Genomic DNA, 230,686 nt, shown 5'->3' with positions numbered 1-230,686 from the left:
ACAAAAACCGTCATTTTCTCCGGTTTCAAACAGGCCCTGGTAAAAAGCCCGGCCGAAAACAGAATCACAAAGAGGGGCTGCTGCAAAATAGCGCATTTTGCAGCAGCCCCTTTTCCTCTGAAAATCTCTTTGCCAAAGAGGCGCAGAATAAGAGCTTGTACCGATAGGATACGTGTACGGATTTTTGAGCTATTGTGCCAGATAATAATAGGCTACGGAAGAAAAGATGTCCCGGCGGTAAAAAGTGATAAAGCCTTCGTCGGGAATTCTGTCCCAGTTCCATTCCTTCTGATAAAGGTGGGTCATAAACCCTCCCAGATCATAGGCCAGTGGAATCAGCTCCGCTCCCTGCTCCGCCAGGGCTTTGACCGCCGCTTTCGGAGCGCCGCCAATGGCTTGCAGCTCCACCCGGCAGCCCTTTTCAAAAAAGATGGGGTCCGGGGTGTGGAAGCGGTAGAAGGACGCGCTTTCCCCGCTGATGCCGGCACAGCCCTGACAAGAGGTAAAGAACCTGCCCTGGCCCCAGGCGGTACCGATATAATCCTCCGTTCCGGTTCCTACCAGGGAGGGCGTGGCTTCCCCGTTGAGATAGATCTTTACCTCGCCCTCTCCCCACCAGGAATCCCCATAGTCCCGGCTGGGAGCAATGGTCACGTTCATTCCCAAAAAGCGGCCCTTTCCCAAAACCTCCGGCAGAATGGAAACATCTCTTCCCAAAGGATTTTTTACGGGGGGCGTATAGCTTGTGTGGAAATAAAGTGCGCTGTCCGAAACAGCCTCTTTTGTCAGAGCCACATCGAAAAACAGATGGCCGTTATCCTGTGCGGAGCGGTTCTCCAGCACCAGCTTTCCATGCTTGCGGAAGGGCATGGGAAGAGTACACAGGAAGGAGCGGCCCTCCGGAGAAGCGAAATACCGGTTTTCAAAGGCGGTCATGGAACCTCCCAGGCAAAAGAACTCACCGATGGGAACGCAGACAGAAGGCTCGGCTTCGTGGTCCCAATAAGCGCAGAGAAAAATTTCGGAAAGCATTTGAGGGCTTCGGTCCTCCAAAGTAAACCAGATCCGGCGGATCACGCCGGGGCCGTCCACATCACAGAGAATTTTTTCCTCTCCCGCGGGGAAGTATTCAAAGGGATGCCCCTTTGCGCCGTGATTTTCCCGCCCCCCTGCGCCGGGCAGGCCCGTGGGGTTCTCAAAGCTCACCCACACAGGGGTGCTGTTTTGATACTCAAAAAGCTCCATATTGTCATCCTTTCACGGCACCGATGGCGATGCCTTTTACAAAATAGCGCTGGAAGAAGGGATACGTGGCCAAAACCGGCAAAGCCCCCAGAACAGCCACAGCCATTCGGATCCCCACCTCCGGCATGGGGCCCATGGAAACTCCTGAGGTGGCGGCTTTTTTGAGCATTTCCGTTTTGGCCAGCATACGGTTCAGAATGACCTGAATACTGAACAGGCGGTCGTCCGTAATATAATAAAGCCCGTTCAACCAGTCGTTCCAATAGGCAAGCCCCGCCAAAAGGGCCAGGGTAGCTACAATGGGCAGCGACATGGGGATCACGATCTGCAGAAGCAGGCGAAACTCTCCCGCCCCGTCGATCCGGGCTGCCTCGATCACGGCGTCGGGGATATTGGCGCTGATATAGGTGCGCATCATGATCACATTGAAGACATTCAGCAGAAGTCCCGGCACCAAAAGGGCAAAAATCGTGTTTTTGATATGAAAGCTCTGGGTCCACATGATATAAGTCGGCACAAGGCCGCCGTTAAAGAGCATGGTAAAGAAAAGAAAAAAGGCAAACAGATTTCGCTTGGGCAGATCCTTTCGGGAAAGGGGATAGGCCAGCATGACGGTTAAAAACAAATTCAGCAGCGTGCCTGAGGCCGTGACCACGGCGGAAATCAGATAGCCGCGGGTAATGGCGGTGGAATCGACCAGAAGATAGCGGTAAGCGTCTAAGCTGAGCTCCTCGGGAAAAAAGGAATAGCCCGTGCGGATCAGGCTGGTTTCACTGGTGACGGAGGAAACGATCAAAAGCAGAAAGGGGAGAAGGCAAAAAAGCGTCAACAGGATCATAACGGTATGGGCAAAAATCTGAAAGCCCCTGTTTTTTTCTACCATGAATACACACTCCCTTCCTAAAACAGCGCGCTTTCGGGATCTATCCTTCGCACGACCAGGTTTGCCGTAACGACCAACACAAAGCCCACAAAGGATTGGTACAGTCCCGCCGCCGCCGTCATCCCCAAATTGGTGGACGTCATCAGGCCGCGATACACATAGGTGTCGATGGTATTGGTCACATCCATAAGAGTCCCCTGGTTCATGGGAACCTGGTAGAACAGACCGAAATCGGAATAAAATATTTTGCTGATGCTCATCAGGGTCAAAATGACAAGGGTGGTTTTCAGCCCGGGCAGCGTGATGTGCTTGATCTGCTGCCAGCGGCTGGCGCCGTCTATGACAGCAGCTTCATACAGCTCCCGGTCGATCCCCAGCAGGGTGGCGTAAAACAAAATGCAGTTGTACCCCAGTCCCTTCCAAAGATTGACGATCACCAGGATCACCGGCCAGTATTGAGGCGAGGAATACCAGGAAATGGGGCTTTTCCCCAACGGCTTTAGAATTCCGTTATTGAGAAACCCGTTTTCCGTGTTTAAGAAAGCGTAAACCAAATAGCTGACAATGACGATAGAAATGAGAAACGGGATCAGGATAACAGTCTGGTAAAGCTTTTTTGCCAGCTTTGCCCGGATCTCATTCAGTAAGATCGCCACTCCGACGGCCAAAACCGTTCCCAGTAAAATGAAGACCAGATTATAGCAAATGGTATTGCGGGTGATTACCCAGGCGTCCTTTGTGGTAAAAAGGAATTTGAAGTTTTTGAAGCCGACATTGGGGCTGTGATAAATTCCCGTCTTAAAATGATACTGCTTAAAGGCCAGCACGATCCCGGTCATGGGGATATAGTTGTTGATGATCAAATAGGCGCAGCCGGGCAGCATCATGAGATAAAGGGGAAGATACCGAAAAAGCTTCGAGGAATGCTTCGTTTTTCTTCTCATGGCTTTCTCCCTTCATTGAATTTAAGGCAACACCGCACAAAGATTGTGCGCAAGTTGTGCAGTCAGATTTTTCGTCAGAGTGCACAGATTGAGTGCAGCCAATCTTTGCGATTGGCAAACGAAAGCTGTGTGCTATGACGGAAAATATGCAAGCAAATTGTGTACAAAGGCCTCTGGCCGGTCTTTGTGCGGGGTTGCCTTAATAAGAAAGGCGGAAGTGCCCCGCACCTCCGCCTTGATTTGTCAAGCTATTCCTGGGAAGCAAGCCAGGTATCCAGCTGTTTTTGCTTTTCGGCGATGATGGTATCGAGTCCGGCGTCCTTCAGCTCGCGATTCATCTGAGCCAGGGTCTCGTCCGGATCCAAAATTCCGCTTTCCAGGCCGGTTTGGTACTTGGTGACAACATTCTGACAGGCGGTGATCTCGTTTAACACTGAAGAATTGTCCCAAACAAAACCCTTGGCGGGAGACGCGGCGGCGGTAGCGTTAAATTCGCTGAGCTGATCCCAGATATCCAGATCGTCTCCGTTCCAAATGGCGCCCACCTGCTGATTGGGCCAGGCCCAGCCAAGCACGGAATAGCCGGTGTTTTCCGTGGTGACGCCATCGGCGTAATCCACCACATTGTTTTCCTTGTCGATCCATTGATAGTGCTTCCCCTCCAGGCCATAGATAAAGGCGTTGGAAATGTCGGCGTTGGTATACATCAAATTCAGTACCTGCATGGCCTTTTCCGGGTTTTCACAGCTGGCCGCAATGGAATAGGGACACGCTACCATGGTCGTTGTGGAGAAGGGCTCTACGATCTGGCTTTGCACCAAATCGGCGCTGGCCTCGCGGCTGGCCTGCAGTACCGCGCCGGGCTTTGAGGTAACAAAACCGGCGAAGCCTGTACCGGCGCCCAAATGCTGTTCGATGGACGAGGTGTTGCTGGAAGCGTCCGGCATGATCAGCCCCTCCTGAGCCCAGCGGTGCATCCGGTCGGCAAATTCCTTATACTCTGCGGTTTCATAGAGATTTACCACCGTGGTATCGCCTTTGGTGGCGTCAACGATAACGCCCAGGCCGTCTCCCAGGTCGTCCACCGGGATCATGTGGATGATGGAGCCGCCGCCGTTGCTGACCAGCGGGTAAACATCGGGCAGCTCGGCTTTGACCTTGCGAAGGACCTCCTCCACATCGTCCATGGTGTGAATGGTTGTGGGGTCGATCCCCAGCTGATCCACATATTTCTTGCTCATCTGAAGCGCTTTGCTTTGGGCTTTATCCTTGTTCATGGGAACGCCGTAGATCTCGCCGTTAAAGGTAACGCATTTCCAGTCGGCCTCGCTGATCATCCCCAGGGTTTCCTGGCCGTATTCCTCCAGGAGCCCCGTCATGGGAAGGAGCTGTCCGTTGGCCACCAGGCTGGAAAGCGGAGAGATCCAGGAAAAAACTCCAAGGATATCCATTTTTTCTCCGGAGGTAAGGGCCAAATTGATCTGTTCGGAGGTGATGCCCGGAATGATTTGAACCTCCGCGCCTACCAGGTCGCGGGTCAGGCTGCTGATGTAAGCGGAAACCTCCTCGCAGTCCTCCGTTTTGGCGCTGTGGATATTCATTACGTTTACAACATAGGGCTCTTCCTCCGGCTCCTTCGACTGGGACACGCTGCTCGGCGTGCTATCCCCGGAGCCTTGTGTATCGGGCGCGGAAGAGCTTGGACGGGTTCCGCCGTCACAGCCTGAAAAAACCGCAAGCAGCAGTAAGACAGCCAGGAGACCGGCGAATGTTCGTTTCATCTTCATATGGTTCTCTCTCCTTTTTTGCAGCAGGCAGCCCTGCGTTTCTGGGTTTTATTGTAAAGGAGTCGGAGCCGGTGAGGCCACCAAAAAAGCGACCTCCGTTATTGACTTTTGGGATATTCACCGGCCAATGGCCGCCAATGCTGTTGAAAATCCTACCTGATTTGTTGCTTTTCTGATCTCAAAGCACCACTGGAGGGCCGGGCGGCAAAAAAGCAGAAAAGTTTTTCCGCATTTCTTTTCACGCATTCAGGCCCTTCGCTCTTCCTCCGGCGTGAGCCCCATCGCCTTTTTATAGCTTTGAGAGAAATGAGAAAAATTGCTGTAGCCCACCCGCAGGGAAATGGTACTGATCGGCAGGGCGGTGCTGCGCAGCAAGCTTTTCGCCAGCTTCATTTTTTCCAAAATGATAAATTTTTTCAGGGAGAGACCCGTTTCCTTTTTGAAGACCCGCGACAGATAATCGGGGTTTAAAAACACGTGGCGGGCAATTTCCGCGCAGTTTATTTCCTTGTCGATATGATCGTAAATATATTGGATCGCGCGGTCGATCTGCTTTTGGTTCTCCTCCGTGGGATCTTCCAGAAAATAGGGGATCACATGATCTACCAGGTTTTTCACACCGTCCACCGATTCATAGGCCGTCAGATATTGGTCCAAAAGCTCAGAGGAGGAAAGAATTTCCTGAAAGTGGATCTGTCTTTGATCCGCGGCCACTGAAAACATGCGGATCAGGCCCTGATAAAAGTATTTGAGATCCCTGGCGGTCAGCCGGTTTTCCCCGGCGTTTTTTTCCAGCCAGAGGTGAATTTCCTCCCGAACCGGGAGAACGTTGCCGCCGGTCAGAAAATGCTCCCACCGCTTCAGCTGGCTCTCAAAAGACACGGGAGATTCCGCGCCGGACGCTTCTCCCACAAAGAAAAGACCGCCGGACAACAAAATGTTGTCTTTTTTCCGTGCCTGCAGCTTTTCCGCCCCGCCCGCCAGGGAGCTGCCCGGCTCAAGCTCCGTCCAATAGCAGGCGGCCGATAAGCCCAGCTCCCGCTGAGAAACCGTGAGAAACGCCGCAAGCTGATTTTGGACGGTTTCCTGCCGGTAGGGGCTCCCCTCCGGAGGGGAGGCAAGAAGATAAAAATCATCCTGAGCGCGAACCAGCAAAAGGGAATACCGGTAAGTATGGAAAAGCTCCGTAAGAATATTATCCAAAGCGTAGCGCAAAACCTCTTCCTCCCAGGGCGCTGTGCCCTTCTCCCAAGAGAGCGGCTGTAAAAGCCCGCAGGCGGATTTTTGCCCGCCGGAGAAAGGGATCCCGCACTGCCCCGCCCGGGCGCGCAAATCGGAAAGCTTGTTTTCCCGGTTCAAAAGGCAGTCCTGGAATATTCCGTCCAGCAGCGCAGAGCGGTTTTTGGAAACGCCGTGACCATAGGAGGAGTAAAGCGCCAGCTCACGCTTGGCCTTTAGATGGCTTATAGCCCTGGCAAGAGCATTTTGAATTTCTTCATATCTGGCAGGCTGCAGGATATAATCGAAGCTTTCCAGGCGAAGGGCTTCCCGCGCATAGGAAAAATCGGCATGAGCGGTGAGAAAAATACATTCTGTGGCAAATTTCTGCTCCTTTACCCAGTGGTACAGGCTGATGCCGCTTTCCACCGGCATTTCGATATCGCAGAGCATAACGTCTACCGGGTGCTCGGAAAAAATCTGCCTGGCCTCAAAGGCGCTGTGGGCGCAAAGGGTTTCCGTTACCCCCAGCTTGTCCCAATCAATACCGGCCGCAATTCCGTTTACCACATGGAGCTGGTCGTCCACAATCAGCACTCGCATAAAAGCTCCCTCCCGTTTTCTCCGTTTGGATCATAGGGGAAATAAATTTCAATTTCGGCTCCGCAGCGATTGGAAAAGAAAAAGACGCATTTTTCCCCGTAAAGCAGCCGAAACCTTCGATAAACGTTCTGGATCCCCAGATGCGTTCCCATTTCGCCTAGGTCGGTTTGTAAAACCCGCAGGATCTCTTCGGGGAAGCCCTCGCCGTTATCGCGAATCGTTATGCTCACATAGCTTTCCTCACTATCCTGCAGCAGGACAATTTTTGTGTGAAGCTCCAGTGCCTTTCCCGGAGGGCTTCCATATTTCACGGAGTTTTCGATAAAGGTCAGCAGAGAAAGAGGCGGAATGAAAACCTTGTTTAAGCGGTCGTCGATCTCTACGGTAAAGACAGGCGGGACAGGCATGACCATTCGCTGCAGAGAAATATAGTTTTCCACATTTTTGATCTCTGTTTCCATCTGCACCAGAGTACGCATTTCCCGAAACAAATACCGCAGATGCTCCGAAAGCTTTAAGATAAACTCCTGGGTTTGCTCGTATTGCCGCCCCTGAACGAGCGCATAAAGATTTTTCAGGCAGTTCAAAAAGAAGTGGGGACGGATCTGAAGCTGCAAATACTGCAATTCCACCTGCTGCCGTTCCAGCCGCTGCTCGTAAGAGGCAATTTTCAGGGAGTGAATTTCCTCGATCATTGCGTTAAAGGTATTCTGCAGGCGCACAAACTCATCCACAGGCCCCGCAGTCTCCAATTTTGCGTCCCAACGGCCATTGCGGATCTGTTCCATGGTGGTGACCAGAGAATCGAAGGGCTTTAAGAAAAAGCGCTTCAGAAAATAGAAGCTGAAGCAAATCAACAGCAAAATCATGGCGGAGCCCACAAAAAAAGTGATTTGAACCGCGTTCATATTCATCAGGATCCCAAAATAGGGAGAGGCGTGGGCAATCGTCAGATCATAGGCGGGAAAATAGGTCTGCACCAGAAAATATTTTTTCGGCCCCTGTCCCACAATGGAAAAGGCCTCCTGGGAAAGGCCGGGCTCCATTTGAGCGGCTTCCAGCACAGACTGTTCTGTAACGGGCTTTCCCTGCTGGTCCAGAAAAAAGAGAAGCTCTTCTCCGGCGCCTTTCTTCAGCTCTTGGGGCGTGTCTACATAATCCAGATCCACTACACAGATATTGTAAAGGCTGCGGCTGCCCAGAAAGCGAAACAGAAAGGGACGGCCCTCTATCTGATGAAAAAACCAGCCGCGCTTTATCACATCAGGGTCCTCCCGCAGCACCTGCCGCACAAATGCTTCCGTTTCCGTTTTTTCCAGATAGCTGTACTCATACCGGTAAGCTCCGCGGAAAACAGTGTTGTTGCCGGCATAGAGAAAAAAAGCGGCCATTACGTTTTTGGCATTCATCATTGTTCGGTATTTTTGCAGGATTCCCATAGTCAGCACATGAGACTGCAAAATGGAATTTTGGTAACGCATTTGAATAGAATCCGCGTCGTTGGCAAGAAAACTGGCGGTGTAATTTTCGATATCCTTCAATTCGCGCTCGAAGGCGTTGGAATAAAGTAAAATCGTATTTTGCCGGCTTTCCGCCAGACCCTGGTTCAGCGCGTTGATATTGTAAAGATTGTACCCGATCAAAAGCCCCAAAAGCGGGATAAGGAAAAACATCATGATTAAAATGATTTGCTTTTTAGAAGACAGCCTCTTCATAGCTTCACTTCCCAATGCAGATTCTTTTTATACAGAATACCCCGGAAAGCCTGCATTGTCAAATCGTTCTGTGATAAGCAGGACTTCAGCGCTTCTGAAGCGCAAAAACAGCCGCCTCCATCCATTTGGAAAGCGGCTGCTGCCCTCAAGGCCATGAAACGCTCTGTCAAAATTTCAATCCACGCCTCCCGTGAGGGAGGCGACGAAGGAGTTGGATCGTTACCACATTTCATTCCTATTTCAATCCACGCCTCCCGTGAGGGAGGCGACGTAAGGAGCATAGTACTTGCGATAGTCAACATCAGATTTCAATCCACGCCTCCCGTGAGGGAGGCGACGCAGCAGAACATGATGGAGAAGATATCATACCAATTTCAATCCACGCCTCCCGTGAGGGAGGCGACTTTCCGGCGCTGTGGTGTGCATTTCTGCGTTAGGGCATTTCAATCCACGCCTCCCGTGAGGGAGGCGACAAGGTCATTGACCGCACTGATACCAGCCTCACTGTAATTTCAATCCACGCCTCCCGTGAGGGAGGCGACGCAGATTCATTTTGAGTCTGCCGTTATCTTTTTGATTTCAATCCACGCCTCCCGTGAGGGAGGCGACTTCTCGCGCTTCAACGCCAGCTTGCAGGCCTGGTGATTTCAATCCACGCCTCCCGTGAGGGAGGCGACAATGACCGCAAATATTTATACTCACCTGGGAAAAATTTCAATCCACGCCTCCCGTGAGGGAGGCGACCTCCGCTATTGTAGATGGAGAAAAGATCAAAGAATTTCAATCCACGCCTCCCGTGAGGGAGGCGACCGGATATGACCGGATCGTAAATATACTTAAAACAATTTCAATCCACGCCTCCCGTGAGGGAGGCGACGACAAATTTTTTAATGCCCCAGAATCGGATGAGGTATTTCAATCCACGCCTCCCGTGAGGGAGGCGACTCAAAGAAAACGTCTACTACATGCTGAAAGATGATTTCAATCCACGCCTCCCGTGAGGGAGGCGACGAGGCGGCAAAAGCCGGGAGGCCAAAATGGAATGCGATTTCAATCCACGCCTCCCGTGAGGGAGGCGACCTTTCGATGAAATCGACATTCCGCTCGACACGGGTGATTTCAATCCACGCCTCCCGTGAGGGAGGCGACACTGGAAGTACCACAACACCAAACTCCTCCTGCGATTTCAATCCACGCCTCCCGTGAGGGAGGCGACCTTCACCAGCCCCTCACCATCACCCGGCAGAACGGATTTCAATCCACGCCTCCCGTGAGGGAGGCGACGCTCGCTGCCCGTCGCCATTCCGCCAACGACATAATTTCAATCCACGCCTCCCGTGAGGGAGGCGACGGCTACAACGCAGTGTCGTAAGCGAGGAGCAGGAATTTCAATCCACGCCTCCCGTGAGGGAGGCGACCCTACGCCATTGCTGCCGTTGATGGTGCAGAACCATTTCAATCCACGCCTCCCGTGAGGGAGGCGACGATTTCTCCGCACTGCTCGCACCTGATAATCAGATTTCAATCCACGCCTCCCGTGAGGGAGGCGACTTCTCCAAGGTGTCGAATACATCGTCGTCGCTCTTATTTCAATCCACGCCTCCCGTGAGGGAGGCGACACAGCTATACCACGGCGGAGGCAATCGCCCAGAGAATTTCAATCCACGCCTCCCGTGAGGGAGGCGACGACGCTGGCCGGGGGCCGGGCCGTCGTATTCGAGGCATTTCAATCCACGCCTCCCGTGAGGGAGGCGACGAAGATGGCCCGCCACTCCTGCGCGATATGGGGCAATTTCAATCCACGCCTCCCGTGAGGGAGGCGACGGACAGGCGGGACGGCGAATACCTCAAGGAGGGCATTTCAATCCACGCCTCCCGTGAGGGAGGCGACGCAATGACGCTAAAAGCGTCATACTCGCAGGACAATTTCAATCCACGCCTCCCGTGAGGGAGGCGACCCCGCACCCGTCTTTGTCGCTTTCATCGTACACTTATTTCAATCCACGCCTCCCGTGAGGGAGGCGACGCACGGCTTTGAGAAAGCCCGCAGAGCGATTTGGATTTCAATCCACGCCTCCCGTGAGGGAGGCGACCGCACAAAAATCAGCTTGAGGCGTACCGGGCGGAATTTCAATCCACGCCTCCCGTGAGGGAGGCGACCTCCGTGAAAATCCGCAAGACCACCGAGGGCGAATTTCAATCCACGCCTCCCGTGAGGGAGGCGACACGTCACCGTCACCATCAACGTGGCCGCAGGCACATTTCAATCCACGCCTCCCGTGAGGGAGGCGACGTTTTGTGACTATGTGGACGACTTTTTGAAGATATTTCAATCCACGCCTCCCGTGAGGGAGGCGACCAGGGCGCGTTCTGTCTGGAGCTCGATCAGGTGATTTCAATCCACGCCTCCCGTGAGGGAGGCGACACGCGCCGGACAAATTCAGGCAAAAGCAGAACAATTTCAATCCACGCCTCCCGTGAGGGAGGCGACCTTCCGGGTGCCGTGGGAAGTCTGGCGCGACATATTTCAATCCACGCCTCCCGTGAGGGAGGCGACTTCGGTTTGTATTCCATGTTTTTGCCTCCTTATTTATTTCAATCCACGCCTCCCGTGAGGGAGGCGACCTCATGTTCTGGCAGCTCCGCGCTGATTGTGTCGTCATTTCAATCCACGCCTCCCGTGAGGGAGGCGACCCAGTGCACACGCGCGCGGGAGTGGTCGCCGTCGATTTCAATCCACGCCTCCCGTGAGGGAGGCGACTGCCTACGCCATTGCTGCCGTTGATGGTGCAGAACCATTTCAATCCACGCCTCCCGTGAGGGAGGCGACTATAGGCCGGATTACATTGAGAGACAAAGACACAGATTTCAATCCACGCCTCCCGTGAGGGAGGCGACCGTGCATATTACGCCAAACAGCGCAGAGGAGGAATATTTCAATCCACGCCTCCCGTGAGGGAGGCGACGCTGCTGTCTCCGGCTCCTGCCCGGCGGAATACTGATTTCAATCCACGCCTCCCGTGAGGGAGGCGACGGCGAGCGACGGGCGGACGGACTTCGACCAACAGATTTCAATCCACGCCTCCCGTGAGGGAGGCGACAAACAAGACCGGGGCCAGAATTAGTAGCAAAAGCATTTCAATCCACGCCTCCCGTGAGGGAGGCGACACGTGCGGGGCCACCACCTTTTCGTCTACATCAAGATTTCAATCCACGCCTCCCGTGAGGGAGGCGACATGGGAGAAAGAGCTGGACGCACAGAACAAGGCATTTCAATCCACGCCTCCCGTGAGGGAGGCGACGCCTTTTGTTTCAGGATCTCAATGGCCCGGACCAATTTCAATCCACGCCTCCCGTGAGGGAGGCGACCGGGCGGCCCCTTCACCTTCCCCGGCCACATAAGCATTTCAATCCACGCCTCCCGTGAGGGAGGCGACCAGATCGTCGAGCTGACCGTCTTGCAGGACTTCCTCATTTCAATCCACGCCTCCCGTGAGGGAGGCGACGATGATCAGGGCGCGGCCGGTGTACTTTGGATTATTTCAATCCACGCCTCCCGTGAGGGAGGCGACCGGAACACTCCGTCAGCCAGCAGAGGGCAGTCCAGATTTCAATCCACGCCTCCCGTGAGGGAGGCGACCGGTCCATTCCGTAATACTCGCGGCTGCCAAAGTTATTTCAATCCACGCCTCCCGTGAGGGAGGCGACCCCTGGGCGCGTGACCCTGGACAGTTATGTGATATTTCAATCCACGCCTCCCGTGAGGGAGGCGACGGTGTGGACGACGTTCTGATACTTGGAGTAGTAATTTCAATCCACGCCTCCCGTGAGGGAGGCGACTCACGCACACTATAAAAACGGAGGAATAAATCATATTTCAATCCACGCCTCCCGTGAGGGAGGCGACTGGAAGGCAATCAACGCGGCCGACGGCTCTCTGGTAATTTCAATCCACGCCTCCCGTGAGGGAGGCGACGCGTCGATCGTGCAGGCCACGGAGTCCAGACTGGGATTTCAATCCACGCCTCCCGTGAGGGAGGCGACTGGTGCCGGGCCTCGGATATGTCCCGGCCTTTCTGTCATTTCAATCCACGCCTCCCGTGAGGGAGGCGACTCACGGGGCCAGAAACGTGTAGAGCTGCAAAACAATTTCAATCCACGCCTCCCGTGAGGGAGGCGACTTGTTCGGGCACACCGACTGGAGCGCCAGACTGATTTCAATCCACGCCTCCCGTGAGGGAGGCGACAGTTGGCGTTGTAAACCTCGTACATAACGTCCTCATTTCAATCCACGCCTCCCGTGAGGGAGGCGACGTCATAGGACGGGTTCACGGCCACGATCGCAGCATTTCAATCCACGCCTCCCGTGAGGGAGGCGACTCTTTTTTTCTTTCATGCCTTTGGGCTCCTTTCAATTTCAATCCACGCCTCCCGTGAGGGAGGCGACTCTTTTTTTCTTTCATGCCTTTGGGCTCCTTTCAATTTCAATCCACGCCTCCCGTGAGGGAGGCGACGCGTCCATGCCCTTGATCAGCTGCTTCATGTCCTATTTCAATCCACGCCTCCCGTGAGGGAGGCGACCAATGCCGGGATCCGGGCCCTGCTGCCAGAAATATTTCAATCCACGCCTCCCGTGAGGGAGGCGACGGCTACTATCAGAAGAACGTCGAGGGAGCCCTGAAATTTCAATCCACGCCTCCCGTGAGGGAGGCGACTCCGTTTCGTACCATTCCACGACGTAGCCCTCGCCATTTCAATCCACGCCTCCCGTGAGGGAGGCGACCTGGCCGATCGGCAAAAGCTGGAGGCTCTCTATCTATTTCAATCCACGCCTCCCGTGAGGGAGGCGACGTCGTCGCCGAAGATCAGGCGGGTGCCGCTCTGCTCATTTCAATCCACGCCTCCCGTGAGGGAGGCGACGGGGTATACGGTGCGTGATGTGTCATGGATTATGCTATTTCAATCCACGCCTCCCGTGAGGGAGGCGACGACACGGCTTTTCTTTTCGACAAAGCCCCGGAAAAATTTCAATCCACGCCTCCCGTGAGGGAGGCGACGGGATGGCCGCAGCCAGCTCGACGATGATGTCAGATTTCAATCCACGCCTCCCGTGAGGGAGGCGACCCATGCTGAAGGGTTCCGGGCAGTTGGAAGGGTTTATTTCAATCCACGCCTCCCGTGAGGGAGGCGACGATGGTGTGGTAATGACCCACCGGAAAGCCCTTATTTCAATCCACGCCTCCCGTGAGGGAGGCGACGAAGCTGGCCGTGGCCTGTACGGTATTCCCCAACCTATTTCAATCCACGCCTCCCGTGAGGGAGGCGACGCAAGACCGGCAAGGGCAACAAGGCCACCGGCTGGAAAGATTTCAATCCACGCCTCCCGTGAGGGAGGCGACCAAGAAGGCCCCCATCAATGTTGCAATCCTTCAATTTCAATCCACGCCTCCCGTGAGGGAGGCGACGATAGCACGGCAAGCGTAATACTGGATCACATTCACATTTCAATCCACGCCTCCCGTGAGGGAGGCGACTCTTCAGTGGAAAAAGTCAAGAGTAAATGCAGAAATTTCAATCCACGCCTCCCGTGAGGGAGGCGACCCCAGCAACAAACGCTTTTCGATTTAACTTGAACATTTCAATCCACGCCTCCCGTGAGGGAGGCGACATAAACCGTCGTGCGCTTCCGCTTTCCCCTGCCGAGGGAGGCGACGCCTCCCGTGAGGGAGGCGACAAGCCCATTTCCTGCGAAAGCTCTATGAAAAATAGAGGGAGGCGACGCCTCCCGTGAGGGAGGCGACGTGCAGCGCCGAAAATTGCGACGTTTGCCCGAACGGGAGGCGACGCCTCCCGTGAGGGAGGCGACCGGAAACATGGGGCTGGGCGCTTTCAAGCCCTTATACGGGAGGCGACAGAAAAAGGGCGGCATATCCTGCCGCCCTCCGTCACGGGAGGCGACGCCTCCCGTGAGGGAGGCGACTCCCAATGGTGATCTTGTCCACGGAACCGGGATACGGGAGGCGACGCCTCCCGTGAGGGAGGCGACGGTGGCTTGGGCGTTGAAATAGCTGGTTTCTGTATACGGGAGGCGACGCCTCCCGTGAGGGAGGCGACAGCAAAGGTGCACAGAGATTCCTTTGCGAGAAGTACAAATAAAACAAAATCTTAAAAATTTCTATCGGAATAGTGAAAAAAACAGAAATTAAAATGAAGCGGTATGATGAAAACTGGCTTATTTTAGGTGCGAAACGCCCGGGGGATCTCCGGCAGCTTCCGCTTCGCACTAAAGGATCAGGGGCTCTTCCGGCAGGTAGGTTTCCTTGCAGCCGAAGTGCTCGATCTTGTTTTCATAGCGGCTACCCAAATAGTAGAAGCGCAGGCTGTCAAGCTCCGGGTCCATGATGGCGCACAGCTTTGCCTGAAGCTTTTTGCACTGTGCCGGGTCCAGAAGACACTCGAATACCGAGCACTGCACCCGCTGGCCGTAATTGACACATTGCCTGGCGATCTGCCGCAGTCGCTTTTTTCCAGCAGGGGTTTCCGTATTGACGTCGTAGGTGATCAAAACCAGCATAAGCGCCTCATTTCCATAAAAACGGAGGATATTCGTCCAAATCGCCTCGAAGGTATCGTGCCAGAAGCAGTGCCTGAAGATAAGGGATCAGCCCCCAGGGAACCTTTTCTTCCAGGTAGGGGTGGGTAAGGGTTTCCCGTTTCTTCTCCTGCCAGCTTTTCAAAAATGCGCGGCGGGCATTGTCCGTTAGAAAAACAGCGCCGCCTTCACTGGCTTGAAAATCACTGGGCTGAATGCTTCTGTTATTTACCAGAGTGAGGACGAACCGGTCCGCCATGCAGGGGCGCAGCTCCTCCATGAGATCCAGCGCCAGGGAAGTACGGCCTGGGCGGTCCCGGTGAAGAAAACCGGCGTAGGAATCCAGCCCCACGCTTTCCAAAGCGGAGGCGCAGTCGTGAGCCAGCAGGCTGTAGGCAAAGGACAAAAGCGCGTTGAAGGGATCCAGCGGCGGACGGCGGGAACGGCCATGAAAGAAAAAGGCTTCCTTCTGGTTTAAGATCATATGGTCCAGCACGCCAAAATAAACGGTGGCGCCGGCGCCCTCCAGCCCGCGCAGGCTGTCCGGGGAAGTTTCCCGCAGCACAGAGGGGAGAAGCTCCTTCAGAGCTTGCGAAGCGGCGCTCAGCTTTTCCTCGTCTACCCGCAGCTTGTGATCCCGCCGGGTACGTTCCATGCTCCAGCGGGAATTGTAGAGCTTTCCGAAGATCATGCTTCGGGCGATCCGGCAGCTTTGCAGGGGATCGTCCGCCATGCGGTACTGCGTTCGGCGCAGCAGGATATTTCCGCTGGTTTCTCCGGATACCCGGGCCAGAAATTTTCCCCGGGGCGTACAGAAGGAAAGGGCGATGCCCCGCTGAGCACAGGCGCCCATCAGCGCGGGGGAAGCGCCGGCGTAACTGAAGCAGAGGATTCCGGAAAGTGTGTGAAGCGGATATCGCGCCACCACGGCTTTTTCCCGGTTTGCCACCACGTTTTCCCCGTCCAGCGAAAGATAGATGTCCTCTGAGGTAACAAATAGAGTGTTGAGAAGCTGTTTCATAGGGCTTCCTCCATGGCTTTGTGAAGATAGTCCTTCACCGGTGACTTTTTGGTAAGCCTCGGCAGGCACAGCTCCTTCAGAGAACAGGCGTTGCAGTGTTTGCCGGGCTTTCCCTTCGGCGTATATCCCCGCTGAAAATACTGATGCATTTCTTCCGCGAAGTCCCGTACCTGCTTTCGCAGCTCCGGCGTGAACTCCACCGGAAACCGCCGCCGGGTCTCGCCATAGAAGAGTGCGCCCTCCGAAACAGAGCAGCAAAGCATTTCCTCCAGGCACATGGCCTGGGCGCAGAGCTGCAGCGTGTCCTCTTCTCCGGCTTTCGGAGCGCCCCGCTTATATTCTACCGGAAAGGGGAGCCAAAGACCTTCCTCCCCCTGTAGAGAAACGCCCCGCGGGTTTCTGTGAAATTCCGTAACATCGCATTTCCCCGAAAGCCCCAGGCTGGCGGAAAAGACAGAAAGCCCCCGAAGGATCAGCGTATCTCCCCGCCTTTCCCGCTGCTGCTCATCGTGCGCTCTTTCATGGAACAGGTCGCCCTCCACGGTGCGAAGGTTTTCCTGCCACTGGTTTTCAATATGGATCAGCGCCCACTGCCGGCGGCAGAAAGCAAAATGCTGCAAGCCGGAAAGCTGGAGGAAATCGTCTTCTTTATAGGCCATTTAAGATCTCCGGCTCCAGCCCGGCAAGGGGCTCCAGTGTGATCGTGTAATCCTCGGGGGAGGCGGGAATCGTGTCAGGATCCTTCAGCTCCGCGTGAACGCTGCGGTGGACTTGAGCGGAAGAATACTGGCCGTCTTTGCAGTTGTGCTTCCACCAGTAAAGGCGGGTGATCTCCATGGAGCCGTCCGGGCGTGCGGCAGAGGCGTCGTTGACAAACAGGGTGCGCAGGCATTCCTTGACTGTTTCGGCGTCTTCCTCGGTAAAGCCGGTTTTTTCCGCCAGCTGCACATTGATAGAGCCCTTGAGCTGATAAAAACCAAACCGGACAAAATGCTTCATGCCCATGGTATCGGAGGTACGAGCTTTTTCTCCCTTGGAATCTTCCCCGTTTACGCTTTTTGTGATCTGCATATCCTCGACCTGCACCGGGGAGATACTGACGCCCTGATGAATGGAGACCGGCCCACGCACTCCTACGGAAACGCCCTTTATATCCTTGAAGGCAAATACCTGCCCGAAGGAACGCACGTCCAGCCAGGCCTCACAGGCCTTTGCGGCAAGCTCTTCCGGGCTGCTCCCCTTTGTGCTTCCCAGCACGGTGGAGGCGCGTTGGCTTAAGCTGCCGCAGCCATCGTCGCAGCGGTCGCTGGACTGAACAAAAATCGGGTTTCCCAGATCCTGCATTCGGTTCCGAAGCTTCCGCTTGATACAGACGTCGCTGATCTCTCCCAAGCCGGCATAATCTGTTCGGGGGCTGTTGCCGTTTAAGGGGTCGCCGTTGGGATTGGCCATGGTCACGCTGGCAAAGGCCACGAAATCGATCTTGTTCTGTAAAACGCTCATTGTGAAATTCCTCCTTAATCTTCTGCCTTCGCGTTGCGATAGGCTCTTTGATGATAGTAGCCGAGCAAGTAAACATCTTCCAGCTTTTTGTTCAGCTCCGGATCCTTTGGATCCAGGAGAGCGGTGATCTCTTGGGTAAGCTTTTTATAATATCCGGACAATCCGGGCTTTAGCTGCTTGTAATAAGGCCTCAGCTTTTCCTCCAGCAAGCGCCAGGTTGCCATAGGGCGCAAAGAGAATGTCTTCTGGAACCGCATGGCGTTGGTTTCCCGGGCGTCCTCTCCCTGATAGGTGCTTTGCTCTACGATTTCGGCAATGGCCAGCAGCCGTCCAAACAGATAGCTGCGGTCTTTGTTTTCCTGATCCAGTGCCATATCCCATTCCTCCTTAAAATGATCGTAACGGTATTTTCGGATCACCGCGCAGGCGGTGAATAAAAGCTCTTTCCGCTGCGAATATTCATAGAACTTTTTTTCTTCATAAAGCAGTAAATTGGAAGCGCGTTCCACCAGGGATTTTTCCATATCCAACGGAAAGAAAGCGCCGTTCAGCCGGTAGGAAATCAGCCGCTGCATTTGCTGGCCCAGAATTTTAGGGTCCGTTTCCACCTTCCCGTTTCTGGGTACGCCGAATGCCCGATTTACTATGGCGTATAGAGAAGGAGATTGAATTCCAAACTGGAAATTTTCCCAGAGGCAGGTGTCTTCCCAGTGGAAAAGCCTTTCCAGATAATCGGAGGCCTGAAATTCGCTGTAGCAGGTCACGGCCAGCCTGCCGGTGGTTGCCGCGTCAAAAGCGGTCACGATCACCTCCGAGGTGTCTGGCAGTTCTTGCTTCCAGCCGGCAAGGGCGTTTTTCAGCTGCTGCCGGTATTCTGTGAGAGTGGCGGCTTTCGTGCCATTCTCTTGTCCGCGCTGCATGGAGCTGTGGATCATAGGAGTCCTTTTTCCTGCCGGATTCCAGCAAAGGAAGGTGCGTTCTCCGAAGATCACACCCTCGTTTGCCACAAGCCATCGCAAGGCGTTATGCGCCTTTTGGGAAGCGATGTAGCTGACGGTGGCGGCCTGACTCGGTTCGCTGAATCTCCCCCGGTAGGTAAAGCCATGAGAGTCATTAGCGGAAATCAGCTTGGCGTTTCCGTTTAAAGACACAACGCCCTTTGGGTGCTGTGTTGCCGGCGCTTCCGATTGCCCGGAAACCATACAGAAAACCGGCGCCTCTGCCTCCAACTTGGAGTGATAATATCTTGTAAAGCATTGCATCAGGCTCCGGTCTCTCCAGCAGGGGCCGCTTTGCTCTCCCAGCCCGTTGACTACCCAGCGAACCAGAAGCTTTTCATTTTCCGGAGCGCCGGTTTCTGTTACCGTAATGAGCTCACAGCGGGACAGATCGGATAAAATGGTTTCGCCCTGGATATAGCGCAGAATGGCAGTAAGCTTGGGGTGGGAAAACCCGGAGCTTTCCCAATCCTCCAGCTGAGCAAGGTACAGGGAATACTTTTCCCTGTTGCAGGGGGCAAGATAACCCAGCTGGTCGCATAGGGGATGGGCACAGGGAGCGCTGGTTCTTCCGAAGGATTCTTCCGTAACGGGGATCAAAATTTTGGGTTCCTTTTTGTCTACCGTCCGTGCCGAAAGAAAAGCTCCGTTTTGATCCAGCGTGATCTCCAGATCAGCCCTGGTGATGCTGTGGGAAATGGGAGCCAAAGGTTCTTTTCCTTCCTGCTCTATTCCGGCTATCCGGGAAAAAGTATCATAGGTTTCGCAGGCTTTTTGCAGCAGGCCCATCACTTCACCTCCCCGAATTCTCTGAGCCCCGAAAAGTTTTCCAGCGCTTCTCCAAAGGGCTTGCTTTCCATTTCCCGCAGTGTTTTTGTAAGCGTGCACTCCTCCGGGCGGGGAAAGGAAAGAATTCCGTTTTTCATGACAGGCTGCCAGAACCGGGCGGTCATTTTTCCCTGAGTTTCCGGAGAAAAAGCTTCGTCGGCATAGGTGATGCCGTGATACATCAGGCCGAAGCTGAGCTCTGGGGTGGAGTCGTAATATCCCGCTTCTTCTCCGAAGGCGCAGGGCTCCACATAGCCCTGGCATTCCCGTGTGCCGAGAAAAATATCTCTGCGCCCGCCCTTTTGGATCATCCGTTTCGCAATGTTGTGGTGTTTGTTTTCGTTGCGGTCTCCGGCAAGTTCCGGACGGTTTTCGTTCCATTCAAAATGGGCCTGTACCTGATAACGGCAATCCTTCAAATAGGTATAATAGGCAAGCTCGTTGCCGCTGTCCTGGTAATGGATCGGGCGGATCCCTTTTACCTCCGTTTGAATGGGGTTCATAATACGAACCTTGTCGATGATCCAGAGAAAGGTGGGCTTCCAGTAAACAGAGGATAAAATTCCCTTCAGCGCCTCATAGGTGGGAAGCTGATAAGTGCACTTTTCCCCGCCTACCCGCATAATGGGATCGGAAAAAAGAGCGTAATCCCCCGTGACCTGAAATTCTACAAGATTCGGAAACTGCATCGCTACAACACCTCCAAAAAATTAAAATAAGAGCCCTCTGCCGTAAACCCGGTATTTTCGCTGTAATGGCCGTGCAGCCCAAGGGCGTTTCCCAGCAAGGGAATCAGGGCGTCCTCTTTTTCCAGCCTTTGAAGCTGATATTGATACAGCAATATTGTAAAGGGCTTTGCCTGCTTCAGCAGCTCCTTCAGAAATGAAGGATCGCTTTGCGCTTTCGAGCCGCACAGCTCTTCGATCAGTTCGGCCCCTTTTCCATAGGGGACGATCACGTCCCGGGTGTTTTCCTCAAAAACCTGAAACAGAGCTCCCGCCAAGCGGAAGGCCTGGCGGAAATAGAGAACGTCCGCCGCTCCATCGGTGTAGGTCTCGTTTTGCGATAACAGGGAAAACAGGGAGGGGTATTCCGCTTTGTTGAAGTCCTGGTAGTCTTCCGCAAAATTCCGGTACAGGGCGCGGTAATAAAATTGAATGGCTTCGCTGGAATCCAAATTGCCGCCGTATTGCTCCGGGCGCTGGGAGAACTCGCAAAGTAAAGCCGTGGTCGCGTCCTTGCCCCTTTGGATATCGGGCAGATTTGTAAGCTTTTCGTTTTTGCACCGTACAAGATAAACAGGAGCAAGCATTCCCTTCCGCTCACCGTTTCTGTTGCACCGCCCCGCCGCCTGGATCACGCTGTCCATGCCCGCCTCCAGGCGGATCACGCAGGAAAAGGAAATATCCACCCCCGCTTCGATCACCTGAGTGGAAACGCACACCGTTTTTCGCATCTGCTCTGACAAGGAGCTTCGCAGATGTTCCAAGGTGTCCCTTCGGTGCGCCGTACACATGGCGGCCGATAGCTGGAACAGAGCAAGGTCTTCCTCCTTCAAGGCGGTAAAAATCGTTTCCACCTCCGCCTTTTTATTGCAGACGATCAAAAGACTGTCGTGGGTTTCCAGGATCACCCGGGCGAAAGCGGCGATCTCCTCCAGGGAGAGCTCTCCCTTATCCCGGATCTCAGTACGGCGGAAGGCCAGCCACAGCTCCGGATCAAAGGGGATCAGATCCCGGATCGGCCCATGGATCGGGTGCGGAATACTTTCCACACAGGGCTGTGTGGCTGAGCAGAGCACAATGGTGGCTCCACAAAGCTCAGCTAAAAAGTTGACAGCCAAGGAAAACAGGGTCAGCATCTTGTTGGGAACCGTTTGCACCTCATCAATGACGATGACGCTGTTACACAGGGCGTGAAACCTTCGAATGGAGGAGGTTTTCCCGGAAAACAGGGTATTCAAAAGCTGCACAAGGGTGGTGAGGATCACAGGAGAATCCCAAGTCTCCAGTAGCAGCTCCCGCTGGTCGAGCTGCTCCGCGTTTTCCTCGGGCTGTACCAAATTGGAGTGGTGCTCCAAAATGATGCTGTCGTCCTGCACATACTTTCGAATTTCCTTTGCGTTCTGGTCTAAAATGCTGAGCAGCGGAGAAGTGAAGATGATCCGTTGTTTTCCGTATTTTTCAGCATGGACCAGGGCATATCGCAAAGAGGAAAGCGTTTTCCCGCCGCCGGTGGGAACATTCAGGCGGTAGACGCCCTCCGGCAAATCGGCTGCTTTCCGGCACTGGTCAGAAATTCCTTTCCTTGCCCGGCCAATGGAAGAATCACTGGAAAGCCTGCCTAACTTTTCTTCGACACGGGCAAGACAGCTTCCCCAAAGCTGTTTTCGTTCTTCTGTGCTTCGGACAGGCGGAAATTGGGCCAAATTCTGAAATTCCGCCGTATCCCGCCGGTCTCCCTCTATGACGGCGGAGGTGAAAAGCCGCGCGAGCAGGCCGGAATAAAAGGCGGTTTCGTCTTCATAGGCCTCCCGCCTCGGGTCTGTCATGGCAAGCAGCCGATCCAGGAAGGGAGCCAGCTCTTCCCGTGCTTTCTGAAACCTTCGATCCAGCTCCTCTTCCGAAACGCAATGCCGGAAAAAGCTGTCGGTCGCTTCCTTGTAGCCGATCCCTTCCTTCGTAAGGCGATGGCGGATGCCATTCTTTTTGTCTTCTCCGATACAATCAAAAAGCCCATGGTGTGAGCCGATGGCGAGAAATAGAAGCTCGCTGGCGGTATCGGCAAAGTCTCCCAGCTCCAGGCGATGATACCGGGAAAAAAGAAGCCGGGCGCCCGTAAAGGTGTGGTTAATGGAGCCGCGCGGAAGCTTTTCGCCGGATACGCTCCTTTTTAAGTAATCCTGAAAGGCGGCGGTGTATTTCCCCGCGTCATGCAGCAGACCAGCCAGGTATCCGCCGGCGGAGAGCGATACGTCCTCTAAAGCCCGGGCAGCGTATTCCGCTGTTTTCCGGCAATGCTCCTCCACCGTTTGAACGCGCTCCGGGCCGTCTTCTGAAGCCGGGCAAATGTGGGCCAGATACTTTTCCATACGATTTCTGCCCTCTTTATGAAGTTTATCATATTGCGTGTGCATCTTTCACGATTATTATATCATGATTCGACAAGAAATCAAGTGAAATATCTTTTTTCGAGAAATTATAGTATTGTGGAAATAGTGTGATGGATCTCTGCGCGGCGCGGCTGCTGAATACACCGGATATCTTTGCTTTCGCTGCCCGGGAAAATATGCCGGAGAAACGGGCGGAGCTGTGTTTTCGAAAAAAAGGGGGGCTGCTTTTAACAAGTGTGGAAGTTTGCCGGGGAAATCAGTGCGCCGCTTTTAGCGGGCCTTTTGCAGTTTTCCGGATTTTTTCGAAAACAGCCTTTGGCGGAAATGACGGAAAAATGAAAGAAAGAGGGCTTGACAATCCTGAAGCGGGGCGATATAATAAAACTCGTTGTATTGGTATGATATAACGCATAAGACCCCTGCCTTACGGCGGATGGGAGGGATATACATGGCTGAAATTCGGATCAAGGATAACGAGTCTCTGGACAGCGCGCTTCGCCGCTTTAAGAAGCAGTGTGCCAGAGCGGGCGTCATTCAGGAGGTCCGCAAGAGAGAGGCTTATGAAAAGCCTTCTGTCAAGCGGAAGAAGAAGTCGGAAGCAGCTCGTAAGCGCAAGTATAAGTAAGGCTGCACACAATGCACTTTCGGAAGCGGGCGAAAGCCCGCTTTTTTGTTCCTCTGGAACAATGGGAGAGATGATTTTATGGCTTTGTTTCGACCGACCGCCGTGAGGCGGGGACTCATGGATCTGACCCCGGAGTTCTTGTCCGGGCTAGGGGTGCGGGCTCTGCTGCTGGACGTGGACAACACCGTGGCCTCCTACACCTCTCACCAGCCCATACCGGGCGCGGTGGAATGGGCAAAGCGCATGGTGGAGGCGGGCTTTCGGGTACTGATCGTTTCCAACAATTTTAAGAAGCGGGTGGAGCCCTTCGCCGCACAATTCGGCCTGGGGTGCATCAGCTTTGCCATGAAGCCCCTGCCCTTCGGCTACCTTAAGGCCCGTTCCCTTTTGAAGATGAAACGCGGCGAATGCGCTATCATCGGAGATCAGATCTTCACCGATGTGATCGGGGCCAATCTGTGCGGCATGAAATCCGTGCTGCTTTCCCCTATTGAGGAGGAAGAAGGTTTTACCTTTCGGGTGCGCAGACATTTTGAAAAGGGGCTGCGCAGGAAATTTGAAAACAGGAGGGATATCTCGTGAAAAATCCCATAGAGCGTTTGAGGGAAACGCTGCTTTGCGGCGATGCCCAAAAGGCCGCCCTGGTCTTTTCCGAGAGGAACCGGCGGTATTTTACGGAATTTCCCGCCACGGACGGCGCGCTGCTGGTCACGGCGGAGCAGGCATATCTGCTGATGGATTTCCGCTATGAGGAGGCCGCCCGGTATCGGGCGAAGCACTGCGAGGTCGTAGGCTTTTCCAACCTGAACGGCAAGCTGGGAGAGCTTTTGCAAAAGCACGGCGTGAAGGCGGTTTACCTGGAAACGGAGCAGCTTTCCGTAGCCCAGGCAAGGCGCTTTGAAACGGCCTTTGCCGCATACGGCGCGGAGGCTGTGCTGGACGATTCCCTGGACGGCGTGATCCGGGCACAGCGCATGATAAAATCTCCGGAGGAGGTCAAGAAGATAGAAGCCTCTCAGGAGATCACCGATGCGGCGTTCCGGCACATTCTGCCCTATATCCGGGAAGGTGTTACAGAGCGGGAGCTGGCGCTGGAGATCGAGTTTTTCATGCGGAAAAACGGCGCGGACAACGTGGCCTTTGAGCTGATCGTGGCAGCGGGAAAAAACGGTTCCCAGTGCCATGCCGTCCCCTCGGAAAACCGGGTGCGCAAGGGAGACTTTGTCACCATGGATACCGGCGCGTTGTTGGACGGCTATCATTCCGACATGACCCGCACCGTTGCCTTGGGCCATGTTTCAGACCAGCAGCGGGCTGTGTATGAAACGGTTTTGCGGGCCCAGCTGGCGGTGATCGATGGGGTAAGGCCCGGTATACCCTGCTGCGAGGTGGACCGGATCGCTAGAGATCTGATCGAGAAGGACTACCCCGGCACCTTCGGCCACGGCTTGGGCCACGGGGTAGGCTTTGAAATTCACGAGTGGCCCCGCTTTGCCGCCCATGACAGCACCCCCTGCGCGGAGGGCATGGTGATCACTGACGAGCCGGGCATTTACCTTCCGGCACAGTACGGCGTGCGTATTGAGGATATGCTTCTCATTACGGCGGACGGCTGCCGCAGTTTGACCAAGTCCCCCAAAGAGCTGATCGAGCTGTAAAAGCGATCCCGCACGATTCACGGCCAACGCCCGAAACAGTGCTGATTTCAAGAAAAATTTCCCACTTTTCCTTGAAATCGGCCTGAAAATAAGTTATACTGGCCTTAATAAGGAAAAGAATATCTGTGCAGCGAAAGCTTTGGATAGGTGTTTTTTAGAAAATGTTCTTGCCCTTATGCCCTTTTCTAATTCTCTAATATCTAAATTCGGAGGTCATATTTATGGTAACAGCAGGCGATTTCAGAAACGGCGTTACATTTGAAATGGACGGCGGCGTGTATTCCATCATCGAGTTCCAGCATGTAAAGCCGGGCAAGGGCGCGGCCTTTGTGCGCACTAAGATCCGCAACGTCATTTCCGGGGCTGTAACGGAAAAAACCTTTAACCCCAACGACAAGTTCCCCACCGCCTTTATTGAGCGGAAGGACATGCAGTATCTGTACAGTGACGGCGATCTGTACTATTTCATGGATAACGAGACCTACGAGCAGATGCCCATCAATGGCAATGTGCTCAGCGATAACTTCAAATTCGTCAAGGAGAATATGGAGTGCAAGGTGCTCTCCTATAAGGGCAATGTGTTCGGCGTGGAGCCCCCGAACTTTGTGGAGCTGGAGGTCACCAAGACCGAGCCCGGCGTGAAGGGCGATACCGCCACCAACACCTTGAAGCCCGCCACCCTGGAGACCGGGGCGGAGATCCGTGTTCCTCTCTTTATCAATGAGAATGAGATGATCCGCGTGGATACCCGCACCGGCGAATATATGGAGCGCGCTTAAGAAAAGGGTCACGGCGCATTTCCGCGCTGCTTCTGTGCAAGCTAAGTATAGTCAGGGGATACTGAAACCGATCCCGGCATGCGATGCCGGCAGAAAGAAAAGGAGAATCGCAATGACAAATTCAGAACGGGCTTCTTATATTCGCGGCCTGATGGAGGGCCTAGAGCTTGATCCCAAGGCCAAGGAGACCAAGGTGTTGAACGCCATGGTGGAGCTTTTGGACGATCTGTGCATTTCCGTGGAAGAGCTGGAGGACGGCTTTGATCTTCTTTCCGAGCAGGTAGATGAGATCGATGAGGATCTGGGCAATGTGGAAGAGGATTTCTACGGTATGGAAGAGGACGACTGCGGCTGTGGCTGCGGCCATCATCACCACGGGGATTTCGATGATTTCGAGTACGAGGTGACCTGTCCCAGCTGCGGCACCGTCATTCCCCTGGAGGACGAGATGCTGGACGAAGACGGCATCGTTTGCCCCAAGTGCGGAGAAAGCCTGGAATTTGACTGTGACGAGGACGAGGATTGCTGCTGCGGCGGCTGCCACAGCGAGGAAGAGAAGTAATTTTCGCAAAGTTCAAAAGGCCCTGGACGAAATGATTCGTCCAGGGCCTTTTAGCAGCTAACTGTCTCTGGTGGTCTGCATGGTAAATTGGAATTTGCGGTGAGGCACCGCAGCCGCTCGTGAAGCTGCTTGGTGCGGGAAGCTAATCACTGACCCGACCGTTAGGAAGCAGATAAATTGAAGTTTGGCGGTTACACATTCGCTCTCCATCTGTCATTACTGAACAGAAAGGGAAGTTAGGGATTGCTTAAAAAACGCAAACGCCGTCTTTTTGCACAATGCGGCCGGATTTCCGCGTTGGAAATCTTGCGGGTCTCCGCCTTGAAGTCATCTCGCCTTGTACAAAAATCCGCCATTTTCTCTATTTTCAAACAAGCCCTAGTACGATAAATTGAAATTTACGGGTGTACCGCTTACTTCTCACCTGTCATTCTGAACGAAGTGAAGAATCTCGCCCTTTGCCCTTCTATACAGGCACTAAGGACGAGATTCTTCGTCACTTCGTTCCTCAGAATGACAGTGGGGAACTGTGTGCTAGACTACAATTTACCGCTTTCCTTACAGTCGAGCCAAAAACACCTTTCCGTCCAGTTTGCGGGTGCCTGTGGCAACTCGCCGTTCCAATTTTTCAGGCTGAACTTCCTGTTATCCTGAGAAGCGCGCTGTCCCCGCACGTTCCAGATATCGCTTTGCCCCGGCTGAAAAGAGCTGGTATCTTTTTTGGGTAATTTCCGCATTTTCCTCTTGCCACACGTCAAAAATCAGCAAAGAGCTTCGGAAAAGGATCTCACACAGCTCGGCGGCGGTATAGGCTGGCTCGCTCAACTCAAAAAGCGTTAAAATGCGGTATCCAGCAATTGGTTATAGTCGTCTTTTCCTGCGAATCCGGGTATGTGAGAAATGGAATCCGTACAGCGGCCCTGATAGCAGCGGCAGGGTTTGCAGATATCGTCTCCCCCTACCGTCAAACACAGGGAAAGCTCCGGGTGCTCTAAAATGAAATTGCCGATCCGGTAAAAATCATGCCCCATGGCTTCATCGGGTGCAAACTGTGTCAGCCCGCTGCCAGAGCCAGATGGCGCAAATTTGAACCCGCTGAATAGCGGCAGCAAGCTGTCACAAGCGATATATTATCGCTTTTCAGTTTATCGTCCTAGGCAAAGGCGCAAATGCTCCGCAAGCGAAACATTCGCCCACCGTCGTCCGGAGCTTACGAAGCAAACTTTTTGCGCTGAAAATCGACAATATCTCACCAGTTTTCAGTTCGAAGAAGTTTTGCCGTGGTGGATTTTTGTCCGACCTAGGCAAAAGCGTTGCATTTCTAACAACGGGCGGGCGAAAATACGCCCGGCAAAACCGTGGTTCGAATTCGCGCCATCTGGCTATAGTTTTAGGATATCCATAAAATGGTGGGGTTTTATAAGGATAGAGTTCATGCTTCCCCCTCTCCCTGATAGGAGGCAGTGAAGCTTCCCAAAACGCCGGTTTGGTAGCGGGGCGCCTTGGGCTTCCAGGCTGTCCGCCGACGCTCCAGCACGGCACGGATCTCTTCTTCCGATTTTACCTCGCCCCGGATCCCGCAGAGCCGCAGGACTCTGGCGGGAATATCGATCTCGATCAGGTCGCCCTCCTCCACCAGGGCGATGGGGCCGCCCTCTGCCGCTTCGGGGGCCACATGGCCGATGGCGGGGCCTTTGCTGGCACCGGAAAAGCGCCCGTCCGTGATCAGGGCAATGGAGGCGGAAAGCTCCGGATCGGAGGAAATGGCCTCTGTGGTGTAAAACATTTCCGGCATGCCGCTGCCCCTGGGGCCTTCGTAGCGAATGATCACGCCGTCTCCGGGCCGGATCTCATGGCGCAGCACGGCGGCAATGGCTTCCTCCTCGCAATCGAAGGGCCTGGCCCGCAGTACAGCGCGGTGCATTTCTTTAGGTACGGCACTGTGCTTTACCACACTGCCGCCCGGCGCCAGATTTCCCTTCAGCACAGCTACTGTTCCGTTTTTGCCGATGGGGTCGTCAAAGCCGCGAATGATATCGGTGCGGGAAAGCCCGGTTTCCCTGAGGTATCTGCCGCAGTTTTCGTAATAGCCGTTTTTCCGCAGCTCTTCCAGGTTTTCGCCCAGGGTCCTTCCGGTGACGGTCATCACGTCCAGGTGCAGCATGGAGCGGATTTCCTCCATGATCCGGGGTACGCCGCCGGCATAGTAGAAATACTGGGCGGGCCAGCGGCCGGCAGGGCGGATATCCAGCAAATAGTGGGCGTTTCGGTGGATGCGGTCAAAATCATCGGCGGAAAGGGAAACGCCGAATTCCCTGGCAATGGCCGGCAGGTGGAGCAGGGTGTTGGTGGAGCCGGAAATGGCGGCGTGAACCATCACGGCATTTTCGAAGCTGTCTCTTGTGACGACCTTCCGGGAGGTGAGCCCGGAAAGGGCCAGCTCCGCCGCCCGCTCTCCGGCGGCTCTGGCGGTTTTTTTCAGCTCCGGGCAGGTGGCGGGCATCAGGGCTGTGCCGGGCAGCATCAGCCCTAATGCCTCCGCCATGATCTGCATGGTGGAGGCGGTGCCCATAAAAGAGCAGGCCCCGCAGGAGGGGCAGGCATGGTGCTTGTAGTAGGTCAGCTGCTCTTCACTGATCTCCCCCCGCCGGTACATGGCGCTGTATTTGCCGATCTGCTCCAGGGTCAGCAGCTCCGGCCCCGCCTCCATCACGCCGCCCGTTACCACAACGGCGGGGAGATCCAGCCGGCCGATGGCCATCAGCTGCGCGGGAACCGATTTATCACAGCTGGAAAGAAAAACTCCCGCGTCAAAGGTGGTGGCGTTGACGTGGATCTCAATGAGATCGGCAATGGTATTCCGGGAGGCCAGAGAATAGTTTCCCCCATCGTGCCCCTGAGACATGCCGTCGCACATATCGGTGGCGAAATACAAGGCGGATTTTACCCCCCTGCTGTCGGCGCCCGCCGCCGCTGCCTGGGAAAGCTCCAGCAGGTGGGCGCTGCCGGGGTGGCTTTGCCCATAGGTGCTTTCAATGATGACCTGGGGCTTTGCGAGATCCTCTGCCTTCCAGCCCATTCCCATTCGCAGGGGATCCATTTCCGGCGCAATCCGCCGCACTTCCTGACTTTTCAGCATGCTTGCTTCCTCCTGAACAGAAATCACTTCTCAAAAGAATGTGCTTTCAGTATAGCATTCTTTTTTGAAGTTGTACAGAGAAGCGACGCTAAGGAACAATGAGGAATGAGCAATGAAGGTCAAGGGCAGAGCGTTAGGTTATAGTTTAGCGAACTGGTTGTTAGCTATTAGTTGTTAGTCGTTAGAGAAGGACGAGTCCACTCTTTTGTCATTTTGAGGAACGCAGAAAGCTATGGCTTTCTGCGTTCCTCAGTAAAGAGCCAAAGGACGCGATCCTTCACTTCGTTCAGGATGACAGAAAAGGGGCCGTTTCCTTTTCTAATCAACTAACTACTCACAACGAATAACTGACATGGTAAATTATAGTTTATCTGCTTACTAACGGTCGGGTCAGTGATTAACTTCCCGCACCAAGCAGCTTCACGAGTGCCTGCGGTGGCTCACCGCCAATCCCAATTTATCAAATATCTAGCATCTGGCATCTAGAATCTAGCCTCTAAAAATTGACTTTTCTTCTTTCTATGCGGTATACTGGTGTAGAATGATGGAAAAGTGGGAAGGGTAAGGACGGGGAGTTGATGAAATTGAAGTTTGTAGAGCTGGCGGGCATTCGTTTTGGCGAGGGCCTGCCGAAGATCTGTATTCCGCTGACAGGCGGCGGAATGCCCGCCCTGCTCAGTGAGCTGTGGGTTGTAAAGCACCTGCCCGCCGACCTGTACGAATGGCGGGGAGACCACTATTTCGGAAGCTATTCCGAAGCCCTGCGCGCTTTGGAGGAAACCCTGCCGGGGAAGCCCCTGTTATGTACTGTACGGACAAAGGAAGAAGGCGGAAAGGCGGAGCTTGCCCCGGACGCTTATGAAGCTTTTTTATCCGGCCTTCTGGATCAGGGGGGCTTTCAGCTGCTGGATATTGAGCTCTCCTGCGGTGTGGAACGGGTGCGAAGGCTGGTGGAGAAGGCCCGTAAAAAAAGCGTGGGCGTTGTCATATCCCGCCATTGCTTTCAGGAAACCCCGCCGGAGGAGGAAATTTTTCATACCCTGGAGAGTATGAAGAAACTGGGGGCCGATCTGCCGAAAATGGCGGTGATGCCCAAAAGCCCCCAAGATGTTTTGACGCTGCTTTCCGCCACCCTGCGGGCAAGAGAACAGCTGGGGCCGGTCATTACCATGTCGATGGGAAGCCTGGGAAAGCTGAGCCGGGTCAGCGGCGCGGTATTCGGGTCCTGCCTGACCTTTGCCGCCGGGCAGTCCTCTTCCGCGCCGGGGCAAATCAACGCTGAGGATCTGAAGGCCATTCTGGAAGATCTGGATCCGGCTGAATTTATCTGACAAAGGAGGAGCCTCCCATGAAAAACGATATCGATGCTTTGCTGGAAGCCATGTTCCGAAACGGAAAATTAAATCTCAAAGGAACTTCCGAAAAAAAGCCGGCCCCGCCGGAGCAAAGCAAGCCTGTTTCCCTGGAATGGGACCCGCTGGAAAACAGCCGCCAGGCACGGCAAGCCCTGGACGCTGTGGAGCAGGGGAGCGCCGGTATTTCCGAGGCATTGCAAAAGAACCTGGAGCAGCTGGCCCGGGACGCGGAAGCGGAAATGAAGGGTCTGGAGCAGCGTTTGCGGCAGGACGGCGTGGCAGATGCTTCCGCCGGAAACGCCGGCAGCGAGAAGGATCTGGAAGCGGCCTTCGCGGCGGCCCGCCGGGAGGCGGGGGAGCGCGTGCTGGGTCAGGAGGAGTTCCTTTCCTCCCTTTTGATCGCGTTTAAGCGGCCCTTTGTGGCGGGAAGGCGGGAGGACGCCCCGCTGTGCAGGGCGGCGGTGCTGGGAAAACCGGGCACGGGAAAGCACAGCGCCCTGGAAGCCATAGCGGCTTCTCTGGGGCGGCAGGGGGTATTGAAAAGTCCCAAGCTTGCCACGCTGGATTTGGAAAATTACCGGGAGCCTGGCTCTGAAAAGCTGTTTTTTCAGGATCTGTATGCCGCTCTGAAGGGCGGGGCCTGTGGGCTGGTATTTGAGCATTTTGAGCGGTGCCACCCCTCCGTACTGCCACTTTTGTCCGCCCTGTTCCGGGAAGGAAGCGTTCCGCTGCCCTCCCGGTACGCGGAACAGAAGGGCCTGCTGGTGGAGATCGGAAACGCTCTGGCGCCGGGGGTGATCTCCAGCCTGTCCGGGGCGGGGAAATACCTGTTTCTGGTAACGGAGAAAAACGAAACGAAGCTGGCGGACGCCTTTGGAATGCCCTTCCTGTCCGCCCTGGACGATCTGTGTGAGACGAAGCCCTTTTCCCGGGAAAGCCTGGAGCAGATCGCGGAAAACGCGCTGAAGAAATTCTGCGAACGGGCGGAAAAGCAGCTTCATTTTACCCTTACTTACGACAGCGCCGTGGTGTCTGCCCTGGCGGACGCCTTTCACCCGGAGCAGGGCGCGGCGGCCATTGAGCAGGAGGCGGAGCACCTGTACCGCGCCCTCAGCGAGGCAAAGCTGAAGCAGGGGCTCGGCGGCTTTACCGGAAAGGTGGTGCAGGCGGAGGGCCGCCCGGCGGTACGGTACCAGCGGGAGGGAAAGGAAGTGCTTTTGCAGGCTCAGAGCGCTTCCGGAGACGCTGCCCGGGAAGCGGCGGTACAAAGCGTGAAGCAGGAGCTTTCGGAAATCGTAGGTCTTCGAGAGATCAAGGACTACATTTTGTCCCTGGAGGATAATTTCAAAATACAGCAGCTGCGCAGAGAAAAGGGCATGAAGGCGGAATCCCCCTCCATGCATATGATCTTTACCGGGAACCCCGGCACCGGAAAAACCACCGTGGCCCGTATTGTTTCCCGTTACTTAAAGGCCATCGGCGTGTTAAACGGCGGCCAGCTCATCGAAGTGACCCGCGCCGATCTGGTGGGCAGATATGTGGGGCATACCGCCCCCCTGACCCAAAAAGCCATTCAATCCGCCCTGGGCGGGGTGCTGTTTATCGATGAGGCCTATTCCCTGTTCCGGGGAAAGGACGACAGCTTCGGGCTGGAGGCCATCGATACGCTGGTCAAGGGAATGGAGGACCACCGGGACGATCTGGTGGTGATCCTGGCAGGCTATTCCCGGGAAATGGAGGAATTTCTCACCGCCAATTCCGGGCTGCGCTCCCGGTTTCCCAACCTGATCGAATTTCCGGACTATACCGGGGAAGAGCTGCTTTTGATCACAAAGAGCATCGTAAAGGGCAAGGGCTACCGCCTGGCCCCGGCCTGTGACCCGCTGCTCCTTTCCTATTATGAGACCGCGCAAAAGGAAGGCGACCCCCGCACCAACGGCAACGGGCGCATGGCCAGAAACAAGGTGGAGGAAGCGGTGCTCAGCTGTTCCCGCCGAAGCATGAAGCTCCCTGAGGAGCAGAGAGAGCTGGATCTGCTTTTGCCGGAGGACTTTGGGTTTGCGGAGGAGGCAGAGCCGGAAACAGAGGCGTGATTTTGGAGGAAACGCAAATGGATTTTTTACAGCTGGCGCAGGAGCGCTTTTCCGTGAGAAGCTTTTCCGAAAGGCCCATAGAGCGGGAAAAGCTGGAAGCTGTTTTGCGGGCGGGGCAGCTGGCCCCTACCGCCTGTAATTTGCAGCCCCAGAAGCTATTGGTGCTTCAAAGTACCGAGGCTCTGGAAAGGTATCGAAGGTGTACCGTGTGTTACTTTAACGCGCCGCTGGCTATTTTGGTCTGTTACGACAAAACGCTCTGCTGGACAAGGGAATATGATGAAAAGACCAGCGGCGAGATAGACGCCTCTATCGCCGCCGCCCATATGATGCTGGAGGCAGCGGACCTGGGGCTCGGCTGCACCTGGGTCATGCACTTTATTCCCGAAGCGGTGCGGGAGGAATTTCAGCTGCCGGAGGCCTATGTGCCGGTCTGTTTTCTTGCAATGGGATACCCCGCGGAGGACGCGAAGCCCTCGCGAATGCACGGGGAAAGGAAACCGCTTAAGGAAACGGTTTTCTACAATTCGTTTGAATGAAATTTTTCCAAAAGCCCTGTCCCGCTGCTCACCACCTGGTGGGCAGCTTTTTTCGCGGCAAAAACCGTCTGCCCCTGACCGGCAAGGCCCGCGGCCGTCACAAGGCTTTACAGCGTTTTGCAAAGCCTTGCCCGCAGAAAGCCGTGTTGGCTCAGCCCGGTCATTTGTTGTTGATATGCGTATAGTAATATTTGTTTCTGAAAACGGTGGGAGTGATTTTTCGTGATAGGTGAAGAATTTTATAAAAACGTTTTCCTCGCGGTAGCCGAGCTCTCTTGCGATCTGCTTCACGCTCATGTTGGTAGTGAGCAATAGATCCTTGGCGAGCTTGAGCTTTTGGGAGGCTAAATACTCCTTCAGCCCGACTCCTCTGGCTTTTTTGAAATACTTGCCCATATAATCGGCATTGTAGTCAAAGCGGCGCGCGATTTCCGAAACCGTGATATTGTTTTTTCTGTTGTTTCTTATATACTCCGCGATTTGCACGGCCAACGTCTGATTTGACGGCGCTTCTTCCGAAAGAAGCCGTCTCAGTTCCTCCAAAATCAGCAGTCCCGCTGCGTCTGTGGCGCTTGACGGAAACGGGGAAATAGAGCTTGTGTTCGATATGCCGGTAAAGCTTCTTGCCGCCAACCGCCGCGTTCATTCCGACGCGGGCAGAGTTGCCGTTGTGCGGGGCCCTGTTGTTTACTGCGCCGAGGGCGTTGATAACGGCGCTGATATCAAAAGCGTTGCTCTGGATCTCCGTTCGAGCTTTGAATTACAGGAAAGTGAGTTTTTGCTGCCGGTTCTCAAAATAACGGCTTACCGCCCAAAGGAAACCGAAAAGCTTTACTATGAGGCGGGCGGCGATTACGAAGAAATGCCGCTTACCCTGATCCCGTACTATGCTTTTGCCAACCGCGGCGAAACCGAAATGCAGGTGTGGCTTTTGAGAAAGCAGTAAGAGCGAATCTCCCCGCCATAAGAAGAAACGCGCCGCCGCACCGAAACGTTTTTTAGAAAGGGCAGTGGGCGGCGGTAAAAATTCAGGGCTTGTTACATTTTTTTCTCCTTGTCTCTCTAATCCATAAACAGGAAACGGAGGGCGAAATATGGAATTCCTGAATTTTCAAAGCAAGGAAGCCGTAGAGGAATACGAGGCCTTTGTAGAGCGCATGGGCGGCAGCTTTATGCAGTCTGTCCGGTGGTGCGGGGTAAAGCCCGGCTGGGGGCACGAGGCGGTGATCGCCCGGGACAGCCGGGGTGAGATCTGCGGGAGCATGCTGGTGCTGATAAAAAAATTCCCCTTCCCGCTGAAGGCGTTTCTGTATTCGCCCAGAGGGCCGGTCTGGGATTATCAAAAGCCTGCGGTGCTTCAGGACCTGCTTCTGGGCGTATGGCGGCTTGCCCGAAAATACCACGCCTATTCCTTTAAAACCGACCCGCTGATCGAGGAAACGGACAGCGAAAAGATCTTTGCCCTGCGGGCGGCGGGCTTTTCCTTCCAGCCCTGGCAGCCGGACGAAAAAACCATACAAAGCAGAAATAACTACATTTTAGAGCTGCGGGGAAGAAGCGAGGAGGAGCTGCTGCGCTCCTTCAAAAGCAAATGCCGCTACAACATCGGGTTGGCAAAGCGCAGGGGAGTGCGCTGTGTGGTGTGCGGAAAGGAGCGTCTGGGCGATTTTCAAAGGCTCATGGAGGAAACGGGAAAGCGCGATGGCTTCCGGGTGCGCTCTCAGGAATATTTCAGTAGAATGATGGACGCCCTGGGGGAAAAATGCCGCCTGTATCTCTGCGAATACCAGGGGCAGGCCCTTTCCGGGGCCATCTGCGTGCAATACGGCGGGCGCACTTGCTATGTATATGGCGCTTCTACCGCCGCTCACCGGGAGGTAATGCCCAATTACCTGATGCAGTGGGAGATGATCCGCTGGGCGGTGGAAGCGGGCTGTGAGCTGTACGATTTTCAGGGTGTGCCCTGCTGGTACGATACCTCCCACCCCAATTACGGTGTGTACCGCTTCAAAACAGGCTTTTGCGGGCGGCTTGCCATTTACGCCGGAGAATTCCGCATGGTTTTCTCCAAGCGCTACAAATCCGCCTTTGACCGGGCTTTGAAATGGGTGGGCTATCAAAAGCTGGCCTGATCCCTTCTGATCTCTATAAAAAAGCGTCTTTCCGCTTGTAAAATTTTGGTAGTTATACTATAATCTAAGAAAAGAATTCCCGGCAAATCGCAGAAAGGAGCTTTTCCTATGGAACACAGAAAATTTGACCCAAAGGACTATGCGGCAAAGGCGCGGCAAACGGTGGCGGAGGGCGCGGTTTTACTGCGCAATGAAAAGAAAACGCTGCCCTTCTCTCAGGGAACCAAGGTGGCGGTATTCGGTCGCAGCCAGTTCAACTACTATAAAAGCGGTACCGGCTCCGGGGGCCTGGTAAATACCGGCCCGGTGCCCGGCATTCCGGAGGCGCTGGAAGCAGGCGGAAGCGTTGTGCTGGATCAGGAGCTGAAGGCTGTTTACGAGGCCTGGCTGCAGGATCACCCCTTTGATGTAGGCGTTGGCTGGGCGGCGGAGCCCTGGTATCAGGAGGAAATGCCGCTGGAGCCTTCCCTGGTGGAGCAGGCCTCTGGAAGAAACGATGCCGCTTTGGTCATTTTGGGTCGTACCGCCGGAGAGGATAAGGATAATTCCGCCGCCGAGGGCAGCTTCTTGCTGGCCCAGGCGGAGCGGGACATGCTGAAGCTGGTGTGCGCGGCGTTTTCCCGTGTGGCGGTGGTGCTGAATACCGGAGGAATTCTGGATATGAGCTGGGTAGAGGAATACCGGCCCGGCGCGGTGCTGTATGTGTGGCAGGGCGGCCAGGAGGGCGGCCTCGGCACAGCCGATGTGCTTACCGGCAGGGCGGCCCCCGGCGGCAGGCTTTCCGACACTATTGCCAGGGATATTTCCGACTACCCCGCCGCCGGAAATTACGGCAGCGATACCAGAAATGTATATGCGGAGGATATCTATGTAGGCTATCGCTATTTTGAAACCTTTGCGCCGGAAAAGGTGCTGTATCCCTTCGGCTTTGGCCTTTCCTACACCACCTTTGCCACAGAGCTTGACCCGGTCAGCCGCTCCGGCGACACGCTGCGGTTCTCCGCCACGGTAAAAAACACCGGAGACGCTCCGGGCAGAGAGGTAGTACAGTTCTATTGTGAAGCCCCCCAGGGAAAGCTCGGCAAGGCTGCCTGTTCCCTGTGCGCCTTTGGAAAAACGGCTCTCCTTCAGCCCGGAGAAAGCCAGAAGCTTTCTCTGGAATGCCCGGTTTCCTCTTTGGCCTCCTATGATGACGGCGGCGCGACCGGCCACAGATCCTGCTGGGTGCTGGAGGAAGGCGAGTACCGGTTCTACGGCGGCGGCGACGTGCGCTCCGCCCGGCCTGTCGGCAGCGTTACGCTGCCGGAAACGGTAGTAGAGCAGCTGGAAGAGGCCTGCGCCCCGGTGACGGCCTTTGAACGTCTGCGCCCCGGCGAGCTTCAGGACTCTGTCTATCGTAAGGCCTGGGAGCCTGTGCCGCTGCGCACGGTGGCCCCCATGGAGCGCCGGAAGAAAAAGCTGCCGCCGGAGCAGCCCTGCACCGGAGATCAGGGCTGGAAGCTGAAGGATGTGGCGGACGGAAAGGTTTCTCTTTCCCAGTTTGCAGCCCAGCTTTCCGATGAGGATCTTTGCTGTATGATCCGGGGCGAGGGCATGTGTTCTCCCAAGGTAACGCCCGGCACCGCCGGGGCCTTTGGCGGCGTAACAGACCGCCTGGTGGAGTTCGGCATTCCCACCGGCTGCTGTGCGGACGGCCCCAGCGGCATTCGTATGGACTGCGGCACCATGGCCTTTTCCATGCCCAACGGCACCTGCCAGGCCTGTACCTTTGACCCGGAGCTGGTGCGGGACCTGTACGAATACGAGGGCATGGAGCTGCGGAAAAACCGGGTAGATACCCTTTTGGGCCCCGGCATCAACCTGCACCGCCATCCCTTAAACGGCAGAAATTTTGAATATTTCTCGGAAGATCCCTTCCTGACCGGGATCATGGCGGCGGCGCAGCTGCACGGTATGCAGAAATATGGCGTTACCGGCACCATCAAGCATTTTGCCTGCAACAGCCAGGAATACAAGCGCAACGATGTGGAGGCCGTGGTCTCCGAGCGGGCTTTGCGGGAGCTTTATCTCAAGGCCTTTGAGATAGCGGTCAAGGAGGGCGGCGCCTACTCCATCATGACAAGCTACAACCCCATAAACGGGCTGTGGTCTGCCAGCAATTACGATCTGCTTACCACTATTCTGCGGGAGCAGTGGGGCTATACCGGTCAGGTCATGACCGATTGGTGGGCTAAGGGCAACGACGAGGGACAGCCCGGCGAGCGTACCAACACGGCGGCCATGGTGAGAAGCCAGAACGACCTGTTTATGGTCACAAGCGGCGCGGCGGAAAATGCCATGCACGACAATTCCGCCGAGGGTCTTGCCGCCGGTACCGTCACCAGGGGCGAATTCCTGCGAAGCGCGGAAAATATCTGCCGCTTCCTGCTCCGTTCCCCGGCGCTGCTCCATTTGCGCGGAGCAGAGACCGAGCTGGATCGGGAGCTGGAGGCCAGCCCCTCCTTTGACGATGGCACCGCTTCAGAGATCCATTATGCGGAGGCGGACGCTTCCGGGCAGGTCACGCTGGACGTTTCGCTCATCGACCTGGAAAAGGGGAAAAATACCAGGTTCTCCGTATCCGTCAAGGAACGGGGGCTCTATACCCTGAAGCTTACGCTGCGCAGCACCGACCAAAACGATGTTTCTCAGATGCCTCTTTCCATTTTCCAGGATAGAAACCTGTTGGGTACCTTTACCCTCACCGGCGTCGAGCGTGACTGGAAGACCCTGGAGCTGGAGGTTCCCGCCTTCTCAGGAAACTTCTACCTGCGCTTCTTCCCGGCCCAAACAGGCCTTGCCATACAGTCCTGTACGCTGGAGCTGAAAAAATCTCTGGAAGAAATGATGAAAGCGCAGATCCAGTAAAGAACTTCATAAAAAGAACAGTGCCGGAAGCGAAAGCTTCCGGCACTGTCTCTACATTAGTATAAATCCCTTAAAAAATAAGCGTTGGTCCCGGCGTAAAGGCCGGAGCAGTCGTGGATCATGATGCGGAACCAGCCTTCGCTGCCGGTGAGGAGGAATTCCGCGTGGGTCAGGGTCTCTCCGGGGGCTGCCGCGGCTTTATAGCTATCTCGGCCCTCTTGGAGGACGAAGATCTTCTGAACGGGGGAGGTGGTCACAGACAGGACATTGTCCTTGATGGAAACGCCCCGCAGCTCCGGGCCCATGGACCAATAGAAGCGGCCTGCCCGCAGGGCGGAGATCACGCTTTGATATTCCAGCTTTTCGGCGGCGATCTGCACAAAGCCGCCGCAGGCGTCGTACAAGGCATGGCGCGGGGGATAATGGTTGTGGTTATCATCGGCGGCTACCGCCGTAAGTCTTTGCCCGGAGCGGAGCATCTCATCATAGGCCTGGGGGTGAAAGCCGTTCATTCCGTCTATTTCGGAGGAATGGTTGTAAATTTCCATGGCAAACAGACCCTGAAGCCCCTCGTAGTCCGCACAGGCTGCAAGGACCAGTAGGGGTGGTTGTAGCATACCAGAAAGCCCAGCTCGTTCATTTCGCGGATATACCGGTTCAGGCCCTCCAAGTCGTGATAGGGGGTGGTGGGGGAGGGCGACCGTTCCTTTTGCTCCCGGTTCTTTTCCGGATTGGTATCGAAAAGATTCAGGTGGTAGGTTTTGCGCTGGGGCCAGTCTTTACCGGGCTTTTCCTCCTCCGTCAAATCGGCTTCATAGGCTGCCAGGGCCAGAAAGCCTTTATCGTCCAATTCCCGGTGCCAGCGGTATTTGTGGTGGTCGGTAAAGGCGATGATGGAATAGCCCTGCTCCTGATAAACCCGTTTTGTTTCCTCTGGCGTCAGTTTTCCGTCGAAAATCGTGGTGTGGCAATGAAGATTTGCCTTGTAGTAGCCGGTTTCCGGCAAAAGGACCTGATCTTTCATTCTGCCTCCATCTCCTCTTCCAGCATTTGAGCGAACAGGGAATTTGCCCAAGCAAACCAGGAGCGGGTGAATTTTGTGGGATCGTTGGCGTCGAAGCCCTCGTGCATGAAATTCGTTCCGGCATGGGTGCGGGCCAGCATGGCAAGGCATTCCTGCTTTTCCGCGGGATCGATGCTGGTCAGGATCTGCATGGTAAGTCCGATATGCCAGATATACCCCGGAGGGGTATGGGGACTGCCAATGCCCCTTGCCGCCGTGCCGTTGACATAGTAGGGATTGTCCTCGGAAAGGAGAAACCGCCGGGTGTTTTGATAAACCGGGTCAGAGGCGCTTCGGTAGCCCAGATAGGGAATGGAAAGAAGGCTGGGAGAATTGGCGTCGTCCATCAGATTGTAGTTCCCGAAGCCATCGGTTTCATAGGCGTATATTTTTCCGTACTTGGGGTGCTCCACCACGCCGTAGGTTTCTATGCCGTCCTCGATCTCAGAGGCCAGCTCCAGGCAGCGGGCGCCGAGATCGGCGTCTTCATAGCCGATGGAGCTGAGCTCTGCCGCTTTTTGAAGGGCCACCACAGCCATCATGTTGGCGGGAAGCAGGAAGCCGAACTTGCAGGAATCGTCCGAAGGGCGGAAGCCGGACCAGGTCATTCCTGTAAAATTCACCGGCCTGCCTTTGCCGTTCATGGGAAGGGTATCGCTGGGGGCCCAGGCGTTTTCCCGGATAAACCAGTAGGGGGAGTCTGTCATGTGGCGCTGCTCCACACGGAAGGTGTGAAGAATGGTTTCCACCATCTTCCGAAACTCCGGCGTGAAAATGGCGCGGTCCCCGGTAACGCCGAAATACTCGTGAGCGAAATACAGCGGCGCGCAGAGGGAATCCACTTCATATTTCCTTTCCCAGATCCAGCCGCTGGAAAAATCGCTTCGGTCAGCTTCGCTGTAGCCCTTTTCCAGCTTTTCACTGTTGAAGGCGTTGGTGTAGGGATCAAGATTTACATAGAACGCCTGCTTTGCCAGAACGCTGCGCAGAATTTCCCGGAGAGCTTCGTCCTCCGCCGCGTATTTGAGATAGGGCTTCAGCTGGGCGGCGCTGTCTCTCAGCCACATGGCAGGGATATCTCCGGTGATCACAAAATAGCTGCCGTCCGCAAGCTGCGTTACCGTGGTTTCCATGGTGTTCAGAAAGCACCGGGCGGCAAGGGGAGCCAGCTCGGGGTATTTTTCCGCCGTTTTTCGTTCCAGCTCCTTCGCTTTTTTCTGAAGGATCATTGGGATAGGGTTCATGTGCATAGACCTTCTTTCTCGCAATAATATGATATCGATGGCTTGCATACCTTATTGAAAGGCGATGCTTCAGGAAACAATGGCGATTTCCCCTGGCTTGATGTGTTCCCAAGCATCCAAAAGCATTTTTGTCAGAGCGGAATAGGCGATTTTGGTGGGAATTATTTTCACGGTGAAGGGGGAATGGCATTCTGGATTAGGAGTGACAAGAACAGTCTGTTCCTTTGTACAGAAGGATAATTTATGGAGCTCTGTGGCAATCACAAGATCCGATGAGCTGGCGATAGCGTCTTCCAGCTGTTTTCGAAAATCTTGATTTCGATATGCCATAAATATAAAATCATAAGTCCAAACCATAGCATATCCCCATGTTGAAATTTTTTGATGCTTGCAGTATACCACAGCGGCAGGTGGGAAGCAAGCTGTTCGGACATGGAATTTCCCTTGCAAAAGCGGCGTATGGAGCATTCCACACGCCGCTTTCTCAAAAATTGTATTGCGCAAAACCTGCGCCTGTTGGTGCAAGCTTTGAGCCTATCAGTCCTTCTGTGCTTCCTTCAGCGCCGCGATCTGCTTTGTGAGGGAAACGCCGGCCTTTTTCGCCAGCTCGGAATCATGGCAGAGCCGCAAAATCACATACTCCTGCCGGGTAAGGGCAGGGGCAAAGGTCCTGCCAAGTTTCCGGGAATTCAAATAAAAACCGGCTACAGTGACATATTGCTTTTCCAGCAGCTGATTGAGCAGAATATGAATGGAATTGGGCTTCCAGCTTTGCGTTCGCTTAGCGGCCTCCTCCAAAATTTCAGATCTGCTGAGGGCGTCCTTTGCGTCCCAGAGAAGATCCATAATTTCTTCTTCTTTGCGAGAAAGATGAGAAAAAGTAATGTCGTTTTTCATAGTGATTCCTCTCCTTTTTTAGTTTCGGAAAAATGGTTTTCTCCATGAAATGGTGTTTCCACCACAGCCATCGGACAGTTGTGCCGAAAATGAGTGGACACGCAGTCTTAAAAGAGAAAAACTTTTAGCAAAGTGTGACCTTGATTCACATTCTATCATATTTCTATAATTCGTCAAGAGGGAATCAATGAAATTTTTCAGAAAAAGTTAATGAGAAAAAAATTTACATGAAAAATTTGTCAAAATAAAAAAGATCCAGAAGAAACATGTGTGTTTTTGGAGTAGTATTTCAATCGCTGTTGAAGAAAATTTTCAGTGTATCCTTCGAGAGCAGAAAAAATTTTTTGAAAGACATCCCGCCAATTTCTCCTTTCAGACGCAACCTGAACGGAGATGGAGCATTGACCTTGTTTTAAAAAATATGATAAAATCACAACGAAAAAATTTGCAAACAGCAGGCTGCCGTGAAGGCGGTTTGCTGAGATAGCAAAAAGTTCCAAATAGAACCTTGACGATAATGGTTCTATATAGTACTATATCCTCAAAGGAGGAAATTTTCATCTCATTAGCGGTCAGCGTACCGGCGGTCAGGGGAGAGAACAAAGCTTCTTTGCTTCAACATCCCAGGCCTTCCGTGCGGCAGGAAAAGGGGACAAATATCATATGGAAACAAGAACTGGTTTTTTGATCTCACAGATCAAGCGGGTACAGGACAGGATCTTCGAGCGGCTGCTGCAGGACTGCGGAATAGAAGAGTTCAACGGCGCTCAGGGCCGAATTTTGTATCTGCTTTGGCAGGAGGACAGCGTGCCTATCAGCGACCTGGTAAGAAAGACCGGACTTGCGAAAAACACCCTTACCTCCGTACTGGGGCGTATGGAAGAGTCCGGGCTGCTTCACAGGGCCAAAAATGAAAACGACCGCCGGCAAGCGGTGATCACTCTGACGGAAAAGGCGCGGGGGATGCGGGAAAGCTATGAAGCGGTTTCCCAGCAGATGAACAGGCTTTTCTACCGGGGCTTTCAGGAGGAAGAGGCCGCTCTGCTGGACAGCCTGCTGGATCGGGTACTGGAAAACTTGCAGGAAACAGAGAAAAACTTGAAAAAAGAAAAGGAGTATTTACATGGCAAAGATACCGGGAAAAATCGGAAATGATTTCTGTCCGCAGTCACTTTTTTTGTATGGAAACTGGAAGGAGGACGGCACGCCGAATTTTGGGCTGTTCTGCTGGTTCAGCTATGCCCATGTCAGTGACGGAGAAGGGGAGGGCCTAGGTGTGATAGCCTGCATTGGAGAGGACAAGCTGACAAAGGACCTGGTCCGGAAAACCGGAGTATTTTCCGCAAACCTGGTTTCGGAAAAGCTTCTTCCGCTGGCGGATTATTACGGAACCACCAGCGGCCGGGAAACACCGGATAAAATGAAGCTGCTGCCTACCGTGGAGCGGGGCCGGGTGCTTCCTGTGCCCACCATCGCGGAAAGCCCGGTCAGCTTTGAGCTGAAGGTTCTGCGAGAGCATCACCTTGCCGAGGCCAGCGACCTCTTTGTGTGCAAGGTCTGCAATGTAATGATAGAGGAAAAGCTGCGGGACCAAAGCGTCCCCTTCGCGGAGCGCCTGCGGCTGGCGGCCCCGGTGATCGCCCCCGGCGAATCGGAATATTATACCCTAAACAGCCGTTCCCTGGGAAAATGGGGAGAGCCGCGAAAGAAGCTTCAGGAGGGATAAGCCATGCTGCGAAATCAGGAACAGACTTTGGGAAAGCTGATCGATCATCAGAAAATTGCCTACCTGAGCTATCTGGATCAGGAGGGCTATCCCGTTACGAAGGCCATGCTGATGACAAAGGAGCGGGACGGGATCAAAACCTTTTATTTCTCCACCAATACCTCTTCAAACAAGGTGGCAAGGCTCCGGAAAAATCCCCAGGCCAGCGTGTACTTTGCGGATAGGCGCTTCTATCGCGGCGTGAGCCTTCTCGGCACGGTAGAGGTGTGCGAGGACCAGGAGACAAAAACACGCTTTTGGGAAGATGGTGATGAACGCTACTACCCCCTGGGCGTAACAGACCCGGATTACTGCATTTTGAAATTTACCGCGGTAAAGGGCCGCTATTTCAGCAACGGCTCAGAGGACTTTACCTGCTAAAAGCTTTTGAACTATGCGGTCAACTGTTAGAGAAGAGAGCTTAGATGCTAGATGCTGAATGCCATACAGCGGCGGCTTTGCTGACACAAGGCAATGAGAGGAAAGGCTTGCCTTTTTACTCAGAAAAGGAAGGGCGGGATTCTTCGCTTGCGGCTCAGAATGATGCGAGAAGGTCAGAACCATTCTCCAAGAACAGGCGGGCTTACGGTCAACTGCCGGTGTTCTGAGCTGTAATGTATCCCCTTTCCTGGGGTCTGGTCAGAAGCTGTCAGCCTATATCAGTCAGCTTCCCGAGTGCCCGCGGTTTGGCCGCCGGGTGCCGGAGGTGTAGCTGTTGAACAGGAAAAAGGGGCTGCCGCAAACGGTGTGTTTTGCAGCAGTCCCTTTTGGGATATCGGTTTTTATTCTGTTACATGCGCCTCAGTCCATTGGAACGTCTTTTCACACACGGACTTGACGCAGTCCTCGTCCATGGGGGAGCGGAGATTTACCGCATGGGCCAGGTCGATAAAGGTTTTGGTGCCGCCAAGATTTACAAAGTCCATGTATTTTTCCCAGGCGGCCTTTCGGTCCTCCAGGGACAGGGCAAAGAACTGAAGAGACATGACCTGGGCCAGGCAGTAATCGATATAATAGAAGGGGCTGCCGTAAATGTGCATCTGCCGCTGCCAGCCTGCGCCCCGGGCATAGAAGGGGAGATTGTCAAAGTCGATATAAGGGCGGTAGCGCTTCTCCAGCCGCAGCCAAGTTTGATTCCGCTCCTCGGGGGTCAGTTCCGGGTGGGTGTACATTTCATATTGGAAATGGTCTACCAGGCAGCCGTAGGGAATGAAGATCAACGCGTCCTCCGCATGGGAAAGTTCGTATTTGTCCGTCATGGGGCCGAAGAACAGGTGGTGCCAGGGGGCGGTCAAAAATTCCATGCTCATAGAGTGGGTCTCCGCGCCCTCCATGGTGGGGCAGCGCAAGGCGTCGATGGCAATGGTTTTGTGGGAGATATAGTCCGCAAAGGCATGGCCCGCCTCGTGGGTAAGCACGTCAACGTCTCCGGAGGTGCCGTTAAAATTGGAGAAAATGAAGGGATAGCCGTAATCTGGCAGGCTGGTGCAGTAGCCGCCGGGAGCCTTGCCCTCCTTTGCCAGCACATCGAAGAGGTCATTTTCAAACATCATGTGAATAAAGTCGGCGGTATCGGCGGAAAGCTCCTCATACATTTTTTGCCCCGCCGCCATGATCTCTTCGGGCGTGCCCTGGGGCTTGGCGGAGCCGCCCCGGAATTTCAGGGCGTTATCGTGGAACTTGAAATCGGAAATTCCCAGGCGCTTTGCCTGACGCTCCTTGACCTTCACCGTCAGCGGCACCAGGTCCCGCACTACCCGGTCCCGAAAGGCCGCCACATCTTCGGGGGAATAGCAGTTTCTCTGCAGGCGCAGGGCCGCCAGCTCCACATAGCTGGGAAGCCCCAGCTTTTTTGCCTGCTCGGTGCGGTTTTTCACCAGCTTGTCGTAAAGCTCGTCAAACTGCCGCCGATTCTCGTCAAAGAAGGTGCCCTCTGCCTCCAAGGCGGCCCGGCGGGTGGCGCGGTCCGCGTGCTCCTTATAGGGCCCCAGCTGGGCGATGGTCAGGGTCTTGCCCTGGAAGGGCACCTGCGCACTGGCATAGAGCTTCTGATATTCAGTGGTCAGCCGGTTTTCCTCCTGCATCAGGGGAATGATCTCCGGAGAGAAGGATCTCAGGTTCATTTCCAGGTTCTGGAACAGCAGAGGGCTTAAAGCCTTTTCCAGCTCTCCCCGGCAGGGAGAATCCACCAGTGCCCGGTGGAAGGCCTGGGTCTTTTCCTCTAAAAGGGGCTCCTGCTCATTGATATAAGCCGTTTCAGCGTCGTAAAACTCATCTCTGGTATCCACGCTGTTGCGGATCATACAGATGCTGGCCTGGGTGTAAATATGGTTCAGCAGAGTCTCTGCCTCTTTGTAGATCCCCAGCTGCTCCTTCGGGTCGGCGGACGCCTGAAGCCGGGCGGTCAGGGAATCCAGCTCCTGAAAGGCCGCCTGCATATCGGGCCGGGTGTAGGTCATTTCGGAAAATTTCATAGCTGCCACATCCTTTTTCATATAGTTGGGCAAGCGCGTTCCCCAAGATCCGGCGCTGCTCAGAGCTTTTTTACTACCGGGGCGGAGCAAGCGGGGCCCCTGCCTTTTCCAGTTTCTTCCAGTATACCGCCGGAGCCGAGAGCAGTCAAGGCGAAAGAGGCGCTTTTTGCCCGTTTACAAAATATTAAGAGAAATTCCATGGAATGTTCAGCAAACCTTCACATTACGGGGGTATTCTATTACCGTAGTCAAGCGAGACTACGGATCGAAATCTTTTTCATTACATCCTCATTTTTACTCCTTACTTCCTCTTGAAGGCCGCTTTTCCAAACAGGAAAGCGGCCTTCAACCTTTTCTTTTTTGTGAGAAGAGGCGCTTTTCCAATTTTGAATAGAGATTGCTTCCTTCCAAAAGAAAAACAGAAAAGAACACCTTTTCTCGGAAAAATTGCAAAAAATTTTAGCGGAGGGCTTGACTTTCCCATGCTGTCAGGATATAATAATCAAGCGCTAAAAATTGTGCTGGTGCAGCTCAGTTGTGTAGATACCCCTACCAACTTCGCACTCATTCATATTTGCTGGTGTAGCTCAGTTGGTAGAGCAGCTGATTTGTAATCAGCAGGTCGGGGGTTCAAGTCCGTCCACCAGCTCCAATGCGAAAGCAAAAGCTGGTAAGTTGATTTGTAATCAGTAGTCGGGGGGCGTTGCTCTCCGGTGGAGAGCGTTCAGCGCTGACCGAGCCGATAGGCGAGAATCAAGTCCGTCCACCAGCTCCATTTTTCTGCAAATGTCCTTTTTCAGTATCTAGCGTCCAGAATCTACAATCTAAAATATGGGAGAGTTCCCGAGTGGCCAAAGGGGGCAGACTGTAAATCTGTTGTCTTCGACTTCAGTGGTTCGAATCCACTCTCTCCCACCATGTTATCCGACCAAAATAGATACGGATACGGAAAACCCAGAAACCACAACGGTTTCTGGGTTTTTTCGTGCCACGATTTGAGGTTGAAGCAAAAAGATACCTATTCGGCAGAAGAGGCTGCCAAGAGGAACTGAACTATCGCGCTGGTCGTTTTGGGCCGATTTTTCGAAGAACATTCGAAAAGTCGGCCCTTTTTTTATTGCCCAGATTTTGAATCTATCGTTAATAAAGAGGTATCGCATATGAAATGATACAAACCACTTTAATCGAATAAAGGAGGCTGAATATGCGTCACGTTTCTGCTTGGTACCGCGCCAGAGATGGTCCCCACAACTGAATATCAAAATAAATGAAGAAGGTCGTTTTGTGTGTATGGATTGAACCGTACATAGAAAACGACCTTTTTTCTTTTCCGGGCTTTCCATACACCGGCGACCTCGGAAGGAGGTCATAGGAATTGTCGGCATCCACCAGCCCACTGCCCTACACAGGAAACAAAAGTTGCATCGTTAACACTATCCTGTCCGTGATGCCAAAGCACGATGTCTACATTGAACCCTGTATGGGCAGTGCGGAGGTGTTCTTCCGTAAGCCAAAGGCGGAGAAAGAAATCCTCAACGACTATAACGGCGACCTGGTGAATCTGTTCCGAGTGATTCAGAACAATGAAAAGCTGGCCTATCTTTTAGGCCGGTTATATCTCTCCATCAACGGTGAACTCGTGTTCAAGCAGAACAAGGACAGACTCAGAGGTGTACCAAACATCCTTGACGATATCATTGAAACTTCCCGCATTTTCTATGATGCAAGCTGGGAAGACATTCAGAATGCCGCTGCCTTTCTCGAGAATCAGGTCTATAGCTTCTCCTCTACCGGTCAAACCTTTGGGATTGCAAGGAGGGATATGTCTCAGCGCCTGCCTCGTCTGATGAGCGCATATAACCGCATTCGAGATGCCATCATCCTGCATCGTGACTACAAGGATGTGATCAGCTATGCGGCATGCCCAGGAAGCTTCATATTGCTTGATCCTCCCTACAAGGGAACTGAAGCCATGTACTCGAAAGCCAATTTCGACTCCGAACAGCATGATATCCTTTTCAGTTTCATGAGCGAGGTCAATCAACAGCACCACGGAAAAGCTAAGTTCCTCATCACTTATAACAACGACCCGTATATTCGAAATCTTGCCGAGATGTATGGATTTGACACCTTTGTCCAAACCCGCCTTCACGCCATGAAGCAGGCCAAGGAAGCCGGCGCACTTTATGAGGAACTGCTGATTGCCAACTACGATTTGGAGCAGCAGGCTGCTGCCAATCAACAATATCTGGATGAGCGGAACAGTCAGCTGACTCTGTTCGATTTTAAATCTGACTATATGGAGGAAGAAAATGTTCCAGTTCAATTTGAGACTTGACCCCGAAATTATAGAGGATCTCAACCTGAACGAGGATACGGTTATCGAAGCCTACTTCGATAACGGGACGATTATCGTTCGTATTCTCGACGAAGACGAAAGTGAAGGCTTCGATTCCAATCCCTGTAGCACTTGCAACTTGTTCTGTAAGGCAAAAGGCATCTGCACTATTCATCCCAATCATTAATAAAGGAGAGCGTGTATATGGATAAAGTCTATCGAATCTTGGGAAAGCGTGGACGCACCACTGTCCCCTATGATCTGCGCATCAAAATGGGCATTCACCCCAACGATCTTGTCAGCTTCCGTTGCGAGGATGATGAAATTATCATCAAGCGCGAAAAAATCTGCGATAACTGCCAGGCTCCCGACCGTGAGGACTCCCCCACTTCCGGTACTCCTTTGCGTGAGTTTCTGGACTCCCTCCCCTCTGAGATTCAGAAAGAAGCGTTGGTTTATCTGAGCGTTGTTCTCGCTCGAACTAAGTAATTTCCATGAAACCGAAATATGAATACTGATAAGGGCAAAGAAACAGCGGATTTTATCCTGTGTAAAATTAGGACCCGATAGTTTCAATACCGCAGGCGCCAGATCGATCCGGCGCCTATTTTTTATGAAAAGAGGTCACATGACTATGAAAAATCTGAACAGGCGCATCTGCGGCCTGCTCCTGACTGTGGCGATGGTATTGTCGCTCTGCTGTCCGGCGCTGGCTGCTGGTTCCGCCTTTCCTGACGCAGAGGGACATTGGGCAGAGAAAATCATCCAGACACTTGCCACAGACGGAATCGTCAATGGCTATGGGGACGGAAAATGTCATCCCGACGCTCCCATCACACGCGGACAGTTTGCAACCATTGTCGCAAGAGCGCTGAAGTTTACGCCAAAGGATGAGGGTGCAGCGCCCTTTGATGACCTTGCTGGGCATTGGTGCGCAGACTATGTCTTTGCATTGACCGAGGCAGGGGTCATCCTGCCTTCTGATTATGGCACCGCTTTCGAGCCGGACAAGGAAATCGCCCGCATGGAAATGATCGTGATGATGGTGCGGGCCATTGGCAAGGAGTCCGAGGCGCCGCAGAGCCAGGGACAGACGAAGTTCACAGATGACGGTGAAATCACAGCCGCCGACAGCGGATACATCAATGTTGCCGCTGAATACGAAATCATTGTTGGATACCCGGACGGCAGAGTCTGCCCGTACCAGGGAGCCAGCCGTGCCGAGGGCTTCTGTATGCTGACACGAATGCTGGCTGCCCACAAAAAGCTGCAGGAAAGCACAGAGGGCAAAGATGAGGATAAAAAGCCGGAACCGAGTCCGGGCGACTCCACAGGCGGCGGTCATTCCGGCGGCTGGAGCGTCCCTGCTCCTCAGATCAGCTTCACACTGCCTGAAACGGCATATATCGGTACTGAGGTAGCTGTGACCGCTTCCGCAAGGTATGCCTCTTCCGTAGAGTGGACACTGACCAAAGACGGTGTGTCCGAAATGCCAGAGGGCTTTACCGCGGATGGCGGCGTTCTCACCTTTTCCGAGGCAGGCTCCTATACGCTGAAGGCTATCGCTACGGGCAGCAGAGGGAAAACCACAGAGTATGAACAGATCGTCGCCGTCTATCCCGTCGTGGGGGTTGCCTTCACGCTGCCCGCCACGGCTCATACCGATACGGCCATTCCCGTTGACCTCCTGCTGGAGAATGCGGGAGGGTACACTGCAGTCTGGAGCGTCAAGCGGGATGGTCAGCCGGTAGAGCTTGCGGAAACGGCAAGCGGGACCTTGGGCAATACAGGCGGCGTTTTACAGTTTGCGCAGCCGGGAGAATATGAGCTGACGGCTTCTGTGGAGGATTCGCTGGGCAAAATCTCGACCTGCACCCAGACGGTCGCGGTTTATCCCGTCGTCTCCATCTCCATCGACCTGCCGGATATTGCGCACATGGATGAGGAAATCACGCTGTCCATGACCACGGAGAATCTGGACAGCCTGCCCATCTACTGGACGGGGACGCTGAACGGCGAGGAGATCAACCCCGGCGATTACCTGTGCGGCGGATATGCTGATATGGGGCAGCTCTCCATCACTGCTCCCGGCACCTACACCCTGACAGCTACGGTCACAGATGAAACCGGGCGTGTTTACACAGCATCCGATACCATGACCTGCTACCCCGTGGGGTCTGTCGGCTTCTTCCTGCCCACCGTCTTCCACACCGACGACACCGTTCTGGTGGAGGCCACGATCACCGAGCTGGCGGACAACGAGCTGGAATGGACACTGAAGCGCAATGGTGAAGTTGCACCTTTGAATGAAGTCATGGAGGGTGTCCTGACGGAAAACGGCGGTCAGATCCGCATCAAGGAACAGGGCGGCTATACCCTGACCGCTTCCTATACGGACGGCGGCGGTCGGTCCTACAGCTACGAGCAGAGCTTTACCGTCTATCCCGTGCCTGCTGTGGAATACAGCCTGCCTGCCACCGCTTGGACAGACACGGTAATCCCCATGGCGGCGCAGACCGAGGGTGCCGAAGCTGTGACCATTGAATGGCTGGTGGACAACACCTATGGCTATCAGGACTGGGATACCTTCGTGGACGGCTCCCTGACCAATGACGGTGGTACGATTCGCTTCAAACGCGCCGGCACCTACGAGCTGGTGGCTCGGATCACTGATGCCACCGGCCGTGTGCACCTCTATGAGTCCAATGTCAAATGTGAGGTGCAGCCCGTTTTGGCTATTCGCTTTGAACTGCCGGAGCAGCTTGCGGTGAACGAGGTGGCGGATATTCGCACCAGCGGCAATAACAACATTCTCCCCGTGGAGTGGTCTCTGACAAAGGCTGGTCAGAGTGTTTCGCTGTCGGAGATTATCAACGGTGAGCTGAACGCCTACGGCGGTAAACTCTCATTCAAGGAGGACGGCACATATACCATGACCGCCTCCTTGACCGATGTACTCGGAAGAACCTTCTCTCAGAGCCGGACGGTCACAGTGACTCCGCCTCCCACTTACCGAATCAGTGTCCCTGAATCCTGCCATATCGGAACGGCGGTTTCCGTTTCGGCAGAGGGAAAAAATCTGGACGGCTGCACCATTCAGTGGACGCTGACAGACAGTGAAGCGTCCATCCCGTATGTGGGGACGCTGGAGCTGGATGGCGGAGAAATCACGGTCGAGCGCACAGGCAGTTTCCTGCTGACAGCTACCGTGACAGACCGCCATGGCAATACCGCCACAGCGCAGGATGAGATCCGCATCACCAACTCCGCCCCGGAAGCTCCCAAAACCTTTGTGTGGGTAGAATACGGCGATTCCCAGAACCCTTACACAACGGACTGTAAGGTAAAAGCGAGGATCACGGTCAGAGATGGCAACGACCCTGACGGCGACCGCATTACCTACGAGTACGCCACGGACTCCGCCCGTGACGGTTATTATGGTCTCGGCAGCCACACAGTGAAGGTGCGCTCCGTGGACGAGTGGGGCGAAACCTCCGATTGGAGTACCACTGCTTTCCGTGTTGAAAGTGCGGTACCCGAGGTGGCGCTGACCAGTCAGGCGCTTGGCGAGAACGCCAGCACCACCAACGCACAGGTGGACTTTCATGCCACTGTGACCTCTGCCCACCCCTATCAGCTTTCGGCGGTGGATTACTACGCTCCCGGCAGCGGGTATGCGGTCACGCCCAACAGTCAGGGCGGAACGATTCAGGGGCAGTTCTCCTCCGGCCGCCATCTGATGGTCGTTCAGGTCAAGGATCTGTTCGGGCAAACCGGCTATGCCTCCCGCTTCTTTGTGATCGGCTCCTCTGTGGGCAGCGAAACGGCAAGCATCACATCTTTGGCGACAACCGTTGAGGAGAAGGGCATCTATGACGGCGCCACTCCGCTTGCGTACATCGAGCGGTTCACCTTTGATATCCCTGCCATCAGCGGTCATAACACAAGCTGTCAGGATGTGGTCACAGTCTACGGCATTACTGAGGATGGGACAAAGGAAACCGTCCTGACCTTCAAGACCAACAATGGGTATGTCCACATCGATTCGGACGGTAGCTATGCGTACACCGCCAGCGGCGATACTGTCAGCACTGCCAGTTGGACAGGCTGGAATGGAGCAAAATACACCAAGCTCATTTTCAGCTATGTGATGACCGGCGGACATGAAAGCTGCCTGAACAATGCCACTCAGGGACTGAGTTACACGGTTGGATATTCCTTTATCGAGGGGAGCACCGACAATCTGGAGAATCTCTTTGAATAATCCAAGTTGACAACAGGATTATGTTCAAATCAGCAAACCAACTACCAAGGAGAATATTACATGAAACTTAAAAATGAAATCAGAGTTGCCGGCATGTACCTCGATTCCCCGAGTAATCTGCTGGGCAGCGGCGAGGTCATCTATGGCGCACACTGATTTTTCCTATCTCTATCCCTACTCCGCCGAGGAAGCGCGGCGCAGGAATGAGCTTGACCAGTGGCGGCAGAGCCACAGGATGAACATCGCCTGCAAGGAGGCCATTGAAGCCGCTATCAGCAGGGATTTCGACGGGATGCACTTGGACGCCGACTGCGCAAAAAGTGTGATCGCTGCCTACGGATACAAGCGGACAGGCTTCGTGCTTGCCAGCACCTTGCAGGAGCTTTCCCATGATGGGCGCTTCAGCCAGAGCAACAAGGCATGGGGTAAGCAAATCTACATCCCGCCGGACAAAAACCACAACTACCAGTACACGGTGGGCAGCCACCCTGCTGTGCTGGACGGATTTATTCAGGAGTTCCGTGAGGCGTATGCCGAGCTGGGGCTGTTTGCGCCGAAGCACTGTGAGCCGGATACCACCGAGCTGGACTATGAGGGCAAGGTGCTGGTCATGCGCCCCGAGGTCTTTCAGGAGAGCTACTGGGAGCCGAAGTATCAGCTCTGGTATGCCCACGACGGCTTCGGCTGCGACCCTCACGCCATCGGGCGCTCCATTCGCTGCACCTGTCTTGGTGACGGTGAGGAAACGCGCTGGAATCGCACCGACTTCATCGGCCCCATCAAAGAGGAATTCCTGCCCGACTGGGCAGAGGAACAGGTAGATCAGCTCAGAGCCGGGCAGCAAATCACGGAAGTCTGTGATTGCCCAGGCCCGGAAATGAAACTTTAATTCAGGAGGAAAAAACACTATGGCTCAGAACAAGCAGAAGAATACCCAGACCCACTCTACCCCCAAGATTGAGGCAAAGATCGACCGCATTCTCAGCGGCGAGGGCAAGACGAAAGCTTTCGCCAGCGCCACCATCGGAGGTGCCTTTGCGATTCACGGTATCCGCATTATCGATAAGCTCGATTCGGAAAAGGGCTTCTTTATCGCCATGCCCCAGGAGTCCTACACCAAGAACGGCGAAAAGAAATACACCGATACTTTCCATGCCATCACCGCCGAGGCCCGCACGGCGCTCATTGATGCGGTGGATGCCGCCTATGCGCAGAAGCTGGAGGAGCTGGAGGAACAGGAACAGCAGGAGGAAGCCGAGGAAGGGCCTGAACAGGGTATGTCAATGTCCATGTAATGCCCGGTTTGGTCAGGCAAGGAGGTGGTCGCAATGTCCCGGCTGACCATAGATAAGCAAAACCGCATTATTTTCTACGGAAACCCCATCGGCTATATCCGACCGGAGGAACAGATTGCAGTTGCAGACACCATGTTCCGGGGACAAGAGCTGGAAGCAGAGCTTCAGCGGCTGAAGCTGACGCCCCGGTGGGAGGACGACTTGTACGACCGTATGATCTCCGGCGAAGCCTTTACATCCGAGAGCGGAGCACCGCTCAAGCGGTGCCGAGTGTGGCAGCTCAAACCGGACACGGAGGTGGCGATGCGCTTCATCTCTTACGAACAGATGACCGAGCGTTTCGGTGAACCAAAGATGGATCAGTACAGCCCTGTCTACGACGGAGCGCCTGATACCAACGATCTGGAAGCAATCTACGCCCTGTGCAGAGATCATCCCCCAGAGGGCTACCGTGGACACCGTATGGGGCTGGGCGATGTGGTGGAGCTTTACGACAGCGGCGGCAGCGAGTTTTACTACTGCGACCGTGTCGGCTTTCAGCCCATTGCCTTTGCGTTCCAGAAACAAACCCAATGGCAGGAACCAGCCATGTGAGCCGGACAGCGGAATGCTGCCCGGCTTTTTCTTTATCCCGGCGAAGTCGTGCGCCTCCCCACTGCGTGGAGGCGGCAAGCAACAAATCCAATCATCATATTTTCAGGAGGAATATTAACATGAAAAAGTTTATCCGCAATATGAGTAACAAGCTGTCCGCCGCTGTTTCCAAAGCCACCATGAAGGCTGCGGAATTTCACCGTCGCGCCCTGACCGGCAACGCCGGTGAGGGCTACATTGACACCGCCGTCAAAATCCTCATTGCTGTCGTTCTGGGCGCTCTGCTGCTGGCCCTGCTGTATGCTCTGTTCAATGATACCATCATGCCCACCGTGACCCAGAAGATCAAAGATATGTTCAATTACGCCGGCAGTTTGTCCTGAACAGTGCAGACGGTACAGGCCGTCCTGTTCTGCGGCGGGCTTCTCTTTGCCGCAGTCTATGACATCCGCACAAGGACAGTGAGCGACGGTGTGTGTATCCTGATTGCTCTGGCGGGGCTGGTTACAATCAGCCCCGCCTCCTTTTTAGGAGCTTTGATGGGTGCCACACCATTTTACATCGGCTCCGGTTTCGGCAAGAACGGTGCAGGAGATATCACGCTGTGCGCTGCGGCAGGGTTTGTGCTGGGCGCTTCCCGCACATTTGCCGGGCTGATGCTGTTTGCCGTGCTGTATGGGCTCTATGTGCTGGGCAATGCTTTGATTGCCCAGCTCCGGCACAGACCCAGCATGAGAAGTTGCCCGCTTGTCCCATTTTTAGCCGCAGGGTTCATCCCTGCATACTTCTTTGCATAGGAGGAACGCAACATGAAGATTTTTCGCAACCGCACCGTGGTCGGTGTGCTTTGCATTCTGCTCTCGCTGGTGATCTGCTTTGGCATCACGCCGCTGTTTACCCGCAGCGCCAGCGAGAAAGCGACGATCGTCCGTGTGACCGCAGAGATCCATGAGGGCGACGAGATCACAGCGTCCATGGTACAGACCGTGGAGGTGGGCGCATACAACCTGCCCGCCGGTGTGCTGACAGACAAGAACGAGGTCATCGGCAAATATGCCACGGCGGAGCTTGCGGCGGGAGATTATATCCTTGCATCCAAGCTCTCCACCGAGCCTGCCGCCGAGAACAGCTACCTTTACAATCTGGACGGCAGCAAGCAGGCCATCTCCGTCACCATCAAGAGCTTTGCCACAGGTCTCTCCGGCAAGCTCAAGAGCGGAGATATCGTCTCGGTCATTGTGGCGGACTATGAAGGCAGAGGTGAAACGGTCATTCCCGCCGAGCTTCAGTATGTGGAGGTGATCTCCGTGACCGCCGCCTCCGGCTACGATGCCAACACCGGCAAACCCCTGACAGATGAAAAGGAACTGCCCTCCACCGTCACCATGCTCGTCACCACCGAGCAGGCGAAAGTACTGGCGGAGCTGGAACAGGAGAGCGAACTCCACCTGGCGCTGGTCTTCCGCGGAACGGCGGAGAAGTCTGCCGCCTTCATCGAGGCGCAGGACGCTCTGATTCAGGAGCTTTACGCCGAGCCGGAGGATACACCCGAGGATGCGGCCCAAACCGATGAAAGCGAGGGTGTCGAGCCGGGCGGAGAAAGCGAGGCACCGGACAATGAACTTTAAGAAAGCAAGTATTTTCCGGCGCGGCGGTGATGAGGCAGAAGCGGCACAGCCCGTGGACACACAGGGCGGCGTCCTCGCCGTCTGGGGCAGTCCCGGCAGCGGCAAAACGGTCACGGCGGTCAAAATCGCCAAGCATCTGGCGTCCCAGAAAAAGAATGTGATCCTGCTGCTGTGCGATATGACCGCCCCGATGCTGCCCTGCATCTGTCCGCCCTCTGATTTGGAGTGCGACCGCTCCCTGGGCAGCGTCTTTGCCGCCCAGCATATCCCCGTCAATCTCATCAAGCACAACCTTACCACCCATAAAAAGCTCTCTCATCTCACCATGATGGGCTTGCAAAAGGGTGAAAACGAGTACACCTATGCCGCCTGCACCAAGGAACAGGCGGAGGAACTTCTGGCGGGACTGCGGGAAATCGCTCCCTATGTGGTGGTGGACTGCTCCAGCTACATCGCCAACGACATCCTCTCTGCTGTAGCGCTGATGGAGTCAGACAGCGTACTGCGCCTTGCCAACTGCGACCTGAAATCCGTTGGCTACCTCTCCAGCCAGCTCCCGCTTCTGCGTGAGCTTCAGTGGGACGAAGATAAACAGTATAAGACTGCCGCCAATATCAAACCCATGCAAGCGGCCGACCGCATCGGTCAGGTGCTGGGCAGTGTGGCGTTTCAGCTTCCGTACTCTTCGGAACTGGAGGAACAGTATCTGGCGGGCAACCTGCTGGACGACCTCTCCATGAAAGACAGCCGCGCTTTCCGCAAAGAGGTTGAGCGGATTTGCAGGGAGGTGTTCTGATGCTTGGCGACAGACGAAGCAACTCCCTGTTTACGAAAGAATCTCCGGCGCCTGAAGCGCCGCCTGTTGCGGAAGCACACACCGAGGATACGGAGGGCGAAGTCAATATGACGGAAGCTGTGTCTGCCATAGAGGACGATAGCCGTCAGGAGCTTCTCGCTCAGAACCGCATTGCGCCCAAGGCCAGCGCCGTGTTTTTCGGCTCCAAAGAAACTGTGGAATTCTCCGAGGCGCTCAGTCAGGTGCAGGGCTACCTGTCCGGCGAGTACGCCGCTCTCATCACAGAGAGCAACACAGAGAGCAAGGACCAGATGAAGCGCCTCATGGCCCGCTACCTTCAGGACAAGCGCCTCGCCGTGGAGGGCTTTACCACCGACAGTCTGCTGGACGCCCTTTACACTGAGATGGCGGAGTACGGCTTTCTGACCAAGTATATCTTCGCGGACGGCATCGAGGAGATCGACATCAACTCCTGGCGGGACATTGAGGTGCAGTATTCCGACGGACGCACAGTCAAACTGAACGAGCACTTCGACTCCCCGGAACACGCCGCCAATGTGGTGCGCCGTATGCTCCAGAACTCCGGCAAGGTGCTGGACAACGCAAGCCCTGTCATTACCTCACGGCTGGCGAAGAATATCCGTGTAGCGGTCATCAAGGCCCCTGTGCTGGACGAGGATGCGGGCGTGGCGGCTTCCATTCGAATCGTCAACCCCCGCAATCTTGCCAAAGAGGACTTCGTTGCCAGCGGTACAGCCACCGGCGAAATGCTGGATTTCCTCGCCGCCTGCCTGCGCTACGGCGTGTCCATCTGCGTGGCGGGCGCCACCAGCAGCGGTAAGACCACTGTGGCGGGCTGGCTGCTCTCCACCATCCCGGACAACAAGCGCATTTTCACCATTGAGGATGGCTCCAGAGAGCTGCAGCTCATCCGGGAACAGGACGGCAGGGTGACCAATTCCGTGATCCACACCCAGACAAGGGACAGCGAGAATGAGCGCCAGCGTATCGACCAAATTGCCCTGCTGGACATCGCCCTGCGCTTCAACCCCGACATCATCTGCGTGGGCGAGATGCGCGGTCCCGAGGCCAACGCCGCTCAGGAAGCCGCCCGTGTGGGCGTGGCGGTGCTGACCACCATCCACTCCAACTCCAGCGAGGGTACCTACCGCCGCATGGTGTCCCTGTGCAAGCGTGCCGTGGATACCCCGGACGATACGCTGATGCAGTATGTGACCGAAGCCTATCCCATCGTGGTCTACTGCCGGCAGCTCGAGAACAAGCAGCGGCGCATCACCAATATCTCCGAGTGTGAGATCCTGCCGGACGGCACACGGAAGCTCCGCAAGCTCTATGAGTACAACATCACAGCCAACCGCATGGAGGGCGACCGCTTCATCGTGGAGGGCAGCCATGTGAAGGTGGACGAGCTGTCCGCCGGTCTGCAAAAGAGGTTTATCGAAAACGGTATGCCCAGCTCCGAGCTGGGTCAATTTCTGTTTCCCAAGGAGGTGGATTCTGAATGATTGCAATCAGGCTTGCCGCCTGCGCCGGTATGATCGCCGGCATTTTTCTGCTGCTGGGGCTTTCCTTTCGGGAGTTCACAGACGGCGTGTTTTACCGCCTGCTGCACCCGCCCGGAAGTCTGCGGGATGAGATCAACGAGGCGACCAACCGCAAAAGGCCCGGTATTTTCCGCCGTCAGCTTTTGGAGGCGCAGTCTGCACTGGAGGCGTCGGGACGCATGGAGAAGTTCCCCATGGTCTGCGCCGCTTCCATGCTTCTGCTGATCGTGGGCGCTGCCGTTGCCATTTTGTTCGGCAACGCTTTCCTCGTGCCTGTCCTTGCCGTGGGGCTGATGCTGGTTCCGTTCTGGTACATCCGCTTGACAGCGGGCAGCTTCAAGAAGGAGGTGTCCGCCGAACTGGAAACGGCGCTGTCGGTGGTCACCACCGCCTACCTGCGCACGGAGAACTTCCAGATGGCGGTGGAGGAAAATGTGCAGTATCTCAACCAGCCGGTGCAGGGCGTGTTCCAGCGGTTCCTCACCCGTATCAAGCATATCGACCCCAATATGGATGCGGCGCTCACCGAGCTGAAGGCCGCCATCGACAACGAGGTGTGGCAGGAGTGGTGCGACGGTGTCATGGCCTGCCAGGGCGACCGCAGCCTCAAGACCACTCTGCCGCCCATCGTGGCAAAGCTCTCCGATATGCGCATTGTCAACGGCGAGCTGGAGCAGCTCGTCTTCTCTCCCCGAAAGGAGTTCATCACCATGGCGGTGCTGGTGCTGGGCAACATCCCGCTGGTTCGCTTCATCAATGCCGACTGGTACGCCACGCTGACGCAGACCATCCCAGGTCAGGCGGTCATCGCCTTGTGCGTTGCCGCTGTGTTCGTGTCCTTTGCGTTTGTCATCAAGCTGACTCAGCCCATTGAGTACCGGAGGTGAGCGCATGATATTTTTGCTGTTTCTTTTCGGCGCTGCGCTTGCCGCAGGGCTTTTCTTTATCCTTGCCGATGTGCTGAAACTGCCGAAACTGGCGACCGAGCGTGCGCTCATCTCTGCGGGGCGCAGCGACAAAAAACTGGTCAAGTCCACCGAAGCTCTGCTTCTGGGATGGGCGATAAAGCTGGCGCGCTTTGTTCATCTGGACGAGTACAAGCGCCGGAGGTTGGAGCAGAAGCTGACCGCCGCGGGGCTGGACATGACGCCGGAGGTCTATACGGTCTACGGCATTTTGAAACCCTGCCTCATTCTGCTTGCCATTATCCCGTGCTTGATGGTTCTGCCCATCCTCTCGCCCGTGGTTCTCATCCTTGCGCTGTTGGTGTATTTCAAGGAGAGCCGCAGGGCGGACGAGCTGGTCAAAAGCCGCATCGAGAAGATCGAAGGCGAGCTGCCCCGGTTCGTGGCGACCGTTGAGCAGGAGCTGTCCGCAAGCCGTGATGTGCTGCGCATTCTGGAAAACTACAAAAAGCACGCCGGCGAGGACTTTGCCCGTGAGCTGGACATCCTCACGGCGGATATGCGCTCGTCCTCCTATGAGGCGGCACTGATTCGCTTTGAGGCCCGCATGGGCTCCGCCACGGTTTCGGACATTACCCGTGGACTGATTGGAGTCCTGCGCGGCGATGACGGGCGGATGTACTTCCAGATGCTCTCTCACGATTTGAAGCAGGTGGAGCTGCGGCGGCTCAAGGCGAAGGCGGCGAAGATCCCGCCCAAGATTCGTGTGTTCTCGTTTATCATGCTGGCCTGCTTCATGCTCACCTATATCGTGATTATTCTGTTTCAGATTGTCACCTCCATGGGTGCGCTGTTTTAAGGGGGCGGGGCTATGAGAAAACGACTGAAAAAACGCCGCGGCGAGGGCTATATCGACATCTGCGTCCTTGTGGTCTGTGCCATGCTGGTAATTGCCTTTGCCCTTCGAGTTTTGCCCGTCTTTATCGCCAAACAGCAGCTCGACACCTATGCCACGGAGCTGGTGCGGGAGGCGGAGATTTCCGGGCGCGTGGGAAGCGAAACCACGCTGCGGGAGCAGGTCCTCAATGAGCGCATGGGCATCACGCCGGAGGTGGAGTGGTCGCAGACCGGCAACATCCAGCTCAACCATGAGGTGACGGTCACCGTGCGGCTTGATGCCGACATTGGACTGTTCGGGGACTTTGGCTCATTCCCCGTCTCGCTTACAGCACAGGCTACAGGAAAAAGTGAGGTGTATCACAAATGAACAAATTCCCTCACTTTAAGAAGCGCCCCGGCGAGGGCACGCCCATGATCCTTGCCATCGTCCTTGTCCTGCTGATGCTGTTTTGCGCCATTGCGGAGTACAGCCGCATCTGGATCATCTCCCAGGGCGTGAAAGAGGCAACGCAGCAGGCCGTCCTCTCCACCGTCAACGACAACTATGACGATGTGTACCATGCGGTGCGGGAGGGCTATGCCGCAGGCTGGTCGCCGGACGATAGCGGCGGCTGGGATCAGAGTGTGGACGAGGGCAATGTGTATGCCCAGCTCTCCCGCATTCTGGGGCTCAGCAACGATGGTGAAAGCTACATGAAATATGCGGAGGGTCAAATGGAGTTTTCCATCTCCGACCTGACGGTAGAGATTCAGAACAATGCTCTTGCCTCTGGTCAGAGTGCGGGCTATACCGCCGTTGCGGAGCTGGAGCTGACCGTTCCTGTCCGCTTCATGGGCGTGGATTTTCCAGCCGCAGAAATGACGCTTCATACGGAAGCAAAATACATTCCTTTATTTTGAAAAAGTTTCGATGTTTCAATAGACTTTCCACTTCTTCTGTGGTATTGTCCGTTTGAAAACCGAAAGGAGGAGTTCGACATGACAGAGAAAACGAAAAAGGTCCTTGTGATCGCAGCCGGAAGTGTCCTGTGTCTGGCGCTGGCAGTTGGTATTGGTTCTCGCTTCGGCGGTCATGGGTCAGTTCCTTCCGGTACTGATCCCGACTCCACGCAGAATACAAAAGACCCCGTAGTGAACATTCAGGATGCAGATCGCCCGGATAACACCGAGCCTGTTGTAGATATTACTGCACCCGATAAAGCTGCTGACCCCGCCGCAGGTGCGGACAGCACCGGCACGGAGCAGACCATCCAGACCGATCCCATCAAGCCGGAGGCGCCGGAAAAGCCCGCCGCCCCCAGTACAACACCCCTGCCCGAAAACCACCAGGCAGAAGATGTGCCGCAGGAGGACCGCAATACAGAGATCCCGCCCAGCTATGAGCCGGAACAGACTACGGTTACCCCCGCTCCGAGTCCGAACACCCAGGGCGGATACGATAAGGGCGGAACCTATGTAGATGGCTTCGGATATATTCCCAGCAGCGGCGAGGGAACGGTAAGCATAAATGAAGAAATGTATGAAAACGGCAATAAGGTCGGCAGTATGGACTGATTGCCGATCCATCACAGGAGCGCAGCCAACGGCTGCGCTCCTTCTTTATTCCGGAGGTGTTTTTATGAAACGCATTCTTTCACTGCTCCTGTCCGTTTCCCTGTGCCTTGGTCTGTGCATGACAGCTCATGCGGCAGGCGACCCGAACATCGACACCGGTGGCGGAGGCCTGGGCAATGGCTCTGCGGGAAATATCTGGTACGGCGATTCCGGCGTCCGCGTGACAATCATCGAAGTTGAAAGCAAGAGAGCTGTAACAACCCCGGTGGATTATATAAAGCCGCCCGAGTATCTCCTGGCATGGAATAAAAGCAATATTGCTCATTTCGGTAAGGTCTCAAAGGTGCAGTACAACGCAGGTGCTGGGCTGAATCCTACTGTGGGCAGTTACAGCTATGTGATCCCAACGCAGGAGCTTCCGAAAATCATTGCTACCAACAGTGGCACGGGCAGTATTGCGGCAATCAAGAGCTATTTCTGCGATGAACAGATCCTAAGAGGGATTTGCAGTGATACTGGATTTAATTATGACACTTTGGTTTCAGGCGAATATAAGCTCATCATTGAACCTCTGTCGGCTTTTCTCTACAACGGTACGCCGTATGTTATGACAGCTACCGAGGCTGCGCTCTATGATCAGCAGGTCAGCGGTCGACTGCGGAGCTATATGGGTTCCCTTACCCACAAGAACCTGCCGCTGGCTCTGTTTCTGGAAACCCCTGACTTGGGGTACCCGGCATGGGGTGGCAGCCGTTCCACCCATGCATCCAATTCCGACATCATCTCCTCGCTGGGGATTGGAATCGTGCGCTTTACCGAAATCACGGAGTGGGAGGAACCCAGCGAGTTCGACTATGAGTACCGTGTGGATACCGACGTCATTACTTCGGTAGAGGTCAGCGGTGGTCAGTCTGACCCCGACAATCCCGTGTCCGTGGAGTTTATCATCCAAGGTACCACCTACACTGTGAGTAATGTCTACTATCCGGAGGGCGACAGTCAGCTTGCTTGGGTAAAATGGCACACGCCCTCTGAGCCATGTATCTGTACGATACGAGTCAATACGAGGGGTGGCGGCTGGGCGCAGAGTACCATCACCGCCAATATTGTGGACTTGGACGGCAACGATCCACCCAATCCTGTGGCGGATGACCGCAACGATAGTTTCACCGCCTCGCCCGTGCCGGTCAATTCGGAGACCACGACCGCCTCATGGGGCATCTGGTCACCGTGGTGGCATGAAAACTGGGTATGGGTGCCTGTATGGGAAAAGTGCTGGCACAGCAGTTGGGTCGATACCTCCTATACTGACGCAGACGGAAACACAGTCAGCGATGGCTATTGGGATGATTGGTATCATTGGGTAGATAACGGTTATTGGGAAGATCAGGGCTGGTGGGAGTTCGACTATAATGGCTATTCTGCCAGCCTGACGGCGGATATGAAAATAACGCCGGACGACCTCTCGCCCTCAGCCACCGCCGTCTCGCTGAAAAGCGGCTATGGCATTCAAGAGGAAGTGACCGCCAGGGTGACAACGGATCAAAGCTCCGCCGTGACTGCGGCGCAGAACGCCGTGACCTATTTCCCCGAGTTCGGATATAAGGACTACTGGCGGCTGTTGGACTGCACCGTCAGCGGGAAACGATCCGCAATGACATTCAAGGACAATCCCTACAGCACCTATAACCGCCCGACCCACTTCACGCCCATTTGGTACCCGGACGGTAGCTATACCGCCTATACCTGGCTCCTTGATTGTTGGACACCGGCAGGGATGCTGAGCATGAACCTGACCGACAGTCTGACCGTATCCGGCAACCTGTGGGAGGAATGGCACATCGCTCCGAACCATTAAAATCTAATCTTTAAGAGGTGTAAAGCTATGCGTAAATGTAAGAAAATGATCCCCATGCTCCTTGTCGTCCTTCTTCTGTGCTGTGCGTTCTGCACTACAGCGTTTGCGGCTGGCACCGGCGATGTAGCGGGTGCCGTAGAGAGCACTTGGCAGACGGCATCTGGACAGATCAAGACCGTGGTCAACAAGGTGGTTTTTCCCGCCATTGACCTGATCCTTGCCGTGTTTTTCTTTGCCAAGCTCGGCACGGCGTATTTTGACTACAGAAAGAGCGGTCAGTTTGAATGGACGGCGCCTGCGATTTTGTTCGCCTGCCTCGTTTTCACTCTGACCGCTCCGCTCTATATTTGGGGCATTATCGGGATCTAAGCAAAAACAAGAGGACCGTATCGTTTTCATGACTCTCTCCATGAGTTTCAAGGATAGAAGCTACGGTCCTCGAAAAGAGGTGACCTTATCGAATGTTTATATGGGACTTTGTAGCATCCACCGTTCTGGACAACATCATGGATTGGTTCTACGGACAGGTCGTGGGCTTCCTCGGCAACTTCTTTGCCGAGATGGGCAACATGGGCGTGGAGCTGTTCCAGCAAAATTGGGTGCAGAGCATCGTTCTGTTTTTCTCCTATCTGGCATGGGCGCTGTATGTGACGGGACTTGTGGTCGCTGGATTCGAGTGCGGTATCGAGTACAACTCCGGCAGGGGCAATTTCAAAGAAATGGCGCTCAATGCCATCAAAGGCTTTCTCGCTGTGAGTCTGTTCACGGTAGTTCCCGTGCGGCTCTATGAGCTGTCGGTCACGCTCCAGTCCAGCCTGACCGCAGGTATCACGGGCTATGGCACCTCCATTGGAGATGCGGCCGGGGAAATCATCAACACCCTCAACGGCACCGGAAGCCTGACAGAGATGACCTCAAGCTCCATGTTTGGATTTGCATCCATTACCAGCCCTATCATGATTTTGTTCTGTATCATCATGATGGCCTATGCAGTGATTAAAGTATTTTTCGCCAATCTCAAGCGCGGCGGCATTCTGCTCATCCAGATCGCCGTGGGCAGCCTGTATATGTTCAGTGTACCCAGAGGCTATACAGACGGCTTTGTCCAGTGGTGCAAACAGATCATCGGTCTGTGCCTGACGGCATTTTTACAGGCAACAATCCTCGTTGCGGGGCTGATGGTATTCAAGGATCACGCCCTGCTTGGCCTGGGGCTGATGCTGGCGGCCGGTGAAATTCCAAGGATAGCCGGAGCCTTCGGGCTGGACACCACGACCCGCGCCAACATCATGAGTGCGGTCTACACGGCACAGGCGGCAGTCAACACCACTCGCACTGTTGCGCAGGCGGTCGCCAAATGACCGCACCAACCATGGGCAGCCTCTTTGATGGGATTGGTGGTTTTCCGTTGGCCGCAATGCGAAACGGCATCACGCCTGTGTGGGCAAGCGAAATCGAAGCCTTTCCCATCGAGGTAACTAAGCTGCGTTTCCCCGGTATGCTCCATGTCGGGGATATTACAAAATTAGATGGAGCAAAGCTGCCGCCTGTGGACATCATCTGCGGCGGCAGCCCATGTCAGGATCTCTCCGTAGCCGGAGCGAGAGCCGGATTGGCCGGCGCCCGCTCCGGCCTTTTTATGGAGCAGGTCCGCATCGTGAAGGAGATGAGAGCAGAAGATGAACGCAGAGGCAGAACAGCTCACGCTATTCGACCTCGGTATCTGGTGTGGGAAAACGTGCCAGGAGCCTTCTCCAGCGGAGAGCCAAAGGGCGAGGACTTCCGCATCGTCCTCGAGGAGATCTGCCGAATCAAAAGCGATACCATATTTGTTCCTCGACCTTACCCCTGGCCGTGGCAATCTGCTGGGGGAATCGTACTGGGAGATGCTTTCTCCTTGGCGTGGCGAGTCCTCGATGCTCAATACTGGGGCGTCGCCCAACGCCGCCGTCGTATCTTCCTTGTCGCAGATTTTGCAGGGCTTAGTGCCGGAAAGGTACTATTTAAGCAAGACAGCCTGCTTGGGCATTCTCAGGAGAGCGAAAGAACGTGGCAAGGAACTTCCGCTACAGCTCAAAGCTGCGCTGATGGCACAGGCGGGGCTTGCCTCTGTCCCGACTGTTGTGACGCTGCCGGAACAGCCCACAGGCTTTGACGGCTACAACGGCGACCTGACAGGGGACAACGCAGCAACACTGGGCGTCAACTGCGGAATGTCAACTGGCAGGAATGGACTCATCCAACCCATTGCGTTTGCGGCAAATCAGAGGGATGAAGTCCGGGATCTGCGTGATGTAGCCGGTGCGCTCCAGGCACAGCCGGGAATGAAACAGCAGACCTTTGTCGCAGGAGTTGTGAGCAAAGGAGATGGCGATTGCTTCCTGACACCGGAGCGCCATACATCGCTTGCTGCCGGTGGTGGTCAAGCCGGTCAGGGATACCCATGCATTTTGACAGCGGGGTTCTGCGCCGGGGCTGCTCCCACGGCAGGTGGGATCGGCTATCAAGAGGAGTGTGCGCCCACCCTTAAGGCAGCCGAGAACGGCACGAACATGGTGCCAAGTGTCCTCTGCCTCAATGACCAGGGCGGCAGCGTCATGGAATGTACTGAGGAAATGACCGGCACGCTGAGGGCGCAGGAACATGGGCATCAGCCGCTGGTGTTTGAAAACCACGGCATCGACGCGCGGTACACCGGCCCGCACCTGACAGTTCCCACGCTCTCAGCAAGGGCAGGCACCGGCGGCAATAACCTGCCACTGGTATCGGATGCTGACACTCATCCGCTATGCATTTCCGGAAATATCATTGACCGGCAACCGCAAAATGGCGGCAACGGACTGGGCTGTCAGGAGGAAATCTCCTATACGCTGACCGCCACAGACCGCCATGCGGTATTCAGCCGTCAGCGAGTGGATGTTTTCAAGGGCGACGAAGTTGCCAGTACCCAAAGCGCCCGGCAGCACAAGGATGCCACTGACCTCATCTATCAGGAGAGCGTCGGCGCATTGACCAGCAGTGACCGAAAGGGTCCTAACAGTCAGTATGTATCACAGGACAAGCTCATTGTGGAAACGCCCTTGCTCATCCGCCGTTTGACACCACTGGAGTGCGAGCGTTTACAGGGCTTCCCCGATGGCTGGACAGATCTGCCCGGAGCTTCGGACTCTGCCCGATACAAGGCGTTGGGCAATTCTGTAGCCATTCCCTGTGTAGAGTATGTAATGCGTGGGATCGCCCTTGCGCTCCAGATGTCGGATATGTCCGCTTAGTATTTTGTGCTTCGCTTTCCCCGTGCTTCTTCGTTGCTTTTGGATATAGCTTTATCTGATGGGCTTCGGTATAGTTGCTTTGCCGCAGAACGGTGAGAGCGTCAAATAACAGATTGGCAGGTGAGAAAATGGAAAATATGAAAAACCTCTGTGCTCCAATCCCCGAAGCCCTCCATGCCCAGGTCATGCAGGAAAAGGACCAATTGGGGCAGACACTCAGTGAGTATGTTCAACAGGTACTGAACGAGCATTTCAACGGAAAGGATGGAAAAGCAATGGATAAAACAAGAACGATGGCGTTTCAGATCCCGGAGGAGCTGTTCCTCCAACTGAAGGAGTACCTTCAAAAGCACGGTCTCAAGCAGAAGGAGTTCGTGATCGGGCTGATCCAGCAGGCACTTGCCGAGGATAAGGCGCAGACCGAGGAATAACATCAATATAGCAATACCGCCGCAGATGATTTTATCTGCGGCGGTTCATTTTTGGAGGTGACAGCTTGTACATTTACCCTGAAAACCTGACCGCAAAGGCGACCATGTGGCTGTGGGAGCTGCGGGACATCGGGATCATCGGTGTGGGGCTTTTATTCTCTGTACTGGCGCTGACCCAGACGGGAATCTTCATCCCCTTAATCGCAACAGCGGTCTATGCCTTCCTTAGCATCCAGTTCGATGGGACGAGCATCCTGAGCTTTCTGCGCTACGCCACGGCTTTCCTGATTACAAAACAGCAATTCTACGAATGGAGGTTTGACGCATGAGCAGAAAGAAGAAAAAAGAGGGCAGTCAGTCTACCAGGCAGCTCATGGGGATTGAAGATATCAAAGACTACTGCATCGCAACGAGAATGGGCGACTTGGTGTTTTTTATCATCAAGCCCACCAATATCTCCGTCCTGCCTGACTCCGGCGTGACCGCACGGATCTATGCCCTGCTCAATGTGGTAAAGGGGCTGGCAGAGATCGAAATGCTGGCGATCAATTCCAAGGAGTCCTTCGAGGACAACAAGCGATTCTACGCCGGCCGGATGGAAGCCGAGGAGCTTCCCGCGCTCCGACGCCTGCTGGAACAGGACAGCAGCCATCTCGACCGCATTCAGGCGCTGATGGCATCTGCCCGTGAGTTTTATATCATTGTCCGGCTCCGCAACGAGAAGGTGTCGGAGATTTTCCCCTACCTCTCCCGCATCGAGAAAACCATCAAGGACAATGGGTTTTCCGTCAGCCGTGCCGGTGAGCAGGAGATCAAGCGGATGCTGGGCATTTATTTTGAGCAGGATGTGACCACCGAGCAGTACGAGGACTACGACGGCGACCGTTGGGTCATCGTGGGAGAGTAAGGAGGTACCACAATGAAAAAGCAGACGAAAAGATCCGTACCGCACAGCGATGCGGAATCCCAAATCAAGTCCTATCTGGATATGATCGCACCCTCGGTGGTGAAGTTCAACGCCGACCATTATATCTTCGGCAACACCTATCGCTGTGCTTGGGCATTGCGGGAGTACCCCACCAGCACCGACGAGCAGGCAATCCTCCGTCACCTGGGAGAAAAGGACGGAGTCACCCTGCGTATCTATACCCGGCAGGTGACAGCGGCAGAGGAAAAAAAGATTATCCACAACGCTGCCAACAAGAACCGCATGAACCGCTCCAACACCAACGACCTCCAGCAGACCGTGACCGCAGAAAGCAATTTGCAGGATGTAGCGACGCTGGTCACATCCATGCACCGCAATCGTGAACCGCTGCTCCACTGTGCAGTCTATATCGAGCTGACTGCCCCGGACTATGACGCCCTCAAGCTGCTCCAGACCGATGTGCTGACGGAACTGGTGCGGAGCAAGCTCAATGTAGACAGACTCCTGCTCCGTCAGCAGCAGGGCTTCCTGAGCGTCAGCCCTGTTGGGTATAATGCCTTCGGCGCACAGTTCGAGCGTGTCCTGCCGGCCAGCTCTGTGGCAAATCTCTATCCCTTCAATTACAGTGGCAAGACCGATGCCAAGGGCTTCTATATCGGCAAGGACAAGTACGGAAGTAATGTGCTGGTGGACTTCGACCAGCGTGACGAGGACAAGACCTCGGCAAACATTCTGATCCTTGGCAACTCTGGTCAGGGCAAGTCCTACCTGATGAAGCTCCTGCTCCTGAACCTGCTGGAGTCCGGCAAGTCTGCTATCTCCCTGGATGTGGAGCATGAACAAAGGGAGCTGTGCGAGGCTGTGGGCGGCTGCTTTGCCGACCTCATGGCGGGTGAATACCTCATCAATATCCTCGAGCCGAAATGCTGGGATGAGGGCAGCGACCCGGACGATACCGCCGCACCTGAACCCTTCCGCAAAAGTACACGCCTTGCCCAGCACATCTCTTTCCTCAAAGACTTTTTCAGGGCGTACAAGGATTTCAGCGACGCCCAGATCGATGTCATTGAAATCATGGTGGGCAGGCTGTATGAGAAGTTTGGCATCAACGACCACACCAACTTCACCCAGCTCCGGCCGGAGGACTATCCCATTCTCTCCGACCTCTATGATCTGATCGAGAGCGAATTCCAGTCGTATCAGCCGGGACAGCACCAGCTCTACACCGAGCAGCTCCTGCGGGAGATCCTGTTGGGGCTTCACTCCATGTGCAAGGGCGCAGACGCGCAGTTCTTCAACGGACACACCAACATCACCTCCAGCCGCTTCCTGGTCTTCGGTGTCAAGGGAATGCTCAGTGCGGCAAAGAATGTCCGCAACGCCATGCTGTTCAACATTCTCTCCTATATGTCGGATAAGCTCATCACAGTAGGCAATACGGTGGCGGCGTTGGACGAGCTGTATATCTGGCTCTCCAACCCCACCGCCATCGAGTACATCCGCAACTGCCTCAAGCGTGTGCGTAAGAAGGAATCCGCCATGCTGCTGGCCTCGCAGAATCTGGAGGACTTCGACCAGGAGGGCATCCGTGAGATGACCAAGCCGCTGTTCTCCATCCCACCGCACCAGTTTCTCTTCAACGCCGGTTCCATCGATAAGAAGTCCTACATGGATATGCTTCAGTTGGAGGAGAGCGAGTACAACCTCATCAAGTTCCCCCAGCGCGGCGTGTGCCTGTACAAGTGCGGCAATGAGCGGTATCTGCTGGAGGTTCATGCCCCGGCGTATAAAGAAAAGCTGTTCGGCACAGCAGGTGGCCGCTGATGAGTGCGACTGCTGTTGCCGCCGCCAAAGCTGCCGCTACGCTGCTGACCAATCCGAAAACAAGGAAAGCAATCGGCTGGATCTTGGTGGCGGTCTTTTCCCCAGTCATTCTGCTCATCGCTTTCCTCTGTTCCTTCGGCAGCGGCAGCGCCGAGAGCAACAACATGGCGGTGAAAACCTGCTTCTATCCAACGGAGCTATCCGAGAGCCTCCCGGTTGAATACCGCACCCATGTAGAGGATATGCGTACTGCGTTTTCCCTTCTGGATTCGGCGGTCGCCGGTGTGAACAGCCAGATGGAGAGCGGCAACAGCCTTGACCCGATCCGAGTCAAGGCTGTTTTTTATGCCCTCTGCTTTGGCGAGGATACACCGTCCGCCAGAGCTGCGGACAATTTCGTCGGCTGCTTCTATACGACAGAGGAACGAACTGAAACGGTGACTGTGGAGAATGAGGACGGCACAACGAGTACTACAGAGGAAAGCTATACCGTAACGGTCCCGCTCTCGTTGGAATCCGCATACGCCAATCTTGCTTCCGTCATTGGCAGAGCGGTCACAGATGATGACCGCAGCAATATCAACCACATCTATACCATGATTGCGGGACCCGCAGGCGGCGGCAGCTATGACGGGAACTACCTGCGCGGGAGTGACCCGAGCATCGAACTGGAGATCTCGGAGTTCGTTGACCCTACCACGAAGAATGCGGCAGACCTCGCCACATACGCTCTTCACGCATGGGAGTCCGGCTGGGGCTATGTCTGGGGTACCTATGGCTGCGTCCTCACCGATTCGCTCTTCGCATACAAGCTGGAGCAGTACCCCGACGGTGTCGGCGGCTATGCAGATTTTATCCGTGCCAACTGGCTTGGCGGTCGGACCACCGACTGCGTGGGGCTCATTAAGGGCTACGGCTGGCTTGACACGGAAACCATGAGCATCGAGTACGGAACCAACGGAATGCCTGACTACGGTGCCGACCAGATGTACTACAGCGCATCCGTCTCCGGCACGATTGACACGATGCCGGATATCCCCGGCATCGCCGTCTGGCATGAGGGGCATATCGGTGTGTATGTGGGCAACGGCGAGGTCGTGGAAGCTATGGGCACAAAATACGGTGTGGTCAAAACGCAGCTCGAAGGCCGAGGCTGGACCCACTGGCTGGAGATACCATTTATAGAATATAGTTAAGGAAATGCAGGTGAATATAATGGGTACACGATGCTACATAGCAAAAGAAATCGACAACCAGCAGTACAAATCAATCTACTGTCAGTTAGATGGATATCCCGAAATGGTTGGCAAACTTCTTCTCAAACACTATAACACATCCGAGAAATTAGACTCGTTACTTGCTCTTGGAGATATCTATGTGCTGGGTGAAAAAATAACACCCGATCCCGGCAGACCCCATAATGCAAATGAAAGCTTCCAGAAAGGCGTTACTGTTGCATATGGCAGAGACTTTGATGGGCCGGATTTCCCCGCAGAGATTAGAACCCTTGATGAAATGATTGACAGTGATGATTTTATCGAGTTCGTCTATGTCTTTACTGCCAATCAGGAATGGGAATTCAGCCCTTTGCTCGATTACGATTCGGACTTCAGAAAACTCAGTGATGCGCTTTGCAAAAGAGGTTTTGACATTGGCATAGATGATTCTGCGCCACAGATGAAAATGGAATAATTATTCCGAAAGAGAGGTCAGAGATGAAACAAGGAAACCTGGCAATCTCCTTCGAGGAGGAGAAGCTCGCCGCACTGCGGCGCTATATGGGCAAGAAAGAACTGGATCTGGAAGCGGAACTGACCGATGCGCTGACGAAGCTTTATGAGAAATATGTCCCCGCTCCCGTGCGGGAGTACATTGATGAGGCAGACGCACCGGCTCCCACTGCACCTAAACCGAGGCGTGCCCCCAAACCGGCTGTGCCGAAGCCTACCGAAGAAGCGGAGGTGGTTCAATGAGCAGCAGAGAAATTGTCGTTTGGCTTGATGAGCGTTGGTATGACGCTCTGAGCCGTCACCTGAAAGATGAAACGCTGGAGGAGCATCTGGAGAATGTCGTTGATGAGATGTGCAACCAGCTTCCCCGGCAGGAGTATGAGCGCATCAGCACAGAAATCTGGCAGGAGGAGCAACGCAACAAAGAAGCTGCGGAAGCAGGACGGCGCTTCGCCGTGTTCCATGTGACGGAGCGTGGCGAGTCCGTTCATTTTCTGGTGGAGGAAAATCTGGAACTGCTCCAAGCCGCCGTACTGCTGCGGAGATATCTCCGCAAGCCATCGGAAAATTCTCCTGCAAGGTTCACCGGATTGTTCTCCCTCGGTGAGCGTATCACTGCCGAACAGTTTGATACCTATGTGCGGGAGCGGCTGGACAATACCGGACGAGTGACCGGAGCCTTCCACATTGATTTTGATAAGGGACGCTTCGATGCGCTCAACATCATGGACGGCTGGCAGTGCTTCCGCATTCAGGATATCAGCACCGCTTCCTATTATGCCATGAAAAAAAGCTATGCGTCTTTGGAAAACCGCTGGAGGGTATTCCTGGATCGCCTGGATGGAAAGCAGCTCACCGCTGAAACGGAAGCGTTGTATCTTCGCGGTCAGCGGGAACTGCGCGCTGGGGATATCTCCTTCTCCCAAGACATCATGCAGAACGACCACCTGCTGGAGTTCTATATGGATGTGACCTTCGATGCCGACGCAGTGTTCGGCACCCATGTCTGCACCGATGAAAACGATGACTGGCTGAATGTCTATGCCAACTACGATCTGGAGCTTGGCTGCGTCTGCGACACGCTGGAGGTGTATCTGGTACGGGATGATGGAACGGAGCAGGATTACAAGTATCAACTCAGCGATGAGGAACAGGCATTCCTGATGCCCAGGATGGAGGAATACTGCAAGCAGCAATTTGGCTGCGGTCTGGACGAGCTGCGCAATCAGTATCTTTCTGAGCAGACAGGCGGACAGCAGAGTCCGCAGATGTGAAAGCGTGAAGAATGTCAAACTCAGAAAATCCAAATCTCTCACCTTCGATTCTAAGCATCACCGAGGATGGAGATACCGATTGCATCCTGACAAACCGATACACCGATCCGCTGTTCATTGCGCGGCGTTGCTCCATTGCCGCTGCAGACAAAGAGACTGGAAGTATGACGCACAAAGCATTTCCGGAAGTGAAAGTCGTAGCACAATCTCCTGAACTGTTTTCAGCCTGCACCACCTCGATAGATTTTGACCGTGGTGTGTTTTCAGTCAAATGGCATGAGCAGTGGTTCGATATTCCCTTACGGGCTGCGATGGCAGCGGCGGACTGGTGCTATGACCGATTGGGTGAGATCCCGCCAAAGGAACGGATGAGGACATTTTATCTCCGCACAGCCACAGGGCAGCACAAAACAGATGACCATGATTGTTGATTTTTCGGTTCTATAAAATCTATTGGTTGCGTTTTCGTTGGCCTTGCTGAATAGCCTTCTCGGCGAGGATGTGCCATTGTGTTGACAGCCGCAAAAGAGTGGCAAATAAAATACTGGAGGAAAAGTAAAATGACAAGCGAAAGAGCATCGGAGCTACAGACGAGGATTGCGAAGGAGGCACTCGCCCTAATGGTGATCCACGGTGACTATGTCAGCAAGACCAGCGAGGGCGCTGACCTCAGCGTGTCCCACTTCGAGAAAGCCATCACTCTGATTGGCAAAGCGTGGGAGTTGCCTTTGGAGGTGACCGATGGTAACCTGGCGCTCATCCAACAGGAGCGGGATGTGCTCCGCAGGCTTGCCGCTGGAGAGAATGTGGATCACATCCTTCCAGAACAGGAACTACCTATGAACGCCGCAGGCACAGAAACGCTGGACAATGTGTGGGATCTCTTCGAGACAGCGGTCCAACTGAATGCCCCGGAACAGCGTGAGGCGCTGTTCCGCCTCGCCGGTGAGCTGGCGGAATGCCAGAACCTGCTGGACTGGATTGAAAAGACGCCTGCGGAAAGAGAACTGCCGGAGGTCGCAATAGGCTGAAGAGCCAAAACCACCGAGGGCTCCCCAAAGCATGGGGAGCCCTTGGCAGTTACAACCAAAGCATTGGCACAAAAGCACTCTGTCAGCCCCGTGTGCGCCCTGTGTGCCGCCCTTGCACCGAGGGTAAGGATAACACCCACCGGCCAACCAAACAGGCACCGTGCGCCACGGTTTAGGAAGGAAACCACCGTGGGCGAGGAAAAGCAGGAGAAAGCCCGCCGCTCTCTGGGCGGCGGGCGGCTCACCTCTGCCCGCAGTGCGGGCAGTTTCAGGACATGGGGCAGGTCGTTCCTTACGCCCATGAAAAGGGCTGTGGAACGCTCTCTTTCGAGAAAATGCCGCTGTCGCAGGGTTTTGACAGTGGTTCCTACCCATTTTAGGAGGAAATATGGTCAAAGGAAAAGTAAGATCTACAATATTTTTTACCCCATCAGTCAAGGAACAGATCGAGGCGAGCTATCGTGCGGACAACTGCGGCAGTCAGAGTGACTTCGTGGAAAAGGCCGTGGAGTTTTACCTCGGCTACCTCAATGCGCAGAAGGCGGATGACTACCTTCCGTATCTGCTCAGCGAAACATTGGATGCCAAACTGGGCGTGCTGGGTGACCGGATTGGTCGAATGCTGTTCAAGCTGACGGTCGAGGAATCCATGATGATGCACATCATCGCATCGGATACGGATGTGGACACACCCACACTGGACAGACTCCGCGGGCGCTGTGTCCAGGATGCCAAGCGCACTAACGGTGAAATCTCCTTCAAGGATATCCTCAAGTTCCAGAAGGGGCTGTAAGCCGTGGCAAAGCTCATACAAAAGAGCGGCTACATCAAAAGCGGTGGTACTGCTGCGGGCTATATGAAGTACATCGCCACCCGTGAGAATGTTGAAAAGCTCCATGGCAACGGTCCTGCCACTGAGAATCAGAAGAAGCTCATTGCGCAGATGCTCAGTGACTTCCCGGGCGCAAAGGAGCTATTTGAGTACGAGGACTACACAGCCACGCCCACCTTCGGCAACGCCTCCGCATTCATCACCATGGCGCTGGACGCCAACGCCCACTCTATGCAGGATACGGATGGCTACATGAAGTACATTGCCACCCGTCCCCGTGTGGAGCGTAAAGGCGAACACGGGCTGTTCAGCGGCAGCGACTCGGTGTCCCTCCCAGCGGCGATAAAGGAACTGAATCGTCACGGCGGTCGGGTCTGGACATTCATCTACTCCCTGCGCCGAGAGGATGCAGCCCGGCTCGGCTATGACAACGCCGCTCAGTGGCGGCAGCTCATTTTGTCTCAGAAGCAGAAGATAGCAAAGACCATGCAGATTCCAATAGGCGGCTTCCACTGGTACGCTGCCTTCCACGATGAAGGTCACCACCCACACATCCACATGATGGTATGGAGCGATGATCCCAAACAGGGCTACCTGAACCCAAACGGAATTGCCGCCATGCGCTCGGCGCTCACCAATGAGATCTTCAAGGATGAACTCTATGCGCTGTACAAGGAAAAGGATATCTCCTATAAAGAGGTCACCGAAAAAGCACAGCAGGTCATGCGGGAGCTGATCATACAGATGGAGGGCACTGTCTGTGACAGCCCCGTCATTGCGCAGATGATGGCAAAGCTGTCACAGGATCTGGATTCCGTCACCGGCAAGAAGGTGTATGGTTACCTGAAGAAACCTCTCAAGGAGAAGGTGGACGCCGTCGTGGACGAGTTGGCAAAGCTCCAGCCGGTGGCAGATTGCTATTCCGTATGGAACGATCTGCGGGATACGCTGGAGAGCTACTACAAGACCAGGCCTCGTGAGCATTTGCCCCTCTCTCAGCAAAAAGAGTTCAGAGCAATCAAGAACATGATCATTCGGGAGGCAGAGAACATCCGCCTTGGCGTCCACACCTTCGAGGACGAGGATATGCAGGATGAGCCGGAGGAGGATGTCCCTGACAGCAGAGCTTCCAACACCAAGCGGGTATATGAGCTGGCATCTGATTACCGGAAAGCAAAAGCAATCCTCACCGATGACACGCTCGTGCAGGAGGAGAAGCGAAGTACGGTGGATACCTTGGAGCGGCTCTGGCGTGAGGGCTTCCTCACAGCAGCTCACCAGCTCGGCAAGGTCTGGCGGGACGGACTCTGTGATCCGCCCGATGAAAAGCAGGCGGAGAAATGGTTTCGCTGCGCTGCCGAGGCAGGGCTGGACTATTCCCAATATGCCCTTGGCAAGCTCCTGCAAGGTCAGGGACGGATCAGTGAAGCTGTGTCATGGTATGAAAAGGCGGCGGCACAGGGCAACCGTTATGCGAACTATCGTCTGGGCAAGCTGTATCTTACCGGCGAGGATGTCCCCAAGGATGTGGAGCAAGCAATCGAGCATCTGACTGCTTCCGCAAATCGGGGAAACCAATATGCGCAGTATGCCCTCGGCAAGCTCTATCTGATGGGCAAGGATGTGCCAAGGGACGAAGAAGCCGCCCGAAAGTGGTTGACTGCCTCCGCCACCCAGGGCAATCCCTATGCGCAATTCTTTCTGGAGCGCATAGAGCAGTTTCGCAACCCATCTGTCCTGCTGGCAGCAGCCCGACTGCTCCGTCACATGGCGAATATTTTTCGAGGCAACGCTCAGCCGCCTGCCAACCCTGCCGGCCTCCGTATTGATTCCAAACGCCGGCGAAAGCTGATGCAAAAGCGTCTGGCGATGGGTCATAAGCCGGACGACCACGCAGATCCCGAACTGAAACAATAACAACAAGGAGGTGCCAAATGCCCTATATCCATTTTACCGAGGAACAGAAAAACCGTGCCGCCTCCGTTGACTTGGAGGAGTTCCTCCGTATGCGCGGTGAAAAGCTTACCCGCTCGGGCAGAGAGAAACGCATGACAAGCGATCACAGTGTCACCATCCGCGGCAGCGAGTGGTACGACCACGCCACCGAAAAAGGCGGCGGTCCCATTTCCTTTGTGCGGGACTTCTACGGTCTCAGTTACCCCGAAGCGGTGTCTCTTTTGCTGGACGGCGAACAAGGAGTGGAATATCCTACCGCCAAACCGCAGGAGGAAGAACCGCCCAAACCATTCGAGCTTCCGCCGATCAATGGGGATTGCCGCCGTGTATATGCCTATCTGCTCAAGCAGCGGCGTATTGACCGTGAGGTCATCTCCCATTTTGTAAAGGCAGGATTGCTCTATGAGGATGCCAAGTATCACAACTGTGTGTTTGTAGGAACGGACGAAAACGGAGTCCCCCGGCACGCCCACAAGCGCAGCACCAACAGTTATGGCGAAGCCTTCCGCATCAATGTGGAGGGTTGCGATCTCCGTTATAGCTTCCACCATATTGGGGAAGATGATCAGCTCTTCGTCTTTGAGGCGCCGATTGATATGCTTTCGTATATTACTCTCAATCCGGACGGATGGGAGCAACACAGCTATGTGGCATGCTGCGGAACCTCGTCTATCCCCGTACTGAATATGATTGACGGCCTGCCGCAACTGCGGCAGGTCTTTTTATGCCTCGACAACGACAAGGCCGGCCACACTTCAAGCGAGCGCATGGTGGAGCTGATAGCAGACCGGGGACTCCGCGCTGATCGGCTTACCCCGGAACATAAGGACTGGAACGAGGATCTCGTTTCAGAATATGCACAGGAGGAGGTGCAAACATATTGTCAAATATCTGGATTCTGATTGCGGCAGGCGCCGCCATGTTTATTGTCATCGGCGGACTGTCCCTGCTGTCCCACCACTATACGCTCAACGGAATCAAATCCCGTACCGTGGGCGACGGTCAGCACGGGACGGCACGCTGGGCAACGGACAAAGAAATCAAGGAAACCTTTGCCCATGTGCCCTTTGATGTCAATGGCTGGCGACATGGGCATGGTCGCCCCAAGGAGCAGGGGCTCATCCTCGGCAGCACAGGCGGTAAAAACCATGTCACGGCGCTGGTGGACAGCGACGATATCCACTGCCTGATGATTGGCGCATCCGGCGTTGGAAAGACAGCGTTCTTTTTGTACCCCAATCTGGAGTACGCCTGCGCCAGCGGAATGAGTTTTCTTGCTCTGGACACAAAGGGAGACCTGGCACGGAACTATGGCACGATTGCCAAAAAATACTATGGCTACAATGTGTCGGTGATCGACCTGCGAAATCCCACCCGCTCGGACGGCAATAATCTGCTGACGCTGGTCAACCGCTATATGGATATCGCCAGAGAGGAGCCTGACAATCTCGCAGCCAGAGCTAAGGCGGAAAAGTATGCCAAGATCCTCGCCAAAACCATTGTCAATCCCGAGGGCGATGCCTCCAACTACGGACAAAACGCATTTTTCTATGATGCCGCAGAAGGACTGCTCACCGCCACCATTCTCCTGCTTGCCGAGTTCCTGCCGCCTACGCCGGAGGAGCCTACCGAGTGCCGGCACATCGTGTCAGTGTTCAAGCTGGTGCAGGATCTGCTGGATCCTTCCGGCGTCAAGGGTAAGAGTCGGTTTCAGCTTCTCATGAATAAGCTGCCCTCTGAGCATAAGGCTCGATGGTTCGCCGGCGCTGCTCTTAACTCTGCGGATCAGGCTATGGCGTCGGTCATGTCCACAGTGCTGTCCCGACTCAATGCCTTCCTGGATTCCGAGCTGGAGCAGGTACTGTGCTTTGACAGTGCCATTGATGCCGAAAAGTTTGCCTCGGAGAAGTCTGCCATCTTCCTCATTTTGCCCGAGGAGGATACCACCAAGAACTTCATGGCGGGGCTGATGATCCAGAATCTGTCCCGTGAGCTGTTCTCTGTGGCAGATGAGAACGGCGGCAAGCTCAAGAACCGTGTGGTACTGTTCTGCGACGAGCTGGGCACCATGCCGCCCTTTGAGATCCTGCCCCTGTTCTCCGCTGGTCGATCCCGGCGGCTGACACTGGTGCCAATCATCCAGAGCCTTGCGCAGCTCGAAAAGAACTATGGCAAGGAGGGCTGCGAAATCATTCAGGACAACTGCCAGGATACCATCTTCGGCGGCTTCGCCCCTAACAGCCAGACTGCCGAGGTGCTGTCCAAATCCCTGGGTAGCCGTACAGTGCTGTCCGGCTCGGTGAACCGCGGGAAAAACGACCCCAGCCAATCCTTGCAGATGATGGAGCGCCCCTTGCTTACCCCGGATGAACTCAAATCCATTCCCAAGGGTAGCTTTATCGTCATGAAAACCGGTAGCCATCCCATGCGAACAAGGCTGCGGCTGTTTCTGGACTGGGGGATCACCTTCGAGGAACCGTATGCCGTGCCGGAGCGCGCCCAGCGGAAGGTGGTCTATGCCAGCCGTCAGGCGCTGGAGCGGAGCATCCTGAAGCGGTACGGCAAAGAGGATGATGAGGACAACGCCGGATACGCACCTTCCGCCAAGGGGGGAATGGCGCACACGCCTGCTCCCGACCGCCGCAGAGGTCAGCGGCAGGTGAAGGTATGAGGTGGTGCTTATGAGCTATTTTGGAACCATCTATGCCGACGAGGATCTGCCCCACCGTGCAAGGGCTGTCTATATGTATCTGCGTGACCGGAGCGGCACCGCAGGGAGCTGTTGGCCGGGGATCAACACCATTGCCTCAGACCTGCACCTGTCCCGCAGTACCGTGAAGCGGGCGCTGAACGAACTGACCGCCAAGGGATATCTGCAAAAAGAAAGCCGCTTCCGTCCCAATGGAAGCAGCACATCAAATCTATATACGATTCGGTAACTAAAAAAAGCGCACATCTACGCCAAGGGAGATGTGCGCCTTTTTTGTGGACCGAGGGGAGGTTCATCATGACCCCCCTTGAAGGACTCACTCTATCTGAGATTTAGTACAGAAGAAAAGACATATTACGAAACCAAGATTCCAATGTCAAAAATACATGCTATTTCTTCAATCCTTTTGCCAAGCTGATAAGGCTATCAAGCTGCTCGTTACTGAGCGTCTTGGCAATCTCGAAAAGTTCCTTTGCCTTTGATGGATTGCCAGACTCTTCATCAAAGAAGTCCCTTGGTGTAATGCCAAGGTATTCACAGATATAGAATATTCCAGCAAGCGAAGGCATAGATTTCCCACTCTCGATGTTGTTGATATATCCGGGGTTTTGTCCCATTGAAAGACTCATATCACGAGCGGAAACACCCTTTTCATTACGAAGCCTTGCCAAACGGAGGGAAAAATCCTTTTCGGTCAACCTTGCATCACCACCTTTTGATATATTTTAACCCACAGAATAGACGAAAATGTGGGCGGTGGGGCTGTAATCTTCTTGAAGTAATGGTTAGTAGATGTTATTATGGTTTGGGGTGATGGTTACAAGATGACAGAACAAGAAAAGAGACTACGGCGCTGCTGCTTTACTGGTCATAGACCGCAGAAACTAAATCGGGCAGAAAGCGACATCAAAAGGGATTTAGAGGATGCCATTAAGAGCGCCATATCGAATGGATATAGCACATTTATCACCGGCATGGCATATGGGGTAGACATTTGGGCTGGCGAAATCGTGGTGCGGCTCAGAGAAGCCAACCCAGATCTTCATCTAATTGCTGCGGTTCCGTTTTCAAGCTTTTATGCACGATGGTCTAATGATTGGAAAGAAAGATATGAGGCGCTTCTTGAGAAAGCAGATTTTGTTAAGGTAATCTGCCCTTCATACAATGCAGGAGCATATCAGCGTCGGAACGAATGGATGGTAGACCATTCTGCTCATGTAATAGCTGTGTTCAATGGGGAAAAGAGTGGAACTAAAAACACGATAGACTATGCCAAAAAGCGTGGCGTTGAAATAGAGATTATTATGGGGTAAAGGAAGTACCAATATGTCAGTAATTTATGAGAAGCATTACCCGCATCCAACTTTTGAAGAAGAAATGGAAGAATTGAAAAAGTGTGAAAAAGAATGGAAAAGCTCGCCTGATTATAAGCCTGAGCCGGAGATGACATTTGGTGAGTTCTATAAGAACATGATGGAAAATCGGACTTTAGTTCTTCTCCCAGAAAGAATAAATAAGTCGGAGGAGTTCATAAAACTCGCAATAGAGACATCCGAGATATATGAGCTTGATACTAAGATTTCAAGAAAAGATGATCGCATAGAAGTGGACTACTCTTTCGATTTTCACGGGTATTTTTGGATTTGAAATTACAATATCTCTCGATTATTATACCCATGCTGTATTCGATAAAGGGCGGCTTATGCACCCAAGAGACTTGCGGGAAATGATATAGCCCCCTTTTTCGCCTAATAAGGGCGAAATACTGACCATAAGGTTGTTAGTTCGCCCAAGATATGCTATAATACATTCAAGTTGATAGTTGAAGGGGAGACAACAATGGCTGTTAGCTACAAGAAACTCTGGCATATCCTTTTGGATAGGGACATGAAAAAGAAAGAACTGGCAGAACTTGCAGGACTCAGCCCCTATACAATAAAGAAGATGGGGAGAGATGAGGCAGTATCCACAGAGGTAGTTGGTAAAATTTGTAGAGCGCTAGAGTGCAATTTAGATGACGTCGTTGAATACATCCCCACAGAAGAGAATGTCAAAGCAAACCAGTAAATCGAACTCTCCCCAGCGATTCAGTATATGTAAAACATGGAATTCCGTTCCGAAAATGGCTGTTTCTGTTCAGAAATATTTATCCTTAGAATCATCTGAGGAACATGGCGGGCGTTTCGAGAGTACCTGCCATCAACAGGAATAATGGGAGGCTTCTCTATGGCTGAAATCAAATATGAAATTATGCAATCTATCGCCTGCCTATCTGAGGAGAAGGGTGGTTGGACGAAGGAGCTCAATTTAGTCTCCTGGAATGGGAATGCTCCTAAATATGATATCCGTTCCTGGTCAGCAGATCATTCAAAAATGGGAAAAGGCGTAACCCTAACCGAAGAAGAGTTGGTTCAATTAGCGTCTGTTTTGCAGGAGCTTCTTTGATATGGCCGAAAGTCAAAAATACTGGAATCTACATGAGGCCGTTATTCTCCTGGAAGGGCTCTTGGATGTACAGTTAAACAATTCTCCTCGTACTGAGGTGATTAACCATGTTTCTCATGATCTGAGAACAATGGCGATTAATCAGGGCAACAATATTGATGATGTTTTCCGCAACCGGAGCGGAATTACATTTCAAATGAAAAGCATGGAGTCAGCATATCTGGGATATACCGTGATGAAGCCAGCATCAAAGCTATTTGCTGAGACAGTCGCTCTTTATAGAAATTCCCCAAGCGAGTATGAAAGAATTAGGAAGGAGGCCAGGGCGATGATAGACGGGAATAACGAAAAAAAGTTTATGGACTATCTTGCATCTCAGGTCTCTCCTTCGCAGTTTGTAGAGCTTTCCTCTTATTACCCAGAAATTGAGGCATTTTGTTTGAAACTGAATGTACTGAAAAAGCCGTTGTTTGAGACCACTGAATTTGAAAACATCAAAAGGGTTCAAAAAGCGATTGAGCAAAATAAGATTTTTAGAATTACGCACAAGAAGAATTATATAAAAATCGTCACAGCCTGCCGTTATTACTACATCTATGTGCGAGAAGGTTTGTTTGAAAACGGTGAATCTGCAGATGCTTTTAGCAAATCTGCGCAAAACAACCTGTCAGTTACATCCGGCACCAGTACAGCTAGTGTTGCAGAACAGCCCGATGTAGAAAGCATTGAAACTTCTACCGGCAGCACTTCGCCAGAAACGACTTCAGGGACAAAAAGCCGCACCCTTGAGGATCTGGTACGCGAAGCACTCCGCACAGAGACGGAACGAAACAACTACGGCACCACCGTTTCTTTTCTCCAAGGTCAAATTTCTGGTGGAGATCGTGTGAAAATCAAAGCTATCCTGGACGGTGCTGAGTGGGCAAAATTTCAGTTTGGACGATACTTCTATGTCTCCAATGAAGCTTCTGTTGATGAAGCCGTTGACTGTGCTGCTGTTGCTCCTGATGATTCGAAAATACCTATCGAGAGAACCGACGCCGACAAACGTCTCTTGCAAAAGTATCCAATAGTCTATAAGCGTCTTTTTTCCTCACTTCTTGAGTTGAAAGAAACCAATCCTCAAGGTGTATCAATTTCGGATCTTTACACCCATATTAACCGGATAGGCCGTCCGGCTGTTATTGAAGAAATCTTGGATAATGTTAGTTGGGCAGACACGGACGGAAGAAACTACATTTTCTCCAAGGAAATCGTTGATCACAGCATTGCAATTGATGTTGAGACCGAGACTGGGGGAGATACTGCGGATATGGTTTCGGAACACTCAGAAGAAGAAACTATACAGGTCAACCTCAATGGAGCCAATGATTTAGCTTATACCAAACCATTGAGCTTTACATACTTCGATGAAGAAAAGGTCACTAGCTCCTGGGCAGATCTTTACGTGGCTTTTTTTGCGACTATCCATGAAGACTACCCCCATATTTTCAGCTCCGGTATGTCTTTTTCTAAGAACAAGGGGCGGGTTGATTTGCTAGAAGCAAATGATGCTGATGCAATGATTTCGCCCAAACCCGTACCTGGAACCTCTTATATGCTTGAAACCAATCTAAGTACAAGCGATATCGTTGGCAAAATCAGATTCATTTTGGATTTGTGCAGTGTTGATTTCGATAACCTTGTTATCAAATATAGGAAGAAGGATGTCAATCTTCGCCCGAAGCAATCGGAGCCTATCCAAACACAAGGTTGCCCAGCTGATGCTGTTCCCGCCGGGGCAGTTACCTTCGAGGCATTCTTGGTATATTTACACAAAACCTTACAAATGGCAGAAAGAACAGCATATAACTATGCTACCTCAATTGGCGTCTGTGAAACCATTGCAAAGGAACAGGGATATGCCGACTGGCATCTATATTTGAAAGATGCAAATACGGCTTTAGCCACTATCAGGCAACTCAAAAACGATGCTGTATTTATTGAGAAAAATCGAAGCCGGCACAACCAGCTCAGTGCAGCATTGGCAAAGTTCGTCCAGTTTATTTGTGGCGGCGTTGCTCCCAATGTGACTTATTCCACTTCTCATGAGCCTGCTCCCGTAAAAACCCCTTATCAGAACAAGCCCTACGAAGCTGTGCTAGAGAACAATTTTAAAAAAGGATTCCGTCTGGAGTCTCCCCTAGAAATCCGTAAGTTCAGGAGGTATTATTCAGCTCTTCATAATGAAGAATTGACAGATACGGACGAAACAATCGCCGAGACGATTAAGCGGCTGTGTATCATTTATGACGGGAAAGCATTTTTGCCTACGGTCATGCTCAGCGAAGAATTAAAGGAATCGCTTCTGCGCTATATTGATGAAAGCTTTGCAAATGGCAAAACAGCAATTTATTATCAGGCTATTTACACTGAGTTTGCGGAGGAGTTTCTGGATTATCACATCTACGATGCTGAAATGCTAAAGGCCTACCTGGCACATGTTGCAGACGGTCGCTTCTACATCAACAGAAGCAATATTTCAAAACAGGTGAATGTTACGCTGGATCCATTGTCAGAAATACGATCCTGTCTGCAAGGATATGGTCGCCCTGTGGAATATGAAGAACTTTTTGCTGCGTTACCGCATTTACCGCAGGACAAGGTTAAGTTCATTCTTGCCAGCAATGGAGAGTTCGTGAATAACGGTCACGGCGCATACTTCCATGAAAGTGCCATCGCCCTTTCGGAGGAAGAATTGGACAATATTGCTGATATCATTGCCTATACAATCGAGGAAAAGGAATTCATGGGCGGCAATGAGCTTTATGATGCAATCAAATCCAAGTATCCCTACATTATAGAGAGTTATCAGGCATACTCGGTGTATGGTTTTAGAGATGCTCTAAAGTATAAACTGGGAGAACGATTCTCATTTAAAGGAAATATTATCAGCCGAGCTGGGCAGGAACTATCTATGTCAGATGTGTTTGCAAATTACGCAAAACATCATGATAGTTTTACTTTGACAGAGCTCCAAGCAATGGCAGCCGAGTTGGCAACGGTAATCTATTTTGACTCCGTGTACGAAAACTGCCTTCGGATTAGTCGAGAACAGTTTGTTTCCAAGAGCCATGCGCAATTTCCCATCGCTGATACAGACGCAGCCATTGACCTGTTATGCACCGAAGACTATGTTTCAATCCAGGACGTCACAAACTTTGGGGCATTCCCCTATGCCGGGTTCCCATGGAATAGCTATCTGCTTGAGCATTATGTGGCTGAATACAGCCAGAAGTATATGCTTTTGCACAGCAACTACAACGGCACAGAATGTGCAGGTGCCATTGTAAAACGAAGTGCCGGAATTCAAACCTTTGAAGAATTAATAGTTGATCTTCTGGCGAACAATGATGTTGAGTTGAAGAAGGCGCCTGTCCTTCAGTTCCTCAGTGATCATGGGTATCTTGCCAGGCGCAGATACGGTAACATTGAGGCACTCATCATCAAAGCAAACGCACAAAGAAACAGGAAGGAGCCAGATTGATATGTACTCATATAGCTGGGATACCGAGACCGGCGGACTATTGTTGAACAGTTCCCCCTTGTCATTCAGTAAAGAGCCCCGACCGGTATACTACAAAGAATTAGACATATTGGGGTTTGATAAGTATTGGAACTACGCTAAGAATGATACATACCCTTATATGTGGGCAGAGGCTAATAATTATTTCTATAGAGGTCGGCTTGTGGCAAAGACAAAGGGCGGCAGTATTTGTACTGCACCGGAGATTGTTATTGTCGATGAACCGGAATTGAATGGAATGCCTCTACGCTTTGTTGATATCCCTGCTATGGTTACAAAGAATCATGATCTTTTGGAAAAACTTGCAGCAGAAACGATCAAGAAGATTTACAACACCTATATTGAGTATGTGGGGAAGGTTGATGTCTTCTATGTCGCATTTAGCGGTGGCAAAGATAGTGTTGTTGCACTTGATTTAGTACAAAAAGCATTACCTCATAATAAATTCAAAGTTCTATTTGGGGATACCGGTATGGAATTTCCAGATACCTATGAAGTTGTAAAGGCTATTGCGCAGCAATGTGAAGAGAGAGATATTGAATTTCTCCGTGCGAAATCGGAGCTAACGCCTTCTGATTCGTGGGAATTGTTTGGCCCGCCCGCTGTAACAAATCGCTGGTGTTGTAGTGTACATAAAACAAGCCCTCAGGTGGTTCTTCTCCGAGAATACCTTGGGAATCGTAATTTTAGGGGCATGGCGTTTACAGGTATTCGCGGTGATGAAAGTGCATCAAGAAGTGAGTATGAGGATGTAAGTCTTGGGAAAAAGGTTAGAGGTCAATACAGTTGCCATCCAATCCTTGAATGGAACTCTGCCGAGCTATTTTCTTACATTTATGAGCAAGATCTTTTGATCAATGACACATACAAAAAGGGGAATACTCGTGCAGGCTGTTTGGTATGCCCGATGTCAGCCGGAAAGCATGAATATATGAAACGCCAGTGCTATCCAACTCAAACAGACATTTTTATCAACAGGATAAAGGAGACCAGCGGAAAAACCGATTATTCCGATGCTGAACTGACAAAATTTATAGATGATGGCGGTTGGCGAACTCGAAAAAGTGGACGAGAACTAAATTTTGGCCTGGATCAACACATAATTGATAATGACAAAAAAACAATAACAGTTTTTGTTGATAATCCCACTTGGACTGAATGGGCAAAGACAATCGGCAATGTCATAATGATTGATGATGAAAACTTCACCATTGATTTCTCTGGGAAGATCTATCAAGTGAATCGAATTGCCACCGGTGATAACGCATACTTATTTTCTTTTCCAAATTGTCACAAGGAAAAGATAGATATAAAGTTTTTTTCTCTGTTTAGGAATGTGATTGTAAAAAGCATTTATTGCGTGCAGTGCGGAGTATGTGAAGCGAATTGCTCGGTCGGATGCATTGATATGAGTGACGGAATAAAGATATCAGACAAGTGCTGCCATTGCCATCAGTGCCACGATATCTATGAAGCATGTCTGAGATATAACTCAATTCGAAATACACCAGGAGGTGACCGAAAAGTGAAAGGAATAGATAGGTATTTCAGCTTTGGAGTCAGAGATAATTGGATGAGCCTCTATTTTAGAGATCGAGGTAATTCCGAATTCTGGGAAACCGATGGACATGGTGAGGTCCCCAACAAGAAAAAGGATGCATTTTTAAACTTCCTGAAGGATGCGGGCATGGTTAGTTATGATAAGACAATAGCAGGAAGTAAATATGACAAAAATATACCTACAGCGTTTGCGACTACTCTTTTCGATCTGGGGTGCGATTCTATTTCCGCATGGGCGCTGATGCTTTGTAATTTGGTCTACACGCCAGAATTTAACTGGTTTATCAAAAACATCACCAAATATGAAGTTCTGTCGACCGATGCATTCAAAATGCTTCTGGAAGAAGTAATGGAGAATGATACAAAGGGACTAGGAAAAAGAAATGTAGTAGATGCCTTTAAGAATATTCTTATTAAAACGCCGTTGGGCGATCCTATTGGTCTTGGCATAACTGACTATAGCGAAAAGGTTAGTGCTTCCGGGACGGAAACTATAACACTGAATTCATTTTATCGCAGCGAATGGAAAAACCCCGATCCACTTGTAATCCTATATTCTCTGTTCAAGTTCGCCGAAGCCTGTGGAGATTACCATCAGTTCACCCTGTCCAGACTTCTCAACCACGACATTGATAGCGATGGCATCAGTCCGACTGAGATTTTCGGGCTGGATCGAGACCAGATGGAAAAGCTCCTGAATGGTCTGTCCATAAATTACCCTGACTTCATCAACGCCAGCTTTACCTTGGATCTGGACAACATTACACTGAATAGTGAAAAGACATCACAAGATGTTCTGAAGCTGTTCTAAGGAGGATTCAACCATGCCGATGTTAGAGAAGTATCGCCATTATTTCGATATTGATCCGGATTATTTTCCTGCGGTCAATGAAGCCGTTATTACAAATAACCCCGAAATGTGGAAGAAGTTCTTCCCCCATGAGACCTTCTTAAAACTCATCAAAAATACTGTCGATGTTCTGGAACGCAAGCAAAAGCTGTGCCTCTGGGTGGAAGGTGCCTATGGTACTGGAAAGTCCCACGCTGTTCTGACATTGAAGAAGTTATTGGATGCAGATGCTAACGATACCCGAGAATATTTCAACAAGTATAACTTAGACAACGATCTGTTTAACCGCTTTCAAGCGGTCAAGACAAGTGGTCGTGTTCTCACCGTCCATCGCTATGGGTCTGCTACGATTCGTGGCGATCATAACCTAGTTTTTGCAGTACAGGAGAGCATTGAAAAAGCACTAGAAGATGCTGGTATCGAAAAAAAAGGCGGCAACGCTCTACGGGATGCGACTGTCACATGGCTTTCCGATGCAGATAACAAGCGTTATTTCAATGGACTGATTACTGGCACTTATTCCGACCTTTTTGGTGGCGATAATATTGATTCTGTTTTGGAGAAGCTGAACAGCTTCTCTGGTGATGCCCTGGCTAAGGTTATGGATAATATTTTCAAGGTTGCAGATGAGCGTCAAATCAAGGCTTTATCGCTTAGTGTTTCCGGGCTTTGTAAATGGATCAGAGAAGTAATTAAAGCCAACGGACTTAAGGCCATTGTATTTATTTGGGATGAATTCACTGAATACTTCTATAACAACGCACGAAATTTGACAGGGTTCCAAGAACTCTGTGAAATCAGCGAAACCGACCCGTTCTACTTCATCCTGGTTACCCATGTTACCCAGGGCTTGTTCCATGAGCGTGATCAGGACTTTATTAAGCTGAATGGACGGTTTGTCAGTCCTCATAGTTTGATTAGCCTGCCCGAAAACATTGCTTTCCAGCTGATGGGTGCAGCAATGGAAAAGAATACCGATCCTACAGTCGTTGAGGATTGGAATCTCGCCATTGACGATTTAGAGGATAGAACAAAGGAATCCAGAAAACTGGTAAAAACTGTTGCTAAGATTTCTGATGAGGAAATGAAGGGCATCCTGCCCATACATCCTTATGCGGCGCTTCTTCTGAAGCACATTTCCTCGGCATTTGATTCTAACCAACGCAGTATGTTTGATTTTATCAAAAATGACCGTGGTGACGAAATTAAGGGTTTTCAGTGGTTCATCGACAATTACGGTCCCGAAGATGATAACCCGCTCCTCACTGTGGATATGCTATGGGAATTCTTCTATGATAAGGGAAAGGAATATCTTTCTCATGATATCCGCTCGATTTTGGACTATTACAACCGCGCAGGGAATCAGCGGCTGGACTCCGACCAAAAGCGTGTTCTGAAAACAGTCCTACTGCTTCAGGCAATTTCTCAGTATGCCGGTGACTCTGTTGAATTGTTTATTCCCAATGAAAAGAACATAAACAATGCCTTTGAAGGTACGGACATGGATGGATCTGCTGCGCGTTGCGCGGATCAACTTGTCCGTGACAAGGTGTTGTTCTCAAAATCTCTTGGCGGAGGCAAGTTCCAGTATGCTGCTTATAACAATGAAGGTGAAATTGATGTAAAGCCTTTTGAGGATCAGATTGATAAGAAGAGTACCTCTGCGTTTATTACAGAAGAGCTTGCAGATCGTACTCGGATTATTGACGCAATCATGCTAAGCGGTGCTTTGAAACTCCGCTATGAGTTGCGTTATGTCTCTGCCTCAGATTTTGATTCCACGATTAAGCAGTTACGCAATACCGAAGAAAAATATGAAAATAAGATTGTTGCTGTGGTCTGCTTCGCAAAAGATGATGCCGAGAGTGTTGTCATTGGGAAGAAAATTCGTGATGCTTTGGCTTCTGGCGTATACAATATGATATTTATTGATGCTACCGGGACGCCTTTTGGTGCTGATGGCTATAGCACTTATCGCCATGATATGGCACTCTCCATGTCCCAGCAAGGAAAAGACGGCGGCCTGGCTACGCAATACGCTAACAACGCCAAGGACTCACTCAAAAAATGGAAAACTCGAATTGCTGCAGGTGAGTTTATTGTTCACACATCGGAAAAGCCTGATGGTGAACGCGCAACAACAATTGATGCACTGTATAGCCTTCTTGCCGAAGTAAATAAAAAGAAATTCCCTGAGTGTCTGGAGGCAGCCTATACAGTCATTGCCAATATGTTTACACCCAGTAGCATGAAGCAGGGTGTTGAATGTGGATGCAACCAGAAAACTGCCGGTACATTCTTATCGGGAAGCCCTGTTACAAAGCTGGAAACTGCACTCGACGGGGCATGGAAAGTCGATGAATATTGGAAAGCAAAACCTCATCTTTTGATTTCCAAAATTAAAGTCTATGTGGACGGCATTATTTCTGATGGGTTCGAAAATAGTGGTCGTGTAACCATTAAGCGAATTTATGATGCACTAAAGGTGCCTCCTTATGGATTTATGCCCTGCAACCTGTCTGCATTTATTATGGGTTTTGTTCTTAAGGAGTATGCGAGTGGCGCCTATAGCTGGAGCGATGGTCTCACCAACGATATCCTGGATGTCAACAAACTCAAAGAGATGATTGACGAAGTTATTCGTCTTGAAATCACGCCCAATCCCCGCTATAAGGATAAGTATATCGTTGCAATGACCGATGAAGAAAAAGCATTCAACGAAATTACCTCGGCGGCATTTGGTATTCCCATTAACATGTGCACCTCTGTCCCCAATACCAGGGAGCGCATCCGAAATAAAATGAAAGAATACTCTTTCCCCATTTGGACACTGAAGTCAATCTTGGAAAAGGAGCAGCTTAAGACAGATACTGCGGTTCTGGCAACTATTATCGATTCTTACTGTGGAATTGCAAACAGCAATAACATGGGGGCTTCTAAATCTGACAGTGACATCGCAATGGCAATTGGTAAGTTGGCCATTGAGAATTCTGGTGCTGCAGAAGATTTGAAGAGCCTGTTGAGCAAAGAAAAATGTACCCAGGGTATGGCTGCCTATCTCACGGATTTTGAAGGGGGTAAGCTTATTGCTTTGGCAGATCTGATCGGTGACGGTGGCCAATATATCAATGCACTCCGCAATAAATTTGATGCAGATGCAGCAAATTGGGTATGGAACCTTGAAACCGCACAACAGAAGATCCGAGAAGTTATTTTGGAGTACAGCATTATTGTTGAAAGCAACAAGGTGATATCCAAGAGTGTTTCTTTTGATGCAACGATCCGCGAGTGGTGTGACAAATGTGGATACATCAAGATTTCCTATGCCGCCGCAAAGAACTATCTCGATGAACTTGGCGCTTTTTTAGGAATGCTCTACAATCTCAAAAAGGCCGGAACATTGCTTGACTCTCAGAAAAAAGAGTTCCTCAATTTGCTAATTTCTAACTCCGATAATTTCCGCAGTTTCTATAACAACCAGGTCGATCTATTTAAGCGCATTTGCGGATACTATCTGGACGGTCTTTCTGATGAGGAAATCAAAGAAGTGTTTACCACCATTCCGGCAGGGTCCTTTACTTATGAAAAATCCGACTATCTCAGCACGGTAGAAGCAAAGGTTACAGCTTATAAGGAGGGTCTCAAGAGCGCCAAACTGAAAAAAATGTGGCGCGACAAGACCGGTACAGACACCCCGCGGGCATGGTCAAAGAAGAATAAAATGCCGATTTTGTGCCTTGTGCCCGATTCGGAAGTTGCAAAGGCAAGAGCCGCTTTCGGAGCAGTAAATAGAGCAAAGTCAGATGAAGCAACAATCGATAAGGCTTCGGAGTATTTCGCAACCGCAAAGTTCTTTGATTTGCTTGCCGACGACACAGCCTTGGACAAGGCCTTTAGAGATGGAATCGTGAAGTCTTATGCTGTTATGCTTACAGACATTCAAGAAGTAAAGGACTACTTAGATTCTCACATTACTGCGGAACCTTTTGATTGGTTCGGCCTGCCTGAAATAGACAAGAAGCTTCGGCAAATGGCAGAAGCAAAATACAATCAAGGTGGTTGTGCCCGTGCTCTGGCAAAAATTGATGAAATGGATGTTTCTGATGTGAAAAAATATCTGAAAGATCTGATTAAAGATAACATGATTGTTGGCATGGAGATCATTAAAGGAAACTAAGGAGGTTCCATATGACTACCGATGCAGTCTTCCAAAAAATAGACAGGTATCTGAAAAAAGAGAATATTGGGCCCCTAGTTGTAGATGTGCAGAACAAGAAGGATTTGGATTCACTGGTGACATACTATGATTTGCCGCAAAACTCCATCATCTATGTCTCTGACCCCAATTTCTGCAAGCCTGATGAGTTTCCGACCAGTGCCTCCCTTCTGAATGCGCTATCCAAGGAAAAAAAGAACTTCTTTGTCTGTGAGATTGCATCGTTTTACCGACTCAAGGGCGAAAACGCACTAATTCAGGTGCTTATGGAATTGCTCTCCTTGAATATCGCCGGCCACGCTATTATTGTTACATACCAGTGCGGGGACATTCTAAAGCAGATAATCAAAAACGACAAGCGACTCGAGGGTCGAGTTTGCATCGTTGAAGGCGAAAAAACAGCGCTTCCTCAACTTATATTCACTGTAAAGGGTGTCAATTTGGGGACGCATAATTCTGTTATCCAAGGTGTTCACAGAATAGCTGCCGCTGTCGAATCGGGACTTTCTGATGTCATTTATGTAGAAACCGAAAAGACGAAGACAGCCTATCCTTACTCTTTATATGTTATCAACGAAATGAAGCGGCCCTATGAAGTGTTGTGTAGCAAGGACAGCTCTACTTCCCTACTCCCAGAGGCCTTGGGAACCGATGATGATTGGCAGTATGTTCTGTCCGAGTTCCAAGCGCATCCATCTTGGGAGCAACTAGTGTCTGCAAGAATCGGCAATGTTCATAGCCTTGACCTTGCCATTTCCAATTACCAGCACAACTGCGGTGACAAGAAATGGCTATGGCTTTACCTCATCGGTGTAAAACTTTTTGGTGCAGGTACCGATTGGTGCTTAAACACAGCTGCTTTGAACGCCTTCTCTCCCAAAGAGTTTCTGCGCAATCTATACCGTTGTATTTTGGAAATAGATGTTCAGGACCCAGAGTTTGCTAACATCTATGAGCGACGCAAAACGCTGCTGAATGCGGTTGGCAACCCAGTTGATGAAGTAGCTGACTTCTGCAAAATTGTTCTCAGCAAAGAAAAGGATGCCTTGTATTATCTCACGAATAATACCATCCAAGAAAAAGAACTTGTGATTAAACTCCTAGATAGGTATGGTCTCGATTTTGATAAGGAAACCTTGTTGTCCGTCTTAGAACGAGTCTACCCGGATTTGTATGCTTACTTATTGCCCTACCGTTTCAAAAACGCATTGCTTGACAGCTATTTTCAGGACTACAAATACCAAAAGGTAATCAACAAAATCCTGCCTGAATTTATGGAGGTTGTTGCACAGCAAGCAATTGACCGGGACTATAATGCTATCCTACAGCCTCGAAGTTCTGTTATTGAAGGCATTGACTGCACCCAAGCACAGACCTACTTTACGGATGCTATGGGCGTAGAATATCTTGGGTTCATTATGTCCAGATGCAGGGAACTGCAACTTATGGCAAAGGTTACCGTGTGCCGCAGCGAGCTTCCCTCAATCACCAGCAAAAACAAGGAGTTCTGGGATGTACTTAATTCCGACCAGCGTCCTATCATCACTTTTGATAAAATTGATAAGATTAAGCATCATGGCGAAGAAGGCTATGACTACAGTAGAGCTGATCGAAAACTCCCCTTCCATTTGATTCGCGAGTTAGAGTTGATTGACGAGTTGATAGAAAAAATTAAGGTGAACCTTGCGAGTGGAAGTTATGATAAGGCTATTCTGATTTCAGATCACGGGGCAAGCCGACTGGCTGTTATTCACGAAACTGAAAATCTCATAGAAATGGCCTCCCAGGGTCAGCATTCTGGAAGGTGTTGTCCCAAAAGCGATACCGACATCAAGCCGGACAACGCAACAGATGCGGGCGATTTCTGGGCACTTGCCAATTATGATCGTTTTAAGGGAAGCAGAAAAGCTAATGTGGAGGTTCACGGCGGTGCAGCTCTAGAAGAAGTAGTAGTCCCTATCATTGAGATCTCCTACTTGCGTTCTGCTGTTGAAGTTAAACTCATGCCAGTCGATGCACCTTCAACATTTTCAGGTGTGCCGGAAATCTTGGTTAGCTTCCGCAAAATGGCAGCAATTAAGCTTTTTGCAACACAGAAGCTGGTAGATGTTAGTATTGAAATTGATGGCCAGTTCTATGACGCAAAAGCTATTGATGACAACTTCTATATTGTTGATGCCATGCCTGAAATCCGTCGCGCCAAATTATATACGGTAAATGTGTATGCATGCGGCAATCGAGTCGCTTCCGATCTTCCGCTGCGTGTGAAAAAGGAAAGCGGAAGCGAAAAAAGTATCCTTTAAGGAGGGATCCACGTGATAGAGAAACTGAGAGATTGTTTCGATGAAATGGTCGTTTATAAGGATTTACGAAAGAGTAACTTTTTCGCGGCTCTTGGTCTCCCTTCCTTTTTGCGAGATTGGCTTTTGAAAAAATTTGCGGATGAAGACGGTAATCTTGACATTGATGAGCTTACCGATTTTATTCACACCTATCTTCCAAATAAAGAAGAATGGGTTAAGATTAAAGATCGAATCATCAACGATAACGAGCGTGTCCAGATCCTCACCAAAATTTCTGTAGATATAAGCATTAAAACGGGTGAGATTTCTTTTTCCTTGCCGGATTTCGGGTTAACGAATAAAGAAACCATGATTGATAACTCTACATGGGAGCAATATCGCGGAGAATTGGTCAGTGGTCAGGAGGTGTGGGGTGTTGTAGAGCTCGGCTATCGCCCTCCCGATGAGTCAGCAAAGCCCAAAATTCCTGGCAAAATAAGACTGACTGGCTTTACCAACTTTTGCCCTTATACCATTGATTTGGATTATTATAAGGATGTTCGCAGTGAATTTACTACAGCCGAGTGGATTGACGTCTTGCTCGGAGCAATCGACTATAATGCTGATGGCTATGAAAATGAGGAGCAGAAACTTGCTATGCTAACACGCATCCTGCCTTTTGTTGAAAAGCGTCTAAATCTAATTGAGTTAGCGCCTAAAGGGACAGGAAAGTCGTATGTGTTTGGCCATGTAAGCAAATATGGTTTACTAACCGACGGCGGCAAGGTTACACGCGCAAAAATGTTCTATGATACGGCGCGAAAAACGCCAGGATTCATCACAGGCAATGACTTTGTAGCTATTGACGAAGTTAAACTCGTTCAATTTGGCGATGTAAACGAAATGCGATCCATCATGCAGGGTTATATGGAATATGGGCAGTTTAATATCGGAGGATATGAAGGAAAGTCCGATGCCGGTGTCATCTTCCTGGGCAATATTGCCCAGGATAATATGGATGAGTATCAGAATATGTTTTCAGAGCTACCCCCCCTATTCCAAGAAAGCGCATTGGTCGACCGAATTCACGGATTTATTAAGGGCTGGGATATCCCGAGAATGAATGATGACCTCAAAATTTCAGGCTGGGCACTTAATTCGGAATACTTCTGTACAATTCTGCATGAGCTTCGAAATGATGTCAGCTATAGAGCCATTGTTGATCAAATCGTCGACGTTCCCGATAAAGCAGATACCCGTGATACAGAAGCGGTGAAAAGAATTGCTACCGCATACCTGAAGTTACTGTTTCCCAATGTTAGAACTGTACAAGATATTAATCCAAAACGGTTCCAGCAATACTGCCTGCGGCCTGCTGTTCGTATGCGCAAGATTATTAAGCGGCAGCTTGGCATTTTGGACAAAGAGTTTAAGGGGAAGGATGTGCCGACATTCTCACTGAAGGAGATCCCAAATGAGAATTGATTGTATTATCTGTGGCAAGAAAAACCTCGATAAGGATACTGTGGGAATTAACAAAAAAATGCTTGGTGAGGGCATTGACAATTTCTACTGCATGGATTGTTTGGCAGATTACTTGGGTTGTACAGTCCAAGAACTCTTGGACAAAATTGAAGAGTTCAAGGAAGAAGGCTGTAAGTTGTTTATGTGAGGTGAGGAAATGTGAAGCAGTTTATTTACGCCGATAATGCGGCAACAACACAATTGGATGGCGATGCGTTTGAGGCAATGAAGCCATATCTGTTAAGTGAATATGGTAATGCTTCACAGCCCTACTCCTTTTCGCGGGCTGCTAAAATAGCGTTAAGGGAAAGCCGGGAAATTGTCGCACAATGCATTGGTGCAGCTCCAGAAGAGATTTATTTTACATCCGGTGGCACCGAAAGTGATAACTGGGCAATTAAGGGTAGCGCATTCTCAGATGCAAATAAGCGAGCAACTTTGACATCTATGATTGAGCATCATGCGATTCTGAGGGCATGCGAGTCCATTGAGCGGTTAGGTTATCCTGTGGCATATTTGCCAGTAGATGTGAATGGAATAGTTCAGCCTGAATTATTGTCAGAGTGGATTACTGAAAAGACAAGACTGGTTTCTATCATGTTTGCCAACAACGAGATTGGTTCAATTCAGGATATAGCGGCACTATCTGAGATAGCTCATTCCCATAAAGCTCTTTTCCACACTGACGCCGTGCAAGCAGTTGGTCATCTGGATATAGACGTGAATGTGCTTGGCGTTGATATGCTGTCGGCTTCTGCACACAAGTTTAATGGACCCAAGGGTATTGGCTTCCTATATATTCGCAAAGGGACTCCTATGACACCTTATGCCAGTGGAGGCTCCCAAGAATTTGGCATGAGAGCCGGAACAGAGAACATTGCATCAATTGTTGGAATGACCGTAGCTCTGAAAAAAAGTTGCGAATTTCTTCATGCTACAAAAGACCACCTTCTCTCTCTTGAACAACAACTGATTGCTGCCCTGGATGCTGGTGGTGTGGAATTCTGCCGAAACGGAAGTCGAATCCACATTCCTGGCAATATCAGCTTATCGTTTCCAGGGCAAGACGGTGAAGCTCTTTTGCATCGTTTAGATTTGATGGGAATATGCGTTTCCACAGGGTCAGCGTGCGATAGCACAAGAACTCAGATTTCTCATGTTTTACAGGCGATAGGCCTCGAGGAGAGTTTTGCCAAAGGCACGATCAGGATATCCTTAGGGAAAAATAACACCGCCAATGATGTTGGCTCCATTGCAGGTGCATTAATCAAAATCCTAAAGTAAGGGAGGAATATGGCATGGCCAAGAGACGCAAATCATCCAAATGCCCTGAACCAATTAATACGCTCTTGGACATTGCTGGCGCTGCCACCCTAGGGCTTTATGTGAAACATAAAGTAAAAAAAGATTTTGAAAACGGCTGTGGTGAGGAATCGTCAAAGGCGGCCGCCATGGTTTCCGGCATGGGTTCAATGCGCAGAGGAAGCCAAGGAACAATAAACCTTGGCGGACTAATCGGATTAAATAGCGCACTCAAAGATCTTAAGCGGCAACAGATGCCCTCATATATCTATGATGATCGGCCCTATATTAGCCCTATTGAACCGCCATCTCCAGCAATCAAAAAACCGGTCAAGACGGGGCTTTGGCGGGAACACTGCGAAGATGGTTCAAAGTATGGTCTCTATCCAGAAGATTTCGCTACTGCAGACGATTATGAAGATGCACTTAAGCAAGCCAAAGAATCTGAGACTTCACATCCTCTTGCGGCTGAACCGATGCCTTCAAAAGCAAGTTACCATTCACAGTGCGGAATCAAGTATCGGTGGCGCAACCATTGTGAGGATGGATCTGCTTATGGAATCTATCCAGAAGACTATGAAACCGCAGATGATTATCAGGATGCCTTAGATGCAAAAAAGCGTGAGCTCAGGTGATAGAGTAGATTGCAAGGAATGATGCCATGCAGTGGGGGGAGAATAATTTGACATGGGATGATTACTACGAGCGTTTCTATGACTTGTCGCTAAGTACGCAAAAGAGTTATTCTTATAAGCTCACCAACTATGGGGACGCCGAAGAAGTGTTTGAGGTGCTCTCGGAATTTGCATTTTATGATAAATATTTCGCCACCCGTTTTGCTTCTAGATCGGTGGATGGGGGAGTCCATTTCTCTCCCGACCATGTGCTGGAAATGACATTGCTTATTGACAAGCCTGTTCTAAGCCAAATGGCAGAAACCGCTGAACCTGCTTTTGATAGAGAGCAATTAGAAGAGATTTATATGCTGATTGATGATGCCTCTTTTACACGCATCTCCAAGAAGCAGAATATAGACATTTTTGCCGATGAGGAGCAGGATGAGAAATATTCTGATTCAGAGCTGGAGGATGGCGGAGACTTTGTTGCACCATCTCAAAAAAAGCCCGGTTTCTTCGGAACATTATTCGCTTTTGCCGCCGGCATCAGCTTGGCGGGAGGCTCGAAAGGAAAACACCACAACGGACGATGCACTGGAGACTGCGCAAACTGCCCGCCGCACTATGGCTACCGCTATGGCCGCTGGTACTATGGTCACGACCACCAATATGGATGTGAGTTTGGAGGCAATAGAGGCAGCGGCCAAACCGACTAAATAAAGTCACAGGCGTTTAGTAAACGAAAGGAAGTTCAAGCTCCGACTTGCGCTGTAATGTAGGTGCTGAAAAAGGCAAAGAGGATAATGAATGCTACACTATTTGTTTTCACAATTTGTACTCATACAAAGACCTTAACAGAAAAGACCGCCGTTTTCGCAAACGACGGTCTAATTATATCCTCTAGTTATTGAAGCGATATCTGAGAAAGGAATAACCAATCCCGAATCCATCTCAACGACTTCTTCGTATTCCCTTAATCTCTTTACTTTACCGGAGTATTCACGGTAAGCTCCTCCGTCTTTTCTCGCATCAGGTTCAAAGTAGAGGATTGTAACCTCTGGCTGTTCGTCTATATGACGCAGCAAATCGGATAGTTGCTCGTTTAGCTGTTCCAGTTCATCATCGCTTAGCTCCAATCTTCTGTCCGTCACCCTTGCGGACTCTGCCACAAGATCGTCATAGCCAGTCAGTGCAGCAAAAGGAGAGAACTGCGCTGCACGGTTGAGTCTGGACATCGGCGCTCGCTTAGTAGAAACATGGTGAGGACGGTCAAAGATATCGCTGTATTCTTCTTTTCCACTGGACATTTTCATCACCTCACGCCTTATGTCCGCCGATCTGCTTGTTGCGCTCCATGGCGGTTGATTCCTCTTTCATGTTTAGTCCCTTAACGATGGCATTCTTGCCATACCGGTCTCGTATGCTGATAAGAGCTTTTTGGATTTTCAGTTCCCGCTCCAGTTCGTCCTCCTCAGCTTCTCGCTCTCTATCCAATGCCTCATAGTCAGTGAATAAGTCAAGCTGCTCCATTTTGGGAGTGGCAGGTTCGGCTTCATTTTCCAATACCAAGTGAGTAACGGCAACCGTGAATCGTCTGACCAAGAGGTTCTTATCTACAATGCGGTCATAAAGAACTGCTGTCGCCTCAACGATTTTGTTGGTGGACGATGTGAATCGCCCCAGGTTGTTTGACCCATGTGCTGCTTTGGGGATTTGGCGCCCATAATGGTCTGATACAATGGCTCCCTTATACTTGGCAGCTCGCTTGGAATCGGTGAGGTTTTCGATGTCGTAGCCCACATCAAGTACCACCTGATCGGTGAACAAACCTGCACGAACAAGGTCAATTGAGAGCTGATCTGCCATTTCCATGACTACCGTCCTGCCTTGCTCGGCGGTATATGGACAGGATAGAACCTGCCCTTGGCTGAGGCTTTTGGACTCCGGTTTGTACGCCTTGCAATCAGCTATTTCGGTAGGTTCCCAGCCCCAAGCATGATCTATGAGCAGCTCGGCATTCACCCCAAATAGCTTATAGAGCAGATCTTCGTTATAGTAATCGCTTTCTTTGCCCTCAGAACACCGGGCAATATCGCCCATAGTGTAAAGACCGTTTTGCTCCAGCTTTCGGGCGATGCCGTGTCCAACACGCCAAAAGTCCGTTAAAGGCTTGTGCGTCCACAATTTGTCCCGATAGCTCATCTCGTCCAACTCAGCGATTCGGACACCATCTTTATCGGCGGGGATATGCTTTGCGACGATGTCCATCGCTATCTTGGCAAGGTAAAGATTCGAGCCAATCCCTGCCGTTGCGGTGATTCGGGTCTCCTTTAGCACCTCCTGAATCAGCATCATCGCAAAGTCATGAGCAGTCATTTTGTAGGTAGAAAGATACGGGGTGGCGTCAATAAAAACCTCGTCGATGGAATAGACCAGAATATCATCGAAAGAGACATAGCGCATATAGATTTCGACAATGCTCTTACTGTAATCCATGTAATAAGCCATTCTGGGCGGAGCAACGACAAGGTCAAGCTCCAGAGATGGGTCTCTTGCAAGCTCTGATCCATATATGGATTTACCCCTGAACTGGTGTTCGGGGGCTTTTCTTTTTCTCTCTCTATTGACTTCTTTGATTCGCTGCTTTGCCTCAAACAGCCTCGCTCTGCCAGGAATGCCATACGCTTTGAGTGATGGAGAGACCGCAAGGCAGATCGTCTTGTCTGTTCGGCTCTCATCAGCGACCACCAAGTTGGCGTCCAGCGGATCAAGGCCACGCTCGGCGCATTCCACGCTGGCGTAAAAGCTCTTGAGGTCAATAGCGATATAGGTTTTCTCTGCCATGCGTTCACCTCCCTGCTTCGATTGAGTATGGGCTATTTCTTGTCCCAGCCGTCGTTGATGTAGCTCTTGAACTCCTCAATTTCCTGCTCGGTTGCAGGGCGAATGTTCGGCTTGCCGCAATCAGGGCAGGAATCGACCTGTCCTTCACGACGGAAGGTGAAATGACAGTTCTCACAATGATAGATTTTCATAGCTAATGCCTCCAGGCAAAGAAATCAGCTCAGGTCTGGCTTTATGTTTTTGAAGAAGTCGCTTCGAGGCTCCATTGGAATCCTCAAGTCATATCCAAGTCGGTTCAGCTCCTGCAACTTTATTAGCATGAGGTTGATCTCGGTGTTCATCATTTTTGCTATCTGGACTACATCATAACCGTCCCTTGCATATCCAAGGCATTCGTCCGTGTCTATCAGGATATGAGACGCAAAGGCGTTTGCCTCATATTCCATCCTGTTTTGCATTCTGAAAAGCTCAAACTCTTTGAAGCCTTCGCCTTTGGCTTGGTCACGATGGAGAATGTCATGCGCCAGTTCATGACCGGCTACCATCTGGGTCAGATACTCGTCCATGCTAGAGTTCAGAAACATCGCTCTATGTTTCCAGCGGTAGATATACATACCGAGTAAGTCGATGAAGTTATCGGTAGCGACAACATCTACGCCCGTTTCTTCAGCCAATAACAGTGTGTCCCTCGTGCCATGATGCTGCACAAGGTTATTTGCTCTTTTGTATAGGTCAAGCGAGTTAATCAACGAGATCACCTCCCCGGTGGGAAATTGGTCAATGATAATATATCACATGGTGTGTACCAAAAAACGGACTTACTTCTTATACCTGTTCGGAGTGTACTTCTTGTTTTCTTCTTTGGCCTTCCAGTAATACTCCTGCAAAGTCCTCATTACACCATCAAGGTCATCATCTGAGAGGCTGCCACCGGCAAAAAGACCACCCATCTCCTCAACAAGCTGTTCAGCCTGTTTTTTACCGCTGTATCCATAGCGAGACTGCGCCTCAGAAATAAAAGTGTCACCCTCATTGTAGAGAGCCTCCACGGACACGCCGAGGATTTCCGCAAGGCGAGTATATACACTCCTGTCCTGCGGATAGGTCTTGCCCTTTTCGTAGTTACTGATGGTATTGAGCCCAAGTCCGGCTTTTTGTGCGAGTTCTCTCTGTGTTAATTGCTGCTCCATGCGGAGAGTACGGAGCTTTTCACCGAATCTCATACTCGCTTCCTCCGTTCATTCACAAATTATTTGTGTATTTTCTGATTTGCCTCTTGACATTCACAATCTGATTTCATATAATCATATTCACAAACCGATTGTGGATTGCAAGCAAAGTCTACAATAACTTGTGATAATTGTCAAGGGGTTTGCGAAAATAATTCGTGATCTACAAGTATTCCCCGCAAAGGAGGGTCAAGAATGGCACGACGAAAGGTATATGTGACAGTCAAAGCTGAGCATAAACCCGATGGCTCTTGTTGTCCAAAAACCATACGGATGGCAGATGAAGCAGAATACGAGATAGACCGGGTACTTCAGGTGTGCCGAGCTTTCTCAGAGGTTGGTGGTCGTGGGATTCGCTACACCATCAGGATCGGGCGCAGTGAAACCCATCTTTTCGACGAGCAAAACGGAAAGTGGTTCGTCGAGGCAAAGTTCTGTTGAACAAAGGAGCAAAACATTGAAGCGCTTATCACGAAGGGATCTGGAGTTGCTGGGCGACCGTGTTACAAAGGCTTACATGGACTTGCCTGAAAACAAGGGCAAGCAGATCTTCCGAATAGACCCAGAGCTGCTGTGTGAGCGTCTGCTCGGTCTGAAACTTGATTACCGGCATCTTTCGGAAGATGGTTCTATCCTTGGCCTGACCGCCTTTGAGGGGATTGGAGTTGATCTGCCATGGGACGATGAGGACGATAGCGTCTACTATCTTGACGGAAAAACCGTCCTGATAGAGAGCGATCTGAGAGAAAGCATTGAGCTTTCAGGAAGAAAAAACTTCACGATAGCCCACGAAGCCAGCCATCAGATTCTCAAAATGGTGTATCCCAAAGAATACGGGACCAAACCCCATGCTCCACAACTACATTTTTACAGGGCGAACTCAATGAGGAACCGCCCCATATCTGATTGGGAGGAATGGCAAAGCAACACACTCGCGTCCTTTGTTCTGCTCCCCAGGTTTCTTGTGGAGCAGGCTATGGCTCTATTTGCAGTCGGCAGCGGGATCAAGATACTGAACCGATTGTTTTACAAAGAAGATTACGATAAGTTTGTATGTATGTCTGAGTTGCTGGGCTGTTCCAAGGCTGCTCTGGCGATCCGCATGAAGCAGATGGGCTGCATCGGGCAAGATTATCTCGACAATCCATACAGGCTTTTAGATGTGGAGGTAGATTAAATATGGCGAACAGATTTTCACCGCAGGCGTATGATCCTGCGAAATACGAGACTGTGAAGAAACAGCAAGAAGCCCTGAAAGCGCAGTGTAAGGGCGTATTGAGGGTGTCGAGGATATGCCCCTATTGCAATCACAGAGTAGATGATGTGGCAAAGGGCGACCACGGCTACACCTTTATGAAATGTCCCAACTGCGGAGAGGAGATCGTATTTCCGCCCATCCATTTCAGATTAGCAAGGAGCTAACCGCTCAAAACAACAGAATAAGAAACACAAGTATCGTGCTACGGAGCCGCTTGATGCGCTGACTTCCAAATGCCGCTTGATGTAGACAATTTCTCCAACGGAGAAGTCTATCCAAGTGGTATTGTCAGCGCATCAGGCGGTTTCTTTATATGCTCATCGGTTCCGGGAAAGGAAACCGATGAGCATTTTATATTGGCAGCCCTATATAGCGAAATATCCGTGATCTCCGGATTTGGCTTCCCACCAAATCCAACTTCAAAGGAGATCACAAAAATGGCATTCCGCCGTAATTCTGACTGGAGTCTAAATAAAGGCACCGACGATATCGTTTATTCCTTCCTTGACGGTACGACCAAGCGTTTTCGCAAGATTAACGACCAGGTCTATGAAGTTACCGAAGGAACAATACCCTGCAAAACTATCACTATGCTGCCCACCGATGAAATCACCGCTGAGCAGTTTGACGAGCTCAAGCGCTGGTCTGACGAGAACTACCAGACCGAAGACCGTTATGAAGTCCATCACAGCCGCGGTCAAGTGCCACTGGAGCTGGTTGAAAACACCATTGAGGCGTCAGCTGGTTTTCTCCTTGATGAGGAGAACAGCGAGGACTTCCGTACACTCGAAAAGGCTTTGCTCATCCTCGATGCATTGAAACTCACCGATGTCCAGCGCAGACGGTTCGAGATGGCTGTCAATGGTCTTACAACCCGTGAAATTGCTGCCGCAGAGGGATGCTCACAGCCCTGCATTGTTGAATCCTTGGCGGCGGTAGAAAAGAAAATCAAAAAATATTTTCTAAAACACCCTATCAAAACCTCCCAAAAATGATGAAAGGTGAAGGGAGCATGCCTCCCTCTGTTCCTTGACAATGAAATACCCATTCATTAGGTACTTGAAATCCGGTGATGTGCGGAAGCACGAGCCACAGCAGCAGGTGCGCCAGGACTCCCATTTGCGGACGAGCGACAAAACCGGCTGTGAGAGCGAGTTGCCCTCGCTTGGCCAGGACAGCCGGATGGATAATGCTACTCCCGTCTGGTAAGCGTCACAGCGTTGGGCGGCTCTGTCAGAACGACAGTTGGGGTGAGACTCCCGTGAGGTGATTTCGCAAATCACCGCCTAATGACTTCCCGTACATTCGGGGTGTCGAGGACAAATAGAATGTAAGCAATACACCAAAACGATTTTGTGAGGGTGTCTGCGTTTACCACAGGCACCCTCACATTTTCTTTACTATCTGAGTTGATGAAAGCGCTCGAAGCTCGAACTCTTTCCTCAGCTCAGAGAAATGAAAAACAGGAGGAATAAAAAATGATTTCCCGAAATACTTTCTGCGATGTTCTCGACAACATCAAGGAATATCATACAACTTACGGTCAAAGCCACAGCAGGGCTGATTGCGAAGATTATGCCGTATGCGATTATAGCCTCTGGGATGCGGAATCCACTGTTCTGGCCTTGCTGAGTGAGAGCCTGAATGACTATGACAATTTGGTCAGTGACTGGGTACATGATCTTCTCGTCATGGATGATGATGGTGTCTGCTACATGGATGTCCACATCAACGGTCAAAGCACGCAGCCGTTCAAGATTAAAACCTCCGGCGATCTGTATGATTACCTGATGCTGATCAACTGCGGCGGCGACGAGGAAGTCGCCGAAATCCGCGCCTACCGCACTGAGCTTTTAGCTCAGCATGACCTTCCCTACATTCCCGGAGGTGTAATTCTGTGAAACAGTATTCTTTTATTTCTGTATATGACAATGAAGGCCAACACTTTGGAACAGACCGTCGTTACACTGCAAACCTTGATCTTGCCAAGGAGCAGATATCCTATTGTTGCTCAGGAATGTCCGATCCCATCAGCATGGTGATTGCTTCCGAAGATTTCGATGACATCATCACCTATCTCAATGAGTTACTAAACGACATTCTCTGCAAGAAAGCCACGGTCAGTCGCAAGTTCAGCGATGAAAACAGATGTCGCAACTGGATGCGTGGCGTAGATTTCAGTGACAGAGATGTGGCGTGGGCTGTTACGCGCAAGCTGCATGACGGCAGGATCGAACTCTATCTCAGCACTGCCAGTGAGCCTGTGCCAGTAGAGCTTGATGCGCTTGAGAAAGTGATCAAAGACCTATTAAATATTGAGGAAGGAGTGACCTGTTATGCAGATTGATCCTGAAACCAGACATCGGCATCTCGAGGAAACCGCTCTGCGCCTGAGAAATGAAGGCTATGGCGTTGAGTGGCAGAATGGCGAAAGGCTGATTGTCTCTCACGAAAATGGCATGCTCTGTACGGTCGATAATCCCGGCGGGATCTCTTACCGTCAAGTGGATATGTCCTGCCCTGAAATCGTGGAGGCAAAAGATCATGCATTCAGCATTGTGAGGCAGGTTGCCGAGTATATGCGCAACATGGATCGTGCGCCAGTGCTGAAGGTAACAGGCGTGGAGGATAAATATAAGCTGTTGGCCGAGTTCAATGGCACAGTCCTTGCCGGTATGCAAACTAAATACGGCGTCAACTTCGTAACCTGGGATAGGGACTTCAACTACGAGGGGCTATCCCATGGTCACTATTACGCCAGCGACTACGAAGGTGCTAAGAAAGACTTTGCCACCCGCTCGGGGCTGATCTCGAAAAATATGCTTTTCGAAAAAAATCAGATGGTCGAAATCTACCGTTGCTGTGCAGATGCACTTGCCGGCGAGTACGAAATATCCATAAAACAGGACGCTACCATCAGGAGCATCCAAGACCAGATCGAGGACGTTTATCCCGAGATTCTCGATGAGATCACCGCGCAGAATCAGGATAACGAACCCCAAATGAATATGTAAACAGCTTCAGGCGCGGTCTCTCAGACCGCGCCTTTTCACATTTTAAAATTGAAAAGAAAGGAACCGCACTATGCCCAGACTATTTATGCAGGACACCCCGTGGGCATTTTTCGAGCGTGAAATGATGGCCGTTCCCGGCTTCGGCCGGCGGCGTCTGCACGAAGAAAATAAGACACACTCTTTGGAGAAATACCAATTCCCAAGTTGCGATGGCTGCTTCATCGGTACGCTGGTCACTAAGCGATGGAACAGCACTACCGGTCTGAACTGTTACTTCGACGGAAGCGATGGACAGGCCTACATCCTCTGCGCTTGGCGTCGGGACGAGGCTCCCTACGGCTATTGTCCTCATTATTCCGACCTTGACCTCTCTATGTTGCCGGTGGGCACAATCCTGAAAGTAAAGTATCGGGTCTCCCGTTCCGGCAAATGTAAATGGCTTGAAGCCGAAGTGCTGTAGGCGACAGATGAATATTGAGGCTGAAGACAAGCAAAACAGAAAGGATACAATCCAATGATCATATCTGCAGTTTTGGGCAACCCCGAGCATCCCGAGTACGGTGTTGCCACAATCCCGTTCCCTATTCCAAAGAAAGAGTATGCCCATGTGATGGAAATGCTTGCGCAGCTTGAAGTCGGCGATCCCCTCAAGCGAGACTGCCAGCTTATCGATATTGATGGGTGGCCCACGGTCCTTAAGCGCCTTTGCGGGAAGACCATCAATGTCGAAGAACTGGATTATCTGGCTAAGCGGCTGGACAGTTTTGATGTGAACGAGGCAGCGCAGTATCAGGGAACGGTGTTTGAGCATGACCTCCAGGACATGACTGACCTGATCAATCAGACATTCTGCTGCCAGCAAGCCACTGTAATCACAGACTTCTCAAACTTGGAGGAGGTCGGAAAAGAACACTACCTGACACTCAGGGGCGGATCATGCCCTATGGAGGATTTCAAGCAGATCGACGGCGTCGAGACGGCTATGCTTTTACTCGACAGCGGAGAAGGCAAAGTAACACCCTATGGCGTTGTCTACGATAACCTTATGAAAATGGAGAATCTATACGACGGAATCCATTTTCCCGAGTACTATTACGAACCGGATCCTCTGACGCTGGAAGTGAAAGATGCAAATGGAGACAGGCTGAATTATCTGTACTTGCCAATGCCGGAACAGCAGATCGAGCGTCTGCTCCATAGGGCAGGCTATACCAGCGTGGATGTGGATTATGCTGTCTCAGAGCATTCACTTCCGGAGAAAATCGCTGCACTGGTCGAGCGGCAGAATGCTACGCTGATTGAGGTCAACGATATGTGCCAAGGATTAGTCATGCTTGAGAGGCAGGATTTTGCAAAGCTGGATGCCGTCATGGAAATGGCTCGGCCAGAGCTTGTCAGCGAGGTCAGCACCCTCATCAAGAACTTGGAACTGTTCGACTATATTCCAGAGGTGAGAGATGCTGAAAGCTATGGTCGATACATGATCCAGGAATCCGGACACTTCGAGTTTGACGAAAACCTTGAAAGCTACTACAACTACGAAGCCTACGGACGCGATCAGATGGACAGCGAGAGCGGCCAGTTCACACAGCACGGTTATGTCAGCTATCACGGTACGCTGAGCCTGGACGAGCTTATGGCAGAAGATCCTGCCGAGCAGTATCAGCGTAAGCAAGGCATGGAAATGGGAGGTATGCCATGTTTCGAATGATCATGAGCCGAGGGGACAGCTCAAATACTGTGTCTCTGCATCTGCCGACTACGCCGTCAGATATCGGTAGAACCTTTGCAAAGTTGGATGCCGTCAGTACAACCCACTCCACAGTAATGACTGAGTTCAACAGTCCAGTTGAAGGACTTTATCAGTATGTGGAATCCATCAACCTCGATTCAGAAGAAGAGTTCGGCAAACTGCATTCCCTGGCAGAAAGAGTCTCGACAATGACCCCAAAGCAATGCTGGATCTTCTCGGGTGCTTTGGCGGCAAACAGTATCAATGGCATTGATGATGTCCTCAAAGTCGCTGACAGCCTGGATGAGTACATACTTATTCCCAATGTGAACACGGATGTGGAGCTGGGCAGGTATGTTGCCGTGGCCGGTCAGATCAATGCTGATCCTCGCTTTCCCGAAGAAGCATGGCCATATCTGGATTTCGCAAAAATCGGCGCCGAGTATTATGCCGACCATGGTGGTGCCTATACTTATGGCGGCTATGTCCAGCGCAAGCAGGTTTCCCAGCCCGAGATTCAGAAGGACGGAGCGCTGCTTTCACTTCAACTCGAAACCTCCGACAGGGTGTGCGTACTGCGACTTCCCGCATCGGAAGAAGAATTGGATGCAGCCAAAGGTCGGTTAGGCATAGAGGACTTCGCACAAGCCAAGGTCGAGCGTATAGATTTCCTCGCCCCATATCTGGAGGAGCATATCCCCACGGAATGCATTTGTGTCGAGGATGCCAACGATCTTGCCCTCTCCATCGATGAGATGAATCAGCACGACGGCATGCTTCTCAAATACCTGTCAGTTTTGGAGGTATGTCAGCCGGAAACCATGTCTGAAGCTCTGCAGTACGCCACCAACATTGATGACTACGAGAGAGTGCCGGATGACCCAGATGAATATGGCCGTTCCGTGCTTCGCCGTATCGGTGCCGATGACGAACTCATTGACACCATCGATGGATACATGGATTTCGCCGCGCTTGGCAAAGCATCCATGGAAGAGGATGGTGTCCGCCGCACCGAGTTTGGCTTGATTCGGAGGTGCAGCCAACCTTTTCCGGAAGAAATCGCTGACCTTCAGTTTGGAGGTATGTAAAGACATAGTGAAAATGGAGGAAGTATCACAATGAAAAAAGCACTTCTTATCACCGCTGCGGCTATGGTCGCTTTAGGCGGCTGCTACATATTTCAGAGCAATCAATACTTCGGCAAGAGGGTGTTGCATTGAGCGATGAGAAAGAGCCTATAGTCGGAATCGTATCCTTCGCCAACGGCGAGGAGTTCTCCTATACAGATCCCGAAGAGTATCTGCGCGTTATCAAGGAGGAACTGCCATATCACCCCACCACGGGCTTTCGATACAAGACACTGACAGACGATCCCGACATTCGCAATGCAGTGGACGATCTCCTGTATGACCTGTACGGTGAAGAGAATCCGGCGCGTCGATCTACAGATATGGATGGCGTTAAGGATGTTGCAAAAATGCTCCTCGCGGTCGAGCTTGCGGAAACGGAGTTTTCGCCAATGATCGTACAGCACCCGTTTACCAACAGTGGTATCGCAGGCATTCCTATGGACGGCGAACTCAAACTGTTGAACCTCTGCGAGAACCCAGAAGACCTGGTGTTGTGGCGAAACAGCCTCTCCAAGGCAATTGATACAGCAGAAAAACCTATGGACATCTACATGTTGCTCAACACGCCATACGCTCTGACTTTCCTGAAGTACGCAGAACCCTTTCTATCAAAGCAGGACTTCTCCGAATTGCTCGGAATAGCATGGATCTCCTCAGAATATGCCAACAGTGATGCAGAAGTAAGCCGCGCGCAGCTCACGGAGATGTTCAGGGATTCTGACCCCACTGCGCTGATGGACGAGGAAGAGCAGGCACAGCTTGCAGCGCTGGAGGATACAGTCACAGTGTTTCGCGGCGTGACCTCCATCAACAGTGACAACCTTCGGGCGCTATCGTGGACATTGGACTATGAAACCGCCGATTGGTTTGCGCATCGTTTCGATGAAGATGGCACAGTGTACGAAGCCCGGATTGATAAAGCGCATATCTTCGCCCTGTTCAACGGTCGTGGCGAGTCAGAGATTGTGCTTGACCCTGGGTATTTGCTGAATATTCAGCCTACTGCGATGCAACAAAATGTTTTAGACATGCAAATGTGAATAATAGATGAGTTTGACAGCCCTTTGATATCATGATAGCGGTGAGTTGATTTCTGGTGACCAGCTACCTTCGTAGCGCATATACTATAAGGGATGGAAAAATTGATACTAAAAGAGCTTGCATTATTCTGCATGTGTGACATAATATAGCCAAGGAAACGGGCTGGTCGCAAGACCCGGGTCCACCTGCGGCGGGGATGTTCCCCGCCATTTTTAATTCCGAGATCAGAAAGAGCCGCTGCAGAATCACGCTGCAACGGCTCTTAATCGTTTATCCCGTTATTTCGTTTAACAGCTTGTCCGATTTCACGGCGTAAGCATACCCAATCGGAGCAACCTTCCTTAGACTATTCAAGGCCTTCAGCTCATCTGAGGTGAAGCCTATTCCCAAGTAATCAGAGGGATCGATATCCTTCTCAAAGGGAACATTTTTGAGTAGACAGGCTACCAGGTACATAACAATAGGAACACGCTTGGATGCCTCTTCCGCAGAGAAATTCTCTGCGTAAATATGGCTACGAATATCACGGATCCCCTGCAGGTAAGCGGCGTAATCCTCTTTGCTGACCTTGCCGCGGGAGGCGATGCTCACCGCAGCGTTATATGTATCCCTGAGCGCGTCTTCAGGACCGATGTCAAGACCACGATATGCGATCTCATCCTGCACAAGGCTGTAGTAGGTTTCCCGCACTTCGGCAAAATCCTCTGCCACTCCGATCAGCGTTATCACATCGTAAAGCTGCTTGATGATCTCCATGTCCTTGTTAGCATTCAGGGGGATGCCTGTGGTGTGCGGCGCAAACGCTGTCAGCTTGTCTCCCAGGATGGATTCCACGCTGGGAATCGTCACTGTCAGATCCTCACCCTCCGTGAGAAGCAGTTCGTTCTTGATGGGCTTGGTAATGAGCCGCTTATACTTCGCATCCTCGAACAGCACATCCAATAGGATATAGATGCTGCGCTTCCCAATTGGCGACTCATAGACGAACTTGAAGTGCCGCTTCTCTATGTTGTTTTTGCCCTTTCTGACCTGCTCCTCAACGCTTAGAAAGGGGAATATTTTGCCTGCCTCATCGATAAAGGCATCCAGATCTGTACCGGGAGCGACGATAATGTCAATATCAGTGGACAAGCGCATGGGATGATCCAACAGCAGCATCAGGCAGGTGCCGCCCTTAAAGATGAATGGCATGCCGACCCTTGTGATAGCCTCCAGCAGACCAAAAGCATACACGGAACGCTCCAGAAGCGAAGGATCCCGATGGCTGGCGTTTTGCAGATTGCGAATGTGTTCTTCGGTAAAATTATCTTTCGTCAGCATGGCATTACTCCGTTCTTAACAGTGATTTATCTATCTGCTCAAGCACCTTGGCCTTTGCGTTTCTTCTCCGAGCATAACGGAAGAGTTGGCTTTCGTCAATATAGAACTCTTTGAAAGCTTGTGTGAAAATCATCTTGTATTCTCCCTGATTTACACAGGAACGGAGAAGTTTATCCGCAACGATGTCTACGAGCAGCTTCTCAAGGTCGGTATGCCAGAATACGTCGGTTCCTTTGGGTGCCTCCGTAATCAACTTCTCAATAACGAGCATATCGTCCGCCCAATACTGATGATACATATCCACATTGGGATTCAGCAGGATGCGACCGGCATACTCTTCTTTCAGGGTGTCAAAGACATACTCTCCGAGGTCACCCTCTACGGAAATAAACAACGCATTATGCGCGATTTGGTGATTCACAAACTCGTTGAGTTGGATAAGCTCAAAAATGCGGAAGTCTAATTCTGGATAGATCTCTTGTATCTTACCGGCTACCGAAGTCGCAAGTATGGAATACTCGTGGCTGTACTTCCTCGAGGTCTTGTCGATCACGCAATAATTGTTCCTTCCAACTCGAGCAATGGAACCGCTGTCCAAGAGCTTTTGCATCGCAAAGCGGCAGGAGGCATCGGAGGCTTCCTTATTCTCTGCCCTGAAGGCAAGGGCAAAATCATTCCGTGTAAAATTACCCGAGTTTGATAGCGCAGTTAAAAACTCTGTCATGACGCAGCACTCCTTTCTTCGAGAACTGCAAATCGGCAAAAAATCTGAGATTTGCCGTTTTGCAGTTATATCATACCAGTCAGCGCACAGACTGTCAACTGCAAATCGGCAAAAGAATGTAAAGTTTGCCGATTTGCAGCATTCGCTCATATTTAGTATATGCAAAACGAGAGGGCATGATACAGAACCGAAAAGTTGTCCTGGCTTTATGAGTTCGGAGCTGGTATAGTGTTCGCTTACAAGGAGGGAAAGAAACATGGTACACGCAAAAGATCCCGAAACCAAATACGCATTGCGGCCCGCTTCACAGGAAGAAGCGGGTCTTTTCTATGCCATGTCCCCTGAAGATGATGCCGAGCTTGGTTGCATCGGTCATGTCCGAATCGACTTTGGCCGTAGTGGCAAGGAGTTCTGGCACACATGGCATCCCCGCGGCTTGGAAGAGTGGAACTCCCCCGAGTTTAAGGCAGAGCTGCAAGAAGTCGTGGACGAAATGCGGCAGACCGTTCTGTCAGACATGGTTGGCATGAGGCGCTTCTGCGCAGACAACGGCGGCTATATGGATGGAGGTTGGGCGCCGAACTACGGCTATATCGCTGAAACCAAAAAGTACCGCTACTGTCTGCGATGCATTCCTATGCAGGGTGACTACAATGCCTACCTGACCTGCTTTGACAAGCAGATACAGGAAATGAATCAAACCGAGCAGCCCGAACAGGGCATGCAGATGGGAGGTTTATAAATGAAGCAAATTACAAAAGAGTGGCTGTCGTTTCTAAGGGAACAGTACCCTGTCGGAAGCCGCATCAGGCTCAACAGCATGGAAGACCCCTTTGCGCCAATCGAGCCTGGAACCATGGGCACCCTGCGCGTCATCGACGATATCGGCACCTTCCATGTGGATTGGGACAATGGTCGCACTCTCGGCGTAGTGCCCGGCGAGGACAGCTTCAGCCTTGTGCATCCAGAACCGACGATCCTGAAACTGTATATGCCTTTGAATGCTGACCTTTACTACAAAGACGATTGGGGCGATACTTGTGAGGAACCTGAAACGCTTACCGGTCAGTCGCTCAAAGCGTATGAAGGTCCCATCCTGGCTGCTCTTGCCAAATGCCGAATGCCGGAAGAGACCGAGCGCGGCATTATGCACTGGTATGACCATGGCGACAGCATTGACCGGAAGGTCAAGTCAGTCGTATTCACTGCGGAAGAGCGAGATAATCAGCTTTGGGGGGTAGCTGAGTGCCGAGTGATTGGCGAACTCACGCAGGAGGAAATGACTACCCTGAAGGACTACATCTCCGGTCAGGCATCAGACGGCTGGGGTGAGAGCTTTGAGCAGCAGGAAATCCGTGTCGATGACGGAGAGTTGTATGTCCATCTCTGGGATTTCAATGACTGGAGCATTCAGACAGAGGAAGAGCGCTTCACTCCGAAGCTTGCGGAGGGTCTGCCTGAAATGTGCTTCTCCACCCTGAAAAGTTCTGGCGACCTTATCTGCATCAAGCGTGGAGAGACCGGCTACTTTCCTTCCGATTGGAGTACCACAGACAAGACTCGCAACGCCGAGTTAGCCAATGAGCTCAACGAAAAACTGGGTATCACCCCGGAACAGCGGCAGGCTATGGAAGTCGGCAGCATGTGCGGCTGGAATGTCCCAGGCGCCGATCCCGCCGCCTACGAACAGGATACTCCCCAGCAGGGAGGGATGACACTTGCGTAATGTGATGCATCTGTGTATTGGATCACAGGGAATACCCGATGGTCGCTACGCAGAAATCGACCTTCCGGCGACTCCATATCGATTGCTCGATGCCTTAGACGAGCTGGGCATTAAAAGCACCGAGGATATCACTTATAAGGAAGTCCTGGACTATGGCGGCTTCAGCTATCTGGAACCATACTTCAATGAAGGTACAAGCCTTGAGGAGCTGAATGCGCTGGCGCAGAAGCTTTCGACCTTCGACCGCGTTGACACCATCGCCTTTGAGGGAATGGTAAAGATGGCGGAACAGAAGTTGGAACCTCTCGGTATGAAGGAAATCATTAACTATGCATATAGCACGGACAGCTGCCATGTGGTCAGTGATGTATTTGATGACGAGCAGCTCGGGCGCTTCTATGCCGGCAACGGATTCATGCCCGAGTATGAAAACCTTCCCGACAATATCTATGAGCACCTTGACTTTGCCAAAATCGGGCGGGAGTCCAGAGAAGCGGAAGGCGGCGTCTACACTCAGCGAGGATATGTCCTACGAGAAGATGAAATCGTACAGGCATATGACACGCTGGACTTGGAACTCAAAAAGCCGGAGTACGGAGTGCGGCTCGTGCTTTCCTCCGTAGAGGATGGTCAATGCGTGGAACTCGACCTGCCTGCCACACAAGACCAGATCGACCAAGCGCTTATGAGAATCAACCTGGACAGTTGCGAGGGCGCAATGCTTCATGACTATGACGGTCCCATCTGGGATCTGGACATTGATCTCTATGAATTGAATGGCTTGGCCAGTCTCAACGAACTGGCAAAGGTAGCGCAGAAGCTGGATGCCAACGGGCAGCTCGTAAAGTTCAAGGCTGTAATTGCCGCCAACGACTGCCATAATGTACTGGAGGCCATCAACCTTGCTGATCGCTTGGATGATTACTGCTTTGATCCGGCCCTATATTCCCCCATTTCCATTGGCAGAGAAGGGATCCATGCAATTGCCTCGGATGCGGATGCTGCCCTTCTGTCAAAGCATATCAACCTGTATGCTTTCGGTGAGGAGTATATGGAAACCTGTGGATTCAAACTGACTGACTATGGTGTTGTGGCCCGAAATAGAGAGCAATCTTTGGGGCAAGATGAAGAGCCTGGGCCGAAGATGACAATGTAGTACACATTCCTTTTTTGGAGGTGTCATGCGCAACAGCGAATTAGAACATAGTCCCGCCTCTGACGCTCAGTGGCAATGTCTCATCGAAGCGATCATTCTATCCTCCGTTGCTACCTACCGAAAACTCAGGAGTAAACAGCGGAAAGGCAAAGAATTGACACCGCTGGAGCAGGAAGAACTACAGGAAATCGAGAAGTTTTTCCTCGGCGATTGGTTTGCATGGCTTTGCGACCTCGACGGAGCAGAGCTCCTGAAACAGCTTCAGAATGAGACGAAACGAATCAAGACAGGCTTCGCCCTGCCTTAAGCATCCTTATACCAAAGAAAGGAGTCAAATGCTATCTGAGAAACAATCAAAAAGTGCAAATTATCTTTGCATCCTCTCCGTGCTGAGGGGCATGCATACCAAAGGCATGATCACCGACAAGGAATATGTCCGTGCCAAGAAATACTATCGTCAGCTTACCGGCGCAGACATTGTACTTGCCGACTGAACTGCATCATCTATTTCTTTCTTCTTTATCCATTTTAGTCCTGGCTATTTAGTTTTGTTTGAGTATAATGTCTGTTAAGCCGGGAAAGTGGTATCGCATATAAAATGATACAAACCACTTCAGAACGCTAAAGCAAAGGAGGAACGCTGCGTGGGCAAGGCAAAGCTCATATCCCCAATCACCAGACAAAGTGTGCAACGCCAGAGAGTTGCAGCCTATTGCCGAGTATCTTCAAACTCTGCTGACCAGCTGAACTCCTACGCTGCCCAAATCCGAGTATACACCAAACTCATCAATAATAAGCCCGAATGGGAACTCGTGGACATTTTCGCTGATGAGGGTCTCAGCGGCACCAAAGCTGAAACAAGGCCTGAATTTCAGAGAATGATTCATATGTGCGAAAGGCGGGAGATTGACCTTGTCATCACAAAGTCAGTCTCCCGCTTTGCACGAAATGTGCCTGAGTCCCTTGAATACGCCCGCAAGCTGAAACTGCTGGGTATCGGCATTCAATTCGAAAAGGAAGGCATCAACACCTTAGCCATGGGTGATGAGATGCTTCTAAATACATTCTCTGCCATAGCGCAGGAAGAATCTCAATCCATCTCACAAAACCTGCGCCTCGCAAATGTCAAGCGCATGGAACTGGGTGAGTATGTGTCCAGCTGTGCGGCATATGGCTACCGCCTTGTTGATAAAGCTCTGGTGCCTTATGAGCCGGAAGCCAAAGTTGTCCGTGACATCTTCGGGAAATACCTGCAAGGCTGGTCTACAAACCAGATCGCCAAATATCTTAACGAGTCTGCTGTCCCCTCCAAGTTTGGGCATGGCACCTGGACTCAGACCGTAGTGAAATACATCATTACAAATGAGCGCTACATTGGGGATTCCAAGTTCCAGAAAAAATACGCAGAGCCAACCGTGCCGTTCAAGCGGCACAAGAATCGTGGCGAGATGGATATGTTCTATGTCAAAGCCACACATCCAGCCATTCTTGATGCAGAGGTCTATTACCAGGCACAAGAGTTGCTAAAGAGAAGGCAAGAGAAATACGCCAAAAATGATACTCTTAATACTTACCCTCTTACGAGCCGCATTCGGTGTTCCGAATGCGGCTCTTTCTATCATCGAAAGGTCAGAGGCGGCATAGTGAAGTGGGTCTGCGGCAAACACAGTAAGGATGCTGCGACCTGTCCTGCCTCCTACTACAGCGAGGAGCGGATCTACGATGGGCTTGCCTCAGTCATCAATAAGCTTCGCTTCGGGGAGGAAGATATCCTCGCACAGGTTATCGACAAGCTGGAAGCTGCAACAACCACATACAAGCGAAATAACAAAGAAGCAAGTGATCTCAGCCAGAGTATCGCAGAAATTAACGCCAAGCTTCTTGTCCTTGATCAACTTCGGTCAAAGGGTTACCTCGAACCGGAAATCCACCAGGCACAAACGATTGACCTGAGAAATCAGCTCAACAAGATCCGTGCGCAGCGTAGCAGCACCTTTGAAACAAAAATTACGGAAATGCTGGAGCAGGTCAGGAAACTAAAACGCCTGATTGACGAGCTGGAAGAACCGATGGAAGTCTTCGATGAGCGCCTGCTTGTTGAATGCATCACTGACATCCACATCAACAATTGTGATGAGATGACCGTGACGATGCTTGGCGGTCTGGAATTCAAAGAACAGCTGTAGGAGAACTGACCATGAAGAAGAATCGCTTTATCCCATACGGTTATACCATGCGAGGTGGTCACATGATCATCCAACGCGAAGAAGCCGAAGTCATCAGGGGCATCTTCTCAAGCTATCTCAATGGCTCATCTTTAAAAGCGATTGCCGAAGAGCTTACTCGCCAAAAGGTGCAATATACGGAGAAAACGGATGTCTGGGATAAAGCAAGAATCGCAAGGATCATTGATAACTCGAGATACACAGGTTGTGAAGAATATGATCCGATCATTGACGAGGAGGTCTATGAGGAGGCAGTTGCCGTCAAGACTGCGCGCCAGCGAAATCAAATGCTCAAAGACAGCGAGGCAATTGCCCTACTCAGGGATCGTATGAGATGCGGAAAGTGCGGATACCCCATGGTGCGTCGCATTGATTCGAAATGCAAGATCCACGAAAGCTGGACTTGCGTGAACGATGGCTGCGGATTCCGCATCCGTATCAGCGACAACGACCAGCTCACAAAAATCAATCTTCTGGTAAACCGGCTCATAGTCAACAGCGACTTGCTCATCCCACGAAAGCGTCAGAAACGGCCTGACTCACCCATCGTCGCTGCCCTGCAAGCTGAAATAGATGACGAGCTTATGCGGGATCACCCGAGCGAACCTTTCATCGTCAGTAAAATCGGCGATATCGCTTCACAGCTATATGCAGAGACAAACGCAAAAGCTATGATTGCTGCACAGGTCGCCAAGAAAAGAGCCATGCTGATGAAACCGGAAGAGTTCTTCAGCTGCACAAACTTCTCAGACTTAATCGAAACCGTGGCGCTCGGCGAAGGCGGAATGGTCACGCTACGGACGAAAACAGATACCATCATCAGCGAAGGAGCCTCAGAACATGGAAGTAACCAAGATACCTAAGAAGAGAGTTACGGTGATTGATCCCAAACGGTCTGTCATCGTCGACAAGGCCAAGTACAACCAGCTGAGAGTTGCGGCTTACTGCCGCGTCTCTACAGACAGCGAGGAGCAGCTCACATCCTATAACACCCAGATGAAAGTCTATACGGAAATGATCTCAGCCAAGAAGGAGTGGACTTTCGCCGGTATGTACGCTGATGAGGGCATCTCCGGCACCCGTGCGGACAAGCGCCCTGCCTTCAAACGGTTGATCAATGACTGCCTGTCCGGTAAGGTCGACTATATCATCACGAAGTCTGTCTCTCGCTTCGCACGAAACACCGTTGATTGCATCGATACTGTGCGTATGCTGACAGGTCGAGGGATCGGCGTCTTCTTCGAGGAACAGAACATCGACACACTGAAAAGCGACAGCGAACTGTATCTAGTCATCTACGCAGGCTTCGCCCAGTCCGAATCGGAGAGTATGAGCCGTAATATCACATGGAGCTTCCGCAAAAACTTCGAAGATGGTAAAGCTGTGTTCATCTATAAAAAACTGCTTGGATACAGGCGTGGCGAAGATGGCAACCCGGAGATCGTGCCTTATGAAGCTGAAATCGTAGAAAGGATATTCAATATGTTCCTCGCGGGACAACCGGTTAATGTGATTGCTCAGACCTTGCGAAAAGAGAATATCCAAATCCCAGGCAAAGACCTGACCTTCAGCAAAGCCATGATTATGAGTATTCTGAAAAATGAAAAATACTGCGGCGACTGCATCCTCCAAAAGACCGTCACTGTAGATTGCATTTCCAAGACCCGTAAGGTAAACGAGGGCGAGGCGCCCATGTATCTGGTCGAAAACAACCACCCAGCCATCATCAGCAGAGAGATCTTCAACCGAACTCAAGAGGAAATCAGCCGCAGAAATGTATCCGCGCCTAAGTCCTCCAGGAATTGCATTACTGCAAGCGGCAAATACAGCAAATACGCTCTCACAGAGGTACTGAAATGTGCCGAGTGCGGGAGTAACTATCGCCGCTGCACTTGGACATCTCACGGACAGCGACGAATCGTATGGCGCTGTGTCAGTCGCTTGGACTACGGTAAGAAGTATTGCAAGGATTCCATCACAGTCTTCGAAACAGCACTGCAAGAAGCCATTGTTCGAGCGTTGAACCGCTTTAACGCAGAGAACGAGTCAACCTACCTCACACTAATGAAAGCCACCATTGGCGATGCCATCGGCATCAACGGAGGCTCCGATGAAATTGATCTTCTTAGCCGCCGCATCGACGCGCTGAACAAGAGAATGATGAGTATGGTCAATGAAACCATTCAAAGCGGCTTGGATATTGAAAGTAACGAGGATGAGTTCAAGGAAATCTCCGAGAACATTGAGCAGCTCAAACGCCGTATCGATGCGATTCGGGAGAGTCAAATCGAAGATGGCCGCCTTGCCGACCGGCTGGAGCAGATCCAGAACATCATCGACCAGCGTGAGGAAAACAAAGATCAATATGATGACTCCATCGTCAGACAGATGATTGAATGCATTAAGGTACACAAGGACGGAAAGCTCACCATAATCTTCGGTGGCGGTTACGAAATCGAAGAATACTTAGAGTAAATCAATTCAAAAAAGCCGAATGGAGATGATAAATAGACTGTGCTTTTACACCTGGCTATTCTCTTTATTGCGAAGGTATTCGACAATATGCTTGCTACTGCAAAGACGATTCTCGTACAGCGAAACCGCTGTGTGTTGGCGGGCCTGTCTCTTGCAGTATCAAACTTTCTCTATCTTTGCATCACCAAAAACATTGTGACCTCAAACAGCGGCCTTGCCCTGATCGTGGTATCTGTGGCAAGCGGCGTTGGCTGCTGTCTTGCGGTCGCTGTCAGCAACAAGTTTTCAAAAGACAAAACCTATGTCAATGTCATCATGTCGGATAATCTTGCCGCCATGCAAAGCTTCCGAGACTTCCTTGCGGAGCATCATATCACCAATGTGGCGGCAGACAGCTATACTCTGGACTGGAGCCAGAAAACCATTACCATTACTGCTTATGCTGAAACAAAGGAACAGAGCCGTCTCATTGACCGGTACATAGGCGATAGCGATCTGAAGTTCAAGCGCGTAGTCAGCAAACACTGATTTTGAACCAGCAGTTCCATGACAAAGATGCAAACACCCATTATCATAGAAGCATAATCAAACGACAAAGGAGTGACCGCAATATGAATCTGAAAGATGCATTCCGTTTCCAGAATAAGCTGCAGTCTCTGATGGACTCCGCTCAGGATATCCTGGGCAGCTCCCGAAACATCACCAAGGTGGAAAACACCTTCCTCCGCAAAAAGGTTATGGCAGAGGCAGAGGATGAAACCACCTTCGAGCAGCCCGCCTTCGAATACAGCGAGCAGATCACCACCATGGCTGAGTTCCTGGTGTATCTGATAACTGAGAAGGAGAAACTGGGTGCAGCCATCTATCATGCCAAGGCCGGCATTGACCTGCCTGCCGGTCTGGATGGCGAAATTGGTCTCAACGGTACCCGCCAGGAGATGGCTGCCCTGTTCCGTCGAATGACAGATGTCCGCAATTCCGAAACTCTGATCCCCAACGGCGGCACCGGTTACCGTTTCAACAACGAAGGCAACCAGGTCTCCTACCGCTGCGATGTGAAGAAGGTGGTCACCATCAACTTTGACCGCAACAAGGTGCGCAAGCTTTGCGGTGACCTGAGCAGGAAAGCTGACGAGGTGTCCGGCAAGCTGGATGCAGCTCTGGTCAACACCGAGGTAGCCTATGACGCACCCTTCGATATCAACGATACCTTCTCCGACATCTTTGAAGCCTACGCTGGGGTGAAGGCCGACGCCTGATCCTCAGCCCATGGGGTAGTACACAGCTATTGAAGGTACAGCGGGATAAGAGAAAGTGGCGACCGGTTCAGGTACAGACGAACTATAGTGCTGCACACCATAAGTGAGACGAAAGTCTGGGCTTACATCAAAGAAATGCGGTATGATACCGCTCCAAATATGAAACAGGACAACCCCCGTTTCGAGCAGCAATCTACACTCTGCCAGCCTTTCGATCATCGTCAATTCGAACCACCCACATAACACTCTCACATCTCCATCTCGATAGCTTCGCTCTTAAATGAGCGAAATAGGATTAGTTATCCTATTCTGCCAATATTGGCAAATAACAGTGCGAAACATCGGTATGCGAGGAGCTTCTCCAAGAGAAGACTACGCAGACGCATGCTCCGCACAACAAATGGTCCAAACGATCTTGGACTTCCGCTGTATCTTCAATAGCTGTGTAATGTGTCCCCAATAAAGCGGTGAGCAGCAGGCTGCTTCAGCCTGCTGCTCATTCACTAAGATATTCAGTTTTGGCCTCGTTTGTACCAGGATCTCGTCTACGGTTACATCAAGCAAGGCACCGAGAGCGTACAGGTTATCGACGGTAGGAAGGCTTTGACCACTCTGCCACTTGTAGATGGCACGGGGCTCTTCAAAGCCAAAATAGGTCTGAAGGTCACGGACACTGAGTCCCCGATCTTCACGCAGGCGCACGATGTTTGCGCCGGTGGCTACAGGATCAATGACCGGAAAGGGCTTATTCATCATGGCAATCGCCTCCATTCATAATTTCCCATAAGGGGAGTATTTGAGAATAACCGATTTGAATGAGAAAAGCAAGTCAATTTTGCCCATTGTAATCCAAATGTTATATTGTCGAGGTGCAATCAAAATGGAACCAAAACAGAATCCCGGTTGTTGGCCAATCAGCAAGTTTTCTCTGCTCAATTCGTACTATGCCATCATTGATACCGCAGATTACTTGGCTGACCGACTCTTCATCAACAAAAAAGTGAGGGTTTGGTTTGGTGCTGAATATTGCTGCCCAGATGCACAGTATCGCGTAATCTTCTGCAAGTGTAGAAAGCGTGATGCCAAGGTCTTCGAAGAAGCCATGGAAGACTTGCCGAGGAAAATGCTACTTTGTGGTCACCCAGACTATATTCAGTTCTGCGAAGAACTCAAAAACAAGATGGACGCCAGGGCGCACGGAGGTGATATATCGCATGAGAAAGCTTGTCCCTCTGCATAAGCAGAGCAAAAAACTGAGAAAGGAGTACTGCGCCAGGCAGAGAGGCTCCTGGAATGGCGTCTGTCCTGTAACGCGCATCGTACCGAATGGTAAAGCCTATGACAGAAATCGAATTAAACGAGCAAATCGCAATCTTGCTGACTGAGCAACCGAATCAGGAAAAAAAGCAGAGCCGTAGGACTTATGCCCGTGTGAAACAAGTGGAAAAGGATGATCGCCTCCTGCGTATCATTCAAGGACACTATATGCCTCAAGCAGGGTATGTGGACTACGGCTTTGACGGCACTACGCCCCTCCACTCAGGCAAGTACATTAAGTATCCGAAGAACAGTAACTGCCAGCGCTGGATGAAGCGGCTGACCTCGAAGAAAGCACGGCGCTGCCGTGATCTTTCGGGGAAAGGTAATGGATACCGCCGTCTGTTCGACTATTGGTGGACACTTTATTAACTCCAAGACTCGACCTCTTAGAAATCAAAACCTTCATCTTTCGATGGATATTCGATGATATGATTCCTTTGCCCAAAAGCGTGTTGTTGTAGTAGTTCAGCCAAATATCCCGCAGAAGCTGCTTTTGAACTGTGTCGAGCGTTACATCATAGCTCATAGTCATCCTTCTCCATATCGGGGAACTGCATCATTTCCGTCTCATCATCGTCTTGGTCATCGCCAATCAGATCCATGTCGGGATCAAGACCTCCCGCTGTCCCTTGGTTCTTCTCATATAACTTTGTCCATTGTAGCGGATACTTGCACTTACGGTTGTAAACCACCAGCATAGCCTCCGCATAGCCGAGGGATCCGGGGCGGCGCTCTTTTGCAGTTCGGGAAAGCTGCTTGATAGATACAGCGCCCACACGCTCCTTGAAGGAATCATCTCGCAACTGCTCGCCATAGGTGTAGACCAGTCTGGCAATGCCGTTGAGAACATTTGCAGAGAGCGAATCCATATCTCCCTCCCAAGTTCCAACGCAAAGACGGAGTGTGCGATCCAGCACATGATAGCCGAATTTATCATAGATGGATTCAACAGACGAAACCGCTGCGATAACACCGTAACTACGGGTCGTGCCAATGCTGAGAGAATAGGACTCCACCAGATCCCGAATCAGGAGTTGTTTCTCATTCCCGGCCTCGATATTCGCCATGAATATCTCGTAGGGCCTCAGTGGACGGACAAATTTCATCTGGTTTGCAAAGACATCAGCTTCATGCTGGTAGCTTAAATCATCGTAAATCATACACCAGACTGGGCACTCACGGGAGCCGGACACCTGCGCCACAATCTCAATGGTGTGCTGACCGTTAACTACATAGTTGACTCCATCGCGGCGGCTGACCTTGACAGGATTGATCTGGTGTAGGTCAAAGTTTGCAGCGGCGTTATCGACCTGTGAGGGCGAAAGACCACGCTGATACTCTTGGCTGGAAACGAGGTTCTGTATTGGGATCAGTTCAAAATGAACTTTGGGAACAAACATACTGAAATCCTGCATTACACATCCTCCTCAATCGCCCTGAGCATCTTGTCTACTTCTTCTCTCAAACCCGATAGCGCCTCACGAAGCAGTTCCTTCGCAGTCAGAGATACAGCGTTCAGATCGGATATGGTCTTTGTCCGTTCAATGGAGCTTCGCCACGATGGGATTGTCAAAGTCAAACCTTTTACCTCGGCATCAGGGTCGTATGCGGGCATCTTCTTTATGCTTGGAACATCTGCAACAGGTCCGGGCTTCTTTCGCTCGGCTCCAGTCGGCAAGTTCAGGCGGGACTCACTGTATCGCCTAAACTGAGGCGTGTCGCTGCCAATGCCTTTCCCGACATGATTGCGGATCTCCTCCGGCGTCATCTCAGCAAGCACAATAAGATTTTCATGAGATATTTTGTAAGTACCTGCGAGAATTAAAGGCACAAGTTCAGGAACTTTCTCTCCAAGCTTGTCGAGCGCCTGACTGTACTTGGAATACTTCTGCACCGCCCCGGACGATACATGATATTTCTCACCAATCCGATTGGCGGTGCGACGGCCGCTTTCCCTGCTGAAGCCTTCCTCCGATACATAGGATTCTGCATGAGAACCTTCCTGCAACCTGCGCTGATACTGATTGGAGCCAAGCGCATTTCGAGCGTTGGTTGCTTTCTCCGCCTCGTACTGTTTTCCAATCAGGTACTTTCTCGTTTCTTCCGTAATATTCCGCCGACCGAGTTGGTTATTGCAGATCCAGACAATTGCCTCATCTCTGCTTTTGAAGTCATAGGTAACAACGCCATAGGGAATGTGGAGCCGATTGCATATCTCATAGCGATTGTGACCATCGACAATATACCCCATCCAAGTAACAATCGGTTCTCTGCAGCCATCCAGGATAAGATTTGCCTCCAAAGTCGAATACTCTTCCTTGTTGAGTGGCCTGATCAGTGCCTTGAACTCTGGATCAATATTGAGTTGTTGGTATCCTTTATCAAGCATCAACTGTCCCCCGTTCAATTTTGCGGATCGATCTGAGAGAGAAATACGCAACTCGGTTTATCGCATCAATCTCGCCGGTAAGACGGTAGCTGAATCGAAAATCCAGAACGCCGTAAATATTGAATATCCCCGACATCAGTGATGCACTATAGAACTCAGCTGATCCACGGGCGCTATGCAACGGTATCTTGTTTGCCGTACCGCCAGCAAGCGGTCGATCCGAGCCAAGAATAGCGATGAACAATTCCTCGGGATTGATAAGAAACTGAATATAGTTGGGATTGCCGAGCTGTTTCAACGTCTCGCTGAAAATGCGAAATCTGTTGCGCTTAAGATCTATTGTCATTTTCGCTACAAATGATTTTGCTTCACCCATTCCATGAACCTCCCAACAGCATATCCAGCACCGGGGCTTCAGCTGTGCCGTCAGCTTCTCTTTGCTCATCGACCTGCGAAATGGAGTTTTCCTTGATTCCATAGATCGCGTAACCATCAAATATGTTGACCTGCAATGACTTTTGGTGTTCCAGGAACGGAAGACCAAACTGCTCTTGCCAACCTTCGGGGAATACGGGTTTGCGAGAGGATTTTGGCTTTTCACCATCTTTTGTGATGCGTTGATACACCTCTGTTGCAGAAAGGTCAAAGGCAATCAGATACTCATCGTTGGCGTGGATCACCTTGCCCAGTAGCTTATAGCGATGGTCAGGATTCCAGCCCATCAGGTCAAAAACCTTTGCGAAGAAGAGCCTGCAGGTGATTTGTTTGGGCTTTCGCTTTCCTGCGCCGGTAGAACACCAGACGAAAGCGTCTCGCTCTTCCTCATGACAGGGACGAATGGCAAGAATCTTTCGGTCACGGTTGACCAACACCTGTACATAGTCAACATGCGGCAAGCGATTGAGGCAGGCAGTATTCACATACACCTTAAAGTTATTGAAAGTAATGGACGGCTCGTTGGTGTGCGCAAAAAATTCACGACGCACAACCTGATACCCTTCATAGTCAAAAGGACCACCTAAGTCAATAATCTCTCCGCTGGGCATATCTTCGCTGGCTTCCGGCTGAAGCGTAAAATTAGCGTCCTGATCAATAGAATCATTCTGAAGGTGTTGAAGTATTCCGGAAACTACGCCCTGCTGTTCGTTCATTTGCTCATTCATCTCTTACTCCCTCCTGCAGCGTCCCGCGCCCCAGCTCACTGGTAATAAAGCTTCTAAGCTCATCGAAGCTTGTCACACACAGCTTTTCTCCTGTTTCGAATAGCTGACCTTCCATTCGGATCTTCCAATCTTCTTCACTCTGGGTTTCCAGCGAAGAAGTCACATGTTGATGCAGATAATACTGTTTTCCAAAAGAGCTCGTCCACGCTTCCGGTATTGCCCGAACTCTGCTTCCGGAATGAGCCAGCGGCCGGACAGATGTAGTTGGATTACCATCGGGATCATGACCGCCTATCATATATGGCTTAAAGAATACCTCTGCCTCGTCGCAATTGAAGAGAACAACGGATTCCTCACCGCTCTGAAAATGCGTACCCAATACGCGGTACTTATAATCTGGATTCCATCCGAAGATCTCGTACAGCGTGTCACGGAAAGCAGTTATATGCACATCCTTGGGATAGTAAACCCCATCAGAAACCTTTGAACACTGAACGGCATGCCGACTGCCCTTGGGCGCTGTGCGCACCGCAAACCGACCGTAGATGGGATCGACCAGAAGTTCAACTTGGTTGTTCTTACCGAACTTGCGAACACAGTCCGTGTTGAACTTTACTTTGCAGTCATGGAAGATAACGCTTGGTCGGTGATAGGAATCAAAAAACTCCGAGCGTGTGATCTCAAACCCTCGCATATCAAAATCTCCGGCAGCTACTTCGATGCGTACCTCCTGTTGGGGCTCATCCTCCGGGACGCACTCCTCCTCGGAGTCGTTTGTCCCTGTTGATAGACTTGCCGCTGCCTGGTAATAGTCCGCTGCCTTGAAGCCGGCCCAGCGAGTGTTAATCGACACGAATCCCTTCAAGATACCGCTGTCTATAACTCGCAGTTCGGGGAGAATGGATTTGTTGCCATACTTTGAATTGTTCAGCAGATGCTGAACAGCAATATAATCATCCCGAGAAACAATGGCTTCATGATGATCGCGATAGATGCTTTGAGGGCGGTCTCCACGGTTCTTCTTCGACTTGTGGGTCAGGTAGTTGGGCGTGAAAGTCTTGCGAGTTCGGACATCACCACAGTGGCGCTCGTTTCGAAGTACCTGAACAACTGAACCGGCTGTCCACTTTACATTGCCCAAATAGGTCTTGCGACCCAACTCAGTAAGCGTTTCAGCGATCTCGGTTGTGGAGTAGCCATACAGAAACATATAAAAAATCAGCTTGACCGTAGGGCTTTCTTCCTCGTTGATGATAAGATTGCCTTCGGAATCGTGGGAATACCCTAAAAGCTTTGGTGTGAGAGGAAGCCCACCATCCAAGCGCATACGGAGAGATGTCTCCATGCTTCGGCTTCGGATGTGCGATTCCTCTTGTGCCATAGTTGCCTGAAATGAAAGAGCCATCTGCGAGTCATCCTTCAGAGAGAAGATGCACTCACTCTCAAAGAAAACGCCCACTGGATGCGGCAAATCAGCAAGGTCTCTAACCATGCTGATGCAATCCACCACATTACGAGCAAAACGAGAAACACTCTTCGTAATGATCATATCGATTTTCCCGGCACGACTGTCTGCTATCATCTGATTGAACTGGTCTCGATGCGCCAAAGAGGTGCCGCTGATACCTTCATCCGCATATATCTTGACCAGAGTCCAGTTCGGGTGGCGAACTACAAAATCTTCGTAATACTTCTTCTGTAATTCATAGGATGTTGTCTGCTGGATGTTATCCGTAGAAACACGGGCATAGACGGCAACCCTTTGAGCTACATCGTTGTCATAGTAGTCTATCTGCTTTTTCGCCGGTATGAACTCGTAGTTCTCAGTATCAATCCGCTTCTGGATGCGAGAACGGACCTTCTGCCGAGCCTCCTCATTCTTCCTGCGCCTGCCTTGATCAATCATGGAGCATACCCCTTATCTGTGAATCTTCATCAGGCAGAACCTTCCAGTCTTCACTCGGAAAGAAAAACGGATCTCTCAGGTCCTCCTGATAGTAGGAGGCCAGTGTGAAGATGTCCTCCGAAACAAAATATATCCCGACAGGCTTTTCCAGTGCCGCCAGGAGCCTTGAGCAGAAGGTCAATTCTGACTGTTTCTTGGAAATGTTGCTTGTCTTCTGCGTGATTATTAGATCCACCTTTCCCTCAAAGCTGTCATTAAGTAAGCGAGACCATTCAGGTGCGCTTTCCATATTCGGTGCTGTGCCGCCCTCGTCAATATAGAATCCAACGAACTCCCACATCGGGCAAAGCCCGATGGTATCCAGGAACTGCTGCTTGTGCTTTTCTAAGTAATTGTCGTACCGGGTCTGGTTGAAGTACCGGATATACACAGCCACCTTAAACGGGTGACTTGGCTTCGGTCTTTCGTGCTTAATACTTTTAAGCCAAGCTCTGTGTTCGGCCAATGCACCCTGTTTCGTGTTTTCCTGTTCAAGCAGGAAGTCAAAAGACGGAAGTACCTCTAAATCAGTTACCTCGCCCGGTTTCATCAAGTCTGCCATGCTACTCCTCCAGTTTCTTTAACCCGACCCCTTGTATCAGACTGCATTCTGCATAATACGCAAAGATTATATAAACTTCTTTGCGGGAAAAGAATACTCCAAGAGTCACAACTATGACTCTCAGTCGAAAAAGAAGAAAAAAAGAAACGGATTGACCAAAGTCAATCCGTTGAATCTCGATGTGCGAGGGGCATATCTACTGCAGGGAATAAAAAGTGACCGGTATCGGCCACTTTAATTCTCAGTCTTCTGATGCATGGTATTTTTAAGCTGCTTGACAATCTGGAGGATGGCCTCCATCTCCTGTGGTGTACAGTCTGAGAGCAACTCGGCAAACTCTGATTGATACAGTTCATTGACGCTTGTCACATCGGCACGGAGGAGATAGTCCGCAGAGACATCCAACGCCTCCAGAAGTCGGACGAACATGGGAAGCATCATCTGAGTCTTGCCCAGTTCGATAGAGCTCATATGTGGTACAGAAATGTTGGCTTTAGCAGCCAAGTCCGCCTGGCTCATGCCTCTTTTTGCACGCAATTCCTTGATGCGGGAGCCAACGATCTTGCTTAGTTCTTTATTCACTTCTGACATTGGCTCACCACCTTCTGCTTAAACCGGAGGCTGTATTTTTAGTTAATTATATCAAGTCCAGGCTAAATGAAAATAAAGCGAAGTATGTGAGTATAAAGTAGACGCTATAATTGACCTGCAAATATTTTTTTGGAGGTCTTTTATGAAACTCAACAACGCCATCATCGGCAAGCGCATCAAAACAATTCGCAAACAGCGCAACATCTCACAAATTCAGCTCTCCGACATCATCGACAAGAACACCTCTTACATCAGCTACATAGAAAACGGCGTCAAATGCATGAGTCTGGAAACCTTCGTCCAAATTGCAAACGCCCTACAGACATCCGCAGACTCTTTGCTCATCGATCATCTTGTGATCGGTAAAAGGACGGCCAGCAAAGAGCTGACTGTCCTGTTGGCCGACTGCACCGATTTTGAAGTGTATGTGATCCTGGAAACCATCCAGAGCCTGAAGAAGACTCTGCGTGAGTACCGACCCGCACCATATTCTACCCAACGGTACTGAGAAAACAATCAACCCGCAGTCAGCACTGTGACTGCGGGTCAATGAGGGTCGGAAAAAGTGTATATGATTTTGTCGGAGGTGTATATGATTTCGTGGAAACCGAGATTTTCGCCTTTGATGCTGGTATAATTGGGGCACATATGGATTTGCTCAAACCTGCAAGATTATTCCCTGGATATTGGACAGGGTGGCTGGTATAATCTGTGGTTAACAAAGCACAGAAAGGTGAGGCGATAAATCATGATCTACTACACCGGCGATATACACGGCTCTGCATCCGAGGTGACCGCCTTCTGCAATCGGTTTGAGCTGACCAATGATGACATTGTTGTGATCCTTGGCGATGTAGGTGCCAACTACTATGGCGATTCCCGCGACAGAAAGCTCAAAAAAGCATTGAAAGCTCTGCCTCCAACCTTCTTCTGCATCCACGGGAACCATGAGATGCGACCTGCGACAATCCCCACCTACACAACGAAGGAATGGAACAACGGCGTGGTATGGTACGAAGATGAATACCCGAACCTGCTCTTTGCTAAGGATGGAGAGATCTTCACGCTGGATGGCAAGTCCCATCTTGTGCTGGGCGGAGCCTACAGTGTGGACAAGTTCTATCGCCTGATCCACAACTATGGTTGGTGGCCAGACGAGCAGCCATCCGACGAAATCAAGGAGGACTGTTGGCGCAAACTTGAAGAATGCGGCTTTGTTGTCGACACTGTCCTGTCTCACACCTGCCCGTACAAATACATCCCGCGGGAAGCATTCCTGCCCATGATCGATCAGGACAGTGTAGATGATTCCACCGAGAAGTGGCTGGATACCATCGAGAGCCGTCTCTACTATGAACATTGGTACTGCGGTCACTGGCATATCAACAAGCGAATCGATAAGATACACTTCCTGTTCCACGACTTTGAAATCCCAGAGGAATAAAAATGAACCAACACATTGAAGCCTTAGAAGCGGTCAAAGAGACCGTGGAGGCATTAAATAAGCTCAAAGACCAGGCATTGGTGCAATACACCGCTCTGGTCGATTCCGCTGTGGCGGGTCACATCACGGACGAGCGAGAATTGGAAAGCATCATGGACGGTCTGCTTGACTTCGGCGATGATGTTCGCTTCCACGAAATCTATAAGCGGCTGTGCCGCCACATTTTCCATAGTCACCCGCAGATGGTTGGAGAACACATTTATCTATGGAGAGCGCTGTTCGACACGAAAGAAGAGAAAGAAGATAGTGAGTAGCTTTCTGCGGAATGCTACGGCATATATATTCGTGCTTATCTGAAGGAGGTGAATCACCACGATCTATGTAATGTCTGATATCCATGGACACCGGCGTCGCTTCGACTCCATCATGGAGCAGATAAATCTGCAGCCCGAGGATACTCTCTACATATTGGGCGATGTGATCGACCGAAACCCTGACGGCATCCGCATACTTCAGCAACTCAGAGCCATGCCCAATGTGGTGATGCTCCTCGGTAACCATGAGTACATGATGCTCGATGCCCTGTACAATCTGGTCGATGAAGATGACAGCTACGCAGGCTATATCAGAGAAAAAAGGCTGAATCTCTGGTACCGCAACGGTGGTGACATCACCCATGAGTACCTGAAGCATATCCGCAAGTCTGTCCGCCAAGACATCTTCGAGTATTTGGCTGGTCTGCCGGTCAACATTAAAATCACGGTGAATGGGCAGAACTACCTCCTGACTCACGCTGCGCCGGAAGATGAGTATCTCAACTCCAGCATGAAGCATCGGGACGGACGGGAGTTTGCCGTCTGGTACAGATACCGCAGCTACGATAGAGGCCCCGATGACTACACTGTCATCTTTGGACATACCCCTACCACAGAGCATCAGCTGACAAATCCCGTTCAGATCTGGCGTGGGAGCAATTTGATCGACATTGACTGCGGCGCCGCCTATGAAAGGCCAGCTTTGTGGGGCAGTATTATCCAAACGAGGCTTGCATGTCTGCGCCTTGATGATATGAAAGAGTTCTATTCCGAAGAAGAACCCGTTGAAGGGGGCGAAACACAATGAGCGTTCCCTATGAGATAAGCAACAAGCTGACTGCCGTTCAGGTGAAAAATTATATTCACCAGCTCGGCAGCATCGGCTATCGCAATGTAAACTGCAGCTTTGGTTACGATGACGCCAGTTATGAAGCAATCGACGAGATCTATCGAATGCTGCAAGCCTTGGAGTCTGCCTCAGAAAACGGTGCCAGAGAGCTTTGGCTGTGTGCAAAGCGTGGCACGATTGAGGATTTTGCCGACAGTTATGGAGATTACGAGGAAAACCTTGCTGAAGGAATCGTTAAGGACTACGAAGATTATGAGGCTTATTGGAAGTCCGAGTTTCCGGATGAACTGGAGTGGTACTGTTTCCATGCCGTAGAGGACAAAGATATCAAATATCGAGCCATCTTCCTTGGTCATGAGCATGTAATCGAAGTAGATGGGCGGAGAGAGCGAGGGTATCCAAACGACATCTCTGCATTTACGGCCTGGTTGGTGGATGCAGTAAAACTGACTATCGAAGCTGTTCGTAATGGAAGCTACAATGCTACGGTCGCCAAGCTCCTTCCGTATAAGCACAGAGTCGGCGTGATCAAGCTGGCTGACCTTTGGAAGTTGTACCCCAACGATAAGGAAACTTTCTTTGAAAACCTGACGCAAGAGGAAGTTCATGAATTCCTGGAGGTTGGGTCGGAAGACCTTTCGGGAGAAGCAAGACTCCCGGTCATGACAGCCAATGACTTCTATCGCTTCTGCGCCATGGGTTACGCAGCCAATCATTATGAAGGGACCGAGCTGCCTACAAAGGAACAGTACTACAAACACGCAGATGGTCGTGATGATGGTTTGGGCGATATAGATCCGGACTCCCCCGATGCCTTTGCACAATGGCTTGCCCATCACCCCGGTGGAGGGCATCCGTGGGAAGTGTGCAGGGGCGGCAACTCCACCCATGTATCCCTCTATGTCGGAAAAGGCCGAGAGGCAATCGATGGGTACTACCTCGTGGTGGCGGGCTCTGCGAAGTGGCGCTGTATCGAAGCAATCAAGTTCTACCTTGCGCTGAAGCATGCAGGGCTGCCTGTGATCATCCGTGATGCCCAACTTTTGAAAAACCGTTTGCTCGGTGTGGAGCAAGTAGGAATCGTACCAGACGGCGTCTTCCCGAGATATTGCCAGAGCTGGTTTCCAGGCAGGACCGTGGAAGCCTTCATGAACCTGTCCTCTGAGAACTCAGAGGAAGAAATCGCTCTTGCTCAATGGGACGATATCGAACCAGTTAAGCTGAAGGAGGGATCGAATGAATAAAAAGCTCACCTGTGCTGCGTATCTCAGAGTAGGGAGTGTAAGCCAGCTTATGGACAGAGCTGCATTGCGTCGTAACAAAAAAGCCGTGTTGGAATACGCGACGAAGGCTCTTGAAAGGAAAGGATATGACCGTGAAGAAGCCAACGACCTTGCACTAAAGACCTTCGAGAACATGGAGGCAAACCCCAACGAAATGACAATCGACTGGTTTCTGGAGAAGGTACTTGACAAGGCGACCTACGAGGAAAGCTACGGCATACAAATGCTGTGACAATGCTATAGTTCCTACGAGTGAAAGCGAGGTGAACCGTAATGATGTTCTTTACCAGTGACCTGCACCTTGGTCATCGGAATATTATCCGCCTTTGCAACCGTCCTTTTGCTACCATCGAGGAGATGGATGAAGCTCTGATCCGAAACTGGAATGCAAAAGTAACCAATGGCGACACGATCTACATCCTGGGCGATCTGATTTTCAGGAATGAGAAGCCTGCCGAGGAGTACCTGACACGCCTCAACGGGAAAAAGCATCTCATCATTGGGAACCACGACAGGGGCTGGGTCAAGAAGTGCAAACTTGAAGACTACTTTGAGAGCGTGAACAACCTGCACTTCATCAGTGACGGCAAGCGGCAAATGACGCTATGCCACTATCCCATGATGACATGGCCGCATGTGACAAGATGCTACATGGTGTTTGGACACATTCATGGGAACACCGATGCGGAATACTGGCCGCTCATTCAGGCGAACAGTCTGATGCTGAACGCCGGCGTGGACATCAACGGCTTTGCGCCAGTCACTTTCGAGGAGCTGGAGGCAAACAACATCCGCCACAAGGCGGAAAGCGGTTTGGAGGTCGATTCATGAAATTAAGAGAATATCACCCGCTGTCTGAAATGGAGCGGGTTCCGGCTGAGGAAATCCAAGAACGGCTGGATGGCCTCCTTAAGCGGATGGATGAAGAGAATATGGGCTTCGTGATCACAGAGAGAGGAAAAGACTCCTGTGTCCTGTGCCCCTACAAGTGGTTTGAACCTGAGTACGAAACGGTTGAAATTGAGGTAGATGAGTTGCTCAAGGCACAAGTGGAGAAGATCATCAAACCCTTGGGCTGGACTTTGGAGCAACTGATTGTGCGCTTCTTAGAATGGTTGGTTAATCCGGATACCCAGGAAGAAGCCGTCGCCTGGCTCATGAATGCAAAGAAGGAGCTTGGAGAAGGATGATATCAAAGGAAACCTTTGTGAAGGTCTTGCAGCTCATTCAGGAGCAGAACAAAATCAACGACCAGTTTGAAGAGGCACTCGCCCTCGTGGGCGAGGGTCACTTTGTATTCGGTGTAAACAACAAGTTCTACGAAGCTGCCATGATCCTGCTCAAGGAATCTGTGAACGATAAATATGATTACATCAGCTGGTGGCTCTATGAAGGAGAACCAGAATATAAAGTCTGGTCAAGCGACGGTGATGAGGAGTGGGACCTAAAAGATCCCGAAGCTCTGTACGATTTTATTGTCACCGAATGTCAAAAGTGATATAGTCCATATTATGGGACATTTCTTGCGGTAGAATGACCAGACACCGGATATCTATGAAAAGGAGAGATCTATGAGCGCAATGACCCCTGAGTATTTATGGCTGGACTTTCCGCGCCAGCAGCCTCCCAAAGGAAGCTGACAATCCCCAGCCCATCAAACTCAGCGGCATGAAGACGCGCATATGAATCGAGGCAAAGTGTAATGATGGATATCGAGATGGGAGAAATAAAAGAAGATAAGACCCTGACACTCGGGAGCGGAGATGAGAAGATCTCGATCCTGCTGCTTAAAGAAGAAATTGGGCTTGGTCTGATCGGAATGATCAACTCAAAGCTCTTTCCAATGAATGTTGGCTTGGTCGCACTCTCCGGGAAACCAGAAGATGATCAGTTCTGCATCGCCGCCCGCAGCCATTCCAAAGATGGTAAAGGCCAGTTCGTTGCAATGGATGAAAAGCTCATAGAAGGCCTCAGAAGCAAAACAGATGAAGCGATCTTCGCCCTTCTGCATGAACTCGGGCATCTCGTAAATAACGACAGCGTTTCCGCTGGTGAGGAGTTTGAACGATATAATCATGCTCGGATGGACAAGGTTCAAAATGGCGAGGTGCTGGATATGGAACTTCGGGCGGATGCCTTTGCCACCAAATATTTGGGTACCCAAGCCGCCGCCAATGCTCTCCGTGCATTAATGGAGCGGGAAAAAGCCTACTATTCGAGTGATGATTTTGATGAAGGTGATTTACAAATCGCTCTGGACGAAATAGAATACAGAATAAAGCATCTTGAACGAGCAACTTAGGCCGTATCTATTTTGGTCGCACATAAGATTGGAGCTTTTTCCTTGGTGGTTCGAAAGTCAAAGCCGATTTTTCGATTTGTGGCAAATAAAAATGCCGCAAACCCTTGAAAACACTGGGTTTCTCGGCGGTATCTATTTCGGTCGGACAAGCCATTGACAAAGCCTTGCATGAGATATGCGAGGCTTTTGTTGTATCTGCGCAAATTTTCTTGGCGGTCAAGTTCAGTAGGAAACTGCATAGCAAAATGAATGTTGCGGATAAACTTTCAGTCTGCTTTTTGTGCTGGTTCTGCCTGAGTTTGCCCACCTTCCGTCTTGACCCACACCCCGGTCTTGCCTGCCGGCTCGGCCGGCGCTTGACAAGAGTTCATGCGTTGCATGAGCAGATAGATAACTGCCCGAAAAAAGAACATAAAAAAATCCCTCCAAACTCTAAAACAGGTCTGGAGAGTGTCTGTTAAGTCTTTTCGGGCATAGCAATACCGCCCACCATACGCCGTTTTTTTATTTGGCGGACTTTAAATTCAGCCGTTCACTTTTTAAATACTACGAGGTATTTTTGAAGATTTCATAAAGATTTGCAAAAATAATGGGCGATGCTTTCCATCGCCCATTAAATCCTAGTATGGAATTTTTATTGTAACCTCTGCACCGCCTGTTTTATCGGAATTTTTAAGAGTAAGTTCCCCGTTGTGTTGCTTTACAATGCTGTTTGTGATATAAAGCCCCATGCCAAAGTGCATATTAGAGCTTCGGCTGTGGTCGCCCATAAAAAACTGCTCCCTTGCATGGCGCAAATCCTCATTCGTAAAACCAGTTCCCTCGTCTGTTATAATAACTTGCAGAAAGTTTTCTTTCCTCTGCGTTTCCACATATATTGTTCCTCTTTGCGGGGAGTATTCTAAGGCATTATTGACAACATTCATAATTGCCCGTTCCAACAACAATTTATCCGCTTCAAAACATCCCATATCTGTTTCCATGCTTAAGAGAATTTCCTTTGTAACACATAACGCACTTGCCTGTGCTTCAATTTGTTCCATATAATCCGCTATATCAATTTTCTCTACTTGAAGCTGATAGCCTGTGACTGTACGGGATATATCAATCAAAGTCTTTATATATACTTGTATCTGTTCCGAACTTTCCGTAATATACCCTGCATATAATCGTTGCTCATCGTCAAGTTCCGTTTCATTCATTAAATCTATATTCCCCTGGATAACAGTTAAAGGTGTTTTTACATCATGAGCAAGTGCGGCTATTTGTTCCCTTTGTGATTGCTCTGCTTTCCATTGTTGTTCTAAAGATAATTTTAAGCTGTCCTTCATTTCTGAAATAGAGTTCAATACCGCATTGTATTCACTGATTTCAGAGCTTTCTACCTCAAAGTCAAGATTTTGCTTCTGTATTTGTTCTGTTGCCATAATCAACGGAGATAACTGAATTTTCAGTTTTCGGGAATATCGTATTGTCAGACAAACGCAAACCGCTATGCAATTTACCCCTATCAACAGCAATAATAATATTTCGGGAGCAGGCAAATGTTTCTGCATCCAGTCATTTTTATATTGCGAACCCACATAATATTTCAGTACGCAATATTCTGTTTCCCTCGGTATGAATTGGTATTGTGTCCTGCTTGTAGGGTCACTGTTTTCTCCAGTTTTTGCAAATTCCAACGCCTTTTCCTGCTCCGTTGTATCCATGTTTGTATAGAGAACATTATAATCTTCATCAAGTATCAGATATTCACAATAGGAAGGGATTGCAACCTTTGTAATATCTGGTGCAGCCGCAATTATCGGCGATATTTCCTGTACGGAATGTTCCGCATTATTAGCATAAGTCACATACCCTGCACTTGAAGCAAATGCAAGGAGCAAAAAAGGAACTGCCGCCGATAAGAGCAATCCTAATATGAGAATAATTAAGAATTTCCAGAAAATCATTTGCAATGAAGTCCGTTTTATCCTTCCCATCTATATCCTACCCCCCAGACTGTGTTAATCGGAGTAACACCATATCCTGCCAACTTACTGCGAATATTCTTTATATGTGTTGCAATCGTTGAATTGTCGCTGTTACCATCAAATCCAAAAACAGCTTCATAAATCTGCTCTCTTGTAAATACCTGCCCTCTATTTCTGGCTAAATACTCACAAATTTCATACTCGCTTTTGGTTAGGTCAACTTTCTTGCCTTTCATAAAAAGTTCCTTTGAAGATAAATCAAACTTGATTTCCTGTTCAAATCCTAATGTATTATGGTGCTCCCGTCTTTCCCGACGCAGGTGGGCAGTAACACGGGCTCGTAATTCACCTATTCGGAAAGGCTTAGTAATATAATCATCAGCACCTATTCCTAATCCGTAGATAATGTCTGTTTCCATTACTTTTGCTGTGAGAAATAGAATAGGGCAGTCTACAATTCCTCGGATTTTTTTGCAAAACATAAATCCGTCAACATCTGGCATCATAATATCTAACAAAATCAAATCATAATTTTTTAAAGTATTTATTGTAACATCTGCCGCGCTTTCGCATACAGTAACGATATGTCCATCCTTTTCCAAGCTATTCTTAACTAAGTCAAGAATGGCTTTCTCATCATCAATTACTAACAATCGTGCCAACTCAAAGCACCTCCTTTATCAATCTGCTAATTCCGCAATATAGTACTTCTCATTGATGTTTACCGCAATATCTGTTGTTTCATCAATATTATAAACATATCCATATCGCAATTTATTTCCCTCAACCGTTGTAATGTTTTGAGAAACCTGCCCGATTTCTTCCTCTAACTCTGAATATGAGATTGTCTTTTCAGTAATGATATATGTCTTATTGTCAAAACTTATCTCGTTATAATCAGCAACATTCAGTTCGTATTTGGGCAGAGTGTCATTCAACATATTATTCTTATCCGCCGTGTCTGATATTCTGTTATTGCAACCCATAAAAAAGATGGTTAAAGTTATCAGACATACGCATAGCAATCGGAATTTTTTAATCATTTTCTTTCCCTCCATCCCATAGTCTAATCCACATAATGCTAACAGCGAATAGCACAAGTATGGCTACGATATTTATTATAATTCCAACATAGAAGGTACTGCAACTCTGCAAATAAGCATCCTTGTTCGTAGTCGCAAGAAGCCAGAAATCCATAAACCGAACGCTCCATGCCCACGGAATATACTGCCAGCATACATCTCCTAAACCTGTGAGCATAATCGCAGATAGTAAGCTGCCCGCAATTCCAAGCCCCATAGAAGCACTTTTACCAAATATAAAAGCACACAAAAAATGTATTTGGTATATAGGTGTAGAAGATAAAAGCAGAAGCCCTATAACCTGCACATATCCGCTTATAGAAGTAAACGGAAACATAAGGGCAAAACTGCCGACTGCAAGTGTATAAAATAGCAAAGAATTTATCAGCAGAAAACATAGTTCCCCTATATAAATGTGCGTTCTTGAAGAAACAGTACTAAGTATAAATTGATAATGACCTGCCTGGCTTTCCCGCTGGGCAATAATTCCCACAATAATTCCAACTAGAAAAGGATATATTATGCCCAGCATTTCAAAGAAAGCACTTATTTTAAGTGTTCTGTTCCAACTCGAAATATGAAAATAGCCTGCAAATGCCAAAGCAAGTATAAGAGGCACGATTATATAAATAACATTCAACATAGAACGCTTTGCTTTTAGATAATCTGCTCTGACACATCTTAATACTGTTCCCATTATCTTACCTCCTGCCGTGAAAATCCTTTTGCACCAAGCCTTATTAAAGCTGAAAATAGTATTACAGAAAGCAGCAATGCTAAAATAACCATAACCAATGATACTGGCAAATTTCCTGCTTCTTCAGAAACAGGCACTCCATTTGGCAAAATACCGATTGTTGGAACCATTAAGCGTGGCATCCAACTATACGGACAAAAAATCCAGTATTTTGTGTTTGCAAATATTACGCCCAAGGCTGAGCCTATTCCTGCGTTTATTACAACCGTCGCAAATGCACCAATCTTTTTCGACAGCCACAAACATATTGGAATTTCCCACATAGAAGCTACGATAATACAAAAAATACCTGCCGCAGCTTGAAATAGCGATATACTAATTGGGATTTCATAAATAAAGTAAACCGCTATACCGCCAAGCATATTCAACCCTAAAAAAATGAAATTCGCTATAATATCCAAAATCAATATGACGATTGCTTTTGCAATCCAGACATTTTCAAGCTTTATGGAAAGAGGAATAAGGCTTCTGTATTTCATCTTTCCCCCGTCCCGCTGCTCGCATATTGTACAAAGCAAAGTAAGGCAGCCTGGGAAAAGCAAAATATACCACCAGTTAAATGAATTTTGCTGATACCACATTGGTGCAAACACATTCATAAGCAGCGTAATAACAGGGGCAAGGATAAGAATTTTCATTACAAAAGTCCGTCTGTGTTTCATCCATTCTGAGCGTATATATTTTTTCATCCTGTTACCTCCTGCTTTCTTCAACGACTTTGAGAAACAGTTCCTCAAGATTTCCACTATGCTGCATTTCGCCCTCATATCCAAGCGTACCGTTTGCAATAATGCCTATGTCATCTGCAATAAGCTGTACCTCTGAAAGAATATGACTTGACAATATAACTGTTATCCCTTGCTGTGGAAATGAGCGGATTAAGTTTCGCAATTCTCCGATACCAATCGGGTCTAATCCGTTTGTCGGCTCATCCAGAATTAACAAAGACGGATGATTCAGCAATGCTATTGCAATCCCCAACCGCTGTTTCATCCCCATTGAGAATTGTCCTGCTTTTTTCTTTCCTGTATTTTGCAAATCCACAATTTTTAATACATCATTTATTCGCTGCTCTGGCAACCCCAACAAAATAGTCCTTACTTTTAAATTTTCATACGCCGTCAAGTTTTCATATAACGGGGGATTTTCTATCAAAGCTCCGATATGCATTAAATCCTGTCTGCTCCATGAGTGATTGGCAAATTCAATCGTACCCTTGGTAGGATGAAGCATACCTGTTACCATCTTTAAGATTGTAGATTTTCCTGCTCCATTCGGACCTAATAATCCGTATACGCTATTTTCCCGTACATGAATTGACACATCTGTTACAGCGGAATGTTTTCCAAAGCTCTTGCAAAGATTTGTTGTTTTCAATATGAAATCCATAATGTTTCATTTCCTTTCTTGATTTTGATACATAAAGGGTACTGCACATTTTTGAAGATTTCATAAAGATAAGGAGCCTTTTTAAAATCCTGATTAACGCCCGCCATATCAGTATAGGGTAAACAAGAAAAGCTAATTTTGCTTTAATGTTTATTGGCATGAGCCATACCCGATTGATGTTCAATACGCCCTCAATCCGATTTTCCTTACAGAGCCTTTGTACCCGCCTTGCCGATATTCCCCAAAGCTCCGCTGCTTCCTGTGCCGTCACATACTCAAACATTTCTGTCCTCCTCAAATTGTACTGTATCTACCATAGCCGTTTAAACGAACTGTATCAATTCATAAAACATGAATTTTTATCTTCCGACAAGAAAAGCGACAGAGCCTTACTCCGCCGCCAATTTATTATGCGTAAATTATTTCTTTCTCAACAATCTCCCTCGCACAAGCCCTTACGTTATTAAGGCGTTGTACCCATTCTAAGGCATTTTCTTCCTTTAGGCGTTCCGTTATGCCCTGTGCCTGTTTCATGCCCTCTATGAGCCTTTCAAAGCGTTCCTGTGCCTGCCTGTCTACATCGACAAGATAGGCATTGAGCCTGCCGCTTGTGAGAAGATTGGTGTATGTAACCCTGCGGTATTGCTTCAGATAGTCTAAGTGCCGCTGTCCCCATATGCCTATTGACTGTTCTTCTTCGGCAGGTAAAGCTATGCACGGTATTAGATAATCTCCTTGCCTTTTGTATCTGCCGCCCAGTTCCTCAAATAATGATTTTGCCATTGCTTGTTACCTCCACATTCATTTTTATTTTGAATGTCCGCAAAATCCGTCCTACATCATAAGGACAATCATCAGAGTCAACAGAAGGACGATTGCACCACGCAAAGCATAGAAGGCTGAAGGACGGGCGTGTTGAAATTTCCGGCGTTCAGAATACATTCCGCATGCTTCTGCGTTAGCACCGTCCTGAAGAGAGAAAGGCCTTCCTCAGAGAACCGAAAGAAGAATAGAACACGGCGGGCCGAAAGGCTCCGCCGTGTTTTTCCGTGTAAAGCTTCCGCCCCCTCCCTTTTTCGTTTGGCATCAACTTCGGAGGCTCCGCGGGCCAAGACGAAAAGCACTTGACGAAATGTAAAATTTGAGGTACATTATTACCAGAAATGAGTCTAAAAATTCCCGTGATTTTATAGAAAAAGGCGGCGATGAAATGGAAGTATTGAAATTTTTGAACGGACAGGGAGACTTTTTGCTGACGGAAGCGGAGCGGTGTCCGGAGGCCTATTTGCCACTGGTGAACGAAGGGGGCATGATGTCCAGCATTACGCCCTTGCTTGCGGGAGACTGTAAAACCGATCAAAATACTTTCCTGCTGGCTCCGGCCAGCGCAGAGACTCTTCAGGAGAGCACGGCCACCCGGAATTTTTGGGTCTGCCGGACGGGGGAAAGGCCCTGGTCCGTTACCGGAAAAAGCGCCGCCCAGCGGGCGGACGGCAAGGAGACCTCCACGCTGACCGGCGGTCTGCTGTGGCAGAAGCTGACGAGAGAAAGCCCTTGGGGACTTCGGGCGGAGACGCTGAGCTTTGTTCCGGCGGGAAAAGAACGGATCGAGATCATGCAGGTCTCTCTGACCAATACGGGGGCGGCTCCCGCTGTTTTTTCGCCGGTGGCAGCGATCCCCCTGTATGGGCGTTCCGCCGACAATATTCGGGATCATCGCCATGTTACCAGCCTGCTGCACCGGATCCGGCTGACGAAATTCGGGGTAGACCTGCGCCCTACCCTGACTTTTGACGAGCGGGGGCACCAAAAGGGAGAGATCACCTACCGCGTTTGGGGTGCGGAGGAAAACGGCGACGCTCCTCTGGGCTTTCTTCCCTCCGTGCGGGATTTTGTAGGCTGCGGCAGCTACGATTGGCCCCAGGCGCTGACAGATTCGGACGGCGTTTCCCTGCTTCACGAGGGAGACGGTGACCGGGGCGGGGAAGCGGTGGCGGCTCTGTTTTTCCGGGAGACCACCCTTGCCCCCGGGGAGACTCGGCGCTATCAAATCGTTTTGGCGGTGGACGACGACCCAGCGCCCTATCTGACTGCCGCCGCGGTGGAAAAGCGGCTGGAGGAAACGAAGGACTGGTGGCAGAAGGCCGCTTCCCAGCACTTCCGCACGGGAGACGAGGAATTTGACGCCTGGATGCGCTGGGTGGGCATTCAGCCTCTGCTGCGGCGGATCTGTGGGTGCAGCTTCCTGCCTCATCACGATTACGGCAGAGGCGGCAGAGGCTGGCGGGATCTGTGGCAGGACAGCCTTGCCCTGCTCCTGACCGACCCGGCCGCCACTCGGAACGACCTGCTGTGCTATTTTGCCGGGGTGCGGACAGACGGCACCAACGCCACTATTATCGGCACGAAGCCCGGGGAATTCAAGGCGGATCGGAACAATATCCCCAGGGTGTGGATGGATCACGGCTTCTGGCCGCTGTTGACAGTGAACCTCTATCTGGACGAAACCGGGGACGATGAGTTCCTTTTGGAGGAGCAGCCCTATTTTGCCGATACCCTGGCCTTCCGGGGAGAGGGCGGCCCCCGGGAGAACGCAGGCATGCCTCACAGCGGCACGGTGCTGGAGCATTTGCTGATCCAGGCGGTCACGGCCTTCTTCGATGTGGGCGAGCACGGGCACATGCGGCTTCGGGGCGCCGACTGGAACGATGGACTGGATATGGCCCGCACCCGGGGAGAAAGCGTGGCCTTTACCGCCGCCTATGCAGGGAATTTTGATACGCTTTCCGTTTTGCTGAAGCGGCTGGAACAAAAGGGGCGGAACACCGTTTCTCTCTTAAAGCCCCTTCTTTCCCTGCTGGAATGTGAAGCCGGTTCGCCGGAGGAAATGCGGAAGGCGCTTGCCGCCTATTGTGCCGCTGCCAACGAAAGCACGGAAAAGGCGGAGGTTTCCCTTTCTGAGCTTTCCCGGCGAATGCAGGCCATGGGAGACCGGCTGAAGGCTCATATCCGGGAAACGGAGTGGACGGGAGATCAGGAGGGCCGCCACTGGTTCAACAGCTATTACGACGATTCCGGCAGGGCTGTGGAGGGCGTTCTCAACGAAAAGCCCCGCATGATGCTGACCGGGCAGGTGTTCTCCCTGCTTTCCGGCACGGCGGACGGCCCGAAGGCGCGGGAGATCGTTCAGGCAGCGGATCACTACCTTTATGATGAAAGCAGAGGCGGTTACTGCCTGAACACGGATTTCGAAGAGGTCAAGCTGGATATGGGCCGCATGTTTGGCTTTGCCTACGGACATAAGGAAAACGGCGCGGTATTCTGCCATATGGCGGTGATGTATGCCTATGCCCTGTATTCCCGGGGCTTCGCGAAGGAGGGCTTCCGGGTTCTGGAAAACCTGTACCGGCAAAGCGTTCGTTTTGAGAAAAGCCGCATTCTGCCCGGGATCCCGGAGTATTTCGACGACCGGGGCCGGGGCATGTACCCCTATTTGACCGGCGCGGGCAGCTGGTGGCTTTTGACCCTGCAGACCCAGGTCTTCGGTGTGCGGGGCAGGGCGGGAGACCTGGTGCTCTCCCCCAAGCTTACGGCGGAGCAGTTCACGGCGGACGGCAGGGCGGAGATCTCCTGCGTCAGCGCCGGGCATTCCCTGCGCGTTTGCTATGAGAACCCTTACCGGCTGGATTGGGGAGAGTATGAGATAGAAGCCGCCATCTGCGGGAAGAAACGCTGGGAAGGCCGCGGTGCGGAGCTTGTACTGCCTGCCGGAGAGCTGCCCCAGGGAGAGCTCGTGATCGCCGTAAAGCTGAAGAAGAAAGGATAGAGTGCCCATGTTTGACGGAAGAAACAGGTTCGTGATCTCAAATTATCAGGAAAAGCCCACCTTTTCCAGCTTCCTGCCAGGAATTGGCGGCGAGCTGGGCGTGCCGATCTGGTGTTATTACAACAACCGGGGCCAGGCGGTGTGCAGCTTCGGCGTATCGGATAAGGATCACCCCATTATGGAATTCTGCCCTGCCCATGTGTCCTACCGTGACGTAAGCCGTACCGGCTTTCGTACTTTCTGTAAAATTGACGGAAGCTATGAGGAACTGTTTACCCGGCAGTGCGATATGCACATTGGCATGAGCGAGGTGGAGATCACCTGTCAAAGCGGGCAGATTTCTGCCTCCGCTCTCTATTTCGGCGTGCCGGGAGAACGCTCTCCGGCGCTGTGCAGGGTGCTCACCCTGCGAAACCAGGGGGAAAAGCCCTTGTCCCTGGAGCTTTTGGACGGCATGCCCGCTTTGGTGCCTTATGGGATCAGCCATGATACGTTGAAAAATGAAGCCAATCTTGCCAAGGCCTGGATGCAGGTGGAAGACGCCGAAGCAGGCTGCGCCTATTTCCGGGTGCGGGCGTCCATGGCGGACAGCGCCATCGTGACCGAGGTGGAGGGCGGCAATTTCTGCCTGGCCTGGGACGAGGCGGGAAGCCTGCTGCGGCCCATTGTACAGCCCGCTTTGATTTTCGGGGAAGACACCTCCTTTGCCATGCCCCACGGCTTTTTGGAGCATTCTCTTTCCGAGCTTTGCCGGAAGCCCCAGATCACCCAAAACCTGTTCCCCTGCTGTTTCCTGCCGAAGGAAGCCGTGCTGGGGCCGGGAGAAGCTTTGCGGCTTACCTGCCTTTACGGCCAGGCGGAGGAAAAAGGCAGAGTAGCGTCTCTGGCGAAAAAGGCCTCCGGCGCCCATTGGGCGGCGGAAAAGCGGGAAGAAGAGATCCTGGTAGTGGAAGCCCTGTGCGCCAAGGCAGCCTGTAAGACTTCCGATCCCGTATTCGACGCCTACAGCAAGCAGGCCTATTTGGATAATCTTCTTCGGGGCGGCGCGCCCATGCTCTTCACAGACGGGGAAAAGGAAACCCCCTTCTATCTCTATTCCAGAAAGCACGGAGACCCGGAGCGGGAATACAACTATTTCTCTCTGGGCCGGGAGTATTACGCCCAGGGCAATGGCAATTTCCGGGACGTAAACCAGAACCGCCGGTGCGACGTGCGGTTTACGCCCAGACTCCGAAGGGAAAATATCCATACCTTCTTTGATCTGATTCAGACAGACGGCTATAATCCTCTGGTGGTCACCCCCAGCACCTTTACCCTTTCCGATGAGGCAAGAAAAGTCCTTCTGGCTGAGGCGCCTCAGGCGGAAGCTGTTCTTTCCCACCCCTTTACCCCCGGAAAGCTTGCCATGGCGGCAGAGGACTGGGGCATGAGCAAGGAGGAAGCAAAAGGCTTTACGGCAAGGGCGGTGTGCGCGGCGGACAGCGAGGCCAATGCCGAGTTTGGCGAGGGCTATTGGAGCGACCACTGGACCTATAACCTGGATCTGATAGAATCCTATCTCAGCGTGTTCCCGGAGGAAAAGGAGGCCTTGCTGTTTGAGGACCGCCGGTATCGCTATTATGAAACCAGGGTGCGGATAAACCCCCGGGCAAAACGGTACGAAATGACGAAAAACGGGCTGCGGCAGTATCACGCGCTGGCGCCGGAGGAACGGAGAACAGTGCGCAAATGGATGTGCACGGCGGACGGGCAGGAGGCAAAAAGCACCTTGATAGAGAAGTTGATCCTCCTGTGTACGCTGAAAACAGCCACCCTGGATCCCGCCGGTATGGGCGTGGAGATGGAGGGCGGAAAGCCCGGCTGGTACGACGCCCTAAACGGCCTTCCGGGCCTTTTGGGCTCCTCCATGGCCGAAAGCTGTGAGCTGGCCCGGCTGCTGCGGTTTACCATTGAGGCGCTGGAGACCCATGAGGGACAGGTGGATCTGTATGAGGAAGCGGCCGCCCTGCTTTCCGAGGTAGATCAGATCCTTTCTTCCCAGCAGGAGAGCTATGCCCGCTGGGACCGGCTGAATACCGTAAAAGAGGCTTACCGGGCAAATACCGAGATCGGTTATCAGGGAAAAAGAACAGCGGTAGGCCGCAAAGCGCTCAGCGCTATGCTTTCCCGCCTGGAAGGGGCGGTTCAGGAAGGTATTGAGGCGGCCTGCGGCTTTGGCGGCGGAGTGATCCCCACCTACTTTACTTTCACCGCCTCCGCCGTACAGAGCACGCCGGAGGGGCCCATGCCCACAGAACTTCAGCCGGAGGCCATGCCCCTGTTCCTGGAAGGACCGGTACATTATCTCAAGCTGTCGAACGGGACGGAGAAAAAGCGGGCGCTTCATGAATTGGTAAGAAAAAGCCCGCTGTACGATGAAAAGCTTCACATGTATAAGGTGAACGCCAGCCTGCAAAACGTGAGCTTCGAGGTGGGCCGCGCCAAGGCCTTTACGCCCGGCTGGCTGGAAAACGAATCCATCTGGCTCCATATGGAATACAAGTATCTGCTGGAGCTGCTGAAAAGCGGACTGTATGAGGAATTCGGAGAGGCGCTGCACGACGCGGCGGTCCCCTTCCTGAATTGGGAGCAGTACGGACGCAGCCCCCTGGAAAATGTTTCCTTCCTGGCTTCCTCCGCAAACCCGGATCCCGCCGTTCACGGCAGGGGCTTTGTGGCCCGGCTTTCCGGCTCCACAGCGGAATTTTTGCAGATCTGGCAGCTGATGTTCTTTGGGGAGCGCCCCTTCCGCCTGGAAAACGGCCGGTTGTGCCTGGAGCTTTCCCCCTGTATTCCCGCTTACCTGATGCCCGAAAGCGGCAGGGTGGAAGCGGTATTCCTGGGCAGTGTCAGGGTGGTTTACAACGCGCCGGGCTGTAAAGCGCTGACCCCCGGCCAAACCAAGGCGGTAAGCTACGAGCTGATCTATCAGAACGGTGAGCCGGAGCAAACGGAAGGCGGCCTGTTGCCGGAAGCTCAGGCCCGCGCAGTGCGGGACGGCAAAGTAAAAGAGCTGCGGGTGACGATGCGGTGATCTGCTGTTAGAGAAGCAATGTGAGAATAAATACTTTTGACTTTCCTGTTGGAACTTTGGATTTTTTTGCTTAAATAGAACACCGGACCTCGCAGAGCATTGTGTTTCGAGGTCCGGTGTTTTTATGCGTTTTCCGCTGTCCATCGCTTTACCGTACGAAGCAGCGCTTGGCAGAGAAAAGAAAGGGCAAGGTATGCGGGAAGGCAGAGCCACAGCAGGCGATCCTTCGCCAGAGCCGGATCGAGAAAGAGGGAGGCGAAAAAGGGGAGAAGCAGGGCGAAGGCGCACCACAGCCACAGGCCGCGGCCTGTTTTCGGTTTACCTTTTCGGAGAGAAAAGGGGAACAGCATGAGGGAGAGCAGGCCAAATAAGAGAGCCCGCAGAGCTGGAAGCAGCAGGCGGAGCTCAAATTCTGTTTTTTCCATGGTGAGAAACAGCAGGAGCTCCTCCTTTTTCTGCTGCCACAGGTCGCCCCAAAAATCGAAGTCTGACCATTTGTTGGGAAGAAACTCCTCCGGAAGCTGAAAGGACGCCTCCGTGATCCACAGCATGAAAAACCACACGGCCCCGGCCGTGAGCAGGCAGAGAAAAAAGGAAGCGGGAAATTCCGTGGAGGAAAAGGCCGCCTTCAGAAGGGGAAAGAACAGGGAAAGGAAGAAAAGAAAGGGAGAAAGCAGGGAGCAGAAGCGGGCAAGGCCCTTCCAGGTATCGGTGGAGGCCCAGCTGCCGGAAAGCCCGTGGCGGCTGCTGAATTCCGCGAGAAAGTCCCGAATGGGAGCACCCTCCGGCGGGCGCAGGGTCAGGCGCGTAAGGCCCTCCGTTTTTTGCTCCGCCTGACAGAGCAGAAGCGGGCGCTCTGTTTCTATAACGCCCCGCACGGTCAGGCGGCGTCCCCCATAAAAAAGCGCCGCACCTACAGGATCAGGGCTGCCAAACAGACTTTGCGCCGTGATCTCATCTAACAAGCAGCCCTCCGTATCCCCGGAAAGCAGCGGGGCACTGGAAGAAAAAAGCAGGGTGGAGCTGCCGGAAAGGGAGATCACGCTGGCAGCGGCAGAGCGGCTTAAGTCCGGGTTTTCCAAGGCCTGCTCTTTTTCCTCCTTCCACAGGGTAAAGGCGGCGGGGCGCTGCTCCTCCGCTTCCCGCTCTTCCATAGCGTGAGCCGCTTCTCCGGTAAGGGGAAAGCCGGAGAGAGAGGTCGTGTAAAGCCGGGGGATCAACTCCAAACGTTTCGCGGCGGAGCGGGAAAGGGCAAGGCAAAGGAAAAGCAGGGCGCACAGCACCGGGCGGCCCCAGCGTCGAAGGGCGGTCACGGGTTTTCCAGGCGGATCCTGTCGCCTGCCTCCACCGGCTTGCTGGTGCTTGTGAGAAATTTCTGGTCGGAGAAGAACAGGCTGCCGTCCAGGGCGGCATAGGAATCGTTCTTTTCCAGCACTGTTACGTCCATACGCCGGGCCACCGGCTCTGTGCCTAAAATTCCCTTCTCCTCCTCGGGAACCAGCAGAAAATACGCACCGTTTTCTCCCCGGAGCGCGCTGAGCGGCACACAGACAGGATATTCCTGAGACTTGTTCAGGATCTCCAGCTGGGCCGTTTCCCCAATTTGCATGGCGTCCTTCGGCAGGCGGACCGTCACGTCCAAAAGCTCCGGGTCGCCGGCGCTTTGTCCTACTGTATCCACGGTAAGGCCGGTTATGGGCTCCTTGCCTCCGGAGAGCTTTAGAGCGACCTCCGTACCGGGGGTAACATAGCTTCGCTGCTTGGCCGGAACCTGAGCGATAAACACCGTGCTTTGTCCGCTTTCCGCCAGCAAAACGGCGGCGCCCTCCGGCGTGGGGGAACCTACCTCCACGGAAAGGCCCGTCACGGTTCCCGCCCGGGGAGAGCGAATGACGCCGTGATCGGAAAGCAGGGCCTCCAATTCCGCCACCTGCTCTGCCTGGGCAGATCGGGCCATTTGGTTTCTTTCCCCGGTGCTGTCGGAGGCCTCCCGCTGCCGTGCGTCCTCCACGGCCCGTTCCGCGGCCCGCAAAACGGATTCCCTGTTTTCCACAGCCTGGTCATAGGCCTGCCGGGCGGATTCCACCGCCTCTTGCAGGGCTTCCTTTTGAGAAGCGCCGTCTTCCTTTTGAGCAAGGGAAAGGGCCTCCTGTGCCTCCTGCTTTTCCTTTTCGGCAAGGGCCGCTTTGTCTTCTGCTTCCTTCAGCGCCGCCTGATATTCGGCGCGTGTTTCCCGTTCCGCCTCCTCCGGGCTTTCTCCGGACGCTTCGGCGGCTTCCCTTGCCAGGCTTACCTGCGCCTCTATTTCCTCCCGCAGCAGGGAAAGGGCGTTTTCTGCCTCCTTCAGGGCGGCTTCCTTGGCGGTGCAGGCGGCTTGCAGGGCGGAAAGCTCGGCGGCCGGAGGCGGAGAATAGCTTTCCAGCGCTTTCTGGGCTTTTTCCAGGGCCTTTGCCGCGTCATTTACCGCCTTGTCGGCGCTTTTTTTGGCGCTGGCCAGATCCTGCTGTGCTCTGCTGAGGGCAATGCTCCGGTTTTCCGCGTTCAGCGCGTCACGACTTTCCTGGTCCCGAATTTCCAGATCCAGCTTTGTAAGCTCTTCTCTGGCGGCTTCCAGCTTTTCCTTCAGATCTGCTTCGTCCAGCGTGAAAAGCGGAGCATTTTCCTCCACCCTTTCTCCGGTTTTTACGGAGATCCCCGCCACCCGAAGCCCCGCTATGGCGGTCACGGAGGAAGCAAAGGTTTCCTCCACTTTGCCGGAAGCGGTGATCTTTCTGTCGATAGTGCGGGGCTCCGGCGTTTGCAGGGAGACCTTGGGAATGGTCAATTCATCGGCGGCCCGGGAAAGCAGAGTCAAAAGAAGCATCAGCGCGAGAAAGCCCCCGAGGCCCCGCAGCGCCTTTGCCCGCAGCGAGGAGCTTTTGCGAACGCGCTTTTGCAGCAGCTCCTCCAGAGTGACCGGCACAGAATGGGGAAGAGCGGGGGTGGTATGTTTTCCTTGAGATCGTTCCATAAAGCAGGCTCCTTTCTTTCTCATTCCTTCATGGCGGCGGCTGTAATGCCCTGTTCCAGATAATCCCTGCCGCTTAAAAACACCAGGAAAGCGGGAACCAGGGCCAGGAGCGACCCGGCGAAGGCGGGCCCCGCCCGTTCCAGGCTGATATTAGGCAGATAAAGGGACAGCGGCCACAGGGCTTGTTCCTTCAAAAAGGCCAGGGGCTGCTCGATCAGGTTCCAGCTTTCCAGAAAGCCCAGCACCAGCGCCGAAACGATCCCGGCTGAGCCCAGGGGAACGCCGATATACCAGAACACCTGAAGGGCGTTTCGCGCGTCCAGCCGGGCGCTTTCCAGAATGGCTTCGGGAATGGAGCGGAAAAAGCGGTACATGAGAAACACCGGAAAGGTGGAAAAGGCGCCGGGCAGGATCACCGCCCAGGGCGTATCCAGCAGGGCAAGGCGGTCAAGCACCAGAAAGCTTGACAGCATGGTGACCTGAAAGGGCATGAGCATCAAAATCAAATACAAGGTGAGAAGGGTCTTCCGAAACCGGAAGCGAAACCGTGCCAGGCCCCAGGCCGCCGGCGCGCCCAGAAGCAGCTGTCCCAGCAGAATGCCGCCGGTGATCTTCACTGAGTTCCAGAACATGTGAAAAAATTCCGGGGAATCCAGTAGCAGCTCCACCTGAGAGCGCAGGGTGGGGGACCGGGGAAGCAGGCTCCAGCGCACATAGCTCCCGCTGTTTTTCGAGAGAATGGGCGCGAGATTTTGGGAAAGCTCGCCGGCGCTCATCAGCGAGCCGGAAAGCAGCACGATCACCGGGCTGCACACCAGAAGGCCTAAAAAGCACAGCGGCAGTACGGAAAAATGGCGGAGCTTCACAGACATCACTCTTTTTCAAGGCTTTTTTGCATCAACAGGATCAAGGTGAGAACCACAAGGCATACCAGCACAGCCCCTGCCGCCATGCGGTCAAAGGAGAGATCCCGGAACCAGTTGTTGAACAGGTGCTGCAGCAGGTACATGCTGTCGTGGGGGTAATCTCCCGCCACCAGGTAGGCTTCCCGGAACACCTTAAAGGAGTTCAGAAGGGAAAGCACGGAAACGGTAAAAAGGGTGGGCAGCAGGCAGGGCAGGGTGATCCGGCGAAACAGCGTCCATTCCCCGGCCCCATCGATCCGGGCGGCTTCGTAGATCTGGTCTGAAATTCCGGAAAGCCCCGCCATCCACAGCACAATATCGTACCCCAGGTTTTTCCACAGGTAGCTCAGTACCAGCACCCAGAAGGCCATGGGGCTGTCCATCCAGCTGACGGGAGAAAGGCCCAGGCCGCTGAGAAGGCTGTTCAAAAGCCCCCGGTCCTCAAAAAGCAGCTTCCACACCAGCGCGATGGAGGCCACCGGGATCGCCATGGGAAAGAGGAAAGCGGTTTTTAAGAAGCCGCCCAGGGTTTTGAGCCTTTGCAGGAAAATTCCCAGCAGCAGGGAAAGGGCCAAAAGCGCCGGAATACAGATCAGGGAAAACCGCAGGGTGTTCCGGGCCGCCAGCTGAAACGCCGGGTTTTGCAGGGTGCTTTCATAGTTTTTGAGTCCCACCCACTCCTCGGTGACAGCGCTTGCAAAGGAGCGCCGTACCACATCGAGAAAGGGCAGCAGCACGAAGAAGCATACGCCGGAAAGACTGGGCAGAAGAAAGAATAGCCCAGTCCATTGGCTTTTTCCCGCCCGCCGCTTCATGACTCGGAAAGATGGAGATCGACCTTCCGCAAAATAGCTTCGCAGGCTTCCGCCTCGCTTTTTTCTCCCGCAAGGCAGGCGGCGGCCTCCTCCAGCACGGCTTCCTTCAGAATGGGGTCCTCCAGGAAGGGGGTGGTAAGGCTTTCTGCCAGGGCGAAGAACCCGGAAATGTCCTCATCGGTCAGAGGGAGAAGCTCCAGGTCCAGGTTGTAGGAGCCGCCCTCCTCGCTGTAAACGCTGATAATGCTGGTTTCGGCTTTTTCCAGCGTGCTTTTTTCTTCTTCCAGAATGGTTTTCAAGGCCTCGCTGTGAACCGGGAAATAAGAGCCCAGCGCTTTTTCCTGGGTTTCCCTGGAAAGCAGGAATTTCACAAAATCTTTTGCCGCTTCCTGCTGTGTGCTTTTGGCGCTGATCCCCACGGTGTTTTGGGGAAGAAATACATTTTCCGCCTGTCCCGGCAGGGGCTTGTAGAAATGGCCGGAAAGCTTTTTGGTCACGGTGCTCAGGCAGGAAAGGTCGCTGTAGCCCAAAAGCGTACCCAGTGTGATAAGCTCCGTTTCCTGTAATAGGCCAACGCCGAACAGACCGCCGAGGTCAGCACCGGAGAAGTAAAGGGAATCATCCTTTTCAAAGCCCTTGCGCTCCGCGGTATAAAGGCGTTTTCCTTCCTTCAAAAATTGCAGGAGCTTTTCTTCACTCAGGGAGCCGTCGTCCTTGCTCCAAGTGGGGGCGCATACGGGATACAGGGCCTCCAGCAGGGAATAGGGGCGGTTCAGGCCGGTAATGGAGGTCTGCTTGGGGTTTTCCTCCCGCAGCTTTTCCACGGTGTCCGCCAACGTGCTCAGATCGGAAGCGGAGGAAAGCAGGGAGTCAGAGGCCACCATCAGAGGCAGGGAAAACCGGGTGGGGATCGCGCAAAGGCTGCCGTCCTCACCGCGATAGGCGGAAATGATATTTTCAAACAGAGCCTCTCCCTCTGTCAGCTCACGGAGGTCCAGAAGCAGGCCCTTTTCCAGATAGTTGCTTACCGGCATATCGTCCAGGAACAAAACATCGGGGCCCTTTCCCGCCATAATGCTGGCGTTCAGGGTGCGCAGCAGATCTGATTTTGAGGTGGAATCGGAAATTTCCGTGTTGGCAAGCTCCAGGTTCACATAGACGTCAGGATGGGCCTTTTGGTAAGCGGCAATGCTTCTGCGCAGATCGTTGCTTTCCCGGAAGGCGAAAACCTTCAGTTCTGTTTCCGGGGTGGAATCCAGATCTGGGTCATAGTCGTACCGCAGCAAAATGCTGTCGTTGCTTTCATTTTGATAGCACACATTATAGAAGGAATCGGAGGAGGTCAGAAAAACCTTCTGGGGCTGATAGGCCGGGTCAGACAGGGAATTCAAAGCGCCGTTTATCACCTGCTCTACCGCGCTGCCGCCGGGAACATGGCGAAATACCCCGCTGTTCGTGCACAGATACAGCGCCTCTTCCTGAGGATCGGAAAACAGGAGCACGTCTCCCGAGCCGGAGAGAATGCCGCCGGAGGACCCTACGGTGAAGGAAATTCCCAGGGCGGCTTCCGTGCCATCGCTTTCCTCGCCGCCTAAAAAGCTGCTTAAGGTGGCGTCTGCCTTTTGCAGGCTCCAATCAGCGGTGCTGTAAAGCTCGATCCTGTCGTAAGCCATGGCGTACAGCAGCTCCTTGACCACGGCAAAGCTGGTATAGGAACCTGAGGAGCCGTTTTTCAAGGTGTGCAAAACCTTTCCGGTTTGAAGATCCAGGTGAAGCAGCCGGCCGATGAAATCCAGCCCCAGCAGAGAGCCGTCCGGCAAAAAGTGAAAATTGGAAAGCGTGTTTTCCAGGGTGAAATTTTCCGGGTCGTAAATAAACTCGGATGAGCTTGTAACGTCTGCGCCGGTTTCTTCCCCTTCGGCGGCGGGAAGGCTGCTTGTATCTCCGGTTTCCGTCGGGTCGCTGACATCGGCGGCGGAACCTTCCTCGTTCTGCCCCCAATCTACCTCCGGAAGGGAAAATTTGATTTCCCGCTCTGTCCCGTTTTGATCCGCCAGAATATAGTGGGTCTCCTGTTCGTTGGTATTCACGTTTGTCTCCGCATAGGAGAACAGGAGATCTCCGTTAGGAGCCCACGCGGCGGAGGACAGTCTGGAAAGCCGCTGGGTGTAATCGGTGCTGAAATGCTTTTGCAGGGTGGGGGAGGAGACGGTTTCCTCCTGCCAGCTTGCGCCGTGATCGCCCGAAACGAACAGGCCGCTTTCACTGAGCAGCTTCAGCTTGCCGTTTTCCTCAGAAAGAGCGATGGGGGCTTTCGTATACTGATCTCCCGGCAGGGAAAGCGCTGTTTCCACATAGCGCCCCTTGGCCGGGGAAGAGCCGGAGGCGCTGTTCTTTTCGGAGGAGCAGCCAAAAGCGGAAAGTAACAGGACCATAGAAAGGCCCATGGCCAAAATTCGTTTTGCGAAAAGCTTGTAGCGTGCCATAAGTAACTATCCTTTCTGAAAAGAGATTCTGGAAAAAGGATAGCACAGCAACCTCTAAAAAACCTCTAAAAATTAAATGTTTTTTAGAGATTGCTATGATATAATATCCGCGAAGGACATGCGGATATTATAAAATTAAAATTGCCTTGCCCAGTTCTTCGCTTTGCTCAGACGGGCAATCGGCACATTATATCAACGCGCCTTCGGCGCTTATGATATAATATCCGCAAAGGACATGCGGATATTATAAAATTAAAATTGCCTTGCCCAGTTCTTCGCTTTGCTCAGACGGGCAATCGGCACATTATATCAACGCGCCTTCGGCGCTTATGATATAATGATCACAAAGCGATCATTGCAGTTGGCGCCTTGGCGCTTTATATATTAGATGCTAGACGGGAGGAAGGGCATGCGTATTTTATTGATAGAGGACGACCGAAGGCTGGCGGAATCGGTAAAATTTCAGTTGGAAAAGGAAGGCTTTACGGTGGATCACTGCGAAGCGGGGGACGATGGGCTGCAGTTGGCCCTGGAGCAGGCTCATGACCTGATCCTGCTGGACCGCATGCTGCCGGGGCTGGACGGCGTGGCGGTGCTGCGGGAACTGCGAAGCAAAAAGGTGGTCACCCCGGTGGTCCTGCTGACGGCGCTGGGAGAGCTGGGGGATAAAATACAAGGGCTGGACGCCGGGGCCGACGATTATCTGGTAAAGCCCTTTGCCTTTGGGGAGCTTCTGGCACGGATCCGCAGCATCAGCCGCCGCCCTCAAACCTGGGAGCAAAGCGATTCCCTGCACTTTGAGGATCTGCGGTTCTTCCCCTCGGAAAAGCGGCTGGAGGGTCCGGCGGGGAGCTGTGAGCTTTCCAAAAGAGAGGCGGATCTCCTGGAAAGCTTTTTGAAAAATCCGGGGCAGACCCTGCCACGAGCCACGCTGCTTCTGCGGGTTTGGGGGCCGGACGCGGAGGTGGAGGATGGCAACCTGGACAACTATATCCATTTTTTGCGCCGGCGGCTGCGGGCCCTGAAAAGCGGCCTGCGCCTTGCTACAGTCCGGGGTGTAGGCTACCGGCTGGAAAAGGAATGAGGTGACGGCGATGTTTCAAAAGCTGCATCGGCAGATGACCTGGTTCTGTATGGCGGTCACAGGCGTTATTTTGGTGGCGATGACTCTTTTGTGTCTGCTGTTTTCCGAAACCTCCGTTCGCCAAAATGCCCGGCAGAGCTTTTCAAACGACCTGAATTCCGTGATCTCCTATCTGGAAAACCAAACGGTGATCTCCCATCAGTGGCTTTCCAAGGCGGAGGGAAATGAACGGTTGTATCTGGATCTGTACGATAACGGCGCTCCTCTGCTGCACAATTCCCTGGCCAAAACAGAGGAGCGCAGAAGCCTTACGGCTAGGGCCCGGGAGCTGGCCGCCGGGGAGCATGGGCTGGACGTGCTTCTCCCCATGACGAATTCGGTGCTCTATCAGTCGGTGGAGTTTACCATGGAGGACGGCGAGGGCCGTGAATATTACGCCGCGGCGGCGGTATTTCCCAAGCAGGGAGGAACGCTCAGCGCCGTGGCGGTGTATCCCCTGGCGGAGCGGGACAGGCAGCTCCTTGTGCAGCGGCTGCTTTTTGCCGCCATTGACCTGCTGGGGCTTCTTTCTCTTCTGCTGTTTTCCTGGGGCTTTACCGGGCGAATGCTCCGGCCCCTGGAGGAAAGCCGGCAGAAGCAGGCCCAATTTGTGGCGGCGGCCTCCCACGAGCTGCGTTCCCCTCTGGCGGTGATGCTTTCCAACCTGTCGGCGCTGGGAAAAGCGAAGCCGGAGGAACGGGAGCGGTTCGAGAAAAATATCCGCGCCGAGGGAAGCAGAATGTCCCGCCTGGTAGACGATATGCTGGCCCTGGCCAATGCGGACAGCCATTCCTGGAGTATCCGCAAGGAACCGGTGGAAGCAGACACATTGGCGCTGAGGGTATATGAACGCTTTTTAAGACCCGCCGGTGAAAAAGGCCTTCGGCTGGAGCTTTCCCTGCCGGAGGAAGCTTTGCCCCGATACCAGTGGGACGGGAGCAGGATAGAGCAGGCCCTTTCCGTGCTTCTGGACAATGCCCTGAGCTATACGCCCGCAGGGGGAAACATCGAATTGATTCTGGAACGCCAGCCGGGAGGCCGGGCAAAGTTTACCGTGCGGGACAGCGGCCCCGGCGTGCCGGACAGCGAAAAGGAGCATATCTTCGAACGCTTCTATAGAGCCGATTCCGCCCGGCGGGACAGAGAGCATTTCGGCCTGGGCCTTTGTGTGGCAAAGGAGATCGCCACGCTGCACAAGGGAAGGCTTTGGGTAGAAGACGCCCCCGACGGCGGAGCGGCGTTCTGCCTGGTGGTATAAAAAAGCGCGCCGCGGAAAAAACGCGGCGCGCTTTCTAGATTCTGGATTCTAGACGGTGGCGGCACCTTCGGCGCAATAAAAAAGGGCCAGATACAATGGGGAATGAAGGGCAAAAACAGAGCGATAAATGATAGCTTACTTAGAGAAAGGGCAAGCCTCTTTATTGCCGTTCTTCGCCGCCTTCAGCGGTTCAGGATGACAACTGAAAGCCCCTTCCTTTTTCTAACAACTAACAGCTCACGACCAGCAATTTGTATGGCGGGCTTTCAGGTTACGGAAAGCTCAGAAGAGGCCTGGTAGAGGGCGGCGTATACACCGCCTTGGGCAATCAGTTCCTGGTGAGTGCCCTGTTCGCAGATGCCGGTTTCATTTAAAACTAAAATACGCCCGGCGTTTCGCACTGTGGAAAGGCGGTGAGCGATCACCAAAGTGGTGCGGCGCTGAGCCAGCTGTTCCAGAGAGCGCTGTACTGTTTTTTCACTGTGAGGATCCAGCGCGCTGGTGGCTTCGTCTAAAATCAGGATCGGCGGGTCCTTCAAAAAGACCCGGGCGATGGAAAGCCTTTGCTGTTGGCCGCCGGAAAGCTTTACCCCATGGGGGCCGATAAAGGTATCGTAACCGTCGGAAAGCGCTGTAATAAATTCGTGAGCACCGGCCTGCTTTGCCGCCGCTGTGATCTCTTCACGGCTGGCGCCGGGCCTGCCATAGGCAATATTTTCCGCCACTGTGCCGGTGAAGAGATATACGTCCTGCTGCACTACGCCCACGTTTTGCCGCAGGGTGCGCAGCGGGAGCTGTTCTATAGGGGCGCCGTCCAACAGAATATTGCCTTGCTGAGGCTCGTAAAAACGGGGGATCAAAGAGCACAGAGTGGTTTTTCCCACGCCGGAGGCGCCCACCAGCGCCACATATTCCCCGGCGTGCACCGTCAGGTCTAAATTCCGGAAAATCTGTCTATCCTCCCCATAGCGAAACTCTACCCTGCGAAATTCCAGCTTTCCGCTGATTTTTTCCGGGGCCCGCGCGTCCGGAGCATCCTGAATTTCGGGCTCTGTTTCCATCAGCTCCTGATAGCGCCGGAAGCTGGTTTTGCCTTCTTGTAATAAGCGGGTAGTGTTCACCAAACTCTGCACCGGCCCGGTGAAATAGCCTATGTAAAGTAGAAAAACCAAAAGATCTGTCAGGGCCATGGCGCCGTTCAGGATCGCCAAGCCGCCGAACACCACCACGGTAATGGGGAGCAGCGCCCCGAAGGCGTCCATACCGCAGTAAAGGCGGGCCTCGCTCTGGTAGCCGCTGCGGCGGTCCTCCAAAAACTGCCGGTTCTGGCGGGCAAATTTTTCATTTTCCAGGGCTTCCCCGGTGAAGGATTGCACCACCCGAATACCGGAAAGAGAATCCTCCGCCTGGGCGTTTATTCTGCCCATGCTTTCCCGGGAGCGTTTCAGGGCGTCCCCCATTTTTCGGTTAAAATGCAGTGTGTAAACTGCCATGAAGGGAAGAAAAGCCAGCAGAAGCAAGGCGGTTTGCCAGTGAATGGTAAGTAAAATCGCAGAAGCGCCGATCAGCTTCACTCCCTGGACCAGCAGATCCTCGGGAACATGGTGGAAAAATTCGGATAACGACAGGGAATCGTTACTGATGCGGGACATCAGGTCTCCCACGGTATGCTCGTCATAGTAACGGAAGGAAAGCCTCTGACAGTGCCGGAACATTTGCTCCCGCATATCCCGTTCGATCTGGGCGCCGAGAACATGGCCCCGGTAGTCAAAGAAATAAGTACAAAGCGCTTGAAGCACGACCAGTATGGTAAGGATCAGCCCGGCCTGTAAAATACGTGAGACCTGAGAAAAACCGCCCTCCAGCAGGTGATCGGCAATGTACCGCACGCCCAGCGGCAGCACCAGCGCAATAGCTGAGGCTGTCAGGGCACAAAACAGATCGGCGGAGAAAAGCCACCGGTAGGGCTTGTAAAACGAAATCAGCTTTTGTAAATCTTTTTTACGCAAAATTGTGAATCTCCTTTTTTTAGAAAGAGGCCTTTTTACCTCCCGAAACTTAGAATGGGTTTTTTTGAGTTGACTTTCATAAGAAATCTTCCTTTCTATCCTGAAGTATTTATGAAATATCCGAGCTGGAAGCGCGGGAAGGCTGTTGAAAAATCAGCTTCCGTGTTTATTACTCAGTGCGCCTCTCCTTTTTTCGGATATTTTCTCTGGAATAGGCGATATTGGCAAGCTTTCCGTCCAGCCGCCGGAAATGATCGTCCTTTGCCTTGGCATACAGGCAGGGCTTGCCAATACTGGCGCCCTCGATCTGGTCGTCGGTGCCCTTGAGGATCTCCTCGCAAAGCTCGATGGCCTCATCGATAATGGTGTTGGGCACCGGCCCGGGACCATGGCCGCCGTACATGCCGTCAAACTCCGGCTGGAAGCTTTTAAAATGCAGCAAGCTTTCCCGGTATTCCTCAATGGAGGCGGAGCCCTCCAAAAACAGCAGGGTGTTGGCGTTGCAGGCGTCTCCGGAATAGACCACCCGGCGGGCGCTGTCCAGCAGCACGATGGTGCCGAAGCTATGGCCCGGTACGCCGATGACTTCCAGAGTTACGCCGCCCAGATCAAGGCTGTTCCCATCGAAAACAGGGAAGGTTTTTACCGCCCGGGGCGGGATCACGTCCTCCAGGGTAGGCTCTACCGGAAGGGGACGGAACATAGCGCCGGATCTGGCGAAATTCAGCCGCATCAAGGGATCGGAATGGTCGTACATCAGCCGGATATCCGCCGGGTGGATCAGGCACTCTCCGTATTCAAAATTCGCGCCGCAGTGATCCACATGGCCGTGGGTGTTTACGATTTGCACGGGAAGATCGGTCAGCTCCCGCACAAAGCTTTTCAGGCTTCCCACGCCGCTGAGGCCATCGATGAGCAGGGCCTTCTTTTCGCCCTCTACCAAATAGCACTGCTCGCCGCCTAACCCGGAAATGAGCGTCACGTTGTCAAATATTTTGGAAGCCTTAAAAAACCTGGAAGTGTGCATGAAAGTTCCTCCTTTGGAAGAGCTTCCGCCAAAGAAGCTCCAATCTTCTGAATTTTATCAAAAATTTCACCGATTGGCAAGAAAAGGAAGGAGCAATTAGCAATTAAGGGCAAAGGACATGCGCTAAATTGGAATTTAGCAACCCTTAGCCTCCCCTTGCAAGCAAGGGGAGGGGGACCGCCGAACGGCGGTGGAAGGGATAGTCACACGCAGAAAGTGGGATAAAACCGCCAGTTTTAATCCCCTCAGTCACGGCAGAGCCGTGACAGCTCCCCTTGTAAACAAGTGGAGCCCAAGGGCAATAAACTATCATTTATCGCTCTGTCCTTGCCCCTCATTGCTCATTCCTCATTTCCTATGCCAGCATCTGCCCTTCTGCGACATGCTTTTCTTTGCGGCTGTGTTATACTTTAAAACGGGCACTGCTTCCTTACACAGAAAATCATGCTGAGATTTGTACGATATTTACAAAGAACAAAAAATCAAAAAGGAAATCTTTCAAGAAAATCACTAAAAAGCACTTGAAATTTTTTCGGAATATGGTATACTGATACCAAAGCCGAGCTGGATAAGATTGGCAATGGCTGGCGATTTTACTAAAAACGCTGAGGAAAGGAGCGCCCCGGCAATGACTCAGAAAAAAGATCTTCCGGAAAACAGGGTGAAAAAGGAAGAAGGGAACATTCCTCTGTATTTGTTCCGCAGCGGAAAAAACCGCAGGGCATATGAATATATGGGCCTGCATAAAGCTGTACGTGACGGAAAGGAATGTATGGTGGCAAGGGTATGGGCCCCCAACGCGAAGGAGATTTCTCTGGTGGGGAATTTCTGTAACTGGGATAAGGCCAAGTATCCGCTGAAAAAAATAGACGACGCCGTTTGGGAGGGGTATACGGATTTTGTATTCCAGCCCTTCGAGCTCTATAAATTCTACATTAAGCCCCAGCAGGGCGAAGATATCTACAAGGCCGATCCCTATGCCCTTCATGCCGAAACCCGTCCCGGTACCGCCTCCCGGTGGTATGAGCTTCAAGGGTATTTCTGGCAGGACGACGCCTGGCAGAAGGAAAAAGAAAAAACCTCTCAGTATGCCCGTCCCATGAATATTTATGAAATGCACGCGGGCTCCTGGCGGAAATATGCGGACGGCAGCGTGTTCTCCTATGAAAAGCTGGGAGACGAGCTGATCCCCTATGTAAAGGACATGGGCTTTACGCATATCGAATTTATGCCTTTAACGGAATACCCCTTTGACGGCTCCTGGGGCTATCAGGTCATGGGATACTTTGCCCCTACCTCCCGATATGGAGAGCCAAAGGATTTTATGCGCTTTGTAGACCGCTGTCATCAGGCCGGCATTGGGGTGATCATGGACTGGGTACCGGCCCATTTCCCCAGAGATTCGGCGGGCCTTGCCAAATTTGACGGCTCCTGCTGCTATGAATACGAGGATCCCAGAAAGGGCGAACATAAAGAATGGGGTACGCTGGTGTTCGATTACGCCAAGCCGGAGGTGATAAGCTTCCTGATCTCCAGCGCCGTATTCTGGCTCAGGGAATATCATATCGACGGCCTGCGGGTGGACGCGGTGGCCTCCATGCTGTATCTGGATTACAACCGCCGGGACGGCGAGTGGATCCCCAACAAGGACGGCGGCAAGGAAAATCTGGAAGCGGTGGCCTTTTTGCAGGCCCTCAATGAAGCGGCCTTCGCGGAGGTAAAGGAGCCCATGATGATCGCGGAGGAATCCACCTCCTGGCCCATGGTGTCAAAGCCCACCTTCCTGGGTGGCCTGGGCTTCAACTATAAGTGGAACATGGGCTGGATGAACGATATGCTGCGGTATATGTCGCTGGATCCTCTGTTCCGCAGCGGGAATCACGATGCTTTGACCTTCTCCTTCTTCTACGCTTTTTCGGAGAACTTTATCCTGCCCATCTCCCATGACGAGGTGGTGTACGGAAAGGCCTCTCTCATCAATAAAATGCCGGGTACGGACGAAGAAAAGGCCGCGGGAATGCGCAGCTTCGTAACCTACATGATGGCTCACCCCGGCAAAAAACTGCAATTTATGGGCACGGAATTTGCCCAGAAGAACGAGTGGAATTACGAAAAAGAGCTGGAATGGGGATTGCTCCAATACAAGGAGCATCAGGACGCCCAGAAATTTTTCCGGGCGGTCAATCATTTCTATCTGGACAGGCCCGAGCTGTGGGAACAGGATTTCTCCTGGGAGGGCTTTGAGTGGATCTCCAACGATGATTACCAGCAAAGCGTTATCGCCTTCCGCCGCAAGGCGAAGGACGGCAGAGAGCTGGTGGCGGTTTGTAACTTTGTCCCCGTGCAGCGGGAAAATTACCGGATCGGCGTACCCTTCCGGGGCGATTGGGCGGAGGTGTTCTCCTCTGACGACGCTTCTTTCGGCGGCAGCGGCACCACCAACGGTAGCCATCTCAAAACAGAAGATATTCCCATGCACGGCTGTGAGCAAAGCCTTGCGCTGACTTTGCCGGGAAACACTGTTTTCTTCCTGGAATGCACGAAAAAGGTGGCAAAGCCGATGAAAAAAGCGCCGAAGGCCAGCGCGGGAAAAACAAGAGCCGCCGCCCCTAAGGCAGCGAAAAGAGCCAGCGTAAAGGCGGGAAGGAACGGCGGTTGAACCCCTGTATCAAATGGCTTCTATAGCTTCCTTGTCAAGCGAAGCTAAAAAGTTCAGATAGATCAATAAATAATTTAGGAGGATCTGAATATGTTACCCAAACAAGAAGTGGTGGCAATGCTTTTGGCCGGTGGGCAGGGAAGCCGGCTGGGAGTTTTGACCCGAAATCTGGCAAAACCGGCGGTGCCCTTCGGGGGAAAGTACCGCATCATCGACTTCCCCCTTTCCAACTGCGTGAATTCCGGCATTGAGACGGTGGGTGTACTGACCCAGTATCAGCCCCTGGAGCTCAATGAGTACATAGGCAGCGGCCAGCCCTGGGATCTGGACAGCATGAACGCCGGCGTGCATGTGCTGCCCCCTTACCAGAAGAGCAAAAAGTCCGACTGGTACAAGGGCACGGCCAACGCCATTTTTCAGAATATTCCCTTTATCGAGCGGTACAATCCTGATTATGTGGTGGTGCTTTCCGGCGACCATATTTACAAGATGGACTATTCCAAAATGATCTCCTTCCACAAGGCCAAGGGCGCGGCCTGCACCATTGCCGTGTATGAGGTCCCCATGGAGGAGGCCTCCCGCTTCGGAATCCTCAATACCAACGAGGACGGCTCCATCTATGAGTTTGACGAGAAGCCCAAGGTCCCCAAGAGCAATCAGGCCTCCATGGGCATCTATGTATTCACCTGGGAGAAGCTGAAAAAGTATCTGGAGGAGGACGATGAAAATCCCAAGTCCCAGAACGATTTCGGCAAAAACGTGCTCCCCACCATGCTGGAGGCGGGAGAGAAAATGTTTGCCTACCGCTTTGAGGGCTATTGGAAGGATGTAGGCACCATTGACAGCCTGTGGGAATCCAATATGGATCTTTTGAATCCCAATATTCCCCTGGATCTGAGCGACAGCGACTGGCGCATTTATTCCCGGAACCCGGTGATGCCGCCTCACTATATCGCCAAGGGCGCCAAGGTGCAGAATTCCCTGGTGGCAGAGGGCTGTAACGTGTACGGCGATCTGGAATTTTCCATTCTGTTCGCCGGTGTGTATGTCGCTCCCGGCGCCGTGGTGGAGGATTCCATCATCATGCCCGGCGCGCGGATCGAAGAGGGCGCCAGGGTGCAGTACGCCATTGTGGCGGAGAATTCTGTCATCGGCAAAAACGCCGTGGTAGGCAAGCGTCCGGAAGAGGTGGAGAATAAAGACGATTGGGGCGTAGCGGTGGTGGGCCCCGGCTGCAGCATTGCGCCGGAAACTGTGATCCCGCCCAAAGCCATGATCGACGCTGAGGAGGTAGAAAAGTGATGAGAGGCAATGATGTGATTGGCATTCTCTATGCCTATGTGCATGAGGAGCGCGTGAGAGAATTGACAGAAAACCGGGTGATGGCCTCTATTCCCTATGGCGGCCGTTATCGCCTGGTGGACTTTCCCCTGTCCAACATGGTAAACTCCGGTATCAACAAGGTGGGTGTGATCACGGAGGAAAATTATCAGTCTCTGATGGATCACCTGGGCTCCGGAAAGGCCTGGGATCTGTCCCGGAAGAGAGAGGGCCTGTATCTGCTGCCTCCCTTCGGCGCGGAGACCGCCCGCACAGAGGGAAAAATTTCCTCCCTTGCCTCCATTCAGCGTTTCCTGAAAAACTCCCACGAGGAGTATGTGCTGCTTTCCGACTGCGATACGGTGGCAAATATCGATTTTAAAGACGTGTTCCGGTTCCACAGCGAAAAGGAAGCGGATATCACAGTGATCTACCGCCACGGCGCATCTCCCGATACGGATAAAAACGTGGTCTACACGGTAGATCCGGAAGGCTTTGTCCGGGATATGCTGGTCAAGCGCGGCAGCGACGCGGATTGCAACTATGGCATGGGTATGTGTCTGATCGGCCGCAAAAAGCTGATGGAGCTGGTAGACGACTGCATGAGCCGCAACCTGTACGATTTTGACCGGGATCTGATGCAGCGGCACCTGCGGGACCTGAAGGTGTTTGGCTATGAGTTTATCGGTACCGCCTACAGCATCAATTCCTTCAGCAGCTATTTCAACGCCAATATGGCCTTGATGGACCCCAAGGTGCGCACTCAGCTGTTCCACGCGGATCGGCCCATCTTTACGAAAGTGCGCGACGATATGTCCGCCCGGTACGGCCTGGGCAGCGTGGTGACCAACTCTATTGTGGCCGATGGCTGTGTGATCGACGGCGAGGTGGAAAATTGCATTTTGTTCCGCGGCGTACGGGTCAAGAAGGGCGCAAAGCTGAAGAATTGCGTCATTATGCAGGATACCGTGGTAGGCGAGGGTACCAGGCTGGATTATGTGGTTGCGGATAAGGAAGTTGTGTTCGACAACAACAGGACCATGATGGGCTACCAGTCTTATCCCGTCTATGTTTCCAAGGGGAGCAGGGTATGATTCTAGATGCTAGATTCTAGATACTAGACGTTAGAGTAAGGGCTTTGAGGTCAAGGGCCTTTTGGGGCTTTGGAGCCGATAGGTAGGATTCCTGTTCTGAATTTTAGCTTTTTGGAAAGGAGTTTCTTTCATGAAGGTTTTATTTTGCGCAAGCGAGGCTCTTCCTTTTTCGGCCACGGGCGGGCTGGCGGACGTAGCGGGGTCTTTGCCCCAGGCGCTTCGCTCCAGGCTGGTAGGCTGCCGGGTGGTAGTGCCGCTGTACGAGGGGATTCCCCAGGAGCTGCGGGAACAGATGCGCTTTGTCACCAGTATCAGCGTACCGGTGGCATGGCGGCGGCAGTACTGCGGAATTTTTGAGGCCAAGGTCAACAATGTGATCTATTATCTGATCGATAACCAGTATTACTTTAAGCGCAACGGGCTGTACGGACATTTTGACGATGCGGAGCGTTTCGCCTTCTTCTCCCGTGCGGTGCTGGAAATGCTGCCTTATATCGATTATAAGCCGGATATCCTTCACGCCAATGACTGGGAGACCGCGCTGGTGCCGGTTTATTACCGGCTGTTTTACGCCAATAACGAGTGGTACACCGGGATCAAAACGCTTTTCACCATTCACAATATCCAGTATCAGGGCCAGTACGGCAAGGAGATCCTGGAGGACGTGTTTGGAATTCCCAACTATGAAAGCCAGCTTTTGGAATATGACGGCTGTGTCAATCTGATGAAGGGTGCCATTGAGTGCGCCAACTGGGTCTCCACCGTGAGCCCCACCTATGCTCAGGAGATCATGGATCCCTGGTTTGCTCACAAGCTGGATCCCATTCTGCGGGAGCGTTCCTGGAAGGTTTCCGGGATCCTAAATGGCATCGACACCGTGAATTACGATCCGGAAAAGGACCCGGCACTGTACGCGAATTACACCCGGGAGGATAAAAAGAACAAGGCGGTCAATAAGGAAAAGCTTCAGGAGCGGCTGTGTATCGAGGTGAATCCCGATCTGCCGCTGATCGGCATGGTGACCCGCCTGGTGTCTCACAAGGGCCTTGACCTGGTAAAGGATGCCGTGGACGATGTGATGCAAAACACCAACGCACAGTTTGTCATTTTGGGCAGCGGCGACCTGGAATATGAAAACTACTTCAAGTGGATGCAAGAGAAATACCCCGGCCGGTTCGTGCTGTGCCTGGGCTTTGTGCCGGAGCTTTCCCGAAAGATCTATGCGGGCGCCGATATTTTCCTGATGCCCAGCAAATCAGAGCCCTGCGGCCTGTCCCAAATGATCGCCCTGCGGTACGGCACGATCCCTGTGATCCGGGAAACCGGCGGCCTGCGGGATTCCATCACCGACAGCGGTGATGGCGTGGGCAACGGATTTACTTTTAAGACCTACAACGCCGGAGACATGCTGAATTCCCTGCACCGTGCCATTGCCGCCTATAACGGCAGCAAGGAGGGCTGGGCCGTTCTGGTAGACCGTGCCATGGGCTGTGACAACAGCTGGGGCAAATCCGCCAATGAATATATCAGGCTCTACAAGCAGATCATGAAGGGCTGATGGCCTTGGATCACCCTTCTGCCCTGCGGTCAGCATTCACAAGGCAGAATAAAAAATGCTGTTTTCTCACACAGGAAAAGGTGCTGAGTTTCGCTCGCTGGTGAAACTCAGCACTTTTTGTTTTCCGGATACTGGACAGTGGCGGCACTGCTGCACAGCGCAATTAAAAAAGACATACAGAAGCAGTCAGTAATGCCCTCTTTGTCATCCTGAGCGGAGCGAAGGATCTCGACCTTATTTTCTGGGAAAAGAGTCAAAGGGCGAGATTCTTCACTTCGTTAAGAATGACAGGAGGGAGGTGCGTGGATAACCGGTGAATTCCAATTTATCTGCTTACTAATGGTTGGGTCAGTGATTAACTTTCCACACCAAGCAGCTTCACGAGTGGGTGCAGCGGCACAAGCGTTGTAACCAACGCTGCAAATTCCAGTTTATTGAACCAGTCCTTCCCCTTCATTCCCCATTCCTAATTCCGCACCGCCGTCCCAAGTGCCCTTTTCCGGCATCTAGGATCCAGCATCCAGAATTGCATCTCCTTTCATAATCTGGTATACTTAAGGCAACACCGCACAAAGACCGGCCAGAGGCCTTTGTACACAATTTGCTTGCATATTTTCCGTCATAGCACGCAGCTTTCGTTTGCCAATCGCAAGATTGGCCGCACTCAATCTGTGCACTCTGACGAAAAATCTGACTGTACAACTTGCGCACAATCTTTGTGCGGTGTTGCCTTAAAAAAGAAAAAAGAGCCCCCTGAGGGACTCCTTTTTGAAACTGCCGTTTGAATACGCTGAACTGCTCAGCCGTGCTCCGGACCGGTGACGGGCTCGGGGTATTCCTCGCCGAAGGTTTCTACCGTTACCTTTTCCATGATCTGGTCGTTATGGGGGCGGTCGGCCATATCGCGGGGAGCGGAAACGATGGCCTGGGCCACGTCGATGCCCTCAGTCACTCTGCCGAAGGCAGCATACTGACCATCCAGATGAGGGGCGTCTGCTACCATGATGAAGAACTGGGAGCCGGCGCTGTTGGGCCGCATGGAGCGGGCCATGGAAAGTACGCCGGTGGTGTGCTTCAAATCGTTCTGTACGCCGTTTGCGGAAAATTCTCCCTTGATACCGTAGCCGGGGCCGCCCATGCCGGAGCCTTCCGGATCGCCGCCCTGGATCATAAAGCCGGGGATCACCCGGTGGAAGATGGTTCCGTCATAGAAGCCCTTCTGAATCAGGGAAATAAAGTTGTTTACGGTGTTGGGGGCGATATCGGGGTACAACTCCGCCTTGATCACGCCTCGGGTGGTTTCAAAGGTAATGATCGGGTTTTTCATGGTTTTGTCACGATCCTTTCTTGAAATTGAGAGAAATAATTCAAAGGCCGCGGCACTGACGCCGCTATTCTTTCAGGTAATGCGGAAAGCTCCAAGCGGGCAGCTTTTTTTGATCTGGAATTCAGTCTATCACATATTTTCAAAAATTGCAATTGCGAGGAGAGGGGAAGAAAGGTTTATGAAGCTGATATCCTGGAATGTCAACGGCCTGCGGGCCTGTATGGGAAAGGGATTTGCGGAGTTTCTTCAGGCGGAAAGCCCGAACGTGATCTGCTTACAGGAAACAAAAATGCAGAAGGAGCAGGCAGATTTTGAGTTTCCCGGTTATTTCGAATACTGGAATTCCTCCTTGGTACGGAAAGGTTATTCCGGCACCGCTGTTTTTTCCAAAACGGAGCCTCTTTCCGTGACTTATGGGATCGGCGTGGAGGAATTTGACGGGGAAGGCCGGGTGATCGCCGCGGAATATTCCGATTTCATTCTGGTCACGGTGTACACCCCCAATTCCCAGCGGGAGCTGACCCGTCTTTCCTACCGTATGGAATTTGAGGATGCGTTCCGGGCGTATTTGGGAAGTCTACGGGAGAAAAAGCCGGTGATCGTCTGCGGGGATATGAACGTGGCCCACAGGCCCATCGACCTGAAAAACCCGAAGCCCAATGTGGGAAACGCCGGGTTTACTTATGAGGAACGGGGCAAGTTCAGCGAGCTGCTGGCTTCCGGCTTCCTGGATACCTTTCGGTATTTTTATCCGGAGTTGGAGGGTGCTTATTCCTGGTGGAGCTACATGTACCATTCCCGGGAGAACAACGCCGGGTGGCGGATTGATTATTTTCTGGCGGATGAGCGTTTGAAGGAACGTCTTTCCGACAGCCTGATCCTGTCCCAGGTACCGGGCAGCGACCATTGCCCGGTGGAATTATTGTTAAAGGACTGAGAGGAAATGACGAAAAAGAACGAGAAAGAGCTTTTGCGGCAGTGGCTTCAAGAAAGCGAATATACGGTTTTTCTGGGCGGGGCGGGAGTCTCCACCGAAAGCGGCATTCCGGATTTTCGCAGCGCCTACGGGCTGTACCGGGAAAAGCAGCAGGGCATTTCCTATGAGGAGATGCTGTCCCATTCCTACTTTGTACACCACACTGAGAAATTTTATGAATTTCTCCGCCGGGTCATGCTGTATCCGGACGCAAAGCCCAACGCCGCCCATTACGCTTTGGCGGAGCTGGAAAGGAAGGGAAAGCTGGACGCAGTGATCACCCAGAATATCGACGGTCTGCACCAGGCGGCGGGCAGTAAAAGCGTGATCGAGCTCCATGGCAGCGAAAACCGCTACTACTGCCTTTCCTGCGGAAAGAAATACGATATGAGCATTGTGCTCGAAGGCGAGGGGATCCCCAAATGCAACTGTGGCGGCACCGTGCGCCCCGATGTGGTGCTGTACGAGGAGTCTCTGGATCAGCAGAATATGCGGCGCGCGGTAGAATATATAGAAAAAGCGGAGCTGTTGCTGGTAGGCGGCACCTCTCTGGTGGTATACCCGGCGGCGGGCCTTATCAATTACCTGAGTAGAGGGGCAAAGCTCGTTCTGCTGAATCGCGATCCCACTCCCTTTGACAGCCGGGCGGATCTGGTGTTCCGGGAGGATATCGGCACGGTTTTACAGGAAGCGATTCAAGGAATTTAACGTATTAGTTGTTAGCTGTGAGTAGTTAGTTGTTAGAATAGGGGAAAGTACAGGCTGCGTCTTGGGCAAATAGAAATGAGCAATGAGGAATGAGCAATTATGAAGAGCACAGTGCGATAAATTGGAATTTAGTGCCCTTTGCCTTCCCTTATTTATAGAGGGGAAACAGACTGCTTCGCAGTCTGCGGGGACCGCCGAACGGTGAGCGCGTCCCGGTGGAGGGGGTCTCCAGTGGAGAACTCAGCTGTCGCTTCAGACATTGCTGAACGTGCCCCACTGGGGCACAGCAACCGCTCTGACCCGTTCTCGTTTGTCAACTCGGTCGTTGCTGAGCCGGCAGGCGAGAACGGTGGAAGGGATAGTCACACGCAGAAAGTGGGATAGAATCACCAGTTTCAATCCCCTCAGTCACGGCTTTGCCGTGACAGCTCCCCTTATAAATAAGCGGAGCCTAAGGGTGTTAAACAATAATTTAGCGATTATCCACTCACCTCCCTCCTGTCATTCTGAGCGAAGCGAAGAATCTCGTCCTTCGGGACTTTTTGAAGGGCTTTAAGGACGAGATTCTTCGTCGCTTCGTTCCTCAGAATGACAAAAGAGAGAACTTTCCCTTTTCTAACGACTAACTACTAACAGCTAACGACTAGTTCGCTAAACTATAATTTAGCGGCCCCTCCTGTGATTGTTAGACAAATAGCAAGAACCACACATAAAAAGAGCACATCCTTTTCGGATGTGCTCTTTTTTGCTGAAGTCAGCTTAAATTCAGGCGAGCTGACACATTGATTGAGCGAAGCTCAATCAATGTGTCAGGAAGAACATCAGGGCGAACAGAATGCCGATGATCCAGGTGCCCGCGTTAATTTCCTTGATCTTGCCGGTGAACAGCTTGATGAAGATGTAGGCGATCAGGCCGAAGGCGATGCCGTAGGAAATGTTGTAGGTCAGGGGCATGATGGCCACGGTCAGGAAGGCTACCACAGCAGTGGCGGGATCGTCCCAGTCGATGCTGCGGATATTGCCCATCATCAGCACGCCCACATAGATCAGAGCGGCGGCGCAGGCGTAGGTGGGGATCAGCTGCGCTACCGGGGACAGGAACATAGCGATGAGGAACATGGCGGCGGTGGCTATAGAGGTAAGGCCGGTGCGGCCGCCCTCACCAACGCCGGCGGAGGACTCCACAAAGGTGGTAACGGTAGAGGTGCCGCAGATAGCGCCGGTGCAGGTGGCAACGGCGTCAGCCAGCATGGCCTTGTTCATGTTGGGCACATCGCCTTCCTTGGTCAGCATATTGCCGGCGGCGCAGGCGCCGTACAGGGTGCCCAGGGTATCAAACATATCCACCATGCAGAACGCCAGCATAGAGGTAAGGAACATTACGGCAAAGGCACCGGTTCCGTGTTCGGCGATATAGGGGGAGAAGTTAAAGCCTTCTGTAAAGACTTTGCCGAATGCCTGAGTGCCGAAGTCCTTAAAAGCACCCAGAAAATCAGAAGACAGATTGGGGGCTACAGAAGTAGCGTAAAACTCGGGAACGGTAATGAGACCAATCACATAGTAGAGCACTGCGGAGCCCAAAATGCCCCACAGCACAGCGCCGCGGATCTTGGCCTTTGCCATGGCGCCGATGGCGAACACTGTGAGAATGGTGAGCAGCATGGGGAAGATAGCCGCCCAGGTAGCGCCGCCGTTGAATACGTTAAAGGAAGCAAGGGCCACCTTGGTGGAATCGTTGCCCACAACGATACCGGCGTTCTGCAGGCCGATAAAGGCGATAAACAGGCCGATACCGGCGGCGATAGCGGTTTTGACAGCCTTGGGAATGGCATCAAAGATGATTTTCCGCAGGCCGGTAACGGTCAAAAGCAAGAACACTACGCCATCGATCAGAACCAGCACCAGGGCGTTTGCGTAGCTGAGGCCCATGCCCACACACATAGTGTAGACAAAGAAGGCGTTCAATCCCATACCGGAGGCCTGTGCCAAGGGCAGATTGGAAAGCAGGCCGATCAGCACCGTGCCTACAATGGCGGAAAGAGCAGTAGCGATATAAATCGCGCCGTAACTCACGCCCAATACATTGGTGCCGTCGCCGAAGGGATCGGAGAACATTCCGGCGTTGACCATCAAGATATAGGCCATTGCCATGAATGTGGTGATACCGGCGGTGATCTCTGTCCGGACGGTGGTGCCGTGTTCTTTCAGCTTAAAGAACTTTTCCAAAACATTCACACTCCTAACAATAAAATATGCCCCCAAATTTTTCAGCAGCCTTTTCTGAAATACAGGTGACCGTCAAACAAAATGGGGGAACAAACCTAAGTATATCGTTTCCTTCTCGGAAAATCAATAGATTTGTCACATTTTATTCTTATTTTTCCTTTTTTGGAGAAAACCGCCTTCCGCAGCTGCATTTTTGTGGCCGCGGGATAAGGCCCGCCGGATCCCGCTGCTTAAAGACAGAGGCAGACCGGTGGTTTGCCTCTGTCAAGTAAAGCTGTACTGTTGTGATACGGCTGCGGAAAGGCGGAATGGGATCCCCGGCTGTCAGACCGGTTTATTGTTTTCACCCCAGACGCAGAGCTGGTCTAAAACAGCCATCAGAGATTTTTCACGGTCGCTGAGACTGTATTCCACTTTTGGCAGGATCTGCGGGTACTCTGTTCTGATGATCAGGCTGTCCCGCTCCAGCTCCTTCAGGTTTGTGCTGAGGGTTTTGTCGGATATGTTTTTTACATATCTCTTCAGCTCGTTGAACCGCACGACCCGGTACTCCATAAGGCAGTAGAGAATCACCATCTTATGCTTGCCGGAAATGAGAGACATCGTATAGCTGAATCCGGTATCCTCAAAATTCGCGTTCTCAAGAAAGCTCTTTATCATGGTTCACTATCCTTTTAGTTAGTACCTATCAAAAATGATAGTACTTGTACTATTTATGGCGGATGCTATAATGATACACAGGACAGCTGACCCTGTCAATATCGCCAAAGTAAGGTAATTACGATGAGAGCAAAACTGGATATTACAGAAGGCATTTTCCCCATGCCTGTTCTGATGGTTGCCACCTACAATGAAGATGGCAGCGTCCATGTGATGAACGCCGCCTGGGGTACGATGCAGGAGCGGGGAGTTGTGGCGCTTAATTTGACCGAGACCCATAAGACCGTAAAAAACATCAAGGCGCGGGGAGCCTTCACTGTCAGCATAGCCGATGCCGCCCATGTGAAGGAGGCGGACTGTTTCGGCGTGGAATCCGGAAACAGGGTCGCTGACAAATTCGTGCGCAGCGGCCTCACCGCTGGCAGGCCGAAACAGTGGACGCCCCTGTGATAAACGAGTTGCCTCTGTGCCTTGAATGTGAATTTATGGAATATCAGGACAATAAATATGGCTGTGGAGTGATCGGCAAGGTCGTCAATATCACAGCGGACGAAAGCGTTATGGTAAACGGCAAGGTCGATATATCGCTGGTAAACGCCATTGCCTTTGACCCATACACCCATGGATATTACCGGGTGAGCGAACGTGTTGGGGAAGCATTCCGGGATGGTCTGGATCTGAAAAAATAAAACAGCCGCCCGCTGAAAAGCAAACGCTTCTCAGCGGGCGGTCGTTTTATTATGGCTGCTGCGGAAAACGATCACTCTTTTCCGCATTTTTTGCTTTCAAAGAATTTTGGCACCATTGGATCTTGTATTCGATCTTGCAGAGATGCTTTTGCAGTGTGTCGATCTCCTCCAGTACATGCCGCCGGTGATCGGTGAAGATCTCCAGCCGCTGCTCCAGCGTGCTGTCTCCGACTTTGACCAGATCAAAATACCGTTTGATATCCTTCAACGGCATGCCGGTGCTTTTCAGGCACATCGTAAGCTCCATTTGAGCCTTGCTTTCCTCGGTGTAGGTGCGCACACCGCTTTTTGTCCGCTGAGGCGTAAGAATACCCTCTTTTTCGTAAAAACGCAGGGTGTGGGGCTTTACGCCGAAAAGCTCTGCCATTTGTGAAATGCTGTATTGCATGGAAAACTTCCTTTCCGGGCGTTTTTGAACGCCTTGTGTTCGTCGGTAAAAAGCAAAAATTCGAATAGATACCTTCAGTTTAATCTCTGTTCAAAGGCTTGTCAACGAGGCGGAAAAGCATCTTTTTGAATTTTTATACAAATATCAGTGCATAAAATTGCGCATATTCGGGGTTTTACCACTTGAAAATGAAAAAATATGCTGTATAATAGACCTCACAACCAAAGAAAATTTTACAAAACTGCCGGGAAGCTCCGATTAGCCGCCCAAAAGCGTCTGTCGGAAAACCGGCCGAAAACCGGCAAAACTCGCCGCTTGGAAAGGAAGAGGTCTTTTTTATGAAAAAGTTAAGTGTTTTGTTAGCGTGTGTACTGCTGCTGGGTATTCTGTTTACCGGCTGCGGGGAAAGTTCCGACAATTCTGTTGTTTCCACCGTGGAGAAGGGAAAGCTTCACATGTCCACCAACGCCGCCTTCCCTCCCTATGAAATGCTGAAGGACGATGGAAGCTTTGAAGGGATCGATGTAGAGGTAGCGGAGGCCATCGCAAAGAAGCTGGGTCTGGAGCTTGTGGTGGACGATATGGATTTCACCGCCGCCCTTACTGCCGCCCAGAACGGACAGAGCGACATTGTGATGGCGGGCGTTACCGTCAACGAAGAGCGCAAGGCAGTTCTGGATTTTACCGATTTCTACGCCAAAGGCGTACAGGTTGTCATCGTGCCGGAGGGCTCGGACGTGACTCTGGATAACCTGGGCGAAAAGATGATCGGCTGCCAGAAAGGTACCACCGGCTATACGCTGGCTTCCGCCCCTGTGGAGGAGGACGGCTATGGAGAAGACCATGTGATCGGCTATGATAACGGCGCCATGGCTGTGGAAGCCCTGAAGGGCGGGCAGATCGACTGCGTGCTCATCGATAACGAACCCGCCAAGGCTTACGTGGCCGCCAACGAGGGGTTGACCATTCTGGAGGGCGAGTGGCTCAACGAGGATTACGCCATCGGTGTGAAAAAGGGAAATACGGAGCTTCTGGAGGCAGTCAACGGCGCGCTGAAGGAGCTGATCGAAGATGGCACCGTGCAGAAGATCATCGATAGCTACATTTCCGCCGAATAAGAACTTGTACCGATAACAAGCTCTAAAGCAGGAACCGGCTCCTGACCGTTCAGGGGCCGCTTTCCGCTGTACTGCCGTAAAACATGTTGAGGAGGGAGCCTCTCAGTGGAGAAGTTCTGGGCCGAATTTATCGAAAAATTTAAGATGGCCTTTGTCACAGGCGATCGCTGGAAGCTTTATTTGCAGGGTATGGGCACCACCCTGGGGCTTACGATCACCGCCCTGGTGATCGGCGTTTTCCTTGGGGTACTGGTGGCGGTGATCCGCTCCGCCCACGACCAGCAGCGCCCGGGCCGCCGCAGCGCCGGTCTGGCGGTGGTGAATGCCGTCTGTAAGCTGTATACCACCGTGATACGGGGTACGCCCATGCTGGTGCAGCTGCTGATCTGGGGGTTTGTCATTTTCAAAACCAGCCGCAACCGTTTCTTGGTAGGCATGCTGGGGCTGGGCATCAATTCCGGGGCCTATGTGGCGGAGATCGTCCGGGGCGGCCTGATGAGCGTGGACGCGGGACAGAGCGAGGCGGGGCGGTCCCTGGGTCTCGGTTATCTCGATACCATGCGTTATATTGTGATCCCCCAGGCCTTCAAAAATATTTTGCCCGCTTTGGGCAACGAGTTCATCGTTCTTTTCAAGGATACCTCTCTGGTTTCCTCCATCGGCGCGGCGGAAATTTTATATTATGCCGAGGCGGTGGGGGCCAAAACCTACGAGTATATGTTCCCCTATCTTGGCATTGCTTTTATGTATCTGGTGTTCTGTATACTCTTTACCTGGCTTCAGGGAAGGCTGGAAAGGAGGCTGAGGCAAAGTGATAGACGTTAAAAATCTGGAAAAGTCCTTCGGCGGGCATCTGGTGCTCAAGGGAATCAACGAGCATATTGAGAAAGGGGAAAAGGTAGCGGTCATTGGCCCTTCCGGCTCAGGAAAATCCACCTTTCTGCGGTGCCTGAACCTGTTGGAGCAGCCCACCGGCGGCACCATTACCTTTGAGGGGGTGGATATCACCGACCCCAAAACGGATATCAACGCACTGCGCAGCCGTATGGGTATGGTGTTTCAGCAGTTCAATCTGTTCCCGCACCTTTCCGTCCGGGAAAACATTATGCTGGCCCCGGTAAAGCTAAAGCGAATGACGAAGGAAGAGGCCGGAAAAAAAGCGGAAGAGCTTCTGGAGCGGGTAGGCCTGCCCGATAAGGCGGCCGCTTACCCCAAGCAGCTTTCCGGCGGGCAGCAGCAGCGCATCGCCATTGCCCGGGCGCTGGCCATGAACCCTGAAGTGATGCTTTTCGATGAGCCCACCTCCGCCCTGGATCCTGAAATGGTGGGAGAGGTGCTGGAGATCATGAAGGAGCTGGCCAACGACGGCATGACCATGGTGGTAGTCACCCACGAAATGGGATTTGCCCGGTCCGTTGCCACCCGCGTGCTTTTCATGGACGAGGGCGTGATCGCCGAACAGAACGAACCGGAGGCCTTCTTCACAAGTCCCCAAAACCCCCGGCTGAAGGAGTTCCTTTCCAAGGTGCTGTAAGGGCAAAAGGAAATGAGCAGTGAGCAGGTAACTGCTAAATTATAATTTAGCGTCCTTAGGCTCCCCTTGCGCGAGTAAGGGGTGCTGGTCTCCGGTGGAGACCGTTCAGCACCGACCGAAGCGAAGCGGAGAAAGCTGTCACGGCTGCGCCGTGACTGAGGGGATTCCAACTAGCGGTTCTATGCCACTTTCTGCGTGTGACTATCCCTTCCACCGAGTCTCACCTGTCGGTTCGGTCGGTTCGCACCAGCGTCCCACCGGGACGCGCTCACCCTATCGGCGGTCCCCGCAGACTGCGAAGCAGTCTGTTTCCCTTCTATAAATAAGGGGAGGCTAAGGGCAGATAAATTCCAATTTATCGTACTAACCGCCCTCTTGTCGTTCTGAGGAACAACGTGACGAAGAATCTCGCCCTTAATGCCTGAATAATGTGACCTTTCTAACAACTAACTGCTAACGACTAACAACTATATAACCGGGGAAGGTTTTTATGGATTTTTCTTGACAACACGCACAAGGTGGTGTAAAATCTACACTATTCCAAAGTGAATAGACGAAGGCCCGGATTTCGGGCTGAAGTCAGAAAAGGCTATGACGAAGACGGCAGGAGGCTTTTCCTTTTCAGAGAGCCGGCGGCAGGTGCGAGCCGGTATGGCAGTTTCTTTACGTTTCCGGTAATACCGGAAGCTGTGCTTATCCCTTCCGAGCCGGAGACCCGAAGCCCGCGGCGGCTGGCTGCGTAAGGGTAGTAGGCGTCTCCCGTGTATGCTGCGTTAATGCATAGGGCGTGTTTGCGCCCGATAAGAGGTGCGTAAAGCACAATTTGAGTGGTACCGCGGGATACGTTCCGCCTCAAAGAATCGTTGGGATTCTTTGAGGCGTTTTTTTATCTCGGAAAAGCCCGGCCGGCAAAGCTATTGCGGCGCTTCGCTGCATAAGATTTTTTTGAAGGGGGAATCTACCCAATGGAAGCAGTAGAAAAAAACGATCTGAAGGCCCAGCTTTCCCAGGTGGCGGAGCGGATCCGCACTATGCGGGAGATCATGGGGCTGTCTGAGGAAGAAATGGCAAAGTGTACCGGCGTATCAAAAGAAGACTATCTGCGCTGTGAAAGCGGTGAAGCCGATTTCAGCTTTACCTTTATTTACAAATGCGCAAGCCGCTTTGGTATTGATCCCACCGATCTGATCAAAGGCGCAAGTCCTACTCTTTCCAGCTATACGGTGTCCAGAAAGGGAGACGGTTTGCCCATTACCCGGCGGCAGGGCTTCAAATATCTCAACATGGCGCCCCTTTTTAAGAACAAAACAGCGGAGCCCTTCTATGTTACCATGCCCTATTCCGAGGCGGAGCAGAATGTGGCTATCAAGCTTTCCACCCATGTGGGCCAGGAGTTTGATATTGTGCTCAAGGGCTCCATGAAGGTACAGGTGGGGAACCATATCGAAGAGTTGTTTGAGGGAGATTCCATTTACTACAATTCCGGCACGCCCCACGGCATGATCGCCACCGGCGGTGCGGATTGCGAATTTTACGCCATTGTGTTAAAGGGCGCGGAGGAATTTGCCCCGGAGCAGGACCGCTTCCAGAAGCTCATCGACCAGAAGCTGGCCCGGCAGGAGCGGGAAACGGTAGCTACTCCCTTTGTGGAGACAGCGCTGAATGAAAACGGTGTGCTGAAAAGCATCCACTTCAAAAACGAGGAGAGTTTCAATTTCGCTTTTGATATTGTGGATAAGCTGGCGGACCGAGAACCGGACCGCCTTGCCATGCTCCATGTGGCGAAGGACAAAACCGAGCGGCGCTTTACCTTCGGCGATATCAAGCGCATGTCCAACAAAACCGCCAATTATCTGGAATCGCTGGGGATCAAAAAAGGAGACAGGGTCATGGTGGTGCTGAAGCGCCACTACCAGTTCTGGTACGTGATCACAGCGCTGCACAAAATTGGCGCTGTCATCATTCCCGCCACCAATCTTTTGATGGAGCACGATTTCGATTACCGCTACAAGGCGGCGGGGGTAAAGGCCATTTTCTGCACGGCGGACGGCCAGACCGCCGACGAAGCCGACCGGGCTGCCCAAAACTGCGACAGTGTGCAGGTGAAGATCATGGTGGGAGAAAACCGCCTGGGCTGGCATGATTTTGACAGGGAAGTAGAGTCCTTTTCCAACGTGTACGACCGAAAGCCCGATTCCCCCTGCGGCAGCGATACCATGCTGATGTACTTTACCTCCGGCACCACGGGTTATCCCAAGATCGCCGAGCACAGCTACAAATATGCCCTGGGGCATTACACCACCGCCAAATATTGGCACAATGTAAACCCCGAGGGCTTGCATTTCACCATTTCCGATACGGGCTGGGGCAAAGCCATGTGGGGGAAATATTACGGCCAGTGGATGAATGAGGCCGCCATCTTTACCTATGATTTCGATAAGTTCGACGCCCACGATATCCTGCCCATGTTCGCGAAATACCACATTACCACCTTCTGTGCCCCGCCCACCATGTACCGTTTCTTCATCAAGGAGGATCTGTCCCGATATGACCTTTCCTCCATCGAGTATTCCACCACCGCCGGAGAAGCCTTGAACCCGGAGGTCTATGAGCAGTGGAAGCGGGCCACCGGCCTTTCCCTGATGGAGGGCTTTGGACAGACGGAGACCACCCTTGCCATCTATAACCCCATCGGTACCGTGCCGAAGCCCGGTTCCATGGGCGTGCCGAACCCGCTGTTTCAGGTGGATATCGTACTGCCGGACGGCACCCCAGCCCCCATCGGTGAAACGGGGGAGATCGTGATCCATACAGAACAGGGGGTTCCTTGCGGTCTCTTTAAGGGATATTATCAAAATGAAAAGCTCACAAGGGAAGCCTGGCACGATGGGCTGTACCACACAGGGGACACCGCCTGGCGGGACGAGGACGGCTATTTCTGGTATGTGGGCCGCACCGATGATGTGATCAAGTCCTCCGGCTACCGCATTGGCCCCTTCGAGATCGAAAGCGTTATCATGGAGCTGCCCTATGTGCTGGAATGTGCCGTCACCGCCGCACCCGATCCCATTCGCGGCCAGGTGGTAAAGGCCTTTGTGGTGCTCACCAAGGGAACGGAAGGCACGGAAGCGCTGAAGAAGGAGATCCAGGGCTATGTCAAAAAGCACACGGCCCCCTATAAATATCCCCGCATTGTGGAATTCCGGGAGGATCTGCCCAAGACCATCAGCGGCAAGATCAGAAGAACAGAGCTGCGGGGTTGAAAGCTTCAGAAATCAGTAAGGAAAGGCGCTTGAAAAGAGAAAGGAAAGGGACTATACTGTTTTTATGGTGTTTTTCCGCTTTCCTGAGAAAGGAGAAATACCCATGCTGGTAGAAGAAAAGGCCTTTATGCTGAAGGATGGGCGGCGGGCAGTGCTGCGCAGCCCGCGGGAGGAGGACGCCGCAAGGCTGCTGCAATATCTGACGGCCGCCTCCGGAGAAACGGATTTTATTCTGCGTACTCCCGAGGAGTGTGAGAAGCTTACTCTTGAAGGGGAAAAGCAGTGGATCGAGCACATGAATTCTTCGGAAACCGATATCACCCTGCTGTGTGAGATAGACGACAAAATCGCTGGAAACTGCGGGATCTTCCGGGATCCGTGGCAGAAGACCCGGCACCGGGCGCGGGTGGCTATCGCCCTGCTCAGGGAATTCTGGAGGCAGGGGATCGGCACAAAGATGTTTGAGGAAATGATCCGCATCGCGGAAAGCTGGGACGGCGTTTCCCGATAGAGCTGGAATTCGTGGAGGGCAACGCCCGTGCCCAGGGATTGTACGAAAAAATGGGCTTTCGCATTACCGGTGTGCGCCCCGACGCCATTCGTCTGCGGGACGGCACGCTGCTGAACGAGTACATGATGGTCAAAAAGCTGGAACGATAAAACAAAAGCCCTTGCAAAATCAAGTGAAAAAGAAAGCTGGTATTTGGTATGTTGAAAAGCATTCGCAACAGTCTGGTAGCCACCTCTGTGCTCTATGTGATCTTGGGCGTGGTGCTCATGGCCTTCCCCGATTCCTCCCTGAAGCTTGCCTGCGCTTTGATCGGCGTGGTCACGCTGATTTACGGAGGGATCCGGATCGTTTCGTATTTTCAAAACGGCGGCGCTTACGCGAACCGCTTCGACCTGTTTTTGGGTGTGATTTTAGCGGTGATCGGCGTGTTTTTGCTGCTTTGCCCCCAGTTTATCGTCTCTTTGATCCCCATTGCCTTGGGAATCTATATTTTGGTAGACAGCTTTGCCGCCCTGAAAAAGGCGCTGGATATGAAAGCGCTGGGCTTTGAAAAGTGGTGGATCTCCTTCCTCACCGCTCTGGCGCTGACGGTTTTCGGCGCGGTGATGATCTTCAACCCCTTCGGGACCATGGCTTCCCTGGTGATGTTTATCGGCTTCGGTTTCATTTTTGACGGCGTGTATACGCTTATCAACACCATGATAGCCGCCAGAGTATTCCGGGGATAGGGCAAAGCGGTTGTTAGTTAGACGTTGCTTGTATTTTAGAAAGGGCCTGCCGCAAAACGCGGCAGGCCCTTTCTAACTGCTGGACGGTAGCAGCGCTGCTTATGCAGCGCAATACTGAGCAATGAGCAATTAGCAATAAAGGACAAGGGCGGCAAATTATAGTTTAGCGTACATTTCCCTATACTGTCATTCTGAGGAACAAAGTGACGAAGAATCTCGTCCTTAAAGCCCTTCAAAAAGGCCTGAAGGACGAGATCCTTCACTTCGTTCAGAATGACAGATAGAAAGTAAGCGGTTCGCCGCTAATTCCAATTTATCAAATTTGTCTTTCGCCCTTAATAGCTCATTTCTCATCGCTAATTCTACTTTACTCTATTCCCTGAAAAACAGGTATTCCGTTTTTCCCTCCAGCTCCACCCGGCGGGAGGAAACGCCGAATATTTCGGCGGGGAGGCCGCTGTCGAACACTTCGCCGGCGGGGCCGAAGGCCCGCAGGCTGCCATTTTCCAATAGGGCGATCCGGTCGCTGCAGGCAAAGGCCAGGGGCAGGTCGTGCAGTACCATGAGAATGGTTTTCCCCAGGTCGCGAATTTTGCGGATCAGCTCCAACGTTTCGTGTTTCTGGCCGATATCCAGATAGGTGGTGGGCTCGTCCAGAAATAGAATTTCTGCGTCCTGAGCTAAAGTCATAGCCAAATACACTCGCTGCCGCTCACCTCCGGAAAGCTCGGAAAGCTCTTTTCCCAACAGTCCGGAAACGCCGGTTTGCTCTATGGCAAGCTCTATCGCTTTACGGTCTTTGTCAGTCAAATCGCGCCCAAAGGAAAGATGGGGGTATCTGCCGTGGGCGATCAGACTGTCCGCCCGAATGGCGGGGACGTCTCGAGCCTGGGGCAGAAACGCCGCCAGCCTGGCAAATTCCCTGCGGCCGAACTCCGCCTGCTTTCGGCCCAGAAAGCGGATCTCCCCGCCGGAAAGGGGCAAAAATCCGCAGGCGGCCCGAAGCAGGGTAGTCTTTCCGCAGCCATTGGGGCCGATGAGGGAAACGATCTCTCCCCGGTTTACGGTGAAGTCAATGCCGTGCAAAATTTCCCGGAAGCCGTATCCAGCCCGCACCTTGGAAAATTCTATCATAGGGAGCTTCCCCCTTCCCGCCCGGAGCTGGCTTTTTCTTTTTGAAGGGAGTAGCCCCGTTTCCGGCCGCGCAGCAGCAGAAAGAGGAAAAAGGGGCCGCCCAACAGGGAAAGCAAGATGCCCACCGGAATTTCATAGGGGGCGAAAAGCACCCGGCTGAGCAGATCGCAAAGGGCGACAAAGCCCGCTCCCAAAAAACAGCTGGCGGCGCAGAGAACGCGGTGGGAGGAGCCGAACAGCCTGCGGGCAATGTGGGGGACGATCAGCCCCACAAAGCTGAGAAGCCCCGAAAAGCTCACCGCGCACCCGGCAAGCACACAGGCGGTGAGGATCAGTCCAAACCGCACCTCTCTTACAGGAAGCCCCAGACTGCGGGCAGTCTCTTCCCCCAGACACAGCACATCGGTCTGCCGGGCCAGCAGCAGCGCCAGCAGTAGCGCTGTCAGGATCAGCCCCCAGGCCGGGGTGATATCCTTTAGGGAAACGCCGGAAAACCCGCCGATCAGAAAAGTACCGCCGTTGTACAGAGTATCGGGGAAAAAGGTTTTTACCGTGTTGATTCCAGCGGTAAAAATACTGCTGACCGCCACTCCGGCCAGAATAATGGTGAGCTTTCCCGCGCCGGCCGCCGCGGCAACCGCGTAAATGACTAAAGTAGCCAGCAGCGCTCCCAAAAAGGCGCCCAGCGAGGAAGCCCACCGGCTTGCGGGGAGAAGGGCCATAGAGAGAAAAGTGAAAAAGCCTGCCCCGGCATTGACGCCGATCACATTGGGGGCGGCGAGCGGATTGCCCAAAGCCGCCTGGATCAGTACGCCGCTGACCGCCAGCGCCGCCCCGGCCAGCAGGGAAGCGCAGACCCGAGGCAAGCGTACATACAGCAGAATACGGGTCTCCGGGGAGGAAACATCTCCCTGAAGCAGCTTTCCCAGGCTCTGGAAAAAGGGCAGGGAGGAAGAGCCCAGACTCAGCCCAAAAAACGCGCAGAGCAGGGGGAAAAGTCCGGCAAGCAGCAGCTTTGCCCAGGTCTTATTTTTCATAGTCGATACCGGGATAAAGGATCTCAGCCAGATACCCATAGCTTTCCCCCCAGCGCGCGTTGGGTTTATAGTGAAACAGCTCCTTGGGCAACACCACATACCGCCCCTCTTTTACAGCGGAAAGCTCCTGCCAGGCAGGGTTTTCCGCGATCAGGGAATCCAGGTAGCTCAACGCTTTTTTCTCGCTGCCCATGGTGGTGACAAAAATGAAATCCGGATCCGCTTCGATCACTTCCTCCAGGCTCAGATCCTCCAGCATGGAAGGATGGTCGTCGGCGATATTGTGGCAGCCCAGTTCCTTTAAGATAGCCCCGGCAAGCTCTTCGTCGGATTTCGCCTTGATGCCGGAGGAAAAGGCACGGATCAGCAGTACCGAGGGCTGTGCCTCTGTTTGCCGTTTTTGCGCGGCGGCGGTGACGGATCCGATCAGGGCCTCCGGCTTTTCCACCGTTTCCCGGTACAGGTCGTCCCGCCCGGTAACGGTGCAGAAGCCTTTCATCATGGCGGCGTAATCCGCAAAGGTATCTACGCGGAAATAGGCGCAGGTGAGCCCAGCGTCCTCCAGCACGTCCCGGATCTCCTGGTGGGGAACAATATCGGCGGAGAGGATCACAAGCTCCGGATCCAGCGCGATGATCTTTTCCGTGTTGGGCTCCTTTACCGTGCCCACAATGGCGGCATTTCCCACGTCCAGCCCCCGCTCCTCCACCGCGTCCTCTGTGGTTCCCACAAGGCTTCCTCCGGCGGAGAGCCAGGCGTCGGCATAAGAGCCGTACAGGCACACCGTTCTGGGATCGGCGGGAACCTCTAAAGCGTCCCCGTTGGAATCGGTCAGCAGGAAAGCTTCCGCCTTCGAAGCGGCGGAGAGAGCGGAACCGTTTTCTGTAATATTGGAATCGGAAGCTGCTTTTTTGGCGGAACAGCCGCCCAGCAGCAGACAGAAGAAAAGCAGAAAAACAGTGGTTCGTTTCATAAAAAGGTTCCTTTCCTTTTCGGAAAGCAGGGAAAATTCCCTGCTTTTATATCTTCGCTATCAGGCGTATATCGGATAAGCCATAGTATAGTATAAAAAAAGAAAAAGGGCAATCTGAAAAAAGCAGTTTTTCACCGCTGAAAAAGCGGTTTAGACTTTTTTCGAGGCTCAGAGTGGAATTTCGGTTGCATTTTCACGGGTGGTATAGTATAATCTCAAAAAAGTGAATGTTTATTTACTGAATAAAAGCTTTTGTGTGCAAGGAAGGGTACAAAACGCTTTTGCCCCGGTCATAGCGGCCGGAACAGATTTTTTCTGTGGAAATGAATTGTTATCAAAAAACCGGGAGGGGAGAGATACGGCGGTGCGAAATCGAAGGCCTCAAAACGCGGTCGCGCTTTTTTTGGCGCTGTTCCTCTTTGTGGGGCAGCTTTCCTTGAATGGATCCGCGGCGGAAGGGGAGAAGCCCATTTTTTTGACAGGCCGGTTTGATTCCGCGGCCTATCCCGATGAGCTTTCCTATCAGTTTCCCTACCGGGACAGCTACTTTTCCGGCTCCGGCACGGAGTACCGGCATGCTTTGGCCCAGTGTACGCTGGGCATGGCGGTTTCCGCCTTTCGCAGCGCGGATCAGGCTTTGGATCGGAAGGATCAAAATATTCGGGAATATCTCACGCAGGCAGGTTTTTCTCAGCTGGAGAGCCAGGAATTCAACGAGCGCCCTACCGCGAAGACGATCGCCACCCTGATCGCTTCAAAACCCCTGGAGGACGCGGAAGGGGAATTTACCCTTCTGGCGGTGGCGGTCAGCGGCGGGGGCTATCAGGATGAATGGCTCAGCAATTTTTCCTTTGGAGACGAGGATGTTCACGAGGGCTTTTTCTCCGCGGGCTTTACCGTGTTTGAGCGGGTGTTCGACTATGCGGAGAGATATGCCGCCGGAAAGCGCGTGAAGATCTGGATGGGCGGCTACAGCCGGGCCGCGGCGGTGAGCAACATGGCCGCCGTGTTGATGCTTTCCACGGAACAGATCGCCCCGGAGAACCTCTTTGTCTATACCTTCGCCACGCCCAATAACGCCAAGGCGAAAAAATTCAGCGAGGAATATGACTACTCCTCCATTTTTAATATTGTAGGCATGTTTGACCCCATTCCCTCCATTCCGTTTTCGGAATGGGGCTATGGAAAGCTGGGGACTACCCTTCGGCTTCCGGCCCGGGAAACAACGGCGGACTATGAGTCCCGCTGCGAGCCGGTAAAGGAAATTTACCGGGAGATCACCGGCGGAGCTTATGAAAGCAGCCCGGAATGCAACTGGTTTATTCAGAAGCTTTACCAACTTTTGTACGATATGATAGGCACGGCGGAGCATTATGAGTCAGAGGTGGAAACAGTGATCGATTCCGCCTGGGAAAACAACTCCAGCACCTACACGCTTCTTCGGGAGATCTGCCGGATCCTTTCAGAGGACGTGGAGGTGGATCACATGCTTTTGGGGGAGGCTCCCACAGCGGACACCCTGCTCTCGGTGTTTCTCTATGATCTTTCCATGGAAAAGCTGGGTCTGGAAGAAAATAGGCTGGGAAAGCTTCCCCTTTCCAGCCAGCTTTTTTACGAGCACTGTCCAGAGGTGTACGTTTCCTGGGTGCTGTCTCAGGAGCAGCCGGAAAAGCTGTTTGTTTCCGATACCGGCTACCGGCGGATCTTTCTTCCGAAAGATACGGAGTATCTGCTGGCGGACGCGGCGGGAAACCCTGTGGAACGCCCCTGCGCGGCGGCCTTGGGAAACGCGGGAATGCTTACCGTTCCCGCCGGGGAGGAGTATGTGCTGTCGCTGCTTCCAAGCGGCAAGGAGGATCGATTTCTCAAGGTGATGGCCTATGAGGCCGGATCGATGCGTTATGTGTATCAGCTTTATCGGGTGAAGGGGGGAGAAGGCAGCTGGCTTCAGCTGGAGCTTCCAAAGGCTCAGCCCTATGAGCTGAGCGGCATTTTCCTGAAGGCCTCCGGCACGGCTGTTCCCCCGGCCGAGCAGGCGCTGGATCGGGCCGAGATCCCCCCCAGCGCCGTGTTCGAGCTGGAGGGCAGCGGGTGGCTGCCGTCCCATTTTCTTCCCCTTGTCCTGACGCTTCTGCTGCTTTTGCTTTTCCTTTTTCTGGTTCTGTTGATTTGGCTGCCTGTGCATTTCTTCCGAAAGCGCAGAAGGCGCCAGGCCGGCCAGGCCGAGAGAAGATAAGCCGGAGCTGAATTTCAATAAAAAATAAGGATATTTCCAAAAAAGAAGAGAGGAATGTTTTATGGAACAACGACCTTCCCTGCGCGGATCAGCCGGACGCCCGAAACACGCCGCGAAAAAGAACGGATTCCTGCTGCTGTGGCTTCTACCGCTGCTTGCGGTTTTGATTGCGGCTCTGTGGTTTTTCCTGTTTTCCGGGAAAGAAGAGCAAAAGGCGCCCGCCGCGTCCGGCGTCTCCTCCGGGGCTCTCTCTTCCGCGCCTTCCAAGCCGGAGCCTTCTCCGCCTTCCTCCGCGCCGGTATCCTCCGAGCCCAAAAAGGAAGCGGAGCCCACGCCGCTTCCGGAACAGAAGCCGCCTGCGGGCGACCCGGAGCAGCTGGGAGCGCTGCTGAAAATCGGCGATACGGGCTATGAGTATTATAATTTTGTCACGGACTTTGCCAACGAGTATATTTCCACCGTGGCCCGGGCGCAGGAACAGCTGGGGGACAGAACGCTTTACGACCTGGTGATCCCCACCAGCATGGGCGTGATGCTGCCGGAGAGTTATATCGAGCAGCACGGCATCAACAGCTCTGACCAGAGGAAGGCCATTGAAGAATACCTGTACCCCTCCATTGGCGGTCTGGCTCCTCGTGTGAAAACGGTGTCGCTGTTTGATCCCCTGCGGGCTCACGCCGGGGAATACATTTACTTCCGCACTGACCATCACTGGACGCAGCTGGGGGCCTATTACGCCTATGTGGAGTTTTGCGGGGCCAAGGGAATAGCTCCCGTGCCGCTCGCGCAGTTTGACAAAAAGGAATATTCCGGCTTTCTGGGCAGCTTTTACAGCGATGCCCCCAATGAGGCCATGGAAAATCACCCGGATATTGTGGAAGCGTACCTTCCCCGGGCGGAGATCTCTCTGAGCTATACCACTGTCGATGGCGAAACCTACTCACAGGCCCTGATCGAAGACGGCAGTGAATACGCTTCCGAGCTATTGTATCTGATCTTCGCGGCGGGGGACCAGCCCTATGAGGAGATCGTGAATCACGACCTGGCGGACGGCCCTTCCTGCGTTGTGGTAAAGGAATCCTTCGGGAATGCCCTTGTGCCGTTTTTGGCAAACCACTACCGCAGAATGATCGTGGTGGATTACCGCTATTACGAAGGAAGCATCGCCGAGCTGGCCGCGGAAACAGGGGCACAGGATGTGATCTTCCTGAACAATATTTCCATGACGCGCAACGAAGAGCTCGTAAACGATCTCTCCAATTTGTTTTAGCGGGGCTTGACAAACCCGTTTTTACCGCTTATAATGCGTACTATATCCCAAAAAGACTGCGATGGGAAGAAGACGCTGCAAGCTGTTCTTCAGAGAGCCTGCGGGGGAAAGCAAAGCTTTTCCATGGTGCAAGCAGGTGTACGGCGCGGCGTGTATGCTGATCCCGGAGTCTCCTTTTTGAAAGCCCGCGGGCCGTAGGAAAGGACGTATGGCGGCGTTACTCGCCAGGGGTTTCTGAAAAAAGAGACCTTTTGAGGGCACGGGTGTGATCCCGCTGCCGAACACGGGTGGTACCGCGTAGATCCTTGCAGATTTTCGCCCCGGACGCAGATCGTTTCTGTGTCCGGGGCTTTTTTACCAGCTTATTTCAGAAAAAGAAAATGCGTGAAAGGATGGAATTTCTTATGAATCAAGGCTACAAAAAGTATAAGCCCTTCCAGCCCATTGCTTTGCCGGACCGCACCTGGCCGGACAAGGTGATCACAAAGGCGCCCATTTGGTGCAGTGTGGATCTGCGGGACGGCAATCAGGCGCTGGTCAACCCCATGAACCTGGAGCAGAAGCTGGAATATTTTCAGCTTCTGTGCGATATCGGCTTTAAGGAGATCGAGGTGGGCTTTCCCTCTGCCTCCGAAACGGAATATGAGATCCTGCGGGCGCTCATTGAGCAGAACCTGATCCCGGAGGACGTGACGGTGCAGGTGCTGGTACAGGCCAGAGAGCATTTGATCCGGAAAACCTTTGAGGCCATCGACGGGGCGAAGAACGTGATCGTTCATTTCTATAATTCCACCTCTACTTTGCAGCGGAAGGTGGTGTTCAACACGGATATGCAGGGTGTGATCGATATTGCCGTCAGCGGGGCAAGACTTATTCGGCAGTTGACCGAGGAGATCACGGCAAAGAGCGATATCAATATCCGCTATGAGTATTCTCCCGAGAGCTTTTCCGGCACAGAGGTGGAAAATTCCGTACTGATCTGTGATAAGATCCTGGAGGAGCTGGGCGCAGACCCGGAGCACAAGGTCATCATAAACCTTCCCAACACGGTGGAAATGTCCACCCCCAATACCTATGCGGATCAGGTGGAATACTGCCACCGGAACATGAAGCACCGGAACTGCGCCATTCTCAGTATTCACCCCCACAACGACCGGGGTACCTGTACGGCGGCCACCGAGCTGGGCGTTATGGCCGGGGCAGACCGTGTGGAGGGCACCCTGTTCGGAAACGGCGAACGCACCGGCAACACGGATATCATGAACGTGGCCATGAACCTCTATTCTCAGGGTGTGGATCCTGAGCTGGATTTCACCCACATGAACCATGTGCGGAAAATCTATGAGGAGTGTACCCAGATGAAGGTGCACCAGCGCCACCCTTATGCGGGCGAGCTGGTGTTCACCGCCTTTTCCGGCTCTCATCAGGATGCTATCAACAAGGGTATCAGCTTCCTGCAAAAGGAGAATTCCCCCTACTGGGAGGTACCCTATCTGCCCATCGACCCGGCGGATCTGGGCCGCCAGTACGAGCCCATTATCCGCATTAACAGCCAGTCCGGCAAGGGCGGGGCGGCCTTTGTGATGCGCCAGAGCTTCGGCTATGACCTGCCCAAGGCCATGCACCCGGAATTCGGCGACCTCGTCAAGCACGCCTGCGACAGCTGCGGCAGGGAGATCACCCCGGGCGAGGTATTTGAGATTTTCCGCAAGGAATATCTGGAGGTTACAGAGCCCTATCACCTGCTGACCTATAAAATCTTCGAGGAGGACGGCGGCAGCGGAGAAGTTGTGGTGGATTTTGAGGGCACCATTCGGTACGACCACAATACCCGGGCGGTATCCGGCAAGGGCAACGGCCCCATCGACGCATTCTTTAACGCCCTGCGCACCATTGGCCTGACAGAGTATGAGTTTGTTTCCTACAGCGAGCACGCCGTGTCCGGCGGAGCGGATTCCAAGGCGGTTTCCTATATCCAGCTGCGCCACAACGGGCAGATCGTATTCGGCGTGGGCATGGACAGCAATATCAGCATTGCCTCTGTGAAGGGAATTATCGGTGCTATCAACCGCTGCGAAAAGAAAATTTGAGACAAGAGCTTGCGCATAGTGTAAAGGAGAATAACTTTCCATGAAAAACTATAAAATTGCTGTATTAAAGGGCGATGGGATCGGCCCTGAGATCGTGGAAGAGACGGTGAAGGTCTTGAAAAAAGCCGCTGATAAATTCGGTTTTTCTCTGGAATTTACTGAGGCTCTGCTGGGCGGAGCAGCCATTGACGAAACCGGCGTTCCGCTGCCGGAGGAGACCGTAACAATCTGCAAGGCGTCCGATTCTGTGCTGCTGGGCGCTGTGGGCGGCCCGAAGTGGGATTCCCAGCCCGGCCCAAACCGGCCGGAAAAGGGCCTTTTGGGAATTCGTAAAGCTCTTGGACTTTACGCAAATTTGCGCCCTGCCGTGATTTTCCCGCCTCTGCGGGAGGCATCTCCCCTGAAGGAGGAGATCATCGGCGACAGCCTGGATATCATGGTGGTGCGGGAGTTGACCGGGGGCATCTATTTCGGCGACCGGGGAACCTCTGAGGAAAACGGAACGATCTCCGCCTATGATACGGAGCGTTACAGTCTGCCGGAGATCCAGCGCATCGCCCGGGTGGCTTTTGACATGGCCCAAAAGCGAAACAAACGCCTGTGTAGCGTGGATAAGGCAAACGTGCTGGATACTTCCCGCCTGTGGAGAAAAACCGTGGACGAAATGGCGAAGGAATACCCTGAGGTGCAGGTCAGCCATATGTACGTGGATAACTGCGCCATGCAGCTGGTGCGCAACCCCGCGCAATTCGATGTGATCGTCACTTCCAATATGTTTGGGGATATCCTTTCCGATGAGGCCTCCATGATCAGCGGTTCCATCGGCATGCTGGCCTCCGCCAGCCTGGGAGACAGCGGCTTCGGTCTTTATGAGCCCATTCACGGCTCCGCTCCGGACATCGCCGGGCAGAATATCGCGAATCCCCTGGCCACCATTCTTTCCGGCGCTATGATGCTGCGGTATTCCCTGAACGAGCCCCAGGCGGCGGACGCCATCGAGGCGGCGGCGGCCAAGGCACTGGAGCAGGCCCGTACCCCGGATATCTACACGGAGGTCAGCGGCGCGGCAGCAAGCTGCAAAAAGGTTTCCTGCACCGAGATGGGAGATATTGTCGCAAAACTGCTGTAAAAGGGTTTGTGCCGGAAGAAGTTTACACAAAAAATTGCCCGGATCGCGAAAGCTGACAGAGAAAACAAATCAAAAAGCGGTTCCCGCTAACTTCGGCGGGAACCGTTTCTTCTGTTCTTGCGCAGACGATAGGGTGCTGTGATCAAATTCCACAGGGCGCACATCAGCTTTCCGGGCAGCTGTAGAAACCGGAACCTGTGCCGGCAGTAACCCCTTCGCTCCATGATTACCGTGGGGCGGTATTTTCCACAGCCCTCGCAAAGCTCAGGCATGTCGGAAAGAATAAACTGCTCCGGCGGCTTCGGCGGAACAGGCTTGTTAAGCTTGTTCCAGCAATCTATGCAATATTCCGCCATGGCGCGCCTCCTCGCCCTTGTGATAGAGTTATCTGAATGTTCGTAAGAAAATTTGGCCCACAGAATAAAATCACTTGTATTATGTGAAATTATATGGAGAATTTTTAAAAAAGTCAACCCCTTTACGCCATTTTATTTGGAAAAATTTTCCAGAAAAAACTTTTTTCGGTTCCGTGGGAAACCGGCTTGGTTTTATTTATAGAAAGCAGACCCCCTCGGCATTTGGGCTGAAGGGGTCTGCTTTTGAAATTTTTACCGGTCTTTCAGGCTTATTTGCAGCATCTGCCGCCGTCGCCCAGATCTGAGGCTCTGGGCGGGAAAAATTCGTCGGTGGGGAAGTCGATGCGGCGGAACAGCTCGCAGGGATTATCGCTGGACGTGACGCATTCCTTCTCCGGTACACAGAAGTCATAGGCGGGGATCAGCATCTGCACGTTGCGCACGATCTGCACAATGGTGAAAAGGCCAATGGTGACGTACACGTTGTTCCGCTGGGGAGCGGACTCGAATTCACCGCCGTACCTACGGCAGATGCACTCGGGAATGCGGCAGTAGGGTTCGCAGCTGCACAGCGGTCTGTCGCACAGCTTGGCGGACAGCGCCACCGGCTCTGCCACCTGTACCGTAGCCTTGGGCAGCACCGTGGAATCCTGGGGCTCGCAGCTCTCTTCACACTGATCCGAGGAGAACATTTTTACGTTGCCTTCGCTGCCGTACAGGACTACTTTTTTGTTGAAGATGGCTACGCCGCATACCGGCAGGGGGCAAGAAGCGGAGCTGCCGAACAAATCCAGAGAAACGTCGAAGAAAAAGGTCATATCCACGGAGTAGAAGCCCTTGTTAAAGGGAATGGGCTGCAGATCCAGATATACAGTGATGACGCTTACGTCCTTGATCCGCACGTTTGTGGCGTTGTCCACCAGCGCCTGCCGGTCCGCAGGGAATAGCACCCTTATGTCTTCAAGACAGTCTTTGTCGCTGCAGGAATCGTAGATCCGCATGGCGTCGATACAGACTGCTTCTTTGAAATAATCCCGGCAATCGAATTCGGGAGTGCCTTCGTTTTCGGGCATGAAATCTCCTCCTTTGATTCATGGCGGCGTCACACAGGTTTTGCTGGGCTATGTCCGATATTTTCTGGCGTAACGCTGCTTTCTTCCCATTGTATGCGTTTTCCCGAATTCGGTGCGGATTTGAACAGGGAAAAGAAGGAGTTTTATAAAAGCTGTTTGCCGATCCCGTATTTTGTTTTGACGCGCTCCAGCTTCTGAAGCATGGGCTGTGCGCCGAACCAGAGAAAAAAGAAGGTCGCTGCGGCATGAACGCAGTCAAAGGGAAAGCCGGAAACATAATAGGCCAGCAGCATTTCCCAGTTGATTTCCGTGCTGAACATCAGTAAGGAGGCGGGGTTCATAATGCCGCCGTATAGAAGTATGGCGGATAAAACGCCGTACAGGCACAGCATAATGCGATTTCGGCTGAGCCTGCCCTGCCGGAACAGAAGGCCCGCAATAAAGCCCACAAGGCCCATGGCGAACATTTGCCACGGCGTCCAGGGCCCCTGCCCGGTAAGCATATTGGAGCAGAGCATGGTGATCGCCCCGGTGAGAAAGCCGGTTTCTCCGCCAAAAACGGCGCCCGCCAAAATGACAATGGCAATTACGGGCTTAAACTGGGGAAGCATAAAGAAAACCGCCCGCCCCGCAATGCCCAGAGCGCTCAGTACCGCAATTACGCCCAGTTCTCTGGAACTGGGCTTTTTTCCTTCAAAAACAAGGAAGAAGGGAAGCATGGCTTCCAGAAGGATCAGAAGAGAAAGAAATGCGTATTTTCGACCGTTCCAAAAAGCGACGCCGCAGAACAGCGTGACGGGAATCAACAGCAAAATAACAGCTGACGCGAGTATCGTTCGGAGAGGAAGCTTTTTCCGCTCCTCCGGCGGAAGAACTGTCGGAGGCTTTTCGGATCGGCGGCAGACGGCGGCGGTAAACGCAAAGCACAGCAGAAACCAGAGTCCGTACAGGAAAAGCTGCCCTTGCGCCTTTAGCGGCGCGAAAACAGGAAGCTGAACAGCGCCTCCGAATTCCAAAAGCAGGAAAAGCAAAGACACCCCGGTAACTGCCGCGATGACTTTTCGCCAGAGGGGCAGCTTTTTTCGCTTTTTCAAGCTCTTTTGTATGGGCGGTTCCGGAAGAGGCGCGGTATTTTGTTTTGGGGCGGCGGGAAGCTGCCCGCCGCAGGCGAACGCCAGCTCTTCTGCGGTGACCGCTCCGGGAACAAATCCCCGCGCCATACGGTTCGCGGCGGTAGTGTAAAAGCTGTTGCCGGAAAAAAATTCTCTGGGCGTTCCCATAGCCGCGATGTTTCCCTCAAAGAAAAGCGCGCATTGATGGGCGTGACCGGCGCAAAATTCAATATCGTGGCTGACCATGAGAACAGCTTTTCCCTTTTCCAAAAGGGACTGCAAAATTTCCGCAAAGATCTGCTTGAATTCCATGTCCAGTCCCTTTGTGGGCTCGTCCAGCAAAAGAATATCGGGCTCTAAAAGCAGGATCTTTGCCAAGGCGGCTCGCTGTTGTTCTCCGCCGGACAGATCATAGGGGTGGCGCTCCAGCAGAGCCTCCAGCCTGCAAAGAGCGGCGGTTTGGCGCACCTGGAGCTCCGCCTCGGTTTGGGGAATGCCTTCCTCGCGCAGAAAGCTCAGCAGATCCTCCCAAACAGTCTTTTTTACAAAGAGCGTTTGCGGATCCTGCGGCAGCACGGCGAGCACGCCGGCCGTCCTTACCGTGCCTCGATACGGCTTCAGCAGACCGGAAAGCAGCTTCAGCGTAGTGGTTTTCCCCGCGCCGTTTCCTCCCAAAAGTGCGGTAAACTGTCCCCGCTTCAGCGTAAGGGAAACGCCCTTTACGATATCCGGAAGCTCCTTTTCATAGCAGAACCAAAGCTCTTCGGCTTCCAGAACGGGCTCCTCCGGATAACAAAGAGTCTGTTCCGGGGGAAGAGGAGAAAGGGCTTTTTCAGAGGAAAAGGCAGTAAGCCACTGTCTGCCCTCCCGAACGGTAATGGGACAGGGAAGAGCGGAGCCTGCCGCCGCCCATACCCGCATGGCGGTGGGCATGCCCAGAAACATGGAGTGTCCCGATTTCCGCAGCGCAGCCCCGATTTCCCCGGGAGTTCCGATGCAAAGCAGGGTCCCGTGATCCAGCACAGCCGCCGTGGAGGCCAGGGGCAGCGCTTCCTCCAATCTGTGCTCGGAAAGAAGAACGGTCGTTCCCAGTTCCCGGTTGATGCGCCCCAAGGCGTTCAAAAAATCGGAAGCCGCAATGGGATCCAGCTGTCCGGTAGGTTCGTCCAAAATCAAAACATCGGGCTGCAGCACCATCACGGAGGCCAAGTTCAAGAGCTGCTTCTGGCCCCCTGAAAGCTCGGAAACATTTTTTGTGAACCAGGGTTCTATTCCGAAAAAGGACGCCATTTCCGCTACGCGGCGGCGGATCGTGGGGGTTTCACAGCCCAAGCTTTCCAGCCCAAATGCCAATTCGTGCCATACCTTGTCGGTAACGATTTGATTTTCCGGGGACTGAAACACAAAGCCGATCCTCTGGCTTTGCTCCCGCCGGTCAACTTCCGCAAGCGGCCTGCCGCAAAACAGGATTTCTCCGGCTTTTTCCCCAAAAGGAGCCAATGTGGCTTTCAGCTGCCGCAGCAGTGTGGATTTTCCGCTGCCGGAGGGGCCGCACAGCACAAGAAATTCCCCCTTGCGAACGGTAAGATGGATGTTGTGCAGGGCCGCCGTGGAGGAATTGGGATAAGCAAAGCTGAAGCCGGAAACAGTGAACAGCTCAAAGCTGTTTTCCATGGGAATCGCCTCCTTGTCCTGACGATGTACCGACGCCTCTCAGCTTTTTCCAGCGAGCCCTTTCAGAAAGCTCCAACGCTGTTGGCGTGAGGCAGAAAAATAGGTAAAAGAGATAGGAGCAGACAGCCTGCGGCGTAAGCCCGGCTCCCTTTATGCTGGGGTAATACCGCCAGATAAAGCTGCCGGAGGCCCAGCCGGAAAAGATGCAGAATCCACCGGCCAGCAGCCAGCAGAGAACAGCCTTGTCCCGGCTGTCAAAGCGATACAGGGAAAAGGCGGTGCGCCCCGGCAAGCCATATCCCCGGCTTTTCATACTGTCCGCGGTTTCCATGGCGTTTTCCAGTGCCCATGTGATCAGAACGGAGAGCATGGAAACGGCGTTTTTGGTTTTTTGAAGGAAGCTGCCATGCTCTGTCCCTCTGTTTACACAGCGCTGGGCATCGGAAATTCGATGGAGCTGTTCCTGAAATCTGGGGACAAACCGCAGGGCCATGGAGAGCGCCAGCGATAGGGAGGGAATCCCCTTTCCAAAGAGGTACATCAGCTTGTCGGCTGTCATTACCGCGTGAAAACAGGAAAACCAGAGGATCGCCGTGGAAAGCATGGCCGCTGCGGCGCAGCCGTACAAAATACTTTCCAGCGTAAGCACATTGCCGGAGGGAAGATAGGTGAGCACGGTAGTTCCCGCATGGCTGAAGGCGGCGTTGACCAGAATGGCCAGGGAAGCCATGGGAAACAGGAAAAAAAGCTGTTTCCCCACAGCTTTTTTTCCATGCAGAACAAGATTGTATGCCAAAGCGGAGCCCAGCGAGATTCCGAGACACAGGGGGTGGGTCAGGAACATGGAGAGCACCAGCACCACGGCAAAATAGAAAAATGCCACAGTGGGGTGAAAGCTGGAAAGTGAGTCTCTGTGATTCATAGATCCTCCTTTACTCAGCGGTTTTTCCGATATCAGCGCCCAGATCACAGGTGTACTCCCAACAGATCACGTCCCCCTCCTGAAGCTGATACCGGCTGCAGCCGTAGTTTGGGAACCAGCCGTTTACGCTGTACATCCAGCCGGAAAGATCGCCGCAGTCAAATTGATACAGGTTGTGAATGCCTTCGATATAGGCGGAATGGTACATGACTGTGCTTTCAAATTCCATATGGATCCCCTGCTGCTTACAGGTGCGCTGCAGCACATTGAAAACGCTTTCCCCCTGATAAAAGGTTACGGTAACGGGCCTTAAGATCCAGCCGTCCTCCGGGACAAGCTCAGCCTTGTCCGGATCCAGCGCCTCCCTGTTGTTCAGGATCGTTTCACAGGAAATGGATAAGGTGCAGGTGTGCGTTTCGTCGGAAATTTCCGTTTCCTCCGGTTCCACAGGCTCCGGCCTGCCCTCCGGAACAGGGTCTGTCAGGTAGCGGTCAGGCTCGTTGTCCGGTGTAGGCGGAGGAGTGGGCTCTTCCGGCTCCGGGGTGAAAGGGGCTTCCGGGGCAGGAGACGCCGCAGGGGTGGGCGAGGCTGGCGCTTTTGTACTTTTTGGCGCTTTTGGGGAAGGGGCGGGAGAGGGCGCTGCCTTCAGGACAGGGGCGGGGGTTTGCGCGGGAACGGCAGAAGAAAGACCGGTCTGTGCGGGCGCGGTTGGTTTTGGATCGGAGGAGCCGCCCAGCCAAAAGGCAGCTGCCAAAAGCAGAACGGCCGCCGCCGGAAGGAGCACCTTCCACTTGTTCGTTTTCCACCACATGGGGAACCTCCTTAAAGCAGATTGGAAAAAACCAGAAGATGATAAATCATCTGCGCCATTTCCTGGCGTTGTATGGCGACGCGGGGCTGTACCGTCAAAGCGGAGGAGTCCAAGATCCCCAGCTGATAACAGAAGGCCATATCCTTTCTTGCCCAGCGCTCGATTTTCGGATAATCGGAGAACTGTGCCAGAATATCCCGCACAGCGCTGTCGTCCAGCTCGCTGTTCAGCCCACAGAGCCGGGCGGCGCGGGCCACCATGGCCCCGGCCTCCTGCCTGGTGATGGTTCCGTGGGGGTTGAACCGATCCTTTGACACGCCGGCCACAATGCCGTAGCCGTAGGCGGAGCCGATATAGGCGGAATACCATTTTCCGCCGGGAACATCCTTGAACACGGTGGTTTCTTTTTTGGGCAATCCCAGCGCCTGTACTACGATGGTGGCGAATTCCGCGCGGGTCATGTTGGCGGCGGGGGCAAATTTCCCGGCGCCCTTTCCCACCACGATCTCCCGGGAAGCGAGGGCTTCGATGGCGGCGAGATTGGGGGAGGCGGAAATATCGGAGAAGGTGGCGGCCGGAGCCGTTACAGGCCTTGCGGTGATATCCTGGTTTTTACCGGGCAGTCCGCCGCCGGTGGTCAGGCTGCCTCCGCTGAGATCTACCATTCTCGCATCGCTCATGCGGTAAAGGCTGCTGCGCCCGCTTCTGGCGCGCTGAACGGCCGCCAGGGCGTAAAGTCCCTGTTCTGTGGCCATCAGATTGGAGGAAAATCTTGTCTTGGTATGAGAAAATCCGCTGCCTCTCCGGGTGAAGGTGAGCAGCTCGTCCACAGCAGTTTTTCCGCCCTTTGTAAACCTGGGGTCGTCCAGGGAAATCCCCAGCTCGCAGAGAGCGACGATCACTTGGGCACAGCTTTCCGCGTTGACCGCTCCGTCCTGAGAAAAACCGCCGCTGCCGTTCTGTTTTTTGGAAAGGCAGGTCAAGCCCTTTTCCACTGCCCGGCTGACGGCGGGCTGCTCCCGGTATTTTGCCAAAGCCTGCAGGGCCATGGCGGTGATATCCACCTCGGAAGCGGCGCTTTTGCCCTGCAGGCTCCAGCCGCCGTCGCTGTTCTGGGCTTTTACGATATAGTCCACATAGAGCTGGCGGGCAGCCTGTGTTTTCGCGCCCGAGGCCTGGGGCATGGGATAATTTCTGGAATCCAGGGCAAGCAATGCCCAGACCGGGCCGTTTATGCCCTGCCAGATGGTTTTTTCGTAATCTCCCAGGGGCTGTGTGAGGTCATAGCCCGCCACATTTCTCGCATCCTTGCCCAAAGCGGCAAGGGCCAGGATCACCCGGGAATACTCTGTATACTTTTTATCGCTGAGTATGCCGCTGCAGCCCTGTACATAGCTTTCCACAGCGGCGTAATAATTGGGGTAATAATCGGAGGGAACCTGGCTGTCGGAGCGGGCCAGCCCCAGAACGGTCCATTCGCCGCCGATGGAGCCCACCTGCGGGCTTTTCACCGTGTTTGCGAGATACTGAGCTGTGTCCAGCGCTGTTTCATTCACCGCGCTGTCGGATACGGCCGCCAGGGCCTGTATGGGCAGCAGGCTCACCACCATAAGAAGCGCCAGCAGCAGGGCGGCCATTCGTGTTTTCTTTTGTCTTTTCATAGGAAACGACCCTTTCTTTTGTCCAGTCATAACAAATTTTATAGGAAGCCGCGCTTTGTGGACAGGCAAAAGAAAAGACGGCAGCAAAAAAGCTGTCGCCTTTGTGGGTAAGAGAAAAAGACGTTCCGGCAAACGCCGGACGTTTTCAAACTATCCTCTTTTTGTAGGTCTTCTGACTGGCATGTTCAGGCATATTGCCAACGCGGGCTTCCCGCCTTCCCAGCCCCGAGGGGGCGGCCAGTGACCTGCTTTCGCAGAAAGAAAGCCCGCTCCATGCTTACAGCACCGCCTTGCCGGATAAGCCGCCCTTCCGAAGGGAACGGAAAGGACCGGACAAGGCCGTGTTCAGGTTTTGCACCTGATTCCCTTGTTCAGCGAACATGTTCAGCGAACAAGAATACGTGTCTCTGATTTGAGGTCGCGTATTTGCCACAAAAGCCGGAGCATATAAAATTGTGCCTTCATTCTATACCATAAAAGTTACCCTGTCAATGGATATTGTCGTTCTTTTTTGAAAGGCACGGAACTTTTGCGAACCAGACTTTTTGTTACTGAGAAAAAGCGCATGATTTCCTGGGAATTTGAAAAGAGAAGAAAGATTTTTAATAGGGTGAAAAAAGGCGGCGAGAGCGGCCGAATTAGAAAAGGGATATCAAAAAAATGATGTTGTTGGGACTTGTATTTTGAAAACGCTTGTGCTATGCTGTTGGCAAACAAAGCGGGCTGCCGCTCTGTTTGCACAAAGGAAGGAGATCGTCGCCGCTGCCGTACCGCTTTTTTGGGAATTTGCCGTTTTTCCGAAGGGCCAGGAGCTGCGTAGATGGAATGGGGTGAAAAGCCCCGCGCGACCGGCGCTGTAAGCGCGAGACCGTTCCGAAGCATACCATACCTGTAATATAGGATATGTGAGCCGAAAGGCCGCCACTGCGGGCAGCTGTAAAAAGCGCTGTGGGAAGGTAGGAAACGGACGCAAAGGAACCTCTTATCAAGAGGGTTCCTTCTAACGCGAGTCAGAAGACTTACGATCTCCCAGAGCCTGTACCGATAGAATAGCTGTGCGAATTTTCGCGCGGATTTCATGGGGGAACAAAACACAGTTCCCCTGAAATTCGCCGGAAGGTTGTACGCTTTATTCTATATGGTACAAGCTCTCAAATGTTCCGGCAGATGAGGAACAAAAGGAATGCACAAACACGGGTGCATCGATTTGTCATGCAAATCGATGCGCCTTTGTTTTTTGTACCCGGTGTTATGAAAAAATACGGCGTTTCCACCGTTTTCAAACAACTTCCGGAATTTTTCCTCCTTCTGCCATAGCCGGGCCGCAACACTACCGCTGCCTGGTCTTATCCCGCAGCCGAGTTCGCTGCAATGAGAGGAGAACATAAAAATGAAAAAGAGGTTTCTGTCCCTGCTGCTGGCAGTTTTGCTGGTGCTGGGCGCTTTGCCCCTGCCCGCGCTTGCGTCGGGCATGCCCGCACTTGCGGCGGGAGAAGCTGAGTTCGCGGATTTTTTCACCGGCCTTGCGGATACTCTGGCCGCTGAAAACGACGGTGCGTATCCCTATACGGTGGATACGGAAACCGGGGACGGCCCCTGGCTGAAGTCAGGAAACGCCGGAATGGGTTCTACCGAGCCTGCCGTCACATTGACCTTTCAGCAGGCCGCCGCGCTGACCTTCACCTGGAAGGTGGATTCGGAGGAGCGCTATGATGGCATGCTGGTAAAAAACGGCTCTAAAACGCTGTATACCTACAGCGCCTCCGCCTATGGCGGTGATGCCGGGGCCGTTACGGGCTGCAGCGGAAAGAAAGGAGGTACGGCCACTGTAAACGCCCAGGCGGGGGACGTTGTTACCATTGCCTACCGCAAGGATAGCAGCGGCAATTCCGGCAGCGACTGCCTTTGGCTGAAGGACTTTCAAATCTCCCTGCCCAGCCAGGTGATCTTCCACGCGAATAACGGCACGGGGGACACAAAATCCCAGGGAATTTTCGGCACGGGAGACTTAGAGGCCAACAGCTTCTCCTATGCCGGGCATATCTTTAAGGGCTGGGCCACCGGGGAAAGTGGCCCTGTGGTCTATGAGGACGGCGGTGAGATCACTATCACGGAAAATACCGATCTCTACGCGGTGTGGGCGGCGGTTTATCCTTTAAGCTTTACCGTTGCCCCGGAGGATGCGGCGTTCGGCGTATCTCAGGTGACAGAGGGCAGCCCGGTGCTGCTGACGCCGGACAGCGGCACGAAATACACCTATACGGTGGAAAACGGCGATTATATTTGGGCAGCCTCGGCCTTTGGCTATGAAGACGGAGGAGCTCAGGTCACGGTAAACGGCGGGCCGCAAACGGTGGAGGTTTCTCTAAAAAAGAACCCGGCCCATGAAATCACCTTTATCTATGATTCTCATGAGGGGGAAGTGGAAAACGGCAGCTTGACTGTTTCTACAGCGGATGGGGCACATACGCTGTTTCCCGCTGCGGAGGGCGGACTGGTCTACAGCCTACCGGTGGGCTATGACTACAGCTGGACGTTCAAAAGCGCCAATTTTGCCAAGCAGAGCGGCGTGATCTCTCTCAGCGGCCAAACCACGGCGGGCACCGCCTCCGTTACTGTGCCCATGGTGGTCAAAACCGCCTGGGGCGGCGCGGACGATATTGCGGAGCCCGCTCAAACAGACGGCGTGTATCAGATCGGCAGCGGGGCGGAGCTTGCCTGGCTGGCCCGGCAGGTCAACGCCCGTGATCCGAAGCTGAACGCCGTTCTGACCCGAAACATCGATTTGGGCGGCGAGGAATGGACGCCCATCGGCCAGGCCTATGCTACACGGTATGCCGGCGTATTTGACGGACAGGGCTTTACCGTCACAGGCCTGCGTATCACCGGCTCGGCCACGGGAAACTATGGCCTGTTCGGTTACGTGGAGGACGGAACCGTCAAAAACCTGACGGTAGAGGGAGAAATTTCCCTGACCGGCAGCGGTGGCAGCAGCTATGGCATTGCCGGTATCGCAGGGCAGCTTTCCGGCACCTCCGGCAGTATTGAAAATTGTGTCAACAAGGCAGCTGTCAGCGGCGGGCAAAATACCGGCGGCGTAGTGGGCTATGTTTCCAGCGGATACTCCACCGCCTCAAAGGCGATTCGCCGCTGCGCCAATCTGGGCGCGGTTTCCGCTTCCGAAAATAACGCCGGCGGCATCGTTGGCTCCATCAGCGGCCAGGTCACGCTGGAAAACAGCTACAACACCGGCGCGGTCAACGGAGGCGGCTGGCGCTCCGGCGGTATCACCGCCTATCTTTCCAGCAGCTATGCGGCGGTAAGAAACTGCTATACCGCCGGTGCTGTGACCGGCAGCCGGGATGTGAACCCCGCCTTCGGCAGCAAAAGCAGCGGCACGGTGGAAAGCGCTAGCGTTTACTATCTTTCCGATGGCTCCACCGCAGACGCCAACGCCACGGCGAAAACAGAGGCGGAGATGAAAGCTTCCGATTTTCTTCTGCTGCTGGGACCGGATTTTCAGCGGGATCCCGCCGCGAGCCCGGTCAACCGTGGCTATCCGATCCTGACCTTCCAGGATCCCACCCCCAAATATGATGTGACGGTCACCCTCAGCGTAGAGGAAGCCTCCCTGGCTTTGACAGACGCCCAAGGAGAAGCCGTACCGCCGGTATCTGCCCGGAGCGGTGTGTTTCGCTACCGTCTTCCCGATGGAGAATATTTCTATACCGCCGCTGCCTTTGGCTATGAGGAGGCTCACGGCTCTATCACGGTGACCGGCGGTGAGGCAGCTGAAGCGGTAACGCTGCGGGAAGCAGCCCGGCGCAGGGTGGCTTTTTCCGTGGTTCCTTCCAGCGCTCCGGCGCAGATCACGGTACGCTATACTGCCGATGGCCGCACGGTTCCCGCTCAGTCCGCCGGCGCCTACAGCCTGCCCTCCGGCGAATATTCCTATGCGGTAAAGGCGAAGGGCTACGCTAAGGTTACCGGCAGCTTTACTGTAAACGGCAAGGAAACCGGAACACAGACGGTTTCTGTTACCCTTGCCCCCAGTGCCCAGTGGGACGGCGAAAGCAGGGAAGAGGTTTCCCCCAATGGCGACGGTGTGTACGAGATCGGCGATGGAGCGGAGCTGGCCTGGTTCGCCGACGCGGTAAACAGCGGCGCGGGGGCGAATTACTCCGCTGTGCTCACCGATGATATCGACCTGGGCGGGGAGGCTTGGATACCTATCGGCAGCGGCGCGAAGCCTTTTGGGGGCAGCTTTGACGGCGGCGGCTTTACCGTTTCCGGCCTGGCGGTCAGCGGGATCAATTATGCCGGCTTATTCGGCTATCTGAAGGGTACGTCCGCCCAAAACGCCGAGGTAAAAAATCTGGTGGTGCGGGGTACCGTCAGCGGTACCGATGATGTGGGCGGCGTTGCCGGAAGAGCGGACTACGCCGTTTTTGAAAACTGCGGCAATGAGGCGGCCGTCAGCGGCGGGTCAAACGCCGCGGGTATCGTGGGCAGGCAGTTCAGCTATGGCTCTCCCCTGCATATTACCGGCTGCTACAATGCCGGGGCGGTTTCCGGCGCTCGGGCCGGGGGGATCCTGGCATATATCAACGACGAGGCGGAGATTTCCCGTTGCTACAATACAGGGGAGATCGCCGGTACCGGCTACGCGGGCGGGATCCGCGGCCAGGCCGGCAGCATGATCGGCACCATTACCGGGTGCTATCATGCCGGCACGGTCACCGGCAGCACCTCCGGCCCGATTCAGGCAGGCGGCAGCGAAATTTCCGGCAGCTATTATCTGGGCGAAAGCGGCAGCGGCGCTATGACTCTTGCGGCGATGCAGGCAGAGCTGCTGGAAAAGCTGGGCGAGGGCTGGAAAACCGTTCCCGGTGTAAACCAGGAGCTTCCCCTTTTGGCATGGCAGAAGGTGGAAGAACCTGCAGGCGAGCTGGTTTTGGCGGAAAATGTGGAATTCGGCAGGGAGCTTGCTCCTTCTTCCGACGAAGAGGAGCCGCTGGACGTGCCCACCCCCGTTTTGAGCTGGGATGCCGTAGAGGGCGCGCGAGGCTATGTGGTCGCCCTGTGGCAGTGCAGGCGGGTCTGGCAGGAGCTTACTGCGGAGGAAAAGGCGGAGTTTGACGCGGAAGCCGACCCGGTGCGGAAAATAATGCTTATTGACAGCGACGCGCTGATCGCCGCCATGAGCCCCGAACAGAAGGCAGCCCTCGCACCCTATGAGGATGAGCTGGCACAGTGGAAGGCGCTTGCCAATCAGGCAACGACGCTGGCGGAATTCAGGGAAGCCGATAAAAAGCTACAGGAAGCCCAAAGAAGCCGCGATGCTTTTTTAGCCGGCGAGATCGAGAAGGGCGGCCTGCCCTTGGGGCACTACGGCTTCGAGCTGGAGCAAGCGGGAACGATCCCCGATATTTCCGGTACCTCCTGCGACTGTGCGGAGCGCCTTTCCGCTATGGAAGAGGGCGTGTATTTTGCCACGGTCTCCGCGGTAGATGAAAATGGAAAATTTTCCCTTCCGGAGACGGAATACGTACAGGAAAATGTGTACGGCCTGCAAAACCCCTATAACCGCATGAAGCCTGTGACCGGCCTGGCCTGGAACGGCACCACTGCCGTCTGGGAGGGGAAATCCGGTTTTATCGCCAGTGAATACTATATTCTTGATCTTTATACCGTATCGGAGGGAAGCTATACGCTGTCCCGCCGTTTCCTGGCAAGCGGAGATACCACCTCCGCGCCCCTGGGAAATGTGTTCGCGGCCGGAACAAGCTATGCCTTTACGGTAACGGCAGTGCCGGACGGCTTTTTCCTTACCGACAGCCTGCCCTCCGGGTACAGCCCGGTTTATACGCCCACTTCGCAAAATCCGGAGGAAAAGGAGTGGGTGGATATTTCCTCCGCGGAGGACTGGCTGGCGTTGGCAAATGTGGAGGACGTTCCCTCCGCCGGGGCCGGTTCCGAAAGCCTGCAGGTCATCGCATGGAAAAAGAATTACCGCCTGACAGAGGATCTGGATTTTTCGGGGCTTTCCGCCGCCGGTCAGAGTAAAACAAAATCCATCGGCAATGTGACAAACCGTTTCCTGGGCGAATTGGACGGCCAGGGGCATAAGATTACGGGGTTGACCCTGAGCAATCTGGATTCCGGGCTGTTCGCCTACATCGGCAGCACAGGCTATGTGCATGATCTGGCGGTGGAAAACGCCAATGTACTGTTCGCCGATAACGCGGCTGTGCTGGCGCATAACAATTTCGGTACCATCGAAGGCTGCGCGGTCATAAACTGCAACATCACCGCAGATACCGGAGCGGTGCTGGGCGGTATGGTCAGCCGGAACTATGGCGTGATCCGCAAAAGCTATGTGCAGGGCGGCACGCTCACCTCCAATTCGGTCACGGCTACAGGCCATGCCGGGTTTGTGGGCTCCAACGAGGAAAATGCTTTGATCGAAAGCTGCTGGAGCTCTATGAACGTGAGCACGCAAAGCGAGTATTCCGGCGGCTTTGCGGGCCTGGGCTACGGCGGCACGATCCGAAACTGCTTTGCCTTGGGAGATGTTTCCGCCCGGGGCTATTCCGGCGGGTTTCTCGGCCGCTCTGTCTTTTCCGGAAATATCTATGAAAACTGCTACGCCGCCGGGGTAGTCACTGTGACCGGAGACGAGGGAAACGGCTTTACCGGCGGCAACCAGCCGGATTCCGGCTTCCAATACGATCAGTCTGATGGCGTGCGAAACTGCTACTACAACCGCGCCACCGCTTCTTCTCATGACTATGGCGCAAAGGGCAGGACCCTGGAGCAGATGAGAACGGAAGATTTTCTGAACGCGCTGGGCCTGGTGGATGTGGTGTGGGCCCGCTCTGGAGAGAAAAATACAGGGCTGCCTTATTTAGTGGGGATTCCAGTGCCGGAGCCTCCGGAAACGGAACAGCTGACGGTTTCCATTCTGCTGGCAGGATATGACAAGGCGGAGTATCGCTTCTATCCCATGGGGGAGAAGCTTTCCGTTACCATGGAAAGCAGCGGCAACACCCGGCTGGTGGATTTGATGGACGCCGCCGCGGAACAGGGCCTTTTAAGCTATTCCTTTGATACCACACCGAATTTTGGACGGTATATCCGCACCATTAACGGCCATTCCGTGGATTCTCCCGATGGCTGGATGTTTACCGTAAACGGAAGGCTTTCCAACGTCAGCGCTTCGCTGGCGGCAGTGAAAAACGGCGATGAGATCCTGTGGTTTGAGGGCACGACGGAAAACCGTTTCCTGCCTCCCACAGAGGAGGAGCTGTCCGGCGAAGAGGAAAAATGGATCGAGATCAACACCAAAGAGCAGCTTCTGGCGCTGACAAAGCCGGGTGCGGATTTGTCAGCCAATTACCGCCTCACTGCCGGGTTTGACCTGAGCGGCATAAATTTCCCCGGCATTGGCACGGCGGCAGCGCCCTTTACCGGCGTGTTTGACGGGCAGGGCCATACCATCTCCCATGTGACGGTGGCGGGTAGTTCTCAGTACGCCGGGTTCTTCGGTGTGCTTCGGGGCGCGACGGTGAAAAACCTGAACCTGACCGAGTGCTCTGTTTCCGGCGGCAGCAAAGTAGGCTGTCTGGCGGGCTGGGTCCAGGTGGTGCTGGATCAAAGTGACGCGGGCAAGCAGGTGGCGTGCCTGATCGGAAACTGCACCGTATCCGGTACTGTCAGCGGTACGGCGCAGGCCGGCGGACTGATCGGCTTGAATGACGGCGCTTACGATGAGGAAACCATGTTTTCTGTTTCCTCTTCTGTGGATAAATGCACCGCCGATGTAGCCGTTACCGGGACAGACAGCGCCGTTGGCGGGCTTGTAGGGGAAAATAACGGCGTGATCACGAAAAGCAGCGCTTTCGGCGCGGTGACGGCGGAAAATGCCTCCGCGGCAGGCGGGCTTGCGGGACGCTCTTACAACGGCAGTATTTATGACAGCCACGCCGAGGGGACTGTGATCGGAAAAAGCACGGTAGGCGGCTTTGTGGGTTCCTCCTCCGGCACGATCCGAAATTGCTACAGCCTGGGTGATGTTTCGGGAGAATCCTATACCGGCGGCTTTTCCGGTTCTCTCAGCGCGGCAGAGAATGTGATCTCCGCCGGGCAGGTCACTGTGACCGGCAGCAGCGGTACAGGCTATCACGGCGGCTTTGCCGGAATTTTGAACGGTGCCATCACCGGCGTGGAAAACCAGATCACGGTCCGCAACGCTTACGGCAACTGCACCCAGCCGGACGGCACGCAAATTAACCTGATCGGCAACGGTACGGACTATGCCAGCGAAGCCCAAAAGGAAGTACTGGCACAGATGACCCTGATCACCAGGGCGGCTACCGGGGCAAAGCTTTATGAAATGTTTGGCGTCGATCTGCCTCTCAGTGAGGAACTGAAGCGGGAAGCGGAAAAATATGCCGAAAGTGTGAAGGTGGACGCCGCCCCTGGAGAGGCGATCTCTCTGCTGAAGGTGGGCGAGGCCCCCGGAGCAGGTATCACGGTCAGCTACGAGGCGTCCGGCGAATTTCTGACCGGCGGCAGCGATTTGACACTGGGAAAGGCCAATGATACGGCGGCGACCAAGGCCGTGCGGGTCCTTGTAACTCTGACAGATCCTCAGGGAAATTTCTGCCACAAAACGGTTACCGTACTGCTGCCGGCAGACGCTTCTGCCGTTTCCGGGCTGATGGATACCATCGCCGCTTCGTATACGGAAAGCAGCGACGGCTGGACGGTGATGGATATGGCGGTGTACGCCGGTTTGCCGGGCAAAACCGCGAAGACCTCGGAGACGGCCTGGCAGAACGCGCTGAATTTGCTGGTTTCAGAGGCGGGAAGTTCCTCGGCCTCTGCCGGAGACCGGGCCCGGCTGGAGATCGTTCTGCGGGCCATGGGAGTAGACAGCACCCAGCTTTATCCGGCCAACAGCAACAGCCGGATCGACAACGCCCAAAAGCTTGCCGGAATGCAGCTGATCTCCGGCGGTTATTACGCCGCCCCGTGGATCCTGCTGGCGGCACGGCAGGGGAACGTGGTGCTGAGCAAGACACAAATCAACGGGCTCCTGGAGCTGCTGTCCGCAAACGTGGGAGAGGGGCTGTTCGGTTACACCTGGCAGGGTGCGGCCTATTCCGATCCCGATACTGCCGGGGCGGCGCTGGCGGCTCTGGCAGAGTATGTGGAGGAATATGAAACAGCACGGGAACTGATCGAAAAAATACGAGCGGCGGTTCCTGCCGCTTTCAGTGAAACCGGTTCTCTGGGCAGCGCCAATTCCGATGCCATGATGATTTTGGGTCTGCTTGCGCTGGGAGAAGACCCGGCGGACTATTGCAGCGCCGACAGCGGCGCCAGCCTGGTAGACGGACTGCTTTCCTATGTGAATCCGGAAACCGACCGCTTCCAGTTTGAAGGGGACGATAATTCTCTGGCAACAGAACAGGCGTTCCGTGCTCTGGCAGCCCTGGCGAAAGCGGAGGCTCTGCCCGAGGGCACGCCATATAACTTCTATGATTTCAGCGAAACCTCCGTGAAACCCGGCAGAGCCACCGGAGAGGGAGAGCTGGAGAAGCCGGTGGAACCGGCTCCCGGCAATCCGGAGATCACGGTCACGGTGACCATTCGCGGTGATACGGGCGATTGGCTCAGAGAAAAAGCTGTTTCCGTGCGCCAGGGCAGCACGGTGTATCACGCCTTTTTGAAGGCTCTGGAGGGCAGCGGGATCACGCAGGCAGGGGCGGAAAAGGGCTATGTACGCTCCATGACCAAGGACGGCGTTACCCTGGCGGAGTTTACCGGCGGCAAAAATTCGGGCTGGCTGTATCAGGTCAACCGGGTATTGCCCAAGGTGGGAATCACCTCCTGTCCTGTTTCCGCCGGAGATGCGATTCTCTTCTATTATACGGAGGACTGGACAAAGGATCCCGCCGCCGGAACGGGCTTTTCCCCTGCTGAGCCTGGAGAGCTTCCTTTTACGGATATTGCCGGGCACTGGGGAACGGACGCAATCCGCTATGTTTATGAGAATCGCCTGATGGTAGGCGATTCCGCCACGCGTTTTGCCCCGGACGCTCCTTTGAGCAGAGCCATGCTGGTTGCCGTGTTATGGCGGCTGGAGGGAAGCCCCGCCTCAAAGGAAAAAAGCGGCTTTACCGATGTTCCCGCAAATAAATGGTATACCGAGGCAGTTGCCTGGGCAAGGGAAAATGAGATCGTAGCGGGACTCACCGAGACCTCCTTCGCGCCGGGAGCCAATGTTACCAGGGAACAGGCGGCAGCCATTTTGCGCCGCTTTGCGGCGTACAAAAACTTTGACGTGAGCGGCCGGGCCGGTTTAACCTCCTATTCGGACAGCGGAAAGATAAGCCGGTGGGCTCGGGAAGATGTTGCGTGGGCCGTGAAAGAGGGCCTGCTGTCAGGGCGCACAGCTTCCACCCTGGTTCCGGGCGGAAGGCTTACCCGCGCGGAAGCGGCTTCAATCCTGATGCGCTTTTGTAAGAAGTATAAAATTTTACAGGTCGGTCAGTAAAAGCGGAAGAGGCTTGTGATTTTTTAGAGCCCGCAGCCCCCATACACAGTGTGTGGGGGCTGCGGCTTTCTATAAAAGGCAGCACCGCTTAAGAAGACAGCTGTAAATTGCACGGTGTTGCCCAAAGTATTTTCCCGTTGCCAAACTGAAAAAAATCCGATATAATGGGCGCGTGAATCTGAATGACCGGATAGATAAGTGCGGAGTTCGAACCGGTCAAAAACAGGAGGAAACAGATATGGCGGAGCTTTTATCCATGGGCGAGCTGCTCATTGACTTTACCCCTACCGGAGCCACGGAGGACGGCAGGCTGCTGTTTGCCAGAAATCCCGGCGGCGCCCCGGCCAATGTGGCGGTGCAGGCGGTGCGGGCCGGCGTAACGGCGGGCTTTTTAGGCCGCGTAGGAAAGGATATGTTTGGAGATTTCCTGGTTTCCACACTGCGGAACTGCGGCGTGGAAACGGCGGGGCTTTCTCAGGATCAGGAATATGCCACTACCCTCGCGTTTGTGCAGCTGAACGAACGGGGAGACCGGGATTTCAGCTTTTATCGAGACCCCGGGGCCGATACCAGGCTTTCCTTTGAGGAAACAGACCTTTCCCTCATTGAGAACTGCAAGCTTTTGTGCTTCGGCTCCTTGCTGCTGACGGCGGAGCCCTCTCGCTCGGCGGTGGAGAAGCTGGTGGAGTACGGAAAAAGCAAAGGGAAGCTTACGGCCTATGACCCTAACTGGCGGCCTCCGCTGTGGAAGGATCAGGCGGAAGGCGTCAAGCGAATGCAAAGCCTCATCGGCAAAGCGGATATTATGAAGGTATCGGAAGAAGAGCTTGCTTTACTGACAGGAGAGAAGGGCTTGGAGGCCGGGGCCGAGGTACTGCTTCGGCAGGGCGTTTCTCTGGTAACGGTGACCTTGGGGCCGGAGGGCTGCGCCGCGTTTACAAAGGAATTTTCCCTGCGAAAGCACACCTATGATACCAAGGTGTGTGATACCACCGGCTCTGGCGATAGCTTTTTCGGTGCCCTGCTGGCGAAGCTCGTTCAGGCGGGAAAGCACCCCGCAAGGCTTACGGAGGCGGAACTTTCGGAATTTATCGATTTTGCCAACGCCGCGGGTGCAATGTGCGCCGCAAAAGCAGGGGCGATCCCGGCTTTGCCCGATACGGAAGCGATCGAGGCCTGTCGGAAAGCGTTTCCTCTGCTAGGGAACCGCTGAATAAATCACGCCTGGTGGCTTGGAACGCATCTTACTTGCATGTTTTCCGCCATAACGTGCCGAATCGCAAGACCATAAATAGTCTGATTGGCGGTGCTCAAGCTCTCCGTTTTGACGAAAAATCTGTCTGAGCAATATGCGCATCAGATTTATTCAACGTTTCCCTGGCTTCCCTTGTTGAGCAAAGCTGACAGTTGCGGAGAAACACAATTGATAGAAGCATGACAAGTTTTTGTGCTTGTCAATGCTTCTAAGGTAAAATTACTAAAAAATTCAGAAGCTTTTGTGCAGAGTTTTTTTGGATTGTAAAAAAATATGGCTTATCATATACCATTAAAATCGCAATATGTAGTGTGTCGAAAGGAATCGAAACACAATATTCTCTGTTTTTAGGACAATATTTGCCTTCTTTCGTCAGGATAAATTTCTAGTTTTTTCCGCTAAACCTCTTGCGATACGCTTCATACTATGGTAAACTTCATTCACGCCAATAATTTTTCAGGAGGTTACCATGGAAAAAGAAGCAAAAATTGTAATTAGTTCGGAAGACGGCGAATGGAGCCGGGAACCGGTGCAAAAGCTGCTGCAGCGAAACGGGAAAGCGGTTTTTGTCCCCCGGGACGGCAATCTGCTTTTGGAAAAAATCAAGGAGGAACGCCCGCAGATCGTACTGATGGAATTGTTTATGCCGGGGCTGGATGCTATTGGCGTGATCCATGCCGTCGCGCAGGACCCTTCTATCGACAGGCCCATGTACATAGTAACGGCTTCCTATACCACACCCATGCTGGAACGGGAAGTGATCAATGCCGGGGCCTCCTATTTTGCTCTGACGCCATATGATAAGGGTGAAATGGTGAACCGTATGCTTTCGCTTTATTCCGCACGCGGCAAACACTTTGAGTCCGAACCCTACCACCCCGAAATAAAAATGCAGGTCACGGAGATCCTTCATCAGATCGGCGTGCCTGCACATATTAAAGGCTATCATTATTTGCGGGATTCCATTATCATGGCTATCGAAAATCCGGAGATCATCAATGCTGTAACAAAACAGCTGTATCCCAATGTGGCAAAACGATACAATACCACCAGCTCCCGTGTGGAGCGCGCGATCCGCCACGCCATCGAGGTCGCGTGGGATCGGGGTGATGTGGATGTGCTGAACTCCTACTTCGGCTATACCATCCACAACACCCGGGGAAAGCCCACAAATAGTGAATTTATCGCCATGATCGCCGACAAGCTTTGCCTGCAGATGGCCAGCGCTTCATGACAAGACAAGTGTAGCATAAATTCGATAGAATATTTTGTCGAACCATGACGTGATACCACAGCTTCTTGTAAATTAACTGTAAACGAACGCAAAATATAGCGAAGAAAGAGGTCGGAAAAGTTTTCGGCCTCTTTCTCGCTTTTTTGTTAAGATTCCGGAGAAAAACGCTTTTGAAGCATAGGTCGGCGCGCCGATTATCAGAGGAGGGAACAGGGGGCGGCATTTGGAAGCGAAAACAAGAATTCTAAATTTTGGGAATAGAAATCCAAAATGATTTGTAGTAATTACAAAAGGAAGGAATAATAATTCCAAAAACATCTTGCAAATATCTGTTCGGTGGTGTATGCTTGAAATCAGAAAAACCGGCATAAAAAACATTGACGGAGGGATTCATTATGAAACAACACCGAAGGCTGATCGCCGCTGTTCTTACCGTGGTGCTTTTGCTGAGCATGACGGCTTTGCCCGCTTCCGCGGCGGGTACGCCTTTCACAGATGTACCGGACAACGCCTGGTATAAAAACGCCGTGACCTATGCTTATGAAAACGGGCTCTTTAGCGGCACAGGGGCCACCGCCTTTTCGCCCAACGCGCCTATGACGCGGGCCATGTTCGTGCAGGTGCTTTCCAACAAGACCTCTAATTACAACAAGGCCGATTGGGCCGGGAAAAGCAGCTTTTCCGATGTGAAGAAAGACAAATGGTATGCCGCTGCTGTGGAATGGGCCACGAAAGCCGGCTTGATCGTAGGTATGGGAGATGGAAAATTTGCCCCGGAAAAGAACGTGACCCGGGAGCAGATGGCCCTTATCATGTACAATTACGCCAAGAAAACAGGGAACGATACTTCTTTTGACGAAAATGTTCTCTCCCAGTTCCCCGATTCCGGTTCCGTGTCCCGCTGGGCGAAGGAAGCCATGCAGTGGGCGGTGACCCACAAGGTGGTAAACGGCAGTGACGGCAAGCTGAAGCCCGGCAGCGCGGCAAAGCGCTGTGAGGTGGCCCAGGTAGCGGTAAACGCCGACCCCATTCTGGTGAACACCACGGTAGAGGTAACGCCGGATACTCCCACCCCCGATCCTGATCCGAACCCCGCCCCCGGGCCTGATCCTGGCCCCAATCCGGATCCCGGTCCAAAGCCCGACCCCGATCCGGGCTTTGTAGACCCCACCCCCGATGACCTGCCCGCGGGCGCGCTGACCTATCAGGAGTTTCTGGATATGTTTCCCAATATGATCCAGCCCCCAAATCGGCATTGTCTCCAGTTCAAGGATAACGGAAACGAGGATGAGGTAGCGGCAAAGAAACAGGCACTACGGGACACACAGCAAAAGGCTCTTAAGGTAATTGGTTTATATGCCAAAACACATCTTTTGTCTTTGAGGGATTACTTTGAGGATTTTGAAACTGCGGATCAATTATCAATTTCCTATAGTCTTGCATCAGCTCCGGGTATCGTTATCATAAATTATTGTCACAGAACAGGCTGGTATGAAGTGCTGATAAAGTCTTATATGCTGTGAACGGATTTTGTCTTTCAGGAAGATAGCTTCTGCATTTTACAGAAAAAGTAAAGAAACAGTCAGGTGCTTTGGAATTATTCCCAGGGCGCCTGATTTGTTTTAAGGATTATGTCGGCATTTTAGGATTTTTTCTTCCTGAAATTCTTTCTGAAACGTCTGTTTTGAAGCGCGAGAGCATACCCTTGTAACGGAGAAGCCCGGTGGTCGCGGAGCTCTCCGGAAAGAAAGGATGATCTCTGTGAAGAAAAAGCTTTTTCTGCTTCTTGCGCTGCTCCTGGTGGTTGCCGCGGTGCTTCCCGGCATTCCGGTACGGGGGGAAACCGAAACGGAGCAAACAGACGGCGCTTTGTCCCTTACCGCCCCGGCGGCGGTGCTGATGGAGGCCTCCAGCGGACAGGTGCTTTTTGAAAAAAATTCTCACGAGGTGCGGCCCTGTGCCTCCATTACCAAGGTGATGACCCTGTGCCTGACCTTTGACGCCATCGAGGCCGGCCAGCTTTCCCTGACGGATACGCTGACCGCCTCCGCCCACGCGGCCTCTATGGGCGGCTCAGATATCTGGCTGAAGGAGGGGGAAACCATGACGGTGGACGATCTTCTGAAGGCCACCGTTATTATGAGCGCCAACGACGCGGCGGTGGTGCTGGCGGAAAATGTGGCGGGCAGCGAAGCGGCCTTTGTGCAGCGAATGAATGAAAAGGCCGCGGAGCTTGGCATGAACGATACTGTTTTTAAGAACTGCAACGGCCTGGACGAGGAGGGCCATGTGACAAGCGCCCATGACGTGGCCTTGATGAGCCGGGAGCTGATTACCCACGAGAAGATTTTCGACTATACCCTGACCTGGATCGACTACGTGCGGGACGGGGCCACACAGCTGGTGAATACCAACAAGCTGATCCGCTCCTATTCCGGCATTACCGGTCTGAAAACCGGCACCACCTCCCAGGCGGGAAGCTGCATTACCGCCACAGCGGAGCGGGATTCTCTGGCGTTGATCTCCGTGGTGCTGGGGGCGGACAGCACAGACCACCGCTTCCAGGACGCGGCTGCCTTACTGGATTACGGCTTCGCGGGCTGGGCGGTAGTGGTCCCGGAGGCCCCCGCGCTGGAAGATGTGAAGGTGACAGGCGGTATGGAGGAGACTGTCCCCGCGCAGATCGGCGAAATGCCGAAGCTGCTGATGAAGGCGGCGGAACGGGGCAAGGTGGAACAAAAGGTGGAGCTGAGCGAAGAGCTGACAGCCCCTGTGCGAAAAGGCGATATTGTGGGCAAAGTGACTTACCGCGTTGGCGGAGAAGCCGCTGCCCAGGTAGAGATCACAGCCGCCGGCGATGTGGAGGAGGTCACCTTCTCCTCCGTATTTCCCTACCTGCTCCAAAGCTTTTTTACCATGTGACCGGCACAGGCAATGAGGAATTAGAAATTAGGAAAGAGCAATGAGCAAGGAAGGGCAGGGACAGAGCGATAAATTGTAGCTTGCGGCAAGGCGCCGCGGCCACTCGTGTTCCTGCTTGGTGTGGGAAGATACTTTCTGACCCGGCTGGAAGGACACTGCTTAATGATAGTTTAGCAGACTAGTTGTTGGCTGTTAGTTGTTAGTCGTTAGAGAAGGGCGAGTTTCCCTTATTGTCATTCTGAGGAACGCAGAAAGCTATAGCTTTCTTAACGAAGAATCCCGCTCTTCATTCCCTGGAAAAGGTCAAGGACGAGATTCTTCACTTCGCTCAGGATGACAGGTGGAAAGTGAGCGGATCACCGCCAAATTCCAATTTAGCGACTAGTTCTCTCCTGTCATTCTGAGGAGCAACGTGACAAAGAATCTCGTCCTTAATTCCCTGAAAAAGGTCAAGGACGAGATTCTTCACTTCGTTCAGAATGACAGGAGGGAGGTGAGTGGATCACCGCCAAATTCCAATTTAGCGACTAGTTCTCTCCTGTCATTCTGAGGAGCAACGTGACAAAGAATCTCGTCCTTAATTCCCTGAAAAAGGTCAAGGACGAGATCCTTCGCTTCGCTCAGGATGACAGGTGGAAAGTGAGCGGATCACCGGTAAATTCCAATTTAGCGACTAGTTCTCTCCTGTCATTCTGAGGAGCAACGTGACAAAGAATCTCGTCCTTAATTCCCTGAAAAAGGTCAAGGACGAGATTCTTCACTTCGTTCAGAATGACAGGAGGGAGGTGAGTGGATAACCGGTAAATTCCAATTTAGCGACTAGTTCTCTCCTGTCATTCTGAGGAGCAACGTGACAAAGAATCTCGTCCTTAATTCCCTGAAAAAGGTCAAGGACGAGATTCTTCACTTCGCCCAGGATGACAGGTGGAAAGTGAGCGGATCACCGCCAAATTCCAATTTAGCGACTAGTTCTCTCCTGTCATTCTGAGGAGCAACGTGACAAAGAATCTCGTCCTTAATTCCCTGAAAAAGGTCAAGGACGAGATCCTTCGCTTCGCTCAGGATGACAGGAGGGAGGTGAGTGGATAACCGGTAAATTCCAATTTAGCGACTAGTTCTCTCCTGTCATTCTGAGGAGCAACGTGACGAAGAATCCCGCTCTTCATTCCCTGGAATTAGCGAACGATTCCCCATTGTCATTCTGAGGAGCATAGCAACGAAGAATCTCGCCCTTAAAGCCCTTCAAAAAGACCCAAGGACGAGATTCTTCGCGGCAGCAAAGCTTGCTTTCCTTTTGCTCAGAATGACAGGGTGGAGAGCGAGAGGATAAGCGCCAAATTTTAATTTAGCGAACTACGTCCTTGCCCTTAATTGCTAATTACTAATTCCTCATTCCTCATTATATGCGGCCCTTTTCTAATGGCGCTGCGCAGCAGCGCCACCACCATCTAGTGTCCAGCATCTAAATAAAAAGACTGCCGCAAGAAGTGTATCATTTTGCGGCAGTCTTTTTCGGCATGAAAGCATTTTTGAAAGCCCCGCAAAATGTGCCGGAACGCGCGCATGTTCCGGGGCTTTCCAGGGAAAAAGCCGAAGGAAGGCTTTGCCGCTGCCGCGCGGCAGGAGTTTTTAGAGGTTTCTGGAAATGTTAGCTTGCAAATTTTTGGGAAGTATTGTATGATAGAAACAAAGAAAGAGTGAGCCTGACGGCTTTGATTCGGAGTCTTGTTTTATCGGGTGGAGTTTTTCTTCGCGCTTTGCGGAAACGGCCCGGATCCAACGGGAAAAACACCTGCTGTCAAGCTGGGAAAAAGGAGTGCTTTTTAGATGCCCTTGAAGCTGAACGACGGTTACTTGAAAAGCTTTATTTCCGATCACGAGTATGAGAGCATTGCGCCGCAGGTGCAGGCTGCCCATGAGCTGCTGACCTCCGGCAAAGGGCCCGGCGGAGATTTTACCGGTTGGGTCACTTTGCCTACAGACTATGATAAAGAAGAATTTCAGCGGATCAAAGCTGCTGCCAGGCGAGTGAAGGAAAATTCCGATGTGTTTGTAGTGATCGGCATCGGCGGCTCCTATCTGGGCGCCAGGGCCGCCATTGAGTTTTTGAAATCGGATCATTATAACGACCTGAAAAAAGACACGCCGGATATTTATTATGCCGGAAACAGCATCAGCTCCACCGCCCTTGCTGAGCTGGTTTCCATCTGCGAGGGAAAGGATATTTCCATCAACATGATCTCCAAATCCGGCACCACCACGGAGCCCGCCATCGCGTTCCGGGTGTTCCGGGAGTTTCTGGAGAAAAAGTATGGAAAAGATGGGGCGCGGGAAAGAATTTTCTGCACCACCGACCGGCAGAAGGGCACCTTAAAGCAGCTGGCCGATAAAGAAGGCTATGAGACCTTTGTGGTGCCGGACGATGTGGGCGGCCGCTATTCCGTGCTTACCGCTGTGGGCCTTCTGCCCATTGCCGTGGCCGGCGCGGATATCGACGCGCTGATGGCCGGCGCGGCGAAAGCGGCGGCGCTTTACAGCGAACCCTCTCTGGAGAAAAATGATTGCTACAAATATGCCGCCATTCGCAATATCCTTTACCGCAAGGGAAGATCCACCGAGGTCATGGTAAGCTATGAACCCTGCTATACCATGATGAACGAGTGGTGGAAGCAGCTGTTCGGAGAAAGCGAGGGCAAGGATCAAAAGGGATTGTTCCCGGCCTCTGTGGTGTTCTCCACCGACCTTCATTCCATGGGTCAGTATTTGCAGGACGGCAGACGCACCCTGTTTGAAACGGTCATGCTTATCGACAAGCCGAAATATGAGATCACGCTGGGGAATGACCCTGAGAATGTGGACGGCCTGAATTATTTGGAAGGGCGCACCATGGCCTTTGTCAATGAAAAGGCCTTCCAGGGCACGGTTTTGGCCCACAACGACGGCGGCGTTCCCAATGTGGTGCTCCACGCTCCTGATTTCAGCGAGGACACCCTGGGGCAGATCATTTATTTCTTCGAAAAGGCATGTGCCATTTCCGGCTATCTGCTGGGGGTAAATCCCTTCGATCAGCCCGGTGTGGAAAGCTATAAAAAGAACATGTTTGCCCTGCTGGGTAAGCCTGGAAATGAGGAGGCCAAGGCGGCGCTGGAAGCAAGGCTTGCCAAGTAAAAACCGCTTTTGGCGGGAAAGCCCGGACAGGCTGCCAAATGAGCACGAAAAATACGGAAATCCCCGTCCTTTGGGCGGTTTCCCGTCCTTCCCGGACGGAATAAAAAATAAAGGAGAGCTGAACCGTGATTACTCTTTTGACTGGAAAAAAAGGCTCTGGCAAAACCAAAAAGCTGATCGAGCTGGTGGGCGCCGCTCTGGAGAAAACCCAGGGCAACGTGGTGGTCATCGAAAAAGGCCAGAAGCTGACCTATGATATTTCTCATGCCGCGCGTCTGGTGGATTCCGACGCCTATGATGTCAAGGGCGTTGACGCTTTGTGCGGCTTCCTCAGCGGCATTTGCGCCGGTAACTATGACGTGACCGATATCTTTGTGGATTCCACCCTGAAGATCACCGGAAGCGGCGCGGAAGCGCTGGAAACCATTATTCCCGAGCTGGAAAAGCTGAGCAAGGCGGCCGATACCAATTTCTGCCTTTCCATTTCTGCCGCCGATGAGGAGATCCCCGCCGGAGCAGCCCGGTACATTTTGAAGTGATTCAGCCGACCGCAAAATAGAACGGCATGACACAGTATTGAGAAAAGGCGGCTTTCGGGCCGCCTTTTTTGAAATTTGAAATGTGGGAAAATTTACTTTTGGGGTGATATTGTGTATCGTTACTATATTAAGAATGTAATCGCAAAATTGTCTGGCTCATTCGAAACTGCAAAAAATATTTTGGAAAAAGCAGCTGATCGATTTGAGACAGGGTGTAGGTTTATTGGAAAGAAGCTGGGATTTCTTACATACAGATATGAGCTCTGGCATATGTTAGTTCTGTGCGGCATTCCTCTTTTTGTTTCAAATTTTATTCAGGAAAAAGACTATTCGAATTGGTTATATTCACTTTGCTTTATCATTCCTTTTATAGCTTTTATCGTATATATTATTTGCTTGCTGGTTAGGATGGCTGAAACAACCTCCTCAATTTCCCGCAAGGTGGCTACGATTTTCCCAAAGGATTTTCATACTAATCGGTGTGCAATCGCTATTCTAAATGAGGTTGATGCAAAGCAGAGAATTCGGGCGGTTTTTACTCAGAGTGATGTAACTGTCGAAGGAAAAGAAATTGCATATCAACAGTACGGTTATAAAAATTTAGAAGATGGAGAGGTGAGACAATTAAGGAATTGGATATATTCTAATATGAAATATAAAAAGCAGCATATGTGTTCCAATGGCACCAAAGCGTTTGGTTTTCACGAACCTTCGCAAAGCATCAATAGGATTTATAGCAATCTAGACGGGAGTTATTCAGTTTCCTATAGTTCTGATCCTGGCTTTTACGAGATAAAAACATATGATATAGTTCCGAGAAATGATAGCGGGGAAAGCACCCGGAGTAATTTATCGGATTGGTGAAATGAATCAACTAAATCCTTTTTTGAAAATCGTGAAAGAATGCGCTATGCCTTTCGCTTTTATTTTGAGAAAGTCTCTTGAGAAAGTCTCCGCAGAAAAGTGCTTGACAAAGCCGAATTTGTTCCGTATAATATATCAGTACGGCATGAGGTGGCTATGATAGTAGATTTGAAAAGGTTTTTCCTGGGTCAAAGCGATACCATGGAGTACGCGCTGGATCTTTCCGGGGTGGAATTGGGCGGTGTCAAGCCGTTTTGTGCGCCTGTGAGGGTGAAGGCCTCTTTCAAGGGAAACGCCGGTTCGGTATTGCTCGATACAGAGCTGCTGTATACCACTGTAATGCCCTGTGACCGCTGTGGAGAAGTGACCAGCCGGGAATGGAACCGGAGGTTTTCCCACGTCCTTGTTTCCGAATTGAATGAGGAGCAGGACGACGATACCTTCGTAGTGGTCGCCGATGGTCGGCTGGACCTGGACGAGCTGCTTCGAGAGGATATCTTGCTGGATCTGCCCAGCAAATACCTGTGCTCTCCCGATTGCAAGGGCCTGTGTCCCAAGTGCGGAAAGAACCTGAACGAGGGCGATTGCGGCTGTGATCGCAAAGAGATCGACCCCAGGCTGGAAGTGCTGAAAAGCCTGCTTTAATGTGTGAAAAACCGTATCAGTTACGAAACCGTGATTTTTACGGCATGGAAAATAAGACAAAAATTAAGGAGGTGCTACCATGGCAGTACCCAAGGGTAAAGTATCCAGCGCCAGACAGAATAAGAGACGTTCCAATGTGTGGAAGCTTCAGGCTCCCGCGCTGATGAGATGCCCCCAGTGCGGAGAGTACAAAACACCTCATCGTGTCTGCGGCATCTGCGGCTATTACAATGGCCGTCAGGTCGTAAAGAAGGAAGCGTAAGTTTATTCTGAAAATCAAAGGGGAACGCGGACAGCGTTCCCCTTTTCTCATGCGGCAAAGAAAGGAGAGCAAGCAGAATGTCTGTAAAAATTGAGGGGGTCAAACAGGGCGGCAGAGCTCAGGCATTGGGAATTTTGCCGGGCGATCTGCTGCTTTCCATCAACGGCCAGGAGGTCACCGATGTACTGGATTACCGCTTTCTGGAAACCGAGCGGGACTTAAAGCTGCGGTTATCCCGCGGGGGAAGGGAGTATTCCGTGGAGCTTCATAAACCCCAGTACGCGGAGCTGGGGCTGGAATTTGAAACCTATCTCATGGACAGGGAACGCTCCTGCCGGAACAAATGCGTGTTCTGCTTTATCGACCAGCTTCCCAGGGGAATGCGGGAAACCCTCTACTTTAAGGACGACGACGACCGCCTTTCCTTTCTGTTCGGCAATTATATCACTCTCACAAATATTGATGACCGGGAAGTGGACCGCATTTTGAAAATGCGCGTCAGCCCCATCAATGTGTCCGTTCATACCATGAACCCGGAGCTGCGTTGCAAAATGATGAACAACCGCTTTGCCGGGGATTCCCTGCGGCACCTGTACCGGCTGGCAGAGGGCGGGATCAGGCTGAACTGCCAGATCGTGCTGTGCCCTGGTATCAATGACGGCGCGGAGCTGGAGTTCACGCTGGAAAAGCTTTACAGCCTGGGAGAAAGCCTGCAAAGCGTGGCCTGCGTTCCCGTGGGTTTGACCCGCTATCGGGAGGGCCTTTTTCCCTTGACCTCCTATACGAAGGAAACCGCCGGAGAAGCGCTGGAGCTTTTAGAGCGGTACGGAGAAAAATTTTTACGGGAGCGGGGCAGCCGCACGGTGTACGGCTCTGACGAGCTGTATCTTTTGGCCGGGCGGCCTTTGCCGCCCCTGGAATTTTACGAGGATTTTCCCCAAATCGAAAACGGCGTGGGCATGCTGCGGGACCTGGAGGATGAATTCAACTGGGCCCTGGAGGAAGCGGAGCCTTCTCATGAGCCCCGCACCGTTACCGTACCTACCGGAGAATGCGGCTACGAATTTCTCAATTCCATGCTTGACGGATTGCGTGAGAAATGCCATAATTTAACTGTAAACCTTCTGCCCGTCCGCAATGATTTTTTCGGCGGCTCGGTAAACGTGACCGGCCTTCTCACCGGGCAGGATCTTGTAAAGGCCCTGAAGGGCAAAAAGCTGGGAGACGAGGTGCTCATCGTTTCCAATATGCTTCGGGCGGACGAAGACGTTTTTCTGGACGACATGACCCTTTCTGAGCTCAGCGAGGCCCTGGGAGCTCCCGTGAGAAAATTTATGAATTCCGGGGAAGCTATGCTTGCGGCGCTTTTGGGAAAAGAAGCCCCGGCGGGCGGCAGGCAGAACCCCTATGAAATGGGGAGCTGGGAGAGTAGTTGTTAGGGGTTAGTTGTTAGAGAAGGGCATTGTTTTAGATGCTGGATACTAGATGCTGGATACTAGACGGCGGTGGCGCTTTCGGCGTAATGAAAAAAGGGCAAGAGATAGGGCGGTAAATGATAGTTTAGCGGCGAGCCGCCGCGGGCACTCGTGTCCCTGCTCGGTGCGGGAGAATACTTTCTGACCCGACTATAAGCAAGCCGGTAAATGACAGTTCAGCGAACGAAAGAAACACAGAAAACCCTTGCCTCCCCTAAAAGGGGAGGTGACGGCCGTAAAGCTATCAGAGGGGTTCCAGATCACTGAGAAGCTGCATAGAACCTAAATTTCCGTCTCTCTGGCCAAAACCTCTCAGTCACGGCTCCGCCGTGACAACTCCCCTTTCAGGGAGCCAAGGGTATGTGCTAAATTCCAATTTAGGGGATTGCTAATGGTCGGGCCAGAAACCGGTTTTTTGTGCCAAGCAGCTTCACGAGCGCCCGCAGCGCAGCTGCAAATTCCAATTTATCAGATAGCGGGCAGCAGGACAATATCCAACCGATGATAATACCCTTACGATGATCAGGCGCAAGAAGTTAGTTGTCAGAGAAAGGCTTAAAAGGAGGAGCGTATATGGCGAAGCCAATCGTTGCCATTGTGGGCAGGCCCAATGTGGGAAAGTCCACGTTGTTCAATAAGATCGTCGGCAGGCGGCTGTCCATTGTGGACGATACCCCCGGCGTCACAAGAGACCGCGTTTTCGGGGAAGCGGAATGGTGCGGCAGGAAATTTTCCCTGGTGGATACCGGGGGCATTGAGCCCGCCTCCAAGGACGTGATCCTCAGCCAGATGCGGGAGCAGGCACAGATCGCCATAGATTCCGCCGCCGCCATTATTCTGGTCACGGATATCCGTTCCGGGATCACCGCCACGGATTCCGATGTGGCCTCCATGCTTTTGAAAAGCGGCGTTCCCGTGGTGCTGTGCGTCAATAAATGCGACAGCTTGGGAGAGCCCCCCGCGGAGTTTTACGAGTTTTACAACCTGGGCCTGGGAGATCCCGTGATGGTCTCCTCCGTCCACGGCCACGGCACCGGAGACCTGTTGGACCGGGTATGTGAGCTTTTGCCGGAAGAGCAGGAGGAAGAGGAAGAGGGAGATAGTATCAAGGTTGCCGTGATCGGCAAGCCCAATGTGGGAAAATCCTCTCTGGTCAACAAGGTGGCGGGGGAGAACCGCTGCATCGTCTCCGATATTGCCGGAACCACCCGGGACGCAGTGGATACCACCATTCAGAATGAGCACGGCACCTTTACCTTTATCGATACCGCCGGGCTGCGGAGAAAAAGCAAGGTGGAGGACGCTATAGAGCACTACAGCAATCTTCGGGCAGAAATGGCGGTGAAGCGGGCGGATGTGTGCCTGATCCTCATCGATGCCCAGGTGGGCTTTACCGAGCAGGATTCCAAGGTGGCGGGCATTGCCCACGAAGAGGGAAAGGGCTGTGTGATCTGCGTCAATAAATGGGACGCCGTGGAAAAAGACGATAAAACCATGCAGGAAATGCGGGAAAAACTGGAAAACGATTTTTCCTTTATGTCCTATGCGCCCATTCTCTTTATTTCCGCCAAAACGGGGCAGCGGCTGGATAAAATGTTCGAGCTTATCAAGCTTGCCGCCCATAGCAACGCCATGCGGGTGACCACCGGCACCTTAAACGATATTCTGGCCCAGGCCACCGCCAGAGTGCAGCCCCCCACAGACAAGGGCCGCCGGCTGAAGATCTTTTATATGACCCAGGCTTCTACCTGCCCGCCCACCTTCGTATGCTTTGTCAACGACTACGAGTTGTTTCACTATTCCTACCAGCGGTACCTCATCAATCGGATCCGGGACACCTTCGGCCTGGAAGGCACCCCTGTGCGGCTCATCATTCGGGAAAGATCGGATAACAAGGAATAGAGCGTGCAAAATAGCTCTTTCCTTTTCCGTTTTTCATAGTCAGAGGGTTTATCGATAGCCTGAATCACCAGTTTTCGGCTTTGAAAGGAGAAAGGCTCATGGTTCCCGTATCTTCGGTTTTGATGTTTTTGTTGATGGCATATGTGCTCCCGCTGGCGCTGTGCGGTATCATCGGCTATCTGTTGGGCAGCATCAACTGGTCTATTATTTTGACCCGGCTGTTCAAAAACAAGGAGGATATCCGCAATTACGGCAGCGGCAACGCGGGCATGACCAATGTGCTGCGCTCGGTAGGGAAACTTCCTGCCGCCCTGACCTTTGTGGGGGATTTTCTCAAATGCGTGGCCGCCGTGCTGCTGGCGGCGCTTGTGATGAGGCTTTTCGGCTGGGAAAGCGGCGCCGTATGGATCCAGGCCGCCAAATATGTGGCGGGAATCGCCTGTGTGCTGGGCCATGCGTTTCCGCTGTACTATGGGTTTCGGGGCGGAAAATGTATCGTCACCGCCGCCGCCATGATCGCCCTGACGGACTGGCGGGTATTTCTGCTGATCATTGCGACCTTCCTTCTGCTTTTCCTTTGGAAGCGGATCATTTCCCTGGCTTCCGTTTTTTGCGCAGCCATGTACCCTGTATATACTTTTCTGATCACCTTCTTTTTGGACTGCTCGCAGGGAACGCGCTCCCTTTCTTATTTGCTTTTTGTCACGGCGGTATCGCTGTTCGTGGGGGGGTTGGTGCTGATCCGCCATAAAGCCAACATCGGAAGACTTCGCCGGGGCGAAGAAAAGCCGGTATCTCTCAGAAAAAAGGAATAATTTGTTTAGAAAGCCGCCGGAATAAATCCGGCGGTTTTCAATATCCTTTGGAAATTGTCCCGGAAAGAAGAGTGGGATTTGGAAGAAGTTGGACGAAATTTTCGTCACATTTCACAAGAAACAGCGATTTTTACCGTGCAAACCGCCAGAGATATTGACTTTTTTCTTTCAATGTATTATGATAGACAACAGTCTCATACTAGCATAGAAGAAAAAATTAAGATCTTCAAACTGACTCCTGTGATGAGTCGTTAGGAAGTGAAGCTTTGGATAAATATGTGATAAACGGCGGCTGCCGCCTGACCGGTGAAGTGAATATCAGCGGCGCGAAAAATGCGGCGGTGGCCATTGTGCCCGCCACGATCCTGGCAGATTCTCCCTGCCTGATCGAAAATATTCCCGATATTTCTGATGTAAAGGCCGTGACCCGCATTTTGGTGGAAATGGGCGCCCAGGTGCGGTATCTGGATCGCCATACCTTAGAGGTGGATCCCCGGCCTATCGATACCGATACGGTCTCGGCGGAATGTGCCCGCCGCATTCGGGGCTCCTACTATTTTATCGGCGCTTTGCTGGGCCGGTGCAGAAGCGCTGTGGTGCCTATGCCGGGCGGCTGCAATTTGGGCGTTCGGCCCATCGACCAGCACCTGAAGGGCTTTGCCGCGCTGGGCTGTGAATACAGTCTGGATAACGGCATGATCACCGTAAAAGCGGAAAACGACCTGCATGGGGCCAATATTTATATGGACGTGGTAACGGTAGGCGCTACCATGAACATTATTCTGGCCTCTGTCAAGGCCAGAGGGCTTACGGTCATTGAGAATGCCGCCAGAGAGCCGCACATTGTGGATCTGGCAAACTTTTTGAACACGTTAGGTGCCGATATCCGGGGCGCCGGTACCGATACCATTAAGATCCACGGCGTGCAGAAGCTTCGGGGCGCTACCTATTCCATTATTCCCGACCAGATCGAGGCGGGAACCTACATGGTGGCCGCCGCCGCTACCGGCGGGGACGTTACGGTAAAAAATGTAACGCCGAAGCACTTGGAATCTATTTCCGCGAAGCTGGTGGAGATGGGCGTCACAGTGGAAGAGGGCGACGATTCCGTGCGGGTGGTCTGCGACCGCCCCCTGAAAAAATGTAATATCAAAACCATGCCTCACCCGGGCTTTCCTACAGATATGCAGCCTCAGATCACAACGCTGCTTTCCATTGCCCACGGGACAAGCATGGTAAGTGAAGGAATTTTTGACAGCAACCGCTTTAAGTATGTGGACGAGCTGCTCCGCATGGGAGCCCAGATCACGGTAGACGGCAAGGTTGCCATTGTAGAAGGCGTAAGCCATTTGAAGGGCGCGCCCATCAGGGCCCTGGATCTTCGGGCCGGTGCGGCGATGGTCATTGCCGGCTTGGCCGCCGAAGGGGTTACCCAGATCGAGGATATTCAGTATATTGAGCGGGGCTATGAAAATATCGTGGAAAAGCTAGTAGGCCTTGGAGCGGATATCTACCGCAGCCAGAAGCCGGAAGAGGCAATGGACAAGATCGGCTGAAAATCAGGATCTAATCACTAACAACTAAAATGGGAAACTCCCTGGCGGCACGGTCAAAAGCCGCTGTGAGGTTTCCCTTATCTTATAGGGGAAGGGGGAGGCGCCTATGGCGCGGTTATGTCCGCTTTTCAGCGGCAGTACGGGAAACAGCTATTACATAGGCTCCCGCAGCGCGGGGCTGTTGATCGACGCCGGGCGGAGCGCCCGGCAGCTGGATACGATGCTGAAGCTCTGCGGGATCGACCCGCTGGCTCTTCAGGGGATTTTGGTGACCCACGAGCACACCGACCACATTTCCGGCCTGCGGGTATTCGCGAAGAAATACCGGCTGCCGGTATTTGCTTCCGCAGGGACCCTGGCCGCGCTGGGCGATTCCCTTTGCGAGGTGGAAACGCACCCTGTACAGGAGGCTTTGCAGCTTGCGGGAATGACTGTCACGCCCTTTTCCACCTCCCACGACTGTGCCCAGCCTCTGGGCTACCGTATTCGAACAGAGGATAGAAGAACGCTGGGCTTTGCCACCGACCTGGGCTATCTTTCCGATACGGTGAGGGAGAGCCTGCTGGGGGTGGATTTCGTGGTGATAGAATCCAATCATGATCCGGAAATGCTGTGTACCGGCCCCTATCCCTATCCCTTAAAGCAGCGAATCTTATCTGACCGGGGCCATCTTTCCAACGAAGCCTGCGCGGGCTTTTTGCCGGAACTGGCCAAAAGCGGAACAAAACGGTTTTTGCTGGCCCATTTGAGCCGGGAAAACAATTCCCCTTCGCTGGCCGAAACTGCTTCCCTTTCCGCACTGACCCGTGCAGGGCTGGTGCGTGAGGTAGATTTTCTGCTGGAAACGGCCAAGCCGGAAAATTCCCAAGGGCGCTCGATCATTTTCTGACAAGGGAGAAAACGAAGATGCTGGAGGTTCGCCTGCTCTGTATCGGAAAGCTGAAGGAATCCTACTGGCGAGACGCCGTGGCGGAATACGAAAAGCGGCTGAAGCCCCTGTGTAAATTTCAGCTGATCGAGCTGCCGGAGGCCCGCCTGCCCAACGCCCCTTCCCCCGCCCAAATTTCCGCCGCGCTTGCGGAAGAGGGGAAGAGCATTTTAGAAAAAGCGGCGGGAACGGTATTTCCCCTCTGCATTGAAGGGAAGGAAACAGATTCCCCCGGCCTTGCGAAAAGGTTGGAGCAGGCCATGCAGTTTCCCGGCGCGGTCACCTTCGTGATCGGCAGCTCCCACGGCCTGGCGGAACAGGTAAAAGAGGCGGGAGAAAGGCTTTCCATGTCCCCCATGACCTTCCCCCACCAGTTGGCCCGCGTCATGCTCTGCGAACAGCTCTACCGGGCGTTTCAAATTTTGAACGGAACGAAATACCATAAGTAGATGCTGGATGCTGGTTCCTAGATGCTGGACGGCGGTAGCGCCGCATTGAAAGAAAGGGCAGAGGAAAAACGACAAATTGTAGTTTGCGGCGAGGCGCCGCGGCCACTCATGCCCCTGCTCGGCACGGGAGGATAATCTCTGACTAGACCGCAAACTGAGCGGCAAATTGCAGTTTGGCGGACTAGTCGTTAGCTGTTAGTTGTTAGAGAAGAGCAAACCTCCGCTCTTGTCATTCTGAGGAACGAAGTGACGAAGAATCTCGCCCTTGATTCCGGGAAAGGGACGAAGGACGAGATTCTTCGCTTCGCTCAGGATGACAGGAGAAAGTGAGCGGATCACCGCCAAATTTCAATTTATAGAACTCTATCCTTTTCCCTAAAATTACTCACTTCACATTGCTTATTGTTGATAGACCTCAACACGTCCTGTGACAGCATACCGTCAGTAAAGCGGCGGGCCGACCGGAAAGCCGGAAAATCTCCGGCGGCGAGCCTGCCGGAGAAAGCGGATGGAACTCACGGGGAACATAGTCAAAATAGATGCACTAAAAGCAGGAAAAGCCGGAGGGACGGAAAACGCCCCAAGGCGTGTGTTCTGTCCTTCCCATTCATAGACCGGTATTCAGGTAAGGAAGGAAGATTATTTTTGGAAACAGAAAAGAAAGAAGCTGAGAAAAAGGGCCTTTGGGAAACGGTGAAGGCCTATTGCAGACTGTACTTTGTAGACGCCATGAGCGCCATGGCCCAGGGGCTGTTTGCGTCCCTTCTGATCGGCACCATCATTTCCACCATTGGAACCCAGTGCAATGTGCCGGTTTTAACGGAGATCGGGAATTTTGCCAAGGCCATGGCGGGCCCCGCAATGGCTGTCGCCATCGGTTATGCGCTGAAGGCGCCGCCGCTGGTGCTGTTTTCTCTGGCGGCGGTGGGAAGCGCCGCCAATACTCTGGGAGGCGAGGGCGGCCCTCTGGCAGTGCTGCTCATTGCCATTGCGGCGGCGGAATTGGGAAAGCTGGTCAGTAAAAAAACCAAGGTGGATATTTTGGTAACGCCTTCGGTGAGCATTCTTTCCGGCGCGGCCCTTTCCTATCTCTGCGCCCCCGCCATCGGCGCGGCTGCCGCCAGTGTGGGAAGCCTGATCATGTGGGCCACAGAGCTGCAGCCCTTCTTCATGGGGATCTTTGTCTCCGTGCTCGTAGGCGTTGCCCTGACCCTGCCCATCAGCAGCGCGGCCATTTGCGCGGCGCTGGGGCTTACGGGCCTGGCAGGCGGCGCCGCCGTGGCCGGGTGCTGTGCGCAGATGGTGGGCTTCGCGGTCATCAGCTTCCGGGAGAACAGGTGGGGCGGCCTGGCCGCTCAGGGGATCGGCACCTCCATGCTTCAGGTCCCCAATATCATCAAAAACCCCCGGATCTGGATCGCCCCCACGCTGGCCTCTGCCATTACCGGGCCCTTGGCCACCTGTGTGTTCCGGCTGGAAATGAACGGCGCACCTATTTCCAGCGGTATGGGCACCTGCGGCCTGGTGGGCCAGATCGGCGTGTATTCCGGCTGGCTTACCGATATCGCCGCCGGAACGAAGGCCGCCATGACCGCCATGGATTGGATCGGCCTGATTTTGATTTCCTTTGTTCTGCCCGCCGTGCTTTCCTGGGTCATAAACCTGGGCCTGCGAAAGCTAGGGTGGGTCAAGGACGGCGATATGAAGCTGGAAGTTTAATGGTGAGCTGTTTGTTGTCAGTTTGAAAAGGGCGCTGCCTTTTGGCAGCTGCCTATCAAACAGTGTTACAAACAGAAACAGGGTGTAGTAAACCTGTCTCACCTGCAAATGAAATGGACGCATTGCGCTTGCTGCAATGTGTCCATTTCATTGTTCTATTTACCCGGACGCAGTTACAAGTGCCTCAGATTGATGCGGTACTCTCGCAAATCATCTTCTCCTACGGTTTCGATGATTTTGTCAAGTGCTGCGGCAAGAGCGCCCTTGTCCTCCGGCAAGGTTCCCTGAAACTGAAATGCGTTTGACGCGCCCAGTGCGGCAAATTGAGTGGGTATTTCCAAGTTTTCAAGCAGGGTTCGGATTTCCTTATATTTTTCAATCTCGCTTTCCTCTTGCCAGCTGCCGCCCAGAATTTCCTGATAAAGCTCCGATTCCGGGTAAATGGTCAACATATTGACGCCAATGAGCGTTGGGTGAAGCTGATTGCAAACGTTGGCAGTTGCCTTTGCTCCGATCTCGCCACGGCCAGCGCCGGAAATACCTACTAAGTAAAAGAAACTATAATGAATACCGGCTTGGTCTAACCGCTGGCATTGTTTCACAATATCGGCGGCGGTATAGCCCTTGTTCATAAATTGCAGGGCTTCCTCATCGCCGGTTTCCATTCCGATGGTCAGTCCGTCATATCCGGCCTGATGGAGGGAAGCTAATTCCTCGTCCGATTTCAACGTAACATCTGTGATCCTTGCAAAGCAGCCAATCGTTTTGACGGATGGAATGTATTGCCGGATCAGGTCAGAGATTGCCATAAGCCGTTCCTGTTTCAATACAAAAGGATTCGCCCCGGTCAAAAAAGCCCTTTGAATACGCTCTGGCTTGGGCAGCCCCTGCAATCGGGCAGTCAGCATAGCAATGGGGTCTGTACCCCAAAGCTGTGCCTCCCGCAAGTCACTTTCCACATCTTCAAGGGGGGACATTCTGAATTTGAATGGCAAATCGTTATAGAGCGTACAGAATTTGCATTTGTGATGGGTACAGCCTGCTGTTACTTCAAGCAGCAGAGAGGACGCCTCATAAGGTGGCCTCCATATTGTTCCAGTGTAGTGCATAGCAGGACCTCCATATCTTTTTTCGCCATTATATCATGGTATATAGAAAATAAAAGTACGGTACTTTTTTGTAGTACCTTGATTTTTAACCGTAAAGACGATATGATGCCATCAGGAGGTTATGAAAAATGAGAAAAACAGAAATGGCAATCCAACGCTGTAAAACGATGTCAACGCTCCAGAAAATCTTTGGCGGAAAGTGGAAACTTGAAATACTTTACTATATCGCCTTTTATGATATTCATAGATTCGGAGAGTTGCGCCGTCAGCTTGGTGAAATTACAGAATCGTCCCTGACAAAGCAGCTTCGGGAATTAGAAGCCGATGAATTTTTAATCCGGCAGGACTTTAAGGAGATCCCGCCGCGAGTGGAGTACACTCTATCCGGTTTAGGGAAAAGCTTCGTTGATGTGCTTGACTACATGAAGCGCTGGGGAGATCACAATTTGCCTGATGCAACAAAATGATAGAGCACGGCCAGTAAGTAAGGCGATCCTTGCTTGTTTTTAAGGGGGCTTGCCCGTTTGGCGGTGCTCTTTCTGTGCTAACGGCCTGAAAGTATAAACTTGCTTTTCCGGAAACAAGTGTGTATACTGTGGTTCAGAAAAAGATCTGGGAGGAAGGGAGTGGGGAGTCTTGAAAATGGGGTTTGGAAAATTTGGCAAGGGAATAGGCGTCAGTCTGCTGTGCGTGGCGATGCTTTTAGTTTCGATGCCTCTTTCTCCGGCAAACGCCGCCAGCTCTATCCTTGTGATAACGCCGCCGGTCTTTGCTTCTGTGGCTGAGGGCTACAGTCAACCGGAGGCCCAGCCGGTCACCCTGCAAAACGTGGGGCAGGCTGTACTGAACAATATCGATGTTTCCGTAAGCGGAGACAGCTTTCTTCTCAAAAAGCCGGAGGGAGCGATTTGGCTGTTTGGCGGGGCGGTCAGTAAGGATTATCTGCTTCAGCCGAAGGCCGATTTGCCGGAGGGCCGCTATTCCGCGGAGATCACTGTCACCTGCGGCCAGGGGGAGCAGGAAACGGCGGAGGTGGTTTTTGAGGTAGGGCCTGCCGGTTCTGTTCCCGAACAGCCCGGAGGCGAATATAGGGAGCCGGAGGTGGGTGTTCCGTCCCCGGACGCGCCACAAACCCTTTCGGCGCTTCGGGCGGCGGATCCGGAACAAGTGGCGGGACTGACCAGGTTTGACAGCCGGAATTACGGTATCGTTCCTCCGGTCAAGGAT

General features: G+C 52.5%; 205 protein-coding genes, 2 tRNA genes, 3 pseudogenes, 1 CRISPR repeat array and 2 riboswitches (1 of these 213 cut by a window edge). Of the genes and pseudogenes, 142 read left to right on the top strand and 68 right to left on the bottom strand.

Annotated elements, in window-relative coordinates; genetic code table 11:
* Positions 1-189: 189 nt before the first annotated feature.
* From U8T64_RS05465 to cas3, 13 genes are all read right to left on the bottom strand, one after another.
* The gene (locus U8T64_RS05465; protein ID WP_322181707.1) at positions 190-1,245 is read right to left on the bottom strand and encodes a glycoside hydrolase family 172 protein; all 1,056 of its coding nucleotides are present in this window, start codon (positions 1,243-1,245) and stop codon (positions 190-192) included.
* Between the two features lie 4 nt (positions 1,246-1,249).
* Positions 1,250-2,128: a carbohydrate ABC transporter permease gene (locus tag U8T64_RS05460; RefSeq protein ID WP_322181705.1), complete on the bottom strand. Its 879-nt coding sequence runs from the start codon at positions 2,126-2,128 to the stop codon at positions 1,250-1,252.
* 17 nt (positions 2,129-2,145) lie between these two features.
* Positions 2,146-3,072 (bottom strand): ABC transporter permease, encoded by a 927-nt coding sequence (locus tag U8T64_RS05455; protein WP_322181703.1) that lies wholly within the window; start codon positions 3,070-3,072, stop codon positions 2,146-2,148.
* 248 nt (positions 3,073-3,320) lie between these two features.
* On the bottom strand, positions 3,321-4,859 hold the full coding sequence (locus tag U8T64_RS05450) for an ABC transporter substrate-binding protein (RefSeq protein WP_322181701.1): 1,539 nt from the start codon (positions 4,857-4,859) through the stop codon (positions 3,321-3,323).
* A gap of 246 nt (positions 4,860-5,105) precedes the next feature.
* Positions 5,106-6,680, bottom strand: coding sequence for a response regulator transcription factor (locus U8T64_RS05445; RefSeq protein ID WP_322181699.1), 1,575 nt, complete (start codon positions 6,678-6,680; stop codon positions 5,106-5,108).
* A complete protein-coding gene (locus tag U8T64_RS05440; RefSeq protein ID WP_322181697.1) occupies positions 6,668-8,356 on the bottom strand; it encodes a sensor histidine kinase in 1,689 nt (562 codons plus the stop codon). Before U8T64_RS05440 ends, U8T64_RS05445 begins: the two co-directional genes overlap by 13 nt.
* A 210-nt stretch (positions 8,357-8,566) precedes the next feature.
* A CRISPR array of direct repeats spans positions 8,567-14,063; the repeat unit is 33 nt; unit sequence ATTTCAATCCACGCCTCCCGTGAGGGAGGCGAC.
* 615 nt (positions 14,064-14,678) lie between these two features.
* Positions 14,679-14,969: a CRISPR-associated endonuclease Cas2 gene (cas2, locus tag U8T64_RS05435; RefSeq protein WP_322181695.1), complete on the bottom strand. Its 291-nt coding sequence runs from the start codon at positions 14,967-14,969 to the stop codon at positions 14,679-14,681.
* A 7-nt stretch (positions 14,970-14,976) separates the two neighbouring features.
* Positions 14,977-16,008, bottom strand: coding sequence for a type I-C CRISPR-associated endonuclease Cas1c (gene cas1c, locus U8T64_RS05430; RefSeq protein ID WP_322181693.1), 1,032 nt, complete (start codon positions 16,006-16,008; stop codon positions 14,977-14,979).
* A complete protein-coding gene (cas4, locus tag U8T64_RS05425; RefSeq protein ID WP_322181691.1) occupies positions 16,005-16,667 on the bottom strand; it encodes a CRISPR-associated protein Cas4 in 663 nt (220 codons plus the stop codon). The genes cas1c and cas4 overlap by 4 nt, the downstream gene beginning before the upstream one ends.
* Positions 16,657-17,511, bottom strand: coding sequence for a type I-C CRISPR-associated protein Cas7/Csd2 (cas7c, locus tag U8T64_RS05420; RefSeq protein ID WP_322181690.1), 855 nt, complete (start codon positions 17,509-17,511; stop codon positions 16,657-16,659). Before cas7c ends, cas4 begins: the two co-directional genes overlap by 11 nt.
* Before the next feature lie 14 nt (positions 17,512-17,525).
* On the bottom strand, positions 17,526-19,298 hold the full coding sequence (cas8c, locus tag U8T64_RS05415; RefSeq protein WP_322181688.1) for a type I-C CRISPR-associated protein Cas8c/Csd1: 1,773 nt from the start codon (positions 19,296-19,298) through the stop codon (positions 17,526-17,528).
* The gene (cas5c, locus tag U8T64_RS05410) at positions 19,298-20,026 is read right to left on the bottom strand and encodes a type I-C CRISPR-associated protein Cas5c (protein WP_322181686.1); all 729 of its coding nucleotides are present in this window, start codon (positions 20,024-20,026) and stop codon (positions 19,298-19,300) included. Before cas5c ends, cas8c begins: the two co-directional genes overlap by 1 nt.
* A 2-nt stretch (positions 20,027-20,028) precedes the next feature.
* Positions 20,029-22,428, bottom strand: coding sequence for a CRISPR-associated helicase Cas3' (gene cas3, locus U8T64_RS05405; RefSeq protein WP_322181684.1), 2,400 nt, complete (start codon positions 22,426-22,428; stop codon positions 20,029-20,031).
* Positions 22,429-22,559: 131 nt separating this feature from the next.
* Between cas3 and U8T64_RS05400 the strand changes: the two genes are divergently transcribed.
* From U8T64_RS05400 to U8T64_RS05375, 6 genes are all read left to right on the top strand, one after another.
* Positions 22,560-22,856, top strand: coding sequence for a hypothetical protein (locus U8T64_RS05400; protein ID WP_322181682.1), 297 nt, complete (start codon positions 22,560-22,562; stop codon positions 22,854-22,856).
* A gap of 41 nt (positions 22,857-22,897) precedes the next feature.
* Complete coding sequence (gene rpsU / locus U8T64_RS05395; protein ID WP_322181679.1) at positions 22,898-23,074, top strand: 30S ribosomal protein S21; 177 nt, start codon at positions 22,898-22,900, stop codon at positions 23,072-23,074.
* Positions 23,075-23,152: 78 nt separating this feature from the next.
* Positions 23,153-23,656 carry a YqeG family HAD IIIA-type phosphatase gene (locus U8T64_RS05390; RefSeq protein WP_322181676.1) on the top strand — a complete coding sequence of 168 codons (504 nt, stop codon included), beginning with the start codon at positions 23,153-23,155 and terminating at the stop codon, positions 23,654-23,656.
* Entirely contained in the window at positions 23,653-24,732 is a 1,080-nt protein-coding gene (locus U8T64_RS05385) for a M24 family metallopeptidase (protein WP_322181674.1), read from the top strand. The genes U8T64_RS05390 and U8T64_RS05385 overlap by 4 nt, the downstream gene beginning before the upstream one ends.
* 221 nt (positions 24,733-24,953) lie before the next feature.
* Positions 24,954-25,511: an elongation factor P gene (efp, locus tag U8T64_RS05380; RefSeq protein WP_322181672.1), complete on the top strand. Its 558-nt coding sequence runs from the start codon at positions 24,954-24,956 to the stop codon at positions 25,509-25,511.
* Positions 25,512-25,623: 112 nt separating this feature from the next.
* Positions 25,624-26,073: a CD1247 N-terminal domain-containing protein gene (locus U8T64_RS05375; RefSeq protein ID WP_322181671.1), complete on the top strand. Its 450-nt coding sequence runs from the start codon at positions 25,624-25,626 to the stop codon at positions 26,071-26,073.
* An 836-nt stretch (positions 26,074-26,909) separates the two neighbouring features.
* Here U8T64_RS05375 and U8T64_RS05370 read toward each other — a convergent pair.
* Complete coding sequence (locus tag U8T64_RS05370) at positions 26,910-27,104, bottom strand: hypothetical protein (protein WP_322181669.1); 195 nt, start codon at positions 27,102-27,104, stop codon at positions 26,910-26,912.
* Between the two features lie 401 nt (positions 27,105-27,505).
* Complete coding sequence (ilvD, locus tag U8T64_RS05365; protein WP_322182039.1) at positions 27,506-29,209, bottom strand: dihydroxy-acid dehydratase; 1,704 nt, start codon at positions 29,207-29,209, stop codon at positions 27,506-27,508.
* Between the two features lie 581 nt (positions 29,210-29,790).
* Here ilvD and aroD point away from each other — a divergent pair.
* Genes aroD through U8T64_RS05350 form a run of 3 tightly spaced genes read left to right on the top strand, consistent with a single transcriptional unit; the run spans position 29,791 to position 33,199 of the window.
* On the top strand, positions 29,791-30,543 hold the full coding sequence (aroD, locus tag U8T64_RS05360) for a type I 3-dehydroquinate dehydratase (RefSeq protein WP_322181667.1): 753 nt from the start codon (positions 29,791-29,793) through the stop codon (positions 30,541-30,543).
* Positions 30,544-30,560: 17 nt separating this feature from the next.
* Positions 30,561-32,660 carry an AAA family ATPase gene (locus tag U8T64_RS05355; protein ID WP_322181664.1) on the top strand — a complete coding sequence of 700 codons (2,100 nt, stop codon included), beginning with the start codon at positions 30,561-30,563 and terminating at the stop codon, positions 32,658-32,660.
* Between the two features lie 17 nt (positions 32,661-32,677).
* Positions 32,678-33,199: a nitroreductase family protein gene (locus U8T64_RS05350; protein ID WP_322181662.1), complete on the top strand. Its 522-nt coding sequence runs from the start codon at positions 32,678-32,680 to the stop codon at positions 33,197-33,199.
* A 219-nt stretch (positions 33,200-33,418) separates the two neighbouring features.
* Here the strand turns inward: U8T64_RS05350 and U8T64_RS13875 are convergent.
* Positions 33,419-33,685: pseudogene (locus U8T64_RS13875) on the bottom strand (helix-turn-helix domain-containing protein); the annotation flags it as partial.
* Positions 33,686-33,764: 79 nt separating this feature from the next.
* Here U8T64_RS13875 and U8T64_RS05345 point away from each other — a divergent pair.
* The 3 genes from U8T64_RS05345 (at position 33,765) to U8T64_RS05335 (ending at position 38,238) form a co-directional block, all read left to right on the top strand.
* The gene (locus U8T64_RS05345; protein WP_322181660.1) at positions 33,765-34,145 is read left to right on the top strand and encodes a glycoside hydrolase family 127 protein; all 381 of its coding nucleotides are present in this window, start codon (positions 33,765-33,767) and stop codon (positions 34,143-34,145) included.
* Between the two features lie 148 nt (positions 34,146-34,293).
* Complete coding sequence (locus U8T64_RS05340) at positions 34,294-35,331, top strand: lipid II:glycine glycyltransferase FemX (RefSeq protein WP_322181658.1); 1,038 nt, start codon at positions 34,294-34,296, stop codon at positions 35,329-35,331.
* 108 nt (positions 35,332-35,439) lie between these two features.
* Complete coding sequence (locus tag U8T64_RS05335; RefSeq protein WP_322181656.1) at positions 35,440-38,238, top strand: glycoside hydrolase family 3 protein; 2,799 nt, start codon at positions 35,440-35,442, stop codon at positions 38,236-38,238.
* A 56-nt stretch (positions 38,239-38,294) separates the two neighbouring features.
* Here the strand turns inward: U8T64_RS05335 and U8T64_RS05330 are convergent, their stop codons facing one another.
* The 5 genes from U8T64_RS05330 to U8T64_RS05310 form a co-directional block, all read right to left on the bottom strand.
* Positions 38,295-38,786: a CehA/McbA family metallohydrolase domain-containing protein gene (locus U8T64_RS05330; RefSeq protein ID WP_322181654.1), complete on the bottom strand. Its 492-nt coding sequence runs from the start codon at positions 38,784-38,786 to the stop codon at positions 38,295-38,297.
* Entirely contained in the window at positions 38,756-39,262 is a 507-nt protein-coding gene (locus tag U8T64_RS05325; protein WP_322181652.1) for a PHP domain-containing protein, read from the bottom strand. The genes U8T64_RS05330 and U8T64_RS05325 overlap by 31 nt, the downstream gene beginning before the upstream one ends.
* Positions 39,259-40,545 (bottom strand): glycoside hydrolase family 125 protein, encoded by a 1,287-nt coding sequence (locus U8T64_RS05320; RefSeq protein ID WP_322181650.1) that lies wholly within the window; start codon positions 40,543-40,545, stop codon positions 39,259-39,261. Before U8T64_RS05320 ends, U8T64_RS05325 begins: the two co-directional genes overlap by 4 nt.
* A 69-nt stretch (positions 40,546-40,614) precedes the next feature.
* Positions 40,615-41,049 (bottom strand): hypothetical protein, encoded by a 435-nt coding sequence (locus U8T64_RS05315; protein ID WP_322181649.1) that lies wholly within the window; start codon positions 41,047-41,049, stop codon positions 40,615-40,617.
* Positions 41,050-41,082: 33 nt separating this feature from the next.
* The gene (locus U8T64_RS05310; protein WP_322181647.1) at positions 41,083-41,442 is read right to left on the bottom strand and encodes a BlaI/MecI/CopY family transcriptional regulator; all 360 of its coding nucleotides are present in this window, start codon (positions 41,440-41,442) and stop codon (positions 41,083-41,085) included.
* A 663-nt stretch (positions 41,443-42,105) separates the two neighbouring features.
* Between U8T64_RS05310 and U8T64_RS05305 the strand changes: the two genes are divergently transcribed.
* Genes U8T64_RS05305 through U8T64_RS05295 form a run of 3 tightly spaced genes read left to right on the top strand, consistent with a single transcriptional unit; the run spans position 42,106 to position 43,588 of the window.
* Entirely contained in the window at positions 42,106-42,597 is a 492-nt protein-coding gene (locus U8T64_RS05305; RefSeq protein WP_322181645.1) for a MarR family transcriptional regulator, read from the top strand.
* Entirely contained in the window at positions 42,566-43,168 is a 603-nt protein-coding gene (locus U8T64_RS05300; protein WP_322181643.1) for a flavin reductase family protein, read from the top strand. The genes U8T64_RS05305 and U8T64_RS05300 overlap by 32 nt, the downstream gene beginning before the upstream one ends.
* Positions 43,169-43,171: 3 nt before the next feature.
* Positions 43,172-43,588, top strand: coding sequence for a pyridoxamine 5'-phosphate oxidase family protein (locus tag U8T64_RS05295; RefSeq protein WP_322181641.1), 417 nt, complete (start codon positions 43,172-43,174; stop codon positions 43,586-43,588).
* 401 nt (positions 43,589-43,989) lie between these two features.
* On the opposite strand, the gene U8T64_RS05290 is transcribed toward U8T64_RS05295, so the two are convergent.
* Positions 43,990-45,681, bottom strand: a complete 1,692-nt coding sequence (locus U8T64_RS05290; protein WP_322181639.1) for a M3 family oligoendopeptidase — start codon at positions 45,679-45,681, stop codon at positions 43,990-43,992.
* Positions 45,682-46,257: 576 nt separating this feature from the next.
* Here U8T64_RS05290 and U8T64_RS05285 point away from each other — a divergent pair.
* Positions 46,258-46,333, top strand: a tRNA-Thr gene (locus U8T64_RS05285).
* 181 nt (positions 46,334-46,514) lie between these two features.
* Positions 46,515-46,599, top strand: a tRNA-Tyr gene (locus tag U8T64_RS05280).
* A 2-nt stretch (positions 46,600-46,601) separates the two neighbouring features.
* Here U8T64_RS05280 and U8T64_RS05275 read toward each other — a convergent pair.
* On the bottom strand, positions 46,602-47,024 hold the full coding sequence (locus U8T64_RS05275; RefSeq protein ID WP_322181637.1) for a hypothetical protein: 423 nt from the start codon (positions 47,022-47,024) through the stop codon (positions 46,602-46,604).
* 32 nt (positions 47,025-47,056) lie between these two features.
* On the opposite strand from U8T64_RS05275, the gene U8T64_RS05270 reads away from it, so the two are divergent.
* The 36 genes and pseudogenes from U8T64_RS05270 to U8T64_RS05100 all read left to right on the top strand — a co-directional run bounded on the left by U8T64_RS05270 (position 47,057) and on the right by U8T64_RS05100 (position 79,595).
* On the top strand, positions 47,057-48,019 hold the full coding sequence (locus U8T64_RS05270) for a DNA adenine methylase (RefSeq protein ID WP_322181635.1): 963 nt from the start codon (positions 47,057-47,059) through the stop codon (positions 48,017-48,019).
* A gap of 204 nt (positions 48,020-48,223) precedes the next feature.
* Complete coding sequence (locus tag U8T64_RS05265; RefSeq protein ID WP_322181634.1) at positions 48,224-48,508, top strand: AbrB/MazE/SpoVT family DNA-binding domain-containing protein; 285 nt, start codon at positions 48,224-48,226, stop codon at positions 48,506-48,508.
* 145 nt (positions 48,509-48,653) lie between these two features.
* A complete protein-coding gene (locus U8T64_RS05260; protein WP_322181632.1) occupies positions 48,654-52,283 on the top strand; it encodes an S-layer homology domain-containing protein in 3,630 nt (1,209 codons plus the stop codon).
* A gap of 142 nt (positions 52,284-52,425) precedes the next feature.
* Complete coding sequence (locus tag U8T64_RS05255) at positions 52,426-53,172, top strand: DUF3849 domain-containing protein (protein ID WP_322181630.1); 747 nt, start codon at positions 52,426-52,428, stop codon at positions 53,170-53,172.
* 19 nt (positions 53,173-53,191) lie between these two features.
* Entirely contained in the window at positions 53,192-53,578 is a 387-nt protein-coding gene (locus U8T64_RS05250; RefSeq protein WP_322181628.1) for a septation protein SpoVG family protein, read from the top strand.
* A 33-nt stretch (positions 53,579-53,611) separates the two neighbouring features.
* Positions 53,612-54,172, top strand: coding sequence for a YodL domain-containing protein (locus U8T64_RS05245; protein ID WP_322181626.1), 561 nt, complete (start codon positions 53,612-53,614; stop codon positions 54,170-54,172).
* 119 nt (positions 54,173-54,291) lie between these two features.
* On the top strand, positions 54,292-54,555 hold the full coding sequence (locus U8T64_RS05240) for a DUF6133 family protein (RefSeq protein WP_322181623.1): 264 nt from the start codon (positions 54,292-54,294) through the stop codon (positions 54,553-54,555).
* 3 nt (positions 54,556-54,558) lie between these two features.
* Entirely contained in the window at positions 54,559-54,969 is a 411-nt protein-coding gene (locus U8T64_RS05235) for a prepilin peptidase (protein WP_322181621.1), read from the top strand.
* Positions 54,970-54,981: 12 nt separating this feature from the next.
* A complete protein-coding gene (gene cpaB, locus U8T64_RS05230) occupies positions 54,982-55,800 on the top strand; it encodes a Flp pilus assembly protein CpaB (protein WP_322181620.1) in 819 nt (272 codons plus the stop codon).
* A complete protein-coding gene (locus tag U8T64_RS05225; RefSeq protein ID WP_322181617.1) occupies positions 55,790-56,596 on the top strand; it encodes a CpaE/TadZ family protein in 807 nt (268 codons plus the stop codon). The genes cpaB and U8T64_RS05225 overlap by 11 nt, the downstream gene beginning before the upstream one ends.
* Positions 56,596-58,122 carry a type II/IV secretion system ATPase subunit gene (locus U8T64_RS05220; protein WP_322181615.1) on the top strand — a complete coding sequence of 509 codons (1,527 nt, stop codon included), beginning with the start codon at positions 56,596-56,598 and terminating at the stop codon, positions 58,120-58,122. Before U8T64_RS05225 ends, U8T64_RS05220 begins: the two co-directional genes overlap by 1 nt.
* Complete coding sequence (locus U8T64_RS05215; RefSeq protein ID WP_322181613.1) at positions 58,119-59,048, top strand: hypothetical protein; 930 nt, start codon at positions 58,119-58,121, stop codon at positions 59,046-59,048. The genes U8T64_RS05220 and U8T64_RS05215 overlap by 4 nt, the downstream gene beginning before the upstream one ends.
* A 4-nt stretch (positions 59,049-59,052) precedes the next feature.
* Positions 59,053-59,925 (top strand): type II secretion system F family protein, encoded by an 873-nt coding sequence (locus tag U8T64_RS05210; RefSeq protein ID WP_322181611.1) that lies wholly within the window; start codon positions 59,053-59,055, stop codon positions 59,923-59,925.
* A gap of 12 nt (positions 59,926-59,937) precedes the next feature.
* Complete coding sequence (locus U8T64_RS05205; RefSeq protein ID WP_322181609.1) at positions 59,938-60,333, top strand: DUF4320 family protein; 396 nt, start codon at positions 59,938-59,940, stop codon at positions 60,331-60,333.
* Complete coding sequence (locus U8T64_RS05200; RefSeq protein WP_322181607.1) at positions 60,330-60,866, top strand: hypothetical protein; 537 nt, start codon at positions 60,330-60,332, stop codon at positions 60,864-60,866. The genes U8T64_RS05205 and U8T64_RS05200 overlap by 4 nt, the downstream gene beginning before the upstream one ends.
* A 78-nt stretch (positions 60,867-60,944) precedes the next feature.
* The gene (locus U8T64_RS05195; protein WP_322181604.1) at positions 60,945-61,520 is read left to right on the top strand and encodes a DUF6550 family protein; all 576 of its coding nucleotides are present in this window, start codon (positions 60,945-60,947) and stop codon (positions 61,518-61,520) included.
* Between the two features lie 64 nt (positions 61,521-61,584).
* Complete coding sequence (locus U8T64_RS05190; protein WP_322181602.1) at positions 61,585-63,378, top strand: DUF8193 domain-containing protein; 1,794 nt, start codon at positions 61,585-61,587, stop codon at positions 63,376-63,378.
* Positions 63,379-63,405: 27 nt separating this feature from the next.
* The gene (locus tag U8T64_RS05185; RefSeq protein ID WP_322181600.1) at positions 63,406-63,747 is read left to right on the top strand and encodes a DUF3852 domain-containing protein; all 342 of its coding nucleotides are present in this window, start codon (positions 63,406-63,408) and stop codon (positions 63,745-63,747) included.
* A gap of 92 nt (positions 63,748-63,839) precedes the next feature.
* Positions 63,840-64,739: a conjugal transfer protein TrbL family protein gene (locus U8T64_RS05180; protein ID WP_322181598.1), complete on the top strand. Its 900-nt coding sequence runs from the start codon at positions 63,840-63,842 to the stop codon at positions 64,737-64,739.
* Positions 64,736-65,116 (top strand): annotated as a pseudogene (locus tag U8T64_RS13910) (DNA cytosine methyltransferase); the annotation flags it as partial. The gene U8T64_RS05180 and the pseudogene U8T64_RS13910, both read left to right, overlap by 4 nt.
* Positions 65,058-66,650: a DNA cytosine methyltransferase gene (locus U8T64_RS05175; RefSeq protein ID WP_437125992.1), complete on the top strand. Its 1,593-nt coding sequence runs from the start codon at positions 65,058-65,060 to the stop codon at positions 66,648-66,650. The pseudogene U8T64_RS13910 and the gene U8T64_RS05175, both read left to right, overlap by 59 nt.
* A 128-nt stretch (positions 66,651-66,778) precedes the next feature.
* Positions 66,779-67,081 (top strand): 4-oxalocrotonate tautomerase, encoded by a 303-nt coding sequence (locus tag U8T64_RS05170; RefSeq protein WP_322181596.1) that lies wholly within the window; start codon positions 66,779-66,781, stop codon positions 67,079-67,081.
* Positions 67,082-67,146: 65 nt separating this feature from the next.
* Positions 67,147-67,410, top strand: a complete 264-nt coding sequence (locus U8T64_RS05165; RefSeq protein WP_322181594.1) for a hypothetical protein — start codon at positions 67,147-67,149, stop codon at positions 67,408-67,410.
* Positions 67,407-67,988: a hypothetical protein gene (locus U8T64_RS05160; protein WP_322181593.1), complete on the top strand. Its 582-nt coding sequence runs from the start codon at positions 67,407-67,409 to the stop codon at positions 67,986-67,988. The genes U8T64_RS05165 and U8T64_RS05160 overlap by 4 nt, the downstream gene beginning before the upstream one ends.
* A gap of 12 nt (positions 67,989-68,000) precedes the next feature.
* Positions 68,001-69,833 (top strand): VirB4 family type IV secretion system protein, encoded by a 1,833-nt coding sequence (locus U8T64_RS05155; RefSeq protein ID WP_322181591.1) that lies wholly within the window; start codon positions 68,001-68,003, stop codon positions 69,831-69,833.
* Positions 69,833-71,029: a hypothetical protein gene (locus U8T64_RS05150; protein WP_322181589.1), complete on the top strand. Its 1,197-nt coding sequence runs from the start codon at positions 69,833-69,835 to the stop codon at positions 71,027-71,029. Before U8T64_RS05155 ends, U8T64_RS05150 begins: the two co-directional genes overlap by 1 nt.
* A 19-nt stretch (positions 71,030-71,048) precedes the next feature.
* The gene (locus tag U8T64_RS05145) at positions 71,049-71,525 is read left to right on the top strand and encodes a hypothetical protein (protein ID WP_322181587.1); all 477 of its coding nucleotides are present in this window, start codon (positions 71,049-71,051) and stop codon (positions 71,523-71,525) included.
* 23 nt (positions 71,526-71,548) lie between these two features.
* Positions 71,549-71,806 carry a DUF6103 family protein gene (locus U8T64_RS05140; RefSeq protein WP_322181585.1) on the top strand — a complete coding sequence of 86 codons (258 nt, stop codon included), beginning with the start codon at positions 71,549-71,551 and terminating at the stop codon, positions 71,804-71,806.
* Positions 71,803-72,837, top strand: a complete 1,035-nt coding sequence (locus tag U8T64_RS05135; RefSeq protein ID WP_322181583.1) for a hypothetical protein — start codon at positions 71,803-71,805, stop codon at positions 72,835-72,837. The genes U8T64_RS05140 and U8T64_RS05135 overlap by 4 nt, the downstream gene beginning before the upstream one ends.
* An 11-nt stretch (positions 72,838-72,848) precedes the next feature.
* A complete protein-coding gene (locus U8T64_RS05130; protein WP_322181581.1) occupies positions 72,849-73,268 on the top strand; it encodes a hypothetical protein in 420 nt (139 codons plus the stop codon).
* A 189-nt stretch (positions 73,269-73,457) separates the two neighbouring features.
* On the top strand, positions 73,458-73,868 hold the full coding sequence (locus tag U8T64_RS05125; RefSeq protein ID WP_322181579.1) for a hypothetical protein: 411 nt from the start codon (positions 73,458-73,460) through the stop codon (positions 73,866-73,868).
* Positions 73,869-74,256: 388 nt separating this feature from the next.
* Positions 74,257-74,661, top strand: coding sequence for a hypothetical protein (locus tag U8T64_RS05120; RefSeq protein ID WP_322181577.1), 405 nt, complete (start codon positions 74,257-74,259; stop codon positions 74,659-74,661).
* Between the two features lie 3 nt (positions 74,662-74,664).
* Positions 74,665-76,617: a MobP3 family relaxase gene (mobP3, locus tag U8T64_RS05115; RefSeq protein ID WP_322181575.1), complete on the top strand. Its 1,953-nt coding sequence runs from the start codon at positions 74,665-74,667 to the stop codon at positions 76,615-76,617.
* A gap of 17 nt (positions 76,618-76,634) precedes the next feature.
* Entirely contained in the window at positions 76,635-77,558 is a 924-nt protein-coding gene (locus U8T64_RS05110) for a DUF3991 and toprim domain-containing protein (RefSeq protein ID WP_322181574.1), read from the top strand.
* Between the two features lie 17 nt (positions 77,559-77,575).
* Positions 77,576-79,327: a type IV secretory system conjugative DNA transfer family protein gene (locus U8T64_RS05105; protein WP_322182037.1), complete on the top strand. Its 1,752-nt coding sequence runs from the start codon at positions 77,576-77,578 to the stop codon at positions 79,325-79,327.
* Positions 79,328-79,337: 10 nt separating this feature from the next.
* Positions 79,338-79,595, top strand: a complete 258-nt coding sequence (locus tag U8T64_RS05100; RefSeq protein WP_322181572.1) for a helix-turn-helix domain-containing protein — start codon at positions 79,338-79,340, stop codon at positions 79,593-79,595.
* A gap of 160 nt (positions 79,596-79,755) precedes the next feature.
* Here U8T64_RS05100 and U8T64_RS05095 read toward each other — a convergent pair whose 3' ends face one another.
* A complete protein-coding gene (locus U8T64_RS05095) occupies positions 79,756-80,064 on the bottom strand; it encodes a helix-turn-helix domain-containing protein (protein WP_322181570.1) in 309 nt (102 codons plus the stop codon).
* Between the two features lie 126 nt (positions 80,065-80,190).
* On the opposite strand from U8T64_RS05095, the gene U8T64_RS05090 reads away from it, so the two are divergent.
* From U8T64_RS05090 to U8T64_RS05030, 13 genes are all read left to right on the top strand, one after another.
* Complete coding sequence (locus U8T64_RS05090) at positions 80,191-80,679, top strand: SLOG family protein (RefSeq protein ID WP_322181568.1); 489 nt, start codon at positions 80,191-80,193, stop codon at positions 80,677-80,679.
* A 13-nt stretch (positions 80,680-80,692) separates the two neighbouring features.
* Positions 80,693-81,013: a hypothetical protein gene (locus tag U8T64_RS05085; protein ID WP_322181566.1), complete on the top strand. Its 321-nt coding sequence runs from the start codon at positions 80,693-80,695 to the stop codon at positions 81,011-81,013.
* A 192-nt stretch (positions 81,014-81,205) separates the two neighbouring features.
* Positions 81,206-81,433 (top strand): helix-turn-helix domain-containing protein, encoded by a 228-nt coding sequence (locus tag U8T64_RS05080; RefSeq protein WP_322181564.1) that lies wholly within the window; start codon positions 81,206-81,208, stop codon positions 81,431-81,433.
* Between the two features lie 159 nt (positions 81,434-81,592).
* A complete protein-coding gene (locus tag U8T64_RS05075; protein ID WP_322181562.1) occupies positions 81,593-81,811 on the top strand; it encodes a YdbC family protein in 219 nt (72 codons plus the stop codon).
* A gap of 1 nt (position 81,812) precedes the next feature.
* Positions 81,813-85,337 carry a hypothetical protein gene (locus U8T64_RS05070; RefSeq protein ID WP_322181560.1) on the top strand — a complete coding sequence of 1,175 codons (3,525 nt, stop codon included), beginning with the start codon at positions 81,813-81,815 and terminating at the stop codon, positions 85,335-85,337.
* 202 nt (positions 85,338-85,539) lie between these two features.
* Positions 85,540-87,747: a phosphoadenosine phosphosulfate reductase domain-containing protein gene (locus U8T64_RS05065; protein WP_322181558.1), complete on the top strand. Its 2,208-nt coding sequence runs from the start codon at positions 85,540-85,542 to the stop codon at positions 87,745-87,747.
* A gap of 13 nt (positions 87,748-87,760) precedes the next feature.
* Positions 87,761-91,963 carry a hypothetical protein gene (locus U8T64_RS05060; RefSeq protein WP_322181556.1) on the top strand — a complete coding sequence of 1,401 codons (4,203 nt, stop codon included), beginning with the start codon at positions 87,761-87,763 and terminating at the stop codon, positions 91,961-91,963.
* Positions 91,964-91,974: 11 nt separating this feature from the next.
* Positions 91,975-94,305, top strand: a complete 2,331-nt coding sequence (pglZ, locus tag U8T64_RS05055; protein ID WP_322181554.1) for a BREX-4 system phosphatase PglZ — start codon at positions 91,975-91,977, stop codon at positions 94,303-94,305.
* A 12-nt stretch (positions 94,306-94,317) separates the two neighbouring features.
* The gene (gene brxL, locus U8T64_RS05050) at positions 94,318-95,769 is read left to right on the top strand and encodes a BREX system Lon protease-like protein BrxL (RefSeq protein WP_322181552.1); all 1,452 of its coding nucleotides are present in this window, start codon (positions 94,318-94,320) and stop codon (positions 95,767-95,769) included.
* A complete protein-coding gene (locus U8T64_RS05045) occupies positions 95,759-95,956 on the top strand; it encodes a hypothetical protein (protein WP_322181550.1) in 198 nt (65 codons plus the stop codon). The genes brxL and U8T64_RS05045 overlap by 11 nt, the downstream gene beginning before the upstream one ends.
* 11 nt (positions 95,957-95,967) lie before the next feature.
* Positions 95,968-97,092, top strand: a complete 1,125-nt coding sequence (locus tag U8T64_RS05040) for a cysteine desulfurase family protein (RefSeq protein WP_322181548.1) — start codon at positions 95,968-95,970, stop codon at positions 97,090-97,092.
* 14 nt (positions 97,093-97,106) lie between these two features.
* Positions 97,107-97,745 carry a hypothetical protein gene (locus tag U8T64_RS05035; RefSeq protein WP_322181546.1) on the top strand — a complete coding sequence of 213 codons (639 nt, stop codon included), beginning with the start codon at positions 97,107-97,109 and terminating at the stop codon, positions 97,743-97,745.
* 26 nt (positions 97,746-97,771) lie between these two features.
* Complete coding sequence (locus U8T64_RS05030) at positions 97,772-98,443, top strand: hypothetical protein (protein WP_322181544.1); 672 nt, start codon at positions 97,772-97,774, stop codon at positions 98,441-98,443.
* A 171-nt stretch (positions 98,444-98,614) separates the two neighbouring features.
* Here U8T64_RS05030 and U8T64_RS05025 read toward each other — a convergent pair whose 3' ends face one another.
* The 5 genes from U8T64_RS05025 to U8T64_RS05005 all read right to left on the bottom strand — a co-directional run bounded on the left by U8T64_RS05025 (position 98,615) and on the right by U8T64_RS05005 (position 101,794).
* Positions 98,615-99,040, bottom strand: coding sequence for a YolD-like family protein (locus U8T64_RS05025; RefSeq protein WP_322181542.1), 426 nt, complete (start codon positions 99,038-99,040; stop codon positions 98,615-98,617).
* 4 nt (positions 99,041-99,044) lie between these two features.
* Entirely contained in the window at positions 99,045-100,571 is a 1,527-nt protein-coding gene (locus U8T64_RS05020; RefSeq protein ID WP_322181540.1) for a Y-family DNA polymerase, read from the bottom strand.
* A 32-nt stretch (positions 100,572-100,603) separates the two neighbouring features.
* On the bottom strand, positions 100,604-100,762 hold the full coding sequence (locus tag U8T64_RS05015; protein ID WP_322181538.1) for a hypothetical protein: 159 nt from the start codon (positions 100,760-100,762) through the stop codon (positions 100,604-100,606).
* Between the two features lie 24 nt (positions 100,763-100,786).
* Entirely contained in the window at positions 100,787-101,320 is a 534-nt protein-coding gene (locus U8T64_RS05010) for an ImmA/IrrE family metallo-endopeptidase (protein WP_322181536.1), read from the bottom strand.
* Between the two features lie 69 nt (positions 101,321-101,389).
* The gene (locus U8T64_RS05005; RefSeq protein WP_322181534.1) at positions 101,390-101,794 is read right to left on the bottom strand and encodes a helix-turn-helix domain-containing protein; all 405 of its coding nucleotides are present in this window, start codon (positions 101,792-101,794) and stop codon (positions 101,390-101,392) included.
* Positions 101,795-101,995: 201 nt separating this feature from the next.
* Between U8T64_RS05005 and U8T64_RS05000 the strand changes: the two genes are divergently transcribed.
* The 11 genes from U8T64_RS05000 to U8T64_RS04950 all read left to right on the top strand — a co-directional run bounded on the left by U8T64_RS05000 (position 101,996) and on the right by U8T64_RS04950 (position 109,974).
* Positions 101,996-102,241 carry a hypothetical protein gene (locus U8T64_RS05000; RefSeq protein ID WP_322181532.1) on the top strand — a complete coding sequence of 82 codons (246 nt, stop codon included), beginning with the start codon at positions 101,996-101,998 and terminating at the stop codon, positions 102,239-102,241.
* Between the two features lie 16 nt (positions 102,242-102,257).
* Positions 102,258-102,977: an ImmA/IrrE family metallo-endopeptidase gene (locus U8T64_RS04995; protein ID WP_322181530.1), complete on the top strand. Its 720-nt coding sequence runs from the start codon at positions 102,258-102,260 to the stop codon at positions 102,975-102,977.
* Between the two features lie 2 nt (positions 102,978-102,979).
* Positions 102,980-103,222 carry a hypothetical protein gene (locus tag U8T64_RS04990; protein ID WP_322181528.1) on the top strand — a complete coding sequence of 81 codons (243 nt, stop codon included), beginning with the start codon at positions 102,980-102,982 and terminating at the stop codon, positions 103,220-103,222.
* A 69-nt stretch (positions 103,223-103,291) separates the two neighbouring features.
* Entirely contained in the window at positions 103,292-104,053 is a 762-nt protein-coding gene (locus tag U8T64_RS04985) for a sigma-70 RNA polymerase sigma factor region 4 domain-containing protein (protein ID WP_322181526.1), read from the top strand.
* A 483-nt stretch (positions 104,054-104,536) separates the two neighbouring features.
* Positions 104,537-104,959, top strand: coding sequence for a hypothetical protein (locus U8T64_RS04980; protein ID WP_322181524.1), 423 nt, complete (start codon positions 104,537-104,539; stop codon positions 104,957-104,959).
* Positions 104,956-105,405, top strand: a complete 450-nt coding sequence (locus U8T64_RS04975; RefSeq protein WP_322181522.1) for a hypothetical protein — start codon at positions 104,956-104,958, stop codon at positions 105,403-105,405. The genes U8T64_RS04980 and U8T64_RS04975 overlap by 4 nt, the downstream gene beginning before the upstream one ends.
* Positions 105,395-106,072 (top strand): hypothetical protein, encoded by a 678-nt coding sequence (locus U8T64_RS04970; RefSeq protein WP_322181520.1) that lies wholly within the window; start codon positions 105,395-105,397, stop codon positions 106,070-106,072. Before U8T64_RS04975 ends, U8T64_RS04970 begins: the two co-directional genes overlap by 11 nt.
* Positions 106,073-106,142: 70 nt before the next feature.
* The gene (locus U8T64_RS04965; RefSeq protein WP_322181518.1) at positions 106,143-106,532 is read left to right on the top strand and encodes a hypothetical protein; all 390 of its coding nucleotides are present in this window, start codon (positions 106,143-106,145) and stop codon (positions 106,530-106,532) included.
* Between the two features lie 54 nt (positions 106,533-106,586).
* The gene (locus tag U8T64_RS04960) at positions 106,587-107,783 is read left to right on the top strand and encodes an antirestriction protein ArdA (RefSeq protein ID WP_322181516.1); all 1,197 of its coding nucleotides are present in this window, start codon (positions 106,587-106,589) and stop codon (positions 107,781-107,783) included.
* Positions 107,771-108,892 carry a DUF6329 domain-containing protein gene (locus U8T64_RS04955; RefSeq protein WP_322181515.1) on the top strand — a complete coding sequence of 374 codons (1,122 nt, stop codon included), beginning with the start codon at positions 107,771-107,773 and terminating at the stop codon, positions 108,890-108,892. Before U8T64_RS04960 ends, U8T64_RS04955 begins: the two co-directional genes overlap by 13 nt.
* Positions 108,893-109,020: 128 nt before the next feature.
* Entirely contained in the window at positions 109,021-109,974 is a 954-nt protein-coding gene (locus tag U8T64_RS04950) for a hypothetical protein (RefSeq protein ID WP_322181513.1), read from the top strand.
* 271 nt (positions 109,975-110,245) lie between these two features.
* On the opposite strand, the gene U8T64_RS04945 is transcribed toward U8T64_RS04950, so the two are convergent.
* Together U8T64_RS04945 and U8T64_RS04940 are read right to left on the bottom strand one after the other, a co-directional pair.
* A complete protein-coding gene (locus tag U8T64_RS04945) occupies positions 110,246-111,295 on the bottom strand; it encodes a nucleotidyl transferase AbiEii/AbiGii toxin family protein (RefSeq protein WP_322181511.1) in 1,050 nt (349 codons plus the stop codon).
* Positions 111,296-111,299: 4 nt separating this feature from the next.
* Entirely contained in the window at positions 111,300-112,019 is a 720-nt protein-coding gene (locus tag U8T64_RS04940) for a DUF6577 family protein (RefSeq protein WP_322181509.1), read from the bottom strand.
* 256 nt (positions 112,020-112,275) lie between these two features.
* On the opposite strand from U8T64_RS04940, the gene U8T64_RS04935 reads away from it, so the two are divergent.
* The 9 genes from U8T64_RS04935 to U8T64_RS04895 all read left to right on the top strand — a co-directional run bounded on the left by U8T64_RS04935 (position 112,276) and on the right by U8T64_RS04895 (position 120,860).
* Positions 112,276-112,761 carry a hypothetical protein gene (locus U8T64_RS04935; RefSeq protein WP_322181507.1) on the top strand — a complete coding sequence of 162 codons (486 nt, stop codon included), beginning with the start codon at positions 112,276-112,278 and terminating at the stop codon, positions 112,759-112,761.
* A complete protein-coding gene (locus tag U8T64_RS04930; protein ID WP_322181505.1) occupies positions 112,762-113,745 on the top strand; it encodes a DUF4314 domain-containing protein in 984 nt (327 codons plus the stop codon).
* A 1-nt stretch (position 113,746) separates the two neighbouring features.
* Positions 113,747-114,901, top strand: a complete 1,155-nt coding sequence (locus U8T64_RS04925; RefSeq protein ID WP_322182035.1) for an antirestriction protein ArdA — start codon at positions 113,747-113,749, stop codon at positions 114,899-114,901.
* 25 nt (positions 114,902-114,926) lie between these two features.
* The gene (locus U8T64_RS04920; protein WP_322181504.1) at positions 114,927-115,208 is read left to right on the top strand and encodes a hypothetical protein; all 282 of its coding nucleotides are present in this window, start codon (positions 114,927-114,929) and stop codon (positions 115,206-115,208) included.
* Between the two features lie 337 nt (positions 115,209-115,545).
* The gene (locus tag U8T64_RS04915) at positions 115,546-117,087 is read left to right on the top strand and encodes a recombinase family protein (RefSeq protein ID WP_322181502.1); all 1,542 of its coding nucleotides are present in this window, start codon (positions 115,546-115,548) and stop codon (positions 117,085-117,087) included.
* A gap of 11 nt (positions 117,088-117,098) precedes the next feature.
* A complete protein-coding gene (locus U8T64_RS04910; protein WP_322181501.1) occupies positions 117,099-117,989 on the top strand; it encodes a recombinase family protein in 891 nt (296 codons plus the stop codon).
* Positions 117,967-119,601: a recombinase family protein gene (locus U8T64_RS04905; RefSeq protein WP_322181499.1), complete on the top strand. Its 1,635-nt coding sequence runs from the start codon at positions 117,967-117,969 to the stop codon at positions 119,599-119,601. The genes U8T64_RS04910 and U8T64_RS04905 overlap by 23 nt, the downstream gene beginning before the upstream one ends.
* A gap of 87 nt (positions 119,602-119,688) precedes the next feature.
* Entirely contained in the window at positions 119,689-120,129 is a 441-nt protein-coding gene (locus U8T64_RS04900; protein WP_322181497.1) for a hypothetical protein, read from the top strand.
* 83 nt (positions 120,130-120,212) lie between these two features.
* Positions 120,213-120,860 (top strand): hypothetical protein, encoded by a 648-nt coding sequence (locus U8T64_RS04895; protein WP_322181495.1) that lies wholly within the window; start codon positions 120,213-120,215, stop codon positions 120,858-120,860.
* Positions 120,861-121,232: 372 nt separating this feature from the next.
* Here U8T64_RS04895 and U8T64_RS13870 read toward each other — a convergent pair whose 3' ends face one another.
* Complete coding sequence (locus U8T64_RS13870; RefSeq protein ID WP_367575398.1) at positions 121,233-121,616, bottom strand: helix-turn-helix domain-containing protein; 384 nt, start codon at positions 121,614-121,616, stop codon at positions 121,233-121,235.
* Between the two features lie 124 nt (positions 121,617-121,740).
* Here U8T64_RS13870 and U8T64_RS04885 point away from each other — a divergent pair, with 124 nt between their 5' ends.
* Positions 121,741-122,100, top strand: a complete 360-nt coding sequence (locus U8T64_RS04885) for a hypothetical protein (protein WP_322181494.1) — start codon at positions 121,741-121,743, stop codon at positions 122,098-122,100.
* Between the two features lie 98 nt (positions 122,101-122,198).
* Positions 122,199-122,549, top strand: a complete 351-nt coding sequence (locus U8T64_RS04880; protein ID WP_322181492.1) for a hypothetical protein — start codon at positions 122,199-122,201, stop codon at positions 122,547-122,549.
* Positions 122,550-122,695: 146 nt separating this feature from the next.
* Here U8T64_RS04880 and U8T64_RS04875 read toward each other — a convergent pair whose 3' ends face one another.
* From U8T64_RS04875 to U8T64_RS04845, 7 genes are all read right to left on the bottom strand, one after another.
* On the bottom strand, positions 122,696-123,595 hold the full coding sequence (locus U8T64_RS04875) for a DUF6551 family protein (protein WP_322181490.1): 900 nt from the start codon (positions 123,593-123,595) through the stop codon (positions 122,696-122,698).
* Entirely contained in the window at positions 123,595-124,569 is a 975-nt protein-coding gene (locus tag U8T64_RS04870; RefSeq protein WP_322181488.1) for a ParB N-terminal domain-containing protein, read from the bottom strand. The genes U8T64_RS04875 and U8T64_RS04870 overlap by 1 nt, the downstream gene beginning before the upstream one ends.
* On the bottom strand, positions 124,562-124,945 hold the full coding sequence (locus tag U8T64_RS04865) for a hypothetical protein (RefSeq protein WP_322181486.1): 384 nt from the start codon (positions 124,943-124,945) through the stop codon (positions 124,562-124,564). The genes U8T64_RS04870 and U8T64_RS04865 overlap by 8 nt, the downstream gene beginning before the upstream one ends.
* Positions 124,938-125,732: a hypothetical protein gene (locus U8T64_RS04860; RefSeq protein WP_322181485.1), complete on the bottom strand. Its 795-nt coding sequence runs from the start codon at positions 125,730-125,732 to the stop codon at positions 124,938-124,940. The genes U8T64_RS04865 and U8T64_RS04860 overlap by 8 nt, the downstream gene beginning before the upstream one ends.
* Positions 125,725-127,638, bottom strand: coding sequence for a recombinase family protein (locus U8T64_RS04855; RefSeq protein WP_322181483.1), 1,914 nt, complete (start codon positions 127,636-127,638; stop codon positions 125,725-125,727). The genes U8T64_RS04860 and U8T64_RS04855 overlap by 8 nt, the downstream gene beginning before the upstream one ends.
* A complete protein-coding gene (locus U8T64_RS04850) occupies positions 127,631-128,239 on the bottom strand; it encodes a recombinase family protein (RefSeq protein ID WP_322181481.1) in 609 nt (202 codons plus the stop codon). The genes U8T64_RS04855 and U8T64_RS04850 overlap by 8 nt, the downstream gene beginning before the upstream one ends.
* Positions 128,240-128,473: 234 nt before the next feature.
* Positions 128,474-128,830 carry a helix-turn-helix domain-containing protein gene (locus U8T64_RS04845; protein ID WP_322181479.1) on the bottom strand — a complete coding sequence of 119 codons (357 nt, stop codon included), beginning with the start codon at positions 128,828-128,830 and terminating at the stop codon, positions 128,474-128,476.
* A 142-nt stretch (positions 128,831-128,972) separates the two neighbouring features.
* Here U8T64_RS04845 and U8T64_RS04840 point away from each other — a divergent pair, with 142 nt between their 5' ends.
* The 11 genes from U8T64_RS04840 (at position 128,973) to U8T64_RS04790 (ending at position 135,484) form a co-directional block, all read left to right on the top strand.
* Entirely contained in the window at positions 128,973-129,338 is a 366-nt protein-coding gene (locus U8T64_RS04840) for a helix-turn-helix domain-containing protein (RefSeq protein WP_322181477.1), read from the top strand.
* 240 nt (positions 129,339-129,578) lie between these two features.
* The gene (locus U8T64_RS04835; RefSeq protein WP_322181475.1) at positions 129,579-130,274 is read left to right on the top strand and encodes a metallophosphoesterase; all 696 of its coding nucleotides are present in this window, start codon (positions 129,579-129,581) and stop codon (positions 130,272-130,274) included.
* Between the two features lie 2 nt (positions 130,275-130,276).
* Positions 130,277-130,588 carry a hypothetical protein gene (locus U8T64_RS04830; RefSeq protein ID WP_322181473.1) on the top strand — a complete coding sequence of 104 codons (312 nt, stop codon included), beginning with the start codon at positions 130,277-130,279 and terminating at the stop codon, positions 130,586-130,588.
* Between the two features lie 70 nt (positions 130,589-130,658).
* Positions 130,659-131,396 (top strand): metallophosphoesterase, encoded by a 738-nt coding sequence (locus tag U8T64_RS04825; RefSeq protein WP_322181471.1) that lies wholly within the window; start codon positions 130,659-130,661, stop codon positions 131,394-131,396.
* Positions 131,393-132,682: a hypothetical protein gene (locus U8T64_RS04820; protein ID WP_322181469.1), complete on the top strand. Its 1,290-nt coding sequence runs from the start codon at positions 131,393-131,395 to the stop codon at positions 132,680-132,682. The genes U8T64_RS04825 and U8T64_RS04820 overlap by 4 nt, the downstream gene beginning before the upstream one ends.
* Positions 132,675-132,953: a hypothetical protein gene (locus U8T64_RS04815; protein ID WP_322181468.1), complete on the top strand. Its 279-nt coding sequence runs from the start codon at positions 132,675-132,677 to the stop codon at positions 132,951-132,953. Before U8T64_RS04820 ends, U8T64_RS04815 begins: the two co-directional genes overlap by 8 nt.
* A 41-nt stretch (positions 132,954-132,994) precedes the next feature.
* Positions 132,995-133,552, top strand: a complete 558-nt coding sequence (locus U8T64_RS04810; protein WP_322181466.1) for a metallophosphoesterase — start codon at positions 132,995-132,997, stop codon at positions 133,550-133,552.
* Positions 133,549-133,911 (top strand): hypothetical protein, encoded by a 363-nt coding sequence (locus U8T64_RS04805; protein ID WP_322181464.1) that lies wholly within the window; start codon positions 133,549-133,551, stop codon positions 133,909-133,911. Before U8T64_RS04810 ends, U8T64_RS04805 begins: the two co-directional genes overlap by 4 nt.
* The gene (locus U8T64_RS04800; RefSeq protein ID WP_322181462.1) at positions 133,908-134,219 is read left to right on the top strand and encodes a hypothetical protein; all 312 of its coding nucleotides are present in this window, start codon (positions 133,908-133,910) and stop codon (positions 134,217-134,219) included. Before U8T64_RS04805 ends, U8T64_RS04800 begins: the two co-directional genes overlap by 4 nt.
* A gap of 204 nt (positions 134,220-134,423) precedes the next feature.
* Positions 134,424-135,023: a M48 family metalloprotease gene (locus tag U8T64_RS04795; protein WP_322181461.1), complete on the top strand. Its 600-nt coding sequence runs from the start codon at positions 134,424-134,426 to the stop codon at positions 135,021-135,023.
* A gap of 104 nt (positions 135,024-135,127) precedes the next feature.
* Complete coding sequence (locus U8T64_RS04790) at positions 135,128-135,484, top strand: hypothetical protein (RefSeq protein ID WP_322181459.1); 357 nt, start codon at positions 135,128-135,130, stop codon at positions 135,482-135,484.
* 159 nt (positions 135,485-135,643) lie between these two features.
* Here the strand turns inward: U8T64_RS04790 and U8T64_RS04785 are convergent, their stop codons facing one another.
* The 8 genes and pseudogenes from U8T64_RS04785 to U8T64_RS04750 form a co-directional block, all read right to left on the bottom strand.
* Entirely contained in the window at positions 135,644-137,005 is a 1,362-nt protein-coding gene (locus tag U8T64_RS04785; protein ID WP_322181457.1) for a sensor histidine kinase, read from the bottom strand.
* The gene (locus U8T64_RS04780) at positions 136,993-137,658 is read right to left on the bottom strand and encodes a response regulator transcription factor (protein ID WP_016219412.1); all 666 of its coding nucleotides are present in this window, start codon (positions 137,656-137,658) and stop codon (positions 136,993-136,995) included. Before U8T64_RS04780 ends, U8T64_RS04785 begins: the two co-directional genes overlap by 13 nt.
* Positions 137,659-137,676: 18 nt before the next feature.
* On the bottom strand, positions 137,677-138,039 hold the full coding sequence (locus U8T64_RS04775) for a NisI/SpaI family lantibiotic immunity lipoprotein (protein ID WP_016219411.1): 363 nt from the start codon (positions 138,037-138,039) through the stop codon (positions 137,677-137,679).
* On the bottom strand, positions 138,032-138,775 hold the full coding sequence (locus U8T64_RS04770) for a lantibiotic immunity ABC transporter MutG family permease subunit (protein ID WP_016219410.1): 744 nt from the start codon (positions 138,773-138,775) through the stop codon (positions 138,032-138,034). Before U8T64_RS04770 ends, U8T64_RS04775 begins: the two co-directional genes overlap by 8 nt.
* A complete protein-coding gene (locus U8T64_RS04765) occupies positions 138,775-139,524 on the bottom strand; it encodes a lantibiotic immunity ABC transporter MutE/EpiE family permease subunit (RefSeq protein ID WP_322181452.1) in 750 nt (249 codons plus the stop codon). The genes U8T64_RS04770 and U8T64_RS04765 overlap by 1 nt, the downstream gene beginning before the upstream one ends.
* A gap of 4 nt (positions 139,525-139,528) precedes the next feature.
* Entirely contained in the window at positions 139,529-140,224 is a 696-nt protein-coding gene (locus tag U8T64_RS04760) for a lantibiotic protection ABC transporter ATP-binding protein (protein WP_437125991.1), read from the bottom strand.
* A gap of 151 nt (positions 140,225-140,375) precedes the next feature.
* Positions 140,376-140,507 (bottom strand): annotated as a pseudogene (locus U8T64_RS04755) (helix-turn-helix domain-containing protein); the annotation flags it as partial.
* A gap of 125 nt (positions 140,508-140,632) precedes the next feature.
* Complete coding sequence (locus U8T64_RS04750) at positions 140,633-141,007, bottom strand: TnpV protein (protein WP_322181450.1); 375 nt, start codon at positions 141,005-141,007, stop codon at positions 140,633-140,635.
* A 427-nt stretch (positions 141,008-141,434) separates the two neighbouring features.
* Between U8T64_RS04750 and U8T64_RS04745 the strand changes: the two genes are divergently transcribed.
* Complete coding sequence (locus U8T64_RS04745) at positions 141,435-144,050, top strand: GH36-type glycosyl hydrolase domain-containing protein (RefSeq protein WP_322181449.1); 2,616 nt, start codon at positions 141,435-141,437, stop codon at positions 144,048-144,050.
* A 7-nt stretch (positions 144,051-144,057) separates the two neighbouring features.
* Entirely contained in the window at positions 144,058-147,123 is a 3,066-nt protein-coding gene (locus U8T64_RS04740) for a hypothetical protein (RefSeq protein ID WP_322181447.1), read from the top strand.
* A gap of 122 nt (positions 147,124-147,245) precedes the next feature.
* Here the strand turns inward: U8T64_RS04740 and U8T64_RS04735 are convergent, their stop codons facing one another.
* From U8T64_RS04735 to U8T64_RS04715, 5 genes are read right to left on the bottom strand one after another with little or no spacing between them, the layout of a single operon-like run.
* Complete coding sequence (locus U8T64_RS04735) at positions 147,246-148,436, bottom strand: ABC transporter permease (RefSeq protein WP_322181445.1); 1,191 nt, start codon at positions 148,434-148,436, stop codon at positions 147,246-147,248.
* Positions 148,433-150,133: an HlyD family efflux transporter periplasmic adaptor subunit gene (locus U8T64_RS04730; RefSeq protein ID WP_322181443.1), complete on the bottom strand. Its 1,701-nt coding sequence runs from the start codon at positions 150,131-150,133 to the stop codon at positions 148,433-148,435. The genes U8T64_RS04735 and U8T64_RS04730 overlap by 4 nt, the downstream gene beginning before the upstream one ends.
* Before the next feature lie 20 nt (positions 150,134-150,153).
* Complete coding sequence (locus U8T64_RS04725) at positions 150,154-151,005, bottom strand: carbohydrate ABC transporter permease (RefSeq protein WP_322181441.1); 852 nt, start codon at positions 151,003-151,005, stop codon at positions 150,154-150,156.
* Positions 151,005-151,853 carry a carbohydrate ABC transporter permease gene (locus U8T64_RS04720; protein ID WP_322181439.1) on the bottom strand — a complete coding sequence of 283 codons (849 nt, stop codon included), beginning with the start codon at positions 151,851-151,853 and terminating at the stop codon, positions 151,005-151,007. The genes U8T64_RS04725 and U8T64_RS04720 overlap by 1 nt, the downstream gene beginning before the upstream one ends.
* Complete coding sequence (locus tag U8T64_RS04715; protein ID WP_322181437.1) at positions 151,850-154,339, bottom strand: extracellular solute-binding protein; 2,490 nt, start codon at positions 154,337-154,339, stop codon at positions 151,850-151,852. The genes U8T64_RS04720 and U8T64_RS04715 overlap by 4 nt, the downstream gene beginning before the upstream one ends.
* Before the next feature lie 409 nt (positions 154,340-154,748).
* Between U8T64_RS04715 and U8T64_RS04710 the strand changes: the two genes are divergently transcribed.
* Positions 154,749-155,423, top strand: a complete 675-nt coding sequence (locus U8T64_RS04710; RefSeq protein WP_322181435.1) for a response regulator transcription factor — start codon at positions 154,749-154,751, stop codon at positions 155,421-155,423.
* A 10-nt stretch (positions 155,424-155,433) separates the two neighbouring features.
* On the top strand, positions 155,434-156,720 hold the full coding sequence (locus U8T64_RS04705) for a sensor histidine kinase (protein ID WP_322182030.1): 1,287 nt from the start codon (positions 155,434-155,436) through the stop codon (positions 156,718-156,720).
* A 266-nt stretch (positions 156,721-156,986) separates the two neighbouring features.
* Here the strand turns inward: U8T64_RS04705 and U8T64_RS04700 are convergent, their stop codons facing one another.
* Both U8T64_RS04700 and U8T64_RS04695 read right to left on the bottom strand, forming a co-directional pair.
* The gene (locus U8T64_RS04700; RefSeq protein ID WP_322181433.1) at positions 156,987-158,729 is read right to left on the bottom strand and encodes an ABC transporter ATP-binding protein; all 1,743 of its coding nucleotides are present in this window, start codon (positions 158,727-158,729) and stop codon (positions 156,987-156,989) included.
* Positions 158,730-158,898: 169 nt separating this feature from the next.
* Complete coding sequence (locus U8T64_RS04695) at positions 158,899-159,756, bottom strand: MBL fold metallo-hydrolase (protein ID WP_322181432.1); 858 nt, start codon at positions 159,754-159,756, stop codon at positions 158,899-158,901.
* Between the two features lie 628 nt (positions 159,757-160,384).
* Between U8T64_RS04695 and glgB the strand changes: the two genes are divergently transcribed.
* From glgB to glgA, 4 genes are all read left to right on the top strand, one after another.
* Positions 160,385-162,415 carry a 1,4-alpha-glucan branching protein GlgB gene (gene glgB, locus U8T64_RS04690; RefSeq protein WP_322181430.1) on the top strand — a complete coding sequence of 677 codons (2,031 nt, stop codon included), beginning with the start codon at positions 160,385-160,387 and terminating at the stop codon, positions 162,413-162,415.
* 90 nt (positions 162,416-162,505) lie between these two features.
* The gene (locus U8T64_RS04685; protein ID WP_322181428.1) at positions 162,506-163,717 is read left to right on the top strand and encodes a glucose-1-phosphate adenylyltransferase; all 1,212 of its coding nucleotides are present in this window, start codon (positions 162,506-162,508) and stop codon (positions 163,715-163,717) included.
* On the top strand, positions 163,717-164,829 hold the full coding sequence (gene glgD, locus U8T64_RS04680) for a glucose-1-phosphate adenylyltransferase subunit GlgD (RefSeq protein ID WP_322181426.1): 1,113 nt from the start codon (positions 163,717-163,719) through the stop codon (positions 164,827-164,829). The genes U8T64_RS04685 and glgD overlap by 1 nt, the downstream gene beginning before the upstream one ends.
* Positions 164,830-164,959: 130 nt before the next feature.
* Positions 164,960-166,387, top strand: coding sequence for a glycogen synthase GlgA (gene glgA / locus U8T64_RS04675; RefSeq protein WP_322181424.1), 1,428 nt, complete (start codon positions 164,960-164,962; stop codon positions 166,385-166,387).
* 799 nt (positions 166,388-167,186) lie between these two features.
* On the opposite strand, the gene U8T64_RS04670 is transcribed toward glgA, so the two are convergent.
* On the bottom strand, positions 167,187-167,714 hold the full coding sequence (locus U8T64_RS04670; RefSeq protein ID WP_322181422.1) for a peptidylprolyl isomerase: 528 nt from the start codon (positions 167,712-167,714) through the stop codon (positions 167,187-167,189).
* Positions 167,715-167,892: 178 nt separating this feature from the next.
* Between U8T64_RS04670 and U8T64_RS04665 the strand changes: the two genes are divergently transcribed.
* Positions 167,893-168,651: an exodeoxyribonuclease III gene (locus tag U8T64_RS04665; protein ID WP_322181420.1), complete on the top strand. Its 759-nt coding sequence runs from the start codon at positions 167,893-167,895 to the stop codon at positions 168,649-168,651.
* Positions 168,652-168,657: 6 nt separating this feature from the next.
* Positions 168,658-169,398, top strand: a complete 741-nt coding sequence (locus U8T64_RS04660) for an NAD-dependent protein deacylase (protein WP_322181418.1) — start codon at positions 168,658-168,660, stop codon at positions 169,396-169,398.
* A gap of 801 nt (positions 169,399-170,199) precedes the next feature.
* On the opposite strand, the gene U8T64_RS04655 is transcribed toward U8T64_RS04660, so the two are convergent.
* Positions 170,200-171,624 carry an NCS2 family permease gene (locus U8T64_RS04655; RefSeq protein ID WP_322181416.1) on the bottom strand — a complete coding sequence of 475 codons (1,425 nt, stop codon included), beginning with the start codon at positions 171,622-171,624 and terminating at the stop codon, positions 170,200-170,202.
* A 324-nt stretch (positions 171,625-171,948) separates the two neighbouring features.
* Positions 171,949-172,284 carry a winged helix-turn-helix transcriptional regulator gene (locus tag U8T64_RS04650; RefSeq protein ID WP_322181414.1) on the bottom strand — a complete coding sequence of 112 codons (336 nt, stop codon included), beginning with the start codon at positions 172,282-172,284 and terminating at the stop codon, positions 171,949-171,951.
* A 123-nt stretch (positions 172,285-172,407) separates the two neighbouring features.
* On the opposite strand from U8T64_RS04650, the gene U8T64_RS13865 reads away from it, so the two are divergent.
* Together U8T64_RS13865 and U8T64_RS13860 are read left to right on the top strand one after the other, a co-directional pair.
* On the top strand, positions 172,408-172,734 hold the full coding sequence (locus tag U8T64_RS13865; protein WP_367575397.1) for a flavin reductase family protein: 327 nt from the start codon (positions 172,408-172,410) through the stop codon (positions 172,732-172,734).
* A gap of 35 nt (positions 172,735-172,769) precedes the next feature.
* On the top strand, positions 172,770-172,973 hold the full coding sequence (locus U8T64_RS13860) for a hypothetical protein (RefSeq protein ID WP_367575396.1): 204 nt from the start codon (positions 172,770-172,772) through the stop codon (positions 172,971-172,973).
* Between the two features lie 49 nt (positions 172,974-173,022).
* On the opposite strand, the gene U8T64_RS04640 is transcribed toward U8T64_RS13860, so the two are convergent.
* Positions 173,023-173,421 (bottom strand): MerR family transcriptional regulator, encoded by a 399-nt coding sequence (locus tag U8T64_RS04640; protein WP_322181412.1) that lies wholly within the window; start codon positions 173,419-173,421, stop codon positions 173,023-173,025.
* A 338-nt stretch (positions 173,422-173,759) separates the two neighbouring features.
* On the opposite strand from U8T64_RS04640, the gene U8T64_RS04635 reads away from it, so the two are divergent.
* The 7 genes from U8T64_RS04635 to U8T64_RS04605 all read left to right on the top strand — a co-directional run bounded on the left by U8T64_RS04635 (position 173,760) and on the right by U8T64_RS04605 (position 180,575).
* Positions 173,760-174,539: an ABC transporter substrate-binding protein gene (locus U8T64_RS04635; protein ID WP_322181410.1), complete on the top strand. Its 780-nt coding sequence runs from the start codon at positions 173,760-173,762 to the stop codon at positions 174,537-174,539.
* A 144-nt stretch (positions 174,540-174,683) separates the two neighbouring features.
* Positions 174,684-175,364 carry an amino acid ABC transporter permease gene (locus U8T64_RS04630; protein ID WP_322182028.1) on the top strand — a complete coding sequence of 227 codons (681 nt, stop codon included), beginning with the start codon at positions 174,684-174,686 and terminating at the stop codon, positions 175,362-175,364.
* The gene (locus tag U8T64_RS04625; RefSeq protein ID WP_322181408.1) at positions 175,351-176,073 is read left to right on the top strand and encodes an amino acid ABC transporter ATP-binding protein; all 723 of its coding nucleotides are present in this window, start codon (positions 175,351-175,353) and stop codon (positions 176,071-176,073) included. The genes U8T64_RS04630 and U8T64_RS04625 overlap by 14 nt, the downstream gene beginning before the upstream one ends.
* A 965-nt stretch (positions 176,074-177,038) precedes the next feature.
* The gene (locus U8T64_RS04620; protein WP_322181406.1) at positions 177,039-179,336 is read left to right on the top strand and encodes an AMP-binding protein; all 2,298 of its coding nucleotides are present in this window, start codon (positions 177,039-177,041) and stop codon (positions 179,334-179,336) included.
* A 103-nt stretch (positions 179,337-179,439) separates the two neighbouring features.
* On the top strand, positions 179,440-179,847 hold the full coding sequence (locus U8T64_RS04615) for a GNAT family N-acetyltransferase (protein ID WP_322181404.1): 408 nt from the start codon (positions 179,440-179,442) through the stop codon (positions 179,845-179,847).
* An 11-nt stretch (positions 179,848-179,858) separates the two neighbouring features.
* A complete protein-coding gene (locus tag U8T64_RS04610) occupies positions 179,859-179,996 on the top strand; it encodes a GNAT family N-acetyltransferase (RefSeq protein WP_322181402.1) in 138 nt (45 codons plus the stop codon).
* A 48-nt stretch (positions 179,997-180,044) separates the two neighbouring features.
* Positions 180,045-180,575: an HdeD family acid-resistance protein gene (locus U8T64_RS04605; RefSeq protein ID WP_322181399.1), complete on the top strand. Its 531-nt coding sequence runs from the start codon at positions 180,045-180,047 to the stop codon at positions 180,573-180,575.
* A gap of 372 nt (positions 180,576-180,947) precedes the next feature.
* Here U8T64_RS04605 and U8T64_RS04600 read toward each other — a convergent pair whose 3' ends face one another.
* From U8T64_RS04600 to U8T64_RS04590, 3 genes are read right to left on the bottom strand one after another with little or no spacing between them, the layout of a single operon-like run.
* Positions 180,948-181,709: an ABC transporter ATP-binding protein gene (locus U8T64_RS04600; protein ID WP_322181397.1), complete on the bottom strand. Its 762-nt coding sequence runs from the start codon at positions 181,707-181,709 to the stop codon at positions 180,948-180,950.
* Positions 181,706-182,785 (bottom strand): FecCD family ABC transporter permease, encoded by a 1,080-nt coding sequence (locus tag U8T64_RS04595; RefSeq protein ID WP_322181396.1) that lies wholly within the window; start codon positions 182,783-182,785, stop codon positions 181,706-181,708. The genes U8T64_RS04600 and U8T64_RS04595 overlap by 4 nt, the downstream gene beginning before the upstream one ends.
* Complete coding sequence (locus tag U8T64_RS04590; RefSeq protein WP_322181394.1) at positions 182,736-183,719, bottom strand: ABC transporter substrate-binding protein; 984 nt, start codon at positions 183,717-183,719, stop codon at positions 182,736-182,738. Before U8T64_RS04590 ends, U8T64_RS04595 begins: the two co-directional genes overlap by 50 nt.
* A 364-nt stretch (positions 183,720-184,083) precedes the next feature.
* Here U8T64_RS04590 and U8T64_RS04585 point away from each other — a divergent pair, with 364 nt between their 5' ends.
* The 4 genes from U8T64_RS04585 (at position 184,084) to leuB (ending at position 190,444) form a co-directional block, all read left to right on the top strand.
* On the top strand, positions 184,084-185,955 hold the full coding sequence (locus U8T64_RS04585; protein WP_322181392.1) for a lipase family protein: 1,872 nt from the start codon (positions 184,084-184,086) through the stop codon (positions 185,953-185,955).
* A gap of 61 nt (positions 185,956-186,016) precedes the next feature.
* Positions 186,017-187,225 (top strand): DHHW family protein, encoded by a 1,209-nt coding sequence (locus U8T64_RS04580; protein WP_322181390.1) that lies wholly within the window; start codon positions 186,017-186,019, stop codon positions 187,223-187,225.
* A gap of 404 nt (positions 187,226-187,629) precedes the next feature.
* Complete coding sequence (leuA, locus tag U8T64_RS04575; RefSeq protein WP_322181389.1) at positions 187,630-189,315, top strand: 2-isopropylmalate synthase; 1,686 nt, start codon at positions 187,630-187,632, stop codon at positions 189,313-189,315.
* Positions 189,316-189,355: 40 nt separating this feature from the next.
* On the top strand, positions 189,356-190,444 hold the full coding sequence (leuB, locus tag U8T64_RS04570; RefSeq protein WP_322181387.1) for a 3-isopropylmalate dehydrogenase: 1,089 nt from the start codon (positions 189,356-189,358) through the stop codon (positions 190,442-190,444).
* Between the two features lie 86 nt (positions 190,445-190,530).
* Here the strand turns inward: leuB and U8T64_RS04565 are convergent, their stop codons facing one another.
* From U8T64_RS04565 to U8T64_RS04540, 6 genes are all read right to left on the bottom strand, one after another.
* The gene (locus U8T64_RS04565) at positions 190,531-190,800 is read right to left on the bottom strand and encodes a hypothetical protein (RefSeq protein ID WP_322181385.1); all 270 of its coding nucleotides are present in this window, start codon (positions 190,798-190,800) and stop codon (positions 190,531-190,533) included.
* Positions 190,801-191,069: 269 nt separating this feature from the next.
* Entirely contained in the window at positions 191,070-191,873 is an 804-nt protein-coding gene (locus tag U8T64_RS04560; protein WP_322181383.1) for a hypothetical protein, read from the bottom strand.
* A 143-nt stretch (positions 191,874-192,016) separates the two neighbouring features.
* On the bottom strand, positions 192,017-194,659 hold the full coding sequence (locus tag U8T64_RS04555; protein ID WP_322181381.1) for an ATP-binding cassette domain-containing protein: 2,643 nt from the start codon (positions 194,657-194,659) through the stop codon (positions 192,017-192,019).
* Complete coding sequence (locus tag U8T64_RS04550) at positions 194,643-195,581, bottom strand: energy-coupling factor transporter transmembrane component T (protein WP_322181379.1); 939 nt, start codon at positions 195,579-195,581, stop codon at positions 194,643-194,645. The genes U8T64_RS04555 and U8T64_RS04550 overlap by 17 nt, the downstream gene beginning before the upstream one ends.
* 10 nt (positions 195,582-195,591) lie before the next feature.
* On the bottom strand, positions 195,592-196,392 hold the full coding sequence (locus U8T64_RS04545) for a DUF4430 domain-containing protein (protein WP_322181377.1): 801 nt from the start codon (positions 196,390-196,392) through the stop codon (positions 195,592-195,594).
* An 11-nt stretch (positions 196,393-196,403) separates the two neighbouring features.
* Positions 196,404-198,053, bottom strand: coding sequence for an S-layer homology domain-containing protein (locus tag U8T64_RS04540; RefSeq protein WP_322181375.1), 1,650 nt, complete (start codon positions 198,051-198,053; stop codon positions 196,404-196,406).
* Between the two features lie 145 nt (positions 198,054-198,198).
* Positions 198,199-198,465, bottom strand: a riboswitch (cobalamin riboswitch).
* 357 nt (positions 198,466-198,822) lie between these two features.
* Positions 198,823-199,094, top strand: a riboswitch (cobalamin riboswitch).
* A gap of 349 nt (positions 199,095-199,443) precedes the next feature.
* Here U8T64_RS04540 and U8T64_RS04535 point away from each other — a divergent pair.
* The 18 genes from U8T64_RS04535 (at position 199,444) to U8T64_RS04450 (ending at position 228,350) form a co-directional block, all read left to right on the top strand.
* On the top strand, positions 199,444-208,617 hold the full coding sequence (locus U8T64_RS04535) for an S-layer homology domain-containing protein (RefSeq protein ID WP_322181372.1): 9,174 nt from the start codon (positions 199,444-199,446) through the stop codon (positions 208,615-208,617).
* A 238-nt stretch (positions 208,618-208,855) separates the two neighbouring features.
* Positions 208,856-209,830: a carbohydrate kinase family protein gene (locus U8T64_RS04530; protein ID WP_322181370.1), complete on the top strand. Its 975-nt coding sequence runs from the start codon at positions 208,856-208,858 to the stop codon at positions 209,828-209,830.
* 511 nt (positions 209,831-210,341) lie between these two features.
* Positions 210,342-211,106 carry a sporulation transcription factor Spo0A gene (spo0A, locus tag U8T64_RS04525; RefSeq protein WP_322181368.1) on the top strand — a complete coding sequence of 255 codons (765 nt, stop codon included), beginning with the start codon at positions 210,342-210,344 and terminating at the stop codon, positions 211,104-211,106.
* 395 nt (positions 211,107-211,501) lie between these two features.
* Entirely contained in the window at positions 211,502-212,629 is a 1,128-nt protein-coding gene (locus U8T64_RS04520) for an S-layer homology domain-containing protein (protein ID WP_322181366.1), read from the top strand.
* A 238-nt stretch (positions 212,630-212,867) separates the two neighbouring features.
* Positions 212,868-214,028, top strand: coding sequence for a D-alanyl-D-alanine carboxypeptidase family protein (locus tag U8T64_RS04515; protein WP_322181364.1), 1,161 nt, complete (start codon positions 212,868-212,870; stop codon positions 214,026-214,028).
* 1,827 nt (positions 214,029-215,855) lie between these two features.
* A complete protein-coding gene (locus U8T64_RS04510) occupies positions 215,856-217,196 on the top strand; it encodes a glucose-6-phosphate isomerase (protein WP_322181362.1) in 1,341 nt (446 codons plus the stop codon).
* 125 nt (positions 217,197-217,321) lie between these two features.
* On the top strand, positions 217,322-217,735 hold the full coding sequence (locus tag U8T64_RS04505) for a hypothetical protein (RefSeq protein ID WP_322181360.1): 414 nt from the start codon (positions 217,322-217,324) through the stop codon (positions 217,733-217,735).
* Positions 217,736-217,846: 111 nt separating this feature from the next.
* Complete coding sequence (locus U8T64_RS04500) at positions 217,847-218,599, top strand: hypothetical protein (RefSeq protein WP_322181358.1); 753 nt, start codon at positions 217,847-217,849, stop codon at positions 218,597-218,599.
* Between the two features lie 156 nt (positions 218,600-218,755).
* Positions 218,756-219,244, top strand: coding sequence for a YceD family protein (locus tag U8T64_RS04495; protein ID WP_322181356.1), 489 nt, complete (start codon positions 218,756-218,758; stop codon positions 219,242-219,244).
* Between the two features lie 79 nt (positions 219,245-219,323).
* Complete coding sequence (gene rpmF / locus U8T64_RS04490; protein WP_322181354.1) at positions 219,324-219,506, top strand: 50S ribosomal protein L32; 183 nt, start codon at positions 219,324-219,326, stop codon at positions 219,504-219,506.
* 77 nt (positions 219,507-219,583) lie between these two features.
* Positions 219,584-220,945 (top strand): DUF512 domain-containing protein, encoded by a 1,362-nt coding sequence (locus U8T64_RS04485; RefSeq protein WP_322181352.1) that lies wholly within the window; start codon positions 219,584-219,586, stop codon positions 220,943-220,945.
* 609 nt (positions 220,946-221,554) lie between these two features.
* The gene (gene der, locus U8T64_RS04480) at positions 221,555-222,883 is read left to right on the top strand and encodes a ribosome biogenesis GTPase Der (protein WP_322181350.1); all 1,329 of its coding nucleotides are present in this window, start codon (positions 221,555-221,557) and stop codon (positions 222,881-222,883) included.
* Positions 222,884-222,981: 98 nt separating this feature from the next.
* A complete protein-coding gene (locus U8T64_RS04475; protein ID WP_322181348.1) occupies positions 222,982-223,698 on the top strand; it encodes a glycerol-3-phosphate acyltransferase in 717 nt (238 codons plus the stop codon).
* Between the two features lie 78 nt (positions 223,699-223,776).
* Positions 223,777-223,953, top strand: coding sequence for a hypothetical protein (locus tag U8T64_RS04470; protein ID WP_322181346.1), 177 nt, complete (start codon positions 223,777-223,779; stop codon positions 223,951-223,953).
* A gap of 11 nt (positions 223,954-223,964) precedes the next feature.
* The gene (gene murA, locus U8T64_RS04465) at positions 223,965-225,254 is read left to right on the top strand and encodes a UDP-N-acetylglucosamine 1-carboxyvinyltransferase (protein ID WP_322181344.1); all 1,290 of its coding nucleotides are present in this window, start codon (positions 223,965-223,967) and stop codon (positions 225,252-225,254) included.
* A 106-nt stretch (positions 225,255-225,360) separates the two neighbouring features.
* Positions 225,361-226,143, top strand: a complete 783-nt coding sequence (locus U8T64_RS04460; RefSeq protein WP_322181342.1) for an MBL fold metallo-hydrolase — start codon at positions 225,361-225,363, stop codon at positions 226,141-226,143.
* Positions 226,144-226,160: 17 nt separating this feature from the next.
* The gene (locus U8T64_RS04455) at positions 226,161-226,631 is read left to right on the top strand and encodes a 23S rRNA (pseudouridine(1915)-N(3))-methyltransferase RlmH (protein WP_322181341.1); all 471 of its coding nucleotides are present in this window, start codon (positions 226,161-226,163) and stop codon (positions 226,629-226,631) included.
* 693 nt (positions 226,632-227,324) lie between these two features.
* Complete coding sequence (locus tag U8T64_RS04450) at positions 227,325-228,350, top strand: PTS sugar transporter subunit IIC (RefSeq protein ID WP_322182026.1); 1,026 nt, start codon at positions 227,325-227,327, stop codon at positions 228,348-228,350.
* Positions 228,351-228,523: 173 nt separating this feature from the next.
* On the opposite strand, the gene U8T64_RS04445 is transcribed toward U8T64_RS04450, so the two are convergent.
* Complete coding sequence (locus U8T64_RS04445) at positions 228,524-229,459, bottom strand: radical SAM protein (protein WP_322181339.1); 936 nt, start codon at positions 229,457-229,459, stop codon at positions 228,524-228,526.
* A gap of 128 nt (positions 229,460-229,587) precedes the next feature.
* Between U8T64_RS04445 and U8T64_RS04440 the strand changes: the two genes are divergently transcribed.
* Positions 229,588-229,926, top strand: a complete 339-nt coding sequence (locus U8T64_RS04440; protein ID WP_322181337.1) for a winged helix-turn-helix transcriptional regulator — start codon at positions 229,588-229,590, stop codon at positions 229,924-229,926.
* Between the two features lie 175 nt (positions 229,927-230,101).
* On the top strand, positions 230,102-230,686 hold the 5' portion of the coding sequence (locus tag U8T64_RS04435) for an S-layer homology domain-containing protein (protein ID WP_322182025.1). The gene runs 1,890 nt beyond the window's last position; the window shows 585 of its 2,475 coding nt (coding positions 1-585); it begins with the start codon at positions 230,102-230,104; its stop codon lies beyond the right edge, outside the window.

This window comes from Neglectibacter caecimuris (assembly GCF_034335015.1).
GTDB classification, from domain to species: Bacteria; Bacillota; Clostridia; order Oscillospirales; family Acutalibacteraceae; genus Acutalibacter; species Acutalibacter caecimuris_A.
This window is presented reverse-complemented; position numbering and strand designations above follow the sequence as displayed.

What these genes read in the sequence shown, in the direction of transcription:
- U8T64_RS05245 (WP_322181626.1), top strand. Translation starts at nt 53,612, where the DNA reads ATGTCCCGGCTGACCATAGATAAGCAAAACCGCATTATTTTCTACGGA.
- U8T64_RS05450 (WP_322181701.1), bottom strand. Translation starts at nt 4,859, where the DNA reads ATGAAGATGAAACGAACATTCGCCGGTCTCCTGGCTGTCTTACTGCTG.
- U8T64_RS05215 (WP_322181613.1), top strand. Translation starts at nt 58,119, where the DNA reads ATGATTGCAATCAGGCTTGCCGCCTGCGCCGGTATGATCGCCGGCATT.
- U8T64_RS05295 (WP_322181641.1), top strand. Translation starts at nt 43,172, where the DNA reads ATGCTGCGAAATCAGGAACAGACTTTGGGAAAGCTGATCGATCATCAG.
- U8T64_RS05465 (WP_322181707.1), bottom strand. Translation starts at nt 1,245, where the DNA reads ATGGAGCTTTTTGAGTATCAAAACAGCACCCCTGTGTGGGTGAGCTTT.
- U8T64_RS05185 (WP_322181600.1), top strand. Translation starts at nt 63,406, where the DNA reads ATGCGTAAATGTAAGAAAATGATCCCCATGCTCCTTGTCGTCCTTCTT.
- U8T64_RS05370 (WP_322181669.1), bottom strand. Translation starts at nt 27,104, where the DNA reads ATGGGGCATGATTTTTACCGGATCGGCAATTTCATTTTAGAGCACCCG.
- U8T64_RS05170 (WP_322181596.1), top strand. Translation starts at nt 66,779, where the DNA reads ATGGAAAATATGAAAAACCTCTGTGCTCCAATCCCCGAAGCCCTCCAT.
- U8T64_RS05220 (WP_322181615.1), top strand. Translation starts at nt 56,596, where the DNA reads ATGCTTGGCGACAGACGAAGCAACTCCCTGTTTACGAAAGAATCTCCG.
- U8T64_RS05145 (WP_322181587.1), top strand. Translation starts at nt 71,049, where the DNA reads ATGGGTACACGATGCTACATAGCAAAAGAAATCGACAACCAGCAGTAC.
- U8T64_RS04670 (WP_322181422.1), bottom strand. Translation starts at nt 167,714, where the DNA reads ATGAAAAACCCGATCATTACCTTTGAAACCACCCGAGGCGTGATCAAG.
- U8T64_RS05260 (WP_322181632.1), top strand. Translation starts at nt 48,654, where the DNA reads ATGAAAAATCTGAACAGGCGCATCTGCGGCCTGCTCCTGACTGTGGCG.
- U8T64_RS04860 (WP_322181485.1), bottom strand. Translation starts at nt 125,732, where the DNA reads ATGAATGAGCAAATGAACGAACAGCAGGGCGTAGTTTCCGGAATACTT.
- U8T64_RS04475 (WP_322181348.1), top strand. Translation starts at nt 222,982, where the DNA reads ATGGTTCCCGTATCTTCGGTTTTGATGTTTTTGTTGATGGCATATGTG.
- cas8c (WP_322181688.1), bottom strand. Translation starts at nt 19,298, where the DNA reads ATGGGCCTGCTGCAAAAAGCCTGCGAAACCTATGATACTTTTTCCCGG.
- U8T64_RS04455 (WP_322181341.1), top strand. Translation starts at nt 226,161, where the DNA reads ATGCTGGAGGTTCGCCTGCTCTGTATCGGAAAGCTGAAGGAATCCTAC.
- U8T64_RS04855 (WP_322181483.1), bottom strand. Translation starts at nt 127,638, where the DNA reads ATGATTGATCAAGGCAGGCGCAGGAAGAATGAGGAGGCTCGGCAGAAG.
- U8T64_RS05015 (WP_322181538.1), bottom strand. Translation starts at nt 100,762, where the DNA reads ATGAAAATCTATCATTGTGAGAACTGTCATTTCACCTTCCGTCGTGAA.
- U8T64_RS05335 (WP_322181656.1), top strand. Translation starts at nt 35,440, where the DNA reads ATGGAACACAGAAAATTTGACCCAAAGGACTATGCGGCAAAGGCGCGG.
- U8T64_RS05000 (WP_322181532.1), top strand. Translation starts at nt 101,996, where the DNA reads ATGGCACGACGAAAGGTATATGTGACAGTCAAAGCTGAGCATAAACCC.
- U8T64_RS05265 (WP_322181634.1), top strand. Translation starts at nt 48,224, where the DNA reads ATGGATAAAGTCTATCGAATCTTGGGAAAGCGTGGACGCACCACTGTC.
- U8T64_RS04745 (WP_322181449.1), top strand. Translation starts at nt 141,435, where the DNA reads ATGGAAGTATTGAAATTTTTGAACGGACAGGGAGACTTTTTGCTGACG.
- U8T64_RS05090 (WP_322181568.1), top strand. Translation starts at nt 80,191, where the DNA reads ATGACAGAACAAGAAAAGAGACTACGGCGCTGCTGCTTTACTGGTCAT.
- glgA (WP_322181424.1), top strand. Translation starts at nt 164,960, where the DNA reads ATGAAGGTTTTATTTTGCGCAAGCGAGGCTCTTCCTTTTTCGGCCACG.
- U8T64_RS05120 (WP_322181577.1), top strand. Translation starts at nt 74,257, where the DNA reads ATGGTCAAAGGAAAAGTAAGATCTACAATATTTTTTACCCCATCAGTC.
- U8T64_RS04665 (WP_322181420.1), top strand. Translation starts at nt 167,893, where the DNA reads ATGAAGCTGATATCCTGGAATGTCAACGGCCTGCGGGCCTGTATGGGA.
- U8T64_RS04720 (WP_322181439.1), bottom strand. Translation starts at nt 151,853, where the DNA reads ATGAAGCGGCGGGCGGGAAAAAGCCAATGGACTGGGCTATTCTTTCTT.
- U8T64_RS04815 (WP_322181468.1), top strand. Translation starts at nt 132,675, where the DNA reads ATGAATAAAAAGCTCACCTGTGCTGCGTATCTCAGAGTAGGGAGTGTA.
- U8T64_RS04765 (WP_322181452.1), bottom strand. Translation starts at nt 139,524, where the DNA reads ATGAAAAAATATATACGCTCAGAATGGATGAAACACAGACGGACTTTT.
- U8T64_RS04650 (WP_322181414.1), bottom strand. Translation starts at nt 172,284, where the DNA reads ATGATAAAGAGCTTTCTTGAGAACGCGAATTTTGAGGATACCGGATTC.
- U8T64_RS05105 (WP_322182037.1), top strand. Translation starts at nt 77,576, where the DNA reads ATGTTTATTGTCATCGGCGGACTGTCCCTGCTGTCCCACCACTATACG.
- U8T64_RS05100 (WP_322181572.1), top strand. Translation starts at nt 79,338, where the DNA reads ATGAGCTATTTTGGAACCATCTATGCCGACGAGGATCTGCCCCACCGT.
- U8T64_RS04970 (WP_322181520.1), top strand. Translation starts at nt 105,395, where the DNA reads ATGCAGATTGATCCTGAAACCAGACATCGGCATCTCGAGGAAACCGCT.
- U8T64_RS05400 (WP_322181682.1), top strand. Translation starts at nt 22,560, where the DNA reads ATGGATCTCTGCGCGGCGCGGCTGCTGAATACACCGGATATCTTTGCT.
- U8T64_RS05355 (WP_322181664.1), top strand. Translation starts at nt 30,561, where the DNA reads ATGAAAAACGATATCGATGCTTTGCTGGAAGCCATGTTCCGAAACGGA.
- glgB (WP_322181430.1), top strand. Translation starts at nt 160,385, where the DNA reads ATGACTCAGAAAAAAGATCTTCCGGAAAACAGGGTGAAAAAGGAAGAA.
- U8T64_RS05225 (WP_322181617.1), top strand. Translation starts at nt 55,790, where the DNA reads ATGAACTTTAAGAAAGCAAGTATTTTCCGGCGCGGCGGTGATGAGGCA.
- U8T64_RS05240 (WP_322181623.1), top strand. Translation starts at nt 54,292, where the DNA reads ATGAAAAAGTTTATCCGCAATATGAGTAACAAGCTGTCCGCCGCTGTT.
- U8T64_RS04785 (WP_322181457.1), bottom strand. Translation starts at nt 137,005, where the DNA reads ATGGGAAGGATAAAACGGACTTCATTGCAAATGATTTTCTGGAAATTC.
- U8T64_RS05190 (WP_322181602.1), top strand. Translation starts at nt 61,585, where the DNA reads ATGAAACGCATTCTTTCACTGCTCCTGTCCGTTTCCCTGTGCCTTGGT.
- U8T64_RS04440 (WP_322181337.1), top strand. Translation starts at nt 229,588, where the DNA reads ATGAGAAAAACAGAAATGGCAATCCAACGCTGTAAAACGATGTCAACG.
- U8T64_RS05200 (WP_322181607.1), top strand. Translation starts at nt 60,330, where the DNA reads ATGAACAAATTCCCTCACTTTAAGAAGCGCCCCGGCGAGGGCACGCCC.
- U8T64_RS13870 (WP_367575398.1), bottom strand. Translation starts at nt 121,616, where the DNA reads ATGATGAATAAGCCCTTTCCGGTCATTGATCCTGTAGCCACCGGCGCA.
- U8T64_RS04565 (WP_322181385.1), bottom strand. Translation starts at nt 190,800, where the DNA reads ATGGCGGAATATTGCATAGATTGCTGGAACAAGCTTAACAAGCCTGTT.
- U8T64_RS04990 (WP_322181528.1), top strand. Translation starts at nt 102,980, where the DNA reads ATGGCGAACAGATTTTCACCGCAGGCGTATGATCCTGCGAAATACGAG.
- U8T64_RS04820 (WP_322181469.1), top strand. Translation starts at nt 131,393, where the DNA reads ATGAGCGTTCCCTATGAGATAAGCAACAAGCTGACTGCCGTTCAGGTG.
- U8T64_RS04630 (WP_322182028.1), top strand. Translation starts at nt 174,684, where the DNA reads ATGGCCTTTGTCACAGGCGATCGCTGGAAGCTTTATTTGCAGGGTATG.
- U8T64_RS05195 (WP_322181604.1), top strand. Translation starts at nt 60,945, where the DNA reads ATGACAGAGAAAACGAAAAAGGTCCTTGTGATCGCAGCCGGAAGTGTC.
- U8T64_RS05455 (WP_322181703.1), bottom strand. Translation starts at nt 3,072, where the DNA reads ATGAGAAGAAAAACGAAGCATTCCTCGAAGCTTTTTCGGTATCTTCCC.
- U8T64_RS04805 (WP_322181464.1), top strand. Translation starts at nt 133,549, where the DNA reads ATGAAATTAAGAGAATATCACCCGCTGTCTGAAATGGAGCGGGTTCCG.
- der (WP_322181350.1), top strand. Translation starts at nt 221,555, where the DNA reads ATGGCGAAGCCAATCGTTGCCATTGTGGGCAGGCCCAATGTGGGAAAG.
- U8T64_RS05205 (WP_322181609.1), top strand. Translation starts at nt 59,938, where the DNA reads ATGAGAAAACGACTGAAAAAACGCCGCGGCGAGGGCTATATCGACATC.
- U8T64_RS05180 (WP_322181598.1), top strand. Translation starts at nt 63,840, where the DNA reads ATGTTTATATGGGACTTTGTAGCATCCACCGTTCTGGACAACATCATG.
- U8T64_RS05310 (WP_322181647.1), bottom strand. Translation starts at nt 41,442, where the DNA reads ATGAAAAACGACATTACTTTTTCTCATCTTTCTCGCAAAGAAGAAGAA.
- U8T64_RS05375 (WP_322181671.1), top strand. Translation starts at nt 25,624, where the DNA reads ATGACAAATTCAGAACGGGCTTCTTATATTCGCGGCCTGATGGAGGGC.
- U8T64_RS04660 (WP_322181418.1), top strand. Translation starts at nt 168,658, where the DNA reads ATGACGAAAAAGAACGAGAAAGAGCTTTTGCGGCAGTGGCTTCAAGAA.
- U8T64_RS04550 (WP_322181379.1), bottom strand. Translation starts at nt 195,581, where the DNA reads ATGAATCACAGAGACTCACTTTCCAGCTTTCACCCCACTGTGGCATTT.
- U8T64_RS04845 (WP_322181479.1), bottom strand. Translation starts at nt 128,830, where the DNA reads ATGTCAGAAGTGAATAAAGAACTAAGCAAGATCGTTGGCTCCCGCATC.
- U8T64_RS13860 (WP_367575396.1), top strand. Translation starts at nt 172,770, where the DNA reads ATGGAATATCAGGACAATAAATATGGCTGTGGAGTGATCGGCAAGGTC.
- U8T64_RS04685 (WP_322181428.1), top strand. Translation starts at nt 162,506, where the DNA reads ATGTTACCCAAACAAGAAGTGGTGGCAATGCTTTTGGCCGGTGGGCAG.
- U8T64_RS13865 (WP_367575397.1), top strand. Translation starts at nt 172,408, where the DNA reads ATGAGAGCAAAACTGGATATTACAGAAGGCATTTTCCCCATGCCTGTT.
- U8T64_RS05075 (WP_322181562.1), top strand. Translation starts at nt 81,593, where the DNA reads ATGGCTGAAATCAAATATGAAATTATGCAATCTATCGCCTGCCTATCT.
- glgD (WP_322181426.1), top strand. Translation starts at nt 163,717, where the DNA reads ATGAGAGGCAATGATGTGATTGGCATTCTCTATGCCTATGTGCATGAG.
- U8T64_RS04710 (WP_322181435.1), top strand. Translation starts at nt 154,749, where the DNA reads ATGCGTATTTTATTGATAGAGGACGACCGAAGGCTGGCGGAATCGGTA.
- U8T64_RS04580 (WP_322181390.1), top strand. Translation starts at nt 186,017, where the DNA reads ATGGAACAACGACCTTCCCTGCGCGGATCAGCCGGACGCCCGAAACAC.
- U8T64_RS04910 (WP_322181501.1), top strand. Translation starts at nt 117,099, where the DNA reads ATGAAGAAGAATCGCTTTATCCCATACGGTTATACCATGCGAGGTGGT.
- U8T64_RS04945 (WP_322181511.1), bottom strand. Translation starts at nt 111,295, where the DNA reads ATGCTGACGAAAGATAATTTTACCGAAGAACACATTCGCAATCTGCAA.
- U8T64_RS04840 (WP_322181477.1), top strand. Translation starts at nt 128,973, where the DNA reads ATGAAACTCAACAACGCCATCATCGGCAAGCGCATCAAAACAATTCGC.
- rpsU (WP_322181679.1), top strand. Translation starts at nt 22,898, where the DNA reads ATGGCTGAAATTCGGATCAAGGATAACGAGTCTCTGGACAGCGCGCTT.
- U8T64_RS05080 (WP_322181564.1), top strand. Translation starts at nt 81,206, where the DNA reads ATGGCTGTTAGCTACAAGAAACTCTGGCATATCCTTTTGGATAGGGAC.
- U8T64_RS05445 (WP_322181699.1), bottom strand. Translation starts at nt 6,680, where the DNA reads ATGCGAGTGCTGATTGTGGACGACCAGCTCCATGTGGTAAACGGAATT.
- U8T64_RS05110 (WP_322181574.1), top strand. Translation starts at nt 76,635, where the DNA reads ATGCCCTATATCCATTTTACCGAGGAACAGAAAAACCGTGCCGCCTCC.
- U8T64_RS04940 (WP_322181509.1), bottom strand. Translation starts at nt 112,019, where the DNA reads ATGACAGAGTTTTTAACTGCGCTATCAAACTCGGGTAATTTTACACGG.
- U8T64_RS04560 (WP_322181383.1), bottom strand. Translation starts at nt 191,873, where the DNA reads ATGCCCGAAAACGAAGGCACTCCCGAATTCGATTGCCGGGATTATTTC.
- U8T64_RS04530 (WP_322181370.1), top strand. Translation starts at nt 208,856, where the DNA reads ATGGCGGAGCTTTTATCCATGGGCGAGCTGCTCATTGACTTTACCCCT.
- U8T64_RS04800 (WP_322181462.1), top strand. Translation starts at nt 133,908, where the DNA reads ATGATATCAAAGGAAACCTTTGTGAAGGTCTTGCAGCTCATTCAGGAG.
- U8T64_RS05440 (WP_322181697.1), bottom strand. Translation starts at nt 8,356, where the DNA reads ATGATGTTTTTCCTTATCCCGCTTTTGGGGCTTTTGATCGGGTACAAT.
- U8T64_RS05275 (WP_322181637.1), bottom strand. Translation starts at nt 47,024, where the DNA reads ATGGAAAGCCCGGAAAAGAAAAAAGGTCGTTTTCTATGTACGGTTCAA.
- U8T64_RS04900 (WP_322181497.1), top strand. Translation starts at nt 119,689, where the DNA reads ATGCTTGCTACTGCAAAGACGATTCTCGTACAGCGAAACCGCTGTGTG.
- U8T64_RS04605 (WP_322181399.1), top strand. Translation starts at nt 180,045, where the DNA reads ATGTTGAAAAGCATTCGCAACAGTCTGGTAGCCACCTCTGTGCTCTAT.
- cas7c (WP_322181690.1), bottom strand. Translation starts at nt 17,511, where the DNA reads ATGAGCGTTTTACAGAACAAGATCGATTTCGTGGCCTTTGCCAGCGTG.
- U8T64_RS05020 (WP_322181540.1), bottom strand. Translation starts at nt 100,571, where the DNA reads ATGGCAGAGAAAACCTATATCGCTATTGACCTCAAGAGCTTTTACGCC.
- U8T64_RS04545 (WP_322181377.1), bottom strand. Translation starts at nt 196,392, where the DNA reads ATGTGGTGGAAAACGAACAAGTGGAAGGTGCTCCTTCCGGCGGCGGCC.
- U8T64_RS04920 (WP_322181504.1), top strand. Translation starts at nt 114,927, where the DNA reads ATGCGCAACAGCGAATTAGAACATAGTCCCGCCTCTGACGCTCAGTGG.
- U8T64_RS04620 (WP_322181406.1), top strand. Translation starts at nt 177,039, where the DNA reads ATGGAAGCAGTAGAAAAAAACGATCTGAAGGCCCAGCTTTCCCAGGTG.
- U8T64_RS04460 (WP_322181342.1), top strand. Translation starts at nt 225,361, where the DNA reads ATGGCGCGGTTATGTCCGCTTTTCAGCGGCAGTACGGGAAACAGCTAT.
- spo0A (WP_322181368.1), top strand. Translation starts at nt 210,342, where the DNA reads ATGGAAAAAGAAGCAAAAATTGTAATTAGTTCGGAAGACGGCGAATGG.
- U8T64_RS04495 (WP_322181356.1), top strand. Translation starts at nt 218,756, where the DNA reads ATGATAGTAGATTTGAAAAGGTTTTTCCTGGGTCAAAGCGATACCATG.
- U8T64_RS04965 (WP_322181518.1), top strand. Translation starts at nt 106,143, where the DNA reads ATGCCCAGACTATTTATGCAGGACACCCCGTGGGCATTTTTCGAGCGT.
- U8T64_RS04835 (WP_322181475.1), top strand. Translation starts at nt 129,579, where the DNA reads ATGATCTACTACACCGGCGATATACACGGCTCTGCATCCGAGGTGACC.
- U8T64_RS04770 (WP_016219410.1), bottom strand. Translation starts at nt 138,775, where the DNA reads ATGGGAACAGTATTAAGATGTGTCAGAGCAGATTATCTAAAAGCAAAG.
- U8T64_RS04895 (WP_322181495.1), top strand. Translation starts at nt 120,213, where the DNA reads ATGAATCTGAAAGATGCATTCCGTTTCCAGAATAAGCTGCAGTCTCTG.
- cas1c (WP_322181693.1), bottom strand. Translation starts at nt 16,008, where the DNA reads ATGAAACAGCTTCTCAACACTCTATTTGTTACCTCAGAGGACATCTAT.
- U8T64_RS04600 (WP_322181397.1), bottom strand. Translation starts at nt 181,709, where the DNA reads ATGATAGAATTTTCCAAGGTGCGGGCTGGATACGGCTTCCGGGAAATT.
- U8T64_RS05150 (WP_322181589.1), top strand. Translation starts at nt 69,833, where the DNA reads ATGAGTGCGACTGCTGTTGCCGCCGCCAAAGCTGCCGCTACGCTGCTG.
- U8T64_RS05255 (WP_322181630.1), top strand. Translation starts at nt 52,426, where the DNA reads ATGGCGCACACTGATTTTTCCTATCTCTATCCCTACTCCGCCGAGGAA.
- U8T64_RS05305 (WP_322181645.1), top strand. Translation starts at nt 42,106, where the DNA reads ATGGAAACAAGAACTGGTTTTTTGATCTCACAGATCAAGCGGGTACAG.
- U8T64_RS04850 (WP_322181481.1), bottom strand. Translation starts at nt 128,239, where the DNA reads ATGGCAGACTTGATGAAACCGGGCGAGGTAACTGATTTAGAGGTACTT.
- aroD (WP_322181667.1), top strand. Translation starts at nt 29,791, where the DNA reads ATGAAATTGAAGTTTGTAGAGCTGGCGGGCATTCGTTTTGGCGAGGGC.
- U8T64_RS05290 (WP_322181639.1), bottom strand. Translation starts at nt 45,681, where the DNA reads ATGAAATTTTCCGAAATGACCTACACCCGGCCCGATATGCAGGCGGCC.
- U8T64_RS05250 (WP_322181628.1), top strand. Translation starts at nt 53,192, where the DNA reads ATGGCTCAGAACAAGCAGAAGAATACCCAGACCCACTCTACCCCCAAG.
- U8T64_RS05045 (WP_322181550.1), top strand. Translation starts at nt 95,759, where the DNA reads ATGAGAATTGATTGTATTATCTGTGGCAAGAAAAACCTCGATAAGGAT.
- U8T64_RS04810 (WP_322181466.1), top strand. Translation starts at nt 132,995, where the DNA reads ATGATGTTCTTTACCAGTGACCTGCACCTTGGTCATCGGAATATTATC.
- rpmF (WP_322181354.1), top strand. Translation starts at nt 219,324, where the DNA reads ATGGCAGTACCCAAGGGTAAAGTATCCAGCGCCAGACAGAATAAGAGA.
- U8T64_RS05005 (WP_322181534.1), bottom strand. Translation starts at nt 101,794, where the DNA reads ATGAGATTCGGTGAAAAGCTCCGTACTCTCCGCATGGAGCAGCAATTA.
- U8T64_RS04880 (WP_322181492.1), top strand. Translation starts at nt 122,199, where the DNA reads ATGACAGAAATCGAATTAAACGAGCAAATCGCAATCTTGCTGACTGAG.
- cpaB (WP_322181620.1), top strand. Translation starts at nt 54,982, where the DNA reads ATGAAGATTTTTCGCAACCGCACCGTGGTCGGTGTGCTTTGCATTCTG.
- U8T64_RS04955 (WP_322181515.1), top strand. Translation starts at nt 107,771, where the DNA reads ATGTTTCGAATGATCATGAGCCGAGGGGACAGCTCAAATACTGTGTCT.
- U8T64_RS05160 (WP_322181593.1), top strand. Translation starts at nt 67,407, where the DNA reads ATGAGCAGAAAGAAGAAAAAAGAGGGCAGTCAGTCTACCAGGCAGCTC.
- U8T64_RS04590 (WP_322181394.1), bottom strand. Translation starts at nt 183,719, where the DNA reads ATGAAACGAACCACTGTTTTTCTGCTTTTCTTCTGTCTGCTGCTGGGC.
- U8T64_RS04985 (WP_322181526.1), top strand. Translation starts at nt 103,292, where the DNA reads ATGCCGCTTGATGTAGACAATTTCTCCAACGGAGAAGTCTATCCAAGT.
- U8T64_RS04485 (WP_322181352.1), top strand. Translation starts at nt 219,584, where the DNA reads ATGTCTGTAAAAATTGAGGGGGTCAAACAGGGCGGCAGAGCTCAGGCA.
- U8T64_RS04775 (WP_016219411.1), bottom strand. Translation starts at nt 138,039, where the DNA reads ATGATTAAAAAATTCCGATTGCTATGCGTATGTCTGATAACTTTAACC.
- U8T64_RS05135 (WP_322181583.1), top strand. Translation starts at nt 71,803, where the DNA reads ATGAGCAGCAGAGAAATTGTCGTTTGGCTTGATGAGCGTTGGTATGAC.
- U8T64_RS04980 (WP_322181524.1), top strand. Translation starts at nt 104,537, where the DNA reads ATGATTTCCCGAAATACTTTCTGCGATGTTCTCGACAACATCAAGGAA.
- U8T64_RS04535 (WP_322181372.1), top strand. Translation starts at nt 199,444, where the DNA reads ATGAAAAAGAGGTTTCTGTCCCTGCTGCTGGCAGTTTTGCTGGTGCTG.
- U8T64_RS04875 (WP_322181490.1), bottom strand. Translation starts at nt 123,595, where the DNA reads ATGCAGGATTTCAGTATGTTTGTTCCCAAAGTTCATTTTGAACTGATC.
- U8T64_RS05300 (WP_322181643.1), top strand. Translation starts at nt 42,566, where the DNA reads ATGGCAAAGATACCGGGAAAAATCGGAAATGATTTCTGTCCGCAGTCA.
- U8T64_RS04540 (WP_322181375.1), bottom strand. Translation starts at nt 198,053, where the DNA reads ATGAAAAGACAAAAGAAAACACGAATGGCCGCCCTGCTGCTGGCGCTT.
- U8T64_RS04555 (WP_322181381.1), bottom strand. Translation starts at nt 194,659, where the DNA reads ATGGAAAACAGCTTTGAGCTGTTCACTGTTTCCGGCTTCAGCTTTGCT.
- cas5c (WP_322181686.1), bottom strand. Translation starts at nt 20,026, where the DNA reads ATGCAGTTTCCGAATCTTGTAGAATTTCAGGTCACGGGGGATTACGCT.
- U8T64_RS04795 (WP_322181461.1), top strand. Translation starts at nt 134,424, where the DNA reads ATGATGGATATCGAGATGGGAGAAATAAAAGAAGATAAGACCCTGACA.
- U8T64_RS05390 (WP_322181676.1), top strand. Translation starts at nt 23,153, where the DNA reads ATGGCTTTGTTTCGACCGACCGCCGTGAGGCGGGGACTCATGGATCTG.
- U8T64_RS04905 (WP_322181499.1), top strand. Translation starts at nt 117,967, where the DNA reads ATGGAAGTAACCAAGATACCTAAGAAGAGAGTTACGGTGATTGATCCC.
- U8T64_RS05175 (WP_437125992.1), top strand. Translation starts at nt 65,058, where the DNA reads ATGAACGCAGAGGCAGAACAGCTCACGCTATTCGACCTCGGTATCTGG.
- U8T64_RS04865 (WP_322181486.1), bottom strand. Translation starts at nt 124,945, where the DNA reads ATGGGTGAAGCAAAATCATTTGTAGCGAAAATGACAATAGATCTTAAG.
- U8T64_RS04445 (WP_322181339.1), bottom strand. Translation starts at nt 229,459, where the DNA reads ATGCACTACACTGGAACAATATGGAGGCCACCTTATGAGGCGTCCTCT.
- U8T64_RS05030 (WP_322181544.1), top strand. Translation starts at nt 97,772, where the DNA reads ATGCAGTGGGGGGAGAATAATTTGACATGGGATGATTACTACGAGCGT.
- U8T64_RS05085 (WP_322181566.1), top strand. Translation starts at nt 80,693, where the DNA reads ATGTCAGTAATTTATGAGAAGCATTACCCGCATCCAACTTTTGAAGAA.
- pglZ (WP_322181554.1), top strand. Translation starts at nt 91,975, where the DNA reads ATGACTACCGATGCAGTCTTCCAAAAAATAGACAGGTATCTGAAAAAA.
- U8T64_RS04705 (WP_322182030.1), top strand. Translation starts at nt 155,434, where the DNA reads ATGTTTCAAAAGCTGCATCGGCAGATGACCTGGTTCTGTATGGCGGTC.
- U8T64_RS04750 (WP_322181450.1), bottom strand. Translation starts at nt 141,007, where the DNA reads ATGGCAAAATCATTATTTGAGGAACTGGGCGGCAGATACAAAAGGCAA.
- leuB (WP_322181387.1), top strand. Translation starts at nt 189,356, where the DNA reads ATGAAAAACTATAAAATTGCTGTATTAAAGGGCGATGGGATCGGCCCT.
- U8T64_RS04930 (WP_322181505.1), top strand. Translation starts at nt 112,762, where the DNA reads ATGAAGCAAATTACAAAAGAGTGGCTGTCGTTTCTAAGGGAACAGTAC.
- U8T64_RS05035 (WP_322181546.1), top strand. Translation starts at nt 97,107, where the DNA reads ATGGCCAAGAGACGCAAATCATCCAAATGCCCTGAACCAATTAATACG.
- U8T64_RS05320 (WP_322181650.1), bottom strand. Translation starts at nt 40,545, where the DNA reads ATGAACCCTATCCCAATGATCCTTCAGAAAAAAGCGAAGGAGCTGGAA.
- cas2 (WP_322181695.1), bottom strand. Translation starts at nt 14,969, where the DNA reads ATGCTGGTTTTGATCACCTACGACGTCAATACGGAAACCCCTGCTGGA.
- U8T64_RS04760 (WP_437125991.1), bottom strand. Translation starts at nt 140,224, where the DNA reads ATGGATTTCATATTGAAAACAACAAATCTTTGCAAGAGCTTTGGAAAA.
- U8T64_RS04695 (WP_322181432.1), bottom strand. Translation starts at nt 159,756, where the DNA reads ATGCACACTTCCAGGTTTTTTAAGGCTTCCAAAATATTTGACAACGTG.
- U8T64_RS05140 (WP_322181585.1), top strand. Translation starts at nt 71,549, where the DNA reads ATGAAACAAGGAAACCTGGCAATCTCCTTCGAGGAGGAGAAGCTCGCC.
- leuA (WP_322181389.1), top strand. Translation starts at nt 187,630, where the DNA reads ATGAATCAAGGCTACAAAAAGTATAAGCCCTTCCAGCCCATTGCTTTG.
- U8T64_RS04725 (WP_322181441.1), bottom strand. Translation starts at nt 151,005, where the DNA reads ATGTCTGTGAAGCTCCGCCATTTTTCCGTACTGCCGCTGTGCTTTTTA.
- U8T64_RS05130 (WP_322181581.1), top strand. Translation starts at nt 72,849, where the DNA reads ATGTCAAACTCAGAAAATCCAAATCTCTCACCTTCGATTCTAAGCATC.
- U8T64_RS04960 (WP_322181516.1), top strand. Translation starts at nt 106,587, where the DNA reads ATGATCATATCTGCAGTTTTGGGCAACCCCGAGCATCCCGAGTACGGT.
- efp (WP_322181672.1), top strand. Translation starts at nt 24,954, where the DNA reads ATGGTAACAGCAGGCGATTTCAGAAACGGCGTTACATTTGAAATGGAC.
- U8T64_RS05460 (WP_322181705.1), bottom strand. Translation starts at nt 2,128, where the DNA reads ATGGTAGAAAAAAACAGGGGCTTTCAGATTTTTGCCCATACCGTTATG.
- U8T64_RS04510 (WP_322181362.1), top strand. Translation starts at nt 215,856, where the DNA reads ATGCCCTTGAAGCTGAACGACGGTTACTTGAAAAGCTTTATTTCCGAT.
- U8T64_RS05125 (WP_322181579.1), top strand. Translation starts at nt 73,458, where the DNA reads ATGGTGATCCACGGTGACTATGTCAGCAAGACCAGCGAGGGCGCTGAC.
- U8T64_RS04730 (WP_322181443.1), bottom strand. Translation starts at nt 150,133, where the DNA reads ATGGAACGATCTCAAGGAAAACATACCACCCCCGCTCTTCCCCATTCT.
- U8T64_RS04830 (WP_322181473.1), top strand. Translation starts at nt 130,277, where the DNA reads ATGAACCAACACATTGAAGCCTTAGAAGCGGTCAAAGAGACCGTGGAG.
- U8T64_RS04885 (WP_322181494.1), top strand. Translation starts at nt 121,741, where the DNA reads ATGGAACCAAAACAGAATCCCGGTTGTTGGCCAATCAGCAAGTTTTCT.
- U8T64_RS04825 (WP_322181471.1), top strand. Translation starts at nt 130,659, where the DNA reads ATGTCTGATATCCATGGACACCGGCGTCGCTTCGACTCCATCATGGAG.
- U8T64_RS05060 (WP_322181556.1), top strand. Translation starts at nt 87,761, where the DNA reads ATGCCGATGTTAGAGAAGTATCGCCATTATTTCGATATTGATCCGGAT.
- U8T64_RS05025 (WP_322181542.1), bottom strand. Translation starts at nt 99,040, where the DNA reads ATGAAAATGTCCAGTGGAAAAGAAGAATACAGCGATATCTTTGACCGT.
- U8T64_RS04595 (WP_322181396.1), bottom strand. Translation starts at nt 182,785, where the DNA reads ATGGGTATCTGGCTGAGATCCTTTATCCCGGTATCGACTATGAAAAAT.
- U8T64_RS05070 (WP_322181560.1), top strand. Translation starts at nt 81,813, where the DNA reads ATGGCCGAAAGTCAAAAATACTGGAATCTACATGAGGCCGTTATTCTC.
- U8T64_RS04935 (WP_322181507.1), top strand. Translation starts at nt 112,276, where the DNA reads ATGGTACACGCAAAAGATCCCGAAACCAAATACGCATTGCGGCCCGCT.
- U8T64_RS04520 (WP_322181366.1), top strand. Translation starts at nt 211,502, where the DNA reads ATGAAACAACACCGAAGGCTGATCGCCGCTGTTCTTACCGTGGTGCTT.
- U8T64_RS05155 (WP_322181591.1), top strand. Translation starts at nt 68,001, where the DNA reads ATGAAAAAGCAGACGAAAAGATCCGTACCGCACAGCGATGCGGAATCC.
- U8T64_RS04870 (WP_322181488.1), bottom strand. Translation starts at nt 124,569, where the DNA reads ATGCTTGATAAAGGATACCAACAACTCAATATTGATCCAGAGTTCAAG.
- U8T64_RS04615 (WP_322181404.1), top strand. Translation starts at nt 179,440, where the DNA reads ATGCTGGTAGAAGAAAAGGCCTTTATGCTGAAGGATGGGCGGCGGGCA.
- cas3 (WP_322181684.1), bottom strand. Translation starts at nt 22,428, where the DNA reads ATGGAAAAGTATCTGGCCCACATTTGCCCGGCTTCAGAAGACGGCCCG.
- U8T64_RS04640 (WP_322181412.1), bottom strand. Translation starts at nt 173,421, where the DNA reads ATGCAATACAGCATTTCACAAATGGCAGAGCTTTTCGGCGTAAAGCCC.
- U8T64_RS05350 (WP_322181662.1), top strand. Translation starts at nt 32,678, where the DNA reads ATGGATTTTTTACAGCTGGCGCAGGAGCGCTTTTCCGTGAGAAGCTTT.
- U8T64_RS05340 (WP_322181658.1), top strand. Translation starts at nt 34,294, where the DNA reads ATGGAATTCCTGAATTTTCAAAGCAAGGAAGCCGTAGAGGAATACGAG.
- U8T64_RS04740 (WP_322181447.1), top strand. Translation starts at nt 144,058, where the DNA reads ATGTTTGACGGAAGAAACAGGTTCGTGATCTCAAATTATCAGGAAAAG.
- U8T64_RS04635 (WP_322181410.1), top strand. Translation starts at nt 173,760, where the DNA reads ATGAAAAAGTTAAGTGTTTTGTTAGCGTGTGTACTGCTGCTGGGTATT.
- U8T64_RS05330 (WP_322181654.1), bottom strand. Translation starts at nt 38,786, where the DNA reads ATGGAAATTTACAACCATTCCTCCGAAATAGACGGAATGAACGGCTTT.
- U8T64_RS05325 (WP_322181652.1), bottom strand. Translation starts at nt 39,262, where the DNA reads ATGAAAGATCAGGTCCTTTTGCCGGAAACCGGCTACTACAAGGCAAAT.
- U8T64_RS04715 (WP_322181437.1), bottom strand. Translation starts at nt 154,339, where the DNA reads ATGGCACGCTACAAGCTTTTCGCAAAACGAATTTTGGCCATGGGCCTT.
- cas4 (WP_322181691.1), bottom strand. Translation starts at nt 16,667, where the DNA reads ATGGCCTATAAAGAAGACGATTTCCTCCAGCTTTCCGGCTTGCAGCAT.
- U8T64_RS05210 (WP_322181611.1), top strand. Translation starts at nt 59,053, where the DNA reads ATGATATTTTTGCTGTTTCTTTTCGGCGCTGCGCTTGCCGCAGGGCTT.